Source organism: Rossellomorea sp. DA94 (assembly GCF_029834455.1).
In the GTDB taxonomy this organism is placed as follows: domain Bacteria; phylum Bacillota; class Bacilli; order Bacillales; family Bacillaceae_B; genus Rossellomorea; species Rossellomorea vietnamensis.
Genome location: NZ_CP122397.1, coordinates 2,868,884 through 3,099,569, shown reverse-complemented (window position 1 = coordinate 3,099,569; position 230,686 = coordinate 2,868,884). Strand labels below are relative to the sequence as shown.

Here is a 230,686-nt window from a genome sequence, read left to right as displayed (position 1 = left end):
CCCTTTCCTTCAGAATAACTTTCGATCGCTTTGATCAATCCGATGGTCCCTATGGAAATCAAATCTTCTGGATCTTCGCCTGTGTTTTCGAATTTCTTGACGATATGGGCAACCAACCTGAGATTATGTTCGATGAGCATGTTGCGGGCGTGTTCATCCCCTTCCGCCATCAGCTTTAGATATTTTCGTTCATCTGCCGCGGATAATGGTTGCGGAAAGGCATTATTCTTAACGTAAGAAACGAGGAAAATTAACTCCTTAAAGAAATAACCCAGTGCTGTTAGAACTCCAGACATATTTCCACCTCCATGAGGACTTGAGCCTATATTCATTCATATGTTTATAAGGGGATGTCCTTGCATGTCCGGTGAAAGTAATCGGGAATTGGAACATTTTTTTCCAAGTTGAATTCTATAATAAAGATGCAAACTGCCTATACGCTCCTTCCCTATGTACATATACTGATAGTAAAAGTGAGTGAGGAGGTATGGTCATGCCTTATGGATATCCTTGTTACGGACCAGTCTATCCAGGTTGCTATGGCGGCGGGGGATTCTACTTTGCGTTAATCGTTGTATTGCTAATCTTGCTTTTCCTATTTGGTGGCTGGTGGTACGTCAATAACTATAACTGTTGTTAGCCTGATGGGTATGAAATAAATACACAAAGAGAGCCCTGTTCATAAGTGAACAGGGCTCTCTTGTATACCTTACATCTTCTTCAACGTAAAGGGGCTGACCATCAATACAGATAGTGTGATGGTCATGCACACGATCAGCACACTTGAGACAAATGGAATAAGAAGATAGCTCAAGGTCAGTAAACAGCCGGCTGCCGTAATGGGAAGACCGGTAAAATAGCCGTCATTCTCCGAAATGTTGAAGCGGGCCAACCGGTAAGCACCACACGCTACATACAAAATGGTGAAGAACATGCCGGGATAGTCAAACTGGCTGAGAACGGCCGTATACATAAGCAATGCAGGGGCCACACCAAAGGAAATGATGTCGCTCATGGAATCCAGCTGCTTTCCTAATTCCGACTCGATGTTTAACTTTCTTGCCACTAATCCATCGAACCTGTCGGTCAAGGCAGCGATGAAAATGAGGATCAAGCTAAGATGTAATTGGTTATGAAGAACGGAAATAATAGCAAAACCACCTAATGATAAATTCGAAAGGGTAATCAGGTTGGCTGTTTGGGTTTTAAGCTTTTTGAACGTTTGATCGAGTACCCCGGAGAGAAACAATCATCACTCACTCCTTCTTTTAAGTTTGCTCACTGTTGAACAAGATTCGTGGCTGAAATATGCCTTGACGAGTACCTGTTCACCTGGTTAACGTTGATGGTTAACACTATGCAGTGAAAAAAGATCCTTATTCATATAGTATATAATTATATTTTATTATATACTTATTAAACTGTTAAAGTTAATCGTTTTTTACATTGAGTGGACCATTTGACTGGACAGTAGGTCAGTAAATTGAAATGTAATGCTTCAGGAGCATATATTCCATATAAAAGAGGACGGATTTTATATAAATCCGTCCCGTTTCATGTTAGTATTCTACGAAGTAGCTTTTATTTTATTTGTAAGAGATCGACGGTGAATTTCCATTTCGATGAGGCGAATGAATTCTGTATTGAGTTTCAGTTCCAACGCTTTGTAATAAGAATCAATCAACAGTTCGTCCGATAATTTCCTCATTAATGCCACCTCCATTACTCATCATCTTTTTATTCGAAACTTAATGTAAGTACGTTTTTTAGTAGTAATGTAACTTTACCAAAATTTTTTTTGCAGAACAAGCGTTCCGTTATCCACAGTACATGGTGGATAAGTTGTGACTAACTTGTATATAACTGGTAAATAAAGCTTATTTGAGTTCTGTATAATGTGAATAAGGTTATCCACAAGGTTGAAGAAAGCTGGAAATTTGTCGAAAAATATTTATTTTTTATCGGTATATGTTTGGAATTACAGGAATATATATGATTTATTTTGAATCTGTATGTAAAATTGGTTATCATTAATCTGTTATAGGTTAAAGGTATACTATAGAAATCGTTTCTCGATATCATCTAATGAAACTATATCGAAAGCAGTTCATCATATAATCGATAAAGAAATTTGAGGTGTAGCATGTGATCAAGCAGTTTTTACCCAATGAACAGGTCCAGGATATTTTTACTATCACCCCGGGACATCTGAAGGAAAAAGGGATCAAGGCAATCATTACCGACTTGGATAATACGTTGGTGGAGTGGGACAGGCCAAACGCCACCCCGAAATTGATCCAGTGGTTTAAGGAAATGCAGGAGCAGGGGATCCTTGTGACCATCGTATCCAACAACAATAAAAACCGTGTGGGGGCATTCGCCGAACCTTTGGGTGTGCCATTCATCTTTCAGGCACGAAAGCCCATGGGACGTGCTTTTAAGAAAGCGATCAAACAAATGGGTGTAAAAAAGGAAGAGGCGGTTGTCATCGGCGATCAGCTATTAACGGACGTATTGGGTGGAAATCGCAGTGGCTTCCACACGATACTGGTCGTACCTGTGGCTCAATCGGATGGTTTTTTTACAAAATTCAATCGTCAGGTAGAACGCAGAATCATGAAGTTTTTCAAGCGTAAAGGCATGCTTGAGTGGGAGGATAAACAGTGAGTGGAGTTGTATGTATAGGTTGCGGCGTTGAAATTCAGACGGAAAATAAAGAAGGCATGGGCTATGCCCCTCCTTCGGCTCTTCAAAAAGAAGAAATCATCTGTCAGCGCTGTTTCAGATTAAAGCATTATAATGAAGTCCAGGATGTTCCGTTGACCGATGATGACTTCCTGAAAATACTGAATGAGCTTGGTGACTCTGAAGGGCTTATAGTCAAAGTGGTGGACATCTTTGACTTTAATGGTAGCTGGCTGCCGGGACTACACAGGTTCGTAGGATCCAATCCGATTCTTCTGATAGGAAACAAGGTGGACCTCTTGCCTAAGTCGGTGAAGCACTCTAAGCTGATTCATTGGATGAAGCATGAAGCGAGTCAACTTGGATTGAAACCAATCGATGTTCAATTGGTGAGTGCAGCCAAGGGACAAGGGATCGGAGAAGCGATCGAAGCGATTGAGGAATATCGGAATGGAAAAGATGTTTACGTGGTTGGATGTACGAACGTAGGGAAATCCACGTTCATCAATCGCATCATCAAACATGTGTCGGGAGAGCAGGATGTCATCACGACTTCCCATTTCCCTGGTACGACTCTTGATATGATTCAAATTCCATTGGATGATGAAGAATCATTGATTGATACACCCGGCATCATCAATCATCATCAGATGGCCCACTTTGTAGATAAACAGGATTTGAAAATCATTACGCCTAAAAAAGAAATCAAGCCAAGGACGTTCCAGTTGAATCCGGAACAAACGTTGTTCTTCGGCGGATTGGCCCGTTTTGATTTCATGGCGGGTGAGCGTCAGCCGTTTACCTGCTATTTCTCAAATGAGCTGTCCATCCATCGGACGAAGATTGAAAAGGCGGAAGAACTCTATAAAAATCATGCGGGGGAATTATTGCAGCCACCAAGAAAAGACGATATGGATACGTTCCCTCCACTTGTAAGGCACGAGTTCAGGATCAAAGAACCGAAAACGGATATCGTTTTCTCAGGTTTGGGATGGATCACCGTCAATGATGCTGGAGCGACCATTGCCGCTCACGTCCCGAAAGGTGTCAGCGTATTCTTGAGAAAATCACTGATCTAGGAGGGATTCTGTGGCTCTTTATGGTGTGATCGGGGACCCGATTGCTCACTCAATGTCGCCCCTGATGCATAATAGCGCATTTGAAGATAACGGAATTAACGCTCAATACGTTCGATTTCATGTGAAGAAAGAGCAGCTACCCGACGCCATCCGTGGAATCAAAGCTTTGGGTATTGAGGGAGTGAACGTGACGGTTCCTCATAAAGAACATGTCATGTCTCTCCTCGATGGGATTGATCCATTGGCAAAGGCCATCGGTGCTGTCAACACGATTGCAAATGAAAATGGCAAGCTGATCGGGTATAATACAGACGGTCTTGGATTTGTTGAAGGCTTGAAGAAGGTAGCCGGTGAGGGTCTGGAAAACAAGTCGATGCTGATCATCGGGGCCGGTGGTGCAGCCCGGGCCATCTATTATACACTTGCCTCTTCGGGTGTGGGGAAGATCGATGTAACCAACCGTACCCCGGGCAGGGCAAAGAAGATGATGGATGCCTGCCCGTTTCCGTTAGATTCTTCGTTCCTTTCCCTTGAAGCTGCTGAAAACGAATTGCACGATTATGATGTCATCATCCAGACGACATCCATCGGCATGTTTCCTCATAATGAAGACAGTCCTATAAAGGTCAATAAATTAAAGCAGGGAAGCATCGTCTCGGATATCATTTATAATCCACTGGAAACAACATTATTGAAACAGGCGAAGCAAAAAGGTGCCCTGACTCAGAACGGGCTTGATATGTTCGTTTATCAGGGAGCACTCTCATTTAAGAAATGGACAGGAATCTTTCCGTCCTATTCCATTATGAGGGACACCGTTTTACAACAACTAGGAGGTTAACATGTTAACAGGTAAACAAAAAAGGTTTTTACGTTCAGAAGCACATCACTTAAATCCGGTTTTTCAGGTAGGAAAAGGCGGAGTCAACGATAATATGATCAAAACGATCGGAGAAGCAATCGAGACAAGGGAATTGATGAAAATCAGCATCCTTCAAAATTGTGATATGGATAAGACTGAGGTTGCACAAGAGCTTTCGGAAGGTGTAGGAGCTGAAATTGTCCAGATTATCGGAAATACCATTGTCCTGTACAAAGAATCGAAAGAAAATAAGCAATTAATCCTGCCAAGATAAGGATCGATACGATGATAAAAAAAAAGGTTGGACTTCTGGGAGGTACTTTCAATCCTCCCCATATGGGTCACTTGGTCATTGCAGATCAAGTGTTGGAAAAGGCACAATTAGATGAAATCCGCTTTCTGCCAAACCATGTACCTCCCCATAAACAGGTGGATGAAAGGGTAACCGTGGACCAGCGTCTTCGGATGCTGGAGGCAGCCATCAAGGGGCATCCCCTTTTTTCGATTGAACGGATCGAACTCGAAAGACAGGGTGCCTCCTACACATATGACACCATCAAGCTTTTGATGGAAAGAGAAGAGAATACCCAATTTTCGTTTATCATAGGCGGGGATATGATCGAGTATCTCCCGAAATGGTATAAAATCGAAGAGTTGCAGAATATGTTGAAGTTCATCGGGGTCAATCGACCGGATTATTCCCATGAGACACCCTATGACGTACAATTGATTGAAGTGCCGGCCGTCGATCTTTCTTCCTCATACATTCGTGACACTGTAAAAAAGGGACAAACGGTTCGCTATTTGGTTCCGGACGATGTGTATCGATTGATCAAGGAGGAGAAGTTATATGAATAGGGAAAAAGCTCTGGAGCTGGTTAAAAAGCATTTGACAGAACATCGCTACATTCACACATGTGGAGTCATGGAGACGAGCATAGAGCTTGCGAAACGGTATGGAGCCGATGAGAAAAAGGCTGAAACAGCTGCGATTTTTCATGACTATGCAAAGTTCCGGGATAAACAGGAAATGCAGGGGATCATTGAAAGGGAGAATCTTTCAAAGGATCTATTACTGTATAATGGCGAGTTATGGCACGCGCCTGTAGGAGCTATCCTGGTCGAACGCGAGATCGGGATAGAAGACCGTGATATCCTGGATGCCATCCGCTTCCATACTTCCGGGAAAGAGGGGATGACGGTACTCGACAAGGTGGTTTATTTAGCCGACTATATTGAGCCGAATCGCAGGTTCCCCGGTGTGGAAGAAGTGAGGGAGCTTGCCAAAGAATCATTGGACCTGGCACTCATAAAAGCTCTTCAGAATACGATCACGTTTCTTATGAAAAAAAACCAAGCGATCTATCCGGATACATTTCGCTTTTACAATGAACTGACATTAAATCAGAGGAGATGAAGGAATGGAACAAAATTTAGTAGAATTAGCATTTAAAGCGGCTGATGATAAACGCGCTGAGGATATTGTTGTATTGGATATGAAAGGTGTTTCGTTGATTGCGGATTATTTCCTGATCTGTCACGGTAATTCAGACAAACAGGTACAGGCGATCGCGCGTGAATTGAAAGACGCAGCAGAAGAAAAGGGATACACAGTGAAACGACTGGAAGGATTCGATCAGGCACGCTGGATCCTGGTTGATTTAGGAGATGTCGTCGCTCACGTATTCCATAAAGAAGAAAGAGGTTACTATAATCTTGAACGTTTATGGGGAGATGCATCATTCGTCGAGGTTGGACAAGGTGAGAACCTGTAAATGAGTTATGAGCGTTTTGCTTATGTATACGATTATTTAATGCAGGACGTCCCATACGATGGCTGGTTGGAGTATGTGAACCGCCAGGCAATACGTCACCAGGGGAAGAGGGTTCTTGATATCGCTTGTGGAACCGGGGAATTATCATTGAGGCTTGCACGGGACGGATATGATGTGACGGGGGTCGACTTGTCTCAGGACATGCTCACCATCGCCCAGGAAAAGGCATCGGCAAAGAATGTCCCTATCCAGTGGTTTCAGCAGGATATGTCGAGGCTCGATTCCCTTGGTGAATACGACATCATTACGATTTTTTGTGATTCATTGAATTACCTAAAAGACGAGAGTGACGTGAAGAGCACATTTAAAGGGGTATATCGACACCTGAAGCAGGATGGGCTATTCCTTTTTGATGTGCATTCCATTTTCAAAATGACGCAGATATTCATGAACCAAACCTTTACCCTTACGGATGATCATGTATCCTATATATGGGATTGCTTCCCCGGTGAAGTTCCCAATAGTGTGGAACATGAACTGACTTTTTTCGTGGAAGATGAAGAAACCGGACAATACGAGAGAGTGGAAGAGCTGCACAAGCAGCGTACCTATCCAATCCTTATGATAAAGGAGTGGCTCCGTGGCAACGGCTTCGAGGTTTTGAATATCACTGCGGACTTTACGGAAGAATCTCCGACTGACAAGAGTGAGAGAATTTTCTTTGCGTGTAAAAAGAAATAACAAAAGCCGGATCGCCTCAGAATGAGGACGACCCGGCTTATCTTCGTTTACGGCAGGACGGTAGAAAAAAGAAGGAATAAATCAATTTATGTCGAAGTATAAAAAGAGGAGTCACTCTAGACCCCGAATTGTGATTTGGTTCCTTCAATATCATCCACGAATTTTTCTTGTGTGGCTTCAAAAAGTTTCTCGAAAACATCTCCCAGTTCTCTTTCCATTACAGAAATCCCGATCCCGGTCACCCCTCCTTTTACACAAACCTTTTCTTGAAGTGTCGGCAACGTATAAATATTCTTCTTTAACAGATCCCCAAGACCGACCAGCATTTCAGATGCGAGGACAGTGGCGGTTTCATGATCGATCTCTGTCACTTCCACTGCAGCATCAATGAACCGCTGCGTCACATAACTGAAAAAAGCCGGCCCGCAGCTGACGATATCAGATGCTACCCGAGTTACATTTTCATCAATCTCGACTGGAGTAGAGATATGTCCGGCAATCTTCGTTAATTCCCGTCTCCATTTATCTGAACAATGACTTCCATATGTTAGAAGGGACACACCGCTCAGTGCGCGGTTCGTAATACTTGGAATGAATCGTGCGCAGGAACAGGGTAATAAGGATTCCAACTGATTCACACTTACCGGGCTTGTGATGGAAACGACACATTTGTCCTTCGTGAAGTTTTTCTTATTCTCTTGAATCACATCATATACATCATGCGGCTTGACGCAGATGAAGACCAGATCAGATGAAGAAATGACGTCTTCATTCGTGCGACCTATGTTCACGTTGCGGAATTTCTCTTTTATATCCTCGGCTTTTTTTAATGAACGATTCGTAATATGAAGATGTGAAGGAGAAATCGCCTGTGATTCAATGAGAGCTTCAATTATGATTTTCCCCATGTTTCCCGTTCCGATGATACCTATTTTCATGTTCAGCCCTCCTTCTTTCCCACTCTCTCCTAAAAGGTATGAATTCCTTGCAATGAATATTCCACCAGAGGTGATTTCCATGCAGTCCTTAATCGAAAAGTACCGAACGATCCTTGTGATCTTCGCGATTTGTGCCGTTTTCCTGATTGGGTATATATTGAAAAATGCTTCACAACCTCATGTTGAAAAACCTTCCTTTACTGCAGCAGCAGAAGTGAAAGTACCTGAAAAGCCAGAAAAGCCAGAAAAGCCAGAAACGCCTGAAATAGAGAAGAGTCGTGAAACAGTGTATGTGGACGTTAAGGGAGAGGTGGTGAAGCCCGGTCTTTATGAAGTGAAGCAGGGGGACAGGCTTAAGTTCGTCATAGACAGGGCCGGGGGATTCACAAAGGATGCAGACAAAAAATTGATGAATCTTGCCGTGAAAGTTACGGACGAAATGATGATCTATGTCCCAAAAATCGGTGAAATGGAAACATCGCCGCAGTCGCTTTCTGCCCCTGTTTCTCAAGGGACAGAATCAGGCGAGGATAAACTTAATATCAATACAGCCTCACAAGCCGAATTCGAAACCCTTCCCGGAATAGGACCATCGAAAGCCGCCACCTTCATCCAATACCGTGAAGAACATGGTCCGTTCAACTCTATTGAAGAAATAACAAACATTTCAGGAATTGGAGAAAAAACGTTCGAGAAATTAAAAGAACATATTTTTGTCCAATGATTGACGGAGGCAGGAAGACTTTATACACTTAAACAAGCATTAAAATAAAGAGCAGAACAAAGGAAGGGAGAATGGTGATGGAAAGAATCGCATGGCATCAATATTTCATGGCTCAGAGTCAACTGCTGGCCCTCCGCAGCACGTGTACGAGACTGGCGGTGGGAGCAACCATCGTCCGGGATAAGCGGATCATAGCAGGAGGTTATAACGGCTCCATAGCCGGTGGAGATCATTGTATAGATGAAGGGTGCTATGTCATTGATAATCACTGTGTGAGGACCATCCACGCAGAAATGAATGCACTCCTGCAATGTTCTAAGTTCGGGGTCGGGACGGAGGATGCGGACATATATGTCACGCACTTTCCTTGCCTTCAATGCTGCAAGGCGCTCATCCAGGCAGGCATCAAAACGGTTTACTATGCAAAAGATTATAAAAATCATCCTTACGCCATCGAGCTGTTCGAGAAGGCAGGCGTCCATGTGGAAAAAGTACCTTTCCAGGAAAGCAGTATCGATGTAAAACACAAGGAAAAGGCAACACTCATGATCCAGTTGATAGAAGATCTGCGGCAGCAGGGACTTCCGGAGGAGAAGATTCGTCATTATGAGCAAGAATACATAAAGCTTTTTAATGAGTAGGGGCCTATGCGTTTATTTGGCGTTGTCGGTTCTATCAGGGACTTTGCTGGCACTTCAATTCCTTTGGGGTGCTGTCGTCCTTGTTCTCCTCTTCCTTTCCCTTTTCCTCAGAAAAATGCCCCGACCCATCCTTTTCGTTTCATTCCTCCTGGTGACCGTTTCCTTCTTTCACTCCTTTTTACATGAGGAAAACCAGAAATCAAATTTCCCCCCTCAGTCTGAACCGTCCAACCATCAAGTATTTATAGATGATATCCCCACCATTGACGGAAGCACCTTTGTTTCATTTGCAAAAGTAGAAAATGAGAAAATCCTGATTCGTTATTATTTTGATACCGAAGAGGAAAAAAGGCGGTTTGCAGAAGTGAGTCCCGGATTTGTTTGCAAAGTAAAAGGACAGCTGGCAGAACCTCAACACGGTAAAAATCCAAATTCCTTCGATTATAAAGACTATCTGTCCCATCAAGGGGTGTATTGGATCCTTGAAGTACAGGGATTCGAGGGATGTGTGGATCGAAGTACCTGGAAAAATGGCCTTACACAGCTTAGATTTCAGGGGTTGAAAAGAATTGAACGGGAGTTTCCCCCTTCAACGGTTGGTATCACTCAGGCATTACTGTTCGGTGAGACAGGGATGATTACAGAGGATACCATGAAGGCATTCAGGGAGCTCGGTGTCGTTCATCTCCTTGCCATTTCAGGTCTTCATGTGGGACTCTTGTTTGCGATACTTCATTCCCTTTTATTAAGGGTTGGCCTGACAAGGGAAGCAGCATCCTTGTCAGGCATTCTATTTCTTCTATGTTATATCGTATTGACCGGTGGCTCTCCCTCTGTTGTACGGGCATCCTTCATGCTGATCATCCTCATCATCGGCAAACAAACCTCCAGGAATATCAGTGCAATCGATAGCCTGGCCACAGTATTCCTCCTCATTGTCTTATACGAACCTTTCTCGGTATTCAATGTGGGCTTTCAGCTTTCATTCGCCGTCAGTTTTTCACTTGTGCTTTCTTCCAGGACCATTTTACAGAGTTCTTCTTCCTTCAAACAAATGGTCACCGTCACAATGGTGGCCCAATTGTCTTCACTTCCCTTCGTGATTTATCATTTCTATGAGTTCTCTCTGATCGGTTTTTTGACGAATCTCTTTTACGTCCCGCTTTTTTCCATCATCATCCTTCCGATGGCCATCCTCATCTATCTCTTCATTTCAGTAGTATCGGCCGGATGGGCCATGTTCCCTTATCACATTCTGCTGGAAGGAATTCAATGGTTATCCTCTGCCGTTGCTTCTTTACCATTTAGCACCTTGGTGATGGGGAGGCCGAATGTTCTTCTTCTCCTGGGGTATCTCATACTGATTTATTTCGTATTCGTTGGGATGGAGAAGGGAAAATACCTTTCCGTCGGTCTGCTTTTTCTTTTTACCTTCCTACACCTCGTCTTGAACAACTACCATCCTTATGGAGAAATTGTCTTCATTGATGTGGGTCAGGGGGATGCAACCCTGATCGATCTGCCATACAATCACGGCACCTATTTAATTGATGCAGGAGGGGAAATCCCGTTCCCGAAAGAAGAATGGGAGGAGAAAAAGAACCGTTTTTCGGTAGGGGAGGACATTTTGGTGCCTTTTTTAAAAAGTAAAGGAATTACGACCGTTGATGCATTGATTTTAACTCATGGAGATCTTGATCATATAGGCGGATCGGAAGCAGTATTAAACGAAATGAAAGTAGGAGAACTATTGATCAGTCCCGGCAGCGGGGAGAAGGTGGAGGTGGACCGGATTGTTAAGATGGCGCAGGAAAAAAGGATTCCTGTCAAAGAAGTGATGTATCGGGATAACTGGCGTGGAGACCGTGATGGGCTGCATATCGTATCCCCCCTTGATAAAGAGTATGAAGGGAATAATGACTCCATTGTTCTATACGGTGAAATCGGATCAAAGAAATGGTTGTTTACAGGGGATCTGGAGAAGGAAGGGGAAAGAGCGTTCGTTACAACATTCGATCTTCCTGTGGATGTGTTGAAAGTCGGTCATCATGGCAGCAATACAAGTACATCGGAAGCGTTCCTCGATGAAACGGAGCCGCGTGTGGCGGTGATTTCTGCGGGAGAAACCAATCGCTTCGGGCATCCTCACCCTGAAGTGGTGGAGCGATTAAAGGAAAGGGGACTGACAATTTACAATACGGCTGTGAACGGGGCGATCACCTATCGTTTTTGGGATAAAAAAGGAACGTTTTCAGCCCACCTGCCATAGGATGTAGAACAAAACAAATTAAGCGCTAATGAAAAAGGGGCAGACCTATTGCAAAGAATCAGGGCATTCAAACCATCTTTATGATACCGAAAGTACCATATATGGAAGTTGAAGTAACCGTTTTCTTTACAGGCCTGCCTCCTATTTTTCATTAAGATCCGATTAATTTGATCGCTGTTGCAATAATGAACATTAATGCAAAGAATCCAAAAGAAACACCGAATGCTACACCTGAATCTACTGCATCATTTCTTTTTGATTGTACATTCTTTTCAAATTGGTTCACAATTACCCCTCCTATTTCTATTCTAGTATAGAACAACGCTACTGAAAAATCTATACTTCCCTTTACTTTTTCCTTTACTGACAAGAGTTGTCACCCATAAGTTCATGGGTGTGTGGTGACACTAATCAATACAAAGGAAATACCGTTGACGGATCAGGTTCCTAGGTCTTATCCGTCAACGTTAATATAGATATAGGGGGTGTCCTATAAGAGGGATGTCCCCTTTACCCCTTGCCAAAACCAGAAAGCTTTTTTACCATAGAGTAGAGAAAAGACTTAATGGAGAGTGCTGACTTGGTTATCGATACATGGAAAAAAATAGAGAAATCTCAATTTGCCGCTGTATATTTAGTTTACGGAAATGAGTCATTTATTATTAATGAAACGAAACAAAGAATTGTCTCAAGGGCCATTTCAGAAGAAGAAATGGATTTTAATTTTTCAAGCTATGATCTCGAGGAAACACCGATAGAAGTAGCGATAGAAGACGCGGAAACCTTTCCGTTCATGGGAGAAAGAAGAGTCGTCGTTATCCAAAATCCCGTTTTTTTGACTGCTGAAAAAACAAAAGAAAAAGTAGAGCATAACATCAAGCGTTTTGAACAATACATACAATCACCTGCACCGTACACCATCCTTGTCATCACGGCGAATTATGAAAAGCTGGACGAGCGTAAAAAGATTACCAAGTCCTTAAAAAAGAGTGCTGAGGTGGTCGAAGCCAAAAAGTTGAATGAGCATGAATTAAAATCCTGGGTAAGGGAACGTGCTGCCGGTAATAGTGTACAGATCGACGAAGATGCAGTTGAATTACTGCTGACATTAGCAGGCACCAATCTGATGATGCTCACTCAGGAATTGGATAAGCTTTCTTTGTATGCAAGTGATACGAACCGGATCGATGTGGAGGTTGTTGAGCGGTTAACGGCCAGATCGTTGGAACAAAACATTTTCACGTTAGTGGACAAAGTCGTGCACAGAAGGATCGATGAGGCTTTGAGGATCTATTACGATCTGCTCAAACAAAATGAGGAACCACTCAAAATCCTGGCGATCCTCGCAGGCCAGTTCCGCCTCATTTATGGCACAAAGGAGCTTTCACGCAGAGGCTACGGCCAACAAAAGATTGCTTCGACCTTGAAAGTGCATCCGTTCAGGGTAAAACTTGCAGCCGGGCAGGCGAAGCATTTTAATGATAAGCAGCTGGCCCATATCATCGATACCCTTTCACAAGGAGATTATGAAATCAAATCAGGAAAGATCAAGAAAGAACTGATGATTGAAATGTTCCTGTTTAAACTTCATGATCAAAGTTTTACATAAAAAAACCACCGGACCAATTGGTTCGGTGGTTTTTTTCAATTAGTTCGCTTTTTTCATTAGGCGAGACTTTTGACGATCTGCAGCGTTTTTGTGGATAAGACCTTTTTGAGCTGCTTTGTCTAATTGACGTACCGCTTCAGTTACTAGATCTTTCGCATTATCAGCGCTGTTAGTCGCTGCTGCTTCTGCTTTCTTGATAGCAGTACGCATAGTAGATTTTACTGCAGCGTTTTGAGCGTTACGCTCGTTGCTTGTTTTTACGCGTTTGATAGCTGATTTGATATTTGGCATTCCTGTCACCTCCTATAAAAGGATCGAGATTCTATGTGACTCGATTTAAATTCCTAAACAATAAGAACAAATGATATTTTATCAAACGGACAGTGATATTGCAATACTATGGAACGAAATTAAACAAGTGAATGAACACATACCAAAAAGGTAAACATAAAAAAATACTGGATAATATCCCAAGCCTGGAGGTAGAGTCACAATGAAAAAAGAAGAAATCGATCTTAGTAAATATTCCATTCGTACTGATCTTGCCGTGGAAGCAAAAGAAATGGTGGATGCAAATAAAGCGGAAAATACGTCTTCCATTCAAGGTGTGATGTTTAAAGAAAGAGAAGAAGACGGAGTGAAGGTTTCCCTGGTCACGGTGACACCTGAAGGGGAAGAAAAAATCGGCAAGAAACCGGGAAACTATTTAACCATAGAGGCTCATGGTATACGTGAAGAAAATACAGAGCTGCAGCAGAGGGTTGAAAAGGTATTCGCCAATGAACTTAGCCAATTCTTGATTAATAACAAAATCAGCAAAAATGCAAGCTGCTTAATCGTGGGTCTCGGAAACTGGAATGTGACTCCTGATTCCCTCGGACCAAGGGTATGTGAAGATGTCATTGTGACGAGGCACTTATTTGAACTTCAGCCTGAATCGGTGGAAGAAGGGTATCGGCCGGTCAGTGCCCTCGTTCCGGGTGTCATGGGACTGACAGGGATTGAAACGAGCGATATCATTTTCGGAGTGGTGGAGAAATCCAAACCCGACTTTATCATCGCCATCGACGCCCTGGCTTCCCGGTCGATTGAACGCGTCAATGCGACAATCCAAATATCGGATACCGGAATCCATCCGGGGTCTGGAGTGGGGAATAAACGAAAAGGGCTGGATCAAGAAACACTGGGTGTCCCGGTCATTGCCATCGGTGTTCCGACTGTGCTCGATGCTGTGACAATCGTCAGCGATACAGTCGATTTCCTCTTGAAACATTTTGGAAAAGAAATGAGAGAAGGCGACCGTCCATCAAGATCGCTTGCGCCGGCAGGATTAAGCTTCGGTGAGAGAAGGAAATTGACAGAGGAAGATCTCCCGGAAGAACAGCATCGCCAAACATTCATGGGGATCGTCGGGACTCTTGAAGATCAGGAGAAACGAAAACTGATTCATGAAGTCCTGTCTCCCCTCGGCCATAACCTGATGGTCACACCGAAAGAAGTGGATGTGTTCATGGAGGACATGTCGAACCTCATCGCAAGCGGACTCAATGCGGCGCTCCATGATGCGGTGAATCAGGAGAATACGGGGTATCAGACAAGATAAATGGAGTTGGATGATTACGCCTCGAGGGTGAGTGTGGACCTCGAGGCGTTTTTAGTATGGGGAAAAGTTGTCCCTTTCTCATCAAAATCCATCCGAAAGCAACTTCCCATCACGAAAAATACTAGACTCCACCGTTTAACTTTCGACCAATCATCTCATAATGACTACTACATACAGTTCTACTATCTCTATCATTGTCATAGGTTGTACTAGAGTAGAGAAAAGAAAGGGTGGGAGAATGAGATCGTACAAAGACTCTAATTATGTCATTGCCATTCAAATGTCTACGATATTGAAAGGGACGCTGATCTTCATTGCAGGATTGCTCTCTGTTTTTTCGATGGTCGGCATCCTCACTTCCTTCAACCCTGAATATAGAATAACGTCGAATTCGTTGAATCAAGCGGCTTCCAGTGTGAAGGGTGAAACATTATATAAACTATTGGCTCTGGAAAACAGGTCCTTTAATCAAATATTGACAGAAGAGGAGCAGGCCCTCCCAAGCTTCTCATCCATATTATTTCAGGTGGCGACCAACGTAAGTTTCGAAGATCCCCGGAGCTTTCTCGGTCGTGAACTGCCGGGTTTTTCGATTTTCGATGGGGATATCCTGGTGGCAGGGGAAGGGACGGACTTCACGAATATGCCGATTGAATCGGTCCCCCCACCCGAAGCCCTGGAATCTGAAAATGAAGCGCAACTCAAAAATGTCGGTGATCTGAAAGAAACCAATCAAAAAGGCGGGGACGTAGCGCCGCCATTATCCACAGGAAATAAAAAGACGGTCCTTCTTTACTTCACCCATACGAGGGAATCCTACCTTCCTTATCTGGAGGGAGTGACGAACCCGGATTCCGCCATGCATTCCAAAATCAATGTCACCAAGGTGGGTGAAATGGTGAAGACGGGATTGGAGGACGAGGGGATTGGGACAAGCATCGATAAGACCGATGTCATCCAAAACTTAAACCATAAGGGACTTGACTACTGGGCAGCTTATCAGGAGTCAAGGCCGCTGGTGCAGGCAGCCATGACCAGCAATAAAGATTTGTTGTATATGGTGGATATTCACCGGGATTCACAGAGAAGAGACATGACGACCGTGACGATAGGCGGGAAATCCTACGCGAAGCTTGCATTTGTTGTAGGGGAAGAGCATCCGAACTATGAACAGAACCTGAAACTGGCAACCGAACTTCATAAGCGATTGGAATCAAAATATAAAGGGATTTCACGTGGAGTCATAGCGAAAAAGGGCAGTGGCACAAACGGTAAATTCAATCAGGATCTTTCTGGAAACGCCATGCTCCTTGAATTCGGAGGGGTGGATAATACATTTGAGGAACTGGAGAGGACAGCAGACGCTTTCGCTGATGTATTTGCTGACTATTATTGGCAGGCAGAAAAGGTGGATGGTTCCCTCAAGACCCCTGCTGTAAGACAGTAATGAAAAGGATGGATGAACATGACGAAATTCTTTTTTAAATGTGCATTTCTCATAACGGCATTATTTATCGGAGTCCTGATCGGGATGCAATATGCCAATCAAGGAATCGTGGATATGAAGGGACATGAACAGCAGAACTTCACCTCTCCTGTTGACGTCAACCAGAATGTGGAGGGAAATGTCGAGGCATCGTTCCTCGGGAATGAGGTAGATTCCAAAACCCTGACTGAAAAGAAAGAGAAGCTAGAAGAAATGAAGGCCTTTAATGTATTTTCTTCCATCGGAAAAGTAATAGCGGATACCATTGAAAGCATCACCAATAAAATAGTGGACGTCATTGCTTCGCTCATTTAAACGTATAGAGGCTGAGACAGAAGTATTTAGTTAAAAAAATCCGAACGATCATTCGATATTCATTTTTCTAAATTCGAAGTCGTTCGGAATTATCATTTACCTTTTGATGTAGTGAGTAGTGGTTTTTTTCGATACAGGTGCTCGCTTTTCGCGAGATGGCGGAAAGCCTATTGGATACATAAACTTTATTAAGTCAGTTGCTGTGATCGAACATTCGATAACTATAGCCTTAGTAGGAATAGAATAACCATGGTGAGGAAATGATGTTTGTTAAAGTAAAATAGCAAAGAAGCATACTGCTTAAATGCTTCCATTTTGGTGGCAGGTTTTTAAGCGGAGAAATTCCGGCTAAGGCAGCTGGAGGAGAGCTAAAACGCTGATATAAGCGGAGAAATTCCGCTTAACTCCTCAATATTAAATAATATTCAACGGATATTGTTCAATAAGCGGAAAAACTCCGGCTATTATTGATGAAATAGTCGTATTTTCCAATTTAAACGGAATTTTTCCGCTTATTTTCAAACGCAAGGGAAACGGCTTTCCTTATTCAACACAAAAACGGCTCGAAGCATAATGGCTACGAGCTTTTTTACGTGTTCATTTCACTGCTAATTCAAATTGTGCACTTTAAAACCGAATTCGTTAGGTGAAATTTGCCTTTTTAATTTTGCCAAAGCATATACACTGTATAAAACAGGATCTAGCTTTTGATTGGAGTGCAAGACGTAGACACCTACGGGAAAAGCGGAATAGGTAAGACCCCGCAGGAGCGTCAGCGACGAGGAGGCTTGCCTTCCGCCCGAGGAAAGCGAAGTCTTGCACGGAAATCAAAAGCGGTGTAACAAGTGATCCCCACTTATTTTTTGATTGTTCGCCTTTAGAGGAAATAGATTTAGATATATTTCAACCTCTTGTAAATACAAGGAAATCGGTCAATTCCCAACAGGCCTTTTAGTTTACATTGAATAATGTATAGTCTACTGCTATAATTCAAAATAGTGTACATGTGTGGAAATAACAGGAGTTGAACGAATAATGAACCGTGAAGAGAAATTAGAGAGACAATCGAGAATTAGAAACTTTTCCATTATAGCTCATATCGACCATGGGAAATCTACCCTTGCCGATCGTATATTAGAAAAGACGAAAGCATTGACGGCACGTGAAATGAAGGCCCAATTGCTGGATTCCATGGACCTTGAGAGAGAGCGTGGAATCACTATCAAATTAAACTCTGTGCAATTAAAGTATCAGGCAAAGGATGGGGAAGAATATATTTTCCATCTGATTGATACACCGGGGCACGTAGACTTTACATACGAAGTATCCCGTAGTTTAGCGGCTTGTGAGGGAGCTGTCCTTGTAGTGGACGCCGCTCAGGGGATTGAAGCCCAGACGCTTGCAAACGTGTATCTTGCCTTGGATAATAACTTGGAAATCCTGCCCGTCATCAACAAAATCGACCTTCCGGCAGCCGATCCCGAGAGAGTTCGTCAGGAAGTGGAAGACGTCATTGGTCTGGATGCATCCGAAGCGGTCCTTGCATCAGCCAAAGCCGGAATCGGGATTGAAGAGATCCTCGAGCAGGTTGTGGAAAAGGTGCCTGCTCCAGAAGGGGATCCAGATGCACCATTGAAAGCCCTTATCTTTGACTCTTTATATGACGCCTACAGGGGAGTCGTTGCCTACATCCGTGTGATGGATGGAAGCGTCAAGGTAGGGGATAAGGTCCGCATGATGGCGACAGGGAAAGAGTTTGAAGTGACTGAGATCGGTGTTTTCACTCCGAAAGCCACGGGTCAGAAGGAATTGACGGTCGGGGATGTTGGATATTTGACTGCAGCAATCAAGAACGTCGGGGACACCCGTGTAGGGGATACGATCACACTTGCCGATCAACCTGCACAGGAAGCATTGCCTGGTTATCGACGAATGAACCCGATGGTTTACTGCGGTCTATATCCGATTGATTCAAATCGTTATAACGATTTGAGAGAAGCGCTTGAAAAGCTTGAATTAAATGACTCTGCCCTTCAATTCGAGCCTGAAACTTCACAGGCATTAGGGTTTGGATTCCGTTGTGGATTCCTCGGTCTTCTTCATATGGAGATCATTCAGGAACGGATCGAACGGGAATTCAAGATCGACCTGATCACGACTGCGCCTAGCGTAATCTATCATGTGAAATTGACGGACGGTGAAGAAGTGAAGGTGGATAACCCATCCATGATGCCGGATCCACAAAAGGTCGATCATGTTGAAGAACCTTATGTTAAAGCAACGATCATGGTTCCGAACGATTATGTAGGTGCCGTCATGGAGCTTTGTCAAGGAAAACGCGGAAACTTCATCGATATGCAGTATATGGATGATACCCGGGTGAACATCGTCTATGAAATCCCGCTAGCTGAAATTGTATATGACTTCTTCGACCAGTTGAAATCGAATACGAAAGGGTATGCTTCATTTGATTATGAGCTCATCGGATACAAGGAATCCAAGCTTGTGAAAATGGATATCCTGCTGAACGCTGAAAATGTCGATGCCCTGAGCTTTATCGTTCACCGTGACTTTGCTTATGAACGCGGGAAGCTGATTGTTGAGAAATTGAAGGAATTAATCCCGAGACAACAATTCGAAGTACCCGTACAGGCAGCGATCGGACAGAAGATTGTAGCAAGATCGACCATTAAAGCCATCCGTAAGAACGTACTGGCAAAATGTTACGGTGGGGATATCTCCCGTAAACGTAAGCTTCTTGATAAACAAAAAGAAGGTAAAAAACGTATGAAGTCCGTTGGGAATGTTGAAGTTCCGCAGGAAGCCTTCATGGCCGTCCTGAAAATGGATGATACGGATAAAAAATAATCGTCATGCAGATAAAGGGGGAAAGTGGCTTGTTTTCAAGCACAGCTTACCCCCTTTTCTCTATGAATGCCCCCAAAGGAGGGATAATCTTGGTTAAATCAGCTTATATTCATATTCCTTTTTGTGAACATATCTGCCACTATTGTGATTTTAATAAAGTTTTCCTGGAAGGCCAGCCCGTAAATGAATACTTAATCAGCCTGGGTCAGGAAATGAAACATAGAGTCTCAGCTTCTGAGAAACTGGACACCATCTTTGTCGGAGGTGGTACGCCGACGTCATTGGATGCTGGTCAGCTCGATACGCTGTGTGAATCCATCACGACCCATTTGCCCTTTGAAAAGGGTGAATTCACCTTCGAAGCAAACCCTGGTGATCTAACACAAGATAAACTTCGTGTGCTAAAGGATCACGGTGTAAACCGGTTGAGTTTCGGGGTTCAATCCTTCAATGATGAACTGTTGAAAGGAATCGGTCGTACCCATAAAAGCGAGGATGTCTATACTTCAGTAGAAAACGCTCAAAAAGTAGGATTCTCAAACATCAGCATCGATTTGATCTATAGTCTTCCAAGGCAAACGGAAGAAGATTTTCAGGATACACTGACAAAAGCCCTTGACCTGGATCTTCCCCATTACTCAGCCTACTCGCTCATCGTAGAGCCGAAAACGGTTTTCTATAATTTGATGAGAAAAGGTAAGTTGTCACTGCCGTCACAGGATCAGGAAGCAGCCATGTACGAGATCCTGATTGAAACGATGGAGAAGTATGGGATCAATCAATATGAGATCAGTAACTTTGCCAAACCGGGATTTGAAAGCAAACACAATCTCGTTTACTGGGACAATAATGAATATTATGGTTTAGGAGCAGGTGCACACGGTTATATAAACGGAGTACGTTATTCCAACTATGGACCGCTAAAAAAATACATGGACCCGATTTCAGAAGGTTCTCTTCCGACCATCCAGGAGCATGGAGTCACCAAAGCCGAAATGATGGAAGAAGAAATGTTCCTCGGGTTGCGTAAAGTCGAAGGCGTAAGTAAAACCATATTCCAACAAAAATTCGGATCCAGCATAGAATCCGTCTTTGGCCCATCCATCGAAGAAATGGAAAAGCGCGGACTGCTCTCAGTAAATGAAGAGAGAATAGCACTTACAAAACAAGGGCGCTTTTTAGGGAATGAGGTTTTTCAATCATTCCTGGGTGTAATTTAATTGCTTCAATCTAATATATTGACATCCCTTTACTGATTTGATAATTTATTAATTAGATTTAGCACTCATCTTAGTAGAGTGCTAACAGGGGTGATGAACGTTGTTAACAGATCGACAACTTCTAATTCTTCAAGTGATCATTGATGATTTTATTCTTTCTGCCCAGCCTGTCGGTTCGAGGAGCTTATCTAAAAAAGATGAGATCTCATTCAGTTCGGCTACGATCCGAAATGAAATGGCAGATCTTGAGGATTTGGGCTTTATCGAAAAAACCCACACATCCTCAGGTCGCGTACCGTCAGAAAAAGGCTATCGATACTATGTGGATCACTTGCTTTCTCCACAGAAATTAAAGAAGAATGATGTGCATGCACTACGCTCCATCTTTACCGAGCGCATGTATGAATTGGAGAAAGTGGTTCAGAAATCGGCGAAGATCCTTTCAGAGCTGACCAATTATACAACCATTGTATTAGGGCCTGATTTAAAGGAAAACAAGTTGAAAAAAATTCAACTGATTCCCCTTAACAAAGATACGGCCATTGCCATCATTGTCACGGATAACGGACATGTTGAAAATAAGCTGTTCCATATCCCGCCCACAATGGATGCCTCCGAGCTTGAAAAGCTTGTACACATATTAAATGACCGCTTGACGGGTGTTCCGATCAGTGAGCTGAACGATAAAATCTTTAAGGAAGTCGCTCTTTTACTCAAAGAGCATATACAGAATTATGATTTTATCCTCCACTCCCTAACGGATTCCTTTAATCCAACGGTCACGGATAAGCTGTTCTTCGGAGGTAAGACCAATATCCTGAATCAGCCTGAATTCAACGATGTACAAAAGGTCCGCATGCTTCTTGAAATGATTGAACAGGAAGAGAGCATCTATAACCTGATCCGCCCATCTGCCACAGGTGTGAACATTAAGATCGGGAAAGAAAACGATCATCTTGCTATGGAGAATTGCAGTCTCATAACCGCTACTTATTCAATTGGCAAAGAACAATTAGGTTCCATTGCGATCATCGGGCCTACCCGGATGGAGTATTCCCGTGTCGTCAGTTTACTTAATTTCTTCTCAAACGATATGTCCAAGGTTCTGACGAAGCTGTATCAAAGCGGGGATTAGTGGACATATTGTATAAAGGAAAATAAGGCCCCGAAAGTGCGTCTCTACAGACGTTTCGGAGCCTTCATATGAGCGCTTTAAAGGATCACATTTTTAAGGAGGTGAATGTTATGTCTGAAGAAACGAAACAAGAGCAGCAGGAAGCGAAAGAGGAAAAAGGCGAAGCGGTGGAAGAAGTATTCGCTGAAGAACCTCAAGCGGATGAAGTGCTTGAAGAGCAGCAAGAATCAGATGAGCTTTCACAATTAGAGGAAAAGCTGAATGAGTCTGAAAATCGTTATCTTCGTTTAAGAGCGGATTTCGATAATTTCCGCCGTCGCATTAACGTGGAAAACGAATCGAAGGAAAAATATCGTGCTCAAGGACTGATTACGGAACTATTACCGGCACTGGATAATTTCGAACGTGCTTTGAATATAGAAGCTGATAATGAGCAAACGAAACAACTGCTTCAAGGAATGGAAATGGTTCACAGAAGTCTTGTAGAAGCCCTTAAGAAAGAGGGAGTGGAACCGATTGAAGCGGTAGGTCAGGAGTTTGACCCTCATATGCATCAAGCTGTGATGCAGGTGGAAGATGAAAACTACGATAGTAATATCGTTGTCGAGGAATTCCAAAAGGGATACAAACTGAAAGACAGAGTAATTCGTCCTTCTATGGTGAAGGTCAGTCAATAAACAAGACATTACATATATAAAACAGGGAGGATTCTTACTATGAGTAAAATTATCGGTATTGACTTAGGTACAACAAACTCATGTGTATCAGTACTAGAAGGCGGAGAGCCGAAGGTCATTGCAAACGCAGAAGGAAACCGCACAACTCCTTCAGTCGTAGCGTTCAAAAATGGTGAAAAGCAAGTTGGGGAAGTAGCAAAGCGCCAAGCAATCACAAACCCTAACACAATCATCTCGGTGAAACGTCACATGGGAACGGACCATAAAGTAGAAGCAGAAGGAAAAGAATATACGCCACAGGAAATCTCAGCTATGATCCTTCAACACTTGAAATCATATGCAGAGGATTATCTTGGGGAAACAGTTGAAAAAGCGGTTATCACAGTACCAGCTTATTTCAATGATGCAGAACGTCAAGCAACAAAAGACGCAGGTAAAATCGCAGGTCTTGAAGTTGAGCGTATCATTAATGAGCCGACTGCTGCAGCACTTGCTTACGGACTTGACAAAATGGATCAAGACCAGACGATCCTTGTATACGACCTTGGCGGCGGTACATTCGACGTATCCATCCTTGAACTTGGTGACGGAGTATTCGAAGTACGTTCGACTGCCGGTGACAACCGTCTTGGTGGAGACGACTTTGACCAAGTGATCATCGATTATCTTGTTGCTGAATTCAAGAAAGAGAACGGAATCGATCTTTCTAAAGATAAAATGGCTCTTCAACGTCTAAAAGACGCAGCTGAGAAAGCGAAGAAAGATCTTTCAGGAGTGACTTCAACTCAAATTTCACTTCCATTCATCACGGCTGGAGAAGCAGGACCTCTTCACTTGGAAGTGACTCTTTCAAGAGCGAAATTCGATGAAATCTCTTCTGACCTTGTAGAACGTACAATGGGACCAACTCGTCAAGCAATGAAAGATGCTGGTCTTTCTGCAAGCGAAATCGATAAAATCATCCTTGTTGGTGGATCAACTCGTATCCCTGCCGTTCAGGAAGCGATTAGAAAAGAAACTGGTAAAGAGCCATCTAAAGGTGTTAACCCTGACGAAGTTGTAGCAATGGGTGCAGCGATCCAAGGTGGAGTTCTGACTGGAGATGTAAAAGACGTTGTATTACTTGACGTTACACCACTTTCACTTGGTATTGAAACAATGGGTGGCGTATCCACGAAGCTGATCGAGCGTAACACAACGATCCCGACGTCTAAATCTCAAACATTCTCAACTGCTGCAGATAACCAAACAGCTGTTGACATTCACGTATTACAAGGTGAACGCCCAATGGCTGCCGATAACAAAACGCTTGGACGTTTCCAATTAGCGGACATTCCACCGGCACCACGTGGTGTACCACAAATCGAAGTGAAGTTCGATATCGATAAGAACGGTATTGTGAATGTTAGTGCGAAAGATCTTGGAACAGGTAAAGAGCAAAACATCACAATCAAGTCTTCTACAGGCCTTTCAGATGATGAAGTAGAACGCATGGTGAAAGAAGCCGAAGAAAATGCCGAAGCAGATAAGAAACGTAAAGAGGAAGTTGAACTTCGCAACGAAGCCGACCAACTTGTTTTCCAAACGGAAAAAACGTTAAAAGATCTTGAAGGCAAAGTAGAAGAAGATGAAGTGAAAAAAGCGGAAGATGCGAAAGCTGAACTGAAAGAAGCGATCGAGAAAGATGATCTTGATCTTATCCGCGAAAAGAAAGACGCATTGCAGGAAATCGTTCAAAGCTTAACGATGAAGCTTTATGAGCAGGCTCAAGCGGAAGCTCAGGCAGCTCAAGGCGCTGAAGGCGAAGCTTCGAAAGATGACGATGTGGTCGACGCTGAATATGAAGAAGTAAATGACGACAAGAAATAATCAGGTGTAAACGAACGAAAAAGTCAAAGTCAGGGCGGTTCTTGGCTTTGACTTTTTCTATGATTGAAGGAAACCTTCAATCAACAGACACAAACTAAAGTAGGAATGTTGAGTTTTTATTGATAATAGTCGAAGCTCAATGTTAAAATAACCTTTATGCAAAGGATTCGGGAGTGGTGTTTTAATGAGTAAACGGGACTATTATGAGGTTCTTGGGGTAGGAAAAGACGCCTCAAAAGACGAAATGAAGAAAGCATACCGCAAGCTCTCCAAAAAATATCATCCGGATATTAATAAAGAAGCGGATGCGGATGAAAAGTTCAAAGAAATATCTGAAGCGTATGAAGTGTTGAGTGATGATCAGAAGCGCGCTCAGTATGATCGTTTCGGACACACGGACCCTAACCAGGGATTCGGCGGCGGCGCAGACTTTGGCGGCGGCGGTTTCGGCGGTTTCGAGGATATTTTCAATACATTCTTCGGTGGAGGCGGCGGTGGCCGCAGAAGAGATCCAAATGCTCCCCGTCAAGGAGCGGATCTTCAATACACGATGTCTCTGACATTTGAAGAAGCGGTATTCGGGAAAGAAACCGAAATTGAAATTCCGAGAGAAGAAGAGTGTGATACATGCCATGGTTCGGGAGCGAAGCCCGGGACAAAGGTCAATACATGTTCTCACTGTAATGGATCCGGTCAATTGAATGTCGAGCAGAATACACCATTCGGCCGCATTGTGAACAGAAGGGTTTGTCACTACTGTAACGGTACAGGTAAGCAAATCAAGGAAAAATGTTCAACGTGTGGCGGTGCGGGTAAAGTACAGAAACGTCGTAAGATAGCGGTCAAAATTCCTGCTGGTATCGATGATGGTCAGCAACTCCGGGTGACAGGTCAAGGGGAACCGGGTATCAATGGCGGCCCTGCAGGTGACCTGTATGTGGTTTTCCACGTCCGTTCACATGATTTCTTCGAACGTAACGGAGATGACATTTACTGCGAAATGCCTGTAACGTTCGCACAGGCAGCATTGGGTGATGAAATTGAGGTACCGACCCTACACGGTAAAGTAAAGCTGAAAGTCCCTGCAGGAACTCAGACGAGTACGAGATTCCGTTTGAAAGGCAAGGGGGTTCCGAATGTCCGTGGTTACGGCACTGGGGATCAGCATGTACAGGTGAAAGTGGTCACGCCTTCCAAATTGACGGATAAGCAGAAACAATTATTGAGAGAATTTGCAGACATCAGCGGTCAAATCCCTGATGAACAGCATGAAAGCTTCTTTGATAAAGTAAAAAAGGCCTTTAAAGGCGAATAACTAAAGAGCGGAGTTGGTAGATCAATGAAATGGTCAGAAATCAGTATTCTTACAACGAATGAAGCGATTGAGCCGATTTCAAACATTCTTCACGAATCAGGGGCAAGCGGTGTGGTCATTGAAGACCCTGCCGAATTAGTTAAGGAAAGAGAAGATATGTTCGGGGAGATCTACCAACTCAACCCTGATGACTACCCAACTGACGGCGTCATGGTCAAAGCCTATCTGCCCGTCAATAGTTTCCTTGGTGAAACCGTTGACGAGATCAAACAGGGCATCACGAATCTCGTTACGTATGATATCGACATTGGTGAAAACAAAGTGGAGATCTCTGAAGTAAATGAGGAAGAGTGGGCGACAGCTTGGAAAAAATATTACCACCCGGTGAAGATTTCCGATAAATTTACGATTGTCCCAACCTGGGAAGAGTATACTCCGGTTCATAGTGATGAACTCATCATTGAACTGGATCCTGGCATGGCATTTGGAACAGGGACACATCCCACTACTGTCATGTGTATACAGGCACTTGAGCGGATCGTAAAAGAACATGATTCCGTCATTGATGTTGGTACGGGTTCAGGTGTGTTATCCATTGCATCGGCTCTATTGGCTGCAGACCAGGTTCGAGCATATGACCTGGATGAAGTCGCGGTTCGTTCAGCAAGGCTGAATGTTAAGCTGAACAAAGTACAGGAAACGGTATCGGTGGATGCCAATAATCTATTGAACGGGGTGACCGGGCAGGCTGATGTAATCGTGGCGAACATCCTGGCTGAAATCATCCTGCGCTTTACAGAAGATGCATATGAGCTTGTGAGGCCGGGTGGCTATTTTATCACTTCCGGGATCATCCAGCCCAAAAAGCAAGAGGTGCGTGACTCATTGGAGGCTGCTGGTTTCAAGATTGAAGAAATCATGGTCATGGAAGACTGGGTGGCGATCATCGCCCAGAAACCCCAGTAAAACAAAGTAAAAACGGTGGAGTTGAAACTGAATGCAACGATATTTTATTAACGACTTGTATCGCGAAAATGATCCGATCATGATTATGGGAGACGACTATCATCACATTGTACGTGTGATGAGAATGAAGGAAGAGGATGAAGTCTTTGTTGTCTTCAAGGATCAAGCATCAGCCATCACCCGTATTGAAACGATTTCCAGTGACGCAGTCGAGCTATCAATAGTACAATGGGAAACATCGACGAAAGAATTACCAATTAAAGTAACCATTGCGAGCGGACTGCCGAAAGGGGATAAATTGGAGTTGATATTCCAAAAGGGAACTGAGCTTGGAGCCACTCAATTTATCCCTTTTAATGCGGATCGCTCCATTGTGAAATGGGACGATAAAAAAGCAAAGAAAAAAACGGAGCGGTGGGAGAAGATTGTGAAGGAAGCGGCTGAACAATCGCATAGACTGCTTGTCCCTGAAGTATCTGCGCCCGTTTCACTCAAAAGATTGATTCAGGAGCCGTTCGATTATAAACTTGTCGCTTATGAAGAAGATGCGCGAGCTTGTGAAAAGGGGAACCTTTCTAAAGTGCTTTCCTCTATTGAACCTGGACAGAGTATGTTGGTCGTATTCGGCCCTGAAGGCGGATTATCAAAAAAAGAAATAGAGATGTTGAGAAGCGAAGGCTTCCTCACCTGCGGGCTCGGCCCGAGGATCCTGAGGACGGAGACTGCCCCGCTATATGTACTCTCGGCCATCAGCTATCAATTAGAACTTATGAGGTGATTGTAATGCCATCAGTAGCGTTTCACACTCTAGGGTGTAAAGTGAACCACTACGAAACAGAAGCCATTTGGCAACTATTTAAAGAAGAAGGATATGAACGTGTAGAGTATGACTCCATCGCAGATGTATATGTCATCAACACATGTACGGTAACCAATACAGGGGATAAGAAGAGCAGGCAGGTCATTCGCCGTGCTATTCGGAAGAACCCTGACGGTGTCATCTGTGTAACAGGCTGCTATGCCCAAACGTCCCCAGCAGAAATCATGGCCATCCCCGGTGTCGATGTCGTTGTCGGCACACAGGATCGCAGGAAAATGCTTACGTATATCGAGGAATACAAAAAAGAACGTCAACCGATCAATGGCGTCACAAACATCATGAAAAATCGGGTATACGAGGAATTGGATGTCCCGGCATTCACGGACCGTACCCGTGCGTCCCTTAAAATCCAGGAAGGCTGCAACAATTTCTGTACGTTCTGTATCATTCCATGGGCACGCGGATTAATGAGATCCCGCGATCCTGAAGAAGTCATTCACCAGGCTCAGCAGCTTGTTGATGCAGGATATAAAGAAATTGTCCTGACAGGAATCCATACAGGCGGATACGGAGAGGACATGAAAGACTACAATCTTGCTATGCTCCTTAAAGATCTTGAGCAAAAGGTGAAAGGTCTCAAGAGAATACGGATATCTTCCATTGAAGCGAGTCAATTGACGGATGAAGTCATAGAAGTGATCGATCAATCCGATATCGTGGTAAGGCATTTACACATCCCACTTCAATCGGGATCCAACACGGTCCTAAAAAGAATGCGCCGAAAATATACGATGGAATTCTTTGCCGAGCGTTTAGAGAAGCTTAAAAAAGCGCTGCCTGGTCTTGCCGTCACGTCCGACGTCATTGTTGGTTTTCCTGGTGAAACGGAAGAAGAATTCATGGAAACGTATCATTTCATCAAAGAGCATAAATTCTCTGAGCTTCACGTTTTCCCTTATTCAAAACGAACAGGCACGCCCGCAGCACGAATGGACGATCAGATTGATGAAGACATCAAGAACGAACGCGTCCACCGTTTAATTGAATTGTCGAACCAATTAGCGAAAGAATACGCTTCAGAGTTTGAAAACGAAGTGCTTGAAGTAATCCCTGAAGAAATCTATCAGGATGACCTCTATGTAGGATACACGGATAACTACTTGAAAGTGGTATTCCCTGCAACCGAAGAGATGGTTGGGAAGCTTGTGAAAGTGAAACTCACCAAAGCGGGTTATCCCCTAAATGAAGGCCAATTTGTGCGGGTACTTGAAGAAACAGAAGAAAAAGCAGCCATTTAATGGATGAAGGCACCTGACGTTTCGCTCGGGTGCCTTGCATTTATTTTCGCACAATAATACTTTGTAACCACTTTCTTTTTTTGGGTTAGAATCGAATTATCTATTGATTAGTGAAGAAGAAGGTTGTAAACTAGTATTGTTAATGGAATATTTGAAAAGAGTCTTTTTTTTAAACAATAGTGCAAACGATTGCATTAAATGTAAGCGTTTGTATCTTACTATACTTTGATGAGGTGTTACGATGAAAATGGCATGGCGTAAAGAGGCAGTGGGATACCAAATCTATCCGAGAAGTTTCCAGGATTCAAACGGAGACGGCATCGGGGACTTACAGGGAGTCATCCAGCGTTTGGATTATATTAAAGAGTTAGGGATCGATGTGATTTGGATCTGTCCGATGTATAAATCCCCTAATGACGATAATGGGTATGATATTTCGGATTACCAGGATATCATGGAAGATTTCGGAACGATGGAAGACTTCGACCAGCTATTGAAAGAAGTTCATAATAGGGATATGAAGCTGATCATTGACCTTGTCCTGAATCATACTAGTGATGAGCATCCTTGGTTCATCGAGTCAAAGAGTTCCAAGGACAACCCAAAGCGTGATTGGTATATTTGGAGAGATGGCGTGAAAGGGAAAGAACCGAATAACTGGGAAAGCATCTTCGGGGGATCTGCCTGGCAGTATGATGAAGAAACGGACCAATACTTCCTGCATGTCTTCTCGACGAAGCAGCCGGATCTGAACTGGGAAAACGAAGAAGTGCGTGAGGCACTATATGATACGGTGAATTGGTGGCTGGATAAAGGAATCGACGGGTTCAGAATCGATGCCATCAGTCATATTAAAAAACGGGCGGGTCTGCCGGATATGCCGAATCCGAAGAAGGAAAAATACGTTTCTTCCTTTGACATGCATATGAATCAAAAAGGGATTCATACGTTCCTTCAAGAATTCAAGGATCGTACGTATGCCAATTATGACGTGATGTCGGTTGGAGAAGCTAACGGTGTGAAAGCGGATGAAGCGGAACTATGGGTCGGTAAAGAGAACGGAAAGATGGATATGATCTTTCAATTCGAACATCTTGGATTATGGGATGCAGAAACCAATCCGGATCTCGACATCGTGGAATTGAAAAAGGTGCTTACGCGTTGGCAGAAAGGGCTGGAAGGAAACGGCTGGAATGCCCTCTTCATCGAAAATCATGATAAAGCCCGCGTTGTTTCGACTTGGGGCAATGATAAGGAATACTGGAAAGAAAGTGCCACAGCGATGGCAGCCATGTATTTCCTGATGCAGGGGACACCTTTCATCTATCAGGGCCAGGAAATCGGCATGACCAACGTTCAATTTCCTTCCATCGAAGACTATGATGATGTAGCCGTAAAAAATCTATACCGTCTTAAACGTGAAGAAGGAGTGCCTCATCAAGACATCATGGAAATCATCTGGGCTTCCTCCCGTGATAACAGCAGAACACCGATGCAATGGTCAGCAGGGGAAAACAGCGGATTCACAACTGGGACACCTTGGATGAAAGTCAATCCAAACTATAAGACGATCAACGTAGAGGCGCAGGATAAAGACGAAAACTCCATTCTGAACTTCTACAAGAAAATGATTCAACTTAAGAAAAGGGAAGACGTCTTCACGTATGGAATCTATGATCTGCTCCTTGAAAAAGACAAGCAAATCTATGCCTATACCCGCACTGGAGAAAACACATCCATGGTCGTCATCACAAATCTTTCCACAAAGAATGCTGTTTGTGACCTTGGTAAACGAAACGTATCATCAGAGAACCTTCTATTGAACAACTATGAAGTGGAGAACCATGGAGAGTTGAGCAAATTAACCCTCAAACCATACGAGGCGAGAGTATACCGACTAAAATAATCGTGTTACACCGCTGTTGATTTCCGTGCAAGACTTCGCTTTCCTCGGGCGGAAGGCGAGCCTCCTCGTCTCTGCGTTCCTGCGGGGTCTCACCTATTCCGCTTTTCCCGTAGGAGTCTTCGTCTTGCACTCCAATCAACAGCTAGATCCGTCTAAATACACTTCAAATGCGTTGACAAACAAAAAGATCCGAACGAATTCGATTTTCAATAAAGAATCTCGAATTCGCTCGGATTTTTCTTTGACTAAACGTTTTTGTTCCATCCTCGTTTTCACCATTACTAATAGCTGCAGTCTATAAATGATTCATCAGAATTATCTCTTGGTTGGCCTCTTACAAAAATGAATATTAATGACAATAGTCTTTTTCAATACTTCTAGGATCAGTTGATTGGAACGGAAGATGCTCGACTCCTGCGGGAATTGCGTGAAAGTTGAGACCCCGCAGGGCATAGCCCGAGGAGGCTCAACTCGCGCCCCGCGGAAAGCGAGCATCTGGAGTGGAAATCAACTACTGCTTGCTTATTGAGATGCAACCCTTTTGCAGGAATATGAAAAGGTTTTCTTTATTTTGGGAGATACTATAAAGTGCTCGTCTTTTTCTCTTAGTTTTGGTATGATAAGAGAGGTACGGACAACTGTTAAAGGAGAGATAATCAATGACTATGAACATTGCAAGTATGATCGATCATACTTTACTTAAACCTGAATCAACAAAAGATCAAGTAGAGGTACTTTGCCAGGAAGCGAAAGAATTCAAGTTTGCTTCTGTGTGTGTAAACCCTACTTGGGTACAATATTCAAGCGAATTATTAAGCGGTACAGAAGTAAAAGTATGTACGGTTATCGGGTTCCCGCTTGGAGCTTCTACACCTGAAACGAAAGCGTTCGAAACAAAAGACGCAATCGAAAAAGGGGCAACGGAAGTCGATATGGTCATCAATATCGGTGCACTGAAAAGCGGTGACCATGAGCTAGTGAAACGTGACATCGAAGCGGTTGTTGCAGCTTCTAAAGGAAAAGCACTTTCTAAAGTCATCATTGAAACATGTCTTCTGACAGAAGAAGAAAAAGTGAAAGCTTGTCAACTTGCTGTGGAAGCGGGAGCGGATTATGTGAAAACATCGACCGGCTTCTCGACTGGTGGAGCAACGGTTGAAGATATCGCTTTAATGAGAAAAACGGTTGGGCCAGATATCGGTGTGAAGGCTTCAGGAGGCGTACGTTCCCTTGAAGATGCACAAGCGATGATCGAAGCCGGGGCTACTCGTTTAGGCGCGAGTTCAGGTGTGAAAATCGTCCAAGGTTTAACAAGCGATTCTGATTATTAATGTGAAAAAAAGCTGAGCGGATAACCGCTCAGCTTTTTTTTGGAAGGTGGACCTTTTCGATTAACCGGGCAAACGAATTGGCGAAGGGAAGAACAAGCAGGGAACATATAAGATTGAATAGGACACTGGCGTGGGCCAATTGCAAATCCGCAGAGTCGGCAAGCGATCCTACAACCGACCCAAGTAAGGGGATGAAAGGGATGAATAGTGCCACACCCATCACATTGAGCCAGATATGGGCGTATGCCGTCAGCTTGGCTTGAGTGCCGCCGCCGATGCTTGCAATAAAGGCTGTGATACAGGTACCGACATTGGCACCGAGCATGATGGCTATCCCTGCATGGAGATCAATCGAACCAGCAGCCAGAAACCCCATCGTCACGCCTGTCACAACGGTACTCGATTGTATGATGGCCGTCAGAACGCATCCAATCAGCAATGCAAGAACAAGATGTTCATTGACCTGAATCATATAAGAACGCAATGATTCGTGTGTCGTCAAAGGCGTTGCCAGCCATTGAATGGCCCGGATCGAGGTGAAGATCAATCCGAAGCCAATAAAGATCATACCGCTGCTTCTGATCTGTGGAGATTTGAAAAAATACAGTGCACAGCCGATGATCATGGATGGAACGATGAGATAGTTCATGTCCAGGGTAAACATTTCAAGGGTGAAAGTGGTCCCGATATTCGATCCGAGCATGATGCCGATGGTTTGACGGAAGGGGATCAGACCAGAGGAAGCAAGTCCCACCGTGAGGACCATGACCGCCGAGCTGCTGTGAATAAAGGCGGTGACAACGGTACCTGTCATGACACCCTTCACAGGGGTGCTTGTAAGATAATGAAGCCATGTCTTGATCTTCTGATTTGCGATATTAAATAGCCCCGACCTGAGCCAGGCCATGCCGAATAAAAAACATAAGATAAAAAAAATAAAGGCGATTCCATGTAAGATCATTGAATTCCTCCTGTACACCAGTACGACTACTACAAATGTATGGGGGAAATGAATGAGACATGCCTATTTATGTGAGTGTTTTATGATAAATTGTTGACCTGACACATATCATATATTATAATGGCAAAGTACATGGATTTCTTTATAGTATATTAAAGAATCCATCCAAGAAAGACATACACTTTCTGTCCCCTTGTGACAATCAGGCAAGGGCAAAGCCATAACCAATTGGTGAAGTAAAGGACGTCAGATAATCCTGCGTCTTAAGAAATTGGTACAAACCATTTCTTGACTTGAACATGTAAGTGTAGTGTGTTCGGAGGGAGGGAAAGAGAGATGTCAAAAACAGTTGTTCGTAAAAACGAATCGCTTGAAGATGCTCTTCGTCGCTTCAAACGCTCAGTTTCTAAAACAGGAACTTTACAAGAGTTTAGAAAGCGCGAATTTTATGAAAAGCCAAGCGTAAAACGCAAAAAGAAATCAGAAGCTGCAAGAAAGCGTAAGTTCTAAGAGAGGGTGTAAGTATGAGTCTTCTCAATCGTTTAAATGATGATATGAAACAAGCGATGAAAAATAAAGAAAAAGAGAAGCTTTCCGTTATCCGCATGCTTAAGGCTTCACTTCAAAATGAAGCCATCAAACATGGGAAACAGGAACTCTCTGAAGACGAAGAGTTGACTGTCCTTTCTCGAGAAGTGAAGCAACGGAAAGACTCCCTCCAGGAATTTCAAAACGCGGGTCGTGAAGACCTCGTTGAAAAAATTCAAACAGAACTGACTTACGTCGAAATATATATGCCTAAGCAGCTTTCAGAAGAAGAAGTCTCTGCTATTGTCGAACAGACGGTAGCGGAGGTAGGTGCTAATTCTAAAGCCGATATGGGCAAAGTGATGGGAGCAATCATGCCTAAATTAAAAGGGAAAGCCGATGGGGCTCTCGTCAACAAACTTGTTCTTCAACATCTATCATAAGATTAAAGAAACCGGAAAGCTTTGATGCTTTCCGGTTTTTTTAAAACCGATTACAGATGGAACGGGGGACCTGCGCACTTTTATAACATATTTTTTCAAAAAGATGAAACTTTTTTAATGGGTCATCCGTACATAGAGTATCAAGGAATATTACCTGAAACGAGGGGGTTAAGTTGAGGAGAAGTATACTTGTATTATTGATGCTGATTCTTGGATGCAGCTTTATTCAGCCGTTGATCAGTTCAGCCGCGGATTCGGATAGGGTATACGTGATTCCCATTCAAAAGGAAGTGGAAAGAGGACTTCATGCCTTTTTGGAAAGGGCGATTAAAGATGCGGAAGACCATAATGCGGAACTGATCATTTTCGATATTGATACACCTGGGGGATTGGTTGATGCTGCGGGCGATATCGGGCAGCTCCTGGATGGGATCGATGCTAAAACGATTGCGTTTGTAAATGACCATGCCCTGTCTGCGGGAGCATTCATCTCCCTTCATGCAGATGAAATCTATATGGTACCGAATGGACAAATGGGTGCTGCAGCGGTCATTGATCAGGAGGGGAATGCGGCGGATAAAAAAGCCCAGAGCTACTGGCTTTCTGCCATGAAAAGTGCCGCTGAGTCTAATGGAAGAGATCCTCAATATGCTCTCGCCATGGCAGATGATTCTCTCGTCATAGAAGAGCTGGGGATTGAAAAAGGTGAACTATTGACACTGGGATCAAAGGAAGCAAAGGAAATCGGGTATTCAGAGGGGACAGTGAAGAACCTCGACGAATTGTATGAAACCCTTGGAGTGGATAAATCTTCTGTGAAACGTGTCGATGAAACGTTCGCGGAAAAACTCGCCCGCTTCATCACAAATCCAGTCGTTGTCCCGATTCTATTATCCCTGGCAAGCATCGGGTTGATTGTGGAGCTGTACTCACCCGGTTTTGGAATTGCCGGTTCTATCGGCTTGATTTCCCTTGTATTATTCTTTTATGGACACTTGGTTGCAGGACTTGCGGGATACGAAACCATTCTTCTTTTCATCATTGGTATCATCCTTATAGTCGCGGAGTTTTTCCTCCCCGGTGGAATTGCTGGGATACTCGGTATAGGGGCGATCCTTGCAAGTATTATGTTGGCAGGGGGCGATATGGTGCAAATGGGAATCTCTCTTTTGATCGCTTTATTCATTGCCGTTGCAACAGTGATTATCTTTGTAAAGGTGTTTGGTAAAAAGATGAAATTTTTTAACAAAATCATTTTAAACGATTCCACCAGCACAGAAAGCGGATACGTATCCAATGCCAATCGATTGGATTTGATTGGGAAAATCGGCGTGACCAAAACACCTTTAAGGCCATCCGGAACCGTCATCGTGGAGGAAGAAAGAATCGACGCAGTGACAGAAGGCGGCTTTATCAAAGCAGGTGAAAAGGTTAAAATTGTGAAGGTGGAAGGGTCAAGGATTGTAGTAAGAGACATTTCATAATACTTTAGGAGGTAACAAACTATGGTTATAGGACCAAGTACGATTCTACTGCTCGTTGCGATTGTGGTGGGCATTATCGTTTTAGCTGTATTATTTACATTTGTACCAGTCATGCTGTGGATTTCAGCAATCGCGGCAGGAGTCAGGATCAGTATTTTTACACTAGTGGGGATGAGATTAAGACGTGTTATCCCGAGTCGTGTGATCAATCCATTAATTAAAGCCCATAAAGCAGGAATCACGGTAACGATCAATCAGCTGGAGAGTCACTATTTAGCTGGCGGTAACGTAGACAGAGTGGTCAATGCACTGATTGCGGCTCATCGTGCAAATATTGAATTGACCTTTGAGCGTGCTGCGGCGATTGACCTTGCTGGTCGTGACGTACTTGAAGCGGTTCAAATGAGTGTTAACCCTAAAGTGATCGAAACACCGTTCATCGCGGGTGTGGCCATGGATGGAATTGAAGTGAAAGCGAAAGCGCGTATTACGGTCCGTGCGAATATCGACCGCCTTGTCGGGGGTGCCGGGGAAGAAACGATCGTTGCCCGTGTAGGGGAAGGGATTGTATCTACTATAGGTTCATCCGACAACCACAAGAAGGTATTGGAAAATCCGGATCTGATTTCTCAAACGGTCCTTTCAAAAGGCCTGGACGCAGGTACGGCATTTGAAATTCTCTCGATTGATATTGCGGACGTTGATATCGGCAAGAATATCGGAGCAGAACTGCAAACAGAACAAGCGGAAGCTGATAAGAACATTGCTCAAGCGAAAGCGGAAGAAAGAAGAGCGATGGCCGTTGCCAATGAGCAGGAAATGAAAGCAAGGGTAGAAGAAATGAGGGCGAAAGTTGTGGAAGCGGAAGCAGAAGTGCCTCTTGCCATGGCTGAAGCACTCAGGTCAGGTAACATCGGTGTGATGGACTATATGAACATAAAGAATATTGATGCCGATACGGAAATGAGAGACTCGATCGGAAAGCTGACAGGGGATAAAAAAGATCCGAAGAGTGATAAGTAATCTCCCTTTGTTCAGAAAGGAGGTATCTCCATGGAATCATTGATCTTATTTATTTTGATCGGGATCATCACATCCATATTCAATAAAATGAAACAGCCTCCATCCAATAAACCCGTGAGGCAGAAGCCGATTCAAACGGCCTCTCCCGCTTCTCCAGAGCCTGTTGGAAGAGGCAGGGAAAGAGTTGAGCGGGAACGAACCGGGCGGAGGGAACCAAGGTCATACAAAGAGCCTGTAAAAGAGGCCGTTTCCTCCATCCAAACCCGTTTGGAAGATAAGAAGAGGGAGACGGAATCTGCTTATTCCAGTCTTCAGAAACAAGAAGAACGATATTCCAGGAAGCTTGAAGCCCACCAAAACCGGGCGAAGAGGATTCGGGAGAATTCAGGTCCCATTCTCGATTTCAAAAATGAAGATGATATCGTAAAAGGATTTATTTTTTCAGAGGTGTTCGGCCCTCCGAAATCAAAAAAACGGCATCATCAAAAATAAAAGTGATGAAACCCCTTTTCATTTCATAAATATGAGATGAAAGGGGGTTCTTTTTTTATGGCGAAAAGCATTTTACAACAGATGCGTAAATGGATGACACAGAAAATGGATTTACCCGAAGATGTCATGATGGACCTTCCTCGCGTCACAATGATTGGACAAATTCATATCTATATAGAAAATCACCGGGGGCTGTTGACCTTCACAGATCGGGAGGTGCGGCTTCTGCTTAAACAGGGTCAACTTCTCATAAAAGGGGAGCAATTTGTCATCAAGATGATCCTTCCGGAAGAAATTCTCCTTCAGGGGAAAATCGTTGAAGTGATCTATTTAGAACAATAGGAGGGACGGATTTGAAGAATCAATGGTTCACCTTTCTGAGGGGAAAGGTATTCGTGAAAATGGAAGGCAGATTAGTTGAGCGGGTCATCAATCAATTGCTCCGTGCCGGTATCACCATCTGGAATGTGAAGAGGGCGGGAACGGAAACCATCACCTTTTACTTATCCTTAGAAGATGTACATAACTTCCGAAGAGCGGTACGGGCATCCGAGTGTAAAGTGACATTTCTAAGAGGGCAGGGGGTTCCCTTTCTATTCAAGAGATCACTGAAAAATTCAGGCTTCATGATTGGTGGACTGGCATTCTTCGTCATCGTATTCCTTCTTTCCAATATGGTGTGGGGCATCGAGATCAAAGGTGCGTCACCTCAAACCGAGCACAGTATACGAAAGGAACTGGAGGAGATGGGTGTTTCCAAGGGGAAGATGCAGTTCCACATCCCCGATGTTGAGAACATCCAGCGTGAGTTATCCTACAGGATGAATAATATCACGTGGGTAGGGGTGGAGTTACAGGGGACAACCTTTCACTTTCAAGTCGTGGAAAAGAATGCCCCTATGCCCCCTGAAACAACCGGTCTGCAGCATATTGTCGCCAAAAAGAAAGCCATCATCACCGACATGTTTGTAGAAGAAGGGGATCCCCAGGTGAACGTCAATGACTACGTCAATAAGGGACAGCTCCTTGTATCGGGTCTGATCGGGAATGAAAAAGAGCCGAAGGGAGTCTCGGCCAAAGCGAAGATATTGGGGGAAACATGGTATAAGACTTCGGTTGAACTCCCGTTGAAGTCACGATTTATCGTGTTCAGCGGAAATGAGAAAAGAAAACATTATCTCAGCTTCGGTTCACTTAATATCCAGGTTTGGGGCTTCGGGAAAACGGAATTCAAGCACGTCGTTGTGGAAGAAACGAAAAAGCCGCTGCGTTTTTTGAAATGGGAGCTCCCGGTGTATTATATTGATCGCAGCATGAAAGAAAAAGAGGACGTGGAGAGGACCTATACGAAATCCGAGGCGATTGCGGCTGCGAAGAAGCTTGCCAAAAGTAACCTGGAATCCTCCCTCCCGGAAGATGCAGAAATAAGAGGGGAAAAAATTTTGCAAGAAAAGGTGGAGAATGGTAAAGTTAGGGTAACCATTCACTTCAAAGTAATAGAAAATATTGCAGAAGGACAACCACTTATTCAAGGAGACTAACGAATGTCAGATGAAATCTTAATGAAATTACAACTTGAAAACCCCAATGAAGCCATCGCTTTGTTCGGTGTTTCAGATTCTCACCTTAAATTAATAGAACAGGAATTACACGTTTCGATCGTAACAAGAGGCGAAGAGTTGCTGGTTTCAGGTAAAGAAGAAGATGTAAGTCTCGCCGTTGATATTTCTGATCGACTGATGGCCGTGATCCGTAAAGGGATCAATATCGGCCAGCGTGATGTCCATTATGCCATCGAAATGGGCAGACAAGGGACGCTTGAATATTTTACAGAGTTGTACAATGAAGAGATTACAAAGAACGCCAAAGGTAAATCGATCCGGGTGAAGACCTTGGGACAGCGCCAATACATCCAGTCCATCAAGAAGCATGACATGGTGTTCGGGATCGGACCGGCCGGAACAGGGAAGACCTATTTAGCCGTTGTCATGGCTGTACATGCCTTAAAGAACGGGCAGGTCAAGAAGATCATCCTGACGAGGCCGGCTGTGGAAGCAGGTGAAAGCCTTGGGTTCCTTCCAGGTGACTTGAAGGAGAAGGTGGATCCTTATCTCCGCCCCCTATATGATGCCCTGCATGATGTATTGGGAGCAGAGCATACCGCCCGCCTGATCGAGAGAGGTACCATCGAGATCGCTCCCCTTGCATATATGAGGGGCCGTACCCTTGATGATGCGTTTGTCATTCTTGATGAGGCCCAGAATACAACGAAGGCCCAAATGAAAATGTTCCTGACAAGGCTCGGCTTTGATTCCAAGATGATCATCACGGGAGACCGTTCCCAGGTGGATCTGCCCAGGGGCAGCGAGTCAGGATTGATTTCTTCTGAACGGATTTTAAAAGATGTTAAAGGAGTGTCGTTCATTTATCTCGATCAAGCCGATGTAGTCCGTCATCCGTTGGTCGCGAAAATCATCGATGCCTATGAAACAATCGAAAAATAGACAAAGAGAGATTGCTCCAGTTGAACCATGCCGTCATCATAAGATCCGGTGTGGCCATGGATCAATCTTTTTTTGTTGTGCTATACATAGATAAATAAGTAAAAAACTGTTATCATTTTACATAATTGCTAATTGCTTTACCTATGGCCATCAGAAATTGTTTATACATAACAGGGGGTTCTTTATGCAAACTCACCCATTTCTACTTAAAATAAGGAGCTTTCTCAGCTACCGATTATTTACCAACCTCTTATTTGTACTGCTCGGCATCATTGTATTCGGTGTCCTATATGGAAATGTGACACCGAAAACGCTGGATATTCATTTATATGAAGATGCCCCCACCACGATAAGGGCACCTAAGAAATTCGTCGATGAGGAGGCAACCGCGAAGAAGAAGGAAGAAGCAAAGGCCGAAGTCGCAAGTGTGTATACTCCGAAAGAAGGGGCGATCGATAACTCTACTTCATTGATCCACTCTCTGTTGGAAAGTGTAAATGAAGTGAAGGAGGAGTCGAAACAGCAGGCGGGGGATGAGGAAAATCTAAAACCGCCTACAAGTACGGATATAACTGAACAGCTGAAGCTCCTGAAAGCCAAATTGCCGAAGGATAAAAATAATAATGTCACCAACAGTCTGAGTGATGACGTGTTAAAGACGCTCCTCCAGGCGTCAGAAGATGACTTGTCACGCATTGAGACCATCGTTACCACCCAAATGAAAATCATCATGGAAAACGGGGTCAAAGAAGAAGAATTAAATGAAGCGAAATTGAATCTGGAACAACGGATCACCAACTATTCATTTAAAGATGATTTAACCACTGCTGCCATCAAGCTCGGGAAAGTCGCCATTGAGCCGACGCTTTACTACGATGCTGAAAAAACAGATGAGTTAAAGAAGCTTGCCGAAGCAAACGTGGAAAAGGTTGAAATCATTGAAGGCGGCGTCATCGTAGAAGATGGGGATCTGATCACACCCAAAATATACAGCATCCTGAAGACTCTGGGGATGGTGGAGGATACATTCTCCTTCAAACCGTATGTCGGACTGGCACTCTTCGTCCTTGTGGTGATAAGTTCATTATATTATTTCTTCTACACACTTGAAGTGACCGAGGAAAGAAAGCAGAATTATCTGATCCTGACAAGCATCGTATTTGTCATATCCCTCTTGATCATGAAGATCGTAGGACTGATCGAACAGCTGGAAATCAATGATATTGCCTTCATATTCCCGGCGGCGTTCACGGGTATGATATTGAGGATCTTACTGAACGAACGGATCGCCATGATGATGGTGTTCATCCTTTCTGCCTGCTCGAGTATCGTGTTTCACCAGCAGTTCTCCGGATCCATCGATATCGAAATTGCGATTTATACGTTATTCAGCGGTGTATCAGGGATTCTTTTCCTTGTGAGCCGAAATCAGCGTTCGAATATTTTAAGGGCGGGGATCTATGTAGCACTTGTCAATATCCTGATCCTTGGATTTTTAATCCTATTGAGCGGTACTTCCTATTCGAATAGTGAATACGTGTATTATTTAGTGTTTGCCCTGTTATCGGGGATCATGTCTTCCATCCTGACGATCGGTTTCCTCCCGTTTTTCGAAGCGGGATTCGGGATTCTTTCCTCCATGAGACTGGTCGAGCTCTCTAGCCCTACACAGCCGTTATTGAAGAAGCTGTTGACCGATGCGCCCGGCACCTATCATCACAGTGTCATGGTGGCGAACCTTGCGGAAGCAGCGTGTGAAGCCATCGGGGCCAACGGGTTACTCGCCAGGGTCGGATGCTACTATCATGATGTAGGAAAGTCCAAGCGACCGCATTTCTTCATTGAAAATCAGCTGAATATGGGGAATCCCCATGACAGGGTCTCGCCTGAAACAAGCAGGGATGTTATTATTAGTCATGCTTCAGATGGAGCCCAGATGCTCCGAAAACATAAATTGCCAAAGGAAATCATCGACATCGCCGAGCAGCATCACGGCACGACATTGTTGAAATTTTTCTATTATAAGGCAAAAGAACAAGGGAAAGATGTTAAGGAAGAAGAATATCGCTATCCGGGTCCTAAACCCCAATCGAGGGAAGCGGCAGTGATCAGCATTGCGGATAGTGTAGAAGCGGCTGTCAGGTCGAAGAAATCACCCACTCAGGCAGAAATTCAAAAGCTTGTCCATTCGATTGTGCAAGACCGCCTACAGGACGGGCAGTTTAACGAATGTGATATTTCATTAAAGCAATTAGAGACGGTGAAGAGGTCTCTATGTGAAACATTGAATGGAATCTTCCATCCGAGGATCGAGTACCCCGAACTTCAAGCAAAAGGAGAATAGGCATGACTTTATTAATTGACTTTATTGATGAAACAGAAACAGTATCCGATGAACAGACACAGCTGGTTCAGAATATCCTGAACTTTGCTGCTGAACAAGAGGGGATCGAAGATGAAAGCGAAGTGTCCGTGACCTTCGTGTCCAACGACCGTATCCGTGAGATCAACCGTGAATATCGGGATAAGGACCAGTCCACGGATGTGATTTCATTTGCTCTTGAAGAACTAGGGGAAGATGAGGTGGAAATCATAGGGGCGGGGATTCCGCGCGTTCTTGGGGATATCATCATTTCCATTGACCGGACAAAAGAACAGGCGGAAGAATACAACCATTCCGTCTCCCGTGAACTAGGTTTTCTTGCCCTTCATGGCTTCCTTCATTTATTAGGATACGATCATATGGAAGAAGAAGAGGAAAAGAAGATGTTCAAGAGACAAAAGGACATTTTAGATCAATATGGACTCAAAAGAGACTAAATTCGGCTTATTCCGATTCCTAAAATCCTTTGGATATGCAGCGGAAGGCATGAAATCTGTCTGGGCAACGGAACAGAATTTCAGAATTCATTCATTCGTAGGGATAGTCGTTTTCCTTCTTGCCTACCTGCTTTCTGTATCCGCCATGGAATGGGTCATACTGATCATCCTTGTCTTTTCCGTTCTTGCCCTTGAAACGATGAATACAGCCATTGAAAAGGCAGTCGACCTTACCACAGAAGGGTATCATCCCCTTGCGAAAGCTGCGAAGGATCTGGCTTCGGCTTCGGTCCTTCTCTTCGCAATCTGTACAGCAATCGTAGGAACCATCATCTTTCTTCCAAAGCTTTTGGAACTGATCCACTAAAACGGAAAAAAGACAGTGTAAGACCGCAAAATAAAGGCTGCAGAGAAGAAATTGTGCGATTTCTTCCCTGCAGCCTTTAATTCATTTGAAAACGTTCTTATACTTGTATAGAATAAGTGGAGCAAAGGACAAAATCGATAAATAGTTTGAATTATCTAACTATTTTATTACAAAATGATAACAGCCCATTTTCTTTTATGAAAATTGTAGTAAAATGAATGTGTAAGGGTTAAAAGGAGAGTTAAATCAATGAATGCAGAACAATTGATACAAGAAGCTAAACTAGCGAGGGAAAAAGCATACGTACCCTATAGTAAATTCAAGGTGGGAGCGGCTCTTCTGTCAAAGGACGGTAAGGTCTATCACGGTTGCAATATTGAAAATGCAGCGTACAGCATGTGTAACTGTGCTGAACGGACTGCTTTATTCAAGGCGTACTCAGAAGGCGATACAGACTATTCGATGATTGCGGTTGTGGCAGACACGGCAAGACCTGTTCCACCTTGTGGAGCATGCCGGCAGGTCATTTCAGAACTTTGTCCGAAAGAAATGAAAGTCGTATTGACGAACCTGAAGGGCGATGTAGAAGAATTAACCGTAGCAGAACTATTACCAGGAGCTTTTTCACCGGAGGATCTAAATGAGTAATCATATCAGTAACACAGAATACAAATCAGGCTTTATCTCCATCATTGGAAGACCTAACGTCGGGAAATCCACTTTCCTGAACCGGGTCATCGGTCAAAAGATCGCCATTATGAGTGATAAGCCCCAGACGACACGCAACAAAGTTCAAGGAGTATACACGACCGATGATGCCCAGATGATATTCATCGACACTCCTGGAATACACAAACCGAAACATAAACTGGGAGACTTCATGATGAAGATTGCTCAGAACACTTTAAAAGAAGTGGACGTCATATTGTTCATGGTGAACGTCGAAGAAGGATTGGGAAAAGGAGATCACTTCATCATAGAGAAGCTGAAAGGTGTAAAAACACCGGTCTACCTCATCCTTAATAAGATCGACCAGATCCATCCAGATGCCTTACTGCCAATGATTCAACAATACAATGACCTGTTCCCGTTTGCAGCGACTGTCCCGATCTCAGCACTCGAAGGGAACAACGTGGACCAGCTGCTTCAGCTACTGAAGGATCAATTACCGGAAGGGCCTCAATTCTATCCTGCAGATCAGATTACCGATCATCCAGAACGTTTTATCGTATCTGAACTGATCAGGGAAAAGGTCCTGCACCTGACACGGGAAGAGATTCCGCATAGTATAGCGGTCGTGATCGACAAGATGGAGAGGAAAGAAGAGAAGGACCTCATCGACGTCATCGCCACCATCATTGTAGAGAGAGATTCCCAGAAGGGGATTGTCATCGGCAAACAGGGTTCCATGCTCAAAGAAGTCGGAAAGCGCTCGCGGGTGGATATTGAGAACCTGTTGGGATCAAAGGTCTACCTCGAACTATGGGTGAAAGTACAGAAGGATTGGCGTAACCGATCTGCAAACCTCCGTGACTTTGGGTTCAGCGACGACGAATATTGATAATTAACAATATTTAGGCCACATGTTTTAGAGAGAAAATGCTCATTCTAATCACAAGAAAGCTTATGAAGTCTTGCTAGTTTAAATCCAGAAAGGTGGGTTTTTTATGTTAGACTTAACATGGAAATTTTTTTCGCAGACAGGAAGTATTGACACCTATCTCCTTTTCAAGGAGCTTGAAAAGGAGTCATTTGAGGATCCTTACAGCTTTGAAGAAGAAACAGCGGAAGTAGATTTTCCTTTAACGTGATAAGTGTGTCATCACCCGGGAAAGCAGAGATCGGGAGGTGGCTAAATGCTGCAGAAGTGTGAAGGAATTGTCATTCGAACGAATCATTACGGTGAGTCGAACAAAATTGTTACCATATATACACGGGAATTCGGAAAGATTGGATTGATGGCTAGAGGGGCAAAGAAACCTAATAGCCGTCTATCCGCCATTTCACAATTGTTTACATATGGTTATTTCCTTTTTATCAAAGGAAGCGGGCTGGGCACCCTTCAACAGGGAGAGATGGCAGAGTCCCTGAGGCATGTAAGGGAGGATCTGTTTAAGACGGCTTATGCCACTTACATCGTGGATCTCCTTGATAAAGCGACCGAGGACCGAAAGCCGAACCCCTTCCTGTTTGAATTGCTTTACAAGACTCTTCACTACTTGAATGAAGACTATGACCCGGAAATCCTGATGCATATTTTTGAAATGAAGATGCTCCCTGTAATGGGGTTGTACCCTCACCTGAATGGATGTGCTGTATGTGGGGAGACCGATGGTGAATTTGCTTTTTCCTTTAAAGAAAATGGATTCATCTGTCATCGCTGTTTGGGTGAAGATCCACATCATTTACCGATCTCACAAAGCACTGTGAAGCTTCTAAGGGTATTTTACTATTTCGATCTCAATCGATTGGGAAATATATCGGTGAAAGATGAAACGAAACGTCAATTGAAGCGGGTAATCAGGACTTATTACGATGAAAACTCAGGTCTGACATTAAAATCCAGGAGGTTTCTGGACCAAATGGATAACCTTAAGGACTTATTCTAGTTACATAGATGCTGCTTGTGATATAGAAAGGCCCATTCACTTTTTGTGAATGGGCCTGATTTTTTATGGATATTAGAATTTAATTTTCTCTTGCAGGAACGATTTCACTTCACTGATTGGCATTCTAACTTGATCCATTGTGTCACGGTCACGTACGGTTACTTGACCGTCTTCTACGGAGTCAAAGTCAAATGTGATGCAGAATGGTGTACCGATTTCGTCCTGGCGGCGGTAACGTTTCCCGATGGATGCCGTTTCGTCGAAGTCGATCATAAGATCCTGTGACAGCTCTTCATACACCTTGAATGCATCGTCAGAGAGCTTTTTCGAAAGTGGCAGGACAGCCGCTTTGAACGGAGCCAGTGCCGGGTGAAAACGTAAGACGGTACGTGAATCGTTTTCGAGTTCTTCTTCTTCGAACGCATCACATAGGAATGCAAGGGTTACCCTGTCAGCCCCAAGGGAAGGCTCGATACAGTATGGTACATATTTTTCATTCGTTTGTGGATCCATGTAGTGGAAGTCCTCATTTGAATGTTCCATGTGACGCTTCAGGTCGAAGTCTGTACGATCTGCCACACCCCAAAGCTCACCCCAGCCAAACGGGAATTTGTATTCGATATCCGTAGTCGCGTTGCTGTAATGGGATAATTCATCCTGATCATGGTCACGGAGTCTCATATTGTCTTCGCTCATTCCAAGATTCAGTAACCAGTTTTTACAGAATTCGCGCCAGTACGAGAACCACTCTAGGTCTTCACCAGGTTTGCAGAAGAATTCCAGTTCCATCTGTTCGAATTCACGGGTTCTGAATGTGAAGTTACCTGGAGTGATTTCGTTTCGGAAACTTTTACCCACTTGCGCAATACCAAATGGCATCTTCTTACGCATGGATCGTTGAACGTTCTTGAAGTTTACAAAGATCCCCTGTGCTGTTTCTGGACGTAAATAAATTTCATTTGTAGAAGATTCTGTTACTCCCTGATGAGTTTTGAACATAAGATCAAATTGGCGGATATCCGTGAAATCGTGGCTTCCGCAATCTGGGCATGCAATGTCATGCTCTTTGATGATTTCTTCCATTTTCTCGAATGAAAGGCCGTCGACGATCATCTCGATCCCTTTTGCTTCCAGGGCGTTTTCGATGATTTTATCTGCACGATGACGTGTTTTACATTGCTTACAGTCGATCATCGGGTCATTGAAGTTTCCAACGTGTCCGGAAGCAACCCATGTTTGGGGATTCATCAGGATACTTGCATCAAGGCCCACATTGTAAGGGGACTCCTGTACGAATTTTTTCCACCAGGCTTTTTTGATATTGTTTTTCAGCTCTACACCAAGCGGACCGTAATCCCATGTGTTGGCAAGTCCTCCGTAAATTTCAGAACCTGGGAAGACAAACCCCCTGTGCTTTGCTAAGTTGACTACTTGTTCCATTGACATATAAGTCACTCCTTTTCATCATTTATGTAAATAAAAAAGCTCGTCCTTAGGCGCTTGAGGCCTAGGGACGAGCTTGTTACTCGCGGTTCCACCCTAGTTGATATACGTGAAGGTATACCCACTTTTAAACGGTAAATAGCTCCGGATTGCCGTTTCCATGCCTTCTGGGCTTTCACCGTCCCCAGTCGCTTATTGTTTAGCAAGGATTATTGATCCATCAAAGCCTTATTTGTTATAAGATGAAGACATTTTATCATGATAAAGAAATAAAAACAACTAATGATTGAGAGAAGAGAAAAGATTTGAAGTTTCGTTCAAAAGAAGATACTCTTTGTAAAGTGAAATTTAGCTATAGGTTGTCACAAATGGATGATAATATGCTCTTTTCATTTTGAATGAATAGTATATAATATTTAATATAAAGTATAACATAAATCGTTGGACCGTTAGGTGGTGAGTAACAATCGAACTTAATAAGCGTCAAGAACATATTCTGCAAATAGTGAAAGACAATGGCCCTATCACTGGTGAACAGATTGCGGATCAATTAAATTTAACCAGGGCGACTCTCAGACCCGACCTTGCCATCCTGACCATGGCAGGTTACCTGGATGCCCGTCCGAGGGTAGGGTATTTCTATACAGGGAAAACAGGGACACAGCTGTTGACGGAGAACCTGAACAAAATATTCGTCAAGGATTATCAATCGATTCCGGTTGTCGTGAATGAGAATGTTTCCGTGTATGATGCCATCGTAACGATGTTTCTGGAAGATGTGGGAACATTGTTTGTCGTGGACGCCAATACATACCTGGTGGGTGTCCTGTCCCGTAAAGATCTTTTGAGAGCGAGTATCGGAAAGCAGGAACTCAGTACGTTGCCGGTGAATATTATTATGACAAGGATGCCCAATATCACGGTTTGTGAAAAGGAAGACCAGCTGATCGGAGTGGCGAAGGACTTGATTCATAAGCAAATTGACTCTGTCCCTGTCATCAAAAAGACCGAAAAGGGTGATTTAGAAGTCATAGGCAGGATTACGAAGACCAATATAACTAAAGCATTTGTTGCGTTGGCAGATGAATATTAGAAGGTGGTGAACGATCGTGAAAGAACCGATCATCTATGTTGTATCCGACTCGGTGGGTGAGACTGCTGAATTAGTCACAAAAGCGGCGATTAGCCAATTCAATGGTTCCAATACGGTCATCAAGCGCTTTCCGTATATAGAGGACACCGAACATATCGATGAAGTGATTTCCTTGGCGAAGCTTAATCAGGGGTTGATTGTGTACACCCTTGTAAAGCCGGATATGCGTGCATACATTAAAGAACAATCTGAAAAGGAAGAGCTCTATGCATTTGATATCATCGGTCCATTAATGGACAAATTTCAATCTTCCTACCAGAGGGAACCGCTGTTTGAACCAGGGACTGTCAGGAAGCTTGATGACGACTACTTCAAGAAGGTGGAAGCCATTGAATTTGCCGTCAAATATGATGATGGGCGTGACCCCCGGGGCATACTCAGGGCGGATATAGTGCTTGTAGGAGTGTCCAGGACGTCAAAAACGCCTCTGTCGCAATACCTTGCGCTGAAGAGGATCAAAGTGGCGAATGTTCCACTTGTACCGGAAGTAGATCCCCCGGAGGAACTATTCATGGTTTCACCGAAGAAATGCTTCGGATTAAAAATCAGCCCTGAAAAGCTGAATACGATCCGCAGGGAAAGATTGAAATCTCTCGGATTGAACGATCAGGCGAGCTACGCCAATATTAAACGTATAGAAGACGAACTGACGTATTTCGAAAAAATAACGGACCGCATCGGCTGTCACGTCATCGATGTTACCAACAAAGCTGTCGAAGAAACAGCCAATGTCATTACGAATATTTACCAAAACAGCCACGAATGATCGGCGGTCATCAGGCTGACCGTGTACATAAAAAGATGATTCCCCCTGGAAAATGGGGGAATCATCTTTTATTTAGGCCGTTTCCGCAAACCAGAACTATTTAATCGATATCATCTGCACCTGGAGCGGAAATCAACCAGCACTCGCTTCTTTATGTTTGATGAAATTCAAACATAAAGAAAAACCTAAAGGAATTAAGTTTTTATAGTGGTCAAACTTGTCCGATTATACTATAATAAAAAATTGTGATAAAAATATTTAAAATAGGTTTAGACTAAACTCTTAAGGAATAAACTAATTATTGTGATATGTCAAGTCTCGTCTGAATTAAAATTCGACAATTTTAATCAAATCTCTGGGAAAGTTCTAAAAAGAGAGAAGGATAATACGGAGTGATGTAGAATAGTTAGTATTAGCGAACATAACCCTACCGTATATGTAGACGCGGATGCTTGCCCGGTAAAACAGGAAATCATTAAAATAACAAGAGGGTATGGCTTTAAAATCATTTTTGTTGCTTCCCATGCCCACAGGAAGAACACACCTGATGAAGGTGAATGGGTGTATGTGGATAGTTCGAAAGAAGCGGCAGACTTATACATCATGAATCATGTAAAGGCAGGAGATGTTTTGGTCACACAGGACATAGGGCTTGCAAGTCTGGTATTACCGAAAAAAGTTTATGCCATCTCTCCCAGGGGAAAAGCCTACAGGGAAGAGAGTATTGTCACGGCACTCGATTATCGGTATGTCGCTGCCAAAGAACGCAGGAGAGGCAACTATGGAAAAGGTCCCAAGCCTTTTACAAATGAAGACAGAGAAACATTTTGTACGTCCTTCGATAAAATCTTGTCGGAAATTGCAGGAGAATCGCAATAAGTACAGAATGGATTAAGAGGGTAAATAAAAACAGGTGATAGAGTATGTCTGAAAGAATCCCTGAAGATAAGTTAAATAAAATTTTATCGTCAACCGATATCGTCGATGTTGTCAGTGATTATGTACAACTGAAAAAGCAGGGCAGAAATTATTTTGGTTTATGTCCGTTCCATGGAGAAAACACTCCATCTTTTTCTGTTTCTCCCGACAAACAAATTTTTCATTGCTTTGGATGTGGTGCAGGAGGAAACGCATTTACGTTTCTCATGGATGTAGACGGCCTTAGCTTTCTCGAAGCGGCTCAGAAGCTCGGAGCAAGAGTCGGCGAAGAAATTTCCATCCAAACACCTTCATCGGATCAACCGCTTCCTCCTCAAGAGGATGAGAAGCAAATGTTGGAAGCTCACAGTTTATTAAGTAAATTTTACCATCATCTCCTTCTAAATACAAAGGAAGGTCAGGAAGCACTGGAATATCTGCTTGCAAGGGGCTTTACAACGGAAAGCATCACGAAATTCCAGATTGGGTGGTCACTCCCAAGTTGGGATTTCACGGTCAAGTTCCTGGAGAAGAGGGGTTACTCCCTTGAACTGATGGAAGCCGCGGGGTTACTCGTCAGAAGGGAAAAAGACGATTCCTTCCTCGATCGCTTCAGGGGAAGAATCATGTTCCCCATTGTGGATACAAAAGGAAATACAGTCGCATTTTCAGGCAGGACGATCGATGCGGATGATCAGCCGAAATACTTAAACAGCCCTGAAACGAAGATCTTTAATAAAAGCAGCATCCTTTATCATTATCATGATGCACGATCCATGATAAGAAGAAAGCAGCAGGCGATATTATTTGAGGGATTCGCAGATGTTATTTCAGCTAGCGAAGCCGGTGTTGAAAACGGGGTAGCCACCATGGGTACTTCGTTGACGGAACAGCAAATAGGCCTGTTAAAGCGATTAACGGATTCCATCATCATTTGTTACGATGGTGATTCTGCCGGAGTGGAAGCCGCATTCAGAGCCGGAAAGCTTCTTCATAAGCATGGGTTGGACATACGCGTAGCGGTGATGCCCGAACAATTAGACCCTGATGACTACATTGCCAAATATGGTTCAGAACGATTCCAACAGGATGTAATAGGGGCAAGTTTAACGTTAATGGCGTTTAAGCTTCGGTATTATAAACTGAATAAAAACTTAAATGATGAAGGAGATCGCCTTAAGTATATAGAAGACATACTAAAGGAAATTACTCAATTAAGTAAAGCGGTTGAAAAGGATTATTATGTAAGATACTTGGCTGATGAGTTCGAACTATCGTTAGAGGCTCTTCAACAACAGCTATCTGAATTACAAGGGCCGGAAAACCGCGTTCCTAAACCGCCTAAACAGGTCGGTATGCAAGGGAATTTCAAACAATCCACCCAGTCCAGGCTCTTGCCTGCATATCAAACCGCTGAGCGAAGGTTGATTGCTTACATGCTGAAGGATCCGAATACTGCTTATAAGATTCAGGAGTGGCTTGCAGGCACGAACCTCAATATTGATGAGCATCAAGCTATTATTACTTATTTATTGGGTTATTACGAAGAAGGTCTGCCTCCAAGTGCCAGTTCGTTTATCGGGTACCTTCCCGATGAAAGGCTCAGAAGGATCGTGACGGAAATCGAAATGATGTCCATAAGCGAAGAAAGTACGGATCAGGAATTGACAGATTACGTAAACCAGGTGTTAAAACATCAAAAGATGTTGAGAATAAAAGAAAAAGAAGTGGAAAGAAAAGAAGCGGAAAGACTAAAGGATTATAGGCAGGAAGCACAAATAGCAATGGAAATCTTACAGCTGCGTAAGTCTCTATAAAGTTTTGTAAGGAAGTTGGAAGGAGGGGAACAAATGGCTGAAAAGTCAGCGCGTTCCAAACAAATAGCGTCAGAATTAACAGTTGATCAGGTGAAAGAATTTTTAGTTAACCAAGGTAAGAAAAGAGGAGTCCTCACATACGAAGATATTGCAGATAAATTATCCGGCTTCGAATTGGATTCCGATCAAATGGATGAATTCTATGAACACTTAGGTGAGCAGGGTGTAGAAATCGTTAATGAAAGTGACGAAGATGATGATCCAGGTGCCACGGAGTTAGAGAAGGAAGAGGAAGAAGAATTTAATCTAAATGATTTAAGCGTTCCTCCCGGGGTTAAGATAAATGATCCTGTACGTATGTACCTGAAAGAAATTGGGAGAGTCGATTTACTTTCTGCAGAGGAAGAGATCAATCTTGCCAAGCGAATTGAAGATGGTGATGAGGAAGCCAAGCGACGTCTGGCAGAAGCGAACCTGAGACTCGTTGTCAGTATCGCAAAACGCTATGTAGGCCGCGGGATGCTATTCTTGGATCTGATCCAGGAAGGTAACATGGGTCTGATTAAAGCAGTGGAAAAGTTTGATTACCGGAAAGGGTACAAATTCAGTACGTATGCGACTTGGTGGATTCGACAAGCCATCACCCGTGCCATCGCGGACCAGGCAAGAACGATACGTATCCCGGTTCATATGGTTGAGACCATTAATAAGCTGATTCGCGTACAAAGACAATTACTTCAAGATTTGGGTCGTGAACCTGCACCGGAAGAAATTGCTGAAGAAATGGATCTGACTCCTGAAAAGGTTCGTGAAATTCTTAAGATCGCTCAAGAACCTGTATCCCTTGAAACACCAATTGGTGAAGAAGACGATTCTCACCTTGGGGACTTCATCGAGGATGCAGAAGCTCAATCTCCTTCGGAACATGCAGCTTACGAATTGTTGAAAGAACAGCTTGAAGATGTCCTGGATACTCTTACAGACCGGGAAGAAAATGTTCTACGGTTACGTTTTGGTCTGGATGACGGCAGAACACGTACACTGGAAGAAGTGGGTAAAGTGTTTGGTGTTACCCGGGAACGTATCCGTCAAATCGAAGCGAAAGCCCTTCGGAAACTGCGCCATCCAAGCAGAAGCAAACGATTGAAAGACTTTTTGGAATAGAACCAACCTTTACTGCCTCTATCGTGCATAGAGGTGGTTTTTTTTGTCCAAATTAAAGGGTTTCCCCTGATCGTTGCCGAATAGACTTAAAGGATGCAACTACAAAAGGTGTGACAAAGTGACCAGAATAAATAATTCAAAAAAAGAAACCATCATCCATGAAATCCTTCTTTGGAAGCAAACAAAGATGCTGCCTGAACAATACTGTGATTATCTTCTTGCATTATATACGGAAGGAACAGGAATCGATGACAGAGCAGCGGAATCTCAGAAAAAACACATCCTGAAAGATTTTCTGCTTTCCATTTCCTCGATAATAATTTCATTATTTGTCATTTATTTTACTGAATTGTCAATCGTTTTGCAAACAGCGATTTTGGCAAGTTTTGTCGGATTATTAATGGGTGTAGGAATTTATTATACTAAGAAACAATTCTCGCCGTTACTTCTCTTTGCGTCAGCTGCCAGCATCCTCCTTCTTTCATCTATGGAACTGACGGAAAGGATCTTTGAAGGGCACTCTTTGCCATTATACGTAACCTTATTCCTGAACTGTTTTATATGGATTGGTGCAGGGGTGAAATGGAAGATGAATTATTTCACGCTGGCGGGATCGGTAGGATCGATCCTTGTAGGAATTTATATATTACTATAACTTCTGAAAATTTAAAAGTTTTTTAAAGTTGAGAAAATTCATGATTCCCTCTTATAATAGGAATGAGAGCGTATTCATAGAGTCGAATGACTATGCTTGAAAGCGCTTTATATACTGTAGAAGTCTGTGGCTTTCAGTCATCAAAGTTAGACAAGGGGGATAAAGATGAATTTCGACTTAACACAAGAGCAAGCAATGATTAAGAAAACGATCAGGGAATTCGCTGAAGAAGAAGTAGCACCTGGTGCGTTGGATCGTGACCGCACAAAGGAATTTCCTAAAGAAATTTTCAAGAAACTTTCTGACCTGGGGATGATGGGGCTTCCCTTTCCGGAAGAATATGGTGGTTCAGGTGCGGATACAGTAAGCTTTGCCATCGTTACAGAAGAGCTCAGCCGTGCATGTGCCTCTACAGGGATCACGTACTCTGCCCATATTTCACTGGGCGGTGCTCCGATCAATTTATTTGGTACACATGAACAGAAACAGGAATACTTAACGCCGATTTGTACAGGGGAATCATTTGGAGCTTTCGGCCTGACTGAACCCAATGCCGGTTCAGATGCGGGGGGGACCCAGACCACTGCTGAAGATAAAGGGGATAAATGGGTCATCAATGGGAATAAGTGTTACATCACCAATGCAAGTTACGCGAATCATCTCGCGTTAACGGCGATCACAGGCAGGAACAACGGGAATAAAGAGATCAGTGCCATCATCGCACCCACAAAAGCCAAAGGATTTACGGTCATTGATAATTATGAAAAAATGGGGCTTCATTCCTCCAATACAACTGAGCTGGTCCTTGAGGACGTGGAAGTCCCTAAGGAAAACCTGTTAGGGAAGCAGGGGGAAGGATTCAAGCAGTTCCTTGTCACCCTTGACGGGGGCAGGATCGGAATCGGGGCAATGGCTGTCGGGGTGGCTCAGGCTGCTTTTGACAAGGCTCTTCAATATTCGAAAGAGAGAAAGCAGTTCGGTAAAACGTTATCTCAATTTCAGGTCACTCAATTTAAGCTGGCTGACATGGCAATGAAGATCGAGCTCGCAAGGAACATGGTTCATAAAGCAGCATGGCTGAAGGATCAGGGAAGACCATTTTCCAAAGAGGCGTCAATGTGTAAGTTGTACGCGTCGGAGATCAGTATGGAAGTGGCCGACGAAGCCATTCAGATCCATGGCGGATACGGTTACATGAAAGAATACCATGTTGAGCGCTACTTGCGTGACGCGAAACTCCTTGAAATCGGAGAAGGGACATCAGAGGTACAGAGAATGGTGATTTCAAGGTTGATCGGCTGCCAATAGGGGCTAGATCACCTAGAAGGGTAAATGAGCTCTATCGGTCCACTGGGGGCAGATAGAGCTCATCTGTTTTCATGCCTAAGGGGTAAATGAGAAGAAACGGAAGATGAAAAACAGGAAAAAAGAAGGAAATGTGTCTAATTTGTGAGAAAGATGGAAAAGTTAATTGATAGTACTTTTACTTTGTCGGTTTTTACAGTAAAATAAAAAGTGTTGAAAAGAGCACTATTTTTTGGATGTTGTACATAAAGGAGGTTAAAATCATGAATCGTAATCCAATTATTCCATTCGTACTTATTGCGGCTCTTGGAATTGGTCTTGTTTTCTTCTTATCGATTGAAGGCCTAAACAATGCCGATGAAAAAGCGAAGGAAGAAAAGCATGGTGAGACTGCTGGTAAAGAAGAAGCTTCAAGCGGTGAATTCGATCCGGAAGCTAAGTACAAGGAGTCTTGTGTATCTTGTCATGGTGGGAACTATGAAGGTGGCGCGGGTCCTGCTCTTAAAGGGACGAAGCTGTCAAAAGACGAGATCAAAGATAGAATTAAAAATGGTGGAGGCATCATGCCAGCCGGTCTTGTAGCAGATGAAAATCTTGATGCAATGGCAGACTGGATCAAATCACTAAAATAATGAATGGTTGAAAAAGGTTCTTTGTCTTTGGGCAAAGGGCTTTTTTTATATGGAAAAGTTGGTTAGAATGAGTATCAGATAAGCAGGACCAATAATAATGAGTAAAGGTGAACGAATGAATATCCAACAATTATCAAAACGACTTGAAACCGTTGTTTCATACATACCAGAACAATCAAAAATTGCCGATATCGGTTCAGATCATGCCTACCTTCCTTGCTATGCAGTCAATAAAGGAATCGCTTCTTCAGCGATTGCCGGTGAGGTGGTAAAGGGCCCATATCTTTCTGCGAAAAAACAAGTGGAAGATGCCGGACTTACACGGGAAGTTGAAGTTAGGTTAGGCAATGGCCTGGAAGTCATTTCACCCGGTGAAGTCAATTGTATTACGATTGCGGGGATGGGTGGTGCATTGATCGCATCGATTTTGGAGGAAGGCAAGGAAAAGCTGACCGACGGACCGAGATTGATTCTCCAGCCCAATGTGAGTGCGAAATCGATCAGGACGTGGCTGATGGAAAATGAATGGGATCTCATCGGTGAGGAAATCCTTGAAGAAGATGATAAGCTATATGAAATTTTAATAGCAGAAAAAGGAGATCCAAACTCCCACTATTCCAAGGAAATTGAAAAAGAACTGCTGCTCGGACCGTTCTTGATGAAGGATCGAAATGGTGCCTTCATGAAAAAATGGAATCAGGAACTCCGACAATGGAAAAATATTGTGAATAACATGGAAAAGGCAGAGAAGACCGAAGCGCTGGAAATACGTAAAAATGAGCTTCTGCACAAAATCAAGATGGTTGAGGAGGTCCTTATCTCATGAAAACAGTAAACGGCCATGAAATCATTCAGCTTTTTGAAGAGTTCTCACCGAAATATCTGGCTGAAAGCGGAGATCCCATCGGACTTCAAATCGGTAAGTTGAATGAAAAGGTCGAAAATGTCATGATCACACTGGACGTGCTGGAAAATGTCGTGGATGAAGCGATCAAGAATAATGTCAAATTGATCATTGCCCATCATCCGCCATTATTTCGTCCACTGAAATCTTTGCAAACAGATTCCTACCAGGGAAGAATGATTGAAAAGCTGATCAAACATGATATTAGCGTATATGCTGCCCATACCAATCTGGATGTGGCAGTAGGCGGTGTGAATGATCTACTTGCTAGCAAGCTTCAGTTACAGGAGCCTTCTGTGCTTGTCCCTACCTATCAGGAAGAACTTCGCAAATTGGCGGTTTATGTGCCAAAAGAACATGCAGGGGAACTGAGGGAAGCTTTAGGAAAAGCCGGCGCCGGACATATCGGGAATTATTCCCATTGCAGCTTCTCCTCTGAAGGACAGGGAAGATTTCTGCCCGGGGAGGGAACCCATCCTCATATAGGAAAGCAAGGTGCACTTGAAGAGGTTTCAGAAGAAAAGGTGGAGACGGTTTATCCTGTTTCACTGGAGAAAAAAGTATTGAAAGCGATGTTCACCCACCATCCATATGAAGAGATTGCCTATGATATCTACTCCTTGGAAAACGGTTCTAAAGCCCTTGGACTGGGCAGGATCGGTTATTTGGCAGAGGAGATGAGCCTGAAGGACTTTGCCCTATTCGTGAAGAAAACATTAGGCATGGATGGAATCCGGTTGATAGGGGACGGGGACGCAAATGTGAAGAAGGTGGCAGTACTCGGCGGAGATGGAAATAAGTTCATCGGAAAAGCCAAGAGACAGGGTGCCGATGTGTTCGTTTCCGGTGATATCTATTATCATACGGCTCATGACGCCATGATGATGGGGCTCAATATTGTGGATGCAGGTCATCACATTGAAAAGGTGATGAAAGAGGGAGTAGCCGCTCATTTAGCCAAAAGATGCTCGGAAAAAGGGTTTATTGTCAATATATTCGCTTCGAAAGCAGAAACGAACCCATTTACGTATATGTAAAAAAAGAAAGGCCCCTTGCGATGGCAAGGGGTCTTTTGGCATTCTTATTTCGTTCCCATTTTCGCTTTCCGGACTTTAGGAAGTATCTTATTCAATGGAACATTGCGCTCTCTTGTCCATGTGGATTCGTCATTTGGATCAAAAGCCTCCAGGAATTTAATGACTTCCTTCACAATCGGTGTTGGAGTGGACGCACCGGCAGTGACAGCGACGACACCCGCATCTTTGATCCATTCGATATCGAGCTCGCTGATGTCTGAGATGCGGTGGGCAGGCGTACCTGCGATATCCATCGACACTTGTGCAAGGCGATTGGAGTTATTGCTCTTCGGATCGCCGACGACGATAAGGACATCGGCATCCCCTGCCTGCTCTGCCACTGCTTCCTGCCGTACTTGGGTAGCCAGGCAGATTTCTTTGTGCAGCTCGACATGAGGATACATTTCCTTCACTTTATCCATTGTATCGAGTACATCCCATTGACTCATGGTTGTTTGGTTCGTGACGATGATCTTATCGTTGTCGATAGATAGCTGTTCAACGTCGTCAGCTGTTTCGACGAGATGAACGATTTCGGGTGCGACACCGACTGCGCCCTCAGGCTCGGGATGCCCCTTTTTCCCGATATAAATCACATCATAGCCCTCAGCTTCTTTGGCCCGGATCAAGTCATGTGTCTTTGTGACGTCAGGACAGGTAGCATCAAGTGTGACTAATCCTTTTTGCTTGGCGATTTCTTTCACCTCAGGAGAGACTCCGTGGGCGGTGAAGATCACCGTTCCTTCATTCACTTGTTCAATGATTTCTTTTCTATTGCTGCCATCGAGGGTGATGATCCCGTCTTCTTCAAACGCATCCGTTACATGTTTGTTATGGACGATCATGCCCAGAATATAAATTGGACGAGGAAGCGATTTGTCTAATGCGGCGTTTCTTGCAATGACCATTGCATCTACCACACCATAACAATAGCCTCTCGGAGTAATCTTAATAATATCCATCTATAAATATCCTCCTACATGAGAGAGTCTTTTGTCTTCATTATAAAGGAGAAAGGTCCGTCTGACAAAGAGAACGAAGTAAAAGGCCATTTTCACATGAAAAAGTGATACATGTTTTTTGCTAATATACAAAAAAAATAATCCCTGTCAGGTGATGAAATACCTTTAGGGATGCGACATTTATATATAGAGTTTTGGTTTTGGATGTGATTTTGCCGGTGCCTTATCATCCCAATCTTCTTCATCATTGATTTTTACAGAAGGTTTCTTTTTCTTTTTTTTCTTTACAGGAATATCTGCTTCAGGAATTTCTTCACTTTCCACATTTTGAACCTCTGTCGATGGTTCATCAGGCGTATCAGCAGACATATCCTTAAACCCGCGGTACAGCTTCCACAGAGAAGGGATATTTTTGACCATCGGACCGTATTGTTGAAACATCGGACCCAATTGTTGGGCAGTCTGTAACATTTGTTGAGTGTTAGACAGAAAGGAATTGACATTCCCGGGATTCAAGAGGGTTTGCATGATTCCCCCAGCTGCCTGAGGTGATCGCTCGAATCCGGTTTCACCGCCAGAAGACCTCGTAAATTGTTCCAGAAGTCCGCCACCGCCTGCATTTCGGTTTTCCCCTTTTTTCAGGAACTTTGACAGTAACCCTTTGCCTTGCCCTCTGCCTCTTCCGCTTCCTCTTTGATTCATTCCCATATTAAAGCCTTGATTAGGATTTTGCCTTCCAAATTGAAAAGGCGTTTGCTGTGTCTGTCCCAACCCAAAAGGATTCCTGCCAGACTGCTGCAATCCGAACCCGTTGCCTTGTCTTTGTCCCAATCCGAAAGTATTCATCCCAGGTTGCTGTAACCCGAATCCGTTCCCCTGGCGCTGTCTCATTCCGAAAGGATTTCTCATATCCTGACCCTGATTTCTCATTCTTCTAGGCGGCATAATGACAGCCTCCTTTCATTTCAATAAATTCGTTGTCACTATAGAGTATGCAACAGGTTAAAAAAGGGTATTGTGACAATATCATCTGAAATAATATCAAGTTGACCTAGATGTTTTGCTGAAAATTGATTATAATGGTTAGATGTTCTTTAAATATCACGCTTCTAAACGTTAAAATAAAATCACTGACAACTGAAAAGTGATCTGTACATTTTATATAAATCTGTGGTGATGATGTGAACGGCATAGACATCTATCCCGATGACAGCGTAAATAAAAGGATATGACGATAAAAGGAGATGTACTCAATGAAAAAGAATTTATTTCTGCAATTTGGATTTCAGTCTTTCATCAATGAAGCTGTAGAAGAACTGGGTTTCTATGAACCAACTGAAATTCAGAAAAAAATGATCCCTCTGATCTTAAAGGGACAAAGTGCGATCGGTCAGTCTCAGACGGGAACGGGGAAAACCCACTCGTATCTATTACCGATCATCGAAAAGGTGGATGCAGCTTCTGAGCAGGTACAAGCTGTCATCACTGCACCTACCCGTGAGTTGGCACAACAGATTTATCAGGAAGTACTCAAGATAACGAAGGCTACAGAGATCGTTTCCCGTTGCTATATCGGGGGAACGGACAAACAGAGGACGATCGAGAAGTTAAAGCATCAGCCTCATATCGTTGTCGGTACGCCGGGACGGATCAATGACCTGGTGAAGGACCAGGCACTATTTGTCCATACAGCGAAGCTTCTTGTAATCGATGAAGCTGATTTGATGCTTGATATGGGATTCATTGAAGATGTGGATCAAATCGCTGCGAAGATGCCTGAAAAACTACAGATGTTGGTGTTTTCTGCCACGATCCCAGAGAAACTGAAGCCGTTCCTGAAGAAGTATATGGAAAATCCACAGTATGCCCATGTGGAACCGGAACAGCTGTCGGCAAAAAATATTGAACACGTGATCGTCCCTTTGAAAAGCCGTGATAAAACCAATATGCTTTACAATATTTTAGTGGAGATCAATCCTTATTTAGGGATTGTGTTCACCAACACGAAGCAAAAGGCAGATGAAGTAGCCGATGCCCTGATTGCCAAAGGACTGAAGGTCGGCCGTATTCACGGTGATCTTTCTCCACGTGAGCGTAAGAAAATGATGAAACAAATTAGAAACCTGGATTATCAATATATTGTGGCGACAGACCTTGCAGCAAGAGGGATCGATATCGAAGGGGTCAGTCATATCATCAACTATGAACTGCCTCAAGATCTGGATTTCTATGTTCATCGTTCAGGCCGTACAGCACGTGCCGGGAATAGCGGTATCGCCTTCACCATTTATACGCCTTCAGACGAAGATGCATTGAATCGCTTGGAGAAGCTTGGAATCAGCTTTTCACATAGGGATATTAAAAAAGGCGAATGGTCCGAGCTGCCTCCTTTGAACAAACGTAAGAACCGTCAAAAATCGAACGTCGATGAAATCGATGAAAAGGCGAAATCATTAGTCCGTAAACCGAAGTCGGTTAAACCGGGCTATAAGAAGAAAATGAAATACAAAATGGATCAAATCAAGAAGCGGGAAAGAAGAATAAAAAACAGAAACAAATAAGTGTTTGAACGTGATTCATTTGTACACATTCGATACAATAAAGAGAGATTTTCTTAGGAGTTGAGAAGAATGGTTAAGATTGGATCCCATGTTTCCATGAGTGGAAAGAATATGTTACTCGCTTCAAGTGAAGAAGCCGTTTCATATGGTGCGAATACCTTCATGATTTATACAGGTGCACCACAGAACACGAGAAGGAAAAAAATCGAAGACCTGAATATCGAAGCGGGTCTTGCTCATATGAAAGAAAATGGAATAGAGGACATCGTCGTGCATGCTCCTTATATCATTAACATAGGCAATACGACCAACCCGTCTACATTCGAGTTGGGTGTCAATTTCCTTCGATCTGAAATGGAACGCACTGAAGCGCTCGGTGCAGGGCAAATCGTGCTTCATCCCGGTGCTCATGTAGGGGCGGGGGCAGATAAAGGAATCGAGAAGATCATCGAAGGTCTGAATGAAGTATTGACCAAGGATCATAAAGTTCAGATCGCCTTGGAAACAATGGCTGGAAAAGGTTCCGAATGCGGCAGGTCATTTGAGGAATTAGCTCAAATCATCAATGGAGTAAAGTTGAATGATCGATTATCTGTCTGCTTTGACACCTGTCATACCCATGATGCAGGATATAATATTGTAGAAGATTTCGATGGTGTATTGGAGGAATTCGATAAAATCGTTGGAATCGATCGCTTAAAGGTGCTTCATATAAATGATAGCAAGAATGAACGGGGAGCCGCTAAGGACCGTCATGAAAACTTGGGCTTCGGTCATATTGGATTCAAGGCACTGAATTATATCGTGCATCATCCGCAGCTGGAGGCAGTTCCTAAGATTCTGGAAACTCCATATGTAGGGGAAGATAAGAAAAATAAAAAACCTCCTTACAAATTCGAAATTGACATGTTGCGTAATCAAACCTTTGATGAAGATGTTTTAACGAAAATAGTAAATCAGTAAAGAGTGGAGGAGGTCATCTCTCAAGATTTGAGGAAGCCTCCTTTTTCTATACTATCTGATGAGCTGTAAAAAGAGCTGGTTGATTTCCTTTGCTTTTGTTGGTCCAATGACCCTGGCAAGATCTTTCACTAGTCTGCTTCTTTTCGTATCATCAAAAATGTTGATGTTTTTTCCTTTCACCTTGGCAACAATGCTTGTAGCCTGATCGGGGGTCAGTGAAATATTATATTGTTTGGCATACTTTAGCAGTTCATCATTTGTAATATGGTTGATTTTGTGATTGATCACATTTTGTAATAGCTTCATGTTTATCACTCCTCAACAGATACATATGTAGTATCCATCGAGAAAGTGACAATTTTATTAGAAAATAAACTGAAAGGAAAGGAATTGGCGATGACTCAAAGAGTACATAAGAAAGAAAGTCCCCTTCATTTCATTTACCGTCTATTCTTTATTACTATCGGAGCAGGGTTGGCAGCCGTTTCGATCGAACTGTTCCTTGTACCGAATAATATTATTGATGGGGGGATCATTGGTGTCTCACTGATCCTGAATTATTTGGTTTCTGATTCAATCCCTTTCCTTAATTTTTCAACCCTGTTGGTCTTACTCAACCTTCCTTTTATGTATTCGGGGTACAAACAAATAGGAAAGACGTTTGTCGTATCTTCTTTGTTTGCCATCGTCGCGTTGGCGATCATTGAAAGCCTCCTTCACCATATGGATCCATTTGTAACAGAAGAGATCCTTGCAACCGTCTTCGGCGGATTGATTCTTGGGGTGGGAGTAGGACTGGTCATCCGTCATGGAGGTTCGTTGGATGGAACTGAAATCTTAGGGATCCTTTTGACTAAGAAATTGCCATTCTCCGTCGGTGAGTTTGTGATGTTTATGAATATTTTCATCTTCGGATGGGCGGCATTTGTCTTTGGAATCGAAGAAGCCATGTATTCTGTCATGACCTATTATATCGCCTTCAAGACGATTGACACGGTCATTCAGGGAATGGATGAAACGAAAGCGGTCATCATCGTTTCGGATTATTATCTCGAAGTATCGGATGCCATCTTACAACGGCTTGGAAGAGGTACAACCATGTTGAAGGGGCGTGGCGGCTATACGGATAATGATAAAGAAGTCATTTACGTCGTGGTCACGAGACTTGAAGTGACGAAATTGAAATCCATCGTTTCGGATGTTGATCCAAATGCTTTCATCACGATCATGAGCACGCAAGAAACAAAAGGGGCACGTTTCAAATCTGCCATCCATTGATGTATTAAAATCGTCCCTTTATGGAATGAAAGGACCGCCCAAACAAGATGGCGGTCCTTTTTTGAATGACGAACGGAATCATTTACAATTGATGATGCATCCTGTATACTACCCTATGTACTTTTAAATCGGAATGATTCTTATAAAGAGAGATGATAAAGATGGATATGACAAATCCAGTGATAAAAATAGAAGATGTGAATTTCCGCTATGAGCGTGAAAGAGTGCTCGAAGATATTAATTTGAGCATACCAAGAGGTGCTTTTCTCGGAATTGTTGGTCCGAACGGTTCGGGGAAATCCACATTACTTAAGCTTGTCCTAGGCCTGCTTAGGGTGAAACAGGGGAATATTGAGCTGTTCGGGATCCCGCAGCATAAATTTAAACAATGGGATCGCATCGGCTTTGTATCCCAGAAGGCAAACAGCTTCAACACAGGATTTCCGGCTACTGTTTATGAAGTGGTGGCCAGCGGACTGGCGAAAAAGGCAGGTTTGTTCAAGCGGGTTTCAGCAGCATATAAGCAAGACGTGATTCAAGCAATTGAATCAGTCGGCATGGGTGAGTTCGCCAAACGGAATATCGGGGAATTATCAGGCGGTCAGCAACAAAGGGTCTTCATCGCAAGGGCCCTCGTGAGTCAGCCTGATGTATTGATCCTTGATGAACCGACAGTTGGAGTCGACAGCCGTAACGTTCAAAACTTCTACGATATGTTAGAAAGGTTGAACAAGGATTTAGGTATCACTCTTGTGCTGGTCACCCATGACATCGGATCGATTTCAAATAAGGTCACACATGTTGCCTGCATAAATAAACATTTACATTTCCATGGCAAAACAGAAGAGTTTGAAAAGCTCAAAGAAAATCAGCTTTCCTCTTTTTATGGTCATGATGTACATTTTTTGAATCATGAGCATGAACATCATCATTCATGATCGATCGGAGGGAAGAAAATGCTTCAAGCTATTTTTCAATATGAATTTTTACAAAATGCATTTCTGACAGGAATCCTTATCGGGATCATCGCTCCGTTACTGGGGGCCTTCATCGTGGTAAGGAGATTGTCCCTGATTGCAGACGCACTGAGCCACGTGACGCTCTCAGGCATTGCGGCAAGTCTGTATTTAAGCAAAACCGTTCCTGGGTTTTCAGGGTTGAATCCCCTTTACTTTGGAATGGCTTTCTCCGTGATGGGTTCCTTATTCATAGAACGATTAAGAATGGTATATAAGCATTACCAGGAGCTTGCAATCCCAATCATCCTGTCCGGTGGAATTGGGATCGGGGTCATATTCATTTCACTTGCAGACGGTTTCAACACGGATTTATTCAGTTATTTATTTGGGAGTGTCAGCGCGGTCAGCAGGGGGGACCTGTATCTGATTGCCGGGATCAGTATCCTTGTCATCGGAGTGATTTTCTTATTGTATAAGGAATTATTCCTTTTATCTTTTGATGAGGATCATGCAAAGGCATCTGGGATCCCTGCGAAAGCGATCCACTTTATCTTTATGATCATGGTCGCCCTTGTGATTGCCGCCTCCATGCGCATTGTGGGAATCCTTCTGGTATCATCTCTCATGACACTTCCGGTTGCAGCAAGTATCAGAATCGCGAACGGCTTTAAACAAACGATCGGATATTCCCTTTTATTCGGGGAAATTTCCGTCATCGTCGGACTAGTCAGCGCCTTCTATTTGAATCTTGCTCCGGGTGGAACGATCGTCATGACGGCCATCTTGATTCTCCTCTTGACGATCCTCATCAAGAAATTGAGGTCGTCTGGTCATTCTTCAAAAGGTGAGGTGTAGGAAATGAATGTAACGGAAGCCATGGATCTATTAAAAGCAAAAGGATATAAGCATACAGGGAAACGGCAGCAATTACTTGAATTGTTTTCAAGCTCGAATAAATATTTAACCGCGAGGGACGTCTTGGAGTATATGAAAGCCGATTATCCCGGCCTGAGCTTCGATACCATTTATCGTAATTTAAGCCTTTTCGTAGAGCTGGGCATACTGGAAGAAACTGAGTTATCCAGTGAAAGGCATTTCCGGATTACGTGTGAAAGTCATCATCACCATCATCACTTCATCTGTATGGATTGTGGGAAAACGAAAGAAATCCATACCTGTCCCATGGAAGTGTTGAAAGAAAATTTAGCTGAAACCGGCTATGATATATCAGGACATAAATTTGAAATTTACGGTAAATGTCCACAGTGTCAATAGGGATCCTTCGGGGTCTCTTTTTTCTTCGGAACATCTTCACGTGTTTAACCTTGTGTAAAGGAGGGGAAAAATAGGTATATAGAAGGAATATAGAGGAGATGTAGCCATGGAATCGGTCCCTTTCACACACTGCCCCACCAGTAAAAAAAATTGCGTCAGTACGATAGACCTTACGTCTTACCACAGAATCGCACCACTTCCCGTAAGCGGGGAAGTGGCAGATACGAAAGCAAGGATACACCAGACGCTGAATCAATTCGATCATGTAGAAATCAAGGAAGAAGGGACGCATTATGTGCATGCCGTCTTCACATCCAAGTGGATGAAATTCAAGGATGACCTGGAGCTTTTTATTGATGAAAGTACCCATCTTTTGCATTTTAAGTCGGCTTCACGCTTAGGGTATTATGATTTCAAAGTGAATCGGAAGCGCGTGGAACGATTTAAATCCTTATTTAATAACGCATAGAAAAAAGCCTCAAACGAGGCTTTTTTTCTATAATCAGCGTTGTTGCTGCAGCCAGTTCTGTACCCAGGAATCCGCTTCCTTCCAGTCATTCACACGAATGACCCCATCAGGGATCGGTTTTTGATTATAAGGCGTGTTGAATAACACAACAGGGATGGATAATTCTTCGGAGATGGCCACTGCATTATCGTGTTTATCCTCGAAGAAAATGTCGACTGCATGTTTTTTAGCAGTTGATATTTTATCGTGAGATCCGATTAATTCGATATGATGATACATAAGGTCCTGTGCATTGAACCATTTCTTCGTAATATCTATGAGGTCGGTTCGTCTTGCACTGATAAAATAAAGTTCGTGCTTCTCTTTCCATTGATCCAGGATCGTTTTTGCGCCGGGAGCAAGGGGAGACTCTTTGTAGATGAGCGGTTCTGCTTCTTTAAACCATTTTCCAAAGGTTTGAGGTGATATGTCCAAAACCTTTGTCAATTCGTATTGGGTGATGTCCTGTAAGGTTAAATTCAATTGAAAGTGATCATTTATATGAGGCAGTAAAGATTCAGGTGACGTAACTGTCCCATCAATATCGATTCCAAAACGTTTCATTCTTTATCATACTCCCCTTTATAAAAACTCCTTCAAGTTTATCACATTCCCCGTATTGAAATAACCTCGAAAAACAATTATTCATGAGAACGGCCTAAGCGCGATCGCACAGATAACAAAAATGACAAAGATTAGCATAGTAAAATGGCTGAACTGACACACAATAAGAAGGCTCCCAAACACAGAAAGTGAGGGATTGCTGTATGAGTGATGAACGACGCGAATTAAACAGCGTTGATCGAAATCTTCAAGATATCGACGTGTATTACGACAATCCGGAAACAGATGTGAGTAGAGATGATTACCGTGAAGAAACAGCAGCAGAAATTGCTGCTCCAATGAATGTGAGCCGCGACTTTGAAGATGATACCGCCGAAGATGCGACAACATCAGGGCGTGTGTTAGGATACTCTGCACTTGCACTATCCATTCTATCCTTATTTATTCTCCCGGTCATCATGGGGGCAGCGGGGATTGTCCTTGGGTTTGTGGCAAGGCGCAGGGGGGCTGAGATGCTCGGTGCCTGGGCAATCGGAATTGGGGCCGTATCGATAATCGTAGGATTATTTGTACTGCCGTTCTTTTAAACTAAATCGTTTTTCTTGAAATTGGGAGCGTTTCAGGAAACAAAAAAAAGAGGGCTGATCATGGATCAGCCCTCTTTCACGCACAGGGTCAGACTTGCTCCTGCTCTTTCTTTTCAGCTTCCTGCTTTGCAAAGTACTCTTCAGCAATCTTGTCAATTTCTTTCTTTAATTCTTCCACCATGGTCTCTTCAGGTACTTTACGGACCGTTTTTCCCTTACGGAATAGGAGTCCTTCCCCACGGGCACCGGCAATCCCGATATCAGCCTCTCTGGCTTCACCAGGTCCATTCACTGCACATCCCAGCACAGCAACCTTGATCGGTGCTTTAATCGTGGAAATGTATTCTTCCACCTCATTGGCGATTGAAATCAAGTCAATTTCAATACGACCGCAAGTCGGACACGAAATCAATGTAGCTGCATTTGCAGAGAGTCCAAATGATTTCAATAATTCCCTTGCCACTTTCACTTCTTCGACGGGATCCGCACTCAAGGAAATCCGGACCGTGTTACCGATCCCAAGACTTAAGATGGCTCCAAGACCAGCGGCACTTTTAACGGTACCTGCAAACAGAGTGCCTGATTCTGTGATCCCAAGGTGAAGCGGGTAGTCGAAGGCTTTCGCAGCTTTCGTGTAAGCCTCAATGGCTAAGTTCACATCAGAAGCCTTCATGGATACGATGATGTCATGGAAATCGAGGTCTTCAAGGATTTTAATATGGTGAAGGGCACTTTCCACCATTCCATCAGCTGTCGGGTATCCGTATTTCTCAAGGATTTTTCTTTCCAGGCTACCGGCGTTCACTCCGATTCGAATCGGGATGCCTTTTTCTTTTGCTGCCTTGACTACAGCCTCCACTTTTTCGCGGCGGCCGATATTCCCTGGATTGATCCGGATTTTATCAGCTCCGCCTTCAATAGCTTTCAGGGCTAATTTATAGTCAAAATGTATATCGACAACAAGTGGGATATTGATTTGCTTCTTAATATCAGCAATGGCGTCGGCTGCACGCTCATCCGGGCAAGCGACACGTACGACCTGGCATCCTGCTTCTTCCAGTCGGTGAATTTCTTTAACCGTTGCTTCAACATCATGGGTTTTGGTCGTGGTCATACTTTGGATGACCACTTCGTTATTACCGCCGATCGTTAAATTACCTACTTTGACAGGACGTGTTTTTGTACGATGTATAATTTCACTCAAGTGTAATTCGCTCCTTTAGAAAGGTTCTCAAAGTTTCATTATAAGTAATACGAAGCTATTGTAACAGTGTTTTGTGTAAAATGACAAGAAATAGGTGTTTAAGACATGTTCAAGCTATTGATAATTGGGTATTTTATAGGTTTTCCCTATTTGAATCTTGTCAGGTGGGACATCATTCAATTCTTCAAAGTCGGTGATCACCCGGTCGATGGAAACGGGAATGGATCCATCAAGAAGATCTTCCACAAGGCTCAATACGGTATCGCCCGGCTTCACTTCCATTTCCACATATGGAAGGGAGGAGGGACCTTCACCCCTTTGAACAGGTTCCTGTGGGAGTTTCCCTTGATTTCCATTCACCAGGGGCTCGGAGGAGGCGACGGTCGCTTCTTTATACAGCAGACGTAACGTCCCCTTATTTAAGTCATAATAAACACTGTATAGAAGAATGATAATACCAAAGAAAATTGCCATTCTTTTCATCTGAATTTCCTCCCGATTAGTGTGATGTCTGAATGGAACAATGAAGGAGTTGTATGATATGAGAGAGAAACTTCTCCCATTTGTGATCGGTTTACTGCCCATACTGATGGTACTGGGGAATTCAATGCTGATTCCCATTCTTCCTGACATTGAAGAAGACTTGCATTTAGGGAGCAGATGGTCGGGATTCATTTTAAGTTCATTTACAATCCCTGCAGCTTTGGTGATACCCTTTACAGGGATATTGTCTGATCGCTATGGGCGTAAACGGTTGATCAGCATTTCGTTATGGATCATGATTCTCGGGAGTATATTGTGTATCTTCAATGGAGGGCTCATTAGCCTCTTTATGCTCGGAAGAGGACTGCAAGGTGTCGGTGCAGCAGGGACGATGCCTCTCGCAATGGCATTGATCGGTGATCTTTATCAAGGGGAGGAGCGCTCAAGGATGCTTGGTTCATTGGAGGTATTCAATGGGATCGGCAAAGTGGCAGCTCCACTTATTGGTGCCACCCTCGCCCAACTCGTTCGTTGGGATCAGTCTTTTTGGGTCTTCCCCGTGATTTCTTTCGTGATCTTAGTCGGTCTGCGACAAACAGTCGAATCAACTAAAGGTGTTCGGAAATTGGATGTGAAGGAATTCTCTGCCGTTTTTTTATCAAAGGGCAGGCTGCTGATCCCTCTCTATGTCATCGGGGGAACCGGTTTATTTTTATTATTCGGCATTCTCTTCTATCTTTCCTACCATATTGAAAATACTTTTCATATTGATGGGTTTTTTAAAGGATTTTCGTTCATTTTTCCCCTTGGAGCGATGACGATCTGTTCGTATTGGTGCGGAAAAAGACTGAAGACTGATGAGGAATTGGGTTGGACCTATTTGAAATGCGGGCTAATCACCATGAGCATCCCATTAGGATTATTGATCTTTTTTTCTTCATTGGGATCTTTGATGTTTTTTCTCACCCTAAGCTTTGGGGGATTGGGATTGATGCTTCCTGTCATCAATACCTTCATAACGGGAAGCGTATCTGAACAAGAAAGGGGAATGGTTGTCAGCCTTTATGGTGCTGTAAGATTCGGCGGGGTGGCTTTGGGTCCTGTCGCCTTTGGGGTATGGAAGCAGGATCCAACACAAATGTATATTATCACATTTGGATTCACATTGATGAATATCCTCCTGTTTGCCCTGTTGGCTATACGGACAAAAGGAGAGGCTCGTACTGAAATCCAACAGACCTTTGGAAAAAGTCCCCGTTAAGTGGAAACGGGGACTTTATTTATTGGCGTTTTTTCCTTTGGGGTATTTCTTTCACTACTAAATACAGGATGACGGTGATGACAAACCAGTCCAATATTGGAGCAGCGGGAATCCTGGTTTGTAATAATTCCATTAGGGTAAAAAATACGGTAGAAACCGTAGCCGAATAGGCGGTGATGCGAAAGCTTTGGCGATATGGTACATTTCGTTTCAGTACATTAGCAAATGTAACACCGATGATGGCGAAAATGGTTATTTTCAAGAATGTCATTCCGGAGGTGAACACGTAAAGAATGCTTAATGCCACAGGGATCAAAATCCATTTCAGGTCCTTGAGAGAATTCAGGATGTCGAGTAATCCATCCTCTGTTACAGTGCTATCACCAAACAACGTATAAGACGAGGATTGGACATGTCCCTGGCTGATGACCACAAAGTCATTCTTAAGGAAGGCGACCGTGTTTTCATTCCTGTCAAGGTTCCCTTCTTTCATTTGACCCGTATCATCCAAGATGATGGTCATGCCTTCTTTCTCAATGGTCACGGGCCCGGAATGATCAGAAGTCAAGGTGCCGTTCTCAATCGAAAATGATGGCAATTCTTTATCCAGAGAATCCTTTAATGTATCCAGGGCATTGGTTGCGAACGATACAAATTGTACGGCCACAGGAATGATGGATATAAGAGCAAGTAAAAAAATGAAACGGATCGTCTTGCCAATTCCCTGGAAACGGAATTTTGCAATATCTTTTGGGGAATAGATACTTTTATACAATTGCTGAAATACATTCATTTCGTTTTTTTCTCCTTTCGTGCATACCCTATCTATTTTAAGCTTGTCTTCATACTTTCATCAAGTAAGTCTTCGGAAGCATTTATAATGAGTATCATTTGTAACATAAATGTAATAAAAGTCGAGTTTTATTAACCTATTGTAAATTTGGGGTAAAAAGTATTTACGTAAGCCCCGTTATATATTAAAAATGATATGGGGTTTTTGTTGTTTAATGTCGAAAATATATGTAGGGGTTGAAAAAATGGAATTAAATTGGCAGGAAATGTTGTTTCAGTTCTTTGGAGGACTAGGTATTTTCCTCTTTGGGATAAAGTATATGGGGGACGGCCTTCAGAAGTCAGCCGGTGAACGCCTCAAGGAAATCCTTGATAAGTTCACGACCAATCCGTTCATGGGAGTGCTGGCAGGGGTTTTTGTTACCGTCCTGATCCAGTCGAGTAGTGGTACGACGGTTATCGTTGTCGGGCTGGTAAGTGCCGGTTTCATGACCCTAAGACAAGCAATCGGGGTCATCATGGGTGCCAATATCGGTACGACGGTGACAGCCTTCATCATTGGTGTGGACGTAGGGGAGTATGCCCTTCCGATCATTGCCGTAGGTACCATCTTATTATTCTTCTTCAAGAATAAAAAAGTCCACAACGTTGGACAAATGATCTTTGGCTTCGGTGCCTTATTCTATGGGCTCGAATTAATGGGTGGAGGAATGAAACCTTTACGCTCATTGGAAGCATTCCATGATTTGACCGTCAGCATGAGTGATAATCCGATTCTTGGAGTGGTAGTCGGTACGTTGTTCACCGTGGTTGTACAAAGTTCTTCTGCCACAATCGGTATCCTTCAGGAGCTGTACAGCTCAAACCTGGTAGACTTACAGGCAGGACTGCCTATCTTATTCGGGGATAACATCGGGACAACCATCACAGCGGTATTGGCTGCACTGGGTGCGTCAGTCGCTGCCAGACGAGCTGCGGCGGTGCATGTACTCTTTAACTTAATCGGAACAACCATATTCTTGATCATATTGCCGTTATTCTCAAAGTTTGTCGTATTTCTACAAACTACATTCAACCTGAATGAGCCAATGACCATTGCATTCGCTCATGGTACTTTCAATATAACGAATACTATCATTCAATTTCCGTTCATCGCCGTATTGGCGCTGATCGTAACGAAGTTGATTCCGGGTCAGGACTCTATCGTGGATTATAACTCGAAACACCTGGATCCTGTATTCATCGAACAATCTCCTTCCATTGCGTTGGGGCAGGCAAAAGAAGAAGTTCTCCGCATGGGGACATTTGCCGTTAAAGGGTTACAAGAAACAAATGAGTTCTTGAAGACAAAGAGCTCGAAAAATTCAGAAGCAGCATATCAAATAGAAGGTGCCATCAATAACCTCGATAAGAAAATCACGAACTATCTTGTTGATCTATCATCTTCTTCCCTATCGGAATCTGAATCCGAGCGTCATTCGATCCTGATGGATACGGTTCGGGATATTGAACGCGTGGGTGATCATTTTGAAAACATCGTTGAGTTAGTTGAATATCAGCAAGCCAACAAAGTGAAAATCACCGAAGATGCCATGTCCGATCTTGAAGTCATGTTCAATTTGACGATTGAAACAGTTGAAAAAGCGATCAAGTCTCTGGATTTGAACGACACTGAAATTGCAAGAGAAGTGGCGGAGAAGGAAGACCAGATCGATAAAATGGAACGTAAGCTCCGCAAACAGCATATCCTGCGTCTGAACGAAGGGAAATGTTCGGGTCAAGCTGGTATCGTATACGTAGATATCATCAGTAATCTAGAACGTATTGGAGATCATGCCGTCAATATTGCTGAAGCAGTATTGGGAGTAGAATAAGTTTCTTTCCTGACCTCTTTGAAATTTGTCAAAGGGGTCAGTTTTTTTTATACTCAAAAGGGGGTGTTGAAACGTGGACATCGTTTACTGGAGTATCATTATCATACTCATGATTTTATCGTTTGTCGGGCTTGTGTATCCGATTTTGCCAAGTGTCGTTTTCTTAATGGGCAGCTTTCTGCTGTATGGGGTGTTTTTCAGCTTTGAACCATTCAGCTGGTTGTTCTGGACGATAGAGATTCTGTTTGTCGCCCTCTTGTTTTGTGCCGATTATATGGCGAACCTGATCGGTGTCAAAAAGTTCGGAGGCTCGAAGGCAGGAATATGGGGAAGCACGATCGGACTGCTCATTGGTCCATTCGTCATCCCTGTCATAGGAATATTGATTGGTCCCTTCCTCGGAGCCGTCATAGGAGAATGGATCGTTCACCGGTCTAACCTGAAGTCGGCAGTGAAAGTGGGGATAGGGTCTGTAGTAGGATTTATCTCAAGTGTCTTCACAAAAGGAATCATTCAAATCGTCATGGCCATTTATTTCTTTATGGTCGTGTGAAGGGACTCACCACTATTTATGACAGCCTACATAACATGAAATATATTTAATGTTTATTGGGCATTTTATTCTTGTAAGAAAAAAGTGAGAGATTGAAGGCAAAATATTTGAACAGATATAGTAGTTTTGGTAATCTTATACTGAAACGGCCTGAATATAGCTATTCAGGAAACTATACATAGGGAGGAATTTATAATGGCTTACGAATTACCGCAATTACCTTACGCATATGATGCATTAGAACCTCATATCGACAAGGAAACAATGAACATCCACCACACTAAACACCATAACGCATATGTGACGAAAGTAAATGATGCACTTCAAGGACACGACGATTTATTAAGCAAATCCATTGAGGATCTTGTTTCTAACTTAGACGCTGTTCCTGAAGGTGCTCGTACGGCAGTTCGCAATAATGGTGGCGGTCACGCTAACCACTCTCTATTCTGGACGGTATTATCTCCGAATGGTGGAGGCGCTCCATCTGGAGAGTTAGCAGATGCCATCTCTTCCAAATTCGGAAGCTTCGATTCATTCAAAGAAGAATTCGCTAATGCTGCTGCAACACGCTTCGGCTCAGGCTGGGCTTGGCTTGTAGTGAATAACGGTGAATTGGAAGTAACAAGCACACCAAACCAGGACAGTCCTTTAATGGAAGGGAAAACGCCTGTTTTAGGTCTTGATGTTTGGGAGCATGCTTACTACCTGAACTATCAAAACCGTCGTCCTGATTACATCAGTTCATTCTGGAACGTTGTAAACTGGGATGAAGTAGCGAAGCGTTATTCAGCTGCCAAGTAATTTTATGAATAAGGTAAGAGAGGTTCTTTCAGGAACCTCTCTTTTTTTTGTATAAGTTCCTTCCCTTTTTCACAAGATAGGGGTACGTTAAAGGGGAGTTTTACACATGAGCAGCTTTAAAAGAATATTAGGTGACATTGATTTAACGAAAGATCTGACTTTGCTCCTGTTGATCGGGGGATTATACTCCTTGAGTATTGCCCTCTCGAACACATTTGTGAACATCTACTTATGGAAACAGTCAGGTGAATTCATTGATTTGGGTGTCTATAATTTAACCGTTGTCATCTTTCAGCCCCTGACATTTATTTTAGCTGGAAGGTTGGCAAAGAAAGTGGACCGGGTGATTGTATTACGCTTCGGTGTTATTTTTTTGGCTCTCTTTTACATATCCGTTTTGGCATTCGGAGAATCGGCAGAAGATTATCTTGTCGTGTTGGGAGCGTTACTAGGGATCGGCTATGGTTTCTACTGGTTAGCCTTCAATGTGTTGACGTTTGAAATCACAGAACCTGAAACAAGGGATTTCTTCAATGGCTTCCTCGGTACTCTGACGTCTGCCGGGGGGATGATAGGACCGATCCTCGCCGGTTTCATCATTTCAAGGTTTGCTTCCTTCAAGGGGTATACCATTGTATTCGGAATCTCTCTGTTTCTTTTTTTCCTCGCGGTTATTATGAGTTTCTTCCTTAAGAGGCGGCCGGCATCCGGACGCTATCTTTTCCTTAGGATTCTCGAGGAAAGAAAGCACAATCACAATTGGCGTTCCATCACCAATGCCCACTTTTTCCAGGGGCTGAGGGAAGGAACCTTTATCTTTATCATATCGGTGTTTGTATTCATCAGTACGGGAAGTGAATTTGCCATCGGTACCTTTGGTTTGATCAACTCAGGCATTGCCTTTGTGGGCTATTATGTCGCTTCCAGGGTCATAAAGAAACAATTGAGGAAACGCGCCATCCTACTAGGTGGTATCCTTCTTTATCTGGCCATTTTCCTGATCGTATTTGATGTCACGTATACAAAATTATTGCTTTATGCAGGTGTCATTGCCATTGCCTATCCCATCTTGTTGGTTCCCTATATCTCTATGACATACGATGTGATCGGTACGGGATGGAACGCAGCTGAAATGAGGATTGAGTACATAGTCGTAAGGGAAATCTTCTTGAACCTGGGAAGGATCGTCTCAGTCCTTGCTTTCATTGTAGCCGTGACTTTCTTTAATCAGGAAGAGAGCATCCCGATACTTCTATTGATACTTGGGGCAGGACATACACTGATTTACTTATTTGTACGGAAAGTCGTGCTGCCTTTATAAGGGACTTACTACAAAGAGAGGGAAAGATTTCCTCTCTTTACTTATGGCTAGATTATCCCTGACATTTTCTATAAAATAAGGGGAGGGTTAAGATGATTCTGTTCCCACCTTGTTTGCTATCCAATCAACCAGGAACGAAACAAGGGCAGAGAGAGATTTTTACATAGAGGAAGGGCTGGAAGACTTGAAAAAAAATAAGAGAAAAAGAAAGACGCATGTTCCCGTCAGGATGAATCTGCTGTTTTTTGCTGTGTTCTTATTATTTTCCCTTCTTGTACTTAGACTTGGACTTGTTCAGATCGTGAATGGGGAAAGCTATAAAAAAGAAGTGGAAAGAACCGAAGACGTCGTGGTCAATACTGGTGTGCCACGCGGGAAAATGTATGACCGTTATGGGAATGTGATCGTCGACAATATTCCGCTGAATGCCATTACGTATACACGGGCAAATAATACGAAGATCGATGAAATGATCGAAGTCGCCTCCATGCTATCCCGGTTCATCGAAAAAGATACAGGGGACGTGACAGAGCGGGACAAAAAGGATTATTGGATCATCAAGCATCCTGAAGCAGCCGATGCAAAAGTTTCGGACAGGGAAATAAAAAAGTTCCAAAGCAATGAAGAACTGTCTGAAGATGACGTGAATAAAAAAGTGTATCAGATGAGACTCGACCGGATTACCGAGAAAGAACTGGATTCCCTCACTGAAAATGACCTTGAAATCATCGCCATTTATCGTGAGTTCTCCAGTGGCTATGCGCTTAATCCGCAGATTGTGAAGAATGAAGGAGTCACTCCGGAGGAATTCGCAACGGTCAGTGAGCATCTGAGTGAACTTCCAGGTGTCAACACGACGACAGATTGGAAGCGTTCCTACGTATTTGATGATACGTTACGGACGATTTTAGGGAACGTGTCCTCTTCAAGGGAAGGATTGCCAAAGAATTTGGTGGATTCCTATTTAGCTCAGGATTATAACCGGAATGATCGCGTAGGTAAGAGCTATGTAGAACTTGAATATGAAGATGTCCTCCAAGGACAAAAGGAACAGATCAAGAACGTAACCAAAGGCGGAAGTGTGCTCGAATCCGTCCTTGTTCAACAAGGACAGAGAGGTAAGGATATTGTCCTTACCATCGATATGGAACTTCAGCGGGAAGTCGAAAAAATAATCGAAGAAGAATTAAGCAAACAGATTGTCCACCGGGACGCATCTCCAGATCTTGACCGGGCATATGTCGTCATGATTGACCCGAATACCGGGGAGATCCTGGCCATGGCAGGTAAACAATATGTCAAGAATCCTGAAACGGGTAAGTACGAAATGCGGGATGCTGCACTAGGGACATTTACATCTTCCTATGAAGTAGGTTCCGTTGTGAAGGGCGCTACGGTATTGACAGGATATATGACCGGTAAATTGACACCGGGTGAGGTTTTGATTGATGAACCGTTAAGGATCAAAGGGACTAATCCGAAAACATCCTGGTTCAATAAATACCAGCAAATCCCGATGACCGATTTATATGCTCTGGAGAAGTCCTCCAACGCCTACATGTGGAAGGTTGCCTTGAAAATAGCCGGGGGCCGGTACGTACCGAATGAGCCGATCGTGAACAACCCGGCAGCGTTCGATGTGTTCAGGAATCACTACGCTCAATTTGGTTTAGGTGTCCCGACAGGCATCGACCTGCCCGGTGAATCTGCCGGTCTTACAGGAACCAAGACAGATCCCGGTTTCTTACTTGACTTGGCGATCGGTCAGTTTGATACGTACACCACCATGCAGCTGGCACAATATGTTTCTACCATCGCGAACGATGGTTACCGTGTACAGCCTCATATTATGAAGGAGATAAGGGAACCGACCAATGAAAAGGAAAGCCTCGGTCCCATCCTGTTCGAGAAAGAGACGAATGTACTGAATCGAATTGATGCCACACAGGAACAGATCGAACATGTCCAAAAAGGTTTCTACCGTGTTTATCATAACCCTGAAGGAACGGGTTACTTATTCCATGATGCTCCTTATAATGCAGCGGGTAAATCCGGAACAGCCGAGACGTATATTGACGGGGAACTGAGTTATAACACCACATTGATCGGTTATGCGCCTTACGATAATCCTGAGGTGGCCTATGCGACTGTGGTACCCGCCTCTCATATCCAGGCAAGCGGCGTGGCCGATCCATATGTGAATAAGTACATCTCCAGACGGGTAATGGATAAGTACTTTGAATTGAAGAAGAAGCGTGCCGAAGAAGAGAAGGATCCAACTTCCGTAAACAAGAAAGTCGAGAATGCGGATGAGGCAGAAGAGCAAATGCAGAAGGAAAGAGAACAGAATAACTAATGTAACAAGCTGATTCATGGGGAAATGGTTCCATGAATCAGCTTTTTTTATTGTGAATCATAACATTAATCCATGAATGGGCATCATACATTCATGAAAAAAAGACATTATTTTAAGTACGTACATAATTTATCAAACATTGTTCAATACTAGTGTTAATAAGGGTTTAAAGCTTTTATGAACCGCGGAATCATAAAAAAAATGTCGAATTTACAAAACCTTTACAATCGATTAAAACACCATTAACACTCATCTATTAATCTAGTACTCGTAGGACAAAACAACCAATATTCTAGGGGGAATTAAAGAATGAAGAACTTCAAGAAATACGGTCTGCTTTTAATCATCGCAACGCTAGTAGCATTTGCAGCTGCATGTGGGAATGGAAGCAGCACAGATGAAAATGCTGGAGACGACAAAGAAGGTTCAAAAACAGCTTCTGGTTCAATCGTAGTTTCAGGTTCTTCTGCAATGCAACCACTTGTTGCAGCAGCAGCTGAAGAATTCATGGCAGAAAATCCGGATGCAGATATCCAAGTTAATGCTGGAGGATCTGGTACAGGATTATCCCAAGTTTCTGAAGGATCAGTTCAAATCGGTAACTCGGACGTTTTCGCTGAAGAAAAAGAAGGAATTCCGGCGGACGAGTTAGTTGACCATAAAGTAGCGGTTGTAGGTATGACAGCTGCAGTTAATCCTAATGTTGGTATTGAAGACATTTCAAAAGAAGATCTTAAAAAAGTATTCACTGGTGAAATCAAGAACTGGAAAGAGCTTGGTGGGAAAGATCAAAAGATCACTCTTGTAAACCGTCCTGATTCTTCTGGTACTCGCGCTACATTTGTAAAATTCGGTCTTGATGGAGAGACTCCTGCTGAAGGAATCACTGAAGATTCTTCAAACACTGTAAAGAAAATCATCAACGAAACTGATGGAGCAATTGGTTACCTTGCTTTCTCTTACTTCACAGATGACAGTGTAACTCCATTAGCAATCGATGGTGTTAAAGCAACTGACGAAAACGTACAAAAAGGTGATTTCCCAATCTGGGCATATGAACACTCTTACACTAAAGGTGAGCCTGATGGTCTAGCTAAAACGTTCCTTGACTACATGATGAGCGAAGATGTTCAAAGTGGTTTACTAAAGGATCAAGGTTACATTCCTTCTACAAAAATGGAAGTAGAGCGTGACGCTGAAGGAAAACAAACAAAGAAGTAAAAGATGAATCAATTAAATAAATTGATAGGGTAGATGCTCGAGGGCATTTACCCTATTATCTCGTATTTAGGGGTGTTTATGGATATGGAAAACAAGCTACCTGCCTCAAAGAGGCTGATCAAAAGCAATAAATCTTGGATGAACGGTGAATTTAAGGGAAGATTCTTAGTGACATTAAGCGCAGTCATCATGATTGCCGCAACAATTTCCATCACCATTTTCTTAACTTCAAAAGGGTTGCAATCATTTATAAAAAATGGTGTAAGTCCAATTGAGTTCTTAACCAGTCCAGATTGGAGTCCTACAGGAGAAAACCCGATGTATGGCGCTTTGCCTTTCATTTTTGGATCATTTGCTGTTACGATTCTTTCTGCTTTAATTGCAGCACCGCTCGGAATCGGAGCGGCGATCTTTATGACGGACATCGCACCGTCATGGGGAAGGAAAATCATGCAGCCGATTGTAGAACTCCTTGTAGGGATTCCTTCCGTTGTTTATGGATTTATAGGACTTACAGTATTGGTTCCATTCATTCGTAACCATACATCCGGTATCGGATTTTCATTATTAGCCGGAATGATTGTATTATCCGTGATGATCCTTCCTACCATCACAACCATTGCCACAGATGCCATGAGCTCATTGCCGAAAAGTCTTCGCGATGGATCATATGCATTAGGGGCAACAAGATGGCAAACGATTAGAAAAGTATTAATCCCGGCAGCATTGCCAACTTTATTGACAGCAGTCGTACTGGGTATGGCGAGAGCATTTGGTGAAGCACTAGCTGTTCAAATGGTCATAGGAAATACAAGAGATCTTCCTCAAAGTATAGTAGATGCGTCGGCAACGTTGACCACGATCATAACGCTGAATATGGGGCATACCACTTATGGAAGCGTGGAGAATAACACGCTATGGTCGATGGGTCTTATCCTATTAATCATGTCCTTCGTATTTATCTTATTAATCCGCTACTTATCATCGAGGAGGAAAGTCTAATGAATAGTAAGAGAGCAGACAAGATCGCCACTGGCGTGTTCATTGGAATCGCAACAGTCATTATCGCCCTTTTAGTGGCTCTATTCTCATATATTCTGGTGAAGGGTTTACCATATGTAACGTGGGACTTCCTTACAACCCCATCCAGTGCAGTCCGTGCCGGAGGAGGGATCCGGGATCAATTATTTAATTCATTCTATATCCTGATCATCACGATGATTATTACGGTGCCTCTCGGTGTCGGCGGAGGCATCTATATGGCTGAATACGCCAAGCCTGGCAAGATCACGAATACCATCCGTTCTTGTATTGAAGTACTGGCCTCATTACCATCTATCGTCATTGGAATGTTTGGACTATTGGTGTTCGTAAATACAACGGGTTGGGGATATACCATTATAGGTGGAGCCCTGGCACTTACGGTCTTTAATCTTCCTGTATTGGTTCGTGTTAGTGAAGATGCCATCAGAAGCGTACCGCGTGAGTTGAAAGAAGCGAGCCTTGCTCTTGGGATCACCAATTGGCACACCGTTAAAACCGTGCTCATCCCGGGTGCATTCCCGTCTATCCTGACAGGAGCGATCCTTGCATCGGGTCGTGTATTCGGTGAGGCTGCTGCTCTATTATTCACAGCCGGCCTGTCGACTCCCAGATTGAATTATATGGATTGGAATCCAGTTTCGCCTACGTCACCATTGAATCTTTTCAGACCGGCGGAAACACTGGCTGTTCACATTTGGTCAGTCAACACACAAGGATTGATTCCCGACGTAGACGAAAAAGCAGCTGGAGCCTCAGCCGTCTTGATTCTTTCAGTGTTGATCTTTAATCTGGGTGCACGTTTCATCGGAAGCTACATTCATAATAAAATGACAGCGACAAAATAATAGAAGGTGTGATAGTACATGTCGGTTCAATTAGAAACGAAACAGAAGCGCTCTTCAAGAGTGGCGGATGAAATCAAAAAAGAGACCATCATCGATGTTCAGAATTTAGATTTCTATTACGGGGATAATCACGCCGTTAAAAATATTAATATGGAAATCGAAAAAAATGCTGTAACAGCTTTGATCGGCCCTTCCGGTTGCGGGAAGTCAACCTTCTTAAGAACGGTTAACCGCATGAATGACCTGGTTCCTATTGCCCGTGCAGAGGGGAAGATCATGTATGAAGATGTGAATCTTCTAGGTAAGGACATTGATGTAGTAGCTCTTCGCAAAGAAATCGGGATGGTTTTCCAGAAGCCGAATCCATTCAGTAAATCCATATACGAAAATATTGTTCATGCATTGAAATTCTCTGGAATCAAAAAGAAGAGTGTTTTGAATGATCTGGTAGAGGAAAGTTTGACAAAAGCAGCACTATGGGATGAAGTTAAAGACCGCCTCCATACTTCGGCACTCGCACTATCCGGTGGACAGCAGCAGCGTTTATGTATTGCAAGGACGATTGCTATGAAACCGACTGTCATGTTATTGGATGAGCCAAGCTCAGCACTTGATCCAATTTCAAATGCAAAAATCGAAGAATTGATCACCGATCTAAAGAAAGAGTACACGATTGTCATTGTGACCCATAATATGGGGCAGGCATCCCGTGTTTCTGATAAAACGGCATTCTTTTATAATGGTGATTTAGTGGAATTCGACCAAACCGAAAAGATTTTCACCAATCCATCAGAAAAAAGGACGGAAGACTATATTTCAGGGCGTTTCAGTTGATCATTTAGTTGGAGGGGTTTCGCGTGTCAGTAGCTACAACGAAAAAAACGGCATTTAATGTAAACGACTTAAATTTATGGTATGGAAATAACTATGCGTTAAAAAACATTACATTTCCTATTTATGATAAAGAGGTCACAGCGATCATCGGACCATCCGGATGCGGAAAATCGACATTCGTTAAAACATTGAACTTAATGAATCGTTCGGTCCCTGGGATTAAAATGTCCGGAGAAATCAATTTTGACGGGACGAATATCCTTTCAGACAAGGTTGATTTAGTTGAATTGAGAAAAAAAGTGGGGATGGTGTTCCAAAAAGGAAATCCATTTCCCCAAAGCATTTATAACAATATTACGTTCGGTCCGAAAGTGCATGGAGTCAAAAAGAAAAAAGAGCTTGATGAAATAGTGGAATCCACTTTAAAGAGTGTTGCATTATGGGACGAAGTAAAGGATCGATTAGATGCCCCGGCCATGGGTCTTTCAGGTGGTCAACAGCAGCGTCTGTGTATTGCCAGGGCACTTGCGACAAAGCCTGAAATCCTTTTGATGGACGAACCGACATCGGCTCTCGATCCCATCTCTACTGTCAAAATCGAAGAGCTGATTGGTGAGCTCAAGAAACAATATACGATTGTCATTGTGACTCATAATATGCAGCAGGCAGCAAGGGTTTCTGATAAAACAGCCTTTTTCCTATTAGGGGACTTGATTGAGCTGGACGAAACGGATAAAATATTTTCTAATCCCAGTGACAAACGAACGGAAGACTATGTGTCGGGTCGATTTGGATAAAGTGCGCGTTAAAAGAAAAAGGTTCTTCATCATTACTTAGCAAAGGGGAATAAGTATGGCGATAAGAAGAAATTTCGATAATAATTTAAAAGAGTTAAAAGACAAGCTTTTCGATATGGCGGATCTTGCCAAAGTGTCTTTAAAAGAGTCCGTGGTAGCCTTGAAGACCCAGGACATTGAAAAAGCAGAGGAAATCATCAAAAAAGATCATATCATCAATCAATATGATAATGAAATCAATAATCTTGCGATCATTCTCATTGCAAAGGAATCTCCTGTAGCAACGGACTTACGTAAAATCATCTCTGCATTAAGGATCTGTTCTGAAATTGAACGGATCGGGGATATGGCTACGAATATCGCGAAATCAACCCTGCATATCGGAAACCAGAAGTTGATCAAGCCGATTGAAGAAATTCCGAGAATGCTCTCGATTGCTGAAGAAATGCTCGAAGAAGCGCTAACCGCTTTTTACAGCGAGGATGCTTCCCTTGCGAAAAAAGTGGCGGATCGTGATGATGAAGTCGACGAGTTATATGGTAAATTAGTAAAAGAACTCATGACCTACATTCCGAACTATCCGAATGAAATCAGTCAGATCACCCAGCTGGCGTTTACGTGCAGATACATTGAACGCGTAGCGGATCACGTGACGAATATTTGTGAAAATGTCATTTTCTTAGTGACCGGTGAACGGTTTGATCTGAATAACTAAATGAAAAGCGTTCCTTCTGCTGAAGGGACGCTTTTTTTTTTGCATTCTTGGATGATGTGCGTGATTTGTAAAGATTATATTAAGATAACAGTGAAAGTATAGAAAATATGGGTATTTTGGTACATATTCATAATAGACACAAAGTTATACATACAGGAGGACACAATGTCGAAAAAATCGTTTCCCTTTATGAAATATGTACCCCATAGCAGAAAAATCCGTATCCTATCCAAGATGTCTTATCAACACTCTATCAAGAATAAACTTGTTTATACGTTTCTGCTTAATGCCGTACTGTTCATTTCATGTGTAGGCTTGGCCATATTCAGCATGAACGATCTGATGAAGGACATGAGATTCATGAAAGATACAGGTGAGCATTCTGTTCAAATCACGGAATTGAGCAGGCTCATTAATGCAAAAGATATCCGGATTGCCGATTACATTACCTTTTTGAATGAGGAGGATGTGAAAGAGTACAGGAAACTGAGAGCGGAACTGAATGGCATGACCGATGAGACTATGAATGGACTGGGTAAAAAAGACCTGGAACTCCTTCAAAGATTCTCTGAAAATAACAAAACCATCGATGAACTATTTATTAAAGAAATTGCACCTGCAGTCGTTCGTTTAGACGAAGCCATTTATACAGATGCCAGAATGAAAATAAGTGTTCTGAGGGATCAAAACAATACATTATTAATGCAAGTAAGGGAACGGACCCTCCAAAAACAGGATACAGTCTTGCAATCAACCGAAAATAATATGAACACACTCTTTTTCTTGTTGATCGGTTTTGTGATAAGTTCAATCGTCATAAGCTTCTTCATTGTAAACCTCGTATCGAACAAGATTAATAAAAGTATCGATAAAATCCTTTCGGTGACAAAAGCCGTGGCGAAGGGAGACTTAACCCTTTCCGTTCCTCCGACGGGGAGAAAGGATGAAATAGGTCAGTTGAATTCTTCCATCAGACATATGGTGGAGCGCTTGCGGGAGCTGGTCATAGGGATCAAAGACAGTTCTCACACCGTACAAAGCAACAGCCGGCATATCAAATCCCTTGCAGATTCTATCAATGCCTCCAGTCACCAGGTAGGAGATTCCATGGCACGGTTATCCGGGAGTTCTGAAGAACAAGTCGCGGCTGCTGAACAGCTGAACAATCAGTACCAAACATTCAATGATGGGGTCCTTCAAGTAGAAACGAATGGTCATTCCCTGTCAGAACTCTCATCGCATATGCAGGGAGTCACGGTAGAAGGAATCGCATCCATGAATTCTACGACAAACCAAATCGAAATGGTGTATGGGAAAATAAAGAAAACGCATGACCTTCTGGATCGATTAGAGGAAAGCGCAATCGATATCAGCAACCTGACAAAGAGCATCAAGAAAATTGCCGATCAAACGAATCTGCTCTCCCTTAACGCTTCGATTGAGGCGGCCAGGGCCGGAGATGCAGGTAAAGGGTTTTCAGTTGTTGCAAACGAAGTCAGGAAGCTGGCACAGGATGTAGACGCCTCGTTGATTGAAATGAATGAGAGTGTATTAAATGTTCAACATATATCCAAGGAAGTGTCCAGTTCATTAAAAGACGGGTATAAAGAGCTTAGTACCGGTAAGGAATATATCCGTACAACAGGTGAACATTTCAATGAAATGAAAAAACAGGCCACTGGTATGGATCACAATATTACGGAAATATCAGGGAGCCTGAAGATGTTAAAGGAATATATGCACCATATTCAGGGAGCATTCCAAAGCGTTTCAGCTGTAGGCAAAGAATTCAATGACGGAACCATCACCATCAATTCCTCCATCCAGGAACAAAATGGCTTAATTGAAACCCTATATGGCCAGTCAGATGACCTGACCCAAAAGGCAAACCAACTCTCTGACCTTGTGAAAACATTCAGAATGTAAAAGAAACGGCTTACTCCTTGAGTAAGCCGTTCTTATACTCCTGCTATGAGTCCTGAATGATAGAGAGGACTTCTTGTTTCGACAGTGTGGATTGTTTTGTGATTTGATCCACTTTTACCCCCTGCTTATAAAGGGAAATCACTTGATTCTTTATGATTTCGTTAATCGGTGTCTTATGAAAAGTCATATCCCCATCCAACATGAGCTCTTCTTCCAAAACGCTTATTCTCTTCTTCAATTTATAATGCTCCTGCAGGACATTCATCGATAACTCTTCCATGTCTTTTTCAATATCGCTGTACCGATCCCGTTGAAAAAACGAAATGACAAGTAATAGGATAGAGAAGCTTACTAATCCAATGAATAGGTAAGTCACTTTATCACCCCAAGATGTATTCTTCTTCTTTATTTATAGCACAGATCATGTTCCAACTCTATATGATACGTGGATAAATGTGAGGGATATCCCAATATTTTGTCGAATGTCGTGGAGAGATCTACCAAGAAAAATGTCGTTATGGAAATGTAATCGCTTTATTATCATTTCAGCATACTAATTCATAAAAAAAATGCAGGTTGAATCCTATTGCCATCATGTGTAACAAGATACGACAAAATGCGTTTATTGTAGGTTTTTCAATACGGTGTTACGATAAAATTAAGATTAATTGTCATAATATTTAGATCCAATTCATATAATAAATGTTTCGGTTTAGGAGGAATGGTTTTGATAACAGAAATAATCAAGTTAAAGGAACAAGGTGTGTCATTCAGGAAAATTGCCAAAGAACTGAATACAACCGTGGGTAAGGTTCAGTATCAATGGGTGAAGTACCAGAAAGCATTGGAGAATGGTCCGGAACCGGCAGAAGTTGAAATGATAAAACCCGAAACACCGAAGAAACGTGTAGGAAGAGCTGCTTTTGGCAGGAAGATGCCTAAGCAGAGATCAAAAAATCCGAAAGCGACCGAGTTATCGATTACGTTTTCAACTTCTTCAAGGATCTATTGTTATTGGAACATTTCCCATGAATGGATCCGACATGTGAAGAGTCATTTTAAGATGAACTCCGACCCACAGCCATATGTTCTTCGATTATATGATATTACCTCTATATCTTTTAATGGTCATAATCAGCATCACTATTCGGATTCATATGTACCCTTTACAGAAACCGATTGGTTTGTGAACGGATTGAAGGAAAATCGAAGCTACTGCATGGAGATCGGTTTGCGCCTGCCATCAGGGGACTTTGTTGCCTTCACTCGTTCCAATGTCATTCATACACCAAGAACCTCTCATCATCAAGAGGCGCACAGTATGAAAGAGTTGATGGAATATGAGCAGGGATTAATCAGGGAACCAAAATGGGTTGAGCATGTCAGCACATATTCGTATTATGTCATGAATGGGGAGGAAAAGGCATGAAGGCTCTTTCAGAAATCATCGTGTATCCAACATGTAATGAATGTTCATTTTCTCAAGTGTTTGAACAGGAAGATTCGCTTACTGCATTACTTATAGAGAATGGTGAATTGATCGATTTCCTTGATCGGAATGAAGGTAGTTCCATTCCTGTCGTATTGAATCCCCTCCTTTTCTCCCTTTTTATGAGCGAAGAGTTTAAAGAGAGGGCGAACGCCATCATTCAAGGCAACCTCCTGCAAGCAGACACTCATGATAAACAGAAGTGGCAGCTCATCTATTCACAGTGGTCCACTTATGATATGAATCTCGTACAAGCCTACAAACATCTTGCAGTGGAAGGGAAGGCTACCGTCATCCCTACGTCGGTAAGCCCGTTCCCATTAACGCATTACCGGACTCCAAGAGCCATCGAATCCCAGGTTCGGATGAGTACATTATTATTCAAGCAATATTTCCAAATGATCCCTAAGTCGTTCTGGTTACCTCAAGCCGCATATGTACCGGGGATTGACCTTTATCTTACTGGACAAGGCATCGAGTATACATTCATTTCTTCTTTTTCCTATGAACATAGTGAAAAAGAACAGCACAGAGGGGTCATCAGGACCCCGAGAGGGTTGAAGCTTATTCCTGTTAGGGAGGGCATCGACTCCCTGGAGGAAAGCCATCAACTTTCAATCGCCTTTGTAAAGACGCTATCAGACTATGATGCATTAATGAAACAGGATAGAGGAGATGCCCGTCATAAAATGGAAGCCATGATGGAAGAGCCTACCGCTCTTTCAAGGGTCGGCTTCGGGTATCTTGGAATGGAGAAACAAGTCCCGATCATGACCGATTCAGCCATTCGGAATATTCGGGTGGTCCATCGCATGGAAGAGCAGCTGGAAAATATGGTGACGCTGTCAGAAGAAACAGAGTGGACCTTTCAGATTATAAGGGAGTGGATCTCTAGCATGGAAGGGTTTAAAGATGACAATGGAATATCCACGGTCCATTTCGACCGGTTGCTTCAACAAGTCATGGATGGGCACAAGGATGGACATCTCCTTCTTCATCGGAAGAGAATGATGCCTTTTCCATCTGACGAAATCCTTGAGAAACTCTCCATTGGAATAAAGGGAGACGTGGAAGAGAAGCATGATTCCGTACTGATCCTTTCCTGGGAGTATCCACCGAATATCGTGGGTGGATTATCGAGACATGTGTATGACTTAGCCAACAATCTTGTGAAAAAGGGAAAGCATGTGCATGTTCTTACCACTATGGCCAATGATGCCCTTCCCCTTGAGAAAATGGAAGGTGTCACAATTCATCGGGTGCATCCTTTGCATCCATATGAAGAAGATTTCTTTAAATGGGTATTCGATTTGAATCAGTCCTTCATTCAGTACGCCCATGACCTGATACGAGATGAACGAATCACCCATATCCATGCACATGATTGGATCGTATCGACATCAGCGATGAAGCTGAAAGACTATTATGCCCTTCCACTTATTACTACGATCCATGCTACTGAACATGGCAGGAATCAAGGGATTTATACGGATTTGCAACACAAGATCCACGGGGAAGAGCAGCTTCTCATAGGGGCATCCGATCATCTCATCGTCTGCAGTGAGCATATGAAAGACGAAATCAAGAGTTTATTCACGATAGAAGCACCAATTGCCGTCATACCGAATGGTGTGGAACTGGAGAAACTGGATCAGTCTTCTCCGTACGCCCTTTCCAAACCATCGAAGCCGTACTTTTTTTCAATCGGTAGGATGGTCCATGAGAAAGGGTTTGAGACGATCATCCGTGTAGCTTCACGGTTAAAGAGTGCTGGGTATGACATCTCCTTTGTCATAGCAGGGAAGGGTCCGATGCTCGAGCAATACCGAAAGGCTGTGATCGAGGAGGAACTCTCGGATAGCGTCTCATTCGTCGGATACGTCTCGGATAGGGAACGGAATGATTATTTAAAAAATTGTCTTGCCGTCATCTTCCCGAGTTTGTACGAACCGTTCGGGATCGTTGCCCTGGAGGCGATGGCCTTCCGGAAAGGCGTGGTCGCTTCGAATACAGGTGGGCTTAAGTCCATTGTGAAACATGAACAAACCGGATTATTATTTGAACCAAATCAGGAACATAGTCTCTATACTCAATTGATTTCATTAATTGAAAATCCGGGGAAATCCGAACAACTGGGTGAACTGGGCTTTAAAATGGCTCAGTCCATGTTCAGCTGGGACCGGATCGCAGACCAGACCATTCATGTATATGATGATGTGCTCCTTCAATCAAAAGTGGAGGGTATAAAAAGATGAAGGCGGTTATATTGGCAGGTGGAGAAGGCAGGCGATTAAGGCCATATACGATGTCCGTTGCGAAGCCCATGGTCCCGATTCTGAATAAGCCAATACTTGAATATAGCATTAACCTCCTGAGTTCTTATGGAATAAAAGATATATTGATTACGACTTGTTATAAAAGTGAGACCATCAAAGATTACTTTGGAGACGGGAAACGGTTCAATGTGAATATCACGTATCTTGAAGAAAGATCCCCACTCGGGACAGCGGGCGGCATTTTCCTCGCACGACACAGGCTGCGAGAACCGTTCCTTGTTCTTAGCGGAGATGCGTTTACCAATATTCCCATCGACAAGGTCATTGAGTTCCATTATGAGAAAAGAGCGGTTATGACCGTCGTCTCAAAGGAAGTGGAGAATCCAAAGGAATACGGAATCTGTCATACGGACGAAACCCGCAAATTAGTCGATTTTATCGAAAAGCCCGAAGAGTGGGTGGGCAATGAAGTCAATACAGGTGTTTATATGCTTGATCCACGGCTTTTGGACCGCTATGCCCACATTGGGGCCAAAGATTTCGGCCAGGATTTCATTCCCCGTCTCCTGTTGAATAATGAAGAAGTATACGTATTCAAGACATGTGCTTATTGGAGAGATATTGGTAGCCCGGAAGAATATAAGTGTGCAAGGGACGATCTTATGAGGGGACATTTCTCCCCTCCCTCTTTTAAGAAAGGCTTCCATCATTCAAAGGGATTGATGGAGCCTTTCATTACCCGACTGCAGGTAGCCTGTCCAAATGGGAAGAAACCGATGGTCCTTGCAAAACTGCTTGAGACGGTTCCATCTTCCTCCAATCAGAAAGAGATTGTATTCGACCACAGGGATGGGGGCCGGACGAAAATCATAAGTGATCCAAAGAGAGGATTCATCATCTATTCCAATGCGGACAGAAGGAATCTGGCAAGGGAGTTTGCAAGATATTACGGAAAAAAAATAAAAATCTGGCAAAAGGTGTAGAGGCTAATGAGGGAGAACCGGAATCGAACGTTTCATATTCAAGGAATAGCCTGGAACAAGAAAAATGAGTATACTCCTATTCACTCTGACAAGTGCTCCTCCCCTACAGATATTCACGTGAAGGTGAAAGAAGAAGCTGAGCGGTGGGGGGACTCCTATGTATTCGAAATGGAGAATAAGTCGAAAGAAACCCGCCGTCTGAAAGTTTTCTTTCTCATCGAGTGGCTCGCCTGCAAAGAAGATGGAGTGGGGGTGCTGTCCCTTTCGAAGGATACATTCTGGAATTATAGCGGAAGACGGGTTGCCATCACCAATATTGTTTCCTGTGCCGAATCTGTCAAGAAAACCATCTATCCCCTTAATCTGAAGGGGCTTAAACTTTGGAAGAAATCCTTAAGCAAAGGTAGCTTATACTACTATCCCATAACAAATGGGCTCAATATGATGGTGTATATGCTGGATTTCACTTTCAAGCCATTTGAAGTGAAACAGGGGAAAGTATATGCGATTGAAGGTGAGATGGAAGAAGAGGTTGCAAATTTAAGTGATAGAATTAAAAACGGACTAGCATTTCCCGGTGAAAAGTGATATTATATAAAAGTCGTATGAATAGTAGAAGATGTATATGTTTGGAGGGAAATTATAATGCGTGTAAACATTACTTTGGCTTGCACAGAAACTGGTGAGCGTAACTATATTACTACTAAGAACAAGCGTAACAACCCAGACCGTTTAGAGCTAAAAAAATATTGCCCGAAATTAAAGCGTGTGACTCTTCACCGCGAAACGAAATAAGCAGCCGGATTTTATCCGCTGCTTTTTTTTATGCTTTATTAGCTTCTAGAGCAATGCCTTTTCCGAAAAGTGGTGGACTGGCTGTCGCATTTAGGCTGGAAATCCATTAAAATAATTTCAGGATTGTAAGTATGGAGGGATCATATGTCTAAAAAGGAAAAGCGGAAATCTCAGCTGCAAATATTAAAATCCATTGGCCATATTGCATTTCAACAAAAATGTTTTGAAATAGAACAACGTCTTTTTGATTCTCCCGAGTGGAAGCAAAGCAGTACGGTCTCGATCACCATTTCAAGGCCTCCGGAACTCGACACTTGGAATATCATTAAGAGGGGCTGGGAAGAAGGGAAGACAATGGTCGTGCCAAAGTGCGTTCCAGAGGACCGCCGGTTAATTTTTTATAAACTGAATGATTTTCATCAGTTGGAACAATCATATTTCAATCTGTTTGAACCGGACCCCGCGAAGTCCGTCGCTGTTCATAACGAATCGATTGAATTGATGATTGTCCCGGGATTATCTTATACAAACGCGGGTTTCCGTCTTGGATTTGGCGGGGGATATTATGACCGGCTGCTTTCAGCCTTTTCAGGAACGACGATGTCCCTTGCCTTTGAAGAGCAGATGGTCGAATCATTGCCGATCGAACCCTTTGATATGAAGGTGTCAACCATCCTGACGGAATTGAGACGGATCGATTGTGAAGATTGAGTTATTCCTGCTTCTTCTCTTTATCCTTGCCATCGCGATTGCAGGATGGAGAACAAAGAATTTAAGTAGATCAGGGGCTTGGATGGCGGTGTTGATCGGGCTTGTCATTGGGTTTGCCTATGGTTTCCGGGGCTTATTTGTATTGGGGGCTTTCTTCCTTTCCTCAAGTATTTGGTCTCATCTATTCAAGAAGGATAAGATCGGGATAGAGGACCGGCTTGCTAAGACGTCCACACGGGATTGGCAGCAAGTATTGGCCAACGGCGGTCCTGCAGCACTTTTCGCCCTGTTGTTCAGCTTGACCGGGGAAAGCGTTTGGACATTTGCTTTTGTTGCATCGATTGCAGGGGCAAATTCGGATACATGGGCTTCTGAAATCGGTCCCCTGAGTCGGAAACATCCTTATTCCATAAGGTCATTCGAGAGAGTTCCAAAAGGTACATCGGGAGCCGTTTCCCTTATCGGTACGATAGCGGCGGTCATGGGTGCAGCCTTTATCGCACTGACAGCCCTGGTCATGCTGGAGGGTATGGATGCTACGCTTTTTCTATTGATCACACTTTCCGGGTTTCTTGGAAATCTCCTGGATACATGCTTGGGGGCATATGTACAATTGGATTACAGGTGCCGGGTGTGCGGGATACAGACGGAATCGACTGTCCACTGCGGACAGCAAACCGAAAGAACGAAGGGCTACTGGATGAACAATGAACTTGTCAATGCCCTTTCAAGTGTAATGTCCGGAGTGATCCTGCTTCTCCTCTATTGGTAGCAGGCAATAAAATTCCAGGTTTAGATAAATTTATGGGATAAGCTAATCGGTTATGATCCAAACTATAATCAGGAGGGATCATGATGAACGGATGGACAAAATGGTTAGTGCTCGGAGGTTTGGTTCTCTTTCTGGTTCCGAATCGATATCGTTTGTTAAACCTGTTATTAGGGAATTTTCTACTACGCAAATTTGCCGTAAGAGCGGCCATGGGAATACCCGGTATACGCTCGAAATTCATTCAGGGCGCATTCCGCTCTTGACCAAACAAAAAAAGACTGTAGGAGGGCCATACCCCATTCCTGCAGCCTTTTTTGTTTACACATCAAAAACAGGTTCGGTATAGTAGGGAGAGACGCGTTTATTTGATGTCGGTAGGTTAAAAGAGTAAAAAGAAAGTAGTGGATGATGTGGATTTACGTTATCATTATTTATTTTGGAAAGTAGCCCACTATTTAGTGGAATATAAACACTATCGGATCCTGAATATTTCCCCCGACCAGGATGAAATATGGTTGGAGAATTCAGGCATGAAAGAAGGAAATATCGTCCGAATCGTTCGAAAGGACCTCGATTGGGGTAACTGGGTCAAGAGGGATCTGGAATTGACCTCCATGAATGGAGAAAAATTCAGGAAAACCCTGAGAAAAAGACAGCTTCACATCAAGAATCTCTACATATCTACTTTTCCACCTGTGGATGGGGATCCAGGTCTATTCCTCGACCCGGTGAATCGTCACAAAACGACCATTCAGCCCATTCTCCTTGATGGAGATGAAAGTTTGGAAAAGCTTAAAGCCCATCCACTATTCCATGATGGAGAATGGGTTCTCCCCCCTGAAGTGTTGGAGGCCAATGTCGATTGGATCAAAAATATGACCATGACGTCTTCCTCCAAGCAAATTCAGAAAGAGAGACAGCTATTTGAGAGAGGGAAACCGTTTTTCACTTATCTCTTTATTGCCGTTCAAGTGATCATGTTCCTCATTCTTGAAATGAATGGAGGGAGTAAGGACCCGGAGACGCTCATTCAATTCGGTGCAAAATATAACCCCCTCATGATTGAAGGGGAATGGTGGCGCCTTGTCACGCCCATCTTCCTGCATATAGGATTACTGCATCTCTTAATGAACACACTGGCCCTTTATTATCTCGGAATGGCAGTGGAGAAAATGTTCGGCAGGCTTCGGTTCGTGCTCATTTATATGCTGTCGGGAGTCGCAGGCACCCTTGCAAGCTTCCTGTTTACATCCAATCTTTCAGCAGGGGCCAGTGGGGCGATCTTCGGCTGTTTCGGTGCCCTCCTGTACTTTGGGGTATTACATCCGAACGTTTTCTTCCGCACCATGGGCACCAATATCATTGCGGTCATCTTATTGAACCTGGTCCTGGGATTCAGCCTTCCAGGCATTGATAATGCTGGCCATATCGGGGGTCTTATCGGAGGGTTCCTTGCGGCAGGGATCGTCAGTCTGCCAAACGCCATCCGGCCGGTGCGTCAGCTCCTGTTTCTGCTCGGAAGCATTCTACTGACAGGTACATTGGTATGGAATGGGATCGGAGGGGATTCAAGCTCCTGGGACGTCGATACGGCAAATGGTGTCGCCCAGGAAAAAATATCGAACCAGGAGTGGAAAGAGGCCGAGGACATTCTTTCCCCTGTGGTGGAAGAAGGGTCCCCGGATGCCCAAACCTATTTCTATCTTTCTTATGCTGAAATCAAGCAGAATAAATTGGCACCGGCGAAGAAGCATTTGAAAGCTGCGCTCGAAGAAGATGATCGATTCCATGAAGCCCACTACAATCTTGCGTTGATCCTGATCGATTCCGGGGAAAGGGAAGAAGCTCTCCTCCACGCAAAAAAAGCCTACGAATTAAATAGGCAGGATAAAAATTATGAGAAACTTTATAAAGAGTTGCAAGGGAGCGATTAAGATATCAGCTGTCTGAGTAAGGACGCGTCCCCGTTTTGATCAACGAGGAGTACAAGGACTTCCTTTTTATCTTTTTTTATTAATAGGAGAGGAATGGCACTGTCGATGGATTCCACGACAGAGCCATCCTCTTTTTTAATTCCTAAATAATAGTTTTTATAAAGTCCTTCCCATAGATTCCCGATCAGGCGATCCCATTCCTGTCGGGAGAATCCTTCCAAGGGGCGGCCATCATATATCGGGAGACTGGTCAGGGGGATGGGGGTGTATTCATCGGCTGGGATACCCATGGAGGTGATCGCCTTTTCCCATAAATATTCGAGTTGTTGGGACGTCACCTTGTCCAGGATATTCTTCCACTCTTTTTCTGCGCTGTTCCCCGGTTGCCTGAATGCATTCAATGGGCTGAAATTGGAATCAATCACGTACAGGGTATCTTCGGACATCTTCTGGGCACTGGTGAACTCTGTGTCCGATTCATGTATTTCTGAATAGTGAAAAGATACAGCCTGCAGAATGCTGCTATCTTTCCCCTTTATCGTCGATTCCTCTACAATCTGATCGGTATCTTGTTCCCATTCATTCATCAGACCCTTCAATCTCCCGTTCATATATAAAAAACCGACATCCTGACGTAAATAGGCGGGCGTATCAAGCTTTGAAGTGACTTTCCAATTCACTTCATAATGATCATTTTTCTTTTCCGGTTGGAGCATGAGAATCGTCGTGGCCGATTCATAAGATACGTTCTCATTGATGGGAAAGAAAATGATGCTCTCCCTGGTTTGCGGCTTGTAAATAAATTGAATGCCCAGGGCCACTATACACATGATCACCAGAAATGGCATTGCTTCTTTCAGCCTATCCTTCATTTTGTTCACTCCAGTGGTTTGTCCATTTTCTACATAGTATGAATCGATGGAATTGAATATGATAGGATGTATGATTTCAGGCTACTTTGTCTAGGATGGTAAGGATGGAAAATCATGTAAAGGTATTGGGAGTGAAGGCTAATGTCGAATGAAAAGAAAAAGCCTGTCTCTACTCAGATTGAAGAAAACACCAATTATTTAAGGGATACCTTAGCAGTGGACAAGAGCTTTGATGTCATTCAATTGGATCTTGAGTATGCAGAAAGAAAAATGGCCATGTTTTTAGTGGATGGCTTCGTTAAAGATGATATTATGCATTATCTGATGAAGCTCTTATCTGGACTCAGTCCTGAACAATTGGAAGAGGATACTCTGGAAAAGCTTTTGAAGACGTACATTCCTTATATAGAGATTGAACAAGTAGATGACTTGAATCAGGTGATCGATTTAGTTTTGGCAGGTCCGACAGCCCTTGTCGTGGACGGCATTGACAAGGTTATCATGATTGATGCAAGGACATATCCTGTCAGAGGGCCTCAGGAACCTGATTTAGAACGGGTCGTACGGGGTTCGAGGGACGGATATGTCGAGACGATTGTATTTAATACAGCATTGACAAGGCGGAGGGTGCGCGATCCTTCTCTTAGGATGGAATACATGCAAATAGGCAGAAGATCCAAAACGGATATCGTTGTCAGTTATATAGAAGACATTGCCGATCCCAATTTGGTGCATAAAATCAAGGATGCCCTCTCGAAGATCGATACAGACGGTCTTCCCATGGGGGAGAAAACGTTAGAAGAATACATTGCGGGACGGCATTGGAATCCCTATCCACTGGTCCGGTACACGGAAAGACCAGATACTGCGGCGTCCCACCTATATGAGGGGCATGTCCTCATCATGGTGGATGGATCTCCGAGTGTTCTCATCACCCCGACCACGTTCTGGCATCATCTTCAGCATGCTGAGGAATACAGGAATAAACCTTCTGTTGGGGCTTATCTGCGTTTTGTAAGGTTTATTGCGGTGTGGTCATCGATCTTTTTACTGCCCCTCTATTATTTATTTGCGATCCACCCTGAGCTCCTGCCGGAACCCATGGCCTATATTGGTCCGAATGATGTAGGGGAAGTTCCCCTATTCCTTCAATTCCTCATCATTGAAGTGGGGATCGATATTTTGAGGATGGCCGCCATACACACCCCGTCTTCCCTTGCGACCGCCCTTGGGCTCGTTGCAGCATTGATGATCGGGCAGGTTGCCGTTGAAGTCGGGCTGTTCATTAATGAAGTCATTCTTTACCTGGCCATCGCTGCCATCGGTACGTTCTCTACGCCGAGTTATGAGATGAGTCTGGCTAATCGACTGGTGCGGATCTTCCTATTGATATGCACGGCGTTATTTGGTGTTTATGGATTTGTGGTGGGTGTATTCTTATGGATCATCATGCTTTCAAGAATGAGTTCGTTTGGCATTCCATATATGTGGCCATTTATTCCATTCAATCTCAGGGCATTCAGGGACGTATTCCTTCGTTCCCCGATTCCCCTTAAGAACAGGCGGCCGCGATTCCTGCACCCGAAAGATCCGGATCGTTAGACATGATAGAAAAGAGATTTTCTTACTGGATATTCCTTTAAGGAAATCTCTTTTTGTTTTGCTCTTTTCGTAAACTTTGTTGCTATGTAAGGTAGCGAGTAGTGGTTGATTGTCGCTACAGGTGCTCGCTTTCCGCGGGGCTGGCGGTGAGCCTCCTCGGCTGCCTACCCTTGTCCAGCTCCGGCGGCTAGCCCCTCGAGGTCATAAGCTAAATGATCCAAGAAGGCAAAAAACGCCTTCCCGGCCCATTCAGCTTATGCTTGTCGGGGCTGAGCAAGCCGCCTCCGCTTTTCGTAGTTTCCCGCAGGAGTCGAGCACCTTTCGCTGTAATCAACTTTATAGGTATGGAGGATTAACCTACTTTTGTACACCTCTAGAAAACACCAACTTCTATGTGTTGAGTGGTCGATTTCAGCTTGAATAGTAGCTGTTTCGTTCGTTTTTACACTGGTAGGCTCTGTCACGCTATCTCATTTTGATGGGGAGGGGAATGGCGTAGACTCCTGCGGAAAAACGGACGAGACAAGACCCCGCAGCGAATGCGAGGAGGCTTGGCCGTTCGTCCGCCGGAAAGCGAAGCCGTTCCCCTCACCATCCATCCATACACACATAGACAGGGCCTCAGTAGTTCCTATGTTAGGAAACAACAATTTTTGCGAAAAGAGCTTTTTGTTTTGTGACCCGTACTGGTTTGTTTAGGATTGAGAAGAAAGCGGTTTTCACTTATACTTTATAGGGAAGAAGAGAAAGCAGGTGTATGCATGAAAACGATTTATGATATCCAGCAGCTCCTCAAAAGTTATGGAACGATCATATATGTTGGGCATCGTCTTTCCGACCTGCAACTGATGGAAGGCGAATTAAAGGAACTCTACCAATCCCAACTGATTGATACCCGGGATTTTCAGACCGCTTTATTTTTGTTGCGTCATGAAATAGCGATTGAAAAAGAAAAACAGGACAGGTGATAATGATGACAGAAAAATGGTTAGTTGGAGTTGACTTAGGGGGAACGACGACGAAGATAGCGTTCTTAAGTAAATACGGTGAGCTTTTACATAAATGGGAAATCCCCACTGACAAATCGGAAAACGGTAAAAATATTATTGTGAATATTGCGAAAGCGATCGATCAAAAGCTCGAGGAATTGGATCAAAGCAGAGATAAACTGGTTGGTATCGGAATGGGGGCACCAGGACCCGTCGATACGGCAAAAGGAATCATTTACGAAGCGGTCAATTTAGGATGGGAGAATAATACACCATTAAAAGATCTGCTTGAGGTCGAAACAGGTTTGCACGCAGTCATCGACAACGATGCAAACTGTGCGGCACTCGGTGAAATGTGGAAGGGTGCAGGAGACGGGGCGAAGGACATTGTCTGTGTGACATTAGGAACGGGCGTCGGAGGCGGTGTGATTACAAATGGCGATATCGTCCACGGTGTAAAAGGAGCAGGTGGTGAAATCGGCCATATCACCGTCGTACCGGAAGGCGGATATCAGTGTAATTGCGGGAAGACAGGGTGTCTTGAAACCGTTGCTTCAGCAACCGGTGTCGTCCGACTCGCAAATGAAAAATTGGATGCCACTGAGCAAGAATCAACGCTTCGTGCCCTCAGGGATTCTCACGGCTCAATCAGCGCCAAAGATATCTTCGATGCGGCAAGAAACCAAGATGGACTAGCCCTGGCAGTCATTGATCAATTAGCCTTCTATCTCGGTTTATCCCTTGCGAACCTTGGGAATGGCCTGAACCCTGAAAAAATCGTGATCGGTGGGGGAGTCTCTAAAGCAGGGGACATCTTATTACAGCCGGTCGTTAAATTCTTTAAACAGTTTTCATTCCCGACTGTCCGTACCTCTACACACTTAAGCATTGCCACGCTTGGAAATGATGCCGGTGTTATCGGGGCAGCCTGGCTGGTCAAGAACAAGATCTGATTTGACCTTAAAGTGAGATTCGAAAGAGAGCTTTCCTTTATGGAGAGTTCTTTTTTTATTTGGATTAGTAGTCTGAAACACCTAATGACAAATGAACTGTTTTCATATAATGCTGTTTAATTTGAAACTTTTAATGGTTTCATCCGTCTAATAGTATGGGTAGGAGAATAAGGCATCCACGATTATACACCTTCAATATGTATCCACGTTTGGCGTTATGTAAATAAATAATGAAGATGAGTCAATGTTACATCCGGAATAATTCCTTATTGAAATCATGAAAGTGTTACATACGATTGAACCGTTTGTAGCAAGGAGGTTGAATAAATGAATGTGAAAAAAATACCAAAGGTCCCGCTTATCATTATCGCTGCATTGTTCCTTTGGATCAAAACGTATATTGTCTACAAAACGAGTTTTGACATAAAGATCGAAAACGCACTCCAGGAACTGATTCTATTCATTAACCCGCTAAGTTTTTTACTTTTCATCTTCGGAGTGGGGTTACTTCTTAAAAAGGATAAGTCTCGCACCCGGTACATCATCACTGCAAGCTTCGTCCTTTCATTTATCCTGTACGGAAACGTAGTATTTTATCGTTTCTTTGATGACTTTTTGACAATGCCCGTCCTCTTTCAAACAAGTAATTTCTCTGATTTGGGCACGAGTGCCAGTGCAATCATGAGCTGGAAGGACGTTTTCTATTTCACCGATGTGATCGCATTAATTCTCATCATAAAGTTGAAACCAACCTGGTTTTCTTTACAGAATTACTCTAAAGCCAATCGACGCGCTTATTTCCTCGTTGCAACAGCACTGGTTTTCTTTAACCTGGGATTGGCAGAATCGGAAAGGCCTCAGCTTCTGACCAGGACATTTGACCGGGAAATGCTCGTCAAGAATATCGGAACCTATAATTATCATGTATACGATCTTTTCCTGCAATCCAAATCTTCCGCCCAGAGAGCCCTCGCAGATGGAAGTGAACTGGCAGATATCGACAACTACGTCAGAGCGGGTTACGCCCGGCCAGATAAAGAAATGTTCGGGGTAGCGAAAGACAAGAACTTAATCATTGTCTCCCTTGAATCACTGCAGAATTTTGTTATCAACAGTGAAGTGAATGGCCAGGAAATCACGCCTTTCCTTAATGATTTCATAGGGGAAAGCTACTATTTTGATCAATTCTACCATCAAACGCAGCAAGGGAAGACGTCCGATTCCGAGTTCATCATGGACAACTCCCTTTATCCCTTGAACCGGGGTGCTGTTTTCTTTACCCATTCCGGGAATGAGTTTGAGTCCATGACGGAAAAACTTGGGGAGAACGGATATTATACATCGGCCATGCACGCAAATAATAAAAGTTTCTGGAATCGTGACATCATGTATGATTCCCTGGGATATGACCGGTATTATTCGTTACCGGATTATGATGTGACAGAAGAAAATTCCGTGAACTGGGGCATGAAGGATATCCCGTTCTTCGAGCAGTCCGTGGAGCATATGAAACAAATGCCTCAACCGTTCAGTACGAAGATGATCACCTTAACGAACCATTATCCTTTCACGCTTGATGAAGAAGATAAGTTAATCGATCCTTACACTTCCCATGACGGTACGGTGAATCGTTATTTCCAAACCGTCCGTTACATGGATGAAGCGGTGAAGAACTTCATTGCGGACTTAAAGGAGTCCGGTTTGTACGATAATTCCGTCATCGTGATGTATGGGGACCATTATGGGATTTCAGAGAATCATAACAAAGCGATGAGTCAATATCTCGGTAAAGACATTACACCGTTCGTAAGCACACAGCTTCAACAGGTGCCGCTGATCATCCACGTTCCCGGTGAGGAAGGGAAGACCATTTCCAAGGTGTCCGGACAAATCGACTTAAAGCCGACCATCATGCATCTTCTCGGCATCGATACCAAAAAGGATATCCAATTTGGTTCGGATCTCTTCTCAGATGACCATGAAAACCTCGCCATACTCCGTGACGGCCGGTTCATCTCGAAGGACTATGTATATGCAGGGGAAAAATGCTGGAATAAGGAAACGGAAGAAAAAACCGATATGAAGTATTGTGAACCCTTTAAAGAGCGAGTCAATAATGAGCTGGAATACTCCGATAAGATCATTTATGGAGATCTGCTCCGCTTTTATGGGGAAACCGAATATCGTGATAAAGATGAATCATAAAGTACAAGCTTGCGAAAGGTTTCGCAGGCTTTTTTTTTGTCATGAATCTTTGAACCATTCATACATGTAAGTAAGGACATATGAATGGGGAGGTTGCATCATGAAAGTGAAAGTGCGCAGTGGCGATACCCTTTGGTACTACAGCCAACTGTTTTATATCCCGATCCAGTTAATCATCGATTCAAATCCTTCCGTTGATCCGAATAGATTGAAAATCGGTACAGAGATACAACTCCCAGGATTCAGGAAAGAAAGTCATTCTATTATTCAGGGTGACTCTCTCTGGTCACTGGCGCAAAACCGTAACATCGCTGTCGACGCGCTCCTTCTATTGAACGAAGGTGTCAATCCCGATGGATTACAAATAGGATCGACTATCAGTCTTCCATCAAGGGTGGTTTCACCCATCGTCAATGGTAAACAGGCCTACGGCTCACAACGATTTGAAGGAGATGTACAACGTTTAAAGGAAATCTATCCCTTTATAAAGTTACGATCTGCTGGCGAAAGCGTAGGTGGAAAAGATCTCATCGAAATAAGGATAGGAACCGGAAAGAAGAAAGTTCAAATGAATGCTTCCTTCCATGCGAATGAGTGGATCACTACATCTGTCCTTATGACGTTTATAAATGAGTACTTACTTTCCTTGACCAACAGTCAGCTAATGAGGGGAGTACAAACCCTGCCCATATATGGAGATGTAGCGTTGTCACTCGTTCCTATGGTCAATCCGGATGGAGTGGACCTTGTTCTGAACGGTCCCCCTAGCGATAAAAGAAATGAAATAATCGCTCTTAATCGGGGGAGTACTGACTTTACAGGCTGGAAAGCCAACATTAGAGGCGTGGACCTGAACAATCAGTTTCCTGCCAAATGGGAAGTTGAGCAGGAAAGGAAAGAGGAGAAAGAACCGGCTCCAAGAGATTTCCCAGGATATAAGCCCCTCTCAGAGCCCGAAGCCATCGCCATGGCTAAGCTTGCACGGCAAGGGAAGTTCGATCGACTTCTGGCCCTGCACACCCAAGGGAAAGAGTTTTACTGGGGGTATGATGGATTGGAGCCTCCAGATGCAGCCAAACTTGCAAATGATTTCACCAGAGTAAGCGGATATAAATCAGTCCGTTACATTGATAGTTATGCAGGATACAAGGATTGGTTTGTGAAAGAATTCCAAAAATCCGGATTCACCCTTGAATTAGGAAGGGGCATTAACCCCTTGCCCCTGTCACAATTCGATGAAATCTACCAGGACGTGTCCGGTATTTTACTTGTTTCTATCTATCGGTGGTATGAATGAAGAAAACACTCGAAAAATCTTTATATTAGTTCCATAAATATCTATTGTGGAAAATGAAAATCAGGAGTAAAATTAATCATCATCCTATGAATAGTAACCTCTCGTGGTGACCCAAAAGATGTATGTATGAACATCTGGTCATCACTTTTTTTGAATTTTTGTCATGTTTTTTTAATCTTATTGAAACATTTTCGCATTATAAACGTACTAATGAATATGGAATACAGGAGAAGGGGGAAGAGGATGAAAATGAAAAAAGGTAGTGTGTTGATATTTCTCATGATGTGCATTCTATGGTTAACGGCATGTCAGCCGGAAGAAACACAATCTTCCCCCTCAGAGAAAGAAAAAGATGATCAGAAAGACGTGATGGTTAATATCCTTCCTGCAGATGGATTTATAGAAAATGTCGGCTGGCTGTCCAGTTCAGAAATCCTTTCTGTACGGGAAGAGGATGGTGTGACGACCTTCTATATCTATAATGTGTACGACGGAAGCAATCAAAAAATTTATGATGTACAACCCTCCTATGTGAGCGCAAGCATCTCACCGGATAAGAAAAAAATACTCATTCATTCCTCTCCGGCATCCTATAAAGCCCAGCTGACGATTATCGATAGATCAGGAGAAGTACAATTTCAAAAGGATGTTCCTTCCTATGACTTGACCCACAGCTGGAGTCCATTCAATGATGATACAGTGGTCATGACCACTTTCAATGAAGATTGGAGCTTTCAAGTCTTTGAAATAAAGATTGGGGACGGGACCATGGACCCCATTGATGTAGAGCAGCCGTTTGTTCAGTGGCAATCGGCATCCTCCGTCCTTTATCAGGACTGGAGCAAGGATGAAGTGAGCGTATCGGCTCCACTGGTAGCACAAAATATCCTCGATGGTGAAAAGGAAATGATCGTGGAGGATAGTATCCATTTCAACCAATTCAAAAGTTCTCTGTTATCGGTCTTTTCAAGGGAAGAAAAAGGGCCGTTTACGTATCAATTCATTCATTCTAACGGAGAGGTTCAGTCGGAATTTACAGTTGACCTCTTAAGCCGTTACTCTGATTGGTTAATCCCTTATTATGATATGATAGAAGGGACGGGGCGGTTGATTACGTTCATTGCCAATGAACCGGGTTCTTTTGATACGTACTCTGGGACGTTCTCTTTAAAAGAGTGGGACACGGATTCCGGAAAGGAAGAGGTCCTGTTTGATGATCTTCCTTTAGAACCCATCAAGTGTTCTCCTGATGGAGAGTCGTGTTTATATGGTAATCAACTTGAAAAAGTAATCAATTTTAAGAACTCCAGTATCGTTCAACTACTTAAAGAAGAAGGAGCAGATATATAATGGCAATAGTCGATGTAACAGTTATTCCAATCGGAACGGAATCACCCAGCGTGAGTTCATATGTAGCGGATCTGCAAAGTATCCTTAAGGGGTATGAAGAGGAAGGGAAGATTCGTTTTCAACTTACTCCCATGAATACGATTATCGAAGGGGAACTTCCCGTTCTTTTCCAAGTGATACAAGACATTCATGAATCCCCATTCCAGCAAGGGATTCAGCGTGTGGCAACCAATATCAGAATTGATGACCGCAGGGATAAGCAAACGACCATGGAAGGAAAGCTTTCTTCCGTGCAGCGGAAATTAGAAAAATAACGAATATAAAAAGAGTGGGCGTCTAAGCCCACTCTTTTTATTGAACCGATCAAACTTCTTCACTTTCCAAAAGGACTTCACTTTTGTCGGGATAGGTTTTTTCGATATGCTGTTCACCCCATGCACATAACATATCCAGGGGTTCTTTTAGGGACCATCCGTATTCTGTCAGTTCGTACTCTACCTTTGGAGGTACCTGATTATAAATGATCCGGTTTATGACTCCATCAGCTTCAAGTTCCCTCAATTGCTGGGTCAGCATTTTCTGTGTTATTCCAGGCATCAAGCGTTTTAATTCACTGGTTCTCCGCTTGCTTTTAATCAAATGACAGAGGATGACGACCTTCCACTTGCCACCAATCACTTCCAAGGAAGCTTCAACGGGTATGTTGTATTTTTTCATATCATGACCTCCCCATCTATGGTCGAATACTATATAGAATCAGCAACAGGGCCAGGGAATATCCCATTTCCTTGTAGATATATTTCACTATCATTATAACGTACACATCAAAAAGGTCCATAGGGTACTTTTGAGTGCCTATAGGAGAAGTGGGGAAATTAAAAAGCCTTCCATCATGAAGTGGAAGGCTTTTCAATGTGAAACATTTTTAATTAATGGCCACCTGGGTATCCAGAGTGAAGGACAGTCATAATTGTAAACCATCCAAAGACACCTAATGTCGCCAGTGAGAAAAGGATTCCCATCGCATTCTTGTTTTTGAATGTGCTTACTACTGCAAATAAAGCTAATAGTGTAACAAGTGAAGTGATAATTACAAGACCCATTTATATGACCCCTTTCATTAAAATGCGTTTTTCTGACTCTATTGTAACATTATGTACATAAATGCACCCATTAACATTTTATAGGTTTTTCTCCTGTTTGTCGAGGTCAAAAAGTTTGACACTTCTATGTCGACCCCATTTTTATGATAATGGAAGTTCTGATACAATAATAGTATCACAAATGGAGGTGGAAACGTTGCAATGGAAACAAATGCCCTTAGGCCCTTTGCAAACCAACTGTTACATCCTATGGAACACTAACCATGATTGTCTGGTCATTGACCCAGGTGGAGAAGGGGAGAAACTGATTCAATGGTTGGAAAATCACTCATTGTCTCCTTTAGCCATCCTTCTCACTCATGCTCATTTTGATCACATCGGAGCAGTCGATCAAATGAGGGACCACTTCAGCATCCCTGTATATGTACATGAGAAAGAGGCTCAGTGGTTATTGGATCCTGCATTGAATGGATCGCAGCTATTCATGATGGGCGAACTCATCAGACTGAAGCCGGCGGACTACATACTGACAAATGAAAAGACCTTGAAAATTGGTGATTTTCAGCTGCAATTATTCGAAACACCTGGTCATTCACCGGGTAGTATTTCTTATTATGTACAAGAATGTGGAATCGTATTAGCAGGAGATACTTTATTCATGGGAAGTATCGGACGATCTGATTTGCCGGGGGGAAATCAGAAAGAACTATTAGCAAGTATTCACGATAAGCTATTGACCCTGCCTGAGGATACCACGGTTCTACCGGGTCACGGTCCTGAAACGTCGATTGAAGCGGAAATGGATTCAAATCCCTTTTTAAATGGCTTTTAAATAAAAAAATCCCTTCAGCTAAAAGCTGAAGGGATTTTTTTAGTGTCCTCCTGCACCAGGAGTCATCATAAAGGTCGTCCAATAAGTAAAACCTGCAAAGAACACTGTTAAGTAGGCACCGAAAACATAAATATACATGCGTTCGGACAGTTTTAAATAGCTAAGCATAATGAAGAATCCGGTTTGGCCTAAAAAGATTAATGATGTCGTGGTCATATCACCAAGATAGAACATAACGGCAAAAATACCAGTCCAAAACCCAAGAACTCTAAACATACGATCCATATGTAACCCTCCTTTGCACCCTAAGTCCATCACTCAATATTATAAATGAATACTACCATAAAAGTAAATATGTGTTTGAAGTTAGTTTGTGACGAATGCTTGTTAACTAAACATGAAACTTTCATTCACTCTATTCTTTTCTTGGTATTTCACCCCGAACCATTTTATGTAAAAAAATAATCACAAATTTCCAAGGGATATTACTGTACAAAAGTTATACAACTAATATACAATATGTTTAACGAATAAGAAGTTCAAATTTAAGGAGGTCAATAAAGTGAACAACCTGACATTTTTTACTTATCCAAGCTGTACCTCTTGCCGCAAAGCCAAAAAGTGGTTAACCGCACATTCCGTCGATTTTGATGAGAGGCACCTATTCAGAGACACTCCTACACATAAAGAGCTAATGGATCTACTTTCCTTAACGACAGATGGTCTTGATGAGATACTTGCCACGAGAAGCCAAACGTTCAAAGACTTGGGAAAAGACGTGAACGATCTTCCATTATCGGAAGTGATCAAACTAATTATCGATGAACCCAAACTTCTTCGCAGGCCCCTATTGACAGACGGAAAAAAACTGGTCGTCGGCTATAATCCAGAAGGACTTCAGAGTTTGGCGAACAAAAACAGATCATTGAAGAAAAGCAGCTAAATGGTTGAATTGAAAAAGGCAGGCACTTGAATTTCGAGTGCCTGCCTTTTTCAATGGTTTACTCATTTGTCGGGGCTGAACGAGTCGCCTCCGCTTTTAGTACTGTCCAGCTCCGGCGGCTAGCCCCTCGAGGTCACAACTGAAAAATCCCATAAGGCAAAGAGCGCCTTTTGGGATTTTCCAGTTTTGCTTGTCGGGGCTGAACGAGCCGCCTCCGCTTTTCGTCTATCCAGCTACAGGGCTTAGAGGCTCGAGGTCATAAGCTAAGGAACCCAAAAAGGCAAAGAGCGCCTTTCCGGGTTCCTCATCTTATGCTTGTCGCCTCTGAGCAAAGCCCTTCCGCTTTAAATACTGGGCTAGCTGGATTCGAACCAACGCATGTCGCAGTCAAAGTGCGATGCCTTACCGCTTGGCTATAGCCCATTGAATCGTCTTTACAAAATATAGTATGGATGTATTTTGAGGAACTATTCATGTATTGCTAAAAAGTTTTTAAAATGTCTTCGGAATGCATTGTCTGTTGTAATAAGGGTTTGGCTGATATTGATAATAGTATGGAGGATAATTGAAAAGTGTTTGCCGTACTGGTAAATGCCTTTCTTGTTCTAGGCAGCCCGGGCCGATATACGTGCCTGGCTTTACTTTCTCTGTCGTATTGATCCATGCGTTTTCATTCATGCAATAATTTTGAGCCATGACGCTTGAGGGGGTAAGTTTTAAAATATCGGATCCAAGGACAACTTCTGGAACGGGAGAATTAAATATAGCGAGTAGGTGGGTATTGTCCTTCCTTGCTTCTTCATAATGCCACCATCCTTGAGGTACATTCGCCACTTGTCCCGGCGAAATCCGGTAATTTAATATTTCTTTCGTAAATGGATTAAGTATGGAGACGATGGCTGCGCCGGAAATACAATAGACCAGTTCCGCAGCATTTTGGTGGTAATGAGGTTCTACAAAGTTATGTTTACTTAAATAGATATCAAGAAGAGAAGTATTGTCCAATGTATTTAGCTGATTTACTCCTAAAACATTAATCAGGTTTTGATTATCTTTTTTGAATAGAGGACTTTCATTCACATCAAAAGAGAATTGAGCTTCAGGTGAAGAATAATCCATATATTTCGTCATGGGAGGGTCACCACTTTCGAATGGCTGATTTTCTTATTTAATATATGGGTGGGCGATTGAAGTGTGAATCGGAAGAGACTTAAAGTTAAAAAACTTTCAAAAAAAGAAGGATTTTGCCAATTAATGTCGTATATTTACTTTAAGAAAACAGAAAGGTGGTGCCAATCCATATTTCACTCAGTCGAATCGTTATCGGAAGTGATGATTGGAGAAGCGTTCAGCAATGATGCCACAGATGTTCATTTGATTCCCAGAACGAAAGATTACTTGATTCAATTCAGAAAGCTCGGGGTACTGGTTCCATTCCAGACCATAGACCCGGATCAGGCAGATCGCTTGATTGCCCATCTGAAGTTCATGGCCTCCATGGATATCGGAGAAAAGCGTAAGCCCCAAAGCGGCTCCTTCAGCCTTACCGTAAGAAATACCCCCCTATCTCTCAGAATTTCCACTCTGCCAACCACCCACTTGAAAGAAAGTCTCGTCATTCGGATACTCCCACAAAAATACCAGATTCCCATTGAAAAAATGTCACTATACCCGTCATCAGCTAAAAAACTTCTTGCACTTCTTATGCATTCCCACGGACTCATCCTGTTTACAGGACCGACAGGAAGTGGTAAAACGACGACTTTGTATTCCCTCGTACACCATTGTTCCGTCGCCCTGAACCGGAATGTGATCACCCTTGAGGATCCAGTCGAGAAGCAACATGATGAAATGGTGCAGATCCAGGTGAATGAAAAAGCAGGAATTACGTATTCAACGGGATTAAAAGCCATTTTGCGCCATGATCCCGACATCATTATGGTGGGGGAAATCCGGGACCGGGAGACGGCAGAGATTGCGATACGGGCATCCCTGACAGGTCACCCAGTCATAATAATAGGACCATGCACAAAAGATTTCTGTTAATGTATAAATTAAAGTCGATGTTTTTTAGGTGGGTGTTAATGATGAAAGATGGTTATAAAGTTTTTATGGATAGGTTCAACATTACGGAAAATCAGATGATTGAATTTGGACTTAACGAAACAATTTTCATTCCTAAAACAGATGTGTATGATGAATGGCGTTTACTGAAGGGAAATATTTTCGAAGGCAAAAATAAAGTTTATGTTCGTGGGTATGGAAGAGATGCTAAAGGGACGCAACTTTACATAAACCTTTATAAAGAATTATTTGGACACAGTCACTTTATCAAGGACCCTACAAATAATGCAGAGCCAACAAAACTTTTAAAGAGATTGACAGGCTTTTCTAGGCAAGAAAAGCCAACTACAAAATATAAGCGGATTAGAAATTATCAAGTATCGCATATATTTGGAAGAACTAAAAATCCATTTTCTTTTACGGCTCCCTGGAACATTGTATATGTACCTAAAATCATGGATCCATTTACCGGACATGAAAGTAAAGGCGAATTAACAAATGAGTTTCAAAGACAATTTCTAGAGAGGTTTTATGACTTTTATCAGGAATATATTGAAGATTTTAATATGATAATGCAGGAGCTTGAGCCTAGGCTGATGCAATACCTTTTTAAAGAAGAGGATGTGATAAGTAAAAAGTTTAAGGAGGACGCGCTCCAGCAGTTTAGTCCAATAATTCTCTAATCAGACTTACTAAAGAAAAAGCCCAGAAAAGGGTACTGGGCTTTAGCAATGATATTTATATTTAATAAAATTCCACTTCTTTAATTTCCAAACAATCGGGTTTCAACTGGTCGCTAACCCGATCCACAAATATTCTCTTAGTAAACATCTGTAGGAGCATCTTTTTCTCCAAAGCATCAAGTTGATTCCAGTTCGTTTTTATATCCAGAAGAATTTCAGTTAGATCCACAGTGCTCATTTTTTCTCCAGCTGGTTGGAGGGAACTCAGCTGCTTATTTACATCCTCTTCTTTAGTATTTTCCTCTTCCATTCGTATAGAAAAATCTTCGTCACTGATCATTTCATTTACCCAAGCATATTGCCATTTTTTCCTTCGCTTCTCTATTTCCTTTAGTTCTTTATTTAACAGATTTAATTTATCTTTGGATTCATCAATTTCATCCATTTTCGTAAGGTCGTTTATGATTTCTGGATTTATTTCAAATGTGTCCAGGTATTTAATAAATTGTGTTTCTAAATAACGTTCAGACATTTGCCTCTGATCACATTCCCCTAATCTACTATTAGCGCAATAATATGACCTATTCTTATATTCTGTAGAACCTCTTTTAGCATAGCCATATTTCCCTGTAAGTGCAGAGCCACAACGTGCACATCTTGCGGTACCGGAGAAAATATACTTACTCGTAGCAGCTCTCGGGTGAATAACTCTTCTACTTTTTATAATACCTTGAACATTGTTGAATACCTCTTTTGTTACGATTGGAGGATGAGTGTTTTCGACTTCGAAATAATTTTCTTTATTTACTCTATAGTTATATCTCATCGTTCCAATATAGGTAGGGTTAGTCAGGATGTATCTTACTTTAAAATCGTTCCATGGTGTATTTGTTTTCGTTCGAATTTGCAACCGATTTAACTCAACAGCAATACTATTTGTCCCTTTACCCTCAATGTAATAATTAAAGATCCTTTGCACAGTTAAAGCTTCTTCCTCATTTATTTTAAGCGACTTGTTTTCCTTATCTAAGTCGTATCCATAAGGTGCCTGGTTAATCACCCAGTTCCCCTCACGAGCCTTTTGTTCCATACCCATGCGTATTCTTTCTCCGGTATTTTCTCGTTCCCATTGAGCTAATGCAGCTACTATAGTTATGAACATTCTACCCATTGCAGTGGTCGTATCGTATACTTCAGTGGCTGATTTGAATTTGCAATCATATTTATCGAAGGTCTCCAAAATGTTATATAGATCTCGAACCGATCTCGTCAATCGGTCCAGGCGGTAAACCAAGACACAATCAATTAAATTTTGCTCAATATGCTTCATCATTCGTTCCAGATTTGGTCTGTTGGTATCTTTAGCGCTGTATCCATCATCTATATAGATTTCGAAAATATCCCATCCTTGGGACACACAGTATGCTTTCAGACGGTCTGTTTGGGCACGTATAGAATATCCCTCGGCTGCTTGTTCGGTAGTACTGACACGGACATATACTGCTGCTTTCATTCAATCACTTCCTTTAAAACTAAATTACTCATAAATTATGAACAAAAAAAGAGCGATCTTGGTAAATCAGTAAATGCTTCTTTGAATGTGATTCCTTCTAATAATTTGTTCTAATCGTTCTTCACATAGTTCTGGAGATACCAGGAACATATCAGACATTTGTTTAATCACATCTCGATCATTGATAGGAATATATTTAATCATGTGATAGGGGATAGCTGCATACTGAGTAAAATGTTGTGCATCCCATTCCTGGAGCTCTCTAAACGAAGCAGGCATAATGGTTTGAACGCCTGAATGTCTAAGGATATGGCATAACTCATGAAAGAAAATTTCTCTGTGTTTTTCAATAGGTTCTCTACTATCGATTACAATGTCTTGATATCTACCAAACACGTGAAAGCTACTTGGTATAGGTTTCTTCTTCACATAGATTCCAAGGAACCTAGATATTCGTTCCTCACTAATTAAATTTGGAGTTGTTATTCCGATTCTAGAATAGAACCGAGATACCCAATCCTCTAAACCGGTGGTCCTGTATGTCAATTGGTACATTTTACTCACCTCGGTAACATTATACAAACATACGTTCTTATTTTCAAATTAAAAACGATAATATTTTTATCTTATATAATTCTTTAATACTAGTAAAAAAGATTGACTTGGATATATTTTGAAATTATAGTAATTTTATATAAATTGTAAAGGAGTGTTAGATGAAGAGAAAAATAGTAGCTTTTCTAATACTTGGTTTAATGTTTATTTTAGTAATAATAATTAATTTAGATATGGAGATGAGAGAGAGAGAAAATACCCACAGTAAAGTTGATATTGATTACGATAAAAAACAGTATGTCCCATGGGGAGTAAACCTTATAGGAAATATTAGTGGTGCTAATAGTAAAGTTGTTAAGGTAGCCATATTAGACAGTGGGATAGAAAAAGCACATCCGGATTTAGAAGGAAAGGTTGTTAAGGAATTTAATGCAACTGATCCAGATAATCCCTCTAGAGATGTGCTTGGACACGGTACAGCTGTTGCTGGAATAATTACAGCTAATGATAATGATCGGGGAATCCTTGGTGTTACTCAAAATGTAGAAATTTACTCAGTAAAGGTCATTAAAGATGATGGGAAAATAGATAGGGAACATTTCTTAAATGGTTTGGCTTGGTCAATTTCACAAAATGTAGATGTAATTAACCTAAGTTTAGGTTTTCAAAAGGATTTCCCAGAATTACAAAAACTTGTGGAGACAGCAATAAATAAGGGGATAATCGTTGTTGCAGCAAGTGGAAATGCTCATGGCATGAATTCTCAATATCCAGCAAGGTATCATAAAGTTATTTCAGTAGGAGCCGTTGATAAAAATTTGAAGCCAACAAATTTTACGGCAACCGGTAAAGTGGACTTTGTTGCCCCTGGAGTAGACATATTATCAACAAATAGGAATGGTTATTCCCATTTTGACGGAACTTCTTTCTCTGTAGGCTACATTACTGGGATAGTAGCCGAAATACTGTCGAGAGAGAGCATAAATAAAAATGAGAAAATAGTTTCAGATGTAAAAGAGCAATTAGAAAAAATGTCTAGTAAGTCTGAAATAAATAAAAGTGTTGGACACGGTGTACCTAAATTTAAATAAAGAGGTTGATATTTGTGAAAAAACAGTTCTTTAATAACTTTATTGTTTTACTTGTAATTACATTGATTTTTAGTTCATTACCGTTAAATACTGTATTCGCTGAAGGGAATACAACAAATAATAGTCTTCAAGAGACTGTATTATCGAATACACTAGAAAAAGAGCTTGAAGAAGAAAATATCTCATTGGAGAATTTGGAGCTAACTACTGAGGAACTAATAGTAGAAACATCTCTGGAGACTGCAAATGATGAAAGTGCCGATGCCACTATCGTAGTTGAAGCTGGTTCTGATATTATTAAGGTGAACACTGAAGAAGTCGATGAGGATGGAAAAGTTACACAAAAAGAATACGAAGTAAAAATAGAACAAAGCTCAGAAGATGAAATTGAGGCTAATTTCGAAGATGTAGATACCGGTGAAGAATACAACTTTGATTCAGAAGAAGGTTCTGCATCTCTAGTTTTCTTAATACCATTAGGGTTGGTCATGACGCCTGCTGTTTTAACTGCTCTATTTCACACCGGAGCCATGATTATTGTGGGTGGAGCTGCATATGTAATTGCTACTCAAGCAAATAAAAGTAAAAGCTATTATCATTTTGCTGCTACTGTAAAAAGCGGGGGAGTTTATATTGGTAAAGGTCTAAGTAAAGCTTCTGCAGTAGCAAGAATAAAATCAGGTAGAGATACGTGGTCAACATCTAGTAATCAAGCAAAAGGTGTTGCGGCATCTGCAAACCCTAGTGGTAAACCAATTAATGAAGTTGATACTAGATACGGAAAACCTAGAAAAGGATATTACTATCACTGGCATCCATACAAAAGAACACCAAAGGCACATGCATTTTATGGCGGCCCAGTTAAATAAAGGAGATATTAATGTTGGATTATAAGAATCTACTAAACAAATATTTAAAAAGGCAATCTGCTTTAATCTTCACTAAAGAGGAAGTTGAACAAAGGATTGTCAGAAAATTCAAGGGCGAAGAATTTTCAAAAACTGAAGTTTTAGATTTAGTAAATGATGATCAATTAGTATATTCTAAGGTATACAAGTGTCTTGTCATCGATGACCCACAAATATTAAATAAGTATTTTTCACCGAATGAAAAAAGCTACCATAATGAACAAATCGAGGATAATCAAGAAAATCCATTAGATTTCTCAAAGGTTAAAGAAAAGGAACATAATTATAATCATCTTCTCCTGGATGAGCAAGAAGGGAGAAGAGTTGATATTTTTCTTGAAAGCACCAATGGGAAATATGTTACAAACTTCATTGTAAGAGATAGATGTGAACAAATTAGTAGATATATTAATGCTCTAGTTTTAGGTGCGGTGATTCAAGAAGGTAGCGACGGAATCCAAGCAGATATTGAGGATGAGTATTTTCAGTTTTACTTGGAAAATCTCGATATGTTCGGTTTTTTAAATTAAGAAAAAAACTTTTTAAAATCCTGTTATGGATTATATGTTCCAGATGTGAAAGATTGTCGAATAATTATAGCTTAGGCTCCTTTTTAAAGGAGTCTTTTATTTTTCTGTGATTTATTATCCTGAAATTTTACAGGTCGATGGTAATTTTTATGATATATTTTAAGAGGGGATAAAGGAGGAGTAGAATTGCTCTTAGAGGTAGTCGAATATATTCTAACAATGAAACGTAGAAAAAACTTTGAAATTTTAGATAAAAAGACAGCGATATTCTTCTTGATTTCTACAATCCTTTCAATAATAAACTTCCTCTTAACAATTTTCATAGATAGTAGTTTCATTTTAATACCGTTGATAGTGAGTATTATCTTATTTTTAATTAGCCTAAAAAGGTTAGATAAGAAAATTATAAAAGCAAGAAGATTGGAAAGTAAGACTGAGAACAAGCAACTTAGAAATTGGATTGAGCAAAATTATTATTATAATCACTCGTCACAATTTAAAGAACTATCAATTTTATTAGAAAAAATCTCACAAAACTACAAATGGAAATTTAATATGAACTCTCTACTTGTTATGTTCATTCCTATTTGGAGTGGTATTTCTATTACTATGATAAAAGAGGATCCAAGCTCTTTAAAAACTATATTTATTTTAGCCGCCCTAATTACTTTAATAGTTCTGTTTGTTGGATTCTGGACAAAGACTGTTCTAGAAGAAATATTTGATACCAAACATAACAAAATTGCACAAGCTGCTAGATTTATGGCCGAAACATCAATAGAGCTCTCTGTGAAGGAAAATAAAAAGGTTAGGAGTAGATTGAATGGGAGAAGAATTCAGAGAAATAAACGGATATAAAGGATTATATGATATTTCCGAAAGTGGAAAAGTATTTTCACATCAATCAAAAAGAACACTGAAGAGGTGTGGAGATGAATATGGGTTCCATATTGTCAAATTATATAAAAATGGCCAGTCATCTAATCACAATGTATTTGAATTATGGAAAGCAGCTTTTCCAGATGTAGATCAAACTGGATTTAAGGGAACTAAAAAAATTAAATATTCTCAGGGGAGGCAATTACATTGAAAACATTTAATGAAATCTATTATAGACTTCCTAATTTGCTCCAAAAGCTTAAAAGTACAGAACCTTACCAAACCAAAGATCTTACTGAGGGTACAATAAAGCGGGTCAGGAAAGTACCCCGATAGAAGGTGTTTATCTAATAACGGATCACAATAAGAAAAAAGATTTGTATGTTGGTCGGTCAAGAAACCTGGCAGTTCGAATTGGTACTGATTTGCGTGCAAGTTCAAAAGATCAGGCAACATTATCTCATAAGTTAACAACTCTTAAAGAACAATTTCCTAATATCAACACAATACGTGAAGCAAGAGAGTATATGTACGATAATTACTCTGTACAGATGATTAAAGTACCGGATATTCATGAACGGATCATCTTTCAAATATATGCTTCTATGGAGTTAGGGACAATAAGAGAATTCAATAATTTTCGTGAAACATGATTAAAAATGTAGATTTAATAGGAGAGTCCTAAAATGAAAAAGAAGTTCAACTATTTATTGATACTGTTAACATCCGTCTTTATAGTGGGTTGTACAAGCGTTGAAGATACACCTACTTCAGATGGGAAAACTGATAATAAAGAAGTAACTGCAACGAATTCAAATGGAAATGACCAGAAAGAATCAACCAAAATCCCTGACAAAGAATCAGTAGAAGAGGAACCTGTAGCAGAAGAAACATCAACTGAAACAAATGATGACCTGTTTTCAGGATACAACCTTATCGAAGTTGATGGTGGTGATCTGTATGGATATCGTGAGCCTAATGTCGTCGTTGACATCGGTTTTGGAGATCGCGAATATTGGGCATTTACTAATGAATACGGGCAGTTAGTACGTGTCATTGCTGACGAAATCATTATTCAAGATGACAGTAACGAGCCTGTCTTATCGTCTGGAAGATACTACTCAGATGAAGCAAAGGTTCCTGGAGTCGAAAGTGACGTTTTAGATGAAGGCCATATCATTGCTGATTCTCTTGGAGGGGTATCAAACGCTTATAATATTACACCACAAGAAAGTACACTCAATCGCCATGGTGATCAAGCCTATATGGAGGATGCGATCCGAAAGGCAGGCGGAGTCACAAATTTTGAAGCAATAATCACCTATCCAGATACGGAAACTCAAATTCCTTCAAGCTATAAGTATACCTATATTTTAAACGATGATGAGGTCGTTGATACCTTTGACAATGTGAACCCTGATGATGTAAATGAATCACTGGGATTAACAGAGAGTGAGCCTACAGATTCAGCTCCAGCAGATTCAACCACAACCGGTGATATTTCAAGCGTTGATACAAACGATAATGGTCAGGTAACGATTAAAGAAGCAGAAGATGCAGGTTTTAGTATGCCAATAATGAGTGATCATTGGTTATACCCGTATATGCGTGATAATGATCACGACGGTATGGTAGGCGAGTAAGCAATAAGGCTTTAAATAAATAGTATTTTTCTTAGAGGGGAAGTTTAGCTGATGGATGAGGATAAACTTACAGTAATATTAGGGGATAAATATACTGAAAATCCTATAGTTAATTTCTTATTGTATATACAAAAGGGTATAGGTAACTCACCAACACCCAAAAAACTTTATAATAAAAAATTTGAAGAACTGACTTATAAAGAACGAAACAAATATCTCAAAGCTAATGATGAATGGAGAAAAAAGTATGATCTAGATGTAATGCACTTAAACGGAGATTTATGTGCAGATACTATTTTTTCTATTTGGATGCCACTGAAAATGTGTTTGCAAAATTCAGATGCATATCCTTATTCAGAGCATGGTGAGTATCAGAAACCGTATAAAAGCAACCCGTATATATCTAACATTATTAAAAATATTGATACTTACTTACCCTACGATAAATGGGAAGAACTATATAGATTCGTTAGAATTGCTTTAACTAAGTCAAATGTCATGAAATTACCAGAGAGAATAATGCAAGAAAGAGGAAGACTTTATTACGACCAAATGCCCAAAACACTTTATGAATGTTTTAAAGAGGGAAGATTTAGTCAGTGTTTTAAGGATATTCAAGTGGAAGAGTGGGTAAAAAAACAAAATTTAACCATGTTATTTGAGGGTGTTATTTCAAGAGGAAATATTAAACCATTGATATCAAGGATGAAAGCTTCTGAATATGAATGGATAAAAAATAGAGAAGAAATAAAAGAAATGCTCATAAATTACTGTATGATTTTAGAAATGCGATCGGAATAACTAAAAGATAGAGACTGAATTTGGTTTTATGGTATTAAAAAAGCTCAGGGAATATACTTTTTAATGGGGTGATAACTTGAAGTGGGAAAGGTATGAGAAGGATCCATTATATAGCCAAGTACTTACTTATTGGTACGATGAATGGAATTCGATTTCTGAAGAAGTTAAAAACGGTATGATTGGTATCAATATTGTGAATATTAGAGTAGTTCTATCAGACCTTATTAATGAGTATGAATTAAATCAATTTGAAAGTGATAATAATAGAAAAGTATATATAAAATTAATTGAAACTCTTATTTCAAAAAAACACATAAATTTTTTTCGAGAAGAATTACTTATTTTGAAAGAAAAGCTAGAGAAAAAAGATAAGAATGCAGTCTATGTTATTTCTAAAGAACTAACTAGTCTGATTTCTAAACAAAAATTTGCACATGTTCTATTTGATGAATTGTTAATGGTTTTAAAAAAGAGGTTATTCCAAAAAGAAGAACGATTAAAAGTAAAAGAATTGACAAGGGAAATAATAGTAGATTTGGTAACGTCAGGGTTGGATGCTGAAGATACAAAAAAAATTCTTGTTGAAGCTTTTTCATCGTATTCTAAACACGATGAAAAAATATATATAAGTTATAAAGGAGTCCCAGGTGAATGTGTTTCAGATGAAGATAAAATAGTATTTATTGACGGTTTGAGTATTCAAGATAGATTAGATTTCTTCAGGGAGAAACTACTTTCTGACGAAATTGAATATATCTTTATCTATCCTATTTGGGGTATGATTACTTTGCCTAAAATAAGTAATGATACTACAATATTTGAGTGTCAGTTGTATCGTCCTGACGTAGTGAAAATGCTTGGAGAGGACACTCATCTTGATGAAACATTTGATACAAGTCATGTTGAAGATCGAAAAAAAGAAGTGGCTCCTAAAGAAAGACATGAGTATAGAAGTAGATGTAATGCAAGGATTATTGTGAAAGCAAATTCATTGAACTCTGCAAAAAAAGTAGCTGAAATGAAATTTTCGAACTTATTGAACTTATTAAATTTCTATTATGCTCATGAATATCATGAGTTTTATTGGGATGGTCAATATATAGGTAAAAAAGTCAAAGAAGAGTATGGCTCTTTTGGTACTTTGTTTCGTTCTAGAGATAATAAACAAGTGCGAAGAAATTTAAGTAGGAGTAATCCCAAAGTTTTAAGCGTAAAAAAGTATGAGGATGTTAAAAAAGTTTCACGAATTATAGAAGAATTAGAAAAGAGAGAAATGTTTTATGAGGCAAATACTATTCTAAGTGTCATTGACCTAATGTCACAGTCACAATGGCAAAATGACGAAAATAAGCTTCTGAATTATTGGATTGCTGTTGAGAGTTTAGCGAACATATCAAAAAAAGACGGAGAGTCAAAGTTTAACTTTGTTAAAGAAACCATTTCGAATATGTATTTTCTTTGGGAACAATTTAGACCTCTTCAAAATCTATTTAGAATCACTGATTTCTATAGTCAGAGCGCCTTTGAAAGGGATGACAAGGTAAATATACCGGAAGAATTTTTACAAAGTGTAGGAATTTACGAATCTCGTTCTGAAGACTCTATAGTCTCACTTGTGAATTTTTATAATAGAATTAAAGAATTAAAAGAATATACTACAAAAGCAAGTTTTCTGGATGAAATTGATAATACAATCATTTTTTATAATGATAATAAAGAAGCTTTAAAACAACTTAAGGAAAAAAGAGATGAAGTGAAATTAACAGTTGATTATATCTATAAGTGTAGAAATCAAATAGTTCATAATGGTTATGTTGATAAAAACCTTGTTCCTTATCTAGTTAACTTTTCAGAAGCATATGCTAATTCATTAATCAATAGAATTTTGGCCGTATACTCAGAAGGGCAATTTAATTTGCAAAATTATTTTGTAAAAGAATTTTATGAGGGGAATTTATTGGAACGAAAGCTTTCAAACACCACCCACTATAAATTTGATTTTCAGTAAAGCTCTGGACCAAGACATCGTCAATGCCTTCTTTAGGAAGAACGAATGTGAAATTAGTAATTAATTTATTGATATTTACTTTCATGAAAAAGCTCAGAGAAATGCTTCTTTGAGCTTTTTGAAATTTTTTACTTTTCATTTCTTTGCTTAGCCTGGAACACCACATATTCAAAATGCTTCTTAATCTCCTCAATATCCTCATGGGAAAGATCCTTCCACTTTTCAATATCAAAGAAACCAAATTGTTCTATGCCGTATTCTTTAACGAGCTTGTTTACTTCTTCAAGGCTATCTTCTTTCGTTTTAACCTTCTCTTCGCGACCCAGTAAATGATCTATAGTAACCTCAAAGTAGTCAGCTATCTTATTTAATGTATCAAAATCAGGTTCACGATTACCTTGCTCATACATTGCATATGTAGTGCGTGCAATTCCTAATATATTTGCAATGTCTTCTTGGCGCAGCTTTTTTGCTTTACGAAGTTCTATTAATTTGTTTTTTAACATAGGAACTCCTCCAACTAATTTATTCGTCCAAATTACGTCTTATATCGTTAATTATAGCGTCACATTTCGTGACAAAAAATATTTTACACAATAAGTGTAATTAAGTGTTGACGATACACGTAATGTGACATATACTTTAATTACACAAAACGTGACATAAAGGAGGTGGTCTTATTACTAGGCAATGGTTAATACAAGAAAGAAAGAAAAAATCAATGACTCAACAAAACGTTGCAGATAGAGCCAAGATAGCTAGATCAACTTATGCAATGATTGAAAGCGGAGAAAGAAACGCAACGGTTCCAAATGCTAAAAAAATCTCTAAAGTACTTAGTTTTGATTGGACAATTTTTTTTGAAGATGAATGTCACGATTCGTGTAATAAATTTAAGGAGGTAATCTAAATGAACCAACCATCAGACGATACAATCAAAAAAATCCTACGCTACTTTTTAAAAACATCCGTCCCAAGAATCATCCAAGAACGCAAACAAAAATCTGAAAAAGCAAGTTAACTTCATTTTATGAACTAAGCCTGAACATTGAAATCCATATATAGGTAAAGGAAGGAGCAACCCTTATGAAAGTCATGGAAGGGGAGGAGCTTGCTAGTGCGAGAAGGCGCAAAGGTATAACACAACAACAACTTTCACTTAAGCTTCCAATTTCAAGAGAAAGCATTGCAAAGTATGAAACGGGGAGGCAGCGCTTCCCTAAAGATTTAAGAGCTCTAACAGCCGAAGCTATCGACGATGAAGAATATTACTTCGTGCGGTGGAATGAATCAGCCGGGGATGTATCAATCCCATATCTAAACGGAGAATTCATTGAACATCATCCAACAGCCATGATGCTCCTGGTCAAAAAAGAATCACTAGAAGCTCTGGATCATCTTGAAAAAGCATGTTGGTATAAACCGATTAGATCTCAAAGTGATACGGAGCGAGAGGATATGAGAAAGGTTGCATTTGAAGTATTGGATGCTGCAGCTAGTATGATCAACCTTGTCGCTCTGATATCCAAAGAATATCAATTCTCTATGATACAGATTTTTAAACAATGGAGACTAACACTAAAGGCACGGAGGTTACAAAAATGACTACCCAAACGTTCAAGAATGAAGATTTACGCCAGGCAGCTCAACATCAAAGAGGTTCTTGGAATTCAATTCAGGCAATTGAGGAAAATATCCAACAAGGGAAATATAAAGATGCAATGCTATCTGCGGTTGATCTACTAAACTCCATTAAAGAGCTTGATAGATTGGCGGAGAAAAAGGTAAAGCAGGATGAATTGCATCATATCACTCAAACATTTGTAAATGTCATGATGAACCGAAGCTAGGAAGGGGTGAAGGGTTTGAAAGTCAAAGCAGGTGAATGGTTAAAGCTTTCTTCATTTGAAAAAACAGCTTTACTTAGAAACAAAACAAAAAAAGCAGCAAGCTAAGGCTGGTACCAAAGCTTACTGCGTCTCACTATTTTATGCGCAATTAGGATTATATAACTTGATTCAATGTGAATGCAAATCTGAAGCACTACAAATTTAAGGAGGTGAAGCAAATGCTTGAACATCCAGATATTACGAGAGTAGAGAAACATGGATATGCGAATATGGTTTCACAGCCAGAACACAACGGAATTGATTTTTTCGGGAATGAGATCTTGGTTGGAGATTCAATCGTAATTGATCCTGAAAATGGCGAAGTCATCTTGGAAGAAAATTTAGAGGATTACTTGATTGAGAAATGTAAGTTTCATTTCTCAATAGCAGAGTAAAGACCTGTGCTGGCACACAGGTCTAGTTGGAAAGAGGGGTTGAATCCTCTTAAATGGAATTAAATTTATTTTACTGCACATTGAAAACGAAATCAAATGGAGGGGAAAAAATGGCATCTGTATTAGCTACTACAACAGATATAGAACGTAAAGAATGGCTGGAATTGAGAAGAAAAGGAATTGGGGGATCGGATGCCTCAATCATCCTTGGACTTAACAAGTATAAAACACCCTTTGAATTATGGCTTGAGAAGACTGGCCAGGTAATTGTAGAAGAATCCTCGAGCGAAGCTGCCTATTTCGGGAATCTATTCGAGGATATGGTCGCAAAAGAATTTGAGGTTCGAATGGGAAAGAAAGTACGGAAACGAAATGCCATTCTGCAACATCCGGATCATTACTTTATTATCGCCAATATCGACCGTAAGGTGGTCGGAGAAGATGCTCTCCTGGAGTGTAAAACAGCCAACCAGTTTCTATTGAAGGAATGGGAGAGTGAAGAGATACCGGAGTCCTACTTGGTACAGGTACAACACTATTTAGGAGTACTGGGCTATCCAAAAGCGTACATCGCGGTACTTATCGGCGGAAACAAATTTATCTGCAAGGAAGTCGAACGTGACGAGGAACTGATCAACATCATCTTCGAAGCGGAAAAACACTTCTGGCAGTACCATGTGATCGAAGGAAACCCACCTGCATTAGATGGATCGAGTGCTGCTGAAAAGTATTTGAAAGATAAATACTCATCTGCAGAAAAAGGAAAGACGGTAGAACTGAAGGGAAGTCACAAAGATCGAATCCTTCAATATTTCGATCTAAAGAAAACAATTAGTGAACTTGAAAAGCAAAAGAAAAATATCCAACATGATCTGCAGCACGAACTCAAAGAGGCTGAATTAGGGTTCTGCTCCAATTTCGAAGTAGCCTGGAAGTCGATAGAATCAAATAGAGTAGATTCAAAGCTATTAAAAGAGAAATTTCCGAATATATATAAAGAAGTAACCAAAAAGAGTGCTTATAGACGATTTGATATCAAGGAGGCTAAATAATGGCCACCAACCAATCTCTTAAAACACAACTAGCGAACAAGAATGGACAAGCGCCTTCTACACAAGGCTCCACAATGAAAGGGTTACTAGCTAGCCCTAGTGTGATTAAACGCTTTGAAGAGGTATTGGGTAAAAGAGCAACACAGTTTACCGCCTCTATCCTTAGCCTTTATAACAATGAAAAGATGTTACAAAAAGCTGAGCCAATGTCAGTTATCTCTTCAGCGATGATTGCAGCCACTTTAGATCTTCCAGTAGATAAGAATTTAGGATATGCCTGGATCGTTCCGTATGGGGGCAAAGCGCAGTTTCAACTTGGTTATAAAGGTTATATACAATTAGCTCTTAGAACCGGACAGTATCGGTATATAAACGTCACACCGATTCATGAAGGGGAGTTGATTAAATGGAATCCCCTAACAGAGGAAATCGACATCGATTTTGAGCAAAGAGAATCAGAAGCCGTCATTGGATATGCAGCTTATTTTGAACTCCTTAATGGATTTAGAAAAACCGTCTACTGGACCCGTGAACAAGTCGAGAAGCATCGAAAGAAATTCAGTAAATCAGATTTTGGTTGGAAGAATGACTGGGATGCCATGGCCATGAAAACGGTGCTGAAGAATCTCTTATCTAAGTGGGGCATCCTCTCAGTCGAAATGCAAAAGGCTGTTATTGAAGATAACGAAGATCGTGAACTAAAAGATGTTACTCCTGAAGAGGATGATAACACGATTGAATATGAGGTACAGGAAGAGCAAACGAAAGAACCCGTAAAAGAATCTAAAGAGAAAAATGGCAAGAAAGATTCAGCACAAGACACGATGGACATGAATTTTGATTAACCAAGAAGTTCCTTACAAAGTCCTTCTTCCAAAATGGATTTGGGAGAAGGCACAAAGTAAGGAAGAGTTGAAACGACTTGTATTGGACTATATGAAGCGATATCCCCACTATCACGTAAAAGGTATTCAAGAGGGGAAAGCGATATGTGAAAGGAAGGAATAGGAATTATGAAAGCAACTGGAATCGTGAGAAAGATTGATGAATTAGGTAGAGTGGTTATTCCAAAGGAGATTAGGAGAACACAGGGGTTGAATAGTGGAACACCATTAGAAATGTTTTTAGATTATGGGGGTATTGTCTTCAGACCTTATCAATCTGATGTAACCAAGAACAATACGCTTACATGGCTTGAGAATGCATTGTCAGACGCAACGAACCAAGAAGATAGGGAATCTATTTCAGCAGCAATTTCATACGTAAGACAAGCATAGAGGTGATTGTTTGAATTATTTAAAGGAACTCAAAGCTTTTAAGGATTGGTTGCTACTGAACGATCTTAATACCAGCGCAATTGCGTTATGGCACACATTGATGGCTATAAACAATATGGCTGGCTGGAAAGAACGATTCAATGCTCCCAACTCCACAGTAGAGAAATTGACTGGCCTTTCAAAGCAAGGGCTGGTCAATGCTCGAATAAAGCTTATCGAAAATGAACTGATTGAGTACGAAAAAGGTAAGAAAGGGAAGGCTCCCATCTATAAGGTAAAGTCATTGGTCAACTCAGTTGACCAATCGCTATACCAATCCGATACCCAATCCGTATACCAATATGGATACCAATCCGATGACCAACAGTTGACCATACCTAAACTTAAACAAAACAAAACGAAACTAAAAGAAGATGTAGTAGATGATGCACCTGCATCGCTCAATCCGTTTCAGTTTTACGAGCAAGAGGGATTCGGGATCCTGGGAGGTTATATACCCCAAAAGATTGTGTCTTGGTGTGATGATCTCTGTGAGGAGTTAGTACTTGAAGCTATGAAGATTGCTGTTGAACAAGGGACGAAGAAATGGGGCTACGTCGAGGCCATACTTAAAAACTGGGCTCAGAAGGGGATTAAAACCCTGGATCAGTCTCGAGCTGAACAACAGCAATTTAAAGAGCAGAGGACCAAGCGAACACCTTCGAGGAATGGTAAGGTCCGGCCAATTCGTACTGAGAGATTGCCAGATTGGTTTGATGAGAATAAGGCTTCCTCACAGAATCAACAAAGTGACTCTAGTGACTATGATTTTGAGAAAGAAAAGGCAAAGCTTGAAGCAGAGCTTTTAGCATTTAAAAGGGGGTAATGAAATGGGTGTATTATACGATTCAATTAAGATTAGTCAGGAAAAGAAGTCCCAGGGGATGATCAGTGAGCTCCTTACCTTAGGGGTTACTGAAACCAAGAGAGGGACAAGCATTTATGACCTGAATTATTATGATTTAAGGCAAGAATTAGCCATCGCTAAATTTAGAAATAGGAATGTTGAAAGTTCTGAGAATGGGTGGTTTTGAGTGATGAGGATGATTCAGTTTACGGTGTATGGAACTCCCGTAGCCCAGGGGAGGCCAAGGTTTAGTTCTCAAGGAGGACATACCCGGGCATATGATCCTAAGAAATCTAAGGATTTCAAAAAGTATGTAAAGTTGGTGGCTGCAGAACATCGTCCAAGGGAGCTACTGGATGGGCCAATTCAATTGTTTATCAGAGTGTACAAGCCCACCCTAAAGAACTTCAGCAAAAAGAAATTAGCCGCAGCTGAAGCTGGTGAGTTAAGACCTGTGACAAAGCCTGACGTAGACAACTACGTGAAAGGAGTCAAGGATGCTTGTAACCAGATAATCTGGAAGGACGATAGCCAGGTAGTTGAGTTATTAGCAAGCAAGTGGTATAGCGAGACACCTCGAATTGAGATCATGGTGGTGCCAATTGGAGAATAAAAAAAGGGAGAAGCGACTTTAATATCGTTTCTCCCTCAAATGAATTAGAAATTCTAAGATTTCTAAGTACTAATTAATTGATATAAGCATGCATTTGCTTTGAGTCAATCTTTTGTTGTAGTGCATCCTCAACCATTCTTATGAAATCTAGGGAAGTTCCAACTCTCTTTGAATCAACCAAAATATCTTGAAGCGCTTCTTCTGATAAAACAATTAATGAGTTCAAAAAAATCACCCTTCCTACGGCTGTCGAAATAACTACTTAGGATTATTTTACTGTCATTTACAGAATAATGGAATAGGAATGGATGATTTTATTTGTGATAAATGGACTATTTTACTTTTTGGATATCAGATTTATGTACAAGTTCTATATTGGAATATCCCTGACCTATTTCAATGTATTCACTATCGTAAATCCAATGAACCGTATATTCTTCATCCTGGTACAGGACTGTATCTCCTATATTGAATATCATTTTGATACCTCACAATTTTATTTGTGGGTATATAATACCACTACTCTGTGAGGGAGCTTAGATTAAAAATGGCAGAATATCTTGGCGAATCGGTATATATCACAGTTAAATAACAGGTTTTGAAGAAAATATTCTTTTAGGCATTTTTACACATTCAATGCATGATTAATCGTTACTGGGATGTATTTTTTCACTAAGGGTTGTAATTTCTTTAATTATTTTTTCTTTATATATAGGACAGTTGCATGACTTAAACTCTTTAAATAATGATCCTAGCATTTTTATACATGTAAGGATTTCGTATTCTTTCAATAGTTATCACCCTCAACCAGTGTAATTGGAAGAGGTATACATAGTAAATTTTTAACAATAGAACATTTATTTAGAATTGCATGAAAAAGCCAGGATTTCTCCCGGCCAGCCAACTTAATTATAACATAGGAGGGATTTTGGTGAGATTAACAGATGTAGAAATTAATCCTAGTACTTTAAAATTAGAAATTGATATAATGGATAAAGAAGGAAGTTTTGCAGTGGTGGTTTGTAATGGGAAGGCAAAATTAACCGCATTACCTATTCACGGTGAAACAAAGATAGTTACACATCAGGGCAAAGTGAAACGGGTTAAGTTTGATGAGGGGGAAGAGTTTTGAAAGATGCAAGGGTTAAAAACATTGGTATAGTACACTTGATTTATTTAGGGATTTTATCTCTATTAGTCATTGTTTTATTGGTTTCTTATATTTTTTCAGGATCTGAATATGCAGGTGAATTACTGAACTTCGGGGCTACACTTAGTTCGATTCTACTGGCAGTAATTGCAATAATTATCACTTTGATTGATGTTGCTGGACAAAGAAGCAATATATATGATGTTAAAAATAGTGTAGAAGAACTTAAAGGCGTTGCTCAGAATTTTAGCAACTTACAAGAAGAATATATAAAAAATAATGAGATAATAAGACAACAAATAAGCGACTTAATAAAAAAACAAAATGAGCTTAATACCTTAACATCAACTTTGAGTACTCTAATTGAAGACTCCCAGAATAATGAAGATAAAGATGAAGTAGTACAAGAACTGAACAAGGGACTAAAAGAAGTAAAAGAGATTTTAAATAAGCAATCAAACAATACTTATACCATTGGGACTGGTGGGAGTTTAATTACTGACAATTTAAAGTATGGTAGATATGATGCAAGCAATATAAGAGTTAGTGACACAATGTTTAATGTGGATAATGATGCGACATTAGTTAAGGGTTCTCTTTCTTCAAAAGTCAAAGACATTTATTCAGGAGTTAATATAAAATAAACCACTTTCTATGTGGGGTTTCTACCAGCAAACTGGAGGACACAAATCAATCACCGAGTTTCCGGTGTATGGATTTGTGTCCATTTTTATTTAGGAGGAGATTAATAATGAATAAACAACTTTTCGTGCTTCCTGAAATCGACAGAAAAAAAACAAAAGCTGCTGTGGAGTCAGCTTTTGAAAAGTATCGCTTTTACTTACTCATGGTCTCTGAAGAGAAGTTACCGAAAGTAACTGCTACTTATTCAATTGTTCCTCCTTCATATTCAAATGAATTTTATTCTTCAACGGAGCAAGCTGCAATTAATGGAATTGAATTAGAAATGTCTAGGGATAGGCATATTGAATGGGTTCTTAGGGGAGTTAACAGACTTAATAATATCGAGCGGGAAATCATTTATAAGCGATATCTAGAGGATGAAGAAGTATACGATTATGAGATATATAATGGGTTGGGAATGAGTGAGAGAAGGTACTATAGATTGAAGGCAAGAATATTTTACAAGCTAGCATTTATATTAAAAATAGAGAGAGATAAAGAAACCTCGATGTAAGGTTTCTTTTTTTTGTTGATTATTGCTATTATCAATGAGAAAATTAATTGGTAATTTTATACTTGAATTTGATATGTAAGATATATGGAGGGATTCTGTTGATAAATAGTTTGAAAATTAAGGGACTTTTTGGTTACAAAGACGTAGATATTGATTTTGATGAAAATATTACATTACTCATTGGTAGAAATGGTTCAGGGAAAACAACGATTTTAAATATACTTAATTCAATTATTTCAGGTGATTTCGATTTTTTAATTCATTATAAATTTGATTTTTTTAAATTAGAATATATAAAAAAGGGCAAAGAAAAATTTATAGAAATTGATTTTGTCGATTTTGAAAGGATTCAAATTAACTGGTCAGGAAAAGTCCTAGAATATGATTTAGAAGATGTTCGTCTATATGCCACCCATAATCAAAGAAATTATTTATCCTCAATAAGTCGAATAAATGAATATGTGGAAGAAAGGTCACCAATCCAAGAGTTATTCACAATGATTTCAAAAGATTTTAACAAAGTCTATCTACCACTTAGTCGTAACATAGGTGGAAAAGAGTCGAAAAAAAAATCTATCTTTGATTCAGTCACATTAAATGAGAATAACATAACAAACTTAGATGAATCTTTAGGTATGGTTGATGATATTGTTAAGCAAAAGCAACTTGATATTATGTTGCAATTTAATCAAATGAATAAGCAAATGCAAAAAGAAATGTTTCAGGCATCTTTTACTTTTGATAATTCCCCTAATATTTTCTTTTCAGATCTAGAAGATCTTAGCAGTACTTTGAAATCAAAGAACGAGTTAATAGAAGCATTTAAAGAAATGGAAATGTTGAATTTAGAATTTGAAGAACAAATTGATAACTTTTATGAAAAGTTAAGCAGTGTTTATCATCAGTATAAAGATTGGCATAATTCTAAAGCGGACTTAAGCCAAGGTGAAAATTCTGATGCAGTTTTTTCATTTATTAAAAATTCATCTCAAATTAATAGAATAATAAAGTGGAAAGAAATAGTTATAAGACGTAATAAAAGAAAAGATGCAATTAACAAGCCTATTGAAACTTTTTTTTATACACTGAATAGTTATTTAAAGGATAGTGGAAAAACTATTGAATTTAATAATAAAGACAAAAAGCTTCATTTTTATACAGAAACTTCAAAAGGGATAACAACTAATCATTTATCATCTGGCGAAAAACATATTTTAATATTTTTTGCATATTTAATTTTAGGCATGAAAGAGAAGGAAAGAGGAATTTTTATTGTCGATGAACCAGAATTATCTTTACATCTAAAGTGGCAAGAAAAATTCAGCAGTGACTTACTAAAAGTGGCACCTAAACTCCAAATAATTTTTGCTACCCATTCTCCAGAAATAGTTGGAAAACACAGAAATAATATTAGGATTATAGGGGGCGACCATGCGTAATGGATAATAACTATGAAAGCCTCCAGAGGTCTACAGAAAGTATTTTTAATAAATCAATCTTATTAAGCGTTTATGAGGATTTAATAATATTTGTAGAAGATACTGATCTTGGAAATGTTTTTGAATTATTATTTAATCGAATACTAGATAGCAATATTAAATTTGAAAACATTAAACTTGCTGGTGGTAAACGTCAAGTGAAGGACATGTATGAATTATATATAGAAGACCCTGTCGTTCCTAGCTTCTTTTTGGTTGATTTAGATTATGACGATTTATTAGAAAAAGAAAAAACTGAAGCTGAAAATTTTTTATACTTAGAAAGGTATTCTATAGAAAATTACTTGCTATCAGAAGGTATAGGTATAGAGCTGCTGAATGCTAGATTAAAAATTGGTAAGCAAAACTGTGCAAGCAGAATTGAATATCTTTCATGGTTAAGTAATATTCAACAACAGTTAAAATTTTTAAATAGTATATTTATAAGCATTCAGAAGCTTGGGCTTGACATAACGAACACAAGCAGAAATGCTGAAGTCTTTCTAATGGATAATTCAGCAGTAGTAGATCATGATAAAATTAATTCCTATTATGAAAAAGTACAAAAAATTGCTCATGAAGAGGGGAAGTATCAAGATCTTAATGATTTAATAGATAAATACTTGAATGAACAAGATCGCTTGTACAGAGATACATGGCATATAATTCCTGGGAAAATACTTTTTAAAGCCTATTATAAATATATACAGGAGTTGTTGCCAAAGAAAAAGAAACAACTATATTATGATGATGACTTTTATTATACAGCTGCAAATCATTGTGAAATAGGACCATTAGAGTTTATTCGACAAAAGATAAATAAATACCTTGAAAATTTTCATGAACAAGTTTCTTAGCTAAGGCAGAAACTTGGCAGTAATATGGCAAAGCATTTCTTTTTAGAGGTGCTAACATGGTACTAACGAATTATGGAACCAATTGCGACAGCAAAGAGTGTATTGAAAAGTATGACTTCTGTAAATGTACAGTAACAGAAAAATAGCAATATTACTTAAAGCATCCTTAAGGGTGCTTTTTCTTATGTTTCAAAACAAACATAAATAACTGGAGGTGGAAGGTGATATGCAATGAAACTAACAGAGAAACAGAGAAGATTTGCAGATGAGTATGTCCGAACAGGGAACATCTCAGCATCATATAAAATTGCATATCCGAGTGTGAAAAAAGATTCTGCTGCCAGAGCATCTGGAAGTAGGCTGCTAACAAAGGCTAACGTGAGATCTTATATTGATGAGCGTCTTGAAGAATTGAAAAAGAAATCAATTGCTGAACAAGATGAGATACTTCAATTTCTCACTGGAGTAATGAGGGGAGAACATACGGAACAAATCCCGATAGGCATTGGTGAAGGTGTTCAACAGCTAGAAGACAAGGACCCTTTTTTGAAAGATCGAGTTAAAGCAGCAGAGCTTTTAGGGAAACGATATGTCATGTGGACCGATAAGCAGCAGGTCGAAACCATTACTCCTGTCTTTGTAGAGGATGTGCCTGATGAAGACTAAGCAACATAAAATCTCCATCAAAAAGAAGATAGGTGGAGGTTACAACCGGTTTTGGAACAATAAGCAGTTCTACCGGGTAGTAAAAGGTTCGCGTGGTAGTAAGAAATCAAAGAACACTGCAATAAATTTCATTCATAGAATCATGAAATACTCCTGGGCGAATCTCTTAGTTGTCAGGCGATATTCCAACACCAACAAACAATCTACTTATACTGATTTAAAATGGGCAGCCACGCAATTAGGGGTTGCCCATTTATTTAAGTTCAATGAATCGATGCCGGAGATAACGTACATGCCTACTGGCCAGAAGATTTTGTTCAGAGGTCTTGATGATGAATTGAAGATTACATCGATAACCGTTGATGTTGGGATATTGAGCTGGGCATGGTTTGAGGAAGCTTATCAAATTGAAACTGAAGCTAAATTTCGAACTGTGGTTGAATCAATCCGGGGAAAATATGATGATCCGAACTTCTTTAAACAGATAACAGTTACTTTTAATCCCTGGTCTGAACGACACTGGCTTAAGAAGGTATTCTTTGATGAAGAGACCCGGGAGAAAGATACGTTTGCCATTACGACGACATTCCGGGTTAATGAATGGCTAGATGAAGTAGACCGAGCTAGGTATGAGGACTTATATAGAACTAATCCTCGCCGTGCCAGAATTGTTTGTGATGGAGATTGGGGAGTGGCAGAAGGTCTAGTCTTCGATAACTTCCATGTGCTTGATTTCGATATTCAACAAAAAATCAAAGAGATTCAAGAAACGGCTCACGGAATGGACTTTGGTTTTACCAATGATCCAACGACTTTGCCAAGCTCTGTTGTGGATCTTAAGAAGAAAGAGCTTTGGATCTACGATGAACATTATGAGAAAGCGATGTTAACCGAAGAAATATACAAGATGATTGTGAGTAAAGGACTTCTTAAATCAGTCATCACAGCTGACTCTGCTGAGAGGCGTTTGATTCAAGAATTAATCAATAAAGGTGTTCGAAGGATGAGAGCTTCAGTTAAAGGGAAAGGCAGCGTGAATCAGGGGATACTATTCATTCAAGGATTCAAGGTGTACATCCACCCTACATGTGAACATTCAATTGAAGAGTTTAATACTTATACCTTTGATCAAGATAAGGACGGTAAGTGGCTAAATACACCCGTTGATACAAATAACCATATTATTGATGCTCTTAGATATAGCCTGGAACAATACCATTTGGGAGTGGCCAAGAAAGACGATACTTATAATGCCTTAAAAGGGTTAGGTTTATAGGAGGTGGAACATGAATCACGTTAACGATTTTGAGCTTGGAATAGGTACGAGTGGGAATGCCGGGAAGAAGAGGCGGTTTAGTAAAGAATCAAACATTCAGTATACGTTTGATTCTGCAGAAGAGCTGGTGCAAGACACAAATGAACTGTCTGCAATATTAAAACATCATATTGAACACCAACGTCCAAGGCTCACTGTCTTGGACGATTATTATCTTGGGGAGAATACTACAATCTCAGCAGCCAATAGGCGGAAAGAAGATGACAAGGCCGATCACCGGGCTAAGCACAATTATGCGAAGTACGTATCTAACTTCATGCAAGGCTTCTTTGTAGGAGTTCCTGTATCAGTCCGTCATAAGGATAAGTCCACTCAGGAAAAAATAAATGAAATCAACGAAACAATAGAAGATGCTGCACTTAATGCAGATATTATTCTTGATTTATCGATATATGGTCGAGCATACGAACTAATACATCGGAATCAGCTGGATCAAACCAAAGTATATTTGTCTTCACCGTTAGAAACCTTCTTAATCTATGACACTACGATTGAGAAGAACGTTATTGCTGGGGTCAGGTACTTCTTTGTTGGTTATGGTGGCCAACGGAAAATTAAAGTCATCTTCTATACAGACAAGAAGATCCACACGTATTTCACATCGAACATGGGTGACTACAACCTGACGCTTGATAGTGAAGTTAATCATCCATTCGCGGAAGTCCCGATTAATGAGCACAGCAACAATCGTTTCCGCCAGGGGGATTTTGAGAATGTTCTGGACTTGATTGATTTATATGATGCAGCTCAATCTGATACAGCAAACTATATGACCGATCTAAATGACGCCATGCTAAAAATTTTAGGGAATGTAGATTTAAATCCTACTGAAGCGAAGAAGATGAAGGAAGCGAATATCATCTTCCTAAAGCCAACACAAAACGCTGACGGTGCTGAAGGACGTGTAGAAGCTGACTATATCTATAAACAGTATGATGTATCAGGGAGTGAGGCATATAAAGGCAGGCTACAAACCGACATTCATAAATTCACAAATACACCAGACCTGAACGACGAAAACTTTGCCGGCCAACAAACCGGTGAAGCGATGAAGTACAAGTTATTTGGCCTGGAACAAATACGAATCAACAAAGAACGGTTATTCAAAAGATCCCTCAACCGCCGTTACAAGCTGATAAACAATGTCATGCACCTGGCGAGTGAAGCCGGGATAGGGGAGTTTGAGGGGTTAACCTATAAGTTTACTCCGAACCTTCCTAAGAGCACTAAAGAGGCAGTAGACATGTTCAATGCACTTGGAGGAGAGCTGTCCCAGGAAACGAAACTGAAGATCATTCCAATGATTGTAGAAAATCCAGAAGAGGAAGAAAAGAGGATTACAGGTGAAATGGCCAAACAAAGACAATCGATGTCCTCCGAGTATATGAGGAATTGAGGTGTGTAAATGCCTGAAAAAGAAAGCTACTGGGAGAAACGTGAAAGAGAAAATATCAAGCGTGAGCAAATGAAAGATGAAGATGTATCAAGAAAATTAAAAGAGATCATTGATCATGCTTTACGAGAGATAGAAAAAGAAATCAATGCTTTTTATTCCAGGTATGCAGAAAAGAATACGATAACTTTAGCAGAATCTAAGAAGAGAGTTTCGGAATTCGATGTTCAATCATTTGAAAGAACAGCTGCAAGATATGTGAGGGAGAAGGATTTCTCTCCGAAAGCAAATAAGGAGCTCTTCACCTACAATACAAAGATGAGGATAAACCGGCAGGAGCTTCTCATGATGTATTTAAATGCTCATCTGGTATCGATGACGAATGAGCAGGAAAAAACCTTTCAAGGTCATCTTGAGCAGGCTGGAATATCTGAAGTACTGCGGCAAGCTGGTATCTTAGGAGTCAACATGGCAATCACCACACCAACTCTTAAATCAATGGTAGGAGCTTCGTTTTATGGGGCTAAATGGTCTTCAAGAATATGGGGAGATATGAAGGCACTCAGAGAAGAGTTGGCCAGTATCATCAACAGTGCGATTGTCCGTGGTGTTCATCCAAATAGGTACATCAGAAAAATTCGAGAACGGTTTGAAGTCAGTTCCTTTGAAGCAAAAAGGTTATTAATCACTGAAACTGCCAGGGTTCAGGTGGAAGCACAAAAGTTATCCTATCAGGCTGTATCTAATGATGATGAAGCTGAATATGAGTATGTTGCTGTAATGGATGGGAAGACCACAAAGAAATGTAAACTCTTGAATAAGAAAAAATTCAAGGTGAAGGAAATGAAGCCAGGCATAAATGCTCCTCCCATGCATCCGTTTTGCCGGAGTTCAACGGCTCTTATTTTGGGAGACTGGAGAGAGGAATTTTTCACAAGTTTGAAAGAGAAATATACCTTATAAGATTTGTGTTAGCGCGTCTTTGAGCACCAGACGTTATAAACAGGCTTATTTGTTTTGACTAAAAACGTGTGAGGACGTTAACGGTGGGCAGCTGCGTGTTGTTACGTGTTCATGGGTTAGGAGGAAAAGAAAGTGACAGGACCAATTAATGTGTTTAATCCAGCAGCCTTTAAGAAACAGTCTGAACCTTTGAAACTAAACTTGCAGTACTTTGCCGAGCCGAATGAACCGCCAGTGGATCCGCCGAATCCAGATGATCCACCAAACGATCCACCGGCAAAGATTGAGCTTTCTGCAGAGGAACTTCAAAAGAAGATTGAGGCTGAATCAGATCGTAAGCTTGCAAAGGCTCTTGATAAAAAACAGAAGGAATGGGAAATACAACTTGATCAAAAACTTGCTGATGCAAAAAAGGATGCAGAACAATATGCGAAGTTGTCTCAGAAGGAAAAAGAAGATGCTGATTATAAAAAGCGACTCGAGGCACTCGATAAGCGAGAGCGTGAATTAAATACAAAGCAGCTACGTTCTGAAGTTGAAACAGATTTAAAAGATGAGGGACTGCCGGCTGCGTTTGCTGAATCTCTTATCAAGCTTGAGGACAACGAGAAAATCAAAGAAGCAGTAACCAGTATTAAAAAGGAATTTGATGCTGCGGTTAATAATGCTGTGAAGGAAAAGCTTCGTCAGGATCCTCCTGAAACAGGTGGTTCAAAAATAAACAATAGCAGCAATACTTCAAAAGCAGAAATGGCCAGGAAGAATAGAATCATTAAATAAGAGGAGAGAAATCATATGGGACCAAATCTATTAAAACTTAATCTACAGTACTTTGCACAAACATTTAGCCCAGATAACGTGATGGTTCACGAAGCAAAAGATGGGACGATTCCGGATAAGTACAACACAATGATCTTGAATGATGTAATGGAAAACTCCAAAATCATGCAGCTTGGTGTTTATGAGGAAATGACGGATAAAGAAAAGACATTCGAATACTTTGCTGAAGGACCAGGTGCTTACTGGGTAGGTGAGACTGAGAAGATTCAAACTTCAAAACCAACCTTGCTGCAAGTGAAAATGACGGCTAAGAAGCTGGGTGTCATTCTACCGGTTTCCCGTGAGTATCTGCAATACAGGGTTTCGAATTTCTTTGAAATCATGCGTCCAAAGATTGCAGAAGCATTCTATAAAAAGTTTGATGAAGCAGGGATTCTGAATGTGGCTAATCCATTCGCTCAATCGATTGAACAATCAGTAACAACTGCAGAAAATATCGTTTATGACGGTATCACCTACGACAATATTCTAGCTGTAGAAGACGAGCTATTTGAAAATGATGTAGAGCCAAACGCATGGATTTCAAAAGTGCAAAACCATACAGCCTTACGCAATGCCCAAAAAGCTGAAAATGGAACATTGCAATCATTGTACGACCGTTCAAACAACACGATTGACGGGCTGCCAGCAGTAGATTTGAAATCTGCTAATCTTTCAAAAGGTACTCTTTACGCAGGTGATTTTGATCAATTGCGTTATGGAATTCCTTTTAACATTGATTACGCAATTTCAGAGGAAGCTCAACTGTCGACCATTACCAATGCAGACGGGTCACCAATCAACTTGTTTGAACAAGAGATGGTTGCTCTACGTGCCACAATGGATGTCGGTTTAATGATAATTAAAGATGAAGCTTTTGCTAAATTAGTCCCGGGACCTGCCCCAGCAGCTTAATAACCATTTATCAAAGAGAGGATGATTAGGAATGCCTTACAAAGTTATTAGAGCTTTCAGAGATATAGAAAATGAGCACCGTGTTTATCGTAAGGGAGACACCTTCCCTGCTAAGGGTAAAGTGAGCAAGGAACGGATCTCGGAATTATTAAGCACAGAAAATAAAGTAGGGAAGCCATTGATTGAGCAATTGGGAGCGGAGTCAGAAGAAGCTGACCAGGAACCTGAAGAATCAAAACAATCTTCTGAAGAAAGTGAGTTTCCCAAACATACAGGCGGCCCGTGGTATGTGTTGTCTAACGGTGAAAAGATTCAGGGTAAAGAAGAAGCTATTGCTGCAGAATCAGAATTGAAGTGATTGTATGGCTATCAGAGATAACGTAAAAGTTGTTGTTGGTGTTCAAGACAGCTTGCAGGATAGTGTAATCGAGCGCCTTATCGCTAATGTTGAATCCCGGTTGAAGGTATGGCTAAAACAAAATGCAGGTCTGACAGCGATCCCTGAAGAGTTAATGTTCATTGTTGAGGAGCTGGTGGTGAATCGGTATAACAAAATTGGTAGTGAAGGGATGAAATCAGAATCGATTGAAGGAAGGGCTGTTTCCTTTACGGAAGACGACTTTAAACCCTATCAGGCCATCTTAGAAACGTACATCCCTAAAACAGAGTCTGGGGGAAAGGTGATGTTCTTTTGATGAGATACTCCAATCGAGTAACACTTCATAGAGTTTTAGACAGGGCTTATGATTCCTCTATCGGAAAGACAGTTGTTAGAGTGGATGAAGGTGTTACATTACCCTGCAACATGTCTCCAATCAGCATGGAAAGGGTGAAAGCTATATTTGGGTCCTTAGACAAACAGATCACCACAGTTAGGCTACAGAGACCTTACACACGTGAAGTCGATAAAGCCGTCATCAACGAGAAGAAATATAACGTTCTCCGACATGTTCCATACAGGTCTGAGAGCGTTTTATTTTTGGAAGGGGTGAGCGAGTGGACTTAGATGGACTGGACGCCTTGCTTGCGAAACTTGATCGAATGGATGGGGATATTGAAGATGATGTCGAGGAAATCGTGAAGAACAATACCATTGAAATGACTCAGAAAGTAGTTAAGAACGCCGAATTTACTCAAGGTTATCAAACAGGCTACACCAAGAGAAACATTGAAACGAAAATTGTAAGTAATCTCGTCGGAAAGACAATTAGTAAATCAGAACACTCAGGTTACCTTGAATTCGGAACGCGGTTCATGGATGCTCAACCATTCATTTTTCCTGGATTCTACAATCAGAAAAAACAATTCCTCAATGATCTAAATAGACTTGTAAAGTAGGTGAGTAAATGAAGTCACCAAAGATCCAGCTGTTCAATGCAATATTCATAAAATCCCTTGATTTTGGTTATGACACATACGATTATCTTCCAGGCAAAGACGAGGAAGTTCCTTATCCATTTGTGCATGTAGCAGGTTCGGTAGGTTCTGATGTCATCAACAATAAAGAAGTGATCACCGGTAATCTATCGCAAACCATTCATGTATGGGAGATGGCTAATCATCGAGTCCACTTTGCCGAAATGATTTATAATCTCGAAATGGCCTTGCGAAGGCTGACACAACTCGATAATTACTACGTGAGGTTGGTTTCACTTGATTCAAGTGAAATCTTTGATAATACAACGACTGACAATCTGCTGCATGGAGTTATTCAGGCAGAATATAGAATTACCTAATAAGGAGGTAGAGGCATGGGCAACATTGCAAAAGGAGTACACAAAGTGCTCTATTTTCGAAAACTTGGTGAGGCAGCAGAAGGAGCTAAGCTTGTTTTTCAAACGGAGCATTCAAAGTCTTATTCCCGCGATCGTGAATCAACCGTCACGAAAGATGGCAGCGTTTCAGGTTCAGGTGCACTTGAAGATGAGGTAAGCATCTCGGCCCTTCAAGCTGAAACAGATCCAACATTTACAATGCTAAGTGATTCCATTGTGGATGACTATCCAGTAGAAATGTGGGAAGTGGACTTGGCTGACAAAGTAGAAGATGAATTGACCCCAGGTACTTTCACATTTGGTGCAGAATATCGACAAGGTTATATCACTGAATGGGAAACAACGAATCCTGCAGAGGATGATCCAGAGGTAAGTGGAACGTTTGTCACTCAGTTCAAAAGACAGAAAGGGCGTGTCACCCTTCCGGAGGCAGACATCGAAACATTAGGATACGTATTTCATGACGTGCTGGCGGATGATGTGGCTGATGACGGACTGGGTACACCACCAGAAGCATAAAACGAGCGAAGAGGGGGAACCCCTCTTTATTATTTTGACCATTTGAGGAGGAATTGATTTTGCATATCACATTTAACGGAAGAGACATTGAATTATCATTTGGACTTCGCACCTTAACGACAATCGATCGTTCATTAGGATTGGAAGTAGAGAATGTAAGTCTCGGACAAGGTCTTGAAACCATGTTGGTACCCGGTCTTCAGTCCGGAAATATCATTTGTTTATATAAATTGATCCAGGCAGCGACTGCTCACGATAAGAAAAAGCCGAAGACAGAAGAAGACTTTGAATCAATCTTGAATGATATTGCTGAAAACGAAGGGTTGGACGAGTTCGCAGAGCAAGTCATGTATGAATTGGGAAAGCAACCTATGACCCGAAAGCTCGTTCCAGAAGAGTATCAAAAGGGGAAAGTCATGAAGGAAGTGGTGAAGACAATAGAGGATTAACCTACGACGATGTGGTTATCTATTCGTTGCGCAAGTTGGGGATGGAACGGTTAATTGATGTAGAAGAGATGACATTGACCGAGTTTCATTATAAGCGCTATGCCCAGGAATATAAGGAAATCGATGAGGAGTATAGGTTGCATAAATTAGCTTTCCTCATTCGCAATGCAGAAGCAAAAATTAACAAAGGAACAGAAAAGAAACCGAAAGAGGAGTATGCCTTTAAAGAGTTCAAGGATTTCTTTGATTACGAGTCTGTGCTGAAAGCAGTGGACGCTGAATTAGTTTCAGGGAAGTCTATTGAAAAACCATCGAAGGATTTATCTCCTGCCCAGATTGCCCTGCAAAGAAATTTGAGAAAGGGGTGACTAAATGTCCAATTACTCAGTAGAAGCAGAACTGAAAGCCAACATCACGAAATTCAGAAATGCTATTCAAAAAGCCAGGGATATTACAAAGCGATTTAAACAAGAATCTGAATCTGCAGAAGATACAACGTTAAAGGCAGATATTAAACCTTTAAAGCGGAACGTCAAAATTGCAAAGAAATTGATGGAGCGATTCACCAGGGGAAAAGCTGAGAAAGAAGTAGATGCAGATACCGTGAGTTTCTACAAAAAAATCAACAATTTAAGTGCAAAGGCTAAAGCACTCGCTCGAGAAAAAATCATTGTCCGGGTGGAGGCAAGAGTTGATAAGTTCCAAGGGAGAATTGATCGAATAGCAAAAACCATCAGCTCTGTTGGAATAGTAACGGGGAACTTCATTGGAGGAAGTGCATTAGCAGCATTACCTGCTTTAGTTCCGATCATTACAAGTTTAACCGGGGCACTTGGAGGTTTAGTCACTTCTTTTGCCGCGGCAGGCACCGGCGCTGTCTTATTCGGAAGTATCGCGACGTCAGCTTTAAACGATGTGTTTGAAGCAAATAAGACGATTAAGGACTTGCGTGAAGAGCTTGCTAATACGACTGATTTAGAGAAGCGTGCTGAAATCTTAAAAGAGATAGAGCAAGCCCAGGCTAGTTTATCCAAAGAGCAGCAACGAGGATTAAAAGCTGTTCAGACCTTCAGTAAGTTTTGGGGGAAGTTTATAAAGCAGTTTGAGAAGCCGGTGATGGATATTTTCGTCCGGAGTCTAAGTCAGCTTCAATCTTTGTTAGAAAAACTCAAGCCGGCTTTTGACGGAGCGGTCAAGGCGGTCGATTCACTTTCTGAAAGTTTCAGTACATCTATGGAGACTAAAGAGTTCAAAGACTTCATTAAATTTCTGAATGACAATGTTGGTCCATCGATGGAATCGATGGGTAAATCATTCTTTAACGTCCTGCAAGGAATCATGAATTTAATGGTCGCTTTCACTCCCCTTTCTCAGGATATGCAAGGAGGACTGGTTGGTTTAACAGAAAGGTTTGCGGCATGGTCAGCTAAGTTGGTTGAGTCTAAGGGATTCCAAAAATTCATAAATTACGTAAAAGAAAATGGACCCAAGGTAATGGCACTCATAGGGAACCTTACTGTCTTCCTAATACAGCTTGGTGTTGGAATGGCCCCTCTTGGTTCAAAGATTCTTGATTTAGTAAATGGCTTCCTAAGCTGGTCAGCAGAAATGATGAAGGCTTACCCACTAATAGGGCAACTTATTGGTTGGGTTCTTTCGTTGACAGGTGTTCTTATCGCTGTGATCCCAGCTGTAATTCTTTTAAGAACAGCATTTGGTGGCTTTGTTGGAAAGATGATTGGTTGGTTACTCAAATTAAGCACTCGCGCATTAATTTGGGCAGCGCGAATGGCTCTTTCGTGGGTAATAGCAATGGGACCTATTGGATGGGCAATCGCGGCGGTGGTTGGTTTGGTCGTATTAGTCATCGCAAACTGGGATAAGGTGAAGGAATGGACCTCGAAAATTTGGTCTTGGGTATCAAACTTCATTCATGAATCTGCATCTAAAATCCTGGGATACATCAATGAAAAATTCCCTGCGCTGTATAGCGCTATTAAGTCTTATATGCAGATGGCACTTTCTATTATTAAAAATATTTGGGGTTTTATAGAAGGCAGTTTTAAAAACACCATAAAATTTTTGAAGAGCCTTATTACCGGAGATTTCCGGGCAATGAAGGACGCTGTATCTGACCAAATGCAAAATATGTTTAAAACCATTTCAAATATCTGGGGAAGCATTACTGATTTCTTTGATAGCATAGATCTCTATGAATCTGGTAAAGCGATTATCCAAAGTGCTATTGATGGCTTGTCTGCTATGAAAGGCAAGATCCTTGGAGTAGTGGATAACATAGTTGGAGCTGTCCGAGATTTCTGGCCATTCTCTCCTGCTAAAAGGGGCCCGTTGAGTGATATTCACCGAATGGATTTTAAAGGTCCAATCAGAACATCGATTGAAAAAGCTAAGACACCCCTGGTACGTGCGACTGCCAAACTCGCAAGTGGTGTTAGAACAGCCTTTAATCCAGACTTATCAGTAAATACTTCACGTATCAAGTCAAGCTTAAAAGGACTGAAAAGAAGTAGCTCTGCTCAAGTTAGCAGCGCAGTCAGTGCTGAAGTTCAAGTTGCAACAAAACAGCCGGCAATAATCAATCTTCATATAGGCCGCCAAGACTTTCGGGCATTTGTAAGTGATATAACAGAGGAGCAAGAACGGGAGTTGCGTATTGATAGAAGTTTCGGTTAAAGGGGGTACTTATGTACAGATTTGTAAATTTGACAGAACGAGGTACACGAAGTACCTCTCTGTCGATTCAGACTATATTTAATGGAATTAATTTAGATGAATTACTAACTGATAAGAATGGGAGCTTCACAACTCTTACCGTTACCGGAAGAAGTAATATAAACAATCGCTTAAACACCTTCGAGGTGCCAGGTCGTGACGGTTTAATGGAGTCCAATGAATATACTAGAAGGGAAAAAGAAATAGTCGTTAAATATCAAATGTCCGACAAAACTAACGAGGGGTTTCGGGTACGATACAATCGATTGAACGACTTGTTAAGCGGTATTAAGAAAGCATTAATGTTTACAGATGAAAATTATATTTTTTATTCAACTTTATCTGTTAATGATGTCCCGGAAGAAAATAGTAATAGTTTGGTTGGAACCCTTACATTTTTATGTGCAGATCCTAATAAATACGGACCGGAGCGAAATGGGACTATCTCCAATGATGAAGGGTACATCGATTATAATGGGACAGCTGAAACAAAGCCTACCTTCTCATTTGATGTCTTAGCCCCTATTACTCACCTGGATATTGTAGGAGACAATGGATATATTCGTATCGGTGACCCTTACACTGTTGAGGAAACCCCATTTGAACCGGAGACAATCATCCTTAATGACAACATGAGTACTTTAACAGGCTGGGGTCCTGCTAGTTCGGTAGACGGGGGAACGGTGGCAGGACAAATGAGTGTTCTAAATGGTAATGATTTTATCGCTTCTGATTATGGAAGTGGCAGCTCATGGCACGGACCATCTGTCAAAAAGTCTCTATCGCAACAATTACAGGATTTTAAAGTGGAGTGCTACTTCCGTCAGGCAGCATACGTAAATCCGAAAGACACTGGAAGAGTGGAGCTTTACCTTCTCGATATAAACAATAATGTGATTGCAAAACTTGGGCTGGCTGATGCTTGGAAGAACATGCCGAAAAACTGCGCAGAAGTACGTCTGGGTGATACATCCAATAACAACTATATGGTAAATACATCCGGTGAAACAGATACGTGGTGGAACAACTTTCAAGGAGTTATTCGGTTGGAGAGAATCGGCACCAAATTTTTCGCTTATGTGGCCAATATTACGAGAGATTCAGCCGGTAAGCATTTTCGGACATGGTTTACAGGTTTTGATGATTTGGAAGAGAAGTATCAAGGGAAAGTTGCACAGGTGCAATTGCACTTAGGGTGTTACGGTACGCACACAGCTCCCTCACAAGCCTTTCAGCGGATTAAAGTATCTAAGGTAAATCAGCCTGTCACCAATCAAGTTCCATACATCGCGCTTTCAGGAGACAAGATCGATATCAATTTCAAAAAAAGTGAAATCTTAATAAATGGCGAAGAGAGGAAAGACCTAAAGGATTTTGGGGCTTCTTTTTTTACTTTTAAAAAAGGGCGGAACAATCTTTTCATCTTACCTGAAGGGAAGGTGTCTACCACAGTGACATGGAGGGAGGCATTTAAATGATACATGTACTGGATTATCAGACCGATCAGATACTGGATTGGTTGGACAACAATGAAGAGGACTTGTTCTGGGGGGATAAACACTCTATCAATCTCAAGGGAAACAAAGAGAAGTTTAATTTTATCATGCCCTCCAATGTTCCTGCAGCTGAACATTTCAGCAAGCAGAATCGAGTGATCATCCCGGATGAAGACGGATATCTTCGCGAATTTATTATCACGGAGGTATACCAAACTAGTAAAAATAAAGAAGTGTACACAAGTGCTTCTCACCTTGAACTCAATAAGTTAAAGGTCATTGATCCTATTGCGTTGGAAGGACAGACGGTCAATACGTCCCTAGATTTCGCCTTGGATTTAACAGGGTGGGAACGAGGCGAAACAGAGTATGCAGGCACTCGGACCCTTACGTTCGATACTCACACAAGAGGCTTAGATGCCCTTCGTTATATCGCAAGTCAGTTCGGTCTGGAACTTCGGTTCCGAATCGTGAAGAAAAATCGTCGCGTTATTGGTAGGTATGTAGATCTTATCAGTCGGATAGGAGTGGAAAGCAAGAAGGAAATCGAACTTGGCAAGGACCTTGTCGGTGTCAAGCGTCGAGAAATCAGTTCCAACATCATTACCGGATTAATTGGCTTGGGACCAGAACAATCCGACGGCACCAGGTTAATCGTGAGGGTAGAAGATAAAGACGCTCTTCAACGTTGGGGAAAAGACGGTCGTCATTTGTGGGATATTTATGAGCCAACTTCTTCAGATGAAAATCTGACCGACCAGATACTCAGAGACTTGACTAGAGCCGAATTAGACAAGCGCATCAATACGACCGTAGAGTATGAAGCAGACGCTGCAAGCATCGAGCATATCTTCGGGTACGAACATGAAAAGGTACGGATTGGTGATACCAACCGGATTAAAGATACCAGTTGGGTTCCTCCTCTCTACTTGGATGCCAGGATCATATCAGTAGAACGATCAATATCAGATCCCAGCCAGAAGACCTTTGTATTAGGTGACTTCATTGAGTACAAAGAAGAAGATGTCATGAAAGCGTTCCGACTTCTAAAAACGTTGGTGGCTCAGAAGGCTGCAGTTGAGGACATTCAAGCAGTAAAAGAATATGTGGAAGCTAATGAGGGACAATGGAGCAAGTTTTTATATACGTGGGTTATGTTTGCTGAAAGTGATACAGGTGAAAACATGTCGAGCAACCCAACCGGTAAAGATTATTTGGGTATAGCCTATAACAAAGAAACTGATATCCCTTCACTAGTGGCATCTGATTACACCTGGACCAAGATTACTGGTGAACAAGGGATTCCTGGTCGGACTGGTGATGACGGAAAACCTACCTACACGTGGATAAAATATGGAACCACAGCTACTGGGGGAATAATATCTGACAATCCGAGTGGAAAAACATATATCGGTATTGCGTATAATAAATCCACACAAACTGAATCGAACAATCCTTCTGATTATGTTTGGAGTCTTATTCAAGGTCCCAAAGGCGATGTTGGCCCTCAAGGTTTACAGGGAATTCAAGGACCTAAAGGCGATCAAGGCATACAAGGTCCGACCGGAGTGGACGGTCGTACTACCTATACACATATCGCATACGCTAATAATTCCACGGGAACAAGTGGATTCTCAGTAAGTGATCCCAATAATAAAAGATATATAGGTGTATATGTGGATTTCTCGCAAAACGATTCGACCAATCCCTCTAGTTATAAATGGACATTAATCAAAGGTCAAGATGGTAGTCAGGGATTACAAGGTCCCCCGGGACCAAATGGACAAACTCCATATTTCCATACGGCATGGGCCAATAATAGTTCTGGTACTAGTAACTTCTCAACAACTTCGGCATCCGGTAGGACATATATAGGTACTTATACAGACTATATTTCCGCAGATTCTTCAGACCCCTCTAAATATACTTGGGCTTTAACTCAAGGTCCTAAAGGGGACACTGGGAATACTGGTGCTCAAGGACCACAGGGCCCTCAAGGACCACAAGGGCCTAATATAGTTGATGAGAACACAACGATAGCACCTGGCATGATAACAGTTACCAATGTTAAGAGGTATAGGACCAATAACACCTCATCCGGATATAGTGGTAAGTGGACAAAAGTATGCACGCTTAAAGTAACTAAACAATACGGTTATTCAGCTATAGATTTATCTTTCTTACATGGCGGTAACGGAGCTGCAGACCCATATTATGCGGAGTTATCTTTTAGATTGAAGCAACAAAACCCTTTGGGAGGAACACCAGCAATCGGTTTACATTATAAGGAGGGTTATTATTTACATCCTGACGATTTCGCCTACGTATATAGCGTATCGGGGTCTCAAACTATTGCCGATCTCTACATTAGAATAAGAGACGGATATAATGATTATCAATATACAATAAACAACTTCATAGAGTCCGGTGGTTTTTTATATCCATATGAATTACAACCATTTGTGGACTTACCAAATGGTGCAAAATTCGGATCAGATAAAAGTTATCAGCCCTTTTCTGAGCTAGTAGAAGATTGGACATTTACTGGTAGTACCGAGATAAACGGTGGTCGAGTTCGAGCAGATACAATAACTGGTGTGCAAATAAAAGCAAATGAGATATTGGCCAATCACATTAAATCCCTAATCGGTTTGAACGTGAACAATCAATTCATAGTCGATTCCAACGGTAACGTTATATTTAAGGGTAATTTACAAGGTGCAACCGGTAGTTTTAGCGGTTCCCTTAACGTTGCATCTGGCAGTCAGAATGTAATAATACAAAGCGGCTACGTTCGCTCAGAAAATACTAGCATCGCAGCTAGACCTACTGCGGAATTGGCGTACGCACTATTAAGGTTTTTATATTCCGGTGCAGTAAAAGCCACAATAGGCTACGACGGTCCAAGCAATGCCCTTACGATAGATTCCAACGGGACATTTGAGGTGACAGCCCCAAATGGTATTTACCTTAGTGGAAGCGATGTAGTGCTATCAGATAGCCTTAAGTGGGACGGTGGCCAGAAAATTGAAGTGCCTTCCAACGGAGGTCTTTACCTAAAACAAAATGACTCTGATTACTACAACATTATAGGTGATACTCATTCCTGGTATATCAATGGTGTACAAATGGCACGAATACAAAGGCACGCGTCCGGGCATACGATGTTGGCGATGCAATCAGCACAGCTGAAGGGGGTAGCCGGCTCGTCACCTATCATGCAAATTCGTAGTTATGATGACTCGTCTTGGGGCACTCTGCAGGTGGGTACATTAACGGAGTACTCCATGCGCGAAGGGAAGACCAACATAGAAGAATTCACATCAGATGCCTTAACAAAAATTAACCAGACCCCTATATACATGTATAACATGATAGAAGATGATGATTTGGAAGATAAGCAGCTAGGGGTAATTTTCGAGGAGTCTCCGATAGAAGTAAGAGCCAAAGCAGGGAATGGAGTAAGACCCTACGCAATGGCAGCTCTTGCATGGAAAGCGATCCAAGAGTTATCTGCGGGAAAAGAGCAGCTGAAGGCTGAAATCCAAGATTTAAAGCAAGTAGTTGGAGAAGTTGAGCAGTTGAAGGCTGAAATCCAACAGTTAAAGCAAATCGTTGGGGTGAGAGATGAATCCAAAGCCGAATAAGGCTTTTTTATTTTGTCTGGAAAGGGGGTGGAGTCCATTGAAAAGCAGTAAGGATACCGAGGTAATAGAGCTTAGACAACAAGTAAACGATTTGAAAGATGAGGTTAACTTCTTAAAAGGTTGGGTAATTCAATTAGATGAACTGATAAATAGAAAATAAAGGAATTCCCTCCTTCTTGTCGAATGATGGTAACAGGAAGGAGGTGTTAGTAGATGAAAAGAGAAGAAGTTGCAAGAAGAATGAGGGAAAGCATTATTGATCAAGATAAAGAGTTAACTTATTCTACTTATAATGTGCTTGTCCAAAGCTTGTACCGATTTAAAGATGAGATTGGCCTCAAAGGAAATTATGAAGAGTTGTCTCTTAGACATCAAGGTGGAGAAGTGATCTTTCAGTTTAAAGAAAATTCTCTCGCTCTGTGGTTTGACCAAGAAGAAAATAAAATCTACATTAAAAAAAGAACATCAGAAAATGAAAAAATCTTGGATAAGATTACGGCAGACAATGGTAAGTTGATTTGTAATGATGGTGAATTTAAGATTGAAGAGATTGATGAATATTTATCTAGGTGTTTCGCGAAGCTTCTAAAATAGAAATAAAAAAATTATTAGGCATCCTTTTTTCGAGGATGCTTTTTTCTTTTAAGGAGGTGATCCCACTCATGATAATTAAAGAAGGGGGCGTTTCCGTTGCAGTCAACAGAGGAGGCACATGATATGAGGGACCATGATGTGAGGGAGTTAAAGGACGTGATGAAAGACGTCCAGAAGACTCTTCACGGTGTAGACAAGACGGTGGCGATTCATTCAAAGGAATTCGAATCCATAAAAACGATAAAAGAAACCGTTGTGACAAACAGAGAAAGTACCAAATCAGCCCACCATCGTATTGATGAAGTGGAGAGAGATATGAGAAAAGGTTTCGAAGAGATCCAGGCACAGCAAAAAGAACAGTTCGATGACTTCAAGAAGCTTGTTGAGGCATCAAACGCCTCCCACGATAAGAATTTTGAAAAGATGAGGACTTTCGGATGGAAAGTCTTTTTTCTTTTTGCTGCTCCTTTTGCAGCTGGAGTCGTGGGATTTATTTGGTTTGTGTTTAACAAAGGCATAGGACTTAGATAATAGGAGTGATTCAATTGATTAATTGGAAAATTAGATTTTTAAATAAGACCTTTTTGCTACAGGTACTGGGAGCGTTATTCTTGCCACTATTAGCGTATCAAGGGATGGCCATGGAGGATCTGACCTCTTGGTCGTCTGTTGGTGATTTATTTGTAAAAGCATTTACCAATCCCTACTTATTAGCTATCACGCTATGGTCAGTATTTAACGCGGTAACGGATCCTACAGTAAAAGGAATTGGTGATAGCTTTAAGGCAAGATCATACGAAAAACCAAGTGAAAAATAAGCTCTCCATTCGGAGGGCTTTTTAATTTGAGAGGAGAGAAAGTTTATGACAACTATAGGTAACGATTTTGGACATGCAGGTGATACATGGGAACGCACAGGAGGGAAGGGAGTTATTGTGGGAGGTAAAGTATACGAGGAGCATACATTTAATGTTAGAGTGGGGCTTGCTCTCAGTGCTCATTTAAAGAGATGTGGAATTAACGAGAAGCGCATCCAGGAACCATTTAAGACAGAGGTCTCCTTGCGCGATCGAACAAACTTTTACAACACTCAACGGGTCGACGTGGTGTTATCGAACCACGCGAATGCCAATAGTGATAAAGACGTAAAAGGAATATGCGTTTTTGCTTGGAAGGACCATGAGCCATCGCAGCGACTTCAGAAGTTTTTAGTTGAAGAATATGAAAGACTTGGATTTGAAACGCATGGTATCGGGGAGCATGAAAGTGAAATAAGCTCTTGGACAGATCTGGCCATTGTCCGAGATACAAAGATGACAGCATGCCTTATCGAAAATGGCTTCATGACCAACCAGGAAGAATTCAAAAAGATTTTCTTGGATCCTGCATACGCCACAAAATGCGCTTTAGCTCAAGCAAGGGCTCTATGCCGATTCTTTAAAATTCCATTTAAAGAAGAAATCAAAGCAAAGGTAGCTGTAAAGGAAAGTGATTCAGCGGACGGGAAATTGACCCGAGGAGAAAAGGGGCCAAACGTAAAAATTCTTAATATGATGTTGAATACATTAGAATACACCCGTAAAACTGATGACTTATTCGATCAATACACTGAAGCAGCCTTAAAGTCTTTTCAGAAAGATCTTGGATTAAGGCAAGACGCGATATATACCACTGAGGTTGGCCGGATCCTCATTCAAGCCATTCAGCGAAAAAATACTCACCTGGAGCCTGCAAAGCTACCTAACAAGAGTGCTGATCTATATCGCCTTGCTAAATTAATTGATACCAGAAATGTGTCTTTAATCGACAGATTATTAGAAGAAGGTTATAAAATTTTGGAGATGCCTATGAAAAAGACTAATTTGTAAAATAAATTGTGAAACATCTATTCCAAGAGAGAGTGAATAGTTAGCCTACCATTTAAGTAAGCTAACTATTCTATTTACACAAAGGATAAAATTGATATAAAAACAATATTTTTTCCAGAAAACTATTGTTTTGGAAAAATATTAAATTTATAATGAGAGCTGTTTGTTTCTGTGTTTAGAGATTGCAAGGCAAAAATTTATAAGAGGAAGGAAAAAAACTTGTGAAAAGAAAATTAATTTTAAAATTTTTAATGATTACAATACTTTTAGTAGCTAATTCATTAGGGTCGTTACAATTACCTTCTAAAGTTCATGCAACTGATAATAATTCATTAACGGTTGATCGAATTAGCGGAATTGATAGATATGCTACATCAGTTTCGATATCAAAACAAGGTTGGAAAACATCTGAAAATTTAATATTAGTGAATGGAGAATCCTTTCCAGACGGGATAGCATCCACACCATTATCTGGGAAATTTAACGCACCTATATTAATGACCCCAAATGAATCGTTACCACTTGTAGTTTTAGATGAAATTAAACGGTTAAGTCCAAAGAATATATACATAATAGGTGGAGTTTCAGCCATTTCTAAAGAAATAGAAGATTCATTAAAAAATCAAGGGAAGAACGTAATCAGAATATATGGTAGTGATCGTTATGCTACTTCCGTACAAATTGCAAAAAAATTCACAAGCAATAAAGTTATCCTTACTAATGGAAAAAGTTTCTCTGACAGTCTATCTGTTTCATCATATGCAAGTAAGAATGGAATTCCAATTTTATATCATACTGGTGAAGAAATACCTTCGGTTGTTAAAAGCTATATACAAGGAAAAGAAATTATACTAGTTGGAAATTTACCACCTTCAGCTTATACAGGTTTAAATGTTACTAAAAAGAGTTACGGATTAAATCGTTATGATACAAATGTTAAAGTTATTAAAGAGCTTTATGGTTCTTTCGTTACAGCAGTGGTTTCTACTGGGACGGGATTCGCTGATGCATTAAGTGGGACAGCGTTGGCCTCAAAAAAGAGTGCTCCAATTATTTTAGTAGATAAGAATACAATGAGTAGTTCATCAACTTTTTCTTTACTAAACTCAGTTAATGAAATTTTCATACTGGGTGGTAAAAATGCAGTATCTGAAGATTTAGAAACGAAAATCAGGAATAAAAATAGAATTTATTCAATGAATATTCCTTATCAATTTGAGACCTTTGACGATGATTTTATGGGATCTCATGTAGGTACTTATTCACCTCAGAAAGTTAGAGTAATAAAAGATTCGTTTTGGCGTGGAATGAAATTAATAGAAACTAACTCAGGAAATCAATGGGTGTTTCATGTACCACCGTCAATTAATGAACTCAATATCACAAAGAAATTCGTTACTTACAAATCTAATTATTTCCATACTGATTTCATAAAAGTAAACTCCCCTCGTAAAGTACAGGTCCTTAGTGAGAGCGGTTGGGACAACAATTGGTATCTAATTAAGGGAGATAGCGGACCTGAATGGGTTAATTATCAGGGGGATATAAACTCAATTACTATTCCTTACAACTTCGATATATACAATTCCCCCTTCTTCTCTAGTCGGGTAATAGGTGAAGTACATTCCCCTACCACATTAGAACCAATAGCAAAGACAGAGGATCACTGGTATCAAGTTATCATTAATAACGAACCTAAATGGGTTTATTATGATGAAGAAAATTATGGTGAAAGACTAACTATAAATTATAGTTTTGACACCTATGATTCACCGTTATTCTTTATGAATGATAAAATAGCAACTTATCAGCCTCAAACAGTTTCTGTTTTAGGGAAATACACTAAAAACTGGTATTTGATAAAGACTAACAAGGGTAACAAATGGGTACATGTCTTTTCGGAGAGCATGCAGGAACAATTAGATATTCCAAATAGGTTTGAAATTTATTCAGAACCGAATTTTAATTCAAGAAAAATAACTACATTAGACCCACAAAAAATAATGTCTTATGGAGATAGCGATTCTATTTTCACTGAAAATTGGCACATGATTCAATACAACGAATCTTCGGCCTGGGTTTATTATGATAGTGCATTAAATTCAAGTACAATCAACCTACCTTACGGTGTTAATCTATATAGTAAAGCTGATTTTGATAATGACTATATTGTTGGTGGAATTGGCAAAGGAAGTTATAAACCGATTGCAAAATCGGGTGAATATTGGTATCAAATTAATACCTCAAGTGGATTGAAATGGTTCTATTACAATCCAAATTTAGAAAAGCTTACAATAAGTTCCAAGGTGAAAGCATACTCCTCACCAAGTTACAATAATGAAATAGGCTATGTTAGTCCACAAATTGTACAACCTATAGCTAAAGCCTATAATAGTTGGTTGTTAATTAATGATGGTGGAGTGAAAAAATGGGTGAGCTTGGTTGATGTAGCTCCTGATAAACTTTCCCCAGAGATGCTTGAGAATGATTTGCGTTGGAAAGAATTTACCCAGTCAATGTCGAGTTTAGAGGATATTAAATTAGACGACATTAATGTAAATGTAGATTTAAACTACCTAAGGGGATTAGAAGAGGAAATATCAAATATAAATGTAAATGTTAATATTGATATGGAATTTTTTCATCAAATTGTACAGGATACAGAAAAGTTTCGTAATGGCGCTTATGAATTTGTAGAACAAGTTAATTCTGACATGTTAGAATTAAATCTTTTTATGGAAGACCTTTCTGTTCAAATGATAAATCTGAAAAAAGATATAAATTCTCTTAATATAAGTGGTGGAGATGATACTAAAAGGAGACTAATTGCAGATTTAGATGAAAAAGTTAAAAAGATTGAGTTAAACAAGCCTTTTATAAGTGAAAGTAGTAGCCAAACAGCATTCAGCCAAGTATTAAAAGGGATGGATGTACAAGATTGGCTCTCGGCAGCTGGATTTTTCCCTGTTGTTGGCCCAATTGCTGATGGTGGAAATGCTGTAATTTACTTATTTAGAGGGGATCCATCAAATGCAATTTTCTCAGGGATTGCTTTAATTCCGTTCGTCGGTGATGGTATCTCTGCTACACGATATGGTGTCAAAGCTATTAATGATGTACCTAGTACTTTAAAGACACTAGACAAAACGCCTACAGACATTGGTTGGAATATGCCAAGAGGAGGAGGAACAATAAATGGACGTAGATATTCTGAACATGCATTAGAAAGAATGGCTCCAAATACTGCAGAAGTTAGAGCTGAGTTGCATACTAGGGCAGTTCAGAACGCCATTAAAAAAGGTTATACTCCAGGTACGCTAAACTACAATGATTCAATAAAACGATATATTGACCCTAGGGGGGTTACTCCGGAAATAGTAGAATATGTTATTAAGAATGGTATTAAGCGTCCTGATGCAGAAGAAGGAAAATTCATACATGAGATATCTGAGACGTTCATTGAAAAACAGTTAGTAGAAGGCAAAGTTATAGAAGTAACTAAAACTAAAGTTACAAAGGTAGTAGTTAATACCAATGGTGATGTAGTTACTGTAGAAAAACATTCAAAATAAAAATAGGTGATAAATATGATTGATTTTGATTTGTACGACTTATTAGAATTATTTGAAAGAGAGGCTATAGAGTATAGTCGGGATCAAGGGTTTTACATGAATAGTAAAACAGATGTACTGGGTATAGAATTATTGTTAAGTATGTCAATTTATAGTAATTCGTGCAGAATTAGTTTAATCCATAAAGAGTATGAAGTGACTCTTGTGAGTTTGGAAATTAAAAATGTTTCAAAAGTGGAAAAAAGAGAGGAAATCCTGCTAATACATTCAGAAAATAGAAGCTCTCCAGTTACAATAAATTTCAAACCAAGATTTTCTATAGGCCAAATCAATTTAGGTTAGTGATTAGCAAGGTAGTAAATTATGCAAGTCCCTTTCAGTAAGAAGTGGACTTGCATTTTTTAGTTAAGTAAAGTGTCATTAAAAAACGAATACTTTTTCACAATTTCCTCGAAAGTTCCTTCATCAACAATTGGGAGATTCTCAGTATCAGGACAATCAAAGTGTAAAATAGTGTTTGCGTAATTTAATGCTACTTTGTCTTGAGGCTGATAAAACTCCTTACAATGGTGACATCTAATTTTGTTCTTCATTTAATTTCCTCCTTTCCATGAATTAGTAATTCTAGATGCAAAATTCAAATTCCTTCTTCGATTACAAATATATATGTAAAAATTTTTCCGAATAAATAGTGCATGGTTCTATTATTATCACAGGTCATTTGGTGATCTCGACTTTGCATACTAGAGATGCAAAAGGGGCGATATATCGCTTGATGGAATTGGGGATCGAGTGGAATGATATCGAACAGACGCTGCTTGCTGTATCTGCTCAGAGATTACTGAAGCTCCTCTGTCCGATCTGCAAAGCAGAATGTGGCGGAAAGTGTCTTAGGGGGAAAAACCGTAACAGGGCATCTGTCTATGAAATCATTACGGGAAGCTCTTTGAAGGAAGTATTGAAGGAGGCTAAGGGCGAGAGGGCGGAACATCAGTATCGCACATTGCAGGCTTTAATATGTAAGGGGGTGGCACTCGGATTTGTTTCAGAACATGAATATAGGAAATGGGTTCATGAAGAAAAGCGATGATCAGGGTAAATTCCTGAAGAGTCTTGGTGACCTCCTTCAAAAAGGTTATTCTTTTACAGAGGCCATCGACTTTCTCTTGCTTCCTAAAGGAAAGAAAACCATCAAATTTAAAAAAAGATTGATCGGCTCCCTCCAAAAAGGAGAGTCCATTTCCACCGTGATGAATAAACAACTCAACATCCCCGCTCATGTCAGCGCACAGATTTTTTTCGCCGAGCATCATGGCCAAATGGGACATACCCTGTCTGAGGCAGGAAGCTATCTCATTAAAAGAAAAAAAAATCAGGAGCAATTGCAAAAGATCTTTCAATACCCGCTCATGTTGATTTTTATATCCATCATCATGATGGTCTTACTTCGAAAGGTATTATTTCCAAGATTTCAGTCCCTTTATTCCTCGATGGGCTATGAACCTTCCGCCAAGCTTACGTATCTTTTACATTTCATTGAGAACTTCCCCATGATTTTCTGTGCAGGATTACTGTTTCTCCTGCTCCTTACTATCGTCTTTTTCCTTTTTAAAAAGAGAATTTCGCCTGTGAAGCTGTCGGTTGTCTTATGTCGAATACCATTGATCTCCACTTACATGAAGCTCGGTCATTCCCACTTTTTTTCAAGGGAATTAAGCTTTCTGCTTTCAAGCGGTGTATCCATCACGGAATCCCTCCTCATCATCGAAAGACAATCATTCCGTCCGACCTTACAATACATTTCCAGCCGTTGCATCCAACAGCTCAAAGCAGGGAGTCCGTTTCATGAATGTTTTTCCACTATGCCTTTTTTCCAGGAAGAGCTATCATTCGTTGTTCAGCACGGGCAGAAGAACGGACGATTATCAGAGGAACTTCGTATTTACAGTGATATATGCTTTCAGGAATTAGAGGAGAAAACACATGCCTGGCTCAAGTATATCCAGCCCGCAATCTTCACTTTTGTCGGTCTATTTATCATGGCAATCTATTTCTCTATCATGATGCCTCTCTTCCAGATGATGCAGGGAATCTAAAATGAAATCTATACCCAGGAGGAAAAGTATGCTCAAAAATGAAAAAGGATTCACATTAATCGAAATGATGATCGTTTTGCTCGTCATTTCCGTCTTGCTTTTTATCACGATCCCGAATGTGACCAATCAGAGTAACTCCATCAATTCTAAAGGCTGTGAAGCGTTCGTTCATATGGTGGAAGGGCAGATTGAAGCGTATAAGATGGATGGGAATACAGATTCAGTGACCATTGATACCCTTGTTGCAGATGGTTATCTGAACGATGACTATAAAGCCTGTCCCGACGGAAGGACCATCTCCATCGATGCTGAAGGGAAGGTGGTGACGGCTGCTGATTAATGAAGGGATAAAAGCTGAAGCGGGATATACCCTCGTTGAAATGCTCATCGTCTTATTGATCTTTACCATTTTATTATCGTGGGTTGGTTTCTCCATCGTTCCGTTAAAAGACCATACTGAAAAGGAACTGTTCATTTCTCAGCTCGAATCAGACCTCTACCAGATCCAGAGTTACAGTATCAATCATCAAGTCCCGACATTGCTTATCTTTTATCCTTATACAAATAAATACGTTGCCAAAACAGGAGCAAGTCAAACGATTGTGTCGAGAAAACTTCCTGCCGGTGTACAGATAGCCTTAACGAACAGCTTGGAGGAAATCACCTTTTATCCTGATGGGAACACAAATCAATTTGGCAGGGTGAATTTTAAAATGGGAGATGTCAATATGTATCTGATGTTCCAAATTGGTCAAGGGAGATTTTATGTACAGGAATACTAAGGGTTTTTCATTACCAGAAACACTGGTAGCGTTTAGTTGTATCCTCATGATGTGCGGCTTGTTCATCCCCTTCTTCATTCATTATGCGTCCGGGCTTCAAAAGCTCCAACGTGAAGTGGAAGCATTGAAATTCCTTCGGGAAGGGGTGGAGGAGGCAATCGTTACACATGAGTTTGTCGATCATTCAAGAATCTATAAGGGGGTCGGGTATGAGCTCATTTGGGAAAACGGGGGGAGTGGTGAAGCATGTGTACGCTATGATGAAGACGCAGGGACCATCCGTGAAGTGTGCGTCGGGGCGGATGGATGAGAAGGGGTTCACATTGATTGAGGCTCTGTTAAGCTTTAGTTTGTTTTGTATGATTTCCCTCAGTATTCCCCTGATGATGAAAGGTTTTTCGACGATCGAGCATGATTTGGTTCCTCCCCGCTATTATGAATGGAATTTATTTCATGAAAGTGTAAGAGATGAATTAAGGAAGGCAAAGGATGTAAATGTAATGTCCAATCAACTCTCCTTCGTCATGGACGGGGAAACGATACTGTATGAAAAATATAATCAGTCCATTAGAAGGAGGGTGAATAATAGGGGTCATGAAATCGTCCTTCAGTCAGTGGAAGGGTTTACGTTTAATGTCATCGATCAGGGGGTGCATTTGGATCTGGAATTTGAAGGCGGGGAAAAAGTGGAAGGGAACTTCTTTTCCTTTTCAGCAGCGGAGGGGGGATTCTCACCTTAACAATAACGGGTTTATTCTTCCATATACGCTGCTTCTATTGATGATTGTACTGGTTTTAGCCTTTGCATCAAAAGACTTGTTTATAAGTAAGTATCAGTATCTCTCTAACATGAAGAGTATTCAGGAAAGAAATGTCAGTGTCTCCCGCGCGATCTTATTTGAAATCGAGAATGGACCTCATCCTTCAGGGAATGTAAAAACCAAATTTGGTGAGGTCATGACCACCAGTCAGATGCTAAACCCGCAAGAAGTCCAGTTGGAATTGACATTCTCACGGGATAATAAGGTTTTTCTTCCTTCGACGGTTGTGTATAATAGGGAAACAAAACAAATCACACGTTGGGAGTAGAATATGAAACCGATTTTCTTTATTGGCTTTATGGGGGTAGGAAAGACGACGATTGGAAAACGTCTTGGAGATGTTTTGAATCTTCCGGTGATCGATATGGATCAATACATCGAAAGGATAGAAAAAAAGGCAATCAAAGATATTTTTCTTCAGCATGGTGAATCGTATTTCAGGGATCTGGAAACAAAAGTGCTCAATGAATTGAAAAGTGAAGAAGTCATTATCACTACTGGTGGGGGAGTGGTGGAAAGAAAGGAGAACCGGGAATTTCTAAGGCAGAACGATTCTGTTTTCCATTTAACATGCTCTTTTGATTCACTATGGGAAAGGCTTGAAGGAGATGAGGATCGTCCTCTGGTACAAAATAATTCGAAGGGCAAATTATTGGACCTTTTTGAGCGTCGTCTTCCCCTGTATAAAGATGGGAGCTCTGTAACCATTCATACAGATCATAAATCAGTCGATGAAGTGGTTCAAGCGATATTGCCCTTCATCAAGAGTTAAGCTGTATAATTTCCGTTCTATTGGGAATACTGATAAAAGCGGAAGGTGGTGCTTTTATGTCAGTAAATGATTATGTTAAGTTCATAACACAAACATTTGTCCAGCATTATGAAAAATCACCCCATGAACGTAAGACATTAAAAAAGCAGAGAAAGAATGAGCGGGAACCATTTCTCTTCAGGTGGTTCGGCATCATCCCATATGCTTTCATGATCATGTTCAAGAAAAACAAATAGTGGATAAGGATTACCTTTATGGTAGTCCTTTTTTTAATAGCCAAAAGGGGGAGAAACAAAGCTTGTCTCCCCCTGAATCCTCATTTCGACTGTTGCAGATAAAAAATCCCGCCGTTTATGACTTCGATGGTGATCTTCGGTTCATACTGCTCTTTTAACGCCTGCTGTTCAAGAAAATAAGATTCTGGCTTTTCTTCCTGATCTCCATAGAAATGGTTCAGAAGTTGAAGGTCCTCATCCCAGGTTTTCCTCGCTTGTTCCGCCCATTCGACGGGCTCCCTTTTGATTTCTTCATAAAGATAAGCCTGAATCCGGTTGACTCCGCTTTTCGGTTTGATGATCGGTGTCAAAGTGAATGAGAAGTCCGGAATCTTCGGCGTCAGGTTTTTGGATAACAATAAAGAGTGAAAGTCCTCTTCTATGACGCCGTTGATCAGGTTTAATCCGATGCTCTTTATGCTGTCTTTCTTTCGATTGGATTGATAGGATATTTTAATATTCAGGCCCAGCCATGGGTGGAGCGGGGTTTGCTGTCCGCTTGGAGTGTACCTGTTTTCATACAGTCGGATATACCCTGCCAAATTTCGTGTCGAATGAAAGATCTGATGCAGACGCGGTGAACCAAAGTGAATCGGTTCTCCTTTCATATCTTCCGGTGCCTGGTCGGGATTGGTGACGAGAGATAATGTCATTGGGTTTGGTGTCCCGCCTGTCTTTTCGAGATAATGCCAATAGAACGGTCGGTTCATTAGCTCTTTATCCAAGTCGATGGTCAGCTGTACGGTCATATATCCATTGCCGTTCGCAACCATATCACAGCCGTTGGCGACGAAGTATCTCTCAAGAAATCGATGAATTTCGTGCTGCTGCATTTGATTTCTCCTCCTTTAATTGTTCGGCGAATTGAATCATACTCGTCAAATTTTCCATTTTGATTTTCATTTCCCCTTCTGTACGGGAGGAGGAGAGGATGTCTGTCATATGCTCTTCAAAATCCCTGAAATCAAGGCGGGTCAGGATTTCGTCCAATTGACCAATTACCCGCTCAAAAAGATTGATCTTTTCATACAGAAGCTTCAGGATATGTTCCTCAACAGTATTCTTAGTTGCAAAGTTATAAATATGAACATCTTCCGTCTGGCCGAGTCGGTGCACACGGCCTATTCGTTGCTCAAGCCTCATAGGATTCCAGGGTAGGTCGAAATTGATCACGTGATGACAGAATTGAAGGTTGATTCCTTCCCCGCCGGCTTCGGTGGCGATCAGCACCTGGGCATGCTTCTGGAATAATTCACGCATCCAGTCTTTTTTACCACGTTTAAATCCACCACGGAATGGGACCGAGCTGATTCCGTGCTGCTTCAAAAACCATTGAAGATAAAGCTGTGTCGCCCGGTACTCGGTGAAAATAATCACTTTATCATTGATGGATTGTACGATTTCCAATGCTTTCTGAGCCTTGGAGTTCATCGTGACATTTTCTACTTTTTTCATCAGTGTCCCAATCAACTGTTCAAAGCCCGGGGTAGGTGATTCCTTCTTCTCAAGCATATTCTTCAGGGTGTAAAAAACAGCTTCGCGTGAGCTGCATGCTTCTCTTTGTAAAGTCAAAAGGGAGAAGGAACTTGAATTGGCCCAGTCATCATATCTCCCCCTGAGCAGATCGATACTGTTATACAGATCCCTTTCAGCTTCATTGAAATCGATCAACACCGTCTTTACATGGCGCTTTGTCCATTCGATACCTGTATCTCCACGGCGGTTACGGATCATCACTTTGTTTATGAGGCTCTTTAAATGTTCATCCTCCTGAAGCGAACGATCTCCTTTTTTATATCTGTCAGTAAATCCTGATTCATTGCCGAGATGCCCCGGCTTTAATAGGGAAACGAGATGAAAGATTTCCTCTACGCGATTTTGGATAGGTGTGGCAGTCAAAAGCAGGCAGAATTTTTTCTTTAGATTCTGCACAAATTCATAGTTTTTTGTTTTATGATTTTTCAGTTTGTGAGCTTCGTCAATGATCACCAGGTCATAATCCTGTTCATACACCTTTTCCCGGTGAGGACTTCTTTTAGCAGTGTCCATGGAAGAGACTACGATGTCACATTGATCCCACACATAGCTCTTTCTCTGGGGCACGGCAGGAATGAAGAATTTGCTGTTCAATTCATACGCCCACTGAGAAACGAGGGAAGCAGGAACAAGGATCAATACTTTTTTTACTAAACCCCGAATCATGTACTCTTTTAATATCAATCCTGCCTCGATCGTCTTCCCGAGTCCGACTTCATCTGCAAGGATGGCTTTTCCATTCATCGTTTCCACAACCTGTTTCGCTGCTTCCAGCTGATGAGGGAGCGGAGTGACGTTTGCCAAATGTTTTGGAGCCTGCAGGCCTTCAAAGTTCGGAATTGCAAGATGATGCTCGAATTCGATGGCGAGCTTATAAAGTTCCCAGTTCCCCCATGGCCCATCATTTTCGATTAAATTCTCGAGACCTTCTCCCCACTCTTCATCAAATATAACTTCAACATTCATCTGAAAAACATCTCCTTAATTCTTATAAAAATGATTGCTCAAAACTCGTATTTAATGGTAGGATGAAAATAGATTTTCAATTGTTAGAAAAACTCGAAAATCCGAACATTCACATTTACAACATTTCTTCTGTATATTTCTAGTATGACCAATTGTTTCAAGGAATATTGGCGAATGATGACAAGGGGAGAGACTGTGCATACAGCGCCGAAGGAGCAAGCACGTTTAAGTGTGAATCTCTCAGGCAAAAAGACTCTTGTTGGACGCAACTCTGGAGAGTGTTTCCGACTCAGGAAACCACCAAAGGGGAAAGCCGTTCTTCGGTAAACTTTCAGGTGCAAGGACAGAGAAAACTTCTTTATGAAAAGGGGTTTTTCTGTCCTTTTTTCATGGGATAAAACGTGGTTAAGGATTATGCATGTAAGGAAAATAAAGGGGGAAAAGTCATGTCAGAGTTAAAACAAACACCTTTATACGAAGTGTACAAAGAGTATGGAGGAAAGACCATCGACTTCGGTGGCTGGGCTTTACCAGTGCAATTCTCAAGTATTAAGGAAGAACATGAAGCGGTACGATCCCGGGCAGGACTATTCGACGTTTCTCATATGGGAGAAATTGAAGTGAAGGGTGAAGGGGCTCTTGACTACTTACAAAAAGTGATGACAAATGATGTTTCCAAAGTGAAAGACGGAGGCGCTCAGTATACGGCTATGTGCTACGAAAACGGTGGGACGGTCGATGATTTACTTGTTTATAAAATTAAAGACAATGATTATTTGCTTGTTGTCAATGCAGCAAATATAGATAAAGATTTCAAATGGCTGAAAGAACATCAGACAAAAGAAGTTGAAATTAATAATATTTCTGAACATATGGCGCAATTGGCACTTCAAGGCCCTCTTGCGGAAGAAGTTCTACAAAAAATTACAAATGAACAAACATTGAGTGATATCGGTTTTTTTAAATTTCAGACGGAAGTGAACATAGATGGTAAACCTGCACTCGTTTCCCGTACCGGTTATACAGGTGAAGATGGTTTTGAAATCTATTGTGCTGCAGGTGATGCTGCTTCAATCTGGAAGACGATCTTAGCTGCCGGCAAAGAGCATGGCGTACTGCCGTGTGGACTTGGTGCACGTGATACCTTGCGTTTTGAAGCGAATCTTGCACTTTATGGCCAAGAACTTTCTCAATCCATCACACCGATTGAAGCTGGAATTGGCTTCGCTGTAAAAGTAAATAAAGAGGTGCCATTCATCGGTCAGGAAGTACTGAAACAACAAAAAGACGAAGGAGCCCCACGAAAGATCGTAGGGATTGAAATGATCGACCGCGGCATTCCACGTCATGGCTACAAAGTATTTTCAGGTGAAGAAGAAATAGGGGAAGTCACAACAGGGACACAATCTCCTACATTAAAGAAAAATATAGGATTGGCATTGCTTGATAAAGAATTCACTTCATTGGATACAGAAGTATTGGTTGAAATCAGAGGGAAAAAGCTTAAAGCGAAAGTGGCATCAACACCTTTTTATAAAAGACCAAAGAAATAGGGGAGGAATGACGGTCATGAAGCATCGTTATTTACCGATGACAGAGCAGGATCAAAGGGAAATGTTAGAACAAATAGGAGTAGACAGCGTTAACGATCTATTTGAAGATATTCCTGAACAGGTTCGTTTCAAAGGGGATTACAACATCAAAGAAGCGAAGTCCGAAACGGAATTGGTAAAGGAACTGACTAAAATGGCAGCGAAGAATGCTGACCTGAAAAGTCATACATCGTTTCTCGGGGCAGGGGTCTATGATCACTACATGCCCATCATCGTAGATCACGTATTATCACGATCAGAGTTTTATACAGCGTATACGCCGTATCAGCCTGAAATTTCCCAAGGGGAACTTCAAGCCATCTTTGAATTCCAGACGATGATTTGTGAACTGACAGGAATGGATGTAGCCAACTCCTCTATGTATGATGGGGGGACGGCCCTTGCAGAGGCAGCAATGCTGAGTGCTGGCCAGACCCGCCGGAAGAAGGTCCTAGTGTCTAGCACAGTCCATCCCGAATCACGTGATGTTTTGCGCTCATATGCAAAAGGTCAGTATATCGAAGTGGTGGAGATTCCGCACACGGATGGTGTAACCGATGTGGAAGAACTTAAGAAATTAATGAGTGATGAGATTGCAGCGGTCATCGTTCAATATCCTAACTTCTTTGGACGTGTGGAAGAGCTGAAAGCGATCGAAGAAGTGGCACATGGGGAAAAAGCGATGTTCGTCGTGTCCTCAAATCCCCTCGCACTCGGGGCACTTACACCTCCGGGGAAATTAGGGGCGGACATTGTCATTGGGGATGCACAGCCATTCGGTATCCCGAGCGCCTTCGGTGGACCTCACTGCGGATACTTCGCCGTGAATAAGAAGCTTATGCGCAAGGTACCTGGACGCCTGGTCGGTCAAACCGTTGATGAAGACGGTATCCGCGGTTTCGTTTTGACTCTCCAAGCCCGTGAACAACATATCCGTCGCGATAAAGCGACATCGAATATCTGTTCCAATCAGGCATTGAATGCACTCGCTGCATCCGTCGCGATGACGGCACTAGGAAAACAGGGTGTCAAAGAAATGGCCATTCAGAATATCCAAAAAGCTCATTACGCTAAAGAAGCCTTGAAAGCGAAAGGGTTCCTGGTCGCGTTTGAAGGACCATCATTCAATGAGTTTGTCATAAAGGTAAATAGGCCTGTCAAAGAAATCAATCAAAAGCTACTCGAAAAAGACATGATTGGTGGATATGACCTTGGACTTATGGATGACAGCTTAACGCAGCATATGCTGGTGGCTGTCACGGAACTTCGCAGCAAAGATGAAATCGACGCATTCGCAGCAGAATTGGGGGATTGTCATGAATAAGCAAGATCAACCTCTTATTTTTGAATTATCTAAAGAAGGCCGAATTGGTTACAGCTTACCTGAAATGGATGTACCTCAGGTAGATTTATCCGAGCTCATTCCATCAGATTACATCCGCACAGAAGCACCGGAACTCCCGGAGGTTTCGGAACTTGATATCATGCGCCACTATACGGCACTGTCCAAGCGTAATCACGGTGTGGACTCCGGTTTCTATCCACTTGGATCCTGTACGATGAAGTACAATCCGAAAGTGAACGAAAACGTTGCACGCTTGAACGGATTCGCCCATATCAACCCGCTGCAGGAACCGGAAAGCGTTCAAGGTGCCCTTGAACTGATGTATGACCTGCAAGAGCATTTGAAAGAAATCACCGGTATGGATGAAGTCACCCTTCAACCTGCTGCAGGGGCCCATGGCGAATGGACCGGGCTTATGATGATCCGTGCTTATCATGAAGCAAATGGTGATACACACCGTACGAAGGTCATCGTACCCGATTCAGCTCATGGAACTAACCCGGCCAGTGCAACGGTTGCCGGCTTTGAAACGGTTACGGTGAAGTCAAACGATAATGGACTCGTCGATTTAGACGATCTTAAGCGCGTTGTCGGGGATGACACGGCTGCCCTGATGTTGACAAACCCGAACACCCTTGGATTATTCGAAGAGAATATCATGGAAATGGCTTCCATCATTCATGAAGCTGGCGGAAAGCTGTATTATGATGGTGCCAATCTAAATGCCGTCCTTTCAAAAGCAAGACCGGGGGATATGGGATTTGACGTCGTACATTTAAATCTCCACAAAACATTCACTGGCCCTCACGGTGGCGGTGGTCCGGGAAGCGGTCCTGTCGGAGTGAAGGAAGACTTGATTAAATACCTTCCTAAACCGGTACTGGTGAAAAATGGTGACACGTTCGAATTCGATTACAACAGACCTGAATCCATCGGACGGGTAAAACCTTACTATGGAAACTTTGGAATCAATGTCCGTGCGTATACGTATATCAGGACGATGGGGCCGGACGGACTGAGAGCCGTAACGGAAAACGCGGTCCTGAATGCCAACTACATGATGCGTCGACTGGCACCTCACTTTGACCTGCCATACGATCGTCATTGTAAGCATGAGTTTGTCATCAGTGGGAAACGTCAGAAGAAGCTCGGCGTCCGAACATTGGATATTGCGAAGCGACTACTGGACTTCGGATATCATCCACCAACCATTTACTTCCCGTTAAACGTGGAAGAGTGCATGATGATCGAACCGACGGAAACAGAATCCAAAGAAACCCTTGATTCCTTCATTGATGCCATGATCCAAATTGCCAAAGAAGCAGAAGAAACACCGGAAATCGTCCAGGAAGCCCCTCACACAACCATCGTGAAGCGTATGGATGAAACACTGGCTGCAAGAAAACCGGTACTCCGTTATACAAAAGAGAGCTAAACGTACCATTGACACCGAAAGCCCTGCAGGAAAATCTCTGCAGGGCTTTTAGTTGAGGGACGGACCTGTGATATGTAGTGATGGTGATGAGGAATCCAACCGATATGGGTGATCATCCAGCGGAAATGAACAGGAAACCAGCCGTTTTGGTCAATAATTCAGCCGAAAGATCAAAAAATCCAGCCGCTTTCAGGAGAAATCCAGCCGTAAACCATTTAGTTTCATTTGCGGATGCATCCCGGCCACTCACGAACCGCATGCAATAAAAAAGATCGCCCAGGGGCGATCTCTCTGCATTATTTTTTATGCTTTACTTTCCCTGTCCATTTTTTAAATCCACCTTGTAACTGGTGAAGATTGCGGTACCCTTTTTTGTGCAGCATTTGAGCTGCTCTTCCACTGCGGAGCCCGCTTTGGCAATAAAGGTATACGGGTTGATCTGAGCGGATTTCCTTTTGTCTCATTTTGATCTGTGACAAAGGAATATTGCGTGCACCGAGGACGTGACCGTTTTCAAATTCATTCGCTTCACGAACATCTATCAATTGAGCTTTACGATATCCTGCTCGAAATTCTTCCTCATTCAGTGTATTCACGATTCTCTTTTGATAGAAGAACGTAAAAAGTGAATAGATAATGATTCCACCAAGTACGACTAAAAGAATATATAATCCTTCCATCATTCATGCTCCTTTCTACAAATGCGCTACCTTCTATTATATTCATGAAGTGCGTAAGAATCAAAACAAATTTATTATTTTACAGCAAAGACTTTCCAATCTGTTTTTCTTTGTTTTTTCGATTGGATTTGATAGACTAGTAACGGACTTGAATGAAGATGAATTTTTACATAACGCTATTAAATAGAAGACGCAAATGAGGTATGCTGCATGAAAAAGGAAACGTGGAGATTCATTGACTCCGGGAATTGTTCTCCCTCTTATAATATGGCCCTTGATGAGGCCTTGCTCGATTGGCACAGTGAAGGGAAGATCCCTCCTACGATCCGGTTTTACGGGTGGGATCCAGCGACACTTTCTGTCGGTTATTTTCAAAAAGTAGAAAAGGAAATCAATCTTGACGCTGTCAAAGAACACGGACTTGGTTTTGTAAGACGGCCGACGGGAGGCAGAGGGGTTCTTCATGAACATGAATTGACGTACAGCGTCATCGTGTCAGAAGAACATCCGGAAATGCCGAGAACCGTCACAGAAGCGTACCGTGTGATTTCAGAAGGGATTCTGAAGGGATTTCAAGGGCTTGGTCTCGAAGCCTACTTTGCTGTACCAAGGACGGCAGAAGAACGGGAAGGATTAAAGAATCCGCGATCGGCGGTTTGCTTTGATGCCCCGAGCTGGTATGAGCTTGTCGTGGAAGGACGAAAAGTGGCAGGAAGTGCACAGACGAGACAAAAAGGTGTCATCCTTCAGCACGGCTCGATTCTATTGGACCTTGATGAGGATAAGTTGTTCAGCCTGTTCAAATACCCCTCCGACAGGGTAAAAGAGCGTATGCAGCGGGCATTTAAAAGCAAGGCTGTTGCAATGAATGAAATCAGTTCAGTACCGGTCACGATGGATATGGCGAAGGAAGCATTCAAAAAAGGTTTTGAGGAAGGATTGAATATCCATCTCGAGCCTTATGAGCTCTCTGAAGAGGAAACACAATATGTTGTGGATCTTGCCGAATCACGATACGAATCTGATGAGTGGAATTTTAAACGTTAAAAAATTTTTTATTGAAAAAAAGCGATGCTTGTCGCTTTTTTCCTATTTTACCAACGATTACGGTGCTTTATATTATATCAAGTTCAAAATTAATAGAAATAGCGGGATTAATAGATGTTTTTCTATTCTTTTCTCCTGTTTTCTATTTTTATTGGCATATTAACCGTTTGACAAACAAATGACCTATTGACCTGAAACACAATATATGGTGTGTCGAATAATTTTTCGTACACAATATGTTGTGTTTATTTATTGCTTTTCCAGAATGGCTATGATATCTTAATACTTGATATAAGATATCAGCGAAGAAAACAGAAACTGAAACATTTGAGATAGAAGGAGTTGTCTTTATGACTGTTGCGTCGAAAAATGCGATGAAATTAAACACCGAGAGATTAAATAAGGATATTGGATTGTTTCCTCAAGTACATCCCATCACACCGGATATGACTACTACACACAAAGGTGTCTCCCGTCTGGTCATGATCGATCGTTATTCGTTCAAGGATACGGAAAAGATCACACTGAACGAAGGAGACTTCGTGGTCCTCACCATCAAGGAAGATCCCAAGTTTCCTGCAAGGGGATTGGGCTACATTTCAAGCATCGATTGGGAAACGAAAAAAGCATCTGTCTGGATCGAAGAAGAGTACAGAAGTGCCATCGATAAACCGGAGGAGATGGAGACGGGGATTGTCTCGAGGACACTCGATGTCATTGAGAAACCACTTGAAGTCTACTATGAACAAATTGCGAAGCGTAACGCAACAGGCTTGGCAGAGGTGGAAGAAACTCCTGAAAAGAGACAGGTTTGGTTTGAAAAATTCTATCATGAGCTAGTGAATCTCCATTTTGTTCCTGCTGGACGTGTCCTATACGGAGCGGGTGCAGGCACGGATGTAACGTATTTCAACTGTTATGTGATGCCATTCGTACAGGATTCCCGCGAAGGTATCTCAGAGCACCGCAAGCAGGTGATGGAGATCATGAGCCGCGGCGGCGGAGTCGGAACGAACGGATCGACCCTTCGTCCACGCAATACTCTCGCGAAAGGTGTCAACGGGAAATCATCAGGTTCCGTTTCCTGGCTGGATGACATCGCGAAACTGACTCACTTAGTTGAGCAGGGCGGATCAAGACGTGGTAAAACAGCATAAGTGCCTCGTCTATAAACAAACCTCGTGAATTGCTGGAAACTCTTTACATGGCTTACTGGCTACAACGCAGCCGGAAACGGCAAACGTGAATGCTCAAAAACAGTAAGTGGATAAAGACAATCAGCAGCCAAGCTCCTCTGAAATGGAGAAGGTTCAACGACCATCGAAAGCACGCTGCATCTGGCGGAAGTGAGTAGAGTAGGAGTCGAGTGACTCCGAAGTGCGAGGACACTCAAATGAGTGTAAGATATGGTCTGAACTCTAAGGCGACTTAGAGAGTTGATGTAACGAATCAACGTAACATATTGGCACAAATGATCATGCTTTCAGATTGGCATCCCGATATTATTGAATTTATTATTTCTAAAATGCAAAACCCGCGTATCCTGCGTTATCTTCTTGAAAATACGGAAGATGAAACCATCAAAAAGGCGGCTCAGGATAAGTTGAAGTTCACCCCGCTGACTGAACAAGAGGAAGCGATGTATCAAGGGATCCTGAACTACAGACAGATCCCCGGCTATGGTGGATTCGATGCGAAAATCCTTAAGAATGCGGAAGAAAAACTGCGCACAGGGGGCACATACAGTGTCCATAATTCAGAATTCCTGACAGGGGCGAACATCTCCGTCTGCCTGACAAGCGACTTCATGGAAGCCGTGGAGAACGATCGTGAATATGAGCTTCGCTTCCCTGATGTGGAAAGTTATAACGAAGAGCAAATGAACTATTATAATGAAGAATGGCATAATGTAGGCGATGTGCGCGAATGGGAAAAGCTTGGATACAAAGTTCGCACATACCGAAAGATCAAGGCGAAAGAACTGTGGAACCTGATCAATGTGTGTGCAACCTACTCAGCTGAACCAGGAATCTTCTTTATCGATAACGCCAATGATATGACGAATGCGAAAGCATACGGCCAAAAGGTAGTGGCCACGAACCCATGCGGCGAGCAGCCCCTTGCTCCATATTCAGTGTGTAACCTGGCAGCCGTCAACCTTGCTCAGTTTGCGGATAAAGAGACGAAGACCGTTGATTTCGAGAAATTGAAGCGTACGGTTGAAGTCGGTGTTCGCATGCAGGACAATGTCATCGACGCGACTCCATACTTCCTGGATGAAAATAAGAAGCAGGCTCTCGGGGAGCGACGCGTAGGCCTTGGCGTAATGGGTCTTGCCGACTTATTGATCTACTGTGAAAAAGAATACGGTTCAGAAGAAGGCAACAGGCTTGTGGATGAAGTCTTTGAAGTCATCGCGACAACTGCTTATCGTGCTTCTGTAGAATTATCGAAGGAAAAAGGAAGCTTCCCATTCCTGACTGGAAGCACCGATGAAGAAACGAAGGCCCTGCGTAAGGCATTCGTGGAAACAGGCTTTATGAAGAAAATGCCTGAAGACGTACGTCATGACATTGAAGAGTACGGAATCCGGAATTCCCATCTGCTGACGGTGGCCCCAACAGGTTCGACCGGTACGATGGTCGGAGTGTCGACGGGTCTTGAGCCATACTTCTCCTTCACCTATTACAGAAGTGGACGTCTCGGTAAATTCATTGAAGTAAAGGCGGATATTGTAGAGGATTACTTGAAGAGAAATCCGGATGCGGATGCAGACAATCTTCCGGAATGGTTTATCTCTTCCATGAGCCTGGCTCCACAAGCACATGCCGACGTTCAATGCGTCATCCAAAATTGGATCGACAGCTCCATTTCGAAAACCGTGAATGCCCCTCGTGGTTATACGGTAGAACAGGTAGAAAAAGTATATGAACGACTGTATAAAGGTGGAGCAAAGGGCGGTACCGTGTATGTGGACGGAAGCCGTGATTCTCAGGTGCTTACCCTTAAAGCGGAAGAAAACAGCTTTGATGATGAAAATGAACAGGAACAACATGACATTCCGACCGCTAAAAAGCCGATCGTATTACTGGATACAATCCAGGACGTGCGTTCCACGGACGTAACCATCGGTTCTGAAGTGGGGAATACATGCCCGGTCTGCCGTAAAGGTACGGTAAAAGATATGGGTGGTTGCAATACTTGTACAAACTGCGGCGCTCAGCTGAAGTGTGGACTATAATCATTAAAATGCGCAGGAGGGGACTGGTTCCCCTCCTGTTTTTTTTAGTCTAAAATCCTTCTAGGTGAATTAAAGATGTAGTAATACACTAAAAGGAGTGGAGCCTTTGGACATCGATGGCGTATTTTCCGGTGGAGGTATAAAGGGGCTCGCCATGATTGGAGCGTACCAGGCGATTGAAGAGGAAGGATACACATTCAAGAGGCTGGCAGGAACCAGTGCAGGGGCAGTGATTGCTGCATTTATCGCTGCAGGATACTCAAGCCGTGAATTACTCAAAATCATGGGCGACCTTGATTTGAAAGACTTGTTGGATTCAAACGCAGTCATTTCCCTTCCGATCCTTAAGTGGTTTCGGGTTTATTATCGTTTAGGATTATATAAAGGAGCGGCACTTGAAAGCTGGGTGGAGGAAAAGCTGAAAGCGAGGGGGATCTATACGTTTGCCGATCTGCCCCCCAGGTCCCTCCGTGTCATTGCATCGGATTTATCAAACGGAAGACTGCTTGTCCTTCCTGATGACCTTGAGAAATACGGCATACCAAAAGAAACTTTTCCCGTTGCCAGGGCGATACGGATGAGTGCGAGCCTTCCTTATTTCTTTGAACCTGTGAAACTGCGTTCACTCGAAGGGACCAGTTTCATGGTGGACGGGGGGGTGCTCAGTAATTTCCCCATGTGGCTCTTTGACAGGGAAAATGTGAAGAAGGTAAGGCCGGTACTCGGAGTGAAGCTTAGTCACGACTTGATGAGTAAGCCGAAAAAACCGATCAAAAATGCCATTGATTTATATGGAGCCCTCTTTACGACCATGAAAGACGCCCATGATTCAAGATATATTTCCAGAAAGCTTGAAAAGAACATTATTTTTATACCGACTGAAGGGGTACTCACCACTGAATTCGAACTCACTCCCGAGCGGAAGATTGAACTCGTCCAATACGGGAAAACAAAGGCCGCAGCCTTTTTGCAGACATGGCCCCATTAAAAAAACAATCGAGCTCCTAAAACGAAGCTCGATTGTTTTTTTTATTCTTTTTTCCTTCAATTACGGTTAGTTTGGCATTGGATTTTTTTCGTATCGAACGTTTTTTTGAAACATTGGATACTTGAGGTTTACTTGTAGACTTCTTCTTATGCCGCTTCTTCGATTGCTTGGCTGCTTTAACAAACGCTCTCTGTTCATTGCTATTTCCAGTCCGTCTTCCACTGAACCATCTTTTGTAAATGAAATAGATGATCCCGATGACGGCTGCTGTAATCAGCAATTGCCTTGCAAGACCTAAAGGATTTCCGAACAGGGAAGTTCCGAGCCCGATTATAGCCAACAAAATGAGTGTGAAAACAAAGATATTACGAGCGTTCAACAAAGCCACCTCCTTACATCACTATCCATCTTAGATATTATCTATACTATTATTCTAGACCATTTCGGCCTTCTTTAACCGTATAAATTGATTTTTTATCAGGGTATGAATGGGACGAACCCACTTCTTTTTTCTGAAACTTTAAAAGATATTATCTATTTTACTAAATATTGAAGAAAAGCACTAGAGGGAGCGTTTCCCGAATGTTATTTATCTACGATCTGGTCCAGATTGGAGGAGAGAAAAATAAACATTCCATGCAAATGTTTCATTCTATGGGACATACTACGAATGGAGGTGTTACAGATGGCAGAACAGAAAGGGCAACATGAGAAGGTTCAGAACGGGACGGAAGAGAGTAAAGAAAATCCACGATTGGAGCAGAATCAAAGTGAAAAACCGCTTTCCTTCACGGCAATGGTCGTCGTGACGGGCTTTACAGCCGGGATGTTATGGAGCGGGATTGCATACATTTGCTACTTCTTCTCCTTTACGAAGATTGAACCCAATATCATATTCGAACCTTGGGCAGTCGGGAACTGGGTGGACAAATGGATCGGTATCGTTCTATCCATCGTGGCTTATGGTGTCATATCGATCGGCGTGGCCCTCATTTATTATGGCCTGTTGAGAAAATTCAAGTCCATGTGGGTTGGTGCAGCGTACGGAATCGCTCTGTACCTGGCTTTTTTTCTGGTACTGAATCCACTTTTCCCAAGCATAAAATCCTTTACAGCCATTGATTATCACACATTGATCACAACGTTCTGTTTGTATATTCTTTACGGTGTATTTATAGGTTACTCGATTTCATACGAAGAAAATGAATTAAGGCATCAGGATGAAAAGGAAAAATCAGGGGAAGTTTCTCATTAATTTATCAGACAATTAAGTAGGTATAGGTAAAAGGTTTATGTTAGAATGTTCATGATGAACATTCTATTTTTTTAGGAGTTTACATATGGTGAAAATCTTGCTGTTAAATGGGCCCAATTTAAACCGATTAGGGAAACGGGAGCCCGCTATTTACGGTCATGTCACACTGGCTCAACTGGAATCAACCTTGAAAAGCAAGGCAGAAGATGACGGTCATGAATTGCTTGCCGCTCAATCGAATCATGAAGGGGAATTGATTGACATCATCCACACCTGTGAAGATGAAGGATATGGGGGGATTATATTGAACCCCGGTGCGTTCACGCATTACAGCTATGCGTTGAGAGATGCTGTGGCGTCGGTATCCGTTCCGGTTGTGGAAGTGCATATATCAAATATTCATGCACGGGAAGAGTTTAGGCATCAGTCTGTCGTGGCAGCTGAGACGATTGGTCAGATCGTCGGATTCGGACTGTTTGGGTACGAGTTGGCCCTCAAAGCCATTATAATGAACATTAAGGGAGTGGAACACGATGAAAATTGAACGATTACGTGAAACCTTTTCAGAGAATGAACTTGACGGTATTTTATTGACGAGTATGTATAACCGACGCTATATGACGAACTTTACGGGTTCTTCGGGAGTGGTATTGATTTCAAAGGAGAAGGCCTTATTCATCACCGATTTCAGATACATAGAACAAGCAACGGAACAGGCGGCTGATTATGAAATCGTGCAGCATACCGGTCCGATTCATGAAGAAGTGGCAAAGCAGGTGAAGAACCTGGGTATTACGAAACTTGGTTTCGAAAAGAACGATATGACCTACAGTGCTTTCGAAAGCTACCGGGATACAGTGGAAGCGGAAATGGTGCCGGTATCCGGTTTAGTGGAAAAGTTACGCTTGATTAAGACACCTGAAGAGCTTAATATAATTAAGGATGCGGCGGATATCGCCGATGCAGCATTTAAGCATATATTAGATTTCATCAAACCGGGTGTGACAGAGTTAGAGGTTTCAAATGAATTAGAATTCTTCATGAGAAAAGCAGGAGCCACTTCATCCTCTTTTGATACCATCGTTGCCTCAGGTTATCGTTCTGCACTGCCTCACGGGGTGGCCAGTGATAAAGTCATTGAAAAAGGTGATTTTGTAACATTGGATTATGGTGCATACTATAAAGGATACTGCTCCGATATGACACGTACTTTATCGGTAGGAGAACCAAGCGAGAAATTGAAAGAGATCTATGATGTCGTCCTTCAATCACAGCTTCTTGCCATGGACCGGATCAAGCCGGGCATGACAGGTAAGGAAGCGGATGCGATCGCACGCGATTACATAACAGAAAAGGGTTATGGTGAGTATTTCGGACACACATTAGGGCATGGGATCGGTCTTGAAGTACACGAAGGACCAGGACTTTCTACGCGCTCTGATGTGGTTCTCGAGCCTGGGATGATTGTAACCGTTGAACCAGGTATCTATGTACCGGGTGTTGGCGGCGTACGCATCGAGGACGATACACTCATAACGGAAGATTCAAATGAAACACTAACACACTCAACAAAAGATCTAATCATTCTACCATTTTAGTCCTGAAAAAGGCCTACTAATCAATAGGAGGAATAAACATGATTTCAGTAAATGATTTTCGCACAGGTTTAACCGTTGAAGTCGACAACGGAATTTGGCGGGTAATCGATTTCCAACACGTTAAACCAGGTAAGGGAGCCGCGTTCGTCCGCTCTAAACTTCGTAACCTGCGCACAGGTGCCATCCAGGAAAAAACGTTCCGTGCCGGTGAAAAAGTTGGAAAAGCACAGATCGACAACCGTAAAATGCAGTACCTGTATGCCAATGGGGACATGCATGTATTCATGGACAACGAAAGCTACGATCAAATCGAGCTTCCTGCTTCTTCCATCGAATATGAATTGAAATATTTAAAAGAAAACATGGAAGTATCCATTATGATGTATGGAGCCGAAACGCTTGGTGTCGAGCTTCCAAACTCTGTTGAATTAAAAGTGACGGAAACAGAACCGGGAATCAAAGGTGACACGGCTTCCGGTGGATCCAAGCCAGCTACTGTTGAAACAGGTTTAGTGGTAAACGTTCCATTCTTCGTGAACGAAGGGGACACACTTATCATTAACACAACGGACGGATCTTACGTATCACGGGGATAAAGAATAAATATCAAAAGCCTGAACGGGATGAATCCCGTTCAGGCTTTTTTTTGTCTTTTTCCATTCCACTCCCAATGACCACCTCGAATCTCCCAACTCTATTGTCATAATCTCCATTCGCTAGAATACATTGTATTATCGGGAAGCATGTACGAAGGGTCCAGATCCTTCTACCCGAAGTGGAACAAGATTAGGAGGTCTCCATATGCAAGAAGTTCTAGCCTTTCTACCCAGCACTATATCTGATAAAGTCCTGTCCCTTCCACAAGATCTGATTGACCGGATAGAAGAAATCAGGGTTCGTACCAACCGTGTATTAGAGGTAACGGCACGGGGGAAGCCATACTTTCTTTCCTATACGGTCACAGAAGAAGATAGTGAACAGCTCATTAACAAATTATCCCGCCATTCATTTTATACATTGGAAGAAGAATTGAAGCGTGGCTATATCACGATTGAAGGCGGGCATCGGGTGGGGCTCGCCGGGAAGGTGATACTAGAGGGCGGAGTTGTGAAGGGGATTCGGAATCTCTCTTCTTTTAATATCCGGATTGCCAGGGAAAAACTTGGCATAGCTCGGTCCATCCTTCCATATGTGTACAGTGACGGCTGGAAACATACGATGCTCATTGGTTCCCCTCAGACCGGCAAAACGACCCTGTTACGGGATCTGGCCAGGATGATTTCGACGGGGGTCCCTGAAAGGAATATCCCGCCATTCAAGGTGGGGATCGTTGATGAACGATCAGAAATTGCCGGCTGCGTGAACGGCATCCCTCAGCTGATGTTCGGTCCGAGGGTGGACGTGCTGGATGCCTGTCCAAAAGCTGAAGGGATGATGATGCTGATCCGTTCCATGAGTCCGGATGTCCTGGTCGTGGATGAAATCGGACGGTTGGAAGATGGTCAGGCGATTCAGGAAGCCGTAAATGCCGGCATTACCCTTGTCATGACGACACATGGGTCTTCTTTAAGCGAAGTAAGGAAGAGACCTGTGATCAAGGATATTGTGAATCTACAGACGATTGAACGATTCGTGGAACTGAGGAGGGGGGATGAACCGGGTAAGGTCCATGAGGTGTGGGACGAACACGGACAATCTCTTCTGAAAAAAGTGAGTGTGACGTAAATGATAAAACTTGTTGGCGCTGTATTTATTCTCCTTTCCACTTCCTGGGCAGGGTTCGAAGCTTCGAAATATTTGACGGAAAGGCCAAGGCAGCTTCGGCTATTGAAGCTGGCCCTTCAGTCATTGGAAGCTGAAATCACCTATAGTCATACCCCTTTGCACGAAGCGACCAGAAAGATTTCCAAACAACTGCAAAAGCCTGTTTCCTGGTTTTTTGAAACGTTCTCGAAGAAATTGACAGAGGAGGAGATCTCAGTGAAGAAAGCATGGGATGAAAGCCTGAACGATGTCTGGAAGTTAACGGCCTTTAAAGCGGGTGAGTATGAAATCCTGAAGCAATTCGGAGAAAACCTTGGCAGACACGACATGATGACTCAGCAAAAACATATCCAGCTTGCTCTTAAACATCTGGATAGGGAAGAAACGGAAGCCGTTGAAAAGCAGAAGAAATATGAAAAGATGACGAAAAGTCTAGGTTTTCTATCAGGACTTTTGTTGATCATCCTACTACTCTGACTTGCGGAAGGCATACGGGATGAGGCTTAGAAACCAGGAGGGAAATAATTATGGGAATTGACGTGGATATTATTTTCAAGATTGCCGGAGTAGGGATTGTCGTCGCCTTTTTGCATACGATTTTAGATCAGGTAGGAAAGAAGGAATATGCCCAGTGGGTGACATTATTCGGGTTCATCTACATCTTGTTCATGGTGGCTTCGATTGTCGATGATTTGTTCCAGAAGATAAAATCGGTCTTCTTATATCAAGGATAAGGGGGCGTCCGCGATTGAAATCATCCAGATTGTAGGTATTGCACTGGTTGCTACTTTTCTTGCTTTGATTGTGAAAGAACAAAAACCAAATTTTGCTTTCCTGCTCATTGTGTTTACAGGTTGTACGATTTTTTTATTTCTTATTGATCAAATTTATTCCATCATTCATATGATTGAGAAATTGGCTGCAAACGCAAACGTGAACATGGTGTATGTGGAAACCATCCTGAAGATCATCGGCATCGCTTACATAGCGGAATTCGCTTCACACATTACGAAAGATGCCGGGCAGGGGGCACTGGCAGCGAAAGTGGAGCTTGCCGGAAAGATCTTAATATTGGCAATGGCTGTTCCCATTCTGACAGTCATCATCGAAACGATCATCAATATGATTCCGACTGGATAAGCGAAACGTTAAGAGGTGGAATGAATGTTGCAATTATACCGGATACTCGTCACAGCACTCGTTATCTTTTTCATCACAGCCTCAAGTGGACAAGCAGAAGAAGGGGATGAACAGACTCCTCCCGATACAAACATCCAGCAGGAATTGATCGATGCGCAGCTGGACCGGTTAGGGGTTGAAGAACTGACAGGATACTGGAATAGTATCGTGGATCAATACGGCGGCTATCTTCCCGAAAGTCAAAAAGGCAGTTTGATCGATTTCATGAAAGGCGAGAAAGAGTTCTCCTTCAAGGCATGGTTCAGCGGAATCTTCAAATTTGCCTTTCAGGAGCTTGTGATGAATGGAAAGTTATTGGGGACCCTGATTATGCTCACGATCTTCAGCATGTTTCTCCAGTCCCTGCAGAATGCTTTCGAAGGGGGAAGCGTCAGCAAGGTGGCATACAGCATCATATTCATGGTGCTGATCATCATCGCCCTGAATAGTTTTCACGTGGCCATCGACTACACCCGGGATGCGATCTCCACCATGGTCCATTTCATCATCGCCCTCATCCCGCTGCTCCTTGCCCTGATTGCCGCTTCAGGAGGCGTGGTTTCGGCAGCTTTCTTTCACCCGGTCATTATCTTCCTGATGAATACAAGCGGTCTGCTCATTCAAAATGTCGTGCTGCCCCTCCTGTTCCTATCCGCCCTTCTGAGCATTGTGAGCACCCTTTCCAGTCATTATAAAGTGACTCAGCTCGCTCAATTATTGAGAACTTGGAGCATCGGACTGTTAGGGGCGTTCATGACGGTCTTTCTCGGGGTGATATCCGTACAGGGTGCCACCGCAGCCGTTACGGACGGTATAACGATCCGTACAGCGAAATTTGTGACAGGCAACTTTGTCCCGGTCATCGGCAGGATGTTCACTGACGCAGCAGATACCGTGATCAGCGCATCTGTCCTCCTGAAAAATACGGTGGGGATAGCGGGTGTCGCCATCGTTCTGATCATTGCAGCCTTTCCGGCCATCAAGATCTTGATGATTGCCTTCATATACAAACTGGCGGCCGCTCTCCTTCAACCTCTCGGGGGAGGGCCGGTGATCGAATGCCTGGATACCATCGCAAAGAGTGTGATTTATGTCTTTGCGGCTCTAGCGATCGTGTCCTTTATGTTTTTCTTAAGTCTTACCGTCATCATTGCAGCGGGAAATATTACGATGATGATGCGATAAGGGGGTCCCGCCATGTCATTTCTAACCGATTGGATTACAAATATCATCATCTTTGTTCTCTTAGCCACCGTCATTGACATGCTTCTTCCAAGCTCGAATATGCAGAAATATGCCAAAATCGTGACCGGCTTATTATTGATCACCATCATCCTTACACCGCTCTTCAAATTGATGTCCACGGATTTTGATGAGGTGATGAATTCCATAGATTTAAATGGTCCTTCTCAGAATAAATCGATGGAAAATGAAATAGAAATGAAGAAAAAAGAAATACAAGCCTCACAACGTGCATATATTTTAGAACAGATGGCTGTCCAAATGAAACAAGAAGCAGAAAAGGAGATGATGGATGAGCACGGCAAAGTCATTGAGAAGGTGACCATACAAGCAGATGACGTAGAAAATCTTCCCGACAGTATTACAGGAGTGACAGTGATTGTGAAAGAAAAGGAAAGTGAAAAAGACAGCACGATTGAAACAGTCCAAAACGTGGAGATCGATACGGGATCTGAAACGAGAAAGAAAACATCCGACGAAGATACGTCCCAACTGGCCACCTTACTAGCCGAACAATGGAATCTAACACAAGACAAAATAATCATTACAGTTGAAGGGGGGACTGGGGAAGCGAATGAACTTTAATAAAGGTCCGCTGAATATGCTGAAGGAATGGTTGTCAAAAGAAGACGCAAACTCTCCACCCAGGGGGAAAAAAGGTAAAAGGCTGCATTATTTTCTCATTGTGCTTCTCATAGGAGTGGCCTTCATGCTGATCAGCGACCTATGGAGCGGTGATCAAGGGGTGGAGGTTGCGAAGCAGGTGGATGGAGGTACCCCTGAAGAAGTGGCGACATTCGGATCCGGTCAAAAGGAATCGGATGGGTCCATGAGGGATTACGAAGATCGATACGAAAATCAGTTGAAAGAAGCCCTTGATCAAATTGTCGGGGTTAGCGATGTATATGTCGTCGTGAATGTGGAGGCAACAGAATCCAAAGTGTATGAAAAAAATGAGTCGACAAAAATTCAATCCACCGATGAAGAGGATAAAGAAGGTGGAAAGCGGTCGATCGAAGATAAATCCCGGGAAGAAGAAATCGTCATTGTAAATAACGGGGATAAAGAAGTTCCCATTGTGAAAGAAACAAAAAAACCTAAAGTCACCGGTGTCCTTGTAGTAGCAAAGGGAGCCGATAACATACAAATCAAAAAATGGATTATAGAGGCCGTCACCCGCGCACTTGATGTTCCAAGTCACCGGGTATCGGTCCTGCCCAAACAATAAGGGGGAAATGATAGATGTTACTGAAAAAACAAACGGTTTGGCTATTAACGATGTTGAGTCTTGTGATTGTCCTTTCGGTTTACTACATTACGTCACCAACACAACAAGCGACAGATATGGCTTATCAAGAAAAGGATGCGAAAGAGCAGGCTAAAGGTGGAGATAAAGAGACAATGTCAGGTAATGGCATGGAAGTCGTCACGGACGCCGCTGGAAATGAAATGTTCGAAGCATTGCGTCTTGAAGTAACAGACCAGCGTGATCAGCTTCGTGAAGAGCTGGAGGCGAAGGTAGCAAACGCGGATGTGTCAGCAGAAGAAAAGAGTGCAGCCTATGAGCAGATGGAAAACCTTCGTGAACTGGCCATGACGGAATCGGTTCTTGAAACGATGATCAAAACAATGGGTTACGATGATGCCCTTGTCAGAGCAAACGGAGAAAACATCCGGATCACAGTGAAATCAGACAAAGAGCACACTAAAGCCGATGCCAATGAAATCATCCGCCTGGTCATGAGTGAAGTGGGACAAATGAAACCGGTCGCAGTGGAATTCCAGCCGGCAAACTAAACGGATCCAGGCTACGTTGCCGCCTAAAGCAGACCCTTTAGGCGGCTTATTTATGTTTAACCCAGAAATTCCTTATTGCACCTTTTTATCAGATAAATGAAAAATCCTTTTCTATTATTTTATTTTTTTCCGAAAAAGGTCTAGAATAGAGATAGGGTTGTATGCGCTTTTAAAAGGATGGTAGGAATCGCATATTGAATTTATACGAGGTATTATCGTATGATGTTAGTAGCTAGTCATAATTTTTTAAACTATAAGAGGGGTGTCAACAGTGTTGAAAATTCAAGAAATTCGCGAAATAATCAAACTCGTAGATCAATCAAGTGTTGAAGAGTTTACATACGAGCATGATGGTTCTAAGATCAATCTAAAGAAAAATAATGGCGTGACCGTATCGGCCCAGCCGGTGGTACAAGCAGTCGAAGAAGTAAAACCTGCTGCACAAGCCGTTCAACAAGCACCTGTACAGGAAGCTGCTGCTCCTGCACAACCGGAAAAAGAAGCTCCACAAGCTGGCGCAGAAGATGCTAACTTACATAAAATCACGTCTCCGATGGTTGGGACATTCTACCAATCCTCTTCACCTGAATCAGGTCCATATGTAAAAGTCGGGGATAAAGTCGATGAAAGCTCAGTGGTATGTATCGTGGAAGCGATGAAACTATTTAATGAGATCGAAGCCGAAGCAAAAGGCGAAATCGTAGAAATACTAGTAAAAGACGGTCAATTAGTGGAATATGGTCAGCCGTTATTCTTGGTTAAACCTGAATAAGGAGCGAATATAGATATGATAAAAAAGGTACTAATCGCCAATCGAGGAGAAATTGCTGTACGTATCATTCGTGCATGCCGAGATCTAGGCATTGAAAGTGTAGCCGTTTATTCTGAAGCAGATAAAGAGGCACTTCATGTTCAATTAGCGGATGAAGCTTATTGCATCGGACCTACTGCTTCGAAAGACAGCTACCTGAATTTCACAAATATCATCAGCGTGGCAAAACTGACGGATTGTGATGCGATCCACCCGGGTTACGGATTTCTAGCCGAAAACTCTGATTTTGCAGAGTTGTGCCGCGATTGCAACATCATCTTCATCGGTCCTTCACCTGAAGCCATCTCCAAGATGGGGACGAAAGATGTGGCTCGTGAAACGATGAGAGAAGCAGGCGTTCCGATTGTCCCTGGTTCAAAAGGCATAGTGAAAGATGCAGACGATGCAGTTCAGCTTGCAGAATCCATGGGTTATCCCGTCATCATCAAAGCCACTGCCGGTGGCGGAGGTAAAGGGATCCGTGTCGCGAAAAGTCAGGAAGAGCTTATCAAAGGGGTGACGATCACCCAACAGGAAGCCATGACTGCATTCGGAAACCCGGGTGTATATATCGAGAAGTTCATCGAGGACTTCAGGCACGTGGAAATTCAAGTGCTCGCCGATAACTTCGGAAACGTGATCCACCTTGGTGAACGGGACTGTACGATTCAGCGCCGCCTTCAAAAACTGATTGAAGAAACGCCGTCGCCTGCTTTAACAGAAGAGAATCGTGTTAAAATGGGGGAAGCAGCAGTAAAAGCAGCCAAAGCGGTTGATTATACAGGTGCCGGCACGGTAGAATTTATATATGATTACGTGAATCAATCATTCTACTTTATGGAAATGAATACGCGTATCCAGGTGGAGCATCCTGTAACGGAACAAGTAACAGGTGTCGATTTGATTAAGGAACAGATTCTCGTGGCATCAGGACAAAAGCTTTCCCTGACACAGGAAGAAGTGACGTTCACTGGCTGGGCCATTGAATGCCGTATCAATGCCGAGAATCCAGAGAAGAATTTCATGCCTTCAGCGGGGCGGATTGAAATGTATCTTCCACCGGGCGGCATTGGCGTAAGAGTCGACTCAGCCGCATATCCTGGTTATATGATCCCTCCATATTACGATAGCATGATTGCCAAAGTGATTACCTATGGAGCGACACGTGAAGAAGCCATTTCAAGGATGAAGCGGGCTCTAAGTGAATTTGTGGTTGAAGGTATACACACAACCATCCCGTTCCATCTCAGACTATTAGATCATGAAACCTTTGTAGGTGGGGAATTCAATACGAAATTCTTAGAAAAATATGAAGTAATGAAATCCTAGTGTGAATTCAGGAGGTGCCATACATGGCGGAAAATCAAAACCTTTTACAAATGTCTCACGGTAAAGACGGTCTTGGGAAAATTGAAATCGCACCTGAAGTGATTGAAGTGATCGCAGGAATCGCCGCGTCAGAAGTCGAAGGCGTATCTCAAATGCGCGGAAACTTCGCAACAGGTGTCGTCGAGCGTCTTGGAAAGAAAAACCACGGTAAGGGTGTCAAAGTGGAACTGGCCGAAGAAGGAATCATCGTGGATGTATACTGCATCATGAAATTCGGTGTAGCCATCCCGACGGTCGCTCAAAAAATCCAGGATAACATTCGTCAAGCCTTGCTTAACATGACTGCTCTCGAAGCAGACGAAGTGAATGTTCATATCGTTGGCGTTCAATTTGAAAACCAAAAGTTTGAAGCTGAAATTGAAGACGAAATGTAACGGGGAAGAACGGTCCTTTTTATGGGCCGTTCTTTTTTGTGCCTGGTGGAGGTGTATCTGAGAATTGAACTGAGATGGGATTATATGTAAAGTGTCTGGATTATTCTGTGAATCGGCCGGATTTTTTCCTGGAATGGCTGGATTTCTATTGGTTTCCGCTGGATTTTTCATCGGAAAGGCTGGATTTGTGTGGGTTTCGGCTGGATTTTTAATTTTTCGGGCCAACCCAGTCGGCTCCGCTTTTCGAGTTGTCCAGCTCCGCCGGGTAGTCCCTCGAGGTCATTTCTGAAAAATCCCCAAAGGCAAAGTGCGCCTTCAGGGATTTCCCAGAAATGCTTGTCGGGCCTGACCAACCCGCCTCCGCTTTTCTACTTGTCCAGCTCCGGGGCTTAGAGGCTCGAGGTCATAAGCTAAGGTACCCAAAAAGGCAAAGAACGCCTTTCCGGGTACCTCATCTTATGCTTGTCGCCTCTGGTCAAAGCCCCTCCGCTTTTCTTGTCAGAATATTGATTTTTTTACATACGCGTGCGTAATGCCCTTGGTTTGTGCTATTATCAAAGGTATGAAAATTGATGGATTAAAAGGAGTAAATAGAAGATGAAGAGAAGAGTTGCCCGTGAAAAGGCTTTACAGGCGTTATTTCAAATAGATATGAGTGGGATTGAGCCTACAGTTGCGTTAAGGAACGTGCTGGAGGAAGAGGAGAAGATGGATGCGTATCTTGAGCAGATCGTTCTAGGCTTCATCGAGAATCAGGAACGGATTGATGGCCATATTCGTGAAAATCTGGAGAAATGGTCATTTGACCGTCTGGCAAAAGTCGATCGTAATATTTTGCGTCTAGGCGTGTACGAGCTTCTGTTTGTAGAAGACGTTCCGAATAATGTGGTCATTAATGAAGCGGTTGAAATAGCAAAGATCTTTGGTGATGATCAATCCAGTAAATTTATCAATGGTGTCCTTTCAAAGGTAAGTCAATCTTAACAATGTAAGGGGGCGAGTGAATGTCAGCTTCTATAATTGATGGTAAGCTCATTGCAGATCACTATCGGCAGCAATTAAAGAGTCAGATCCAACAGCTGAAGGAACAGGAAGTCGTACCTGGCCTGGCGGTCATCCTGGTGGGTGATAACCATGCCTCCCATTCGTATGTGAAAATGAAGAGGAAGGCATGCAGTAATCTTGGGATCCATTCAGAGCTTTATTTATATGAATCCACTCTTACACAAGAAGAGCTGCTTGGGAAAATCAGAGAATTGAATGAACAGGATCATATCCATGGAATTCTCGTTCAACTTCCACTGCCGGACCATATCAACCCTATTACCGTGATTGAGACGATTTCTCCATCGAAGGATGTGGACGGCTTTCATCCGGTTTCCATCGGGAAAATGGTGACGAATCAAGATACTTTCTATTCCTGCACACCGCTTGGGATCATGAAAATGCTTGAATATGAAAACATCTCGGTAGAAGGAAAACACGTTGTCATATTAGGACGAAGTAACATTGTCGGAAAGCCGGCAGGTCACTTGTTCCTGAATCGGAATGCCACTGTGACGTACTGCCATTCCAAAACCGACAATATGTCTTCCTACACACAACAGGCGGATATTATCGTTTCTGCCGTAGGGAAAGCGAATCTGATCGGGGCTCGAGACATCAAACCCGGGGCTGTCATCATCGATGTAGGCATGAATCGTAATGAAGATGGCAAGCTGTGCGGAGACGTAAACTTTGAGGAAGTAAAGGAAAAAGCAGGGAAAATCACCCCTGTTCCCGGTGGAGTCGGCCCGATGACCATCACCATGCTTCTTTATAACACGGTGAAATCTGCCGAATGGGCTCTCCGGAATCGCCAAAATGGTTAAAAAATAGTACAATATACGTAACATAAAAGGAAAGGGACGGCTAATCGCTGGTCCCTTTCCGTATTCCTGCATGTATTTCGGTGCAAGGGACAAAGGAGTCAGTGAGCATGGAACTTGATCAATCGCGTTATTTAACGGTACAAGCTCTGACAAAATACATAAAACGTAAATTCGACAGGGACCCGCATCTGTCCAACCTGTTTGTACGGGGCGAAATTTCCAACTTCAAAAGGCACTCAAGCGGACATATGTACTTTACTCTGAAAGATGAAAAGGCCAGGATATTGTCTGTGATGTTTTCAAGTCACAATCAGTCAATGAAATTCAGGCCGGAAAATGGGATGAATGTATTGATCCGCGGAGATATTTCCGTGTATGAGTCAGGCGGGCAATATCAGATCTATGTGAAAGAAATGCAGCCCGATGGAATCGGTGAGCTTTATTTAGCGTATGAACAGCTGAAGGAGAAGCTCGAGAAGGCTGGATTCTTTGAGCCTGAGCGCAAACGGATGATCCCTAAGTTTCCGAAGCGGATCGCCGTTGTCACCTCCCCGACGGGTGCTGCGATCCGTGATATCATCACGACGATCAAGCGGAGGTATCCGATTGGAGAAATACTCGTCTATCCTGCTCTGGTCCAGGGCGATCAAGCGGCAGGCTCGATTTCAGGCGCCATGAGGAAGGTGAATGAGCACGGGGATATCGATGTGTTGATCATCGGCCGGGGTGGCGGTTCGATTGAAGAGTTGTGGGCTTTCAACGAGGAAGTAGTGGCGAAAGCGATTGTTGAGTCAAAGGTTCCCGTCATTTCTGCCGTGGGGCATGAGACGGATTTCACGATCGCCGATTTTGTGGCAGATCTCAGGGCACCTACGCCGACGGCTGCCGGGGAATTAGCTGTTCCTCATATTGATGATCTATTGGAAAGGATCATGAACCGGAAATTAAGGCTGATTAAATCGTTTAAAACAAAGCTGCAAAGCGAAAGAAACCGATTAAATGGATTAACCAAATCGTATGCTCTGAGAAACCCCAGAAATCTTTATCAGCAGAAGATCGAGGCCGTCGACCGGCTGACCGATCAACTGCAAAGAAATATAAGTATGCATGTAAAACAAGACCGGGATCGATTATCTGTTCTTCATTCAAGGCTAGAGCGTGTTCATCCATCCCAGATCATCAAGGTGCAGCATGAACGGGTATTATCTATGCAGACCATGCTTGAGAAGCAATTCAAACAAGTGTTGAAAGAAAAGAATCATCGTTTCACTTCAGCGCTGTCCACCTTACATGCCCTCAGTCCATTGAAGATCATGGACAGGGGATACAGCCTCGTTTACCGTGACGGAGGAGATCTGATTAAGTCATCTCGGCAGGTAAAAGAAGGCGACCGCATCGAGATTAATGTCAAAGATGGAAAAATACATTGTGAAGTTGAATCCGTTGAGGAGCGTGAGCAAAATGGCAAAATCTAAAGAAGAATTATCATTTGAAACAGCTATGGATCAGTTGGAAGAAATCGTGGAGAAATTAGAAGAAGGGGAAGTTCCCCTCGAGAAGGCGTTGGAATTCTATCAAAAAGGGATGGACCTTTCAAAATATTGTCATGATACGTTGCAAAAAGCAGAAAATCAATTAACGAAAATGATGACGGATGAAGGGGAAAAATCCTTTGATCTCGATGAGGGGGAATAATACATGTATCCTCCCATTACATTGAAAGAGTTTCAACAGGAACATGGCGAACTGATCACCAAACATATGGTTGAGACCGTAGAAGGCCTAAAGATCCCTCCTGTATTAAAGGAGGCCATGATTTATTCCTTGCAGGCAGGTGGAAAAAGGATACGTCCCATCCTCCTGCTGGCAGTGATCCGGACGTTCAATCAAGACACGAGGCTGGGCCTCAATACTGCGTCCGCCCTTGAAATGATTCATACATATTCTTTGATCCATGATGACCTTCCTTCTATGGATGATGACGATTTAAGGAGAGGCAAGCCGACCAATCATAAAATGTTCGGGGAGGCAGCGGCGATTCTTGCAGGCGATGGTCTCTTGACATATAGCTTTCAGCTCATTGCAGAAGATTCAGCCTTACCCAATGACCAAAAGGTGAAACTCATCGCCCTTCTCGCACGGTGTGCCGGTCCAGAAGGTATGGTCGGCGGACAGGTTGCCGATATCGAAGGGGAGAATAAGCGGTTAACTGTACAGGAGCTTGAAAACATTCACGTTCATAAGACAGGGAAGTTACTCATATTCAGCGTATTGGCCGGCGGGATCATTTCAGGTGCGTCAGAGAATGAACTTGAGCTGCTTGAACGGTTTTCATACCACATCGGTCTGGCGTTCCAAATTCAGGATGATATCCTCGACATTGAAGGTTCTGAAGAAATGATTGGTAAACCGGTGGGGAGCGACGAATCGAAACATAAGAGTACGTATCCGAGCCTTTTATCGATGAAAGGTGCGAAGGAGAAGCTTCAATTTCATCTGGACGAGGCGCTGACGGCCCTTACATCTATGCCGGTGGACTCCGGTCTGCTGGCAGAAATTGCCCGTTTGATCGTTTCCCGGAATCATTAAAACATTCTATATTTGAGCTAGTGATTTAACATATGTTATAATACGGTTAGAATAAATTTTGGGGTGGTGCAGTATTCTAGTCAGTCCACCAATCCTGAAGGTGGGCCTAAAAATCCACTAAAGGGCACATCGATGAAGTTCCTGGAATTGGCTTGAGGCGCCCAGCTTTGGGTCATATCTGGGAGTAAGGCTTGAGGGCGATCCACAATGGCATGTGGGCGTTGACCCGCGAGCCGCGGAGGCTTTGTTTCTTATGCTGGCTTTAAAGCATATGCAATAAGAACAAAGTATGAACCTGCGATGTGATGATTCACTAGCAGCGTAGCCTGCCTTGAGTGAAGAGAGAGGGGATTATGGTTACAGGGTACACATCAGTTGGCCATTGATATGTGCTTTTTCGCCCATATGAAATCCTCTTTGCAAAAGAGGCTAAGGATTGTGTTAAGGACTGTTGAGGAAAACTCCTAGACTGTTCATATTCGGACATATAAAGAGGATTATAGTGCGGACTAAGTGGTAATCCAGTCTAGCTTGTGGTGACGCGGCTAAGTCGGGTTTAATGGGAAACCGCCGGTATGGCAACATCCGGTACCTGATTGGGAAAACCTACTGGACCTAAGCTGCAATTTTTACTCTTTATATGACCCCCCAATTACATATAACCAAACTATTTACACAGTAGAAACGGTGTGTTTAAACGATAATGAATGAAACAATGAAAAACTCAATAAAATGGAGTGTCAGCATTGCCGTTATCACATTTGTGTTAGCGGCTATTTTTTCAGTTACTTCCAATATGGTTTTAAATGGGGTCGCATGGTTTACAGGGCTCGTAGTCGTGTTGATCATCGTCTTCATCGGGATCTTTTTTGATATGCTGGGAATCGCTTCAACGGCAGCTGATGAAACCCCTTTTCACGCCATGGCGGCCAAAAAGGTATACGGAGCGAAATATTCAATCAAGATTGTACGGAACGCAGATCGATTCGCAAGCTTCTGTAACGATGTGATCGGTGATATTTCAGGGATCATAAGCGGGACCGCATCAGCCATTGTATTGGTACAACTGGCGGTTTCCTTTCACCTCAAGGGAGGGTCCTTGAAGGAGTATATCGTAAGCGTAACCCTGACAAGTATCATCGCTTCCTTGACAGTCGGAGGCAAAGCGCTTGGAAAAACGTTTGCTATCACCTATTCTAAGGATATAATATTTAGAGTTGGTAAAGTTCTACAATTTCTTGAAGACCGATTTCATATCGTCCTGATCAAAGATAAAAAAGACAAAAAAGATAAAAACAAGAAAAAAGGTTATAAGCGTGAGAAACAAAATATTTAGTGATGAAAGTGAGTGGACCCCATGGATCTATTATCAATAAAGGAGCCTTCTTTTCTAAAGAGCATGTCGAATGAACAATTAGAAGAGCTCAGCCAAGAGATTCGCCAATTCCTGATCAAGAATCTTTCCAAAACCGGCGGTCATATTGGTCCAAACTTAGGGGTGGTCGAATTAACCGTTGCCCTTCATAAGCATTTCTCTAGTCCAAAAGATAAAATCCTTTGGGATGTTGGTCATCAATCGTATGTCCATAAGATATTAACCGGCAGGGCCTGTCAGTTTGACACCCTCCGTCAATATAAGGGGTTATGCGGTTTCCCGAAACGGAATGAAAGTGAGCATGATGTATGGGAAACCGGTCATAGTTCCACTTCATTATCGGCAGCCATGGGTATGGCGATCGCGAGGGACGTCAAGAAAGAAGATTCATATATTATCCCTGTGATCGGTGATGGTGCCTTGACTGGTGGAATGGCACTTGAAGCACTTAATCACATCGGTCATGAAAAGAAGGACATGATCGTTGTACTAAATGACAATGAAATGTCCATCGCTCCGAATGTAGGGGCCCTTCACAGTGTACTTGGCCGTTTGCGTACAGCTGGCAAATACAACTGGGTGAAGGATGAAATGGAATATATCCTTAAGCGTATCCCTGCTGTCGGCGGCAAATTAGCCAGTACAGCAGAACGGGTGAAGGACAGCTTGAAGTATTTATTCGTTTCCGGAATGTTCTTTGAGGAGCTTGGTTTTACATATCTTGGACCGATCGATGGACATGATTATAATGATCTTGCTGAAAATATTCAATATGCGAAGAAAACGAAAGGACCCGTCCTTTTACACGTGATCACGAAAAAAGGAAAAGGGTTTCATCCTGCAGAGTCGGACAAAGAAGGAACGTGGCACGGTACCGGACCTTACAAGATCGATACCGGGGATCTGATCAAGCCCGTGAATGCACCTCCTTCTTGGAGTGGCCTTGTGAGTGAAACGGTCCGAAGGATTGCCCGTGAGGATGAACGGATTGTGGCCATTACCCCGGCAATGCCGGTCGGCTCCAAACTTCTCGGATTTGCGGAGGAATTCCCTGATCGGATGTTCGACGTGGGGATTGCCGAGCAGCATGCCACAACGGTAGCTGCAGGTCTTGCCACGCAGGATATGAAGCCGTTCTTAGCCATATATTCTACCTTCCTGCAACGGGCGTACGATCAGGTGGTTCACGATATTTGCCGCCAAAACTTAAACGTCTTTATCGGGATCGACCGTGCCGGATTGGTCGGAGCGGACGGGGAAACCCATCAAGGGGTATTCGATATCGCCTTTTTAAGACATTTACCGAATATGGTGATCATGATGCCGAAAGATGAGAATGAAGGTCAGCACCTTGTCAATACGGCACTTCAATATAATGACGGTCCAATCGCTCTGCGTTATCCACGTGGAAACGGGTATGGAGTACCGATGGACGGGGAACTTACAACGATCCCGATTGGAACGTGGGAAATATTGAAACAGGGAACCGATGCAGCGATCCTGACTTTCGGAACGACGATCCCGATGGCCATGGAAGCGGCAGCAGACCTGGAAAAACAAGGACTTTCGGTCCGGGTTGTAAACGCACGTTTCATCAAACCGATGGATGAGATCATGCTGAAAAGGATCCTGGAAGAAGAGATGCCTGTGCTGACGATCGAAGAAGCGGTTCTTCAAGGCGGTTTCGGAAGTGGTGTTCTTGAATTCGCACAGGAACAGGGCTTCCATGACGCCGTGATCGACAGGATCGGTATTCCTGATTACTTCATCGAGCATGGCAGTGTGAAGGAATTATTGAATGAAATCGGTATGACAAAAGAAAACATAGTGGATCGCATTTTAACGATCACACCAAAAAAACAAAAAAGGGCTTAATGATGAAAGTAAAAAAACAACGAGTAGATGTACTTCTGGTAGAACGTGGATTGATTGATACAAGAGAAAAAGCGAAGCGGGCTGTCATGGCGGGTCTTGTTTATTCCAATGAAATGAGATTGGATAAGCCCGGGGAAAAAGTAAGTGAAGATATCCCCCTTACAATGAAAGGGAAAGTGATTCCTTATGTGAGCCGTGGCGGTTTGAAGCTTGAGAAGGCTCTACAGGTCTTCGATGTGGATGTGGACGGTAAAGTGATGATCGATATCGGTGCTTCCACTGGCGGCTTCACGGATTGCGCCCTCCAGAATGGCGCAAAAATGTCCTATGCTCTTGATGTAGGATACAACCAATTAGCCTGGAAGCTAAGACAGGATGAACGGGTCGTGGTGATGGAACGGACGAACTTCCGATACGTGACCCCGGCGGATCTTCAAGGGGAGATGCCAAGCTTTGCTTCCATCGATGTCTCCTTCATTTCCCTTTCATTGATATTGCCTGTCCTGAAAACCCTATTGGTACCTGGAGGGGATTGTGTCGCTTTAATCAAGCCGCAATTCGAAGCGGGTAAGGATCAGGTCGGGAAAAAAGGAATCGTAAGGGATCCTGCCGTACACAAAATGGTCATCGAAAAAATCATGACATTAGCTAGCAAAGAAGGCTATCATATAGCAGGTCTTTCTTATTCCCCCATTACAGGCGGAGATGGGAATATAGAATTCCTCATTCATCTTAGATGGCCGGGGCAGGAGGGTGAAGGGGAGTCCCTCCTTACCACCACACCGGATGACGTGATCGATGAAGCGCATAGTCAATTTAAGGCAAAAACACAGCAGTAATGACAGGGTCACTCTTCTTAGGAGAGTGGCTTTTTTTATGGGAAATGCCTTTAACGTTGATTGAAAAATGCGCTGGAAGGAAAGTCGATAATATAATGGACAAAGTCGATAATATATTATGTAAAGTCGGTAATATATCTTCAAAAGTTGATAATATATCTCCAAAAGTCGAAAATATCCATTAATCGGTTGCTCCCTTATGCTTGTCGCCTCTAAACGAGCCGCCTCCGCTTTTCTTTTGTCCAGCTCCGGCGGCTAGTCCCTCGAGGTCATAAGTCAAGTAACCCAAAAAGGCAAAGAGCGCCTTTCCGGGTTACTCGCCATATGCTTGTCGGGCCTGACCAAGCCGCCTCCGCTTTTCTATTGTCCAGCTTCGGCGGCTAGAGGCTCGAGTCATAAGCCAAACATCCCAAAAAGGCAAAGAACGCCTTTGTGGGATGTTCGTCTTATGCTTGTCGCCTCTAAACGAGCCGCCTCCGCTTTTCTTTTTTATTGTACTTCCCAACGAAATAGGCTAACATAAGCGTAGAGGTATATTTATACAGGCTTTAATCAAATGTAAGAGGTGTATGTTCTATGATGAACAAAGGGCAAAGACATATTAAAATCAGGGAAATCATTACGAATAGAGATGTGGAGACGCAGGATGAGCTGGTGGAAGGCCTGAAGAATGCAGGGTTTAATGTGACGCAGGCAACCGTATCCAGGGACATCAAGGAGCTCCATCTTGTGAAGGTTCCGCTGATGGATGGCAGATACAAATACAGCTTGCCGGCAGATCAGCGCTTTAATCCACTTCAGAAGTTAAAGCGTACACTGACGGATGCGTTCGTGAAAGTGGATCAGGCAGGGCATATGCTGGTGATGAAAACGTTACCCGGAAATGCTAATGCCATCGGGGCATTAATCGATAATCTGGACTGGGAAGAGATTCTCGGGACCATTTGCGGGGATGATACCTGTTTGATCATTTGCCGGACGGAAGAAGAAACGAAAGTCGTTTCAGAACGATTTTTAGATATGCTGTAAACGATCAATATCACGGGGCTTATGGTCAGCCCTTTATACAAAATCCAATAGGAAGCTTTTCTTTTTCAAAATTTTGAGGGGAAAGTTCCTTTTTATTTGAGGTGAATGTTTTGCTACAAGAACTATCAATCAAAAATTTCGCCATTATCGATTCCCTTTCCCTTTCGTTTGAAGAAGGATTGACTGTATTATCAGGTGAAACGGGTGCGGGTAAGTCGATCATCATCGATGCCATTCATTTACTGGTTGGCGGCAGAGGCTCCTCTGAGTATGTACGGCATGGGGAGAAGAAGGCGGAAATTGAAGGGTTATTTATTCTTGATAATGAAACACATCCCTGCTTTCAGAAAGCGGCAGACTTCGGGATCGAGATCGAGGAAGGTATGATCGTCCTCAGAAGGGATATCTCGAGCACGGGGAAAAGTGTTTGCAGAATTAATGGGAAGCTGGTGACGATCGCCATCATGAGGGAAGTCGGGGCATCCCTTATTGACATCCACGGGCAGCACGAACATCAGGAACTCATGAATGAAAGCCTTCATCTTTCCTTATTGGACCAATTCGGAGGGAAGGATATTGCATCCGGTTTATCCAGTTATGGACAAGTATACAAAGAATATCTATCCATCTATAAGCAGCTGAACAGATTGAATGATAATGAACAGGAGATGGCTCATCGCTTGGACCTGATTCAATTTCAGCTGAAAGAGATCCAAGATGCGAATCTTCAGCTTAATGAAGATGAAGAGTTGCAGGAAGAGAAGCGGAAACTGATGAACTTTGAAAAGCTATTCGAAGCGCTTCAAACCTCGTATGACAGCATACAAGGGGAAAGAAAGGGGATGGACTGGGCAGGACTCGCCATGAGCCATCTTGAAACCGCTGCAGAAGTCGATTCTCAGTATGCAAAGACGCTTGAATCCGTATCGAATGCGTATTATATCCTTGAAGATGCCGCCCATCAAGTCAGGGGTGGATTGGATATGCTTGAATTCGAGCCGAATCGACTGGACCTGATTGAGGCAAGATTGAATGAAATCAATGGTCTTAAGAGAAAATATGGATCATCGGTAGAAGAGATTCTTGCCTATAGTTCTAAGATCGAAGAAGAAATCGAAACGATCATGAATAAGGATTCCCATGTTGAACAATTACAAAGTAAATTACATTCACTTGAAAAAGATCTATCCCTGGAGGCGAAAAACCTATCCGATACTAGAAAAATGTGGGCGAAGAAATTGACCGCCAGTATCCACGAACAGTTAAAGCAGCTGTATATGGATAAGACGAAATTCGAAGTCAGGTTTGTGAAAAGCGGGGAAAACGAATCCTTTTCGTTTCATGATTTTAAGAAGGATGGTTGGGATACGGTTGAGTTTTATATTTCCACCAATCCAGGAGAGCCGTTGAAGCCGTTATCGAAGGTGGCTTCAGGTGGGGAACTGTCACGGATCATGCTTGCCCTTAAAACCATTTTTTCAAAGCATCAAGGGATTACATCGATCATTTTTGATGAGGTTGATACAGGTGTGAGCGGCAGGGTCGCCCAGGCCATTGCTGAAAAGATTTACCAGGTTGCCGTCCATTCACAAGTGATGTGCATCTCTCACTTGCCTCAGGTGGCAGCCATGGCCGATTGTCACTTGTTCATTTCGAAAAAAATGTCAGGAGGCAGGACGAGCACCATGGTGAAGCGTCTTCAGGAAAAAGATAAGATCAGGGAAATTTCACGTATGATTTCAGGAGTGGAAATAACCGATCTGACGCTTGAGCATGCAAAGGAATTACTGCAACTGGCCGGTTCCATTAAAGAGACATGAAAAGCTATCCAATTCGGGTAGCTTTTTTTTCATGATTACCAGTTATAAATGTGGCTTTTAAAGGCAAAATTAAAACTGTAGCCAATAGTAAGTGTTTGTGGATTAGAAGCGAGGAGAGTGAATATATTGAGTTTAGATTGGTTAAGGAAATGTATAGGTGGAATTCTCCTTGTTTCGCTTTGTCTTATTGGTTTTTACAAACCGGTTCAACAATTTGTCAATACTCCGAACTCTGTAAGGATGATGGAAGGGGATCAAGTTGCTCTCCCTAAGGCTGCATCCGTCACGACCATGGGTTCGTCGCATAATGAGCATGTTCAATTGGAAGAAGGGAAAGGCCAGCTTTCCATCCAGGGAAGCTCTGTAGGTAAGGACGAAGTGGTCTTCGAGCTTGCCGGCCTGCCCATCAAAAAGGTCGATGTAGAAGTACTGAAAGATTTCAAAGTGATTCCCGGTGGACAATCCATCGGTGTGAAATTAAATACTGTCGGGGTGTTAGTAGTTGGGCATCATCTGGTGGAAACCGATGGTGGGAAGATGTCACCCGGCGAAAAAGCCGGGATTCAGGTAGGGGACATGATTACTGAAATTAATGGAACGAAGATTGAAGAACTTGCCGATGTTGCTCCTTTTGTACAGAAGGCAGGAGAAGAAGCGGAATCTCTAGACGTCGTCATCAAGCGGGATCAAAAGACCGTGAAGACACAATTGCTTCCTTTGAAGGAAAAAGGGGACAAAAACTATAAATTAGGCCTGTATATCCGTGATTCGGCGGCAGGGATCGGGACGATGACATTTTATGATCCAAAGTCGAAGAAATACGGAGCACTCGGCCATGTGATTTCAGATATGGATACGAAGAAACCGATCGTTGTTGAAAACGGGGAAATCGTGAATTCTGAAGTCACTTCGATTCAAAAAGGGACGGATGGAAAACCAGGAGAGAAACTGGCCCGCTTTTCGTCTGACCGGAACGTCATCGGTAATATTAAGCGTAACAGTCCATTTGGGATTTTTGGTGAATTGAATCAGTCCATTGAAAACGACTTGATGGATAAGCCGATGCCAATCGCACTGTCTCATCAAGTGAAAGAAGGACCAGCACAAATTTTGACCGTTGTGGATGGGAAAGAAGTTGAAATGTACGATATTGAAATCGTCAGTACCATCCCTCAAAAGTATCCCGCAACAAAAGGGATGGTCTTGAAAGTGACGGATCCCGAGTTGCTCAAGAAAACAGGTGGAATCGTACAGGGGATGAGCGGAAGTCCCATTATTCAAAATGGGAAGGTCATCGGGGCTGTCACCCATGTGTTTGTCAATGACCCAACCAGTGGATATGGGGTCCACATTGAATGGATGCTGAGTGAAGCAGGAATCGATATTTATAAAAAAGATCATAACCGGGCAAGCTGAAAGTGGAAAACCCTTACGAAAGTACCGAAACCAGGTACTCATAAGGGTTCTTTTTTTTGTAGTGCTTTTTACATCCGTTTGCCAAAGAGAGTTGATCCTTGATAAAATAAAGAATATTCGACAAAACGAATCGTGAATATCGAATAGGGTCGAAATATAAAGAAATCGTTAGAAAATCGAAGAAAATATAATAATTTTCAAGTTTTTTTCAAAAATAAAAGGAATTTAGGTTGCATTGTCGAAAAAGTAATTTAGAATAAAATTACAGAGATGAATTAATTAGGATTGAGGAGGAAACCTGTAGTGAAATCGATTAAAGTATGTGTTGTGGATGATAACCGTGAGCTGACGTCTTTATTGGAGGACTACATTGCTTCGCAAAATGATATGGAAGTAGTAGGGATTGCCCATAATGGTCAAGATTGTTTAGATTTATTGGAGGAAGTCGATCCGGATGTCCTGGTCCTGGATATCATCATGCCTCACCTGGACGGGCTGGCGGTGCTTGAACGACTTCGTGAAAAGAAGGGAATTCCAAACGTCATCATGCTTACGGCCTTCGGTCAGGAAGATGTGACGAAGAAAGCTGTCGACCTTGGAGCTTCTTATTTTATTTTAAAGCCATTCGATATGGAAAACCTAGTGAGTCATATCAGACAAGTCAGCGGTAAATCAAACTCAATCATCAAAAAACCTTCCTCATCCAGAATGAATACAGAACAAAAACCAAGGAACTTGGATGCAAGCATCACCAGCATCATCCACGAAATAGGCGTGCCGGCACATATTAAAGGATACTTATATTTACGTGAAGCCATCTCTATGGTGTATAACGATATCGAGTTACTCGGGTCCATCACAAAGGTCCTTTACCCGGATATTGCTAAGAAATACAATACGACCGCATCACGTGTGGAACGGGCGATCCGTCATGCCATCGAAGTGGCTTGGAGCAGAGGGAATATTGATTCCATTTCTTCTTTGTTCGGATACACCGTCAGCATGTCAAAGGCCAAGCCGACCAACTCGGAGTTCATTGCCATGGTAGCGGACAAACTGCGCCTGGAGCATATGGCTTCTTGAAAGAGTAAGGAATAATACAAGCATCTTCCAAATTTTCATATGACTATCCCTCTGATTATTCGGGTCAGGGGGTTTTTGTTTGCTCATTTTCTTCTGCTTGTCCTACCAAAGCCTCATCAAACCCTATTACAATCGCCTCTTTTATTCAAAAATGGTGGTTCGCCCTTACAGCCTGTCCCCTGCGTCATAAGATAAAGTGTAGTGCAAAAACAAAATAGGGGGAGGTGAGATTATGGGATACTACCGTGATAACAACGATGTAGGAGGATCCTATGACCGTTGCAGAAACAATGATGTTGCAGGAGCTTCCGACAACAACTTCAGAGTGCCTGTCAAAGCTTATATCAGAGGAGAAGATTTCTGCAGAGCTGTTCGCCGTTGCAGGGATAACGATGTAGCCGGAGAAATGGACAACCGCCGCAGATGCCGCTGCCGCTGGTTCTAATCAAAAGCCACCACAAAACGCGAAACCCTGAGTCCCTCAGGGTTTTTTTGATGATAGGCGTTAAAGGGTACATTCTTTGAGGAAGGTGCAAATAAGTATATAATGAAGTCAATCTACATATAGAAAAGCAAAGGAAGTGAACTCATGACGCTGATTTTTGCTCATCGTGGATCTGCGGGTACCCATCCGGAAAATACTATGGAAGCTTTCTATGAAGCGGAGCGGGTGAGGGCGGACGGGATTGAATTGGATGTCCAGCTGACAAAAGACGGAGAAATGGTCGTCATACATGATGAAACTGTCGACCGGACGACCAATGGGAAAGGGTTCGTCAAAGATTTTACGTTAAAAGAAATTCAAAAGCTCCAGGCGAATTACAAATTCAAAAGTAAACTATTCAAGAAAAATCGCGTTCCGTCATTGAGGGAGGTCTTTCAGTGGCTAAAGGGAAATGACCTTCTTTGTAATATCGAGTTAAAGAACAGTATCATGGATTATCAAGGCCTGGAAGAGAAAGTGATCGGACTGATCAGGGAGTTTGGATACGAGGACCGGATTATCATCTCTTCTTTTAATCATTATTCGATTGTGGCCTGTTACCGTTTAGAGCCCGCCGTTGAAATCGCGCCCCTTTACTCATCACGCTTATTCATGCCCTGGATTTATGCCCAGTCAATAAGGGCGAAAGCGATACACCCCAACCTGAAAGCGGTTAGGGATGAGATGATCATCGAAGCGATGAACAACGGTATTGGTGTCAGACCTTACACGGTGAATAAGGTGGATCAAATGGAAAGGTTACTGAATCTGGGCTGCACTGCATTTGTAACGGATTATCCTGAAAAAGCATGGAATCTGAGGGAAAATAAGAAAGGCTAGCGCATACATAGCGCTAGCCTTTCTTGTTGAATCGGGACTGAACCTTATTGCGTTTTCGGTCACGGTGCAGGACGAAACCTGCAATGAAGCCCAGACCGCAAACAAAAAAGACTAACCCGATCATGAATTGAAGCCAAAGATAAGGGATCGGAGGCTGCAGGATCCCGAATAACATATCTCTCATCAACTTAATCCCGAGAGCTGCGAATGCTCCGGGGACCAACATGATTATCAGTGCAATAAGACGGACCATGAGATGCATAACTCCTTTTCGTTTCCATACTAAAATTCTAACTCCAAGCAGAGAATTGTCAAGTTTCGAAAAGTAGTGTAACATTATGGATGTGAAAAAAATTGCAGGTGTCGGGGTGAAGAAAGTTGCAAGAGGTTCTAATTGTCGGCGGTGGTAAGGGTGGAACAGCCATCCTGCAGATCCTCCACGAGGTTTCCGTCATGAAAGTGATCGCTGTTGTAGATGTAAATGAAAACGCTTCAGGCATTAAGCTCTCAAAGGAACTTGGCATCCCTGTCGGTACAGATTGGCGACCATTTCTCAGTGACTCCGTAGACATCGTCATCGAGGTGACGGGTGAACAGGAAGTGTTTGAACAAATTAGGGATCACCGTGGAAAGAATACGGTTCTCATCCCTGGGAGTGTGGCTTTCCTTATATCAAAGCTCCTCGAAGAAAAAGAGGATCTTATCCATCAATTGACGAGCGAGTCCTTTAAAAGGGACCTTATCTTTAATTCAACTGATGATGGCATGGTCGGAATCGATGATCAAGGCATTGTCATGCTGTTTAATAAAAGTGCAGAGAGAATGATCGGCAAACACCAGGAAGAAGTGATGGGCCTTCATATTTCTGAAGTGATACCTGAGAGCAGGCTGACCAGAACCATTGAAACAAGACGGACAGAAATCAATCAGGAAGTCATCCTTGGGAACGGATTGAAGATCATCTCCAACCGGATTCCGATGATCACGGAGCAGGATGAAATCATCGGTGCCTTTTCAGTATTTAAAGATATCACAGAAGTAGTGAATTTGGCAGAGGAAATCACCAACCTCAAAGAGATCCAGACGATGCTTGAAGCCATCATCCATTCCAGTGATGATGCGATTTCAGTTGTCGATGAAGAGGGTAAGGGAATTATGATCAACCCTGCTTACACGAGGATCACGGGACTTTCCCGGGAGGAAGTGATCGGTAAGCCTGCGACGGCGGATATCTCTGAAGGGGAGAGTATCCATTTGAAAGTGCTGCAAACACGGAGAGCGATTCGTGGCACGAGGATGCGGGTAGGACCCAACCGTAAAGAAGTCATCGTGAATGTTGCCCCCATCATTGTAAACAATAAGCTTAAGGGAAGTGTCGGCGTCATTCATGACATGTCGGAAATACAATCTCTCACCCAGGAGTTGGACCGGGCGAGGAGGATCATCCGAACCCTTGAAGCGAAGTATATGTTCGAGGATATCATTGGTGACTCAGAGGAAATGATGATCGCAATAGAGCAAGCGAAACTAGGCGCGAAAACACCTGCTACCGTCCTGCTCCGCGGAGAATCGGGAACCGGGAAGGAATTATTTGCCCATGCCATACATAATGCGAGTGACCGTAAATTCAATAAATTCCTCAGGGTCAACTGTGCAGCATTATCGGAGAACCTGTTGGAAAGCGAATTATTCGGATATGAAGAAGGCGCCTTTTCCGGTGCAAAGCGTGGCGGGAAACGCGGATTGTTTGAAGAGGCGAATAATGGAAGTATCTTCCTTGATGAAATAGGGGAACTGAGTGCCAATACACAAGCGAAATTATTGAGGGTCCTGCAGGAAAATGAAATTGTGAGGGTCGGAGGGACGAAATCGATTCAAATCAATGTCAGGGTCATTGCCGCTACGAACGTAAATCTTGAAAAGGGAATAGCCGATGGATCCTTCAGGGAAGATTTGTATTATCGCCTCAACCGGATGCCGATTCAAATTCCTCCGTTAAGGCAGCGTAAATCAGATATACCACTCATTACGGAAACCCTGATTACAAAGATTAATCAGGATTACGGAAGGAACGTCGAGGGAGTGACGGCTTTGGCCATGGATAAACTGATGAATTATCATTGGCCCGGGAATGTAAGGGAGCTTGAAAATGTGTTGGGAAGAGCCATCATCTTCATGAACTACAATGAAGTCCAAATTGATGGAAAGCATTTACCTCAATTAGAAAATACGGCCAAGCCCATGGTCAACCTAGCAGAACTTCCGTTTCAAGTCGATGAAGATCTTGCAACCCAGGTTGAAAAGTATGAAAAAAATATAATTCAAAAAGTTTTAGAGCAGAATAATGGTAATAAGACGGCTACTGCTAAAGCACTGAATGTATCGGTGAGAAACTTATATTACAAAATTGAAAAATATAACATTGAAATAAATAGCATGAAGTAATTTGCATGGTGTGAAGAAAATTGCATATGTAGTTCCGGCTTTATAAAGCGTTTTCAGGATTTGAAAGTTGGCACGCTTCTTGCATGTAGTTAATTGGGAACACAATAACAGAAAAAAGGGGTTGAAACGACATACATGAATCTACAATCTTTAGTGGAAAAAGCAACCCGAATTGAACACTCCACTGTAGCAGTCGCTGCAGCAGAAGATAAAGAAGTCCTTTCGGCTGTCTCCATGGCGGTTGAAAAAAAGATGGCTGATTTTTTACTGTTCGGGGATAAAGAAGAAATAATCTCCATATTGGAAGAGGTTGCCCCACAGCTTATATCTCACAGCAGTATTAAAATCAAGCATGCCTTCTCGCCTCAAAAAGCAGCTGAGCTTGCGGTCAAGGCGGTAAAGGAAAATGAGGCAGGTACCCTTATGAAGGGGAATGTCCCTACTGCTGTCATCTTGAAGGCAGTACTGAATAAAGAATGGGGACTTCGTACAGGCAATGTCCTGTCGCATGTTGCAGCATTTGAGGTGGCTGGTTTCGATCGGCTTACGTTCATTACGGATGCAGCAATGAATATCTCTCCAGATTTGCAACAAAAAGCGCAAATCATCGAAAATGCCGTCGGGGTTGCCCGGTCAATCGGTGTGGATACGCCGAAAGTAGCGCCAATTGCCGCCGTGGAAGTGGTGAATCCGTCGATGCCGGCAACAGTCGATGCCGCTTCTCTTACCATGATGAATCAACGGGGGCAGATTCGGGATTGTACAGTCGATGGTCCGTTAGCCCTCGATAATGCTGTTTCCCATCATGCAGCCGAACATAAAGGAATCGAAAGTGCGGTTGCGGGGCAAGCGGATATTCTGCTCGTACCCTCGATTGAAACAGGGAATGCCCTATACAAATCCTTGATCTACTTTGCCAGGGCAAAAGTAGGGGCAGTGATAGCCGGAGCTAAAGCACCAATCGTATTAACATCCAGAGCAGACAGTGCCGAAAGTAAATTATATTCATTGGCTCTGGCTATATGCTCTGCTTCTAATAAATAATCATCAATTCTAAAAATATAAACCTACAGGGGGAAATAATAATGAAAATTTTCAGCTATATGGAACAATACGACTATGAACAATTGGTATTCTGTCAAGATGAAGCTTCAGGATTAAAAGCAATCATCGCCATTCATGATACAACACTTGGACCTGCCCTTGGCGGTACCCGTATGTGGACATATGAATCAGAAGAAGCGGCAATTGAAGATGCACTGCGCCTTGCAAAAGGGATGACCTATAAGAATGCAGCTGCGGGTCTGAATCTTGGTGGAGGGAAGACGGTTATCATCGGTGACCCCCGTAAAGATAAGAACGAAGAAATGTTCCGTGCCTTCGGTCGTTATATCCAAGGTTTAAATGGACGCTATATCACTGCGGAAGATGTTGGTACGACGGTTGCCGATATGGACTTGATCCACGAAGAAACAGATTATGTAACAGGGATTTCACCAGCTTTCGGTTCTTCAGGTAACCCATCTCCTGTGACGGCTTATGGAGTATACCGCGGAATCAAGGCAGCAGCAAAAGAAGCTTTCGGTACAGATTCACTGGAAGGGAAAACAATCGCCGTCCAAGGAGTCGGTAATGTCGCGTACAACATGTGCCGCCACCTTCACGAAGAAGGAGCAAATCTGATCGTGACTGATATCAACAAAGAAGCCGTTCAACGTGCTGTTGATGAATTTGGTGCGAAAGCAGTGGACATCAATGATATCTACGGAGTGGATTGTGACATTTTTGCACCATGTGCACTGGGTGCGATCATCAATGATGAAACGATTCCACAGCTTAAGGCAAAAGTCATTGCGGGAGCTGCAAATAACCAGTTGAAAGAAACACGTCACGGTGATGCTATCCATGAAATGGGTATCGTTTATGCACCTGATTATGTCATCAACGCAGGTGGAGTCATCAACGTAGCAGATGAATTATACGGCTACAACAGTGAAAGAGCCATGAAGAAAGTGGAGCAGGTATACAACAATGTAGAACGCGTCATTGAAATCGCGAAGCGTGATAACGTTCCAACGTACGTTGCTGCTGACCGTATGGCAGAGGAGCGCATCGAAAAAATGCACCGTTCAAGAAGTCAGTTCCTGCAGAATGGACACCACATTCTTAGCAGACGTGGATAAATAGAAGAAAAAACGCTTTACTTTGTGAAAAAGTGAAGCGTTTCTTCCCGCTTTAGGGGGAACATCGGACAGAGTAAGGGGTTATCTATCATAGGGGGAAATTCTTTCATGCAAACATTACAATACAGCTGCCCAAATGGAGGTAACAACAGTGCAGGAAAATAAACATCGAATACTTGTCATTAATCCTGGATCGACATCCACCAAAATTGGTGTCTTTGACGATGATCGCTCCATATTTGAAAAGACAATCCGTCATGATTCTGAAAAGATCAATGAATTTGCAACGATTATCGATCAATATGAATTCAGGAAGAACACCATCCTTCAGACATTGGATGAAGAAGGGATCAATATTTCAAAGCTGAGTGCCGTATGCGGTCGCGGGGGACTTCTGAGACCGATAGAAGGTGGCACCTATTTAGTGAATGATGACATGCTGAAGGATCTGAAAGAAGGATTCTCTGGTCAGCATGCGTCTAACCTTGGGGGGATCCTGGCATTTGAAATCGCCTCAGGACTAAATATTCCATCTTATATCGTCGATCCCGTTGTCGTGGACGAGCTGCAGCCCCTTGCCCGCGTTTCAGGGTTCTCACTCATTGAAAGAAAAAGTATTTTCCATGCGTTGAACCAGAAAGCGGTCGCAAGACGAGTGGCGAAACAAATCGGGAAGAAATATGAAGACCTTAATCTGATCATCACTCATATGGGTGGAGGTATCACTGTAGGTGCACACCGAAATGGGAAAGTCGTGGATGTGAATAATGGTCTCCACGGAGACGGACCATTCAGCCCTGAAAGAGCAGGAACCGTTCCGGCAGGCGATCTGGTTGACCTTTGCTTCTCAGGAGACTATTACCGTGATGAAATCATGAAGAAACTTGTCGGTCAGGGAGGCCTGGTCGGTTATCTTGATACAAATGATGCCGTAAAGGTAGAAAAAATGATAGAAAATGGCGACAAAAAAGCCAAAGCCGTCTATGATGCCATGGCGTATCAAATTGCGAAAGAGATCGGATCAGCAAGCGCGGTCCTGAATGGGAAAGTCGATGCCATCGTATTGACAGGAGGACTTGCGTACGGCAAGGATTTTGTCAAAGCGATAAGTGAACGAATCAACTGGATAGCGGATGTCGTTATTCAACCAGGAGAAAATGAACTGCAAGCTCTTGCTGAAGGGGCTTTAAGGGTCTTACGGAATGAAGAAGACTATAAAGTATACCCGGGAAATGTAAAAAAAGAAGCAAGAGTATAAGAGAGAAGGGGGACTTAAGATTGGCAGAAGAATATGATTTAGTCATTCTCGGTGGAGGTACAGGTGGTTATGTTGCTGCCATCCGTGCTTCTCAACTTGGGTTAAAAACAGCAATCGTTGAAAAAGGAAAGCTTGGAGGGACATGCCTTCACAAGGGATGTATTCCAAGTAAAGCCCTTCTTCGCAGTGCTGAAGTATATGCGACAGCGAAACACAGTGAAAATTTCGGTGTGAAAATCAATGGAGTGGAACTTGACTTTCCTAAGGTCCAGGAAAGAAAAGAAGGAATCGTCGAACAACTGCATAAAGGTGTACAACATCTGATGAAACAGGGTAAAATCGATGTTTTCGAAGGTCTCGGCCGGATTCTCGGACCTTCCATTTTCTCTCCCATGCCAGGGACCATTTCCGTGGAAATGAATAACGGCGAAGATAACGCGATGCTGATTCCCAAAAATGTGATTGTGGCAACGGGCTCAAGGCCACGTTCACTGCCTGGACTTGAAATTGATGGTGATTATGTTTTATCTTCTGATGAAGCGCTTTCACTTGAAACACTTCCGAAATCGATCATCATCGTTGGTGGCGGTGTCATCGGTATCGAATGGGCTTCCATGCTTTCCGATTTTGATGTCGATGTAACCGTTGTGGAATACGCTGATAAGATCGTACCGACGGAAGATCATGAAATCTCAAAAGAAATGCAGCGCCTCATGAAGAAAAAAGGCGTTAAAATTGTGACAAGTGCAAAAGTGCTTCCTGAATCCTTAAAAAAAGGGGACGGAGAAGTGACAATAAACGCGGAGCATAAAGGGGAAGAAAAATCCTTTACAGCAGAGAAGATCCTTGTATCTGTAGGCAGACAAGCAAACGTTGAAGGCATTGGCTTAGAGAACACAGATATTAAGGTGGAAAAGGGCTTTATTGAGGTGAATGATTTCTTCCAAACGAAAGAATCCCATATTTATGCAATAGGGGACGTCATCGGTGGACTTCAATTGGCACATGTTGCCTCTCATGAAGGAATAACGGCGGTGGAACATATGGCGAATGAGAACCCTCATCCGATTGACTATTCCCTGATTTCAAAATGCATCTACAGTAATCCTGAAATTGCTAGCGTAGGGATCACAGAGCAGGAAGCGAAAGAAAAGGGATACAATCTGAAGGTCGGTAAATTCAGCTTCAGAGCGATCGGAAAAGCGCTTGTATACGGGGAATCGGATGGTTTTGTGAAGATCATTGCAGACAAAGATTCCGAGGACATCCTTGGCGTGCATATGATTGGTCCTCATGTAACCGACATGATTTCAGAAGCGGGACTTGCTAAAGTATTGGATGCAACACCGTGGGAAATCGCGCACACCATCCACCCTCACCCTTCCCTGTCGGAAGCAATCGGTGAAGCCGCGCTTGCCGTAGATGGAAAGGCAATTCACTCATAATAAGAAAAATCAGGAAAGGTAGAGATCTTCTCTACCTTCCCAATCATTAGATTGTGTAGGAGGTAAATAAAATGGCTGAGAATCGTCATGAAGCGTTAGGACTTTCCAATGAGAAAGTATTAGAAATGTATGAAACTATGCTGCTTGCCAGAAAAATCGATGAGCGCATGTGGTTACTGAACCGTTCTGGTAAAATCCCATTTGTTATTTCATGTCAGGGTCAGGAAGCGGCTCAAGTTGGTGCTGCATTTGCCCTGGACCGTGAAAAGGATTATGTACTGCCGTATTACCGTGACATGGGTGTTGTATTGACATTCGGAATGACGGCCCAGGAATTGATGCTATCAGGTTTTGCAAAAGCAGAAGATCCAAACTCAGGCGGTCGTCAAATGCCTGGTCACTTTGGACAGAAGAAAAATAATATCGTAACGGGTTCATCTCCTGTAACGACTCAAGTGCCACATGCCGTTGGTATCGCTCTTGCAGGCAAAATGGAGAAGAAAGATGTTGTGACGTTTGTAACGTTCGGAGAAGGGTCTTCCAACCAGGGAGATTTCCATGAAGGGGCAAACTTTGCAGGTGTACATAAACTTCCTGTTATTTTCATGTGTGAAAACAATAAATATGCGATCTCGGTTCCGATTGAAAAGCAATTGGCCTGTGAGAAAGTATCAGACCGCGCCATCGGGTACGGAATGCCTGGAATCACAGTCGATGGAAATGATCCCATCGAAGTATATAAAGCTGTGAAGGAAGCTGCTGATCGTGGACGTCGCGGAGAAGGACCAACGCTTGTCGAGACAGTTTCTTATCGTTTGACTCCCCACTCTTCTGATGATGATGACAGAAGTTACCGCTCACCGGATGAAGTGGCAAAAGCGAAAACGAACGATCCGATCATCACATTTGGTGCTTATCTGAAAGAAACAGGCGTCATGAATGATGACATTGAGAAAGAAATCAATGATCGTATTATGAAGCTTGTAAACGAGGCAACGGATTATGCAGAAAACGCTCCATATGCTGAAGCAGAATCAGCTATGAAGTACGTTTACGCAGAAGAGAAGTAAGGGGGAATTCAATCATGCCAGTAATTTCATACATTGATGCCGTAACCATGGCAATAAGAGAAGAAATGGAACGTGATGAGAAAGTTTTCGTTCTTGGTGAAGACGTAGGGAAAAAAGGTGGAGTATTTAAAGCGACTCACGGCCTGTATGACCAATTTGGTGAGGACCGTGTCATTGATACGCCACTTGCGGAATCAGCCATTGCAGGGGTTGGGATCGGAGCTGCCATGTATGGTATGAGACCGATCGCAGAAATGCAGTTTGCTGATTTTATCATGCCTGCCGTAAACCAGATCATCTCTGAAGCGGCTCGCATCCGCTACCGTTCAAATAATGATTGGAGCTGTCCGATGGTCATTCGTGCACCATACGGCGGTGGAGTGCACGGAGCGCTTTATCACTCGCAATCCGTTGAAGCCGTCTTTGCCAATCAACCGGGATTGAAAATCGTGATGCCTTCCACTCCATATGATGTGAAAGGCTTATTGAAAGCGGCCATCCGTGACGAAGATCCGGTATTATTCTTTGAACATAAACGAGCTTATCGTCTGATCAAGGGTGAAGTGCCTGAGGATGATTACACGCTACCGATCGGAAAAGCCGACGTGAAGCGTGAAGGAGAAGACATCACAGTCATCACTTACGGCTTATGTGTTCACTTTGCCCTTCAAGCGGCTGAAAAACTTGCCCAGGACGGAATTGAAGCACATATCCTGGATTTGCGTACCATTTATCCATTAGATAAAGAAGCAATCATTGAAGCAGCGTCTAAAACAGGTAAAGTACTTCTAGTGACAGAAGACAATAAAGAAGGAAGCATCATGGGTGAAGTTTCTGCGATCATCGCTGAAAATTGCTTGTTCGAGCTTGATGCCCCGGTAAAACGCCTTGCAGGTCCAGACGTTCCTGCTATGCCGTATGCACCGACAATAGAAAAATACTTTATGATCAATCCGGATAAAGTAGAAAAAGCAATGCGAGAACTTGCAGAATTTTAATCTCATCCAGACCAATTAAACCAAAGCAGTAGGGAGGGTTCCTCATTGGGTATTGAAAATATGAAAATGCCTCAGCTAGGGGAAAGTGTTACAGAAGGTACAATAAGTAAATGGTTGGTGTCACCCGGTGATACCGTAAATAAATATGATCCAATTGCAGAAGTTCAAACAGATAAAGTGAATGCAGAAGTGCCATCTTCCTTCACGGGTACCATTAAAGAATTAATTGCCGAAGAAGGGGACACCCTTGAAGTCGGGGAAATCATTTGCTCCATCGAGATCGAAGGTGGAGGCACAGCCCCTGCTGAAGAAGCTCCGAAAGAAGAGCCAAAAGAGGAAGCGAAGGGATCGGCTCCTGCTAAGCCTAAGGCTCCAACGAGAGATAGCGGAAATAAAGCCAGGTATTCTCCAGCCGTACTAAAGCTTTCCCAAGAGCACGATATTGATTTGAATCAAGTAGAAGGGACCGGAAACGGCGGCCGGATCACCCGTAAAGATTTAAAGAAAATCATCGAATCAGGCTCAATTCCGAAAGCGGGAGATGCACCTGCACCTAAGAATGAAGCTCAGGCTCCACAACAAGCGCCGGTAAAAGAATCCGCACCAGTACAACCGGCTAAACAACAAGCACCTGCAGCAAATGTCCCTGTCGTCCCTGGTGATATCGAGATCCCGGTTTCCGGCATACGGAAAGCGATTGCCTCCAACATGGTCCGCAGTAAGCATGAAGCGCCTCATGCCTGGACGATGATGGAAGTGGATGTAACCAACCTGGTTGACTACAGAAATTCACTTAAGACAGAATTCAAACAACGTGAAGGATTCAATCTGACATTCTTCGCATTTTTCGTGAAAGCTGTCGCACAGGCTCTTAAAGAGTACCCACAAATCAATTCCATGTGGGCTGGAGACAAGATCGTTCAGAAGAAGGACATCAATCTTTCCATTGCAGTAGCTACGGATGATGCACTTTATGTTCCTGTGATTAAGAATGCTGACGAAAAAACAATCAAAGGGATCGCAAGAGAAATCACCGAGCTTGCCGGAAAAGTCCGCAGCGGTAAATTGACCTCCCAGGATATGCAGGGCGGAACATTTACGGTGAATAATACAGGGTCATTTGGCTCGGTACAATCGATGGGTATCATCAATTATCCACAGGCCGCGATCCTTCAAGTAGAATCAATCGTGAAACGTCCTGTCGTCATGAATAATGGAATGATTGCCGTTCGCGATATGGTGAATCTCTGTATGTCACTTGATCACCGCGTACTTGACGGTTTGGTATGTGGAAGATTCCTTCAGCGTGTGAAAGAAATCTTAGAAAACACTTCGAAAGAAAATACATCTGTATATTAATACTGATAAGGACTGACCATGGGTGGTTGGTCCTTATTTTTTTCTGCAGTTAGATAGAATGACTTATTAAAAAAGGTTCGCTCTAGTAAAATGCCGGGAAAAACAACCGGAATATTACTGGAAGAATATTTTAATGGACCGTCATAGGTCACTATCTGGGTCATAATTCTGATTCCTCATCCCGGGAATTCTCCCTATGAAACTTCTCGCTCATTTTTTCTTTCCTTTACTTATTAAAAGAGGCATAACCTCCACTTTCATCCTACTAAATCTGAAGATTATCCTGGAATATTCTTGAAGTTATATTATAAGAGGGACTTTATCCTTATGAAAAAATCGGGATTCGTGACTTTTCAATCAATTACTGAATTTTCAGATTTATTTCGACAGCAACTTACAACATTTTACATACACACTTGGTTATCTTTGGTTTAACACCTACTATTTTCCAAAGTTGGTGTTCGAAGGAGGTGACGGGTGGTTGGATTTATAAAAAGACTGGGAGGGAATTAGATGTCAGGAAGAAAACGTAAGGCAAGATGGTTATCCATTGTACTCACCTTAGTCATGTTTGTCCCCTTGATGTTTCCATTCAATGCAGGGGCGGCAAATACCTCACAAGCGGCTCTATCGAAAGAAAAGCCATCCACATCAGCCAATGAGTCGGCAAAAGTAAGTCCACAATCAAAAATCACAACAACATTACAGGAACAATTTAAGAAAAAGGAACAGGTCACATACTTAGTGAAATTCAAGGATCAGGTAGATACGGAAGCTGTATCTAAAAAGGCGGCTGAAACAGCGAAAAAGCAGAAACTGTCTGCTAATAATAAGAAACTGTTAAAACGGAATATGGTCGTCTCAGAGCTTCGTGCTAAAGCCCTTGAATCTCAGGCAGAAGTGAAGAAATACTTAGCGAAAGAGAAGAAGTCAGGTGCAGTGAAGGAAATCAAAGACTTCTATGTTGTAAACGGAATGGCCGTTACAAGTACGAAGAAAGTCATGGAAAAGATTTCAACCTTTGCTGAAGTAGAGAAAATCCTGCCGAATGAAACGAGACAAATTATCCAGCCGGCAAAGGCAAAAGCTTCTTCATCCGCAGTGTTGGATAAAGAAGCCCCAAAAACCCCGGCATCCATCGAGTGGAATATCGATCGGGTAGGAGCACCGGCGGTCTGGGAAATGGGAATCGATGGGGCAGGAACCGTCATCGCCTCCATTGACACGGGGGTACAGTGGGATCACCCGGCATTAAAAGAAAAATATAGAGGGTATGACCCTCAGAATCCGGATTCACCGGACAACGAATTCAACTGGTTTGATGCAACTGCAGGACAAAGTGCGCCATATGACGATCAGGGCCATGGAACACATACTGTCGGTACTATGGTCGGGTCTGAGCCTGATGGCAGCAATCAAATCGGTGTAGCGCCGGGTGCAAAGTGGATCGCGGTCAAAGCATTCACGGCCGATGGTGGAACCGATGTAGACTTACTGGAAGCGGGAGAATGGATCCTGGCTCCAAAGGATGCTGAAGGAAATCCACATCCTGAAATGGCTCCTGATGTCGTTAACAACTCTTGGGGCGGCGGAGCAGGACTTGATGAATGGTACCGGGATATGGTAAGTGCGTGGAGGGCGGCAGAAATATTTCCTGAGTTCTCTGCAGGAAATACAACGCTCTTCAATCCGGGAGGACCAGGATCGATTGCCAATCCGGCTAACTACCCTGAGTCATTTGCAACAGGTGCTACGGATATCAACAATCAATTAGGAAGCTTCTCATTACAGGGACCTTCTCCTTATGAGGAAATCAAGCCTGAGATTGCCGCACCGGGAGTAAATATCCGCTCTTCCGTTCCAGGTGGCAATTATGAAGGGGGCTGGAATGGAACATCGATGGCTGGTCCACACGTAACGGCAGTCGCTGCCCTGTTACGACAAGTGGATGCAAGCTTAACAGTGGATGAAATCGAAGAAATCCTTATGTCGACCGCTGTTCCGTTAACAGACGGAACATTCCCGGAATCTCCAAATAACGGGTATGGACACGGGTTGGTCAATGCGTTTGATGCAGTATCATCCGTTATGAGCGGAATCGGTAAAGTAAAGGGACAGGTTTCAAAAGAAGGTGATGACACGGAAGCTCCTGTCATCAATCATGACGCACCACAAGAAGCATTTAAAGAAATGAATCTGCCATTACAGGCAGAAGCAAGTGATAATGTCAGTGTGACGAATGTAACTCTGAATTATCAAAATCAGGACGGTGAATGGGTAGAAGTTGAAGCAAGCAGAACTTCAGGCGACTACACTTCAGGAACGTATGAGGCGGTTATCCCGGGTGAGGATCTCACAGGAGACCAGGTTACGTACAAGTGGGTTGCTGTGGACTTCGGTGGCAATGAAGTCGAATCTGATACGTATACTGTAAACTTATTACCGGGTATCACAGTTGGATATGAGCAGGACTTTGAAACAAATCCGACTGGTTGGACATCCTACGGTCCAGGGAACAGCTGGGAGTGGGGCGTACCGGCAAGCGGTCCGGGAAATGCTTCTTCAGGAGAAAAAGCATATGCCACCAACTTAGACGGAACGTATGACAACAGCGCGAATATGTCACTTCAGATGCCTCCGATCGATTTACCTGAAGGGGAGAGCTTCTTACAATTCAAACAGTGGCACGAACTGGAACGCAACTATGACTACGGTCATGTGTTTGTATCCACTGACGGTGAAGAGTGGACACAGGCACTTCGCGTGAATGGAAATACCGACGGATGGGTAGACGGAGAAGTGGATCTGAGTCAGTATGCAGGTCAACGTGTGTACATTGCCTTCAACGTTACCTCCGATGGAAGTGTCACGAAACAAGGCTGGTACCTTGATGATGTGAAGCTTAGCGCGGAATCAAATCTTCCAGCCAAGAAAATGAATTTTGGTCTGAAATCAAAGGATGAAAAATCATCTTCTGTATCGAAAAAGCCAAGTGTAAATCCAGCTAAGATCACAGTGAAAAATGACGTGAATAAAGATGATAAGACGGATGCATCAGGTCCGGCTCCTGTCCTTCTTCCACTGCAAGCAGAGGTAAGTGTATTGGAAACGGGCCGTTCCGTTTATACAAATCCTGCAGATGGATCATATGAAATGACTCATGCAGCGGGTGAATTCACATTACAGGCATCCACATACGGTTACAGATCTGAAACGCAAAGTGTGACGATTGAAGCCGATCAAACATCAACTGCCAACTTCACCCTTGAAGAAATCCCTCAAGGGAATATTACCGGAACCGTCACGAACGAAGTAACGGGGGAACCGATTGAAGGAGCAACGGTCTTCGTTCTTGAAGATGCCGTAGTACAGCCGGTTGAAACAAATGCCAATGGAGAATATGAATTAGAAGCATACGAAGGGGACTACACCCTGAAAGTGGTTGCGCCTTACTACTATAGTAAGGAAATGAGCGTCACTGTTGAAGGCGGGGAAGTCACAACCGCCGATGTATCATTAGAACCATTCATCGGATATCCTGGTGAAATCGGGTACGATGATGGAACAGCAGAAAATGCACGGGCATTCTATGATGCAGGTAACGGCTGGGCCGTGAAAATGTCCCTTGAAGAAGGAAATGACACGGCACTTGTGACGGGTGGACTATTCCGCTTCTGGGATACTGAATGGCCTGTACCAGGAGGAACTGAATTCCAGGTTGCCGTCTATGATGCAACTGGACCTGACGGGGCACCTGGTAAGAAAATCGCCGGTCCATTCGATGGTACCGCGTTGCGTAACGGAGAATGGACGCATGTAGATCTCAGTGAGCACGGCATCATGGTCGAAGGAGACTTCTACATGGTGTATATCCAGTCTGCACCAAATCCGAATGCGCCTGGACTTGGGACAGATGAAGATGGTGAATATGCCGCAAGAAGCTGGCAGTTCGTCGGTGGAGCCTGGTCACAGGCACCTGAAGACGAGGGGAACTACATGATTCGCGCAACTGTGAATTATGAAGTGACCGCACCGGTCATCACTTCACCGAAGGATGGATCATTTACCAATAAAGATTCCGTTACGGTTGAAGGGACTTCTGCCCCGACAACGACCGTCCATCTCTTTAATGGAGAAGAGGAAGTAGCGACAGCCGACACAGGTGATGATGGAACATTCTCAGCCGATGTTTCACTGCATCAAGGTGAGAATGTATTAACCGCCAAGGCAGCAACGGAACAGGGCATGACGGGTCCATCGGATTCGGTGACGGTAACGCTTGATCAAGTGAAGCCGGAACTTGCCATCACCTCACCGGAGGATGACATGAAAACAAATCGTGAAGCGATCACGGTTAAAGGAACCATCGCAGATGAAAATCTTGCATGGGTGAAGGTGAATGGTGAGAAAGCATCTGTCAAAGACGGCGAGTTCAGTCATCGAATCCTTCTGAATGAAGGGGAAAATGTCATTGGGGTAATCGCGAAAGATAAAGCCGGAAATAAAAAGAAACAAAGTGTAACGGTCTTTGCGAAATTTGGTGATATTGAGATCGAGAATCTTCTTCCTGCAGAAGATAAAGAATTGAAGAAGGGCGAGTCCGTCAAGATTGAATTTGACAGTGAGCCGGGATTGGATGCGACATTTGTCATTCAAATGCCTCTGACAAATGCACGATCCCAAGTGACAAACGCCACTGAACTTCCAATGATGGAAACATCCGAAGGTCATTATGAAGGGTACTATACGGCTACTTCGAATGTGAAGGCGCCGGGAGCCGTGATTGAAGTGAAAGTTTCCGATGATTATGGGAATGTCACGACGAAGCGTGCTGAAGGTAAATTGTATATCAATTCAAAAAAATAAGCATAAAGGGGAGAAGAGTTGGGACGTCCAACTCTTCTTCTTTTTTATACTCATTTTCTTGAGAGATTGATGAAAGGAGGTTTATATACTAAAATAGTATTAGTATAAACATTTTGAATTTTCAAAGGGGATGCTTGCTTATTTAGGAGAATCTTAGTGAAAAATTATGTAAACGATTACAAAAATAGTTTACGAAAAGAGGGGAACTATGAAGCTTAGTGATATGAAAAGCCAATCATTCAGTCGTCATACACTGTCACAATGGGAGGAAGCGGCTGAAAAAGCGTTAAAGGGGAAGGGAATAAGCTCCTTACATACAAGCACATATGAACATATTGATCTTAAACCGTTATTTGTAGCGGAGGACGCACCTCAACACGATAGGGTGAAAGATTATATCCCGACTATTGATGACAAATTGATACGCACTCATAAATGGTACATTGCCCAACCCGTCAAAAGGAAATCCTGGGGAGAACTCTCAGAAGCCGTGAGGGATTCGTTGTCCAGGGGGCAAAACTGTCTGTCGTTTTCCATTGGGGACTTGGATAAGGCTCGTGGCCTGGACTCATTTATGAACGGCTTGGGAGAGTGTGATTCTCCTATCTTTTCGATTGATAAGGATACGTCCATGGCCCTGCATGGAAAGAAGGATCTCCCCGAGAGTAAGGGGATGACAGGGGTTGTCGGTTACGATCCCATTTCTGAGGAAGAATGGTCCGATGAAACCAGATTGGAAAGGTGGCTGAATGATGTCGAAGGATCTGGTATGGAGCTTACAGGGATTAAGAGCCTTATTGTAAATTCAGCTCCCTATCATAACAAAGGAGCCAGTGCGATACAGGAACTTGCTTATGCACTGAGTGAAGGTGTCGCTTATATGGAGGCTGTTCAGGATAGAGGATGGGAAATTGAGAAGGCTGCAGAGACCCTGCACTTCCATTTTTCAATAGGCAGTCATTTCTTTATGGAGATTGCAAAAATCAGGGCATTCAAGAAATTGTGGCAAGCTGTATTAACTTCTTACGGCTTGAGTGAACAAACTATGGCAAAATCCATCAGCATCAGTGCAGAGACCTCTCGATTCAACAAGTCGGCCCTCGATTCCCATGTAAACATTCTCCGTGGGGGTGGGGAAGCATTTTCTGCGATCCTTGCAGGGGTCGATTATCTTGTCGTTGCCCCGTTCAATGAGGTGAGCGGCGAAGTGACTCCCCTCGCTGAAAGGATTGCCCGTAACACTCAACTTGTCCTGGGAGAAGAAGCTCATTTGAATAAGGTCCTGGACCCCGGGGGTGGTTCCTATTTCGTGGAGTGGCTTTCAGATGAAGTAGGAAAGCGTGCATGGAAGGAATTCCAGCAGTTGGATAAAGAGGGGGGGATCCTTGCCCTCCTCGCTAATGGATCGATCGATGAGAAGATAAGAGTAGTAAGGGACGCCCGCATCCGAGATCTAGCCACCCGGAAGAACTCCATGATCGGGACGAACATCTATGCAAACCTGGAAGAGACCCTTCCGATTTCTCGAGCCGCGGGAGAACGTCTCTCTCTTCCTTTTGAGAAATTAAGAGAGCGGGCACAAAAACTAGGAAATAATCCCACTGCCGGTCTGATCGGGTTAGGCGAACTGAAAACGTATAAGCCCCGTGCGGATTTTGTAAAAGGATTTTTAGCGACGGGCGGTATTCACGCGGATCAAAGTACGGATTGCTTCTCCAAGGAAGATATCCTGCAATTCGTGGAAGAAACCCGGTATCCGTACTATGTAGTGTGCGGAAAAGACGAAGAATATCACGATAAACTTTCAATGATCACGGATGCCGTCCATCACGTTGATTCTTCCATTGTGATCGACCTGGCGGGCAGGATTCCTGATGATAGCAGAAGTGAATGGATCCTGAAGGGGTTGAACGGGTCCATCTACAACAAACAAAACATACTTATAAAACTGGATGAACTATTAGCCATCTGGGAGGAGGGGAAAGACAATGACGAAGCCTGATTGGCAAAAAATCGACCCGTATTCAACGAATGGGGCAGCGGGGGAGATTCCCCTTACCGGCACACCATACGAAACGAATGAAAAAATCGCCATAAAACCTTTATATACAGAAGTGGATTCGGAAAATATTTCTCATCGAGAAGATTTACCCGGCCTCGCTCCATACACAAGGGGGCCGTATCCGACGATGTATGTGAATCGTCCTTGGACGGTCAGGCAGTATGCGGGTTTTTCTACCGCTGAAGAAAGCAATGCTTTTTATAGAAGAAACTTAAGTATGGGGCAGAAAGGATTGTCGGTGGCATTTGATTTGGCGACTCACCGCGGGTATGACTCGGATCATCCAAGGGTTGTTGGAGATGTAGGAAAAGCAGGTGTTGCCATCGATTCCATCCTGGACATGAAGATATTGTTCGACGGGATCCCCCTTGATCAGATGTCCGTTTCCATGACGATGAACGGGGCAGTCCTGCCCATCCTTGCTTTTTATATCGTGACGGCAGAAGAGCAGGGTGTGTCGAAGGAGAAGCTATCCGGTACCATACAGAACGATATCTTAAAGGAATACATGGTGAGGAATACGTACATCTATCCACCTGAAACGTCCATGAATATCATTGCGGATATCTTCGAGTATACTTCCAAACATATGCCGAAATTCAACAGTATCAGTATTTCCGGTTATCATATGCAAGAAGCCGGTGCACCCGCTGATATCGAGCTCGCCTATACACTGGCGGACGGTCTCGAGTATGTCAGGACCGGCCTCCAGGCAGGGATCGATATCGATTCCTTCGCACCGAGGCTGTCATTCTTCTGGGCGATCGGGATGAATTACTTCATGGAAGTGGCCAAGATGAGGGCGGCGAGGAGGATCTGGGCGAAAATGATGAAAACATTTAACCCCCAAAATCCAAAATCGATGGCGCTCAGGACCCATTCCCAAACATCCGGTTGGAGCTTGACGGAGCAGGATCCTTATAATAATGTCATCCGTACGTTACTCGAAGCCCATGCAGCTGCAATGGGCCACACGCAGTCGCTCCATACCAATGCCCTTGACGAAGCGATTGCACTCCCGACAGACTTTTCGGCGCGTATCGCACGCAATACCCAGCTGTATCTTCAAGAAGAAACGGGCATAACGAAAGTGATCGACCCATGGGCAGGTTCCCATTATGTCGAGACACTGACTCATCAGCTGATGGAAAAGGCATGGGAGCATATTGAAGAAATCGAAGAGCTCGGAGGCATGACGAAAGCAATCGAAACAGGCCTGCCGAAGATGCGCATCGAGGAAGCCGCTGCAAGAAGGCAGGCGATGATCGATTCAGGGGACGAGTCCATCATCGGGGTGAATAAATACCGTCTGGATAAGGAAGATCCGATTGAAACTCTGGACATCGATAATACGGTGGTCAGACAGAAGCAACTTGAACGGATCCAAAAGTTGAAGGAAGAACGAAATGAAGAGAAAGTGGTTGAAACCCTGGAAGCTTTGACGCGAACGGCAGAAACAGGCGAGGGGAACCTTCTTGAAAAAGCCGTCGATGCTGCAAGGGCACGTGTGACCTTAGGGGAAATCTCCGATGCGATTGAAAAAGTATCGGGCAGGCATAAAGCGACGATCCGGAGTATAAGCGGAGTGTACAGCTCGAATTTTTCAAATGAACAGGAAATCAATATCGTGAAAGAGATGACGGAAGAATTTTTGGAGAATGAAGGAAGAAGGCCACGAATTCTCATCGCCAAGATGGGGCAGGACGGTCATGACAGGGGGGCGAAAGTGATCAGTACGGCATTTGCCGATCTTGGATTCGATGTGGATATCGGGCCGTTGTTCCAGACCCCTGAAGAGACGGCTCTGCAGGCCGTTGAAAATGATGTACATGTCATTGGGGTCAGTTCATTGGCCGCAGGTCATAAAACGCTTCTGCCTCAATTAGTGGCAGAACTGAAGAAACTTGGAAGGGAAGACATCCTTGTCGTCATCGGCGGGGTGATTCCAGCGGGTGACTATGACTTCCTTCTATCCAACGGGGCATCTGCCGTCTTTGGCCCTGGAACGATCATTCCGGTAGCCGCACAAAAAGTGATTAAAGAAATTTATGAAGTGCTCGGCTATGAGGAAGTGGCTGATTAATGACGGAGTATAAGCCGGAACGAAAGAAGCGGTTTGTGAAAAAGAAAAAAGACCCTGTTTCGATCAGTGATTTAAAGGCCGGGGTCCTGAACGGGGACCGGAGTCACTTAGCGAAAGCCATCACGTTGATCGAGAGCAATGCAGAAGAGCATTATGCGTTGGGACAGGAGCTGCTGCAAGAACTCCTCCCCCATACCGGTAATAGTTTCCGAATCGGGATCACGGGAGTTCCGGGAGCCGGGAAAAGTACGTTTATCGAACAATTCGGGGAAATGTTATGTGAAGAGGGTCTGCGTGTAGCCGTCCTTGCCATCGATCCGAGTTCTTCCATCTCAGGTGGGAGTATTTTAGGCGATAAAACAAGGATGGAGCAGTTGTCGAAGAATCCACGTGCCTTTGTCCGTCCCTCCCCAACGGCAGGGACGCTTGGAGGTGTCCACAGGAAAACCAATGAGACCCTCCTTTTATGCGAGGCCGCAGGGTATGACCTCATTATCATAGAGACCGTGGGGGTCGGTCAGAGTGAAGTCATGGTCAGACAGATGGTCGATTTCTTCCTGCTCCTCGTCATCACCGGAGCAGGAGATGAGCTTCAGGGAATGAAAAAAGGGATCATGGAGCTTGCCGACGTGTTGCTCGTAAATAAAGCCGATGGAGAGAATAAGCCCCTCGCCGAGAAGACGAGGAGGGAGCTCAATCAAATTCTTCACTTTCTCATTCCTGCCACAAAAGGCTGGAGTTCAAAGGCTTATACCTGTTCGGCATTGAAAAATGAGGGATTGAAGGAACTATGGGATGTGGTCCGACAATTCGAAGAGCAGACAAAAGAACAGGGTGTTTTCGAAGAAAGAAGGCTTGTCCAAAAGCAGGAATGGTTTCATACGATGCTGAGAGAAAGGATACTATCAGACTTTCTCTTTCATAAGACCATCAAGTCATCCCTCCCTACTATGGAAAGTCGGGTGAAAGAAGGGGAGTTTACGACTTCCCAGGCAGTGGAAGATTTGCTGAAACAATACAAAGAAGCCTTACTTCATGAGAATAGGTAATTTTGATTGAAAGATAGGGTTTGAAATTGTTATGATAGGGGTATATCAGATCCCTTTGTAATTTGAGATATGATTAAGTCAGCGATTAAAGGAGAGTTCAAGCATGGATATAGATTTCAATTTATTTATGAACGACGTTGTCCGCCAGGCCCGTCAAGAAATCGAGACAGCAGGGTATACCCAATTGACAACAGAAGAAGAAGTGGATCAGGCTTTTTCTAAAGAAGGTACAACACTTGTCATGGTCAACTCGGTTTGTGGATGTGCAGGAGGGATCGCCCGTCCCGCAGCCGCTCATTCCATTCACTTCGATAAGCGTCCGGATCAATTGGTCACGGTTTTCGCCGGTCAGGATAAAGAAGCGACTGCGAAAGCACGCAGTTACTTCACGGGTTATCCGCCATCTTCACCGTCATTCGCCCTATTGAAAGACGGAAAGCTCCTGACGATGGTTGAAAGACACGAGATCGAAGGACATGATCCAATGTCCGTTGTGAACAAACTTCAATCGTACTTTGATGAGTATTGCGAAGAGGTATAAAACATTTCGTCAAGTTTCTCACTGTGAGAGTGAGAGGCTTGACGTTTTTTTATTTTTAGCTGATATATTGAGTCTGAAGAGATTCCTTATTTTGTAAGAAGACGCAATTCCTATTGGAAAAGACGCAATAAATGGAAAAACGACGCAATTAAATCAATAATGACGCAATCACCTCCAAAAATGACGCAATGACAGCAACAGGCTGACATTCACCCCTCTTCATGGCAGTGAACGCTCGTTCAGATCTCCATAACCCCCAATGAATCACTTCTTTTCTATTTGATTCATACTCTGTGCATAGATTATGCATAAAATACACCAACCACTACCGTTCATCCCACTTAAATAGTCATTACCGACACATAAATTTTCAGAAAATATAATCATTTATCAATATTTATAAAAAGTATTGCATAAATATTTAACTCTGCTACAATACGAATATAGTAATTAATATACATTATATATTATATTTATACACAACAACCCAGGAGGAATCACAATGAAAAAGCTATTATCTCTGGTATTCTTATTAATCCTTTCTACTACTCTCGCAGCATGCGGCTCAGGAGAAGACAAGCCTGCTTCGGGGGAATCCAAGAAGCTGATCATGGGGACGTCGGCCGATTATAAACCGTTTGAATATGTCGACACGGCCAACAGCGACAAAATCATCGGGTATGACATCGATCTTGCCAATATGCTTGCAGATGAAATGGGTTATGAAATCGAAATCAAGGATATGGAATTCAGCGGATTGATCTCCGCCCTGAAAACCGGACAGGTGGATTTTGTCCTTTCTGCCATGACGCCAACGCCGGAACGACAGAAGAATGTTGACTTCAGTGATGTCTACTACACGGCTAAAGATATGATCATCTCGACTAAGAAAAGCGGCATCCAGAGTGAAAAGGACCTCGATGGGAAAACGGTGGGAGTTCAATTAGGCTCGATCCAACAAGATGCGGCAGAAGAACTTTCAAAATCGATCAAGCTGAAAGTGGACACTCGTGATCGTATTCCTGAACTGATCCAGGATCTTCAAAATGGACGCTTTGACGCCATCATCATCGAAAATACAGTGGCAAACGGATATTTGGACAAAAATGAAGAGCTTCAAGGAAATACGATGAATGTAAATGAAGAAGAGGCAGGTTCTGCGGTTGCCCTTCCAAAGGACAGCGAGCTGACAGGTGAATTCAATGATGCATTGAAGAAGCTGAAAGACAGTGGAGAACTGGAAAAACTCGCTGAAAAATGGTTTGACGGAGAACAGTAGATTAAAGAAGGGCTAACCTCTAATCCGGTTAGCCCTTCCTATTAAATGCCACATTACAACGTTGGAGGGGACCATTATGCCACTAGATTTTGAACAACTGATTCCTTCGATCCCCTTTATTTTGGAAGGATTGAAGGTCACACTTAAAATTGTCGCGTTAGCAGGGGTGCTCGGGTTCCTATTCGGTATTCTTCTTGCCCTTTGTAAAATTAGTTCCATCAAACCACTGACCCTGCTTGCCGATCTTTATACATCCATATTCAGGGGAACTCCCCTCGTCCTTCAGCTGATGATCATCTTCTACGGATCGCCTCAGCTTTTCGGGACACAGATCGAACCTTATTACGCAGCGATCCTCGCTTTTTCCCTTAATTCGGCTGCCTATATATCCGAAATCATCCGTGCGGGAATCAATGCAGTGGACAAAGGGCAAACGGAAGCCGCGATGGCGCTGGGAGTGCCTTACCGATTGATGATGAAAGACGTGATCCTGCCTCAGGCAATCAAGAATATCCTCCCTGCGCTGATGAATGAATTCATCACGCTCACCAAGGAATCCGCCATCGTCACGGTGATCGGTGCTGCAGATGTGATGAGGCGTTCATACATGGTTGGAAGTGACTTGTATTCCTTCTTTGAACCGCTTTTATTCGCAGGACTGATCTATTATGTGCTCGTTATGATTCTGACTTTACTAGGGAAAGTGCTGGAAGGGAGACTGCGTGGAAATGATTAAAGGCGAACAGATTACCAAGTCGTTTGGAAAGCATCAGGTTTTAAAGGGAATCGACTTCTCGGTTGAGAAAGGGGAAGTCGTCGCATTGATCGGTCCATCAGGTTCAGGGAAATCCACTTTATTACGGTGTTTGAATCACCTGGAAGAACCGACATCGGGATCGATTTACTTTGAAGGAGCCCAAGTGAAGGGGAAAGCCATCCACAAGGTAAGACAGGACGTCGGCATGGTATTTCAGCATTTTCACCTCTTTCCCCATATGACCGCATTGGAAAATGTCATTTACGCCCCAATGAAAGTGAAGGGCATGAACAAAACGGAAGCTGCGAAATTAGGGACGGACCTCCTGACAAAAGTCGGTCTGAAAGAAAAGTGCAATGAATACCCGAGCCGTTTATCAGGCGGACAGAAGCAGCGTGTGGCCATTGCAAGGGCACTTGCAATGGAACCAAAAGTCATGTTATTCGATGAACCGACGTCTGCCCTGGATCCCGAAATGGTGAAAGAAGTTCTGGATGTCATGAAATCACTCGCTCACACAGGGATGACGATGATCATCGTGACCCATGAAATGGGCTTTGCAAGAGAGGTTGCGGACAGGATCCTCTTCATGGATGATGGAAAGATCATTGAAGAGGGAGAACCCCAGGCCTTTTTCTCGAACCCGCAAAGTGACAGGGGAAAAGGATTCCTTGAGAAAATATTATAGGGATGAAGGATTAACGGCATCATTCGTTAATCCTTCTTTTTATGTTCAAGCCTGTTTATGGTATCCTAGAGTAGCTAAAAAATGAAGTAGTTAGGAGTAAGATGAATGTTTCGAATCGGATATCGGACACTTAAGACAGGAATCGGCACCGCGGCTGCCATCAGCATCGCCCAGTGGTTCCACCTGGATAACTTCGTATCAGCCGGGATATTGACGATCCTGTGCATTCAGAATACGAAGAAGAAATCGGTGAGTGCATCATGGAGCCGTTTTCTGGCTTGTGTGATTGCCATGGTATTTTCTGCCGCCTTTTTCGAATTTATCGCCTATCATCCGGCGGTCATCGGTTTGCTGCTTCTTGTGTTCATTCCCATCACCGTTGCCTTGAACATCAAAGAGGGGATCGTCACAAGCTCCGTCATCATCCTGCATGTATACTCAGCCGGTCATGTCACCCTTGGCCTTTTTGAAAATGAGCTTGGAATCATCGTGATCGGGATCGGGATTGCCCTCTTGATGAACCTGTATATGCCGAGCGTCGATAAAAAGATGATCGAGTATCAGGAAAAAATCGAAGCGAATTTTTATAAGGTTTTCTGTGAAATGATCAACTATTTAAAGACAAATGATAGCGATTGGGACGGCAGGGAGATCACAGAAACGGAACAGCTGCTCAAAGAGGCGAAGACGATCGCCTTTAAAGATGTAGAAAACCATTTTTTAAGGGATGAGAACTTATACTATTTATATTTCAAAATGAGGGAGAAACAGTTTGAAATCCTTCAGCGCATCCTGCCGATTGCCACAAATATTTCATTAACCGTTGAGCAGGGTCATCGCATCGCAGATTTCCTGGAAGAACTGAGCGATCATATCCATCCAGGGAATACGGCGCTCTTTTACTTGAAAAAACTGTACGATATGAAAGTGGAGTTCGAGCAGATGGAGCTGCCGAAAACGAGGGAAGAGTTTGAAACACGTGCCGCGCTTTATCAATTTGTTCAGGAAATGGAACAGTATCTTCTCTTGAAAAGCTCGTTCAAAGGAATAAAAAAGGAGGAAAGTGAAGCAAACTACACCTAAAACATGAAGAAGGTGATAGGATGCGCTTACTTCTTGCCATCATATTGTTCGCTTCTCCCATATGGCCACTCGGGAGGAACCCGATACCGGGAGATCCGTTTATCATCGTGAACAAGGAAAACAATCAATTGGCGTATATTGACGACGGGAAAATACAGGCTACCTTTCCCGTCGCCACAGGAAAAACGGCTGAGCTCACCCCGGAAGGTTTATTTAATGTTACGGTGAAAGCCAAGGACCCCTACTATCGTAAGAAGAACATCCCTGGCGGGGACCCGAGAAACCCCCTCGGAACACGTTGGATCGGATTTGATGCAGAAGGGACGGATGGCCGGATCTACGGAATCCACGGGACGAACCGGCCATCGAGCATAGGGAGATACATCTCCAATGGATGCATCCGGATGCAGAATAAAAATGTTGAATATCTGTTTGACAAAGCACCCGTCGGCACCAAGGTACTCGTCGTGAAAACGAAGAAGAGCTTCAATCAGTTGGGGAAAGAATATGGGGCGATATAAAAAGGAGCTGCTGATCGATGGATTCGAACAGCAGCTCCTTTTTGTTACTATTTTTATAATAAGAATGACAGTCCTGCCATGATCGTGGATGCAATCATCGCAAACAGCATCACAAATACAATGATTTTTTGCATTTTTTTATTACCCATCGTATCGCTCCATTCTTCCAATTAAACGTAGAATCATTTTCATCTCTATTTTAACGTGAATAATGAGAGAAGACAACCACCCCAATAAAAGAAAACGCTTTAATTATTCGTCTCTATAGGAGGAAATTCGACAACAAGTATGGAATACTATATGGGTGGAGCATGCAAACAACAGGGGGATGATAGGGATGAAAAAGGTAGATCATATCGGAATAGCAGTTTCATCAATAGACAATGTTCTCGCATTTTATGAAGATACTCTCGGTCTTCCACTATTGAAGATCGAAGAAGTAGAGAATCAAGGTGTCAAGGTAGCATTCATGGATGGCGGAAATCTTAAGCTCGAGTTACTGGAGCCACTACATAAAGAAAGCCCGATTGCGGCATTCATAGAAAAAAAGGGTGAAGGGATTCACCATATAGCCTTCGGTGTAGAAGGAATCGAGGAGCGCATCAAAGAGCTCCAGACCAAAGGGGTACGGATGATCAACGAAACACCGAAGCCTGGTGCCGGCGGGGCCTCCGTCGCCTTCATGCATCCGAAATCAGCCCACGGCGTTTTATACGAGCTTTGTGATAAATCCAACATCAAAGGGGAGTAACCACAATGGATATTTATGAAAAAATCAATGAATTATACGACCGCAGAAGAGAAGTGGAACTTGGCGGCGGAGATGAAAAAATAGACAAGCAGCATGAAAAAGGAAAACTGACAGCAAGGGAGCGGATCGATATCCTGGTTGACCCGGGGAGCTTTGTGGAGTTGAACCCGTTTATCGAGCACAGATGCACAGACTTTGGACTTGAAGGGGTACAGGGACCTGGTGACGGGGTCGTGACAGGGTACGGAAAGGTGAACGGGAAACCGATTTACTTATTCTCCCAGGATTTCACGGTGTTCGGCGGTGCGCTTGGAGAAATGCACGCGAAGAAGATTTCCCATGTGATGGATCTTGCCGTGAAGAATGGTGCTCCGTTCATCGGATTGAATGATTCAGGCGGGGCCAGGATTCAGGAAGGGGTCGTTTCTTTAGATGGCTATGGACATATCTTCTATCGAAACGCCGTCTATTCAGGTGTGATTCCGCAAATATCCGTCATCATGGGCCCTTGCGCCGGTGGGGCGGTTTACTCCCCTGCCATTACGGATTTTGTCTTTATGGTGGATGAGACGAGCCAAATGTTCATCACAGGACCTAAAGTCATTGAAACCGTGACTGGGGAAAAAATAAGCTCAGAGGATCTCGGTGGGGCAAAGGTTCATAATTCCATCAGCGGAAATGCCCATTTCAGGGGGAAAACGGAAGAAGAGGTGTTACAAGAGGTTCGAAGATTATTAACATACCTGCCTCAAAACAATGAAGAGAAGCCCCCTCGCCTCGATGCGGATGAAGAAGATGATTACCGTGCCAACTTAACGGACCTGATTCCATTTGATGCGATTCGTCCATACGACGTACGGACCGTCATCAATGAAATCGTCGATGAAGGAAGCTTCATGGAGGTTCAAAAGGAATTCGCCAAAAACATCGTTGTGGGGCTGGCCCGCATAAAAGGCGAAGTCGTCGGACTTGTATGCAATCAGCCAAAGTTCATGGCGGGTGGCCTTGATATCGATTCTTCCGACAAAGCGTCCCGTTTCATCAGGTTCTGTGATTCATTCAATATTCCTCTCATTACGTTCGAGGATGTTACGGGATTCTTCCCTGGGATCAAGCAGGAGCATGGAGGGATCATCCGTCATGGCGCCAAGATTCTATATGCGTATTCTGAAGCGACAGTCCCTAAAATGACTGTGATCCTAAGGAAAGCGTATGGCGGGGCGTATGTGGCCCTGAACAGTAAATCGATCGGTGCGGATCTTGTATTTGCCTGGCCGAATGCGGAGATCGCCGTCATGGGGCCACAAGGCGCAGCGAACATCATTTTTGCCAGGGAAATTGCATCGAGCGATAACCCTGAAGAGTTAAGGGAACAGAAGATTGAAGAATATCGTGAAAAGTTCGCGAATCCATACGTCGCCGCGTCTCGTGGGATGGTGGATGATGTTATCGATCCCCGTGAAACCCGGATCAAATTGATTCAAGGACTGGAAATGATGAGAAATAAACGGGAAGAACGTCCGAAGAAAAAGCACGGGAATATCCCATTGTAAAAGGTGTACCATTTGTTGAACCCGGCTATTCACGCTATACTATAGAAGTGAATACATATTTGTGGAGGTCTACTAAATGATTAATGAAGAGCGTTTATTAAATGAATTCCTGGAATTGGTCCAGATCGATTCTGAAACGAAAGAAGAAGCGGAAATCGCGAAAGTATTAACAAAGAAATTCTCCGACCTTGGAGTGGAGGTATTCGAAGACGACACGATGGGGGAAACGGGCCACGGTGCCGGCAACCTGATCTGTACATTAAAAGGGAATAAAGATGGAGTGGATACCATTTATTTCACTTCCCATATGGATACCGTGGTCCCTGCCAAAGGGGTAAAGCCTACTCTTAAGGAAGATGGTTACATTTATTCCGATGGGACAACCATACTCGGAGCCGATGACAAAGCCGGCCTTGCCACTATGCTTGAATCCGTGCGCGTTCTTAAAGAAAACAATATTTCTCACGGTGACATACAGTTTATCATCACGGTAGGGGAAGAGTCAGGTCTCGTTGGGGCAAAAGCCCTGGATTCCTCTCTTGTCAAAGCGAAATACGGTTTCGCCCTTGATAGTGATGGAAAAGTAGGAAACATCATCGTAGCAGCACCGACACAGGCTAAAGTGAAGGCGACAATCTATGGAAAAACGGCACATGCAGGCGTAGCTCCTGAAAAAGGCGTTTCTGCCATCACGATTGCAGCTAAAGCCATCTCTAAAATGCCACTTGGCCGTATCGATGAAGAAACGACTGCGAACATCGGCCGCTTTGAAGGTGGAAAAGCAACGAATATCGTATGCGAACAAGCCGATATCCTTGCTGAAGCCCGCTCCCTGGTTCCTGAAAAAATGGAAGCACAGGTAGAAAAAATGAAAGCTGCCTTCACTTCCGTTGCCGAAGAAATGGGCGGGAAAGCGGAAGTCGAGGTTCAAGTCATGTACCCAGGCTTCAAGTTCAAAGACGGTGACGAAGTAGTGGAAGTGGCAAAACGTGCGGCGAAGAAAATCGGCCGCCCGAGCGAGCTGCTCACAAGCGGAGGCGGAAGCGACGCCAACGTCATCGCCGGATTCGGAGTACCGACTGTAAACCTTGCAGTAGGATACGAAGAAATCCATACCAAAAGCGAAAGAATGCCTGTAGAAGAACTAAACAAGCTTTCAGAAATGGTAGTAGCCATCATCCAGGAAGTCGCTGGGGAATAGAAAAGCGGAGGCGGCTCGAACAGGCCCGACAAGCATAAGATGAATCCGGCGGAAAGGCGTTCTTTGCCTTTTTGCCGGATTTAGCTTATGACCTCGAGGGCCTAGCCGCCGGAGCTGGACACAGAAAAGCGAAGGGGCTTTGCCCAGAGGCGACAAGCATAAGGTGAACCGACCGTAAAGGCGTTTTTTGCCTTTTTGGTCGGTTTAACTTATGACCTCGAGCCTCTAAGCCCCGTAGCTGGACAATAGAAAGAAAAAAGTCCACGTGCAAAAGGGTTATCTTTTGTACATGGACTTTTTTTCTTCCTTCAAATCTGCGCCCAATTGTAAAATATGGTACATTAGTAGTATACATATCAGAAATGCGAGAGGGGACGTTATACATTGCCGAAAGTAGTTGTATTTCATGCCGGAAAAGAAGAATATGCTCTGCCGATTGAGAACGTAGTATCCATTGAAAAGGTGGAGGAGGTCAGGGCGATCCCTCACTTACCCCCATTTGTCCTGGGACTTGTAAAGGTCAGGGGAGAGCTGATTCCGGTCCTTGATTTAGGAAATATCCTGTATCATACCCCTGCGATTGCTGAAAGGGGAATGTTTCTCCTCGTCGTCCAGACGAAAACGATGCAGGTCGGTCTGGTCGTGATGGAAGCAAAGGAAATCATCGAAGTGCCGGATGAATCGATAACAAACGTCGGTTTACTTGCTTACTCGAAAACAACCTATTTTTCAGGCATCATCAATCTTGAAGATTCCCTTTTGACCCAAATTGATCCCGATGTTTTAGTGGAAAGCTTAGAAGGTATAAATGAAATAAAGGATTACGTAAACGAGCAAAAAACACATCAAAACTAGACAAAGAAAGCCGCGATTGAAATGAACTCACACTATCCCAAAAACGGACGAGTGATCCTTCATGTTGATATGAACAGTTTTTATGCCTCTGTGGAGATGGCCTATGATCCTACTCTGCGGGGGAAACCCCTGGCTATAGCCGGGAATCCCCAGGAAAGACGGGGCATCATCGTGACATGCAGCTACGAAGCCAGGGGCTTTGGTGTGAAAACGACGATGCCTCTTTGGGAGGCCAAAAAACTCTGTCCGGATCTGGTTATCATGACACCCAACTTCGACCGTTACCGTGCCGCCTCCAAAGGAATATTCGATATCCTCAGACAATATACAGAATTAGTGGAACCCGTGTCGATTGATGAAGGGTATCTCGATATTACGGATTCTTTCGAGAAAGGAACTCCATTACAAATTGCCTCGGACATTCAGGCCCAGATCAAGGGTCAGTTAGACCTTCCATGCAGTATAGGTGTTGCGCCCAATAAATTCCTGGCGAAAACGGCATCAGATATGAAGAAACCTATGGGAATCACCGTGCTGCGTAAAAGGGATATCCCGAATAAGCTGTGGCCGCTCCCCGTCATTGAAATGCATGGGATTGGTCAGAAGACTGCCGAGAAGCTGAATTCAATCGGTATCCTTACATGCAGCGACCTTGCCCATGCCAACGATATCCAGTTGAAGTCATTGCTCGGGATCAATGGTCTCCGTCTTAAAGAGCGAGCCAATGGAATCGACAGAAGGAATGTGGACCCGGAGTCGATTTATGATTATAAGAGCGTAGGCAATTCCACAACCTTGCCAAAGGATACCACGAATCAACATGAGCTTTTATTGGTTGTAGAAAAGCTGTGTGCAAAGGTATCGTCGCGACTTCAACAAAAAGATGTACTGGGAACGACGATTCAGCTGATGATCCGGGATAAGTCCAGGAAAACCATCACCAGAAGCAAAAAGGTGGAAAATCCCATCTATAAAAAAGAAGACCTATTCCACCATGCGAAAGACTTATTCCTGAAGCATTGGGATGGGGATCCTGTAAGGCTCCTGGGGGTCATGGCACAGGATGTCGTGGAGAAAAGCGAAGCCACGGAACAGCTGGACTTATTTTCTTATAAGAAAGTCGCCGAAAAGGAGCCACTCTACAACGTATTATCCAAGCTTCATGACAAGTTTGGGAAAGATTCCATCTCTCAAGGGATTAAAGCCAAGAATAAGAAAAAGTCTTATGACCAGAAACAGGACACAAGCTTCAATAAAGACTTTTTAAGGGAATGACAGTTGTGAATGGGGACACCTTATAACAGTGACGTACTTCTCAATCGGATTATTTGCATCAGTGACCCATTCTTGTTAGATTGAAATAGACTCCGGTCATTCATTTGATGAAACTAAAGAAGTAATGAAATCATGATTCTATAGATGAAAGGACGTTGATGTTATGGCTCAGGAAATTGGTGTTATCGGATTAGCCGTTATGGGTAAAAACTTGGCATGGAATATTGAAAGCAGGGGATATTCTGTTTCTGTATACAATCGTTCCAGTGAGAAAACGGAAGAAATGATGAACGAATCGAAGGGCAAGAATATCAATCCTACATATACAATCGAGGAATTTGTAAATTCATTGGAAAGCCCCCGCAAGATTCTTCTGATGGTCAAAGCGGGAAACCCGACAGATGCCACCATCGAACAATTAAAGCCCTATCTTGAAAAAGGTGACATCTTGATTGATGGGGGAAATACGTTCTTCGAGGATACCCGTCGACGCAATCAGGAACTAAGCGAACTTGGCATTCATTTTATCGGAACGGGTGTGTCCGGTGGGGAAGAAGGTGCTCTGACAGGTCCTTCGATCATGCCTGGTGGACAGAAGGAAGCATATGATCTCGTGGCCCCTATCCTGAAAGATATCGCAGCGAAGGTTGACGGAGACCCTTGTACGACGTATATCGGTCCCGACGGCGCAGGTCACTATGTGAAAATGGTGCACAACGGTATCGAATACGGAGATATGCAGCTGATCGCGGAATCCTACTTCCTCATGAAAAATGTCCTTGGCTTAAGTGCAGAAGAACTTCATGAAGTGTTTGCGGATTGGAATGAAGGTGAGCTTGACAGCTATCTCATCGAAATCACAGCAGATATCTTTACGAAGAAAGATGAAGAAACCGGCAAGCCGATGGTGGATGTCATCCTCGATAAAGCAGGTCAAAAGGGTACGGGTAAATGGACAAGTCAAAGTGCACTGGATCTCGGTGTATCTTTACCGATCATCACGGAGTCTGTCTTCGCCCGTTTCATTTCAGCTATTAAGGATGAACGCGTAAAGGCTAGCAAGATGCTGAAAGGTCCAGACACGAAACCATTCGATGGTGATAAGAAAGCATTGGTGGAATCGATTCGGAAAGCTCTTTACATGAGTAAGATCTGTTCGTATGCGCAAGGCTTCGCCCAGATGCGTTCTGCGTCTGATGAGTACAAATGGGATCTACAATACGGAGATATCGCCATGATCTTCCGCGGAGGCTGTATCATCCGTGCACAGTTCCTGCAGAAGATTAAAGAAGCATATGACCGTGAATCCAATCTCACTAACCTTTTACTCGATCCTTACTTCAAAGAGATCGTCGAAAGCTACCAATACGCACTTCGCGAAGTCATCAGTGTAGCCGTCCAGAATGGCGTACCGGTTCCCGGCTTCTCGGCAGCGTTATCTTATTATGACAGCTACCGTACAGAAACGCTTCCTGCGAATTTGATCCAGGCTCAGCGGGACTACTTTGGTGCTCATACCTACGAACGTGTGGACAAAGAAGGTATTTTCCATACGGAGTGGATGAAATAAAAGAAAGACAGAGCCCCTTTTCTATTGGATAGAAGAGGGGCTCTTTATGAAATTAGGAATGGTCAACAAGGATAATAGGACATACGGAAAATTCGTTGGGGGAGGTGACACCAACGAATTTTTTAGGATAAACTAAATTAAGTAATCATTTTTATCCATGTTTTTCAGAAAGGAGTCTTTATAATGGAAGGAAACAAGAAGTCATTTACGACCGTCGATGAATATATTGCCCAATTCCCGGAAGGCGTCCAGGAACGTTTACAATCCTTAAGAGAAGTGATTATTGAGACGGTGCCTGCCGCACAGGAGAAGATCAGCTATCAAATGCCTACTTTCGCCCTGCATGGAAATCTGGTGCATTTTGCTGCATATAAAAATCATATTGGGTTTTATCCTACTCCAAGTGGAATCAGTGCGTTTAAAGATAAGATGACAGAGTACAAGACCTCAAAGGCGACGGTACAATTCCCCCTGGATAAGCCTATGCCCTATGATTTGATTCGTGAAATCGTAAAATTCAGGGTCGCTGAAAACGAGGGAAAATCCGGAAATAATATCATGAAAAAACTATAGTACATTTTGATATGTAACTGAAAGAATGAATCCTTGCACTTGCACTATAAACGTTAAAGGGGGAAGTTCATGAGACAAATCACATTATCAAACGGAAAAGTGGTAGAGGTCGACTGTCTAAGCTGCGCATTGACAAACGGGTTAGTCGAACCAGATGGTGGTGTGGTATATGAAACGGAATATTTCCATGCACATCAGGATGTAGCTTACCCCATCAGGGGATTGATCATATTAGCTTCCAAGCGTCACATTAAATCGTTTGATGAACTTAATGAAAAAGAGAAGATAGATTACATAACGATTTTATCCAGCATTAGAAAGGCTCAAAGAGATGTGTTGGGGATTGAATATGTTTACTACTTTTACAATGAGGATACCACTCATCATTTCCATACCTGGATGGTTCCCCGTTACGAGTGGATGTATGAATTCGGGCGTTCTGTGGAGTCTGTTCGGCCCGTACTCCTTCATGCCAGGAATGAAATGAACGATGAAGAAAATGTCTTGGAAGTCATGGAAGCGATCCAGGCACTTTCACAAGAATTACAAAGGTGTGCGTCAATGTGAAACAGATTTCTTTGATTTTCCCTGCTCGTTTGAAATAATGAAATAGCACACCATGAAAAGAGGAGGCATTTCAATGAGTCAAACGAATACATCAACTGAACCATTATTCAGACCTTTCAATAGTGAGAAACTACAATTGTCCAACCGCACGGTGATGGCACCGATGACACGTGGCTTTTCGCCAAATGGAGTTCCGGGTGAGGACGTGGCTGCCTACTATCGCCGCAGGGCTGAAAATGGGGTA

General features: G+C 42.6%; 239 protein-coding genes, 1 tRNA gene, 3 pseudogenes and 2 riboswitches (2 of these 245 cut by a window edge). Of the genes and pseudogenes, 209 read left to right on the top strand and 34 right to left on the bottom strand.

Annotated features, from left to right (window positions below; all coding sequences use genetic code 11):
* From sigK to sda, 3 genes are all read right to left on the bottom strand, one after another.
* On the bottom strand, positions 1-296 hold the beginning of the coding sequence (gene sigK, locus P8596_RS16215; RefSeq protein WP_034757411.1) for an RNA polymerase sporulation sigma factor SigK. Its footprint begins 421 nt before the window's first position; 296 of the gene's 717 nt are visible here — the first part of the coding sequence; the start codon lies at positions 294-296; its stop codon lies beyond the left edge, outside the window.
* Positions 297-709: 413 nt separating this feature from the next.
* The gene (gene pssA, locus P8596_RS16210) at positions 710-1,249 is read right to left on the bottom strand and encodes a CDP-diacylglycerol--serine O-phosphatidyltransferase (protein ID WP_034757414.1); all 540 of its coding nucleotides are present in this window, start codon (positions 1,247-1,249) and stop codon (positions 710-712) included.
* Between the two features lie 318 nt (positions 1,250-1,567).
* A complete protein-coding gene (gene sda, locus P8596_RS16205) occupies positions 1,568-1,708 on the bottom strand; it encodes a sporulation histidine kinase inhibitor Sda (protein WP_034757416.1) in 141 nt (46 codons plus the stop codon).
* Positions 1,709-2,145: 437 nt separating this feature from the next.
* On the opposite strand from sda, the gene P8596_RS16200 reads away from it, so the two are divergent.
* Genes P8596_RS16200 through P8596_RS16165 form a run of 8 tightly spaced genes read left to right on the top strand, consistent with a single transcriptional unit; the run spans position 2,146 to position 7,142 of the window.
* Positions 2,146-2,667 (top strand): YqeG family HAD IIIA-type phosphatase, encoded by a 522-nt coding sequence (locus P8596_RS16200; RefSeq protein ID WP_224519474.1) that lies wholly within the window; start codon positions 2,146-2,148, stop codon positions 2,665-2,667.
* The gene (yqeH, locus tag P8596_RS16195) at positions 2,664-3,764 is read left to right on the top strand and encodes a ribosome biogenesis GTPase YqeH (protein ID WP_224519475.1); all 1,101 of its coding nucleotides are present in this window, start codon (positions 2,664-2,666) and stop codon (positions 3,762-3,764) included. Before P8596_RS16200 ends, yqeH begins: the two co-directional genes overlap by 4 nt.
* 10 nt (positions 3,765-3,774) lie before the next feature.
* Positions 3,775-4,605: a shikimate dehydrogenase gene (aroE, locus tag P8596_RS16190; protein ID WP_279724345.1), complete on the top strand. Its 831-nt coding sequence runs from the start codon at positions 3,775-3,777 to the stop codon at positions 4,603-4,605.
* A gap of 1 nt (position 4,606) precedes the next feature.
* A complete protein-coding gene (gene yhbY, locus P8596_RS16185; RefSeq protein ID WP_034757429.1) occupies positions 4,607-4,900 on the top strand; it encodes a ribosome assembly RNA-binding protein YhbY in 294 nt (97 codons plus the stop codon).
* A gap of 11 nt (positions 4,901-4,911) precedes the next feature.
* Positions 4,912-5,484, top strand: coding sequence for a nicotinate-nucleotide adenylyltransferase (locus tag P8596_RS16180; protein ID WP_279724344.1), 573 nt, complete (start codon positions 4,912-4,914; stop codon positions 5,482-5,484).
* Positions 5,477-6,043, top strand: coding sequence for a bis(5'-nucleosyl)-tetraphosphatase (symmetrical) YqeK (gene yqeK / locus P8596_RS16175; protein WP_224519478.1), 567 nt, complete (start codon positions 5,477-5,479; stop codon positions 6,041-6,043). Before P8596_RS16180 ends, yqeK begins: the two co-directional genes overlap by 8 nt.
* A 4-nt stretch (positions 6,044-6,047) precedes the next feature.
* The gene (gene rsfS, locus P8596_RS16170) at positions 6,048-6,401 is read left to right on the top strand and encodes a ribosome silencing factor (RefSeq protein WP_034757434.1); all 354 of its coding nucleotides are present in this window, start codon (positions 6,048-6,050) and stop codon (positions 6,399-6,401) included.
* Positions 6,402-7,142: a class I SAM-dependent DNA methyltransferase gene (locus tag P8596_RS16165; RefSeq protein ID WP_279724343.1), complete on the top strand. Its 741-nt coding sequence runs from the start codon at positions 6,402-6,404 to the stop codon at positions 7,140-7,142.
* A gap of 116 nt (positions 7,143-7,258) precedes the next feature.
* Here P8596_RS16165 and comER read toward each other — a convergent pair whose 3' ends face one another.
* A complete protein-coding gene (gene comER, locus P8596_RS16160; RefSeq protein ID WP_034757440.1) occupies positions 7,259-8,080 on the bottom strand; it encodes a late competence protein ComER in 822 nt (273 codons plus the stop codon).
* Between the two features lie 52 nt (positions 8,081-8,132).
* Here comER and P8596_RS16155 point away from each other — a divergent pair, with 52 nt between their 5' ends.
* The 3 genes from P8596_RS16155 to P8596_RS16145 all read left to right on the top strand — a co-directional run bounded on the left by P8596_RS16155 (position 8,133) and on the right by P8596_RS16145 (position 11,714).
* A complete protein-coding gene (locus P8596_RS16155) occupies positions 8,133-8,804 on the top strand; it encodes a helix-hairpin-helix domain-containing protein (RefSeq protein WP_279724342.1) in 672 nt (223 codons plus the stop codon).
* Between the two features lie 77 nt (positions 8,805-8,881).
* A complete protein-coding gene (locus P8596_RS16150; RefSeq protein ID WP_224519481.1) occupies positions 8,882-9,445 on the top strand; it encodes a ComE operon protein 2 in 564 nt (187 codons plus the stop codon).
* A gap of 16 nt (positions 9,446-9,461) precedes the next feature.
* A complete protein-coding gene (locus tag P8596_RS16145; protein ID WP_279724341.1) occupies positions 9,462-11,714 on the top strand; it encodes a DNA internalization-related competence protein ComEC/Rec2 in 2,253 nt (750 codons plus the stop codon).
* Positions 11,715-11,865: 151 nt separating this feature from the next.
* Here the strand turns inward: P8596_RS16145 and P8596_RS16140 are convergent, their stop codons facing one another.
* A complete protein-coding gene (locus tag P8596_RS16140) occupies positions 11,866-12,000 on the bottom strand; it encodes a YqzM family protein (protein ID WP_034757445.1) in 135 nt (44 codons plus the stop codon).
* A gap of 294 nt (positions 12,001-12,294) precedes the next feature.
* Here P8596_RS16140 and holA point away from each other — a divergent pair, with 294 nt between their 5' ends.
* Complete coding sequence (holA, locus tag P8596_RS16135; protein WP_034760533.1) at positions 12,295-13,323, top strand: DNA polymerase III subunit delta; 1,029 nt, start codon at positions 12,295-12,297, stop codon at positions 13,321-13,323.
* A gap of 39 nt (positions 13,324-13,362) precedes the next feature.
* On the opposite strand, the gene rpsT is transcribed toward holA, so the two are convergent.
* Positions 13,363-13,614, bottom strand: a complete 252-nt coding sequence (rpsT, locus tag P8596_RS16130; protein ID WP_034757447.1) for a 30S ribosomal protein S20 — start codon at positions 13,612-13,614, stop codon at positions 13,363-13,365.
* 202 nt (positions 13,615-13,816) lie between these two features.
* Between rpsT and gpr the strand changes: the two genes are divergently transcribed.
* From gpr to deoC, 14 genes are all read left to right on the top strand, one after another.
* Positions 13,817-14,926 carry a GPR endopeptidase gene (gene gpr / locus P8596_RS16125; protein WP_224519483.1) on the top strand — a complete coding sequence of 370 codons (1,110 nt, stop codon included), beginning with the start codon at positions 13,817-13,819 and terminating at the stop codon, positions 14,924-14,926.
* Positions 14,927-15,164: 238 nt separating this feature from the next.
* Entirely contained in the window at positions 15,165-16,373 is a 1,209-nt protein-coding gene (gene spoIIP, locus P8596_RS16120) for a stage II sporulation protein P (protein ID WP_279724340.1), read from the top strand.
* A gap of 18 nt (positions 16,374-16,391) precedes the next feature.
* A complete protein-coding gene (locus P8596_RS16115) occupies positions 16,392-16,727 on the top strand; it encodes a DUF3679 domain-containing protein (protein WP_224519485.1) in 336 nt (111 codons plus the stop codon).
* A gap of 1,035 nt (positions 16,728-17,762) precedes the next feature.
* Positions 17,763-19,595, top strand: a complete 1,833-nt coding sequence (gene lepA / locus P8596_RS16110) for a translation elongation factor 4 (RefSeq protein ID WP_034757457.1) — start codon at positions 17,763-17,765, stop codon at positions 19,593-19,595.
* Between the two features lie 62 nt (positions 19,596-19,657).
* Positions 19,658-20,815, top strand: coding sequence for a radical SAM family heme chaperone HemW (gene hemW, locus P8596_RS16105; protein WP_224521049.1), 1,158 nt, complete (start codon positions 19,658-19,660; stop codon positions 20,813-20,815).
* Positions 20,816-20,915: 100 nt separating this feature from the next.
* A complete protein-coding gene (gene hrcA / locus P8596_RS16100) occupies positions 20,916-21,950 on the top strand; it encodes a heat-inducible transcriptional repressor HrcA (RefSeq protein WP_034757462.1) in 1,035 nt (344 codons plus the stop codon).
* Positions 21,951-22,060: 110 nt separating this feature from the next.
* Positions 22,061-22,627, top strand: a complete 567-nt coding sequence (gene grpE, locus P8596_RS16095) for a nucleotide exchange factor GrpE (RefSeq protein WP_034757465.1) — start codon at positions 22,061-22,063, stop codon at positions 22,625-22,627.
* Positions 22,628-22,666: 39 nt separating this feature from the next.
* The gene (dnaK, locus tag P8596_RS16090; RefSeq protein WP_079531748.1) at positions 22,667-24,496 is read left to right on the top strand and encodes a molecular chaperone DnaK; all 1,830 of its coding nucleotides are present in this window, start codon (positions 22,667-22,669) and stop codon (positions 24,494-24,496) included.
* Positions 24,497-24,680: 184 nt separating this feature from the next.
* A complete protein-coding gene (gene dnaJ / locus P8596_RS16085; RefSeq protein ID WP_034757470.1) occupies positions 24,681-25,811 on the top strand; it encodes a molecular chaperone DnaJ in 1,131 nt (376 codons plus the stop codon).
* A 24-nt stretch (positions 25,812-25,835) separates the two neighbouring features.
* On the top strand, positions 25,836-26,777 hold the full coding sequence (gene prmA / locus P8596_RS16080; RefSeq protein WP_279724339.1) for a 50S ribosomal protein L11 methyltransferase: 942 nt from the start codon (positions 25,836-25,838) through the stop codon (positions 26,775-26,777).
* A 31-nt stretch (positions 26,778-26,808) separates the two neighbouring features.
* Positions 26,809-27,555: a 16S rRNA (uracil(1498)-N(3))-methyltransferase gene (locus P8596_RS16075; protein ID WP_279724338.1), complete on the top strand. Its 747-nt coding sequence runs from the start codon at positions 26,809-26,811 to the stop codon at positions 27,553-27,555.
* A gap of 5 nt (positions 27,556-27,560) precedes the next feature.
* Positions 27,561-28,895: a tRNA (N(6)-L-threonylcarbamoyladenosine(37)-C(2))-methylthiotransferase MtaB gene (gene mtaB, locus P8596_RS16070; RefSeq protein ID WP_224519487.1), complete on the top strand. Its 1,335-nt coding sequence runs from the start codon at positions 27,561-27,563 to the stop codon at positions 28,893-28,895.
* A gap of 241 nt (positions 28,896-29,136) precedes the next feature.
* Positions 29,137-30,801 carry a glycoside hydrolase family 13 protein gene (locus P8596_RS16065; RefSeq protein ID WP_224519488.1) on the top strand — a complete coding sequence of 555 codons (1,665 nt, stop codon included), beginning with the start codon at positions 29,137-29,139 and terminating at the stop codon, positions 30,799-30,801.
* 659 nt (positions 30,802-31,460) lie between these two features.
* On the top strand, positions 31,461-32,132 hold the full coding sequence (gene deoC, locus P8596_RS16060) for a deoxyribose-phosphate aldolase (protein WP_034757484.1): 672 nt from the start codon (positions 31,461-31,463) through the stop codon (positions 32,130-32,132).
* Positions 32,133-32,160: 28 nt separating this feature from the next.
* Here the strand turns inward: deoC and P8596_RS16055 are convergent, their stop codons facing one another.
* The gene (locus tag P8596_RS16055; RefSeq protein ID WP_224519489.1) at positions 32,161-33,093 is read right to left on the bottom strand and encodes a Na/Pi symporter; all 933 of its coding nucleotides are present in this window, start codon (positions 33,091-33,093) and stop codon (positions 32,161-32,163) included.
* A 336-nt stretch (positions 33,094-33,429) separates the two neighbouring features.
* Between P8596_RS16055 and rpsU the strand changes: the two genes are divergently transcribed.
* From rpsU to recO, 15 genes are all read left to right on the top strand, one after another.
* Positions 33,430-33,603 (top strand): 30S ribosomal protein S21, encoded by a 174-nt coding sequence (gene rpsU / locus P8596_RS16050; protein WP_032087602.1) that lies wholly within the window; start codon positions 33,430-33,432, stop codon positions 33,601-33,603.
* A gap of 14 nt (positions 33,604-33,617) precedes the next feature.
* On the top strand, positions 33,618-34,064 hold the full coding sequence (locus P8596_RS16045) for a GatB/YqeY domain-containing protein (RefSeq protein WP_279724337.1): 447 nt from the start codon (positions 33,618-33,620) through the stop codon (positions 34,062-34,064).
* 200 nt (positions 34,065-34,264) lie between these two features.
* Entirely contained in the window at positions 34,265-35,548 is a 1,284-nt protein-coding gene (locus P8596_RS16040) for an NfeD family protein (protein WP_034757491.1), read from the top strand.
* A 27-nt stretch (positions 35,549-35,575) separates the two neighbouring features.
* A complete protein-coding gene (gene floA, locus P8596_RS16035; protein WP_094075155.1) occupies positions 35,576-36,571 on the top strand; it encodes a flotillin-like protein FloA in 996 nt (331 codons plus the stop codon).
* Between the two features lie 30 nt (positions 36,572-36,601).
* Entirely contained in the window at positions 36,602-37,063 is a 462-nt protein-coding gene (locus tag P8596_RS16030) for a YqfB family membrane protein (protein ID WP_061811344.1), read from the top strand.
* Between the two features lie 57 nt (positions 37,064-37,120).
* Positions 37,121-37,405, top strand: a complete 285-nt coding sequence (yqfC, locus tag P8596_RS16025) for a sporulation protein YqfC (protein WP_061811343.1) — start codon at positions 37,121-37,123, stop codon at positions 37,403-37,405.
* An 11-nt stretch (positions 37,406-37,416) separates the two neighbouring features.
* Positions 37,417-38,604, top strand: a complete 1,188-nt coding sequence (yqfD, locus tag P8596_RS16020) for a sporulation protein YqfD (RefSeq protein WP_224519490.1) — start codon at positions 37,417-37,419, stop codon at positions 38,602-38,604.
* A 3-nt stretch (positions 38,605-38,607) separates the two neighbouring features.
* Complete coding sequence (locus tag P8596_RS16015; protein ID WP_224519491.1) at positions 38,608-39,567, top strand: PhoH family protein; 960 nt, start codon at positions 38,608-38,610, stop codon at positions 39,565-39,567.
* A 184-nt stretch (positions 39,568-39,751) separates the two neighbouring features.
* On the top strand, positions 39,752-41,911 hold the full coding sequence (locus P8596_RS16010) for an HD family phosphohydrolase (protein WP_224519492.1): 2,160 nt from the start codon (positions 39,752-39,754) through the stop codon (positions 41,909-41,911).
* A gap of 2 nt (positions 41,912-41,913) precedes the next feature.
* Complete coding sequence (ybeY, locus tag P8596_RS16005; protein WP_224519493.1) at positions 41,914-42,387, top strand: rRNA maturation RNase YbeY; 474 nt, start codon at positions 41,914-41,916, stop codon at positions 42,385-42,387.
* The gene (locus P8596_RS16000) at positions 42,368-42,754 is read left to right on the top strand and encodes a diacylglycerol kinase family protein (RefSeq protein WP_224519494.1); all 387 of its coding nucleotides are present in this window, start codon (positions 42,368-42,370) and stop codon (positions 42,752-42,754) included. The genes ybeY and P8596_RS16000 overlap by 20 nt, the downstream gene beginning before the upstream one ends.
* Before the next feature lie 249 nt (positions 42,755-43,003).
* A complete protein-coding gene (locus P8596_RS15995; RefSeq protein ID WP_034757514.1) occupies positions 43,004-43,402 on the top strand; it encodes a cytidine deaminase in 399 nt (132 codons plus the stop codon).
* Positions 43,395-44,315, top strand: a complete 921-nt coding sequence (gene era, locus P8596_RS15990) for a GTPase Era (RefSeq protein ID WP_034757517.1) — start codon at positions 43,395-43,397, stop codon at positions 44,313-44,315. Before P8596_RS15995 ends, era begins: the two co-directional genes overlap by 8 nt.
* 106 nt (positions 44,316-44,421) lie before the next feature.
* Positions 44,422-44,565: a YqzL family protein gene (locus tag P8596_RS15985; RefSeq protein WP_224519495.1), complete on the top strand. Its 144-nt coding sequence runs from the start codon at positions 44,422-44,424 to the stop codon at positions 44,563-44,565.
* Between the two features lie 45 nt (positions 44,566-44,610).
* Positions 44,611-45,363, top strand: coding sequence for a DNA repair protein RecO (gene recO / locus P8596_RS15980; protein WP_159362247.1), 753 nt, complete (start codon positions 44,611-44,613; stop codon positions 45,361-45,363).
* Between the two features lie 72 nt (positions 45,364-45,435).
* Here recO and P8596_RS15975 read toward each other — a convergent pair whose 3' ends face one another.
* Positions 45,436-46,809: a glycine--tRNA ligase gene (locus P8596_RS15975; RefSeq protein WP_224519496.1), complete on the bottom strand. Its 1,374-nt coding sequence runs from the start codon at positions 46,807-46,809 to the stop codon at positions 45,436-45,438.
* Between the two features lie 463 nt (positions 46,810-47,272).
* Between P8596_RS15975 and ccpN the strand changes: the two genes are divergently transcribed.
* The 10 genes from ccpN (at position 47,273) to P8596_RS15925 (ending at position 57,157) form a co-directional block, all read left to right on the top strand.
* On the top strand, positions 47,273-47,899 hold the full coding sequence (ccpN, locus tag P8596_RS15970; protein ID WP_279727016.1) for a transcriptional regulator CcpN: 627 nt from the start codon (positions 47,273-47,275) through the stop codon (positions 47,897-47,899).
* A 13-nt stretch (positions 47,900-47,912) separates the two neighbouring features.
* Entirely contained in the window at positions 47,913-48,725 is an 813-nt protein-coding gene (locus P8596_RS15965; RefSeq protein ID WP_224521050.1) for a pyruvate, water dikinase regulatory protein, read from the top strand.
* A 411-nt stretch (positions 48,726-49,136) separates the two neighbouring features.
* Positions 49,137-49,604, top strand: coding sequence for a YaiI/YqxD family protein (locus P8596_RS15960; protein ID WP_224521051.1), 468 nt, complete (start codon positions 49,137-49,139; stop codon positions 49,602-49,604).
* 44 nt (positions 49,605-49,648) lie between these two features.
* Positions 49,649-51,460: a DNA primase gene (gene dnaG, locus P8596_RS15955; protein ID WP_224519497.1), complete on the top strand. Its 1,812-nt coding sequence runs from the start codon at positions 49,649-49,651 to the stop codon at positions 51,458-51,460.
* 33 nt (positions 51,461-51,493) lie between these two features.
* Positions 51,494-52,624 carry an RNA polymerase sigma factor RpoD gene (gene rpoD / locus P8596_RS15950; protein WP_034757535.1) on the top strand — a complete coding sequence of 377 codons (1,131 nt, stop codon included), beginning with the start codon at positions 51,494-51,496 and terminating at the stop codon, positions 52,622-52,624.
* Positions 52,625-52,742: 118 nt separating this feature from the next.
* Complete coding sequence (locus P8596_RS15945; RefSeq protein ID WP_279724336.1) at positions 52,743-53,279, top strand: hypothetical protein; 537 nt, start codon at positions 52,743-52,745, stop codon at positions 53,277-53,279.
* A gap of 165 nt (positions 53,280-53,444) precedes the next feature.
* Entirely contained in the window at positions 53,445-54,587 is a 1,143-nt protein-coding gene (locus P8596_RS15940; protein WP_279724335.1) for an acyl-CoA dehydrogenase family protein, read from the top strand.
* Between the two features lie 260 nt (positions 54,588-54,847).
* On the top strand, positions 54,848-55,216 hold the full coding sequence (gene cccA / locus P8596_RS15935) for a cytochrome c550 (protein ID WP_224519500.1): 369 nt from the start codon (positions 54,848-54,850) through the stop codon (positions 55,214-55,216).
* Between the two features lie 115 nt (positions 55,217-55,331).
* A complete protein-coding gene (locus tag P8596_RS15930) occupies positions 55,332-56,042 on the top strand; it encodes a tRNA (adenine(22)-N(1))-methyltransferase (protein WP_224521052.1) in 711 nt (236 codons plus the stop codon).
* Positions 56,039-57,157, top strand: coding sequence for a Nif3-like dinuclear metal center hexameric protein (locus P8596_RS15925; protein ID WP_224519501.1), 1,119 nt, complete (start codon positions 56,039-56,041; stop codon positions 57,155-57,157). Before P8596_RS15930 ends, P8596_RS15925 begins: the two co-directional genes overlap by 4 nt.
* Before the next feature lie 44 nt (positions 57,158-57,201).
* Here P8596_RS15925 and P8596_RS15920 read toward each other — a convergent pair whose 3' ends face one another.
* Positions 57,202-58,158, bottom strand: a complete 957-nt coding sequence (locus P8596_RS15920) for a 4-hydroxy-3-methylbut-2-enyl diphosphate reductase (RefSeq protein WP_061811249.1) — start codon at positions 58,156-58,158, stop codon at positions 57,202-57,204.
* Positions 58,159-58,338: 180 nt separating this feature from the next.
* On the bottom strand, positions 58,339-59,103 hold the full coding sequence (gene vrrA / locus P8596_RS15915; protein ID WP_279724334.1) for a VrrA/YqfQ family protein: 765 nt from the start codon (positions 59,101-59,103) through the stop codon (positions 58,339-58,341).
* A gap of 308 nt (positions 59,104-59,411) precedes the next feature.
* On the opposite strand from vrrA, the gene P8596_RS15910 reads away from it, so the two are divergent.
* Entirely contained in the window at positions 59,412-60,719 is a 1,308-nt protein-coding gene (locus tag P8596_RS15910; RefSeq protein WP_279724333.1) for a DEAD/DEAH box helicase, read from the top strand.
* 69 nt (positions 60,720-60,788) lie between these two features.
* The gene (locus tag P8596_RS15905; protein ID WP_034757549.1) at positions 60,789-61,682 is read left to right on the top strand and encodes a deoxyribonuclease IV; all 894 of its coding nucleotides are present in this window, start codon (positions 60,789-60,791) and stop codon (positions 61,680-61,682) included.
* 51 nt (positions 61,683-61,733) lie between these two features.
* Here P8596_RS15905 and P8596_RS15900 read toward each other — a convergent pair whose 3' ends face one another.
* Positions 61,734-61,988: a DUF2624 domain-containing protein gene (locus tag P8596_RS15900; RefSeq protein ID WP_034757552.1), complete on the bottom strand. Its 255-nt coding sequence runs from the start codon at positions 61,986-61,988 to the stop codon at positions 61,734-61,736.
* Positions 61,989-62,078: 90 nt separating this feature from the next.
* On the opposite strand from P8596_RS15900, the gene P8596_RS15895 reads away from it, so the two are divergent.
* The 5 genes from P8596_RS15895 (at position 62,079) to P8596_RS15875 (ending at position 65,663) form a co-directional block, all read left to right on the top strand.
* Complete coding sequence (locus P8596_RS15895; protein ID WP_034757554.1) at positions 62,079-62,960, top strand: YitT family protein; 882 nt, start codon at positions 62,079-62,081, stop codon at positions 62,958-62,960.
* Between the two features lie 161 nt (positions 62,961-63,121).
* Positions 63,122-63,898 (top strand): metal ABC transporter ATP-binding protein, encoded by a 777-nt coding sequence (locus tag P8596_RS15890; protein WP_279724332.1) that lies wholly within the window; start codon positions 63,122-63,124, stop codon positions 63,896-63,898.
* Between the two features lie 18 nt (positions 63,899-63,916).
* Entirely contained in the window at positions 63,917-64,774 is an 858-nt protein-coding gene (locus P8596_RS15885; RefSeq protein ID WP_224519503.1) for a metal ABC transporter permease, read from the top strand.
* A 3-nt stretch (positions 64,775-64,777) separates the two neighbouring features.
* A complete protein-coding gene (locus P8596_RS15880; RefSeq protein WP_034757562.1) occupies positions 64,778-65,194 on the top strand; it encodes a Fur family transcriptional regulator in 417 nt (138 codons plus the stop codon).
* 106 nt (positions 65,195-65,300) lie between these two features.
* Positions 65,301-65,663 carry a DUF1499 domain-containing protein gene (locus tag P8596_RS15875; RefSeq protein ID WP_224519504.1) on the top strand — a complete coding sequence of 121 codons (363 nt, stop codon included), beginning with the start codon at positions 65,301-65,303 and terminating at the stop codon, positions 65,661-65,663.
* Between the two features lie 33 nt (positions 65,664-65,696).
* Here P8596_RS15875 and P8596_RS15870 read toward each other — a convergent pair whose 3' ends face one another.
* A complete protein-coding gene (locus P8596_RS15870; RefSeq protein WP_279724331.1) occupies positions 65,697-66,266 on the bottom strand; it encodes a hypothetical protein in 570 nt (189 codons plus the stop codon).
* Positions 66,267-66,469: 203 nt separating this feature from the next.
* Between P8596_RS15870 and P8596_RS15865 the strand changes: the two genes are divergently transcribed.
* Complete coding sequence (locus tag P8596_RS15865) at positions 66,470-66,853, top strand: DUF4190 domain-containing protein (RefSeq protein ID WP_279724330.1); 384 nt, start codon at positions 66,470-66,472, stop codon at positions 66,851-66,853.
* An 88-nt stretch (positions 66,854-66,941) separates the two neighbouring features.
* Here the strand turns inward: P8596_RS15865 and ispG are convergent, their stop codons facing one another.
* Entirely contained in the window at positions 66,942-68,048 is a 1,107-nt protein-coding gene (ispG, locus tag P8596_RS15860; RefSeq protein ID WP_156030040.1) for a flavodoxin-dependent (E)-4-hydroxy-3-methylbut-2-enyl-diphosphate synthase, read from the bottom strand.
* A 123-nt stretch (positions 68,049-68,171) separates the two neighbouring features.
* Complete coding sequence (locus tag P8596_RS15855) at positions 68,172-68,540, bottom strand: hypothetical protein (protein ID WP_224519506.1); 369 nt, start codon at positions 68,538-68,540, stop codon at positions 68,172-68,174.
* 58 nt (positions 68,541-68,598) lie between these two features.
* Here P8596_RS15855 and P8596_RS15850 point away from each other — a divergent pair, with 58 nt between their 5' ends.
* A complete protein-coding gene (locus P8596_RS15850; protein WP_279724329.1) occupies positions 68,599-69,801 on the top strand; it encodes an MFS transporter in 1,203 nt (400 codons plus the stop codon).
* A gap of 19 nt (positions 69,802-69,820) precedes the next feature.
* Here the strand turns inward: P8596_RS15850 and P8596_RS15845 are convergent, their stop codons facing one another.
* The gene (locus P8596_RS15845; RefSeq protein ID WP_279724328.1) at positions 69,821-70,594 is read right to left on the bottom strand and encodes a DUF1189 domain-containing protein; all 774 of its coding nucleotides are present in this window, start codon (positions 70,592-70,594) and stop codon (positions 69,821-69,823) included.
* A gap of 244 nt (positions 70,595-70,838) precedes the next feature.
* Here P8596_RS15845 and P8596_RS15840 point away from each other — a divergent pair, with 244 nt between their 5' ends.
* From P8596_RS15840 to P8596_RS15785, 12 genes are all read left to right on the top strand, one after another.
* Positions 70,839-72,467, top strand: a complete 1,629-nt coding sequence (locus P8596_RS15840) for a Na/Pi cotransporter family protein (RefSeq protein WP_061811242.1) — start codon at positions 70,839-70,841, stop codon at positions 72,465-72,467.
* Between the two features lie 73 nt (positions 72,468-72,540).
* Positions 72,541-73,020 carry a DUF456 domain-containing protein gene (locus tag P8596_RS15835; protein WP_279724327.1) on the top strand — a complete coding sequence of 160 codons (480 nt, stop codon included), beginning with the start codon at positions 72,541-72,543 and terminating at the stop codon, positions 73,018-73,020.
* Between the two features lie 195 nt (positions 73,021-73,215).
* Positions 73,216-73,824, top strand: a complete 609-nt coding sequence (locus P8596_RS15830; protein WP_034757581.1) for a superoxide dismutase — start codon at positions 73,216-73,218, stop codon at positions 73,822-73,824.
* Between the two features lie 106 nt (positions 73,825-73,930).
* Complete coding sequence (locus P8596_RS15825) at positions 73,931-75,145, top strand: MFS transporter (protein WP_034757583.1); 1,215 nt, start codon at positions 73,931-73,933, stop codon at positions 75,143-75,145.
* A gap of 229 nt (positions 75,146-75,374) precedes the next feature.
* A complete protein-coding gene (locus tag P8596_RS15820) occupies positions 75,375-77,501 on the top strand; it encodes a peptidoglycan D,D-transpeptidase FtsI family protein (RefSeq protein WP_279727015.1) in 2,127 nt (708 codons plus the stop codon).
* Between the two features lie 309 nt (positions 77,502-77,810).
* On the top strand, positions 77,811-78,722 hold the full coding sequence (locus tag P8596_RS15815) for a phosphate ABC transporter substrate-binding protein (RefSeq protein WP_279724326.1): 912 nt from the start codon (positions 77,811-77,813) through the stop codon (positions 78,720-78,722).
* Between the two features lie 78 nt (positions 78,723-78,800).
* Positions 78,801-79,724: a phosphate ABC transporter permease subunit PstC gene (gene pstC / locus P8596_RS15810; RefSeq protein WP_224519512.1), complete on the top strand. Its 924-nt coding sequence runs from the start codon at positions 78,801-78,803 to the stop codon at positions 79,722-79,724.
* Complete coding sequence (gene pstA / locus P8596_RS15805; protein WP_034757612.1) at positions 79,724-80,611, top strand: phosphate ABC transporter permease PstA; 888 nt, start codon at positions 79,724-79,726, stop codon at positions 80,609-80,611. The genes pstC and pstA overlap by 1 nt, the downstream gene beginning before the upstream one ends.
* Positions 80,612-80,629: 18 nt before the next feature.
* Positions 80,630-81,445 (top strand): phosphate ABC transporter ATP-binding protein PstB, encoded by an 816-nt coding sequence (gene pstB / locus P8596_RS15800; protein WP_034757615.1) that lies wholly within the window; start codon positions 80,630-80,632, stop codon positions 81,443-81,445.
* Between the two features lie 23 nt (positions 81,446-81,468).
* Positions 81,469-82,242 (top strand): phosphate ABC transporter ATP-binding protein PstB, encoded by a 774-nt coding sequence (gene pstB, locus P8596_RS15795; RefSeq protein WP_079531736.1) that lies wholly within the window; start codon positions 81,469-81,471, stop codon positions 82,240-82,242.
* A gap of 55 nt (positions 82,243-82,297) precedes the next feature.
* Positions 82,298-82,957, top strand: coding sequence for a phosphate signaling complex protein PhoU (gene phoU / locus P8596_RS15790; RefSeq protein WP_079531735.1), 660 nt, complete (start codon positions 82,298-82,300; stop codon positions 82,955-82,957).
* A 165-nt stretch (positions 82,958-83,122) separates the two neighbouring features.
* On the top strand, positions 83,123-84,883 hold the full coding sequence (locus tag P8596_RS15785) for a methyl-accepting chemotaxis protein (RefSeq protein ID WP_279724325.1): 1,761 nt from the start codon (positions 83,123-83,125) through the stop codon (positions 84,881-84,883).
* 43 nt (positions 84,884-84,926) lie between these two features.
* Here P8596_RS15785 and P8596_RS15780 read toward each other — a convergent pair whose 3' ends face one another.
* Positions 84,927-85,259 carry a hypothetical protein gene (locus P8596_RS15780; protein ID WP_224519515.1) on the bottom strand — a complete coding sequence of 111 codons (333 nt, stop codon included), beginning with the start codon at positions 85,257-85,259 and terminating at the stop codon, positions 84,927-84,929.
* Between the two features lie 351 nt (positions 85,260-85,610).
* Here P8596_RS15780 and P8596_RS15775 point away from each other — a divergent pair, with 351 nt between their 5' ends.
* From P8596_RS15775 to P8596_RS15735, 9 genes are all read left to right on the top strand, one after another.
* The gene (locus P8596_RS15775) at positions 85,611-86,312 is read left to right on the top strand and encodes a DUF4912 domain-containing protein (RefSeq protein WP_224519516.1); all 702 of its coding nucleotides are present in this window, start codon (positions 85,611-85,613) and stop codon (positions 86,310-86,312) included.
* Positions 86,309-88,627, top strand: coding sequence for a glycosyltransferase (locus P8596_RS15770; RefSeq protein WP_279724324.1), 2,319 nt, complete (start codon positions 86,309-86,311; stop codon positions 88,625-88,627). The genes P8596_RS15775 and P8596_RS15770 overlap by 4 nt, the downstream gene beginning before the upstream one ends.
* Positions 88,624-89,631 carry a nucleotidyltransferase family protein gene (locus P8596_RS15765; RefSeq protein ID WP_279724323.1) on the top strand — a complete coding sequence of 336 codons (1,008 nt, stop codon included), beginning with the start codon at positions 88,624-88,626 and terminating at the stop codon, positions 89,629-89,631. Before P8596_RS15770 ends, P8596_RS15765 begins: the two co-directional genes overlap by 4 nt.
* A gap of 6 nt (positions 89,632-89,637) precedes the next feature.
* Complete coding sequence (locus tag P8596_RS15760) at positions 89,638-90,219, top strand: hypothetical protein (RefSeq protein ID WP_279724322.1); 582 nt, start codon at positions 89,638-89,640, stop codon at positions 90,217-90,219.
* A 57-nt stretch (positions 90,220-90,276) separates the two neighbouring features.
* A complete protein-coding gene (rpmG, locus tag P8596_RS15755) occupies positions 90,277-90,426 on the top strand; it encodes a 50S ribosomal protein L33 (RefSeq protein WP_064091498.1) in 150 nt (49 codons plus the stop codon).
* Between the two features lie 144 nt (positions 90,427-90,570).
* Positions 90,571-91,137 carry a 5-formyltetrahydrofolate cyclo-ligase gene (locus P8596_RS15750; RefSeq protein ID WP_279724321.1) on the top strand — a complete coding sequence of 189 codons (567 nt, stop codon included), beginning with the start codon at positions 90,571-90,573 and terminating at the stop codon, positions 91,135-91,137.
* Positions 91,127-91,909, top strand: a complete 783-nt coding sequence (locus tag P8596_RS15745; protein ID WP_279724320.1) for a DUF92 domain-containing protein — start codon at positions 91,127-91,129, stop codon at positions 91,907-91,909. Before P8596_RS15750 ends, P8596_RS15745 begins: the two co-directional genes overlap by 11 nt.
* Positions 91,910-91,989: 80 nt before the next feature.
* A complete protein-coding gene (locus P8596_RS15740; protein ID WP_318019851.1) occupies positions 91,990-92,172 on the top strand; it encodes a hypothetical protein in 183 nt (60 codons plus the stop codon).
* 147 nt (positions 92,173-92,319) lie between these two features.
* Positions 92,320-93,843 (top strand): rhomboid family intramembrane serine protease, encoded by a 1,524-nt coding sequence (locus P8596_RS15735; protein WP_279724319.1) that lies wholly within the window; start codon positions 92,320-92,322, stop codon positions 93,841-93,843.
* Here P8596_RS15735 and P8596_RS15730 read toward each other — a convergent pair.
* Positions 93,840-94,715, bottom strand: a complete 876-nt coding sequence (locus P8596_RS15730) for a hypothetical protein (protein ID WP_279724318.1) — start codon at positions 94,713-94,715, stop codon at positions 93,840-93,842. The two genes, P8596_RS15735 and P8596_RS15730, sit on opposite strands and share 4 nt — an antisense overlap.
* Positions 94,716-94,856: 141 nt before the next feature.
* On the opposite strand from P8596_RS15730, the gene P8596_RS15725 reads away from it, so the two are divergent.
* From P8596_RS15725 to P8596_RS15695, 7 genes are all read left to right on the top strand, one after another.
* Positions 94,857-96,317, top strand: coding sequence for a spore germination protein (locus P8596_RS15725; protein WP_034757649.1), 1,461 nt, complete (start codon positions 94,857-94,859; stop codon positions 96,315-96,317).
* Between the two features lie 761 nt (positions 96,318-97,078).
* Positions 97,079-97,285, top strand: coding sequence for a YqgQ family protein (locus P8596_RS15720; protein ID WP_034757652.1), 207 nt, complete (start codon positions 97,079-97,081; stop codon positions 97,283-97,285).
* Between the two features lie 5 nt (positions 97,286-97,290).
* Positions 97,291-98,259: an ROK family glucokinase gene (locus P8596_RS15715; protein ID WP_061811213.1), complete on the top strand. Its 969-nt coding sequence runs from the start codon at positions 97,291-97,293 to the stop codon at positions 98,257-98,259.
* 327 nt (positions 98,260-98,586) lie between these two features.
* On the top strand, positions 98,587-100,464 hold the full coding sequence (locus tag P8596_RS15710; RefSeq protein WP_254651818.1) for an LTA synthase family protein: 1,878 nt from the start codon (positions 98,587-98,589) through the stop codon (positions 100,462-100,464).
* 100 nt (positions 100,465-100,564) lie between these two features.
* Positions 100,565-101,761, top strand: a complete 1,197-nt coding sequence (locus P8596_RS15705; protein ID WP_224519523.1) for a M14 family metallopeptidase — start codon at positions 100,565-100,567, stop codon at positions 101,759-101,761.
* 243 nt (positions 101,762-102,004) lie between these two features.
* Positions 102,005-103,111 carry a YqgU-like beta propeller domain-containing protein gene (locus P8596_RS15700; protein WP_279724317.1) on the top strand — a complete coding sequence of 369 codons (1,107 nt, stop codon included), beginning with the start codon at positions 102,005-102,007 and terminating at the stop codon, positions 103,109-103,111.
* Positions 103,111-103,425: an MTH1187 family thiamine-binding protein gene (locus P8596_RS15695; RefSeq protein WP_034757662.1), complete on the top strand. Its 315-nt coding sequence runs from the start codon at positions 103,111-103,113 to the stop codon at positions 103,423-103,425. The genes P8596_RS15700 and P8596_RS15695 overlap by 1 nt, the downstream gene beginning before the upstream one ends.
* Positions 103,426-103,474: 49 nt before the next feature.
* Here P8596_RS15695 and P8596_RS15690 read toward each other — a convergent pair whose 3' ends face one another.
* On the bottom strand, positions 103,475-103,828 hold the full coding sequence (locus P8596_RS15690) for a winged helix-turn-helix transcriptional regulator (RefSeq protein WP_034757670.1): 354 nt from the start codon (positions 103,826-103,828) through the stop codon (positions 103,475-103,477).
* A gap of 212 nt (positions 103,829-104,040) precedes the next feature.
* Positions 104,041-104,214: a DUF2759 domain-containing protein gene (locus tag P8596_RS15685; RefSeq protein WP_034757672.1), complete on the bottom strand. Its 174-nt coding sequence runs from the start codon at positions 104,212-104,214 to the stop codon at positions 104,041-104,043.
* 196 nt (positions 104,215-104,410) lie between these two features.
* On the opposite strand from P8596_RS15685, the gene P8596_RS15680 reads away from it, so the two are divergent.
* Positions 104,411-105,046, top strand: coding sequence for an MBL fold metallo-hydrolase (locus P8596_RS15680; RefSeq protein WP_279724316.1), 636 nt, complete (start codon positions 104,411-104,413; stop codon positions 105,044-105,046).
* 39 nt (positions 105,047-105,085) lie between these two features.
* On the opposite strand, the gene P8596_RS15675 is transcribed toward P8596_RS15680, so the two are convergent.
* Positions 105,086-105,331 (bottom strand): DUF2626 domain-containing protein, encoded by a 246-nt coding sequence (locus P8596_RS15675; protein ID WP_034757675.1) that lies wholly within the window; start codon positions 105,329-105,331, stop codon positions 105,086-105,088.
* A gap of 277 nt (positions 105,332-105,608) precedes the next feature.
* Here P8596_RS15675 and P8596_RS15670 point away from each other — a divergent pair, with 277 nt between their 5' ends.
* Positions 105,609-105,989 (top strand): Spx/MgsR family RNA polymerase-binding regulatory protein, encoded by a 381-nt coding sequence (locus P8596_RS15670; RefSeq protein WP_034757676.1) that lies wholly within the window; start codon positions 105,609-105,611, stop codon positions 105,987-105,989.
* Between the two features lie 351 nt (positions 105,990-106,340).
* Here P8596_RS15670 and P8596_RS15665 read toward each other — a convergent pair.
* Both P8596_RS15665 and P8596_RS15660 read right to left on the bottom strand, forming a co-directional pair.
* Positions 106,341-106,412 (bottom strand) — tRNA-Gln (locus P8596_RS15665).
* 69 nt (positions 106,413-106,481) lie between these two features.
* Positions 106,482-107,120 (bottom strand): cupin domain-containing protein, encoded by a 639-nt coding sequence (locus tag P8596_RS15660; protein ID WP_279724315.1) that lies wholly within the window; start codon positions 107,118-107,120, stop codon positions 106,482-106,484.
* Between the two features lie 123 nt (positions 107,121-107,243).
* Between P8596_RS15660 and comGA the strand changes: the two are divergent.
* Positions 107,244-108,002, top strand: a pseudogene (gene comGA, locus P8596_RS15655) (competence type IV pilus ATPase ComGA); the annotation flags it as partial.
* 71 nt (positions 108,003-108,073) lie between these two features.
* On the top strand, positions 108,074-108,736 hold the full coding sequence (locus P8596_RS15650; protein ID WP_279727057.1) for a hypothetical protein: 663 nt from the start codon (positions 108,074-108,076) through the stop codon (positions 108,734-108,736).
* Positions 108,737-108,797: 61 nt separating this feature from the next.
* Here P8596_RS15650 and P8596_RS15645 read toward each other — a convergent pair whose 3' ends face one another.
* A complete protein-coding gene (locus P8596_RS15645) occupies positions 108,798-110,249 on the bottom strand; it encodes a recombinase family protein (RefSeq protein ID WP_279724314.1) in 1,452 nt (483 codons plus the stop codon).
* Between the two features lie 66 nt (positions 110,250-110,315).
* Positions 110,316-110,804, bottom strand: coding sequence for an ImmA/IrrE family metallo-endopeptidase (locus P8596_RS15640; protein ID WP_279724313.1), 489 nt, complete (start codon positions 110,802-110,804; stop codon positions 110,316-110,318).
* 161 nt (positions 110,805-110,965) lie between these two features.
* On the opposite strand from P8596_RS15640, the gene P8596_RS15635 reads away from it, so the two are divergent.
* The 8 genes from P8596_RS15635 to P8596_RS15600 all read left to right on the top strand — a co-directional run bounded on the left by P8596_RS15635 (position 110,966) and on the right by P8596_RS15600 (position 118,664).
* Positions 110,966-111,895: a S8 family serine peptidase gene (locus tag P8596_RS15635; protein ID WP_279724312.1), complete on the top strand. Its 930-nt coding sequence runs from the start codon at positions 110,966-110,968 to the stop codon at positions 111,893-111,895.
* Between the two features lie 14 nt (positions 111,896-111,909).
* Entirely contained in the window at positions 111,910-112,764 is an 855-nt protein-coding gene (locus P8596_RS15630; RefSeq protein WP_279724311.1) for an SAR2788 family putative toxin, read from the top strand.
* Between the two features lie 11 nt (positions 112,765-112,775).
* A complete protein-coding gene (locus tag P8596_RS15625) occupies positions 112,776-113,333 on the top strand; it encodes a hypothetical protein (RefSeq protein ID WP_279724310.1) in 558 nt (185 codons plus the stop codon).
* A gap of 186 nt (positions 113,334-113,519) precedes the next feature.
* Entirely contained in the window at positions 113,520-114,191 is a 672-nt protein-coding gene (locus P8596_RS15620; RefSeq protein WP_279724309.1) for a hypothetical protein, read from the top strand.
* Positions 114,157-114,423: an NUMOD4 domain-containing protein gene (locus tag P8596_RS15615; protein ID WP_279724308.1), complete on the top strand. Its 267-nt coding sequence runs from the start codon at positions 114,157-114,159 to the stop codon at positions 114,421-114,423. Before P8596_RS15620 ends, P8596_RS15615 begins: the two co-directional genes overlap by 35 nt.
* 475 nt (positions 114,424-114,898) lie before the next feature.
* Complete coding sequence (locus P8596_RS15610; protein WP_279724307.1) at positions 114,899-115,855, top strand: DNA/RNA non-specific endonuclease; 957 nt, start codon at positions 114,899-114,901, stop codon at positions 115,853-115,855.
* Between the two features lie 51 nt (positions 115,856-115,906).
* Positions 115,907-116,656, top strand: coding sequence for a hypothetical protein (locus tag P8596_RS15605; RefSeq protein WP_279724306.1), 750 nt, complete (start codon positions 115,907-115,909; stop codon positions 116,654-116,656).
* Positions 116,657-116,732: 76 nt separating this feature from the next.
* A complete protein-coding gene (locus P8596_RS15600) occupies positions 116,733-118,664 on the top strand; it encodes a hypothetical protein (protein WP_279724305.1) in 1,932 nt (643 codons plus the stop codon).
* Between the two features lie 128 nt (positions 118,665-118,792).
* Here the strand turns inward: P8596_RS15600 and P8596_RS15595 are convergent, their stop codons facing one another.
* Complete coding sequence (locus P8596_RS15595; RefSeq protein ID WP_279724304.1) at positions 118,793-119,170, bottom strand: helix-turn-helix domain-containing protein; 378 nt, start codon at positions 119,168-119,170, stop codon at positions 118,793-118,795.
* Between the two features lie 173 nt (positions 119,171-119,343).
* Between P8596_RS15595 and P8596_RS15590 the strand changes: the two genes are divergently transcribed.
* From P8596_RS15590 to P8596_RS15545, 10 genes are all read left to right on the top strand, one after another.
* Complete coding sequence (locus P8596_RS15590; protein ID WP_279727014.1) at positions 119,344-119,574, top strand: helix-turn-helix transcriptional regulator; 231 nt, start codon at positions 119,344-119,346, stop codon at positions 119,572-119,574.
* A gap of 176 nt (positions 119,575-119,750) precedes the next feature.
* A complete protein-coding gene (locus tag P8596_RS15585) occupies positions 119,751-120,269 on the top strand; it encodes a helix-turn-helix transcriptional regulator (RefSeq protein WP_279724303.1) in 519 nt (172 codons plus the stop codon).
* The gene (locus tag P8596_RS15580) at positions 120,266-120,514 is read left to right on the top strand and encodes a hypothetical protein (protein ID WP_279724302.1); all 249 of its coding nucleotides are present in this window, start codon (positions 120,266-120,268) and stop codon (positions 120,512-120,514) included. Before P8596_RS15585 ends, P8596_RS15580 begins: the two co-directional genes overlap by 4 nt.
* Positions 120,515-120,732: 218 nt before the next feature.
* Positions 120,733-120,948 carry a YqaI family protein gene (locus P8596_RS15575; RefSeq protein WP_279724301.1) on the top strand — a complete coding sequence of 72 codons (216 nt, stop codon included), beginning with the start codon at positions 120,733-120,735 and terminating at the stop codon, positions 120,946-120,948.
* A gap of 110 nt (positions 120,949-121,058) precedes the next feature.
* The gene (locus P8596_RS15570; RefSeq protein ID WP_279724300.1) at positions 121,059-122,000 is read left to right on the top strand and encodes a YqaJ viral recombinase family nuclease; all 942 of its coding nucleotides are present in this window, start codon (positions 121,059-121,061) and stop codon (positions 121,998-122,000) included.
* On the top strand, positions 122,000-122,845 hold the full coding sequence (locus tag P8596_RS15565) for a recombinase RecT (RefSeq protein WP_279724299.1): 846 nt from the start codon (positions 122,000-122,002) through the stop codon (positions 122,843-122,845). The genes P8596_RS15570 and P8596_RS15565 overlap by 1 nt, the downstream gene beginning before the upstream one ends.
* Positions 122,846-123,013: 168 nt before the next feature.
* Entirely contained in the window at positions 123,014-123,277 is a 264-nt protein-coding gene (locus tag P8596_RS23910; RefSeq protein ID WP_279724298.1) for an AbrB/MazE/SpoVT family DNA-binding domain-containing protein, read from the top strand.
* Between the two features lie 10 nt (positions 123,278-123,287).
* Positions 123,288-124,142 carry a DnaD domain-containing protein gene (locus P8596_RS15555; protein ID WP_279724297.1) on the top strand — a complete coding sequence of 285 codons (855 nt, stop codon included), beginning with the start codon at positions 123,288-123,290 and terminating at the stop codon, positions 124,140-124,142.
* A 4-nt stretch (positions 124,143-124,146) separates the two neighbouring features.
* Complete coding sequence (locus P8596_RS15550) at positions 124,147-124,350, top strand: hypothetical protein (protein WP_279724296.1); 204 nt, start codon at positions 124,147-124,149, stop codon at positions 124,348-124,350.
* Positions 124,351-124,359: 9 nt separating this feature from the next.
* Positions 124,360-124,776, top strand: a complete 417-nt coding sequence (locus P8596_RS15545; protein WP_279727013.1) for a RusA family crossover junction endodeoxyribonuclease — start codon at positions 124,360-124,362, stop codon at positions 124,774-124,776.
* A 73-nt stretch (positions 124,777-124,849) separates the two neighbouring features.
* On the opposite strand, the gene P8596_RS15540 is transcribed toward P8596_RS15545, so the two are convergent.
* Both P8596_RS15540 and P8596_RS15535 read right to left on the bottom strand, forming a co-directional pair.
* Positions 124,850-125,002, bottom strand: coding sequence for a hypothetical protein (locus P8596_RS15540; protein ID WP_279724295.1), 153 nt, complete (start codon positions 125,000-125,002; stop codon positions 124,850-124,852).
* Between the two features lie 106 nt (positions 125,003-125,108).
* Positions 125,109-125,255, bottom strand: coding sequence for a hypothetical protein (locus tag P8596_RS15535; protein WP_279724294.1), 147 nt, complete (start codon positions 125,253-125,255; stop codon positions 125,109-125,111).
* A 452-nt stretch (positions 125,256-125,707) separates the two neighbouring features.
* On the opposite strand from P8596_RS15535, the gene P8596_RS15530 reads away from it, so the two are divergent.
* The 28 genes from P8596_RS15530 (at position 125,708) to P8596_RS15395 (ending at position 152,546) form a co-directional block, all read left to right on the top strand.
* Positions 125,708-125,908: an XtrA/YqaO family protein gene (locus tag P8596_RS15530; protein WP_279724293.1), complete on the top strand. Its 201-nt coding sequence runs from the start codon at positions 125,708-125,710 to the stop codon at positions 125,906-125,908.
* Positions 125,905-126,570, top strand: coding sequence for a hypothetical protein (locus P8596_RS15525; protein WP_279724292.1), 666 nt, complete (start codon positions 125,905-125,907; stop codon positions 126,568-126,570). The genes P8596_RS15530 and P8596_RS15525 overlap by 4 nt, the downstream gene beginning before the upstream one ends.
* A gap of 107 nt (positions 126,571-126,677) precedes the next feature.
* The gene (locus tag P8596_RS15520; RefSeq protein ID WP_279724291.1) at positions 126,678-127,124 is read left to right on the top strand and encodes an ArpU family phage packaging/lysis transcriptional regulator; all 447 of its coding nucleotides are present in this window, start codon (positions 126,678-126,680) and stop codon (positions 127,122-127,124) included.
* A 98-nt stretch (positions 127,125-127,222) separates the two neighbouring features.
* Positions 127,223-128,563 carry an AAA family ATPase gene (locus tag P8596_RS15515; protein ID WP_279724290.1) on the top strand — a complete coding sequence of 447 codons (1,341 nt, stop codon included), beginning with the start codon at positions 127,223-127,225 and terminating at the stop codon, positions 128,561-128,563.
* Positions 128,563-129,459, top strand: coding sequence for a DUF4435 domain-containing protein (locus P8596_RS15510; RefSeq protein ID WP_279724289.1), 897 nt, complete (start codon positions 128,563-128,565; stop codon positions 129,457-129,459). Before P8596_RS15515 ends, P8596_RS15510 begins: the two co-directional genes overlap by 1 nt.
* Positions 129,460-129,690: 231 nt before the next feature.
* Complete coding sequence (locus tag P8596_RS15505; protein WP_279724288.1) at positions 129,691-130,125, top strand: terminase small subunit; 435 nt, start codon at positions 129,691-129,693, stop codon at positions 130,123-130,125.
* On the top strand, positions 130,115-131,401 hold the full coding sequence (locus P8596_RS15500; protein ID WP_279724287.1) for a PBSX family phage terminase large subunit: 1,287 nt from the start codon (positions 130,115-130,117) through the stop codon (positions 131,399-131,401). The genes P8596_RS15505 and P8596_RS15500 overlap by 11 nt, the downstream gene beginning before the upstream one ends.
* Positions 131,402-131,411: 10 nt before the next feature.
* A complete protein-coding gene (locus tag P8596_RS15495) occupies positions 131,412-132,857 on the top strand; it encodes a phage portal protein (protein ID WP_279724286.1) in 1,446 nt (481 codons plus the stop codon).
* A gap of 69 nt (positions 132,858-132,926) precedes the next feature.
* A complete protein-coding gene (locus P8596_RS15490) occupies positions 132,927-133,817 on the top strand; it encodes a minor capsid protein (RefSeq protein ID WP_279724285.1) in 891 nt (296 codons plus the stop codon).
* A 132-nt stretch (positions 133,818-133,949) separates the two neighbouring features.
* Positions 133,950-134,597: a capsid assembly scaffolding protein Gp46 family protein gene (locus tag P8596_RS15485; protein ID WP_279724284.1), complete on the top strand. Its 648-nt coding sequence runs from the start codon at positions 133,950-133,952 to the stop codon at positions 134,595-134,597.
* 15 nt (positions 134,598-134,612) lie between these two features.
* Positions 134,613-135,551, top strand: a complete 939-nt coding sequence (locus P8596_RS15480) for a phage major capsid protein (RefSeq protein ID WP_279724283.1) — start codon at positions 134,613-134,615, stop codon at positions 135,549-135,551.
* 31 nt (positions 135,552-135,582) lie between these two features.
* Entirely contained in the window at positions 135,583-135,909 is a 327-nt protein-coding gene (locus P8596_RS15475) for a hypothetical protein (protein ID WP_279724282.1), read from the top strand.
* Positions 135,910-135,913: 4 nt separating this feature from the next.
* Entirely contained in the window at positions 135,914-136,246 is a 333-nt protein-coding gene (locus tag P8596_RS15470; RefSeq protein WP_279724281.1) for a phage head-tail connector protein, read from the top strand.
* 301 nt (positions 136,247-136,547) lie between these two features.
* Positions 136,548-136,889, top strand: coding sequence for an HK97-gp10 family putative phage morphogenesis protein (locus P8596_RS15465; protein ID WP_279724280.1), 342 nt, complete (start codon positions 136,548-136,550; stop codon positions 136,887-136,889).
* A gap of 8 nt (positions 136,890-136,897) precedes the next feature.
* Positions 136,898-137,287, top strand: a complete 390-nt coding sequence (locus P8596_RS15460; protein ID WP_279724279.1) for a hypothetical protein — start codon at positions 136,898-136,900, stop codon at positions 137,285-137,287.
* A gap of 15 nt (positions 137,288-137,302) precedes the next feature.
* Entirely contained in the window at positions 137,303-137,845 is a 543-nt protein-coding gene (locus P8596_RS15455; RefSeq protein ID WP_279724278.1) for a phage major tail protein, TP901-1 family, read from the top strand.
* 59 nt (positions 137,846-137,904) lie between these two features.
* Positions 137,905-138,294 (top strand): tail assembly chaperone, encoded by a 390-nt coding sequence (locus P8596_RS15450; RefSeq protein ID WP_279724277.1) that lies wholly within the window; start codon positions 137,905-137,907, stop codon positions 138,292-138,294.
* Between the two features lie 41 nt (positions 138,295-138,335).
* Positions 138,336-138,662: a hypothetical protein gene (locus P8596_RS15445; protein ID WP_279724276.1), complete on the top strand. Its 327-nt coding sequence runs from the start codon at positions 138,336-138,338 to the stop codon at positions 138,660-138,662.
* 4 nt (positions 138,663-138,666) lie between these two features.
* Positions 138,667-140,988 (top strand): phage tail protein, encoded by a 2,322-nt coding sequence (locus P8596_RS15440; RefSeq protein ID WP_279724275.1) that lies wholly within the window; start codon positions 138,667-138,669, stop codon positions 140,986-140,988.
* Positions 140,989-140,999: 11 nt separating this feature from the next.
* Positions 141,000-142,505: a distal tail protein Dit gene (locus P8596_RS15435; RefSeq protein ID WP_279724274.1), complete on the top strand. Its 1,506-nt coding sequence runs from the start codon at positions 141,000-141,002 to the stop codon at positions 142,503-142,505.
* Positions 142,502-146,170, top strand: coding sequence for a phage tail spike protein (locus P8596_RS15430; protein ID WP_279724273.1), 3,669 nt, complete (start codon positions 142,502-142,504; stop codon positions 146,168-146,170). The genes P8596_RS15435 and P8596_RS15430 overlap by 4 nt, the downstream gene beginning before the upstream one ends.
* Before the next feature lie 37 nt (positions 146,171-146,207).
* On the top strand, positions 146,208-146,330 hold the full coding sequence (locus P8596_RS15425) for a hypothetical protein (RefSeq protein WP_279724272.1): 123 nt from the start codon (positions 146,208-146,210) through the stop codon (positions 146,328-146,330).
* Positions 146,331-146,383: 53 nt separating this feature from the next.
* Complete coding sequence (locus tag P8596_RS15420; protein ID WP_279724271.1) at positions 146,384-146,764, top strand: hypothetical protein; 381 nt, start codon at positions 146,384-146,386, stop codon at positions 146,762-146,764.
* A gap of 96 nt (positions 146,765-146,860) precedes the next feature.
* Complete coding sequence (locus P8596_RS15415) at positions 146,861-147,295, top strand: hypothetical protein (RefSeq protein ID WP_279724270.1); 435 nt, start codon at positions 146,861-146,863, stop codon at positions 147,293-147,295.
* A 14-nt stretch (positions 147,296-147,309) separates the two neighbouring features.
* A complete protein-coding gene (locus P8596_RS15410; RefSeq protein WP_481900299.1) occupies positions 147,310-147,582 on the top strand; it encodes a phage holin in 273 nt (90 codons plus the stop codon).
* Between the two features lie 45 nt (positions 147,583-147,627).
* Complete coding sequence (locus P8596_RS15405) at positions 147,628-148,632, top strand: N-acetylmuramoyl-L-alanine amidase (RefSeq protein ID WP_279724268.1); 1,005 nt, start codon at positions 147,628-147,630, stop codon at positions 148,630-148,632.
* Between the two features lie 221 nt (positions 148,633-148,853).
* Entirely contained in the window at positions 148,854-152,204 is a 3,351-nt protein-coding gene (locus P8596_RS15400; protein WP_279724267.1) for a cell wall-binding repeat-containing protein, read from the top strand.
* Between the two features lie 15 nt (positions 152,205-152,219).
* Positions 152,220-152,546, top strand: a complete 327-nt coding sequence (locus tag P8596_RS15395) for a hypothetical protein (RefSeq protein WP_279724266.1) — start codon at positions 152,220-152,222, stop codon at positions 152,544-152,546.
* Between the two features lie 59 nt (positions 152,547-152,605).
* On the opposite strand, the gene P8596_RS15390 is transcribed toward P8596_RS15395, so the two are convergent.
* The gene (locus P8596_RS15390; protein ID WP_279724265.1) at positions 152,606-152,797 is read right to left on the bottom strand and encodes a hypothetical protein; all 192 of its coding nucleotides are present in this window, start codon (positions 152,795-152,797) and stop codon (positions 152,606-152,608) included.
* A 98-nt stretch (positions 152,798-152,895) separates the two neighbouring features.
* Here P8596_RS15390 and P8596_RS15385 point away from each other — a divergent pair, with 98 nt between their 5' ends.
* The 8 genes from P8596_RS15385 (at position 152,896) to P8596_RS15350 (ending at position 156,911) form a co-directional block, all read left to right on the top strand.
* A complete protein-coding gene (locus P8596_RS15385; RefSeq protein WP_279724264.1) occupies positions 152,896-153,294 on the top strand; it encodes an ATPase, T2SS/T4P/T4SS family in 399 nt (132 codons plus the stop codon).
* The gene (gene comGB / locus P8596_RS15380; RefSeq protein WP_279724263.1) at positions 153,278-154,300 is read left to right on the top strand and encodes a competence type IV pilus assembly protein ComGB; all 1,023 of its coding nucleotides are present in this window, start codon (positions 153,278-153,280) and stop codon (positions 154,298-154,300) included. Before P8596_RS15385 ends, comGB begins: the two co-directional genes overlap by 17 nt.
* Before the next feature lie 10 nt (positions 154,301-154,310).
* Positions 154,311-154,640, top strand: a complete 330-nt coding sequence (gene comGC, locus P8596_RS15375; protein WP_224521053.1) for a competence type IV pilus major pilin ComGC — start codon at positions 154,311-154,313, stop codon at positions 154,638-154,640.
* Positions 154,630-155,082: a competence type IV pilus minor pilin ComGD gene (comGD, locus tag P8596_RS15370; protein ID WP_347815215.1), complete on the top strand. Its 453-nt coding sequence runs from the start codon at positions 154,630-154,632 to the stop codon at positions 155,080-155,082. The genes comGC and comGD overlap by 11 nt, the downstream gene beginning before the upstream one ends.
* Complete coding sequence (locus tag P8596_RS15365; RefSeq protein ID WP_279724262.1) at positions 155,066-155,392, top strand: type II secretion system protein; 327 nt, start codon at positions 155,066-155,068, stop codon at positions 155,390-155,392. Before comGD ends, P8596_RS15365 begins: the two co-directional genes overlap by 17 nt.
* Positions 155,292-155,822 carry a competence type IV pilus minor pilin ComGF gene (gene comGF, locus P8596_RS15360; protein ID WP_279724261.1) on the top strand — a complete coding sequence of 177 codons (531 nt, stop codon included), beginning with the start codon at positions 155,292-155,294 and terminating at the stop codon, positions 155,820-155,822. The genes P8596_RS15365 and comGF overlap by 101 nt, the downstream gene beginning before the upstream one ends.
* A gap of 352 nt (positions 155,823-156,174) precedes the next feature.
* Positions 156,175-156,675 carry a shikimate kinase gene (locus P8596_RS15355; RefSeq protein WP_279724260.1) on the top strand — a complete coding sequence of 167 codons (501 nt, stop codon included), beginning with the start codon at positions 156,175-156,177 and terminating at the stop codon, positions 156,673-156,675.
* A 56-nt stretch (positions 156,676-156,731) separates the two neighbouring features.
* A complete protein-coding gene (locus P8596_RS15350; RefSeq protein ID WP_034757956.1) occupies positions 156,732-156,911 on the top strand; it encodes a YqzE family protein in 180 nt (59 codons plus the stop codon).
* A gap of 80 nt (positions 156,912-156,991) precedes the next feature.
* Here P8596_RS15350 and P8596_RS15345 read toward each other — a convergent pair whose 3' ends face one another.
* A complete protein-coding gene (locus P8596_RS15345; protein ID WP_279724259.1) occupies positions 156,992-157,783 on the bottom strand; it encodes a YqhG family protein in 792 nt (263 codons plus the stop codon).
* Positions 157,752-159,452: a DEAD/DEAH box helicase gene (locus P8596_RS15340; RefSeq protein WP_279724258.1), complete on the bottom strand. Its 1,701-nt coding sequence runs from the start codon at positions 159,450-159,452 to the stop codon at positions 157,752-157,754. The genes P8596_RS15345 and P8596_RS15340 overlap by 32 nt, the downstream gene beginning before the upstream one ends.
* A 174-nt stretch (positions 159,453-159,626) precedes the next feature.
* Positions 159,627-159,718, top strand: a riboswitch (glycine riboswitch).
* A 3-nt stretch (positions 159,719-159,721) separates the two neighbouring features.
* Positions 159,722-159,801, top strand: a riboswitch (glycine riboswitch).
* Between the two features lie 97 nt (positions 159,802-159,898).
* Between P8596_RS15340 and gcvT the strand changes: the two genes are divergently transcribed.
* Genes gcvT through gcvPB form a run of 3 tightly spaced genes read left to right on the top strand, consistent with a single transcriptional unit; the run spans position 159,899 to position 163,824 of the window.
* On the top strand, positions 159,899-161,005 hold the full coding sequence (gene gcvT, locus P8596_RS15335; RefSeq protein ID WP_279724257.1) for a glycine cleavage system aminomethyltransferase GcvT: 1,107 nt from the start codon (positions 159,899-159,901) through the stop codon (positions 161,003-161,005).
* A gap of 16 nt (positions 161,006-161,021) precedes the next feature.
* Positions 161,022-162,368 (top strand): aminomethyl-transferring glycine dehydrogenase subunit GcvPA, encoded by a 1,347-nt coding sequence (gene gcvPA, locus P8596_RS15330; protein ID WP_034757966.1) that lies wholly within the window; start codon positions 161,022-161,024, stop codon positions 162,366-162,368.
* A complete protein-coding gene (gene gcvPB, locus P8596_RS15325; RefSeq protein WP_034757969.1) occupies positions 162,361-163,824 on the top strand; it encodes an aminomethyl-transferring glycine dehydrogenase subunit GcvPB in 1,464 nt (487 codons plus the stop codon). Before gcvPA ends, gcvPB begins: the two co-directional genes overlap by 8 nt.
* Before the next feature lie 296 nt (positions 163,825-164,120).
* Here gcvPB and P8596_RS15320 read toward each other — a convergent pair whose 3' ends face one another.
* The gene (locus P8596_RS15320) at positions 164,121-164,504 is read right to left on the bottom strand and encodes a rhodanese-like domain-containing protein (RefSeq protein ID WP_034757979.1); all 384 of its coding nucleotides are present in this window, start codon (positions 164,502-164,504) and stop codon (positions 164,121-164,123) included.
* 210 nt (positions 164,505-164,714) lie between these two features.
* Between P8596_RS15320 and P8596_RS15315 the strand changes: the two genes are divergently transcribed.
* The 4 genes and pseudogenes from P8596_RS15315 (at position 164,715) to P8596_RS15300 (ending at position 169,780) form a co-directional block, all read left to right on the top strand.
* Positions 164,715-165,551 carry a lipoate--protein ligase family protein gene (locus tag P8596_RS15315; protein WP_034757982.1) on the top strand — a complete coding sequence of 279 codons (837 nt, stop codon included), beginning with the start codon at positions 164,715-164,717 and terminating at the stop codon, positions 165,549-165,551.
* A 350-nt stretch (positions 165,552-165,901) separates the two neighbouring features.
* Positions 165,902-166,696: pseudogene (locus tag P8596_RS15310) on the top strand (ribonucleotide reductase N-terminal alpha domain-containing protein); the annotation flags it as partial.
* A gap of 320 nt (positions 166,697-167,016) precedes the next feature.
* Positions 167,017-168,792: pseudogene (locus P8596_RS15305) on the top strand (vitamin B12-dependent ribonucleotide reductase); the annotation flags it as partial.
* Between the two features lie 106 nt (positions 168,793-168,898).
* On the top strand, positions 168,899-169,780 hold the full coding sequence (locus tag P8596_RS15300; RefSeq protein ID WP_079531714.1) for a patatin-like phospholipase family protein: 882 nt from the start codon (positions 168,899-168,901) through the stop codon (positions 169,778-169,780).
* Positions 169,781-169,796: 16 nt separating this feature from the next.
* Here P8596_RS15300 and P8596_RS15295 read toward each other — a convergent pair whose 3' ends face one another.
* Positions 169,797-170,159 carry an SA1362 family protein gene (locus P8596_RS15295; RefSeq protein WP_051758230.1) on the bottom strand — a complete coding sequence of 121 codons (363 nt, stop codon included), beginning with the start codon at positions 170,157-170,159 and terminating at the stop codon, positions 169,797-169,799.
* 306 nt (positions 170,160-170,465) lie between these two features.
* Here P8596_RS15295 and P8596_RS15290 point away from each other — a divergent pair, with 306 nt between their 5' ends.
* The 29 genes from P8596_RS15290 (at position 170,466) to P8596_RS15150 (ending at position 196,410) form a co-directional block, all read left to right on the top strand.
* The gene (locus P8596_RS15290; RefSeq protein ID WP_061809669.1) at positions 170,466-171,035 is read left to right on the top strand and encodes a YqhR family membrane protein; all 570 of its coding nucleotides are present in this window, start codon (positions 170,466-170,468) and stop codon (positions 171,033-171,035) included.
* Between the two features lie 85 nt (positions 171,036-171,120).
* The gene (gene aroQ, locus P8596_RS15285; RefSeq protein WP_279724256.1) at positions 171,121-171,579 is read left to right on the top strand and encodes a type II 3-dehydroquinate dehydratase; all 459 of its coding nucleotides are present in this window, start codon (positions 171,121-171,123) and stop codon (positions 171,577-171,579) included.
* Positions 171,569-172,633 carry a M24 family metallopeptidase gene (locus P8596_RS15280; protein WP_061809671.1) on the top strand — a complete coding sequence of 355 codons (1,065 nt, stop codon included), beginning with the start codon at positions 171,569-171,571 and terminating at the stop codon, positions 172,631-172,633. Before aroQ ends, P8596_RS15280 begins: the two co-directional genes overlap by 11 nt.
* Positions 172,634-172,671: 38 nt before the next feature.
* Positions 172,672-173,229 carry an elongation factor P gene (gene efp, locus P8596_RS15275; protein ID WP_060672204.1) on the top strand — a complete coding sequence of 186 codons (558 nt, stop codon included), beginning with the start codon at positions 172,672-172,674 and terminating at the stop codon, positions 173,227-173,229.
* 205 nt (positions 173,230-173,434) lie between these two features.
* Positions 173,435-174,358: a stage III sporulation protein AA gene (gene spoIIIAA, locus P8596_RS15270; RefSeq protein WP_279724255.1), complete on the top strand. Its 924-nt coding sequence runs from the start codon at positions 173,435-173,437 to the stop codon at positions 174,356-174,358.
* Positions 174,359-174,874 (top strand): stage III sporulation protein SpoIIIAB, encoded by a 516-nt coding sequence (gene spoIIIAB / locus P8596_RS15265; protein ID WP_279724254.1) that lies wholly within the window; start codon positions 174,359-174,361, stop codon positions 174,872-174,874.
* A 50-nt stretch (positions 174,875-174,924) separates the two neighbouring features.
* The gene (gene spoIIIAC, locus P8596_RS15260; protein ID WP_034758004.1) at positions 174,925-175,131 is read left to right on the top strand and encodes a stage III sporulation protein AC; all 207 of its coding nucleotides are present in this window, start codon (positions 174,925-174,927) and stop codon (positions 175,129-175,131) included.
* Positions 175,132-175,144: 13 nt separating this feature from the next.
* A complete protein-coding gene (spoIIIAD, locus tag P8596_RS15255; protein ID WP_094075148.1) occupies positions 175,145-175,537 on the top strand; it encodes a stage III sporulation protein AD in 393 nt (130 codons plus the stop codon).
* Positions 175,538-175,561: 24 nt separating this feature from the next.
* A complete protein-coding gene (gene spoIIIAE, locus P8596_RS15250) occupies positions 175,562-176,761 on the top strand; it encodes a stage III sporulation protein AE (protein WP_034758010.1) in 1,200 nt (399 codons plus the stop codon).
* A 12-nt stretch (positions 176,762-176,773) separates the two neighbouring features.
* Positions 176,774-177,403, top strand: a complete 630-nt coding sequence (gene spoIIIAF, locus P8596_RS15245) for a stage III sporulation protein AF (RefSeq protein ID WP_224519538.1) — start codon at positions 176,774-176,776, stop codon at positions 177,401-177,403.
* Complete coding sequence (gene spoIIIAG, locus P8596_RS15240; protein WP_229592230.1) at positions 177,393-178,046, top strand: stage III sporulation protein AG; 654 nt, start codon at positions 177,393-177,395, stop codon at positions 178,044-178,046. Before spoIIIAF ends, spoIIIAG begins: the two co-directional genes overlap by 11 nt.
* A 14-nt stretch (positions 178,047-178,060) precedes the next feature.
* Positions 178,061-178,615, top strand: coding sequence for a SpoIIIAH-like family protein (locus tag P8596_RS15235; protein ID WP_034758017.1), 555 nt, complete (start codon positions 178,061-178,063; stop codon positions 178,613-178,615).
* Positions 178,616-178,886: 271 nt separating this feature from the next.
* Positions 178,887-179,387, top strand: a complete 501-nt coding sequence (accB, locus tag P8596_RS15230) for an acetyl-CoA carboxylase biotin carboxyl carrier protein (protein WP_061809676.1) — start codon at positions 178,887-178,889, stop codon at positions 179,385-179,387.
* A gap of 15 nt (positions 179,388-179,402) precedes the next feature.
* Entirely contained in the window at positions 179,403-180,755 is a 1,353-nt protein-coding gene (gene accC / locus P8596_RS15225; RefSeq protein WP_261750428.1) for an acetyl-CoA carboxylase biotin carboxylase subunit, read from the top strand.
* A 23-nt stretch (positions 180,756-180,778) separates the two neighbouring features.
* Complete coding sequence (locus P8596_RS15220) at positions 180,779-181,189, top strand: Asp23/Gls24 family envelope stress response protein (protein ID WP_034758025.1); 411 nt, start codon at positions 180,779-180,781, stop codon at positions 181,187-181,189.
* A 597-nt stretch (positions 181,190-181,786) separates the two neighbouring features.
* Positions 181,787-182,173: a transcription antitermination factor NusB gene (gene nusB, locus P8596_RS15215; protein WP_279724253.1), complete on the top strand. Its 387-nt coding sequence runs from the start codon at positions 181,787-181,789 to the stop codon at positions 182,171-182,173.
* Between the two features lie 20 nt (positions 182,174-182,193).
* Positions 182,194-183,060: a bifunctional methylenetetrahydrofolate dehydrogenase/methenyltetrahydrofolate cyclohydrolase FolD gene (gene folD / locus P8596_RS15210; protein WP_279724252.1), complete on the top strand. Its 867-nt coding sequence runs from the start codon at positions 182,194-182,196 to the stop codon at positions 183,058-183,060.
* 107 nt (positions 183,061-183,167) lie between these two features.
* Positions 183,168-184,535: an exodeoxyribonuclease VII large subunit gene (gene xseA / locus P8596_RS15205; protein ID WP_279724251.1), complete on the top strand. Its 1,368-nt coding sequence runs from the start codon at positions 183,168-183,170 to the stop codon at positions 184,533-184,535.
* On the top strand, positions 184,522-184,755 hold the full coding sequence (xseB, locus tag P8596_RS15200) for an exodeoxyribonuclease VII small subunit (protein ID WP_061809680.1): 234 nt from the start codon (positions 184,522-184,524) through the stop codon (positions 184,753-184,755). Before xseA ends, xseB begins: the two co-directional genes overlap by 14 nt.
* A gap of 3 nt (positions 184,756-184,758) precedes the next feature.
* Positions 184,759-185,649, top strand: a complete 891-nt coding sequence (locus P8596_RS15195) for a polyprenyl synthetase family protein (RefSeq protein WP_279724250.1) — start codon at positions 184,759-184,761, stop codon at positions 185,647-185,649.
* Between the two features lie 703 nt (positions 185,650-186,352).
* A complete protein-coding gene (locus tag P8596_RS15190) occupies positions 186,353-186,985 on the top strand; it encodes a hypothetical protein (RefSeq protein ID WP_279724249.1) in 633 nt (210 codons plus the stop codon).
* A 21-nt stretch (positions 186,986-187,006) separates the two neighbouring features.
* Positions 187,007-188,899: a 1-deoxy-D-xylulose-5-phosphate synthase gene (dxs, locus tag P8596_RS15185; protein WP_224519544.1), complete on the top strand. Its 1,893-nt coding sequence runs from the start codon at positions 187,007-187,009 to the stop codon at positions 188,897-188,899.
* A gap of 2 nt (positions 188,900-188,901) precedes the next feature.
* On the top strand, positions 188,902-189,738 hold the full coding sequence (locus P8596_RS15180; protein ID WP_229592244.1) for a TlyA family RNA methyltransferase: 837 nt from the start codon (positions 188,902-188,904) through the stop codon (positions 189,736-189,738).
* 579 nt (positions 189,739-190,317) lie between these two features.
* The gene (gene ahrC, locus P8596_RS15175; protein ID WP_034760580.1) at positions 190,318-190,767 is read left to right on the top strand and encodes a transcriptional regulator AhrC/ArgR; all 450 of its coding nucleotides are present in this window, start codon (positions 190,318-190,320) and stop codon (positions 190,765-190,767) included.
* Between the two features lie 110 nt (positions 190,768-190,877).
* Positions 190,878-192,587, top strand: a complete 1,710-nt coding sequence (recN, locus tag P8596_RS15170; RefSeq protein ID WP_159362219.1) for a DNA repair protein RecN — start codon at positions 190,878-190,880, stop codon at positions 192,585-192,587.
* Between the two features lie 126 nt (positions 192,588-192,713).
* Positions 192,714-194,003, top strand: a complete 1,290-nt coding sequence (gene spoIVB, locus P8596_RS15165; protein ID WP_034758047.1) for a SpoIVB peptidase — start codon at positions 192,714-192,716, stop codon at positions 194,001-194,003.
* A gap of 303 nt (positions 194,004-194,306) precedes the next feature.
* Entirely contained in the window at positions 194,307-195,086 is a 780-nt protein-coding gene (gene spo0A / locus P8596_RS15160) for a sporulation transcription factor Spo0A (protein ID WP_034758050.1), read from the top strand.
* A gap of 232 nt (positions 195,087-195,318) precedes the next feature.
* Positions 195,319-195,531 (top strand): hypothetical protein, encoded by a 213-nt coding sequence (locus P8596_RS15155; RefSeq protein WP_279724248.1) that lies wholly within the window; start codon positions 195,319-195,321, stop codon positions 195,529-195,531.
* A gap of 144 nt (positions 195,532-195,675) precedes the next feature.
* The gene (locus P8596_RS15150; protein ID WP_279724247.1) at positions 195,676-196,410 is read left to right on the top strand and encodes a glycerophosphodiester phosphodiesterase; all 735 of its coding nucleotides are present in this window, start codon (positions 195,676-195,678) and stop codon (positions 196,408-196,410) included.
* 13 nt (positions 196,411-196,423) lie between these two features.
* Here the strand turns inward: P8596_RS15150 and P8596_RS15145 are convergent, their stop codons facing one another.
* Positions 196,424-196,663, bottom strand: a complete 240-nt coding sequence (locus P8596_RS15145) for a DUF2627 domain-containing protein (RefSeq protein ID WP_034758056.1) — start codon at positions 196,661-196,663, stop codon at positions 196,424-196,426.
* Positions 196,664-196,788: 125 nt separating this feature from the next.
* On the opposite strand from P8596_RS15145, the gene P8596_RS15140 reads away from it, so the two are divergent.
* From P8596_RS15140 to P8596_RS15055, 18 genes are all read left to right on the top strand, one after another.
* On the top strand, positions 196,789-198,855 hold the full coding sequence (locus tag P8596_RS15140) for a sigma 54-interacting transcriptional regulator (RefSeq protein WP_279724246.1): 2,067 nt from the start codon (positions 196,789-196,791) through the stop codon (positions 198,853-198,855).
* Positions 198,856-198,990: 135 nt separating this feature from the next.
* Entirely contained in the window at positions 198,991-199,899 is a 909-nt protein-coding gene (gene yqiS, locus P8596_RS15135) for a phosphate butyryltransferase (protein WP_224519547.1), read from the top strand.
* Between the two features lie 41 nt (positions 199,900-199,940).
* Positions 199,941-201,038 carry a branched-chain amino acid dehydrogenase gene (bcd, locus tag P8596_RS15130; protein ID WP_034758065.1) on the top strand — a complete coding sequence of 366 codons (1,098 nt, stop codon included), beginning with the start codon at positions 199,941-199,943 and terminating at the stop codon, positions 201,036-201,038.
* Between the two features lie 136 nt (positions 201,039-201,174).
* Positions 201,175-202,296: a butyrate kinase gene (gene buk / locus P8596_RS15125; RefSeq protein WP_371928683.1), complete on the top strand. Its 1,122-nt coding sequence runs from the start codon at positions 201,175-201,177 to the stop codon at positions 202,294-202,296.
* Positions 202,297-202,316: 20 nt separating this feature from the next.
* Complete coding sequence (gene lpdA, locus P8596_RS15120; protein WP_224519548.1) at positions 202,317-203,741, top strand: dihydrolipoyl dehydrogenase; 1,425 nt, start codon at positions 202,317-202,319, stop codon at positions 203,739-203,741.
* Between the two features lie 71 nt (positions 203,742-203,812).
* Positions 203,813-204,811, top strand: coding sequence for a thiamine pyrophosphate-dependent dehydrogenase E1 component subunit alpha (locus tag P8596_RS15115; protein ID WP_034758074.1), 999 nt, complete (start codon positions 203,813-203,815; stop codon positions 204,809-204,811).
* Positions 204,812-204,825: 14 nt separating this feature from the next.
* Complete coding sequence (locus P8596_RS15110) at positions 204,826-205,809, top strand: alpha-ketoacid dehydrogenase subunit beta (protein WP_279724245.1); 984 nt, start codon at positions 204,826-204,828, stop codon at positions 205,807-205,809.
* A 45-nt stretch (positions 205,810-205,854) separates the two neighbouring features.
* Complete coding sequence (locus tag P8596_RS15105) at positions 205,855-207,168, top strand: dihydrolipoamide acetyltransferase family protein (protein WP_034758081.1); 1,314 nt, start codon at positions 205,855-205,857, stop codon at positions 207,166-207,168.
* 513 nt (positions 207,169-207,681) lie between these two features.
* The gene (locus P8596_RS15100; protein WP_279724244.1) at positions 207,682-212,034 is read left to right on the top strand and encodes a S8 family serine peptidase; all 4,353 of its coding nucleotides are present in this window, start codon (positions 207,682-207,684) and stop codon (positions 212,032-212,034) included.
* A gap of 208 nt (positions 212,035-212,242) precedes the next feature.
* Complete coding sequence (locus P8596_RS15095; RefSeq protein ID WP_279724243.1) at positions 212,243-214,036, top strand: methylmalonyl-CoA mutase family protein; 1,794 nt, start codon at positions 212,243-212,245, stop codon at positions 214,034-214,036.
* Positions 214,023-216,179 carry a methylmalonyl-CoA mutase gene (gene scpA, locus P8596_RS15090; RefSeq protein ID WP_279724242.1) on the top strand — a complete coding sequence of 719 codons (2,157 nt, stop codon included), beginning with the start codon at positions 214,023-214,025 and terminating at the stop codon, positions 216,177-216,179. Before P8596_RS15095 ends, scpA begins: the two co-directional genes overlap by 14 nt.
* Complete coding sequence (gene meaB, locus P8596_RS15085) at positions 216,179-217,228, top strand: methylmalonyl Co-A mutase-associated GTPase MeaB (RefSeq protein WP_254651798.1); 1,050 nt, start codon at positions 216,179-216,181, stop codon at positions 217,226-217,228. The genes scpA and meaB overlap by 1 nt, the downstream gene beginning before the upstream one ends.
* 103 nt (positions 217,229-217,331) lie before the next feature.
* Positions 217,332-217,769 carry a BrxA/BrxB family bacilliredoxin gene (locus tag P8596_RS15080; RefSeq protein ID WP_034758093.1) on the top strand — a complete coding sequence of 146 codons (438 nt, stop codon included), beginning with the start codon at positions 217,332-217,334 and terminating at the stop codon, positions 217,767-217,769.
* A gap of 502 nt (positions 217,770-218,271) precedes the next feature.
* Positions 218,272-219,048, top strand: a complete 777-nt coding sequence (locus P8596_RS15075; RefSeq protein ID WP_279724241.1) for a transporter substrate-binding domain-containing protein — start codon at positions 218,272-218,274, stop codon at positions 219,046-219,048.
* A 76-nt stretch (positions 219,049-219,124) separates the two neighbouring features.
* Positions 219,125-219,784 carry an amino acid ABC transporter permease gene (locus P8596_RS15070; RefSeq protein WP_034758098.1) on the top strand — a complete coding sequence of 220 codons (660 nt, stop codon included), beginning with the start codon at positions 219,125-219,127 and terminating at the stop codon, positions 219,782-219,784.
* Entirely contained in the window at positions 219,777-220,493 is a 717-nt protein-coding gene (locus tag P8596_RS15065) for an amino acid ABC transporter ATP-binding protein (protein WP_224521058.1), read from the top strand. The genes P8596_RS15070 and P8596_RS15065 overlap by 8 nt, the downstream gene beginning before the upstream one ends.
* A 105-nt stretch (positions 220,494-220,598) precedes the next feature.
* The gene (locus P8596_RS15060; protein WP_279724240.1) at positions 220,599-221,576 is read left to right on the top strand and encodes an aromatic acid exporter family protein; all 978 of its coding nucleotides are present in this window, start codon (positions 220,599-220,601) and stop codon (positions 221,574-221,576) included.
* 20 nt (positions 221,577-221,596) lie between these two features.
* Entirely contained in the window at positions 221,597-222,097 is a 501-nt protein-coding gene (locus P8596_RS15055; protein WP_061809692.1) for a L,D-transpeptidase, read from the top strand.
* 53 nt (positions 222,098-222,150) lie between these two features.
* On the opposite strand, the gene prli42 is transcribed toward P8596_RS15055, so the two are convergent.
* Positions 222,151-222,246 carry a stressosome-associated protein Prli42 gene (prli42, locus tag P8596_RS15050; protein WP_156029987.1) on the bottom strand — a complete coding sequence of 32 codons (96 nt, stop codon included), beginning with the start codon at positions 222,244-222,246 and terminating at the stop codon, positions 222,151-222,153.
* Positions 222,247-222,434: 188 nt separating this feature from the next.
* Here prli42 and mce point away from each other — a divergent pair, with 188 nt between their 5' ends.
* From mce to P8596_RS15005, 9 genes are all read left to right on the top strand, one after another.
* Positions 222,435-222,848: a methylmalonyl-CoA epimerase gene (mce, locus tag P8596_RS15045; protein WP_079531692.1), complete on the top strand. Its 414-nt coding sequence runs from the start codon at positions 222,435-222,437 to the stop codon at positions 222,846-222,848.
* A 5-nt stretch (positions 222,849-222,853) separates the two neighbouring features.
* Positions 222,854-224,401: an acyl-CoA carboxylase subunit beta gene (locus tag P8596_RS15040; protein ID WP_079531690.1), complete on the top strand. Its 1,548-nt coding sequence runs from the start codon at positions 222,854-222,856 to the stop codon at positions 224,399-224,401.
* 76 nt (positions 224,402-224,477) lie between these two features.
* Positions 224,478-225,602, top strand: coding sequence for a tripeptidase T (locus P8596_RS15035; protein ID WP_098353624.1), 1,125 nt, complete (start codon positions 224,478-224,480; stop codon positions 225,600-225,602).
* 384 nt (positions 225,603-225,986) lie between these two features.
* Positions 225,987-226,457, top strand: a complete 471-nt coding sequence (locus P8596_RS15030; RefSeq protein WP_254651793.1) for a chemotaxis protein CheW — start codon at positions 225,987-225,989, stop codon at positions 226,455-226,457.
* Between the two features lie 21 nt (positions 226,458-226,478).
* Positions 226,479-227,732 (top strand): DNA polymerase IV, encoded by a 1,254-nt coding sequence (locus tag P8596_RS15025; RefSeq protein ID WP_279724239.1) that lies wholly within the window; start codon positions 226,479-226,481, stop codon positions 227,730-227,732.
* Positions 227,733-227,895: 163 nt separating this feature from the next.
* A complete protein-coding gene (gene gndA / locus P8596_RS15020) occupies positions 227,896-229,302 on the top strand; it encodes an NADP-dependent phosphogluconate dehydrogenase (RefSeq protein ID WP_224519560.1) in 1,407 nt (468 codons plus the stop codon).
* 183 nt (positions 229,303-229,485) lie between these two features.
* Positions 229,486-229,875: an iron chaperone gene (locus P8596_RS15015; protein WP_224519561.1), complete on the top strand. Its 390-nt coding sequence runs from the start codon at positions 229,486-229,488 to the stop codon at positions 229,873-229,875.
* Positions 229,876-229,944: 69 nt separating this feature from the next.
* Complete coding sequence (locus tag P8596_RS15010) at positions 229,945-230,442, top strand: HIT family protein (RefSeq protein ID WP_224519562.1); 498 nt, start codon at positions 229,945-229,947, stop codon at positions 230,440-230,442.
* A gap of 73 nt (positions 230,443-230,515) precedes the next feature.
* Positions 230,516-230,686: the 5' portion of an NADH:flavin oxidoreductase gene (locus P8596_RS15005; RefSeq protein WP_279724238.1), read on the top strand. It continues 933 nt past the right edge of the window; only the first 171 of its 1,104 coding nucleotides appear in the window; the start codon lies at positions 230,516-230,518; its stop codon lies beyond the right edge, outside the window.

Excerpts from the sequence above, each read along its gene's own strand:
- yqiS (WP_224519547.1), top strand. The coding sequence starts at position 198,991 with ATGAATCTACAATCTTTAGTGGAAAAAGCAACCCGAATTGAACACTCC.
- P8596_RS15025 (WP_279724239.1), top strand. The coding sequence starts at position 226,479 with ATGAACTCACACTATCCCAAAAACGGACGAGTGATCCTTCATGTTGAT.
- P8596_RS15500 (WP_279724287.1), top strand. The coding sequence starts at position 130,115 with ATGAAGACTAAGCAACATAAAATCTCCATCAAAAAGAAGATAGGTGGA.
- P8596_RS15650 (WP_279727057.1), top strand. The coding sequence starts at position 108,074 with ATGATGAAAGATGGTTATAAAGTTTTTATGGATAGGTTCAACATTACG.
- P8596_RS15610 (WP_279724307.1), top strand. The coding sequence starts at position 114,899 with ATGAAAAAGAAGTTCAACTATTTATTGATACTGTTAACATCCGTCTTT.
- P8596_RS15065 (WP_224521058.1), top strand. The coding sequence starts at position 219,777 with ATGATTAAAGGCGAACAGATTACCAAGTCGTTTGGAAAGCATCAGGTT.
- rpsU (WP_032087602.1), top strand. The coding sequence starts at position 33,430 with ATGTCAAAAACAGTTGTTCGTAAAAACGAATCGCTTGAAGATGCTCTT.
- P8596_RS15820 (WP_279727015.1), top strand. The coding sequence starts at position 75,375 with ATGAATCTGCTGTTTTTTGCTGTGTTCTTATTATTTTCCCTTCTTGTA.
- P8596_RS15510 (WP_279724289.1), top strand. The coding sequence starts at position 128,563 with ATGGATAATAACTATGAAAGCCTCCAGAGGTCTACAGAAAGTATTTTT.
- P8596_RS15110 (WP_279724245.1), top strand. The coding sequence starts at position 204,826 with ATGCCAGTAATTTCATACATTGATGCCGTAACCATGGCAATAAGAGAA.
- P8596_RS15570 (WP_279724300.1), top strand. The coding sequence starts at position 121,059 with ATGGCATCTGTATTAGCTACTACAACAGATATAGAACGTAAAGAATGG.
- P8596_RS16075 (WP_279724338.1), top strand. The coding sequence starts at position 26,809 with ATGCAACGATATTTTATTAACGACTTGTATCGCGAAAATGATCCGATC.
- P8596_RS15550 (WP_279724296.1), top strand. The coding sequence starts at position 124,147 with ATGGGTGTATTATACGATTCAATTAAGATTAGTCAGGAAAAGAAGTCC.
- P8596_RS15925 (WP_224519501.1), top strand. The coding sequence starts at position 56,039 with ATGAAAACAGTAAACGGCCATGAAATCATTCAGCTTTTTGAAGAGTTC.
- P8596_RS15280 (WP_061809671.1), top strand. The coding sequence starts at position 171,569 with ATGAAAATTGAACGATTACGTGAAACCTTTTCAGAGAATGAACTTGAC.
- P8596_RS15855 (WP_224519506.1), bottom strand. The coding sequence starts at position 68,540 with ATGAAAAGAATGGCAATTTTCTTTGGTATTATCATTCTTCTATACAGT.
- P8596_RS15040 (WP_079531690.1), top strand. The coding sequence starts at position 222,854 with ATGGATATTTATGAAAAAATCAATGAATTATACGACCGCAGAAGAGAA.
- comER (WP_034757440.1), bottom strand. The coding sequence starts at position 8,080 with ATGAAAATAGGTATCATCGGAACGGGAAACATGGGGAAAATCATAATT.
- P8596_RS16010 (WP_224519492.1), top strand. The coding sequence starts at position 39,752 with ATGCAAACTCACCCATTTCTACTTAAAATAAGGAGCTTTCTCAGCTAC.
- P8596_RS15825 (WP_034757583.1), top strand. The coding sequence starts at position 73,931 with ATGAGCAGCTTTAAAAGAATATTAGGTGACATTGATTTAACGAAAGAT.
- P8596_RS15900 (WP_034757552.1), bottom strand. The coding sequence starts at position 61,988 with ATGAAGCTATTACAAAATGTGATCAATCACAAAATCAACCATATTACA.
- P8596_RS15910 (WP_279724333.1), top strand. The coding sequence starts at position 59,412 with ATGAAAAAGAATTTATTTCTGCAATTTGGATTTCAGTCTTTCATCAAT.
- spoIIP (WP_279724340.1), top strand. The coding sequence starts at position 15,165 with ATGAGATCGTACAAAGACTCTAATTATGTCATTGCCATTCAAATGTCT.
- P8596_RS15995 (WP_034757514.1), top strand. The coding sequence starts at position 43,004 with ATGAATGCAGAACAATTGATACAAGAAGCTAAACTAGCGAGGGAAAAA.
- recO (WP_159362247.1), top strand. The coding sequence starts at position 44,611 with ATGCTGCAGAAGTGTGAAGGAATTGTCATTCGAACGAATCATTACGGT.
- gpr (WP_224519483.1), top strand. The coding sequence starts at position 13,817 with ATGAAAAAAGAAGAAATCGATCTTAGTAAATATTCCATTCGTACTGAT.
- rsfS (WP_034757434.1), top strand. The coding sequence starts at position 6,048 with ATGGAACAAAATTTAGTAGAATTAGCATTTAAAGCGGCTGATGATAAA.
- gcvPB (WP_034757969.1), top strand. The coding sequence starts at position 162,361 with ATGAATAAGCAAGATCAACCTCTTATTTTTGAATTATCTAAAGAAGGC.
- P8596_RS15905 (WP_034757549.1), top strand. The coding sequence starts at position 60,789 with ATGGTTAAGATTGGATCCCATGTTTCCATGAGTGGAAAGAATATGTTA.
- P8596_RS15350 (WP_034757956.1), top strand. The coding sequence starts at position 156,732 with ATGTCAGTAAATGATTATGTTAAGTTCATAACACAAACATTTGTCCAG.
- P8596_RS15895 (WP_034757554.1), top strand. The coding sequence starts at position 62,079 with ATGACTCAAAGAGTACATAAGAAAGAAAGTCCCCTTCATTTCATTTAC.
- era (WP_034757517.1), top strand. The coding sequence starts at position 43,395 with ATGAGTAATCATATCAGTAACACAGAATACAAATCAGGCTTTATCTCC.
- dnaK (WP_079531748.1), top strand. The coding sequence starts at position 22,667 with ATGAGTAAAATTATCGGTATTGACTTAGGTACAACAAACTCATGTGTA.
- ybeY (WP_224519493.1), top strand. The coding sequence starts at position 41,914 with ATGACTTTATTAATTGACTTTATTGATGAAACAGAAACAGTATCCGAT.
- P8596_RS15595 (WP_279724304.1), bottom strand. The coding sequence starts at position 119,170 with ATGTTAAAAAACAAATTAATAGAACTTCGTAAAGCAAAAAAGCTGCGC.
- cccA (WP_224519500.1), top strand. The coding sequence starts at position 54,848 with ATGAATCGTAATCCAATTATTCCATTCGTACTTATTGCGGCTCTTGGA.
- P8596_RS16030 (WP_061811344.1), top strand. The coding sequence starts at position 36,602 with ATGGAATCATTGATCTTATTTATTTTGATCGGGATCATCACATCCATA.
- comGF (WP_279724261.1), top strand. The coding sequence starts at position 155,292 with ATGAGCTCATTTGGGAAAACGGGGGGAGTGGTGAAGCATGTGTACGCT.
- spoIIIAB (WP_279724254.1), top strand. The coding sequence starts at position 174,359 with ATGATAAAACTTGTTGGCGCTGTATTTATTCTCCTTTCCACTTCCTGG.
- P8596_RS15015 (WP_224519561.1), top strand. The coding sequence starts at position 229,486 with ATGGAAGGAAACAAGAAGTCATTTACGACCGTCGATGAATATATTGCC.
- P8596_RS15060 (WP_279724240.1), top strand. The coding sequence starts at position 220,599 with ATGTTTCGAATCGGATATCGGACACTTAAGACAGGAATCGGCACCGCG.
- xseA (WP_279724251.1), top strand. The coding sequence starts at position 183,168 with ATGGAACTTGATCAATCGCGTTATTTAACGGTACAAGCTCTGACAAAA.
- P8596_RS15460 (WP_279724279.1), top strand. The coding sequence starts at position 136,898 with ATGAAGTCACCAAAGATCCAGCTGTTCAATGCAATATTCATAAAATCC.
- P8596_RS16055 (WP_224519489.1), bottom strand. The coding sequence starts at position 33,093 with ATGATCTTACATGGAATCGCCTTTATTTTTTTTATCTTATGTTTTTTA.
- P8596_RS15430 (WP_279724273.1), top strand. The coding sequence starts at position 142,502 with ATGATACATGTACTGGATTATCAGACCGATCAGATACTGGATTGGTTG.
- P8596_RS15445 (WP_279724276.1), top strand. The coding sequence starts at position 138,336 with ATGGAACGGTTAATTGATGTAGAAGAGATGACATTGACCGAGTTTCAT.
- P8596_RS16155 (WP_279724342.1), top strand. The coding sequence starts at position 8,133 with ATGAATATTCCACCAGAGGTGATTTCCATGCAGTCCTTAATCGAAAAG.
- P8596_RS15180 (WP_229592244.1), top strand. The coding sequence starts at position 188,902 with ATGAAAGTAAAAAAACAACGAGTAGATGTACTTCTGGTAGAACGTGGA.
- P8596_RS15875 (WP_224519504.1), top strand. The coding sequence starts at position 65,301 with ATGGAATCGGTCCCTTTCACACACTGCCCCACCAGTAAAAAAAATTGC.
- deoC (WP_034757484.1), top strand. The coding sequence starts at position 31,461 with ATGACTATGAACATTGCAAGTATGATCGATCATACTTTACTTAAACCT.
- P8596_RS15155 (WP_279724248.1), top strand. The coding sequence starts at position 195,319 with ATGGGATACTACCGTGATAACAACGATGTAGGAGGATCCTATGACCGT.
- phoU (WP_079531735.1), top strand. The coding sequence starts at position 82,298 with ATGGCGATAAGAAGAAATTTCGATAATAATTTAAAAGAGTTAAAAGAC.
- P8596_RS15095 (WP_279724243.1), top strand. The coding sequence starts at position 212,243 with ATGAAGCTTAGTGATATGAAAAGCCAATCATTCAGTCGTCATACACTG.
- P8596_RS15290 (WP_061809669.1), top strand. The coding sequence starts at position 170,466 with ATGGCAGAACAGAAAGGGCAACATGAGAAGGTTCAGAACGGGACGGAA.
- P8596_RS15535 (WP_279724294.1), bottom strand. The coding sequence starts at position 125,255 with ATGATATTCAATATAGGAGATACAGTCCTGTACCAGGATGAAGAATAT.
- P8596_RS15220 (WP_034758025.1), top strand. The coding sequence starts at position 180,779 with ATGGCGGAAAATCAAAACCTTTTACAAATGTCTCACGGTAAAGACGGT.
- efp (WP_060672204.1), top strand. The coding sequence starts at position 172,672 with ATGATTTCAGTAAATGATTTTCGCACAGGTTTAACCGTTGAAGTCGAC.
- rpsT (WP_034757447.1), bottom strand. The coding sequence starts at position 13,614 with ATGCCAAATATCAAATCAGCTATCAAACGCGTAAAAACAAGCAACGAG.
- P8596_RS15685 (WP_034757672.1), bottom strand. The coding sequence starts at position 104,214 with ATGGGTCTTGTAATTATCACTTCACTTGTTACACTATTAGCTTTATTT.
- P8596_RS15660 (WP_279724315.1), bottom strand. The coding sequence starts at position 107,120 with ATGACGAAATATATGGATTATTCTTCACCTGAAGCTCAATTCTCTTTT.
- sda (WP_034757416.1), bottom strand. The coding sequence starts at position 1,708 with ATGAGGAAATTATCGGACGAACTGTTGATTGATTCTTATTACAAAGCG.
- P8596_RS15770 (WP_279724324.1), top strand. The coding sequence starts at position 86,309 with ATGAAGGCTCTTTCAGAAATCATCGTGTATCCAACATGTAATGAATGT.
- P8596_RS15315 (WP_034757982.1), top strand. The coding sequence starts at position 164,715 with ATGAAAAAGGAAACGTGGAGATTCATTGACTCCGGGAATTGTTCTCCC.
- spoIIIAG (WP_229592230.1), top strand. The coding sequence starts at position 177,393 with ATGAACTTTAATAAAGGTCCGCTGAATATGCTGAAGGAATGGTTGTCA.
- P8596_RS23910 (WP_279724298.1), top strand. The coding sequence starts at position 123,014 with ATGAAAGCAACTGGAATCGTGAGAAAGATTGATGAATTAGGTAGAGTG.
- folD (WP_279724252.1), top strand. The coding sequence starts at position 182,194 with ATGTCAGCTTCTATAATTGATGGTAAGCTCATTGCAGATCACTATCGG.
- P8596_RS15395 (WP_279724266.1), top strand. The coding sequence starts at position 152,220 with ATGATTGATTTTGATTTGTACGACTTATTAGAATTATTTGAAAGAGAG.
- vrrA (WP_279724334.1), bottom strand. The coding sequence starts at position 59,103 with ATGCCGCCTAGAAGAATGAGAAATCAGGGTCAGGATATGAGAAATCCT.
- P8596_RS15145 (WP_034758056.1), bottom strand. The coding sequence starts at position 196,663 with ATGGTCCGTCTTATTGCACTGATAATCATGTTGGTCCCCGGAGCATTC.
- gcvPA (WP_034757966.1), top strand. The coding sequence starts at position 161,022 with ATGAAGCATCGTTATTTACCGATGACAGAGCAGGATCAAAGGGAAATG.
- P8596_RS15075 (WP_279724241.1), top strand. The coding sequence starts at position 218,272 with ATGAAAAAGCTATTATCTCTGGTATTCTTATTAATCCTTTCTACTACT.
- P8596_RS15580 (WP_279724302.1), top strand. The coding sequence starts at position 120,266 with ATGACTACCCAAACGTTCAAGAATGAAGATTTACGCCAGGCAGCTCAA.
- dxs (WP_224519544.1), top strand. The coding sequence starts at position 187,007 with ATGGATCTATTATCAATAAAGGAGCCTTCTTTTCTAAAGAGCATGTCG.
- P8596_RS15975 (WP_224519496.1), bottom strand. The coding sequence starts at position 46,809 with ATGTCAATGGAACAAGTAGTCAACTTAGCAAAGCACAGGGGGTTTGTC.
- P8596_RS15235 (WP_034758017.1), top strand. The coding sequence starts at position 178,061 with ATGTTACTGAAAAAACAAACGGTTTGGCTATTAACGATGTTGAGTCTT.
- spoIIIAA (WP_279724255.1), top strand. The coding sequence starts at position 173,435 with ATGCAAGAAGTTCTAGCCTTTCTACCCAGCACTATATCTGATAAAGTC.
- P8596_RS15635 (WP_279724312.1), top strand. The coding sequence starts at position 110,966 with ATGAAGAGAAAAATAGTAGCTTTTCTAATACTTGGTTTAATGTTTATT.
- P8596_RS15725 (WP_034757649.1), top strand. The coding sequence starts at position 94,857 with ATGTCGAATGAAAAGAAAAAGCCTGTCTCTACTCAGATTGAAGAAAAC.
- P8596_RS15055 (WP_061809692.1), top strand. The coding sequence starts at position 221,597 with ATGCGCTTACTTCTTGCCATCATATTGTTCGCTTCTCCCATATGGCCA.
- P8596_RS15190 (WP_279724249.1), top strand. The coding sequence starts at position 186,353 with ATGAATGAAACAATGAAAAACTCAATAAAATGGAGTGTCAGCATTGCC.
- P8596_RS15455 (WP_279724278.1), top strand. The coding sequence starts at position 137,303 with ATGGGCAACATTGCAAAAGGAGTACACAAAGTGCTCTATTTTCGAAAA.
- P8596_RS15480 (WP_279724283.1), top strand. The coding sequence starts at position 134,613 with ATGGGACCAAATCTATTAAAACTTAATCTACAGTACTTTGCACAAACA.
- P8596_RS15035 (WP_098353624.1), top strand. The coding sequence starts at position 224,478 with ATGATTAATGAAGAGCGTTTATTAAATGAATTCCTGGAATTGGTCCAG.
- P8596_RS15865 (WP_279724330.1), top strand. The coding sequence starts at position 66,470 with ATGAGTGATGAACGACGCGAATTAAACAGCGTTGATCGAAATCTTCAA.
- P8596_RS16040 (WP_034757491.1), top strand. The coding sequence starts at position 34,265 with ATGCTGATTCTTGGATGCAGCTTTATTCAGCCGTTGATCAGTTCAGCC.
- P8596_RS15195 (WP_279724250.1), top strand. The coding sequence starts at position 184,759 with ATGTATCCTCCCATTACATTGAAAGAGTTTCAACAGGAACATGGCGAA.
- P8596_RS15100 (WP_279724244.1), top strand. The coding sequence starts at position 207,682 with ATGTCAGGAAGAAAACGTAAGGCAAGATGGTTATCCATTGTACTCACC.
- meaB (WP_254651798.1), top strand. The coding sequence starts at position 216,179 with ATGACGGAGTATAAGCCGGAACGAAAGAAGCGGTTTGTGAAAAAGAAA.
- P8596_RS15765 (WP_279724323.1), top strand. The coding sequence starts at position 88,624 with ATGAAGGCGGTTATATTGGCAGGTGGAGAAGGCAGGCGATTAAGGCCA.
- rpmG (WP_064091498.1), top strand. The coding sequence starts at position 90,277 with ATGCGTGTAAACATTACTTTGGCTTGCACAGAAACTGGTGAGCGTAAC.
- P8596_RS15080 (WP_034758093.1), top strand. The coding sequence starts at position 217,332 with ATGGATATAGATTTCAATTTATTTATGAACGACGTTGTCCGCCAGGCC.
- P8596_RS16000 (WP_224519494.1), top strand. The coding sequence starts at position 42,368 with ATGGACTCAAAAGAGACTAAATTCGGCTTATTCCGATTCCTAAAATCC.
- P8596_RS15850 (WP_279724329.1), top strand. The coding sequence starts at position 68,599 with ATGAGAGAGAAACTTCTCCCATTTGTGATCGGTTTACTGCCCATACTG.
- P8596_RS15420 (WP_279724271.1), top strand. The coding sequence starts at position 146,384 with ATGAAAAGAGAAGAAGTTGCAAGAAGAATGAGGGAAAGCATTATTGAT.
- P8596_RS15840 (WP_061811242.1), top strand. The coding sequence starts at position 70,839 with ATGGAATTAAATTGGCAGGAAATGTTGTTTCAGTTCTTTGGAGGACTA.
- P8596_RS16045 (WP_279724337.1), top strand. The coding sequence starts at position 33,618 with ATGAGTCTTCTCAATCGTTTAAATGATGATATGAAACAAGCGATGAAA.
- P8596_RS16115 (WP_224519485.1), top strand. The coding sequence starts at position 16,392 with ATGACGAAATTCTTTTTTAAATGTGCATTTCTCATAACGGCATTATTT.
- P8596_RS15870 (WP_279724331.1), bottom strand. The coding sequence starts at position 66,266 with ATGAAACGTTTTGGAATCGATATTGATGGGACAGTTACGTCACCTGAA.
- P8596_RS15150 (WP_279724247.1), top strand. The coding sequence starts at position 195,676 with ATGACGCTGATTTTTGCTCATCGTGGATCTGCGGGTACCCATCCGGAA.
- P8596_RS15705 (WP_224519523.1), top strand. The coding sequence starts at position 100,565 with ATGAAAGTGAAAGTGCGCAGTGGCGATACCCTTTGGTACTACAGCCAA.
- P8596_RS15495 (WP_279724286.1), top strand. The coding sequence starts at position 131,412 with ATGAATCACGTTAACGATTTTGAGCTTGGAATAGGTACGAGTGGGAAT.
- lepA (WP_034757457.1), top strand. The coding sequence starts at position 17,763 with ATGAACCGTGAAGAGAAATTAGAGAGACAATCGAGAATTAGAAACTTT.
- P8596_RS15890 (WP_279724332.1), top strand. The coding sequence starts at position 63,122 with ATGGATATGACAAATCCAGTGATAAAAATAGAAGATGTGAATTTCCGC.
- P8596_RS15575 (WP_279724301.1), top strand. The coding sequence starts at position 120,733 with ATGCTTGAACATCCAGATATTACGAGAGTAGAGAAACATGGATATGCG.
- P8596_RS15115 (WP_034758074.1), top strand. The coding sequence starts at position 203,813 with ATGGCTGAGAATCGTCATGAAGCGTTAGGACTTTCCAATGAGAAAGTA.
- P8596_RS15750 (WP_279724321.1), top strand. The coding sequence starts at position 90,571 with ATGTCTAAAAAGGAAAAGCGGAAATCTCAGCTGCAAATATTAAAATCC.
- dnaJ (WP_034757470.1), top strand. The coding sequence starts at position 24,681 with ATGAGTAAACGGGACTATTATGAGGTTCTTGGGGTAGGAAAAGACGCC.
- P8596_RS15785 (WP_279724325.1), top strand. The coding sequence starts at position 83,123 with ATGTCGAAAAAATCGTTTCCCTTTATGAAATATGTACCCCATAGCAGA.
- P8596_RS15880 (WP_034757562.1), top strand. The coding sequence starts at position 64,778 with ATGAATGTAACGGAAGCCATGGATCTATTAAAAGCAAAAGGATATAAG.
- P8596_RS15565 (WP_279724299.1), top strand. The coding sequence starts at position 122,000 with ATGGCCACCAACCAATCTCTTAAAACACAACTAGCGAACAAGAATGGA.
- P8596_RS15405 (WP_279724268.1), top strand. The coding sequence starts at position 147,628 with ATGACAACTATAGGTAACGATTTTGGACATGCAGGTGATACATGGGAA.
- P8596_RS15815 (WP_279724326.1), top strand. The coding sequence starts at position 77,811 with ATGAAGAACTTCAAGAAATACGGTCTGCTTTTAATCATCGCAACGCTA.
- P8596_RS15470 (WP_279724281.1), top strand. The coding sequence starts at position 135,914 with ATGGCTATCAGAGATAACGTAAAAGTTGTTGTTGGTGTTCAAGACAGC.
- P8596_RS15440 (WP_279724275.1), top strand. The coding sequence starts at position 138,667 with ATGTCCAATTACTCAGTAGAAGCAGAACTGAAAGCCAACATCACGAAA.
- P8596_RS15760 (WP_279724322.1), top strand. The coding sequence starts at position 89,638 with ATGAGGGAGAACCGGAATCGAACGTTTCATATTCAAGGAATAGCCTGG.
- dnaG (WP_224519497.1), top strand. The coding sequence starts at position 49,649 with ATGTCTGAAAGAATCCCTGAAGATAAGTTAAATAAAATTTTATCGTCA.
- gcvT (WP_279724257.1), top strand. The coding sequence starts at position 159,899 with ATGTCAGAGTTAAAACAAACACCTTTATACGAAGTGTACAAAGAGTAT.
- ahrC (WP_034760580.1), top strand. The coding sequence starts at position 190,318 with ATGAACAAAGGGCAAAGACATATTAAAATCAGGGAAATCATTACGAAT.
- P8596_RS16065 (WP_224519488.1), top strand. The coding sequence starts at position 29,137 with ATGAAAATGGCATGGCGTAAAGAGGCAGTGGGATACCAAATCTATCCG.
- P8596_RS15490 (WP_279724285.1), top strand. The coding sequence starts at position 132,927 with ATGAAAGATGAAGATGTATCAAGAAAATTAAAAGAGATCATTGATCAT.
- pstC (WP_224519512.1), top strand. The coding sequence starts at position 78,801 with ATGGATATGGAAAACAAGCTACCTGCCTCAAAGAGGCTGATCAAAAGC.
- P8596_RS16150 (WP_224519481.1), top strand. The coding sequence starts at position 8,882 with ATGGAAAGAATCGCATGGCATCAATATTTCATGGCTCAGAGTCAACTG.
- aroQ (WP_279724256.1), top strand. The coding sequence starts at position 171,121 with ATGGTGAAAATCTTGCTGTTAAATGGGCCCAATTTAAACCGATTAGGG.
- P8596_RS15320 (WP_034757979.1), bottom strand. The coding sequence starts at position 164,504 with ATGGAAGGATTATATATTCTTTTAGTCGTACTTGGTGGAATCATTATC.
- P8596_RS15920 (WP_061811249.1), bottom strand. The coding sequence starts at position 58,158 with ATGGATATTATTAAGATTACTCCGAGAGGCTATTGTTATGGTGTGGTA.
- mce (WP_079531692.1), top strand. The coding sequence starts at position 222,435 with ATGAAAAAGGTAGATCATATCGGAATAGCAGTTTCATCAATAGACAAT.
- P8596_RS15345 (WP_279724259.1), bottom strand. The coding sequence starts at position 157,783 with ATGCAGCAGCACGAAATTCATCGATTTCTTGAGAGATACTTCGTCGCC.
- P8596_RS15545 (WP_279727013.1), top strand. The coding sequence starts at position 124,360 with ATGATTCAGTTTACGGTGTATGGAACTCCCGTAGCCCAGGGGAGGCCA.
- P8596_RS15940 (WP_279724335.1), top strand. The coding sequence starts at position 53,445 with ATGAATTTCGACTTAACACAAGAGCAAGCAATGATTAAGAAAACGATC.
- P8596_RS15520 (WP_279724291.1), top strand. The coding sequence starts at position 126,678 with ATGAATAAACAACTTTTCGTGCTTCCTGAAATCGACAGAAAAAAAACA.
- spoIIIAF (WP_224519538.1), top strand. The coding sequence starts at position 176,774 with ATGTCATTTCTAACCGATTGGATTACAAATATCATCATCTTTGTTCTC.
- P8596_RS15340 (WP_279724258.1), bottom strand. The coding sequence starts at position 159,452 with ATGAATGTTGAAGTTATATTTGATGAAGAGTGGGGAGAAGGTCTCGAG.
- spoIIIAC (WP_034758004.1), top strand. The coding sequence starts at position 174,925 with ATGGGAATTGACGTGGATATTATTTTCAAGATTGCCGGAGTAGGGATT.
- P8596_RS15710 (WP_254651818.1), top strand. The coding sequence starts at position 98,587 with ATGAATGTGAAAAAAATACCAAAGGTCCCGCTTATCATTATCGCTGCA.
- gndA (WP_224519560.1), top strand. The coding sequence starts at position 227,896 with ATGGCTCAGGAAATTGGTGTTATCGGATTAGCCGTTATGGGTAAAAAC.
- mtaB (WP_224519487.1), top strand. The coding sequence starts at position 27,561 with ATGCCATCAGTAGCGTTTCACACTCTAGGGTGTAAAGTGAACCACTAC.
- P8596_RS15585 (WP_279724303.1), top strand. The coding sequence starts at position 119,751 with ATGAAAGTCATGGAAGGGGAGGAGCTTGCTAGTGCGAGAAGGCGCAAA.
- P8596_RS15640 (WP_279724313.1), bottom strand. The coding sequence starts at position 110,804 with ATGTACCAATTGACATACAGGACCACCGGTTTAGAGGATTGGGTATCT.
- prmA (WP_279724339.1), top strand. The coding sequence starts at position 25,836 with ATGAAATGGTCAGAAATCAGTATTCTTACAACGAATGAAGCGATTGAG.
- P8596_RS16180 (WP_279724344.1), top strand. The coding sequence starts at position 4,912 with ATGATAAAAAAAAAGGTTGGACTTCTGGGAGGTACTTTCAATCCTCCC.
- P8596_RS15720 (WP_034757652.1), top strand. The coding sequence starts at position 97,079 with ATGAAAACGATTTATGATATCCAGCAGCTCCTCAAAAGTTATGGAACG.
- P8596_RS15675 (WP_034757675.1), bottom strand. The coding sequence starts at position 105,331 with ATGGATCGTATGTTTAGAGTTCTTGGGTTTTGGACTGGTATTTTTGCC.
- P8596_RS15355 (WP_279724260.1), top strand. The coding sequence starts at position 156,175 with ATGAAACCGATTTTCTTTATTGGCTTTATGGGGGTAGGAAAGACGACG.
- P8596_RS15700 (WP_279724317.1), top strand. The coding sequence starts at position 102,005 with ATGAAAATGAAAAAAGGTAGTGTGTTGATATTTCTCATGATGTGCATT.
- P8596_RS15930 (WP_224521052.1), top strand. The coding sequence starts at position 55,332 with ATGAATATCCAACAATTATCAAAACGACTTGAAACCGTTGTTTCATAC.
- P8596_RS15365 (WP_279724262.1), top strand. The coding sequence starts at position 155,066 with ATGTACAGGAATACTAAGGGTTTTTCATTACCAGAAACACTGGTAGCG.
- yqfC (WP_061811343.1), top strand. The coding sequence starts at position 37,121 with ATGGCGAAAAGCATTTTACAACAGATGCGTAAATGGATGACACAGAAA.
- P8596_RS15985 (WP_224519495.1), top strand. The coding sequence starts at position 44,422 with ATGTTAGACTTAACATGGAAATTTTTTTCGCAGACAGGAAGTATTGAC.
- P8596_RS15625 (WP_279724310.1), top strand. The coding sequence starts at position 112,776 with ATGTTGGATTATAAGAATCTACTAAACAAATATTTAAAAAGGCAATCT.
- pstA (WP_034757612.1), top strand. The coding sequence starts at position 79,724 with ATGAATAGTAAGAGAGCAGACAAGATCGCCACTGGCGTGTTCATTGGA.
- P8596_RS15695 (WP_034757662.1), top strand. The coding sequence starts at position 103,111 with ATGGCAATAGTCGATGTAACAGTTATTCCAATCGGAACGGAATCACCC.
- pstB (WP_034757615.1), top strand. The coding sequence starts at position 80,630 with ATGTCGGTTCAATTAGAAACGAAACAGAAGCGCTCTTCAAGAGTGGCG.
- P8596_RS15615 (WP_279724308.1), top strand. The coding sequence starts at position 114,157 with ATGGGAGAAGAATTCAGAGAAATAAACGGATATAAAGGATTATATGAT.
- P8596_RS15070 (WP_034758098.1), top strand. The coding sequence starts at position 219,125 with ATGCCACTAGATTTTGAACAACTGATTCCTTCGATCCCCTTTATTTTG.
- comGB (WP_279724263.1), top strand. The coding sequence starts at position 153,278 with ATGAAGAAAAGCGATGATCAGGGTAAATTCCTGAAGAGTCTTGGTGAC.
- P8596_RS15010 (WP_224519562.1), top strand. The coding sequence starts at position 229,945 with ATGAGACAAATCACATTATCAAACGGAAAAGTGGTAGAGGTCGACTGT.
- prli42 (WP_156029987.1), bottom strand. The coding sequence starts at position 222,246 with ATGGGTAATAAAAAAATGCAAAAAATCATTGTATTTGTGATGCTGTTT.
- P8596_RS15475 (WP_279724282.1), top strand. The coding sequence starts at position 135,583 with ATGCCTTACAAAGTTATTAGAGCTTTCAGAGATATAGAAAATGAGCAC.
- yqeK (WP_224519478.1), top strand. The coding sequence starts at position 5,477 with ATGAATAGGGAAAAAGCTCTGGAGCTGGTTAAAAAGCATTTGACAGAA.
- P8596_RS15715 (WP_061811213.1), top strand. The coding sequence starts at position 97,291 with ATGACAGAAAAATGGTTAGTTGGAGTTGACTTAGGGGGAACGACGACG.
- buk (WP_371928683.1), top strand. The coding sequence starts at position 201,175 with ATGGAGGTAACAACAGTGCAGGAAAATAAACATCGAATACTTGTCATT.
- P8596_RS15730 (WP_279724318.1), bottom strand. The coding sequence starts at position 94,715 with ATGAAGGATAGGCTGAAAGAAGCAATGCCATTTCTGGTGATCATGTGT.
- P8596_RS15645 (WP_279724314.1), bottom strand. The coding sequence starts at position 110,249 with ATGAAAGCAGCAGTATATGTCCGTGTCAGTACTACCGAACAAGCAGCC.
- nusB (WP_279724253.1), top strand. The coding sequence starts at position 181,787 with ATGAAGAGAAGAGTTGCCCGTGAAAAGGCTTTACAGGCGTTATTTCAA.
- spoIIIAE (WP_034758010.1), top strand. The coding sequence starts at position 175,562 with ATGTTGCAATTATACCGGATACTCGTCACAGCACTCGTTATCTTTTTC.
- P8596_RS15845 (WP_279724328.1), bottom strand. The coding sequence starts at position 70,594 with ATGAATGTATTTCAGCAATTGTATAAAAGTATCTATTCCCCAAAAGAT.
- P8596_RS15435 (WP_279724274.1), top strand. The coding sequence starts at position 141,000 with ATGTACAGATTTGTAAATTTGACAGAACGAGGTACACGAAGTACCTCT.
- hemW (WP_224521049.1), top strand. The coding sequence starts at position 19,658 with ATGAATGCCCCCAAAGGAGGGATAATCTTGGTTAAATCAGCTTATATT.
- grpE (WP_034757465.1), top strand. The coding sequence starts at position 22,061 with ATGTCTGAAGAAACGAAACAAGAGCAGCAGGAAGCGAAAGAGGAAAAA.
- P8596_RS15605 (WP_279724306.1), top strand. The coding sequence starts at position 115,907 with ATGGATGAGGATAAACTTACAGTAATATTAGGGGATAAATATACTGAA.
- scpA (WP_279724242.1), top strand. The coding sequence starts at position 214,023 with ATGACGAAGCCTGATTGGCAAAAAATCGACCCGTATTCAACGAATGGG.
- P8596_RS15740 (WP_318019851.1), top strand. The coding sequence starts at position 91,990 with ATGATGAACGGATGGACAAAATGGTTAGTGCTCGGAGGTTTGGTTCTC.
- accC (WP_261750428.1), top strand. The coding sequence starts at position 179,403 with ATGATAAAAAAGGTACTAATCGCCAATCGAGGAGAAATTGCTGTACGT.
- rpoD (WP_034757535.1), top strand. The coding sequence starts at position 51,494 with ATGGCTGAAAAGTCAGCGCGTTCCAAACAAATAGCGTCAGAATTAACA.
- P8596_RS15390 (WP_279724265.1), bottom strand. The coding sequence starts at position 152,797 with ATGAAGAACAAAATTAGATGTCACCATTGTAAGGAGTTTTATCAGCCT.
- bcd (WP_034758065.1), top strand. The coding sequence starts at position 199,941 with ATGAAAATTTTCAGCTATATGGAACAATACGACTATGAACAATTGGTA.
- xseB (WP_061809680.1), top strand. The coding sequence starts at position 184,522 with ATGGCAAAATCTAAAGAAGAATTATCATTTGAAACAGCTATGGATCAG.
- P8596_RS15690 (WP_034757670.1), bottom strand. The coding sequence starts at position 103,828 with ATGAAAAAATACAACATACCCGTTGAAGCTTCCTTGGAAGTGATTGGT.
- P8596_RS16165 (WP_279724343.1), top strand. The coding sequence starts at position 6,402 with ATGAGTTATGAGCGTTTTGCTTATGTATACGATTATTTAATGCAGGAC.
- P8596_RS16015 (WP_224519491.1), top strand. The coding sequence starts at position 38,608 with ATGTCAGATGAAATCTTAATGAAATTACAACTTGAAAACCCCAATGAA.
- P8596_RS15830 (WP_034757581.1), top strand. The coding sequence starts at position 73,216 with ATGGCTTACGAATTACCGCAATTACCTTACGCATATGATGCATTAGAA.
- P8596_RS15885 (WP_224519503.1), top strand. The coding sequence starts at position 63,917 with ATGCTTCAAGCTATTTTTCAATATGAATTTTTACAAAATGCATTTCTG.
- P8596_RS15505 (WP_279724288.1), top strand. The coding sequence starts at position 129,691 with ATGAAACTAACAGAGAAACAGAGAAGATTTGCAGATGAGTATGTCCGA.
- yhbY (WP_034757429.1), top strand. The coding sequence starts at position 4,607 with ATGTTAACAGGTAAACAAAAAAGGTTTTTACGTTCAGAAGCACATCAC.